Origin of the sequence: Neolewinella lacunae, assembly GCF_014349155.1 — a bacterium.
GTDB lineage: Bacteria > Bacteroidota > Bacteroidia > Chitinophagales > Saprospiraceae > Neolewinella > Neolewinella lacunae.
This window is the reverse complement of sequence record NZ_JACSIT010000153.1, coordinates 1-230686: the sequence shown is the minus strand read 5'-3', so window position 1 is coordinate 230686 and position 230686 is coordinate 1. Positions and strand designations below refer to the sequence as shown.

The 230686-nt window shown below is 57.7% G+C and carries 187 protein-coding genes, 1 other RNA gene and 1 pseudogene (1 of these 189 cut by a window edge); 100 read left to right on the top strand and 89 right to left on the bottom strand.

The features are described 5' to 3' along the window. The 14 genes from H9S92_RS20980 to H9S92_RS20915 all read right to left on the bottom strand — a co-directional run. Window positions 1-809, bottom strand: partial view of a hypothetical protein gene (locus tag H9S92_RS20980; RefSeq protein ID WP_187468663.1) — the 5' portion only. The gene continues 10 nt to the left of window position 1, outside the view; 809 of the gene's 819 nt are visible here — the first part of the coding sequence; its start codon is at window positions 807-809; its stop codon lies beyond the left edge, outside the window. An 11-nt stretch (window positions 810-820) separates the two neighbouring features. Next, window positions 821-4687 (bottom strand): baseplate J/gp47 family protein, encoded by a 3867-nt coding sequence (locus tag H9S92_RS20975; protein WP_187468662.1) that lies wholly within the window; start codon window positions 4685-4687, stop codon window positions 821-823. An 11-nt stretch (window positions 4688-4698) separates the two neighbouring features. Then, window positions 4699-5124 carry a GPW/gp25 family protein gene (locus H9S92_RS20970; protein ID WP_187468661.1) on the bottom strand — a complete coding sequence of 142 codons (426 nt, stop codon included), beginning with the start codon at window positions 5122-5124 and terminating at the stop codon, window positions 4699-4701. A gap of 10 nt (window positions 5125-5134) precedes the next feature. Continuing rightward, window positions 5135-5434: a PAAR domain-containing protein gene (locus H9S92_RS20965; protein WP_187468660.1), complete on the bottom strand. Its 300-nt coding sequence runs from the start codon at window positions 5432-5434 to the stop codon at window positions 5135-5137. Between the two features lie 109 nt (window positions 5435-5543). Further along, complete coding sequence (gene vgrG / locus H9S92_RS20960) at window positions 5544-7319, bottom strand: type VI secretion system tip protein VgrG (protein WP_187468659.1); 1776 nt, start codon at window positions 7317-7319, stop codon at window positions 5544-5546. A gap of 7 nt (window positions 7320-7326) precedes the next feature. Then, on the bottom strand, window positions 7327-8028 hold the full coding sequence (locus tag H9S92_RS20955) for a CIS tube protein (RefSeq protein WP_187468658.1): 702 nt from the start codon (window positions 8026-8028) through the stop codon (window positions 7327-7329). A gap of 88 nt (window positions 8029-8116) precedes the next feature. Further along, window positions 8117-8350, bottom strand: coding sequence for a DUF5908 family protein (locus H9S92_RS20950; RefSeq protein WP_187468657.1), 234 nt, complete (start codon window positions 8348-8350; stop codon window positions 8117-8119). Between the two features lie 20 nt (window positions 8351-8370). After that, window positions 8371-8874: a phage tail protein gene (locus H9S92_RS20945; RefSeq protein WP_187468656.1), complete on the bottom strand. Its 504-nt coding sequence runs from the start codon at window positions 8872-8874 to the stop codon at window positions 8371-8373. 67 nt (window positions 8875-8941) lie between these two features. Further along, a complete protein-coding gene (locus H9S92_RS20940; protein WP_187468655.1) occupies window positions 8942-9394 on the bottom strand; it encodes a phage tail protein in 453 nt (150 codons plus the stop codon). Window positions 9395-9433: 39 nt separating this feature from the next. Beyond that, window positions 9434-11092: a phage tail sheath family protein gene (locus tag H9S92_RS20935; RefSeq protein WP_187468654.1), complete on the bottom strand. Its 1659-nt coding sequence runs from the start codon at window positions 11090-11092 to the stop codon at window positions 9434-9436. Between the two features lie 32 nt (window positions 11093-11124). Then, window positions 11125-12198 carry a hypothetical protein gene (locus tag H9S92_RS20930; RefSeq protein WP_187468653.1) on the bottom strand — a complete coding sequence of 358 codons (1074 nt, stop codon included), beginning with the start codon at window positions 12196-12198 and terminating at the stop codon, window positions 11125-11127. A 2-nt stretch (window positions 12199-12200) separates the two neighbouring features. Further along, a complete protein-coding gene (locus H9S92_RS20925) occupies window positions 12201-12776 on the bottom strand; it encodes a DUF4255 domain-containing protein (protein ID WP_187468652.1) in 576 nt (191 codons plus the stop codon). A gap of 161 nt (window positions 12777-12937) precedes the next feature. Beyond that, complete coding sequence (locus H9S92_RS20920) at window positions 12938-13186, bottom strand: hypothetical protein (RefSeq protein WP_187468651.1); 249 nt, start codon at window positions 13184-13186, stop codon at window positions 12938-12940. A 314-nt stretch (window positions 13187-13500) separates the two neighbouring features. Next, window positions 13501-14745, bottom strand: coding sequence for an arginase family protein (locus H9S92_RS20915; protein ID WP_187468650.1), 1245 nt, complete (start codon window positions 14743-14745; stop codon window positions 13501-13503). A gap of 215 nt (window positions 14746-14960) precedes the next feature. On the opposite strand from H9S92_RS20915, the gene H9S92_RS20910 reads away from it, so the two are divergent. From H9S92_RS20910 to H9S92_RS20885, 6 genes are all read left to right on the top strand, one after another. Continuing rightward, window positions 14961-15398 (top strand): hypothetical protein, encoded by a 438-nt coding sequence (locus tag H9S92_RS20910; protein ID WP_187468649.1) that lies wholly within the window; start codon window positions 14961-14963, stop codon window positions 15396-15398. A gap of 61 nt (window positions 15399-15459) precedes the next feature. Continuing rightward, on the top strand, window positions 15460-16059 hold the full coding sequence (locus H9S92_RS20905) for an RNA polymerase sigma factor (RefSeq protein WP_187468648.1): 600 nt from the start codon (window positions 15460-15462) through the stop codon (window positions 16057-16059). A 36-nt stretch (window positions 16060-16095) separates the two neighbouring features. Continuing rightward, the gene (locus H9S92_RS20900) at window positions 16096-16860 is read left to right on the top strand and encodes a hypothetical protein (protein WP_187468647.1); all 765 of its coding nucleotides are present in this window, start codon (window positions 16096-16098) and stop codon (window positions 16858-16860) included. Beyond that, window positions 16857-17324 (top strand): acyl-CoA thioesterase, encoded by a 468-nt coding sequence (locus tag H9S92_RS20895; protein WP_222936193.1) that lies wholly within the window; start codon window positions 16857-16859, stop codon window positions 17322-17324. Before H9S92_RS20900 ends, H9S92_RS20895 begins: the two co-directional genes overlap by 4 nt. After that, a complete protein-coding gene (locus tag H9S92_RS20890; protein WP_187468646.1) occupies window positions 17321-18394 on the top strand; it encodes a beta-ketoacyl synthase N-terminal-like domain-containing protein in 1074 nt (357 codons plus the stop codon). Before H9S92_RS20895 ends, H9S92_RS20890 begins: the two co-directional genes overlap by 4 nt. 7 nt (window positions 18395-18401) lie before the next feature. Beyond that, complete coding sequence (locus H9S92_RS20885) at window positions 18402-19016, top strand: hypothetical protein (RefSeq protein WP_187468645.1); 615 nt, start codon at window positions 18402-18404, stop codon at window positions 19014-19016. On the opposite strand, the gene H9S92_RS20880 is transcribed toward H9S92_RS20885, so the two are convergent. The 23 genes from H9S92_RS20880 to H9S92_RS20770 form a co-directional block, all read right to left on the bottom strand. Continuing rightward, window positions 18941-19948 carry a hypothetical protein gene (locus H9S92_RS20880; RefSeq protein ID WP_187468644.1) on the bottom strand — a complete coding sequence of 336 codons (1008 nt, stop codon included), beginning with the start codon at window positions 19946-19948 and terminating at the stop codon, window positions 18941-18943. The two genes, H9S92_RS20885 and H9S92_RS20880, sit on opposite strands and share 76 nt — an antisense overlap. A gap of 420 nt (window positions 19949-20368) precedes the next feature. Continuing rightward, a complete protein-coding gene (locus tag H9S92_RS20875; protein ID WP_187468643.1) occupies window positions 20369-21370 on the bottom strand; it encodes an ATP-grasp domain-containing protein in 1002 nt (333 codons plus the stop codon). Window positions 21371-21373: 3 nt separating this feature from the next. After that, complete coding sequence (locus H9S92_RS20870; RefSeq protein WP_187468642.1) at window positions 21374-22597, bottom strand: glycosyltransferase; 1224 nt, start codon at window positions 22595-22597, stop codon at window positions 21374-21376. Window positions 22598-22602: 5 nt separating this feature from the next. Beyond that, window positions 22603-23298: a 4'-phosphopantetheinyl transferase family protein gene (locus H9S92_RS20865; protein WP_187468641.1), complete on the bottom strand. Its 696-nt coding sequence runs from the start codon at window positions 23296-23298 to the stop codon at window positions 22603-22605. 174 nt (window positions 23299-23472) lie between these two features. Continuing rightward, window positions 23473-23649, bottom strand: coding sequence for a hypothetical protein (locus H9S92_RS20860; protein WP_187468640.1), 177 nt, complete (start codon window positions 23647-23649; stop codon window positions 23473-23475). Window positions 23650-23771: 122 nt separating this feature from the next. Continuing rightward, window positions 23772-23948 (bottom strand): hypothetical protein, encoded by a 177-nt coding sequence (locus H9S92_RS20855; RefSeq protein ID WP_187468639.1) that lies wholly within the window; start codon window positions 23946-23948, stop codon window positions 23772-23774. 124 nt (window positions 23949-24072) lie between these two features. Continuing rightward, window positions 24073-24249: a hypothetical protein gene (locus H9S92_RS20850; protein WP_187468638.1), complete on the bottom strand. Its 177-nt coding sequence runs from the start codon at window positions 24247-24249 to the stop codon at window positions 24073-24075. A 126-nt stretch (window positions 24250-24375) separates the two neighbouring features. Beyond that, on the bottom strand, window positions 24376-24552 hold the full coding sequence (locus H9S92_RS20845) for a hypothetical protein (RefSeq protein WP_187468637.1): 177 nt from the start codon (window positions 24550-24552) through the stop codon (window positions 24376-24378). Between the two features lie 124 nt (window positions 24553-24676). Next, complete coding sequence (locus H9S92_RS20840) at window positions 24677-24853, bottom strand: hypothetical protein (RefSeq protein WP_187468636.1); 177 nt, start codon at window positions 24851-24853, stop codon at window positions 24677-24679. Between the two features lie 192 nt (window positions 24854-25045). Next, entirely contained in the window at window positions 25046-26203 is a 1158-nt protein-coding gene (locus tag H9S92_RS20835; RefSeq protein WP_187468635.1) for a lysophospholipid acyltransferase family protein, read from the bottom strand. A 327-nt stretch (window positions 26204-26530) separates the two neighbouring features. Next, complete coding sequence (locus H9S92_RS20830; RefSeq protein ID WP_187468634.1) at window positions 26531-27688, bottom strand: zinc metalloprotease; 1158 nt, start codon at window positions 27686-27688, stop codon at window positions 26531-26533. Window positions 27689-27897: 209 nt separating this feature from the next. Further along, window positions 27898-28650 carry an SDR family oxidoreductase gene (locus H9S92_RS20825; protein ID WP_187468633.1) on the bottom strand — a complete coding sequence of 251 codons (753 nt, stop codon included), beginning with the start codon at window positions 28648-28650 and terminating at the stop codon, window positions 27898-27900. Continuing rightward, window positions 28650-30263, bottom strand: coding sequence for an HAL/PAL/TAL family ammonia-lyase (locus H9S92_RS20820; protein ID WP_187468632.1), 1614 nt, complete (start codon window positions 30261-30263; stop codon window positions 28650-28652). Before H9S92_RS20820 ends, H9S92_RS20825 begins: the two co-directional genes overlap by 1 nt. A gap of 6 nt (window positions 30264-30269) precedes the next feature. Beyond that, window positions 30270-31424 (bottom strand): class I SAM-dependent methyltransferase, encoded by a 1155-nt coding sequence (locus H9S92_RS20815; RefSeq protein WP_187468631.1) that lies wholly within the window; start codon window positions 31422-31424, stop codon window positions 30270-30272. A gap of 368 nt (window positions 31425-31792) precedes the next feature. Next, window positions 31793-33088, bottom strand: coding sequence for a phenylacetate--CoA ligase family protein (locus H9S92_RS20810; protein ID WP_187468630.1), 1296 nt, complete (start codon window positions 33086-33088; stop codon window positions 31793-31795). Further along, a complete protein-coding gene (locus H9S92_RS20805) occupies window positions 33081-33482 on the bottom strand; it encodes a hotdog family protein (protein WP_187468629.1) in 402 nt (133 codons plus the stop codon). Before H9S92_RS20805 ends, H9S92_RS20810 begins: the two co-directional genes overlap by 8 nt. 10 nt (window positions 33483-33492) lie before the next feature. After that, the gene (locus H9S92_RS20800; protein ID WP_187468628.1) at window positions 33493-34473 is read right to left on the bottom strand and encodes a hypothetical protein; all 981 of its coding nucleotides are present in this window, start codon (window positions 34471-34473) and stop codon (window positions 33493-33495) included. Window position 34474: 1 nt separating this feature from the next. Beyond that, window positions 34475-35680 (bottom strand): beta-ketoacyl-[acyl-carrier-protein] synthase family protein, encoded by a 1206-nt coding sequence (locus H9S92_RS20795; RefSeq protein ID WP_187468627.1) that lies wholly within the window; start codon window positions 35678-35680, stop codon window positions 34475-34477. 304 nt (window positions 35681-35984) lie between these two features. Continuing rightward, on the bottom strand, window positions 35985-36242 hold the full coding sequence (locus tag H9S92_RS20790; RefSeq protein ID WP_187468626.1) for a phosphopantetheine-binding protein: 258 nt from the start codon (window positions 36240-36242) through the stop codon (window positions 35985-35987). 59 nt (window positions 36243-36301) lie between these two features. Continuing rightward, window positions 36302-37021, bottom strand: coding sequence for a hypothetical protein (locus H9S92_RS20785; protein ID WP_187468625.1), 720 nt, complete (start codon window positions 37019-37021; stop codon window positions 36302-36304). A gap of 8 nt (window positions 37022-37029) precedes the next feature. After that, the gene (locus tag H9S92_RS20780; RefSeq protein ID WP_222936192.1) at window positions 37030-39255 is read right to left on the bottom strand and encodes a TonB-dependent receptor; all 2226 of its coding nucleotides are present in this window, start codon (window positions 39253-39255) and stop codon (window positions 37030-37032) included. Window positions 39256-39317: 62 nt separating this feature from the next. Next, entirely contained in the window at window positions 39318-39794 is a 477-nt protein-coding gene (locus tag H9S92_RS20775) for a hypothetical protein (protein ID WP_187468623.1), read from the bottom strand. Window positions 39795-40348: 554 nt separating this feature from the next. Then, on the bottom strand, window positions 40349-40495 hold the full coding sequence (locus tag H9S92_RS20770) for a hypothetical protein (RefSeq protein ID WP_187468622.1): 147 nt from the start codon (window positions 40493-40495) through the stop codon (window positions 40349-40351). A 301-nt stretch (window positions 40496-40796) separates the two neighbouring features. Between H9S92_RS20770 and H9S92_RS20765 the strand changes: the two genes are divergently transcribed. After that, window positions 40797-42359: a hypothetical protein gene (locus tag H9S92_RS20765; RefSeq protein ID WP_187468621.1), complete on the top strand. Its 1563-nt coding sequence runs from the start codon at window positions 40797-40799 to the stop codon at window positions 42357-42359. A gap of 18 nt (window positions 42360-42377) precedes the next feature. On the opposite strand, the gene H9S92_RS20760 is transcribed toward H9S92_RS20765, so the two are convergent. The 5 genes from H9S92_RS20760 to H9S92_RS20740 are packed head-to-tail and all read right to left on the bottom strand — an operon-like array spanning window position 42378 to window position 49361. Beyond that, entirely contained in the window at window positions 42378-43880 is a 1503-nt protein-coding gene (locus tag H9S92_RS20760; protein ID WP_187468620.1) for a sulfatase family protein, read from the bottom strand. Window positions 43881-43897: 17 nt separating this feature from the next. Further along, window positions 43898-45415, bottom strand: coding sequence for a sulfatase family protein (locus H9S92_RS20755; RefSeq protein ID WP_187468619.1), 1518 nt, complete (start codon window positions 45413-45415; stop codon window positions 43898-43900). Beyond that, window positions 45412-45726, bottom strand: a complete 315-nt coding sequence (rhaM, locus tag H9S92_RS20750; RefSeq protein WP_187468618.1) for an L-rhamnose mutarotase — start codon at window positions 45724-45726, stop codon at window positions 45412-45414. The genes H9S92_RS20755 and rhaM overlap by 4 nt, the downstream gene beginning before the upstream one ends. Then, window positions 45723-47543 carry a glycoside hydrolase family 71/99 protein gene (locus tag H9S92_RS20745; RefSeq protein WP_187468617.1) on the bottom strand — a complete coding sequence of 607 codons (1821 nt, stop codon included), beginning with the start codon at window positions 47541-47543 and terminating at the stop codon, window positions 45723-45725. Before H9S92_RS20745 ends, rhaM begins: the two co-directional genes overlap by 4 nt. A gap of 21 nt (window positions 47544-47564) precedes the next feature. Continuing rightward, window positions 47565-49361, bottom strand: a complete 1797-nt coding sequence (locus H9S92_RS20740; protein WP_187468616.1) for an alpha-L-rhamnosidase-related protein — start codon at window positions 49359-49361, stop codon at window positions 47565-47567. A 249-nt stretch (window positions 49362-49610) separates the two neighbouring features. Between H9S92_RS20740 and H9S92_RS20735 the strand changes: the two genes are divergently transcribed. Together H9S92_RS20735 and H9S92_RS20730 are read left to right on the top strand one after the other, a co-directional pair. Further along, complete coding sequence (locus H9S92_RS20735; protein ID WP_187468615.1) at window positions 49611-50021, top strand: hypothetical protein; 411 nt, start codon at window positions 49611-49613, stop codon at window positions 50019-50021. Continuing rightward, window positions 50018-51376 carry a T9SS type A sorting domain-containing protein gene (locus H9S92_RS20730; RefSeq protein WP_187468614.1) on the top strand — a complete coding sequence of 453 codons (1359 nt, stop codon included), beginning with the start codon at window positions 50018-50020 and terminating at the stop codon, window positions 51374-51376. Before H9S92_RS20735 ends, H9S92_RS20730 begins: the two co-directional genes overlap by 4 nt. Before the next feature lie 335 nt (window positions 51377-51711). Here the strand turns inward: H9S92_RS20730 and H9S92_RS20725 are convergent, their stop codons facing one another. Beyond that, window positions 51712-56421, bottom strand: a complete 4710-nt coding sequence (locus tag H9S92_RS20725) for a DUF5722 domain-containing protein (RefSeq protein WP_187468613.1) — start codon at window positions 56419-56421, stop codon at window positions 51712-51714. Between the two features lie 176 nt (window positions 56422-56597). Between H9S92_RS20725 and H9S92_RS20720 the strand changes: the two genes are divergently transcribed. The 10 genes from H9S92_RS20720 to H9S92_RS20670 all read left to right on the top strand — a co-directional run bounded on the left by H9S92_RS20720 (window position 56598) and on the right by H9S92_RS20670 (window position 77136). After that, entirely contained in the window at window positions 56598-59360 is a 2763-nt protein-coding gene (locus H9S92_RS20720) for an alpha-L-rhamnosidase (protein ID WP_187468612.1), read from the top strand. A 158-nt stretch (window positions 59361-59518) separates the two neighbouring features. Continuing rightward, window positions 59519-59878 (top strand): hypothetical protein, encoded by a 360-nt coding sequence (locus H9S92_RS20715; RefSeq protein WP_187468611.1) that lies wholly within the window; start codon window positions 59519-59521, stop codon window positions 59876-59878. Window positions 59879-60068: 190 nt separating this feature from the next. Beyond that, window positions 60069-64229 carry a putative inorganic carbon transporter subunit DabA gene (locus H9S92_RS22070; RefSeq protein ID WP_222936191.1) on the top strand — a complete coding sequence of 1387 codons (4161 nt, stop codon included), beginning with the start codon at window positions 60069-60071 and terminating at the stop codon, window positions 64227-64229. An 8-nt stretch (window positions 64230-64237) separates the two neighbouring features. Beyond that, complete coding sequence (locus H9S92_RS20700) at window positions 64238-66106, top strand: proton-conducting transporter transmembrane domain-containing protein (protein ID WP_187468610.1); 1869 nt, start codon at window positions 64238-64240, stop codon at window positions 66104-66106. A 308-nt stretch (window positions 66107-66414) separates the two neighbouring features. Continuing rightward, complete coding sequence (locus H9S92_RS20695) at window positions 66415-67161, top strand: DUF2490 domain-containing protein (RefSeq protein ID WP_187468609.1); 747 nt, start codon at window positions 66415-66417, stop codon at window positions 67159-67161. 108 nt (window positions 67162-67269) lie between these two features. Continuing rightward, window positions 67270-69138 (top strand): T9SS type A sorting domain-containing protein, encoded by a 1869-nt coding sequence (locus H9S92_RS22730; RefSeq protein WP_187468608.1) that lies wholly within the window; start codon window positions 67270-67272, stop codon window positions 69136-69138. 594 nt (window positions 69139-69732) lie between these two features. Further along, a complete protein-coding gene (locus H9S92_RS20685; RefSeq protein WP_187468607.1) occupies window positions 69733-72798 on the top strand; it encodes a SusC/RagA family TonB-linked outer membrane protein in 3066 nt (1021 codons plus the stop codon). Window positions 72799-72886: 88 nt separating this feature from the next. After that, window positions 72887-74389, top strand: a complete 1503-nt coding sequence (locus H9S92_RS20680) for a RagB/SusD family nutrient uptake outer membrane protein (RefSeq protein ID WP_187468606.1) — start codon at window positions 72887-72889, stop codon at window positions 74387-74389. A 190-nt stretch (window positions 74390-74579) separates the two neighbouring features. After that, entirely contained in the window at window positions 74580-76100 is a 1521-nt protein-coding gene (locus tag H9S92_RS20675; RefSeq protein WP_246464024.1) for a sulfatase-like hydrolase/transferase, read from the top strand. 442 nt (window positions 76101-76542) lie between these two features. Beyond that, entirely contained in the window at window positions 76543-77136 is a 594-nt protein-coding gene (locus H9S92_RS20670) for a GNAT family N-acetyltransferase (protein ID WP_187468605.1), read from the top strand. 10 nt (window positions 77137-77146) lie between these two features. Here the strand turns inward: H9S92_RS20670 and H9S92_RS20665 are convergent, their stop codons facing one another. The 3 genes from H9S92_RS20665 to H9S92_RS20655 all read right to left on the bottom strand — a co-directional run bounded on the left by H9S92_RS20665 (window position 77147) and on the right by H9S92_RS20655 (window position 80515). Then, complete coding sequence (locus H9S92_RS20665) at window positions 77147-78847, bottom strand: sulfatase-like hydrolase/transferase (protein ID WP_187468604.1); 1701 nt, start codon at window positions 78845-78847, stop codon at window positions 77147-77149. A 22-nt stretch (window positions 78848-78869) separates the two neighbouring features. Then, a complete protein-coding gene (locus H9S92_RS20660) occupies window positions 78870-79916 on the bottom strand; it encodes a GntR family transcriptional regulator (protein ID WP_187468684.1) in 1047 nt (348 codons plus the stop codon). A gap of 389 nt (window positions 79917-80305) precedes the next feature. Further along, on the bottom strand, window positions 80306-80515 hold the full coding sequence (locus tag H9S92_RS20655) for a hypothetical protein (protein ID WP_187468603.1): 210 nt from the start codon (window positions 80513-80515) through the stop codon (window positions 80306-80308). Window positions 80516-80526: 11 nt separating this feature from the next. On the opposite strand from H9S92_RS20655, the gene H9S92_RS20650 reads away from it, so the two are divergent. The 13 genes from H9S92_RS20650 (at window position 80527) to H9S92_RS20590 (ending at window position 95682) form a co-directional block, all read left to right on the top strand. Continuing rightward, window positions 80527-82635, top strand: a complete 2109-nt coding sequence (locus H9S92_RS20650) for a bifunctional aldolase/short-chain dehydrogenase (protein ID WP_187468602.1) — start codon at window positions 80527-80529, stop codon at window positions 82633-82635. A 197-nt stretch (window positions 82636-82832) separates the two neighbouring features. Further along, the gene (locus H9S92_RS20645) at window positions 82833-84113 is read left to right on the top strand and encodes a TIM barrel protein (protein ID WP_187468601.1); all 1281 of its coding nucleotides are present in this window, start codon (window positions 82833-82835) and stop codon (window positions 84111-84113) included. Between the two features lie 60 nt (window positions 84114-84173). Continuing rightward, window positions 84174-85565 carry an FGGY-family carbohydrate kinase gene (locus H9S92_RS20640; RefSeq protein ID WP_187468600.1) on the top strand — a complete coding sequence of 464 codons (1392 nt, stop codon included), beginning with the start codon at window positions 84174-84176 and terminating at the stop codon, window positions 85563-85565. Window positions 85566-85674: 109 nt separating this feature from the next. Beyond that, window positions 85675-86823, top strand: coding sequence for an alpha-hydroxy acid oxidase (locus H9S92_RS20635; protein ID WP_187468599.1), 1149 nt, complete (start codon window positions 85675-85677; stop codon window positions 86821-86823). A gap of 112 nt (window positions 86824-86935) precedes the next feature. After that, entirely contained in the window at window positions 86936-88354 is a 1419-nt protein-coding gene (locus tag H9S92_RS20630) for a purine-cytosine permease family protein (protein WP_187468598.1), read from the top strand. A 103-nt stretch (window positions 88355-88457) separates the two neighbouring features. Then, complete coding sequence (locus H9S92_RS20625) at window positions 88458-88817, top strand: iron chaperone (protein ID WP_187468597.1); 360 nt, start codon at window positions 88458-88460, stop codon at window positions 88815-88817. Window positions 88818-89137: 320 nt separating this feature from the next. After that, the gene (locus tag H9S92_RS20620) at window positions 89138-90226 is read left to right on the top strand and encodes a T9SS type A sorting domain-containing protein (protein ID WP_187468596.1); all 1089 of its coding nucleotides are present in this window, start codon (window positions 89138-89140) and stop codon (window positions 90224-90226) included. A gap of 151 nt (window positions 90227-90377) precedes the next feature. Beyond that, entirely contained in the window at window positions 90378-90728 is a 351-nt protein-coding gene (locus H9S92_RS20615; RefSeq protein ID WP_187468595.1) for a gliding motility protein GldC, read from the top strand. Between the two features lie 297 nt (window positions 90729-91025). Next, window positions 91026-92747, top strand: coding sequence for a GMC family oxidoreductase (locus tag H9S92_RS20610; RefSeq protein WP_187468594.1), 1722 nt, complete (start codon window positions 91026-91028; stop codon window positions 92745-92747). Continuing rightward, entirely contained in the window at window positions 92747-93466 is a 720-nt protein-coding gene (locus tag H9S92_RS20605) for a gluconate 2-dehydrogenase subunit 3 family protein (RefSeq protein WP_187468593.1), read from the top strand. The genes H9S92_RS20610 and H9S92_RS20605 overlap by 1 nt, the downstream gene beginning before the upstream one ends. A gap of 356 nt (window positions 93467-93822) precedes the next feature. Then, an RNA gene (gene ffs / locus H9S92_RS20600) (signal recognition particle sRNA small type) lies at window positions 93823-93917 on the top strand. Between the two features lie 103 nt (window positions 93918-94020). Then, a complete protein-coding gene (locus H9S92_RS20595; RefSeq protein ID WP_187468592.1) occupies window positions 94021-95112 on the top strand; it encodes an acyltransferase family protein in 1092 nt (363 codons plus the stop codon). A gap of 168 nt (window positions 95113-95280) precedes the next feature. Beyond that, entirely contained in the window at window positions 95281-95682 is a 402-nt protein-coding gene (locus tag H9S92_RS20590; RefSeq protein WP_187468591.1) for a DoxX family protein, read from the top strand. A gap of 68 nt (window positions 95683-95750) precedes the next feature. Here H9S92_RS20590 and H9S92_RS20585 read toward each other — a convergent pair whose 3' ends face one another. The 5 genes from H9S92_RS20585 to H9S92_RS20565 all read right to left on the bottom strand — a co-directional run bounded on the left by H9S92_RS20585 (window position 95751) and on the right by H9S92_RS20565 (window position 104556). Next, window positions 95751-96728, bottom strand: a complete 978-nt coding sequence (locus tag H9S92_RS20585; RefSeq protein ID WP_187468590.1) for a glycosyltransferase family 10 domain-containing protein — start codon at window positions 96726-96728, stop codon at window positions 95751-95753. Further along, window positions 96725-97711, bottom strand: coding sequence for a glycosyltransferase family 2 protein (locus H9S92_RS20580; protein ID WP_187468589.1), 987 nt, complete (start codon window positions 97709-97711; stop codon window positions 96725-96727). The genes H9S92_RS20585 and H9S92_RS20580 overlap by 4 nt, the downstream gene beginning before the upstream one ends. After that, window positions 97708-98622: a glycosyltransferase family 2 protein gene (locus H9S92_RS20575; RefSeq protein ID WP_187468588.1), complete on the bottom strand. Its 915-nt coding sequence runs from the start codon at window positions 98620-98622 to the stop codon at window positions 97708-97710. Before H9S92_RS20575 ends, H9S92_RS20580 begins: the two co-directional genes overlap by 4 nt. Window positions 98623-98656: 34 nt before the next feature. Continuing rightward, window positions 98657-103630, bottom strand: coding sequence for a putative type IX secretion system sortase PorU2 (porU2, locus tag H9S92_RS20570; protein WP_187468587.1), 4974 nt, complete (start codon window positions 103628-103630; stop codon window positions 98657-98659). Between the two features lie 116 nt (window positions 103631-103746). Beyond that, window positions 103747-104556, bottom strand: a complete 810-nt coding sequence (locus tag H9S92_RS20565) for a PhzF family phenazine biosynthesis protein (protein WP_187468586.1) — start codon at window positions 104554-104556, stop codon at window positions 103747-103749. Window positions 104557-104754: 198 nt separating this feature from the next. Here H9S92_RS20565 and H9S92_RS20560 point away from each other — a divergent pair, with 198 nt between their 5' ends. Together H9S92_RS20560 and H9S92_RS20555 are read left to right on the top strand one after the other, a co-directional pair. After that, a complete protein-coding gene (locus H9S92_RS20560) occupies window positions 104755-105093 on the top strand; it encodes a LytR/AlgR family response regulator transcription factor (RefSeq protein ID WP_187468585.1) in 339 nt (112 codons plus the stop codon). Between the two features lie 133 nt (window positions 105094-105226). Next, on the top strand, window positions 105227-105769 hold the full coding sequence (locus H9S92_RS20555) for a 3'-5' exonuclease (RefSeq protein WP_187468584.1): 543 nt from the start codon (window positions 105227-105229) through the stop codon (window positions 105767-105769). Window positions 105770-106064: 295 nt separating this feature from the next. Here the strand turns inward: H9S92_RS20555 and H9S92_RS20550 are convergent, their stop codons facing one another. The 4 genes from H9S92_RS20550 to asnB form a co-directional block, all read right to left on the bottom strand. Beyond that, a complete protein-coding gene (locus H9S92_RS20550) occupies window positions 106065-107252 on the bottom strand; it encodes a serine hydrolase domain-containing protein (protein WP_187468583.1) in 1188 nt (395 codons plus the stop codon). 56 nt (window positions 107253-107308) lie between these two features. Beyond that, window positions 107309-108187, bottom strand: a complete 879-nt coding sequence (locus H9S92_RS20545; protein ID WP_187468582.1) for a 5-oxoprolinase subunit C family protein — start codon at window positions 108185-108187, stop codon at window positions 107309-107311. Beyond that, entirely contained in the window at window positions 108172-108867 is a 696-nt protein-coding gene (pxpB, locus tag H9S92_RS20540) for a 5-oxoprolinase subunit PxpB (RefSeq protein WP_187468581.1), read from the bottom strand. Before pxpB ends, H9S92_RS20545 begins: the two co-directional genes overlap by 16 nt. 156 nt (window positions 108868-109023) lie before the next feature. Then, on the bottom strand, window positions 109024-110820 hold the full coding sequence (gene asnB / locus H9S92_RS20535; protein WP_187468580.1) for an asparagine synthase (glutamine-hydrolyzing): 1797 nt from the start codon (window positions 110818-110820) through the stop codon (window positions 109024-109026). A gap of 318 nt (window positions 110821-111138) precedes the next feature. On the opposite strand from asnB, the gene H9S92_RS20530 reads away from it, so the two are divergent. After that, a complete protein-coding gene (locus tag H9S92_RS20530) occupies window positions 111139-112728 on the top strand; it encodes a sulfatase family protein (protein ID WP_187468579.1) in 1590 nt (529 codons plus the stop codon). A gap of 471 nt (window positions 112729-113199) precedes the next feature. Here H9S92_RS20530 and H9S92_RS20525 read toward each other — a convergent pair whose 3' ends face one another. Then, window positions 113200-114750, bottom strand: coding sequence for a cryptochrome/photolyase family protein (locus tag H9S92_RS20525; protein ID WP_187468578.1), 1551 nt, complete (start codon window positions 114748-114750; stop codon window positions 113200-113202). A gap of 225 nt (window positions 114751-114975) precedes the next feature. On the opposite strand from H9S92_RS20525, the gene H9S92_RS20520 reads away from it, so the two are divergent. The 3 genes from H9S92_RS20520 to H9S92_RS20510 all read left to right on the top strand — a co-directional run bounded on the left by H9S92_RS20520 (window position 114976) and on the right by H9S92_RS20510 (window position 117353). Next, complete coding sequence (locus H9S92_RS20520) at window positions 114976-116238, top strand: AAA family ATPase (protein WP_187468577.1); 1263 nt, start codon at window positions 114976-114978, stop codon at window positions 116236-116238. Between the two features lie 64 nt (window positions 116239-116302). After that, entirely contained in the window at window positions 116303-116926 is a 624-nt protein-coding gene (locus H9S92_RS20515) for an RloB family protein (RefSeq protein WP_187468576.1), read from the top strand. A 55-nt stretch (window positions 116927-116981) separates the two neighbouring features. After that, window positions 116982-117353 carry a hypothetical protein gene (locus tag H9S92_RS20510; RefSeq protein WP_187468575.1) on the top strand — a complete coding sequence of 124 codons (372 nt, stop codon included), beginning with the start codon at window positions 116982-116984 and terminating at the stop codon, window positions 117351-117353. Between the two features lie 144 nt (window positions 117354-117497). Here the strand turns inward: H9S92_RS20510 and H9S92_RS20505 are convergent, their stop codons facing one another. From H9S92_RS20505 to H9S92_RS20490, 4 genes are all read right to left on the bottom strand, one after another. After that, window positions 117498-117803, bottom strand: a complete 306-nt coding sequence (locus H9S92_RS20505) for a hypothetical protein (RefSeq protein ID WP_187468574.1) — start codon at window positions 117801-117803, stop codon at window positions 117498-117500. 149 nt (window positions 117804-117952) lie between these two features. Continuing rightward, window positions 117953-118390, bottom strand: a complete 438-nt coding sequence (locus H9S92_RS20500; protein WP_187468573.1) for a hotdog fold thioesterase — start codon at window positions 118388-118390, stop codon at window positions 117953-117955. A gap of 223 nt (window positions 118391-118613) precedes the next feature. Then, on the bottom strand, window positions 118614-119852 hold the full coding sequence (gene pepT / locus H9S92_RS20495; protein WP_187468572.1) for a peptidase T: 1239 nt from the start codon (window positions 119850-119852) through the stop codon (window positions 118614-118616). Window positions 119853-119938: 86 nt separating this feature from the next. Beyond that, window positions 119939-122191 carry a hypothetical protein gene (locus H9S92_RS20490; RefSeq protein WP_187468571.1) on the bottom strand — a complete coding sequence of 751 codons (2253 nt, stop codon included), beginning with the start codon at window positions 122189-122191 and terminating at the stop codon, window positions 119939-119941. Between the two features lie 157 nt (window positions 122192-122348). Between H9S92_RS20490 and H9S92_RS20485 the strand changes: the two genes are divergently transcribed. The 9 genes from H9S92_RS20485 to H9S92_RS20445 all read left to right on the top strand — a co-directional run bounded on the left by H9S92_RS20485 (window position 122349) and on the right by H9S92_RS20445 (window position 136615). Beyond that, entirely contained in the window at window positions 122349-125444 is a 3096-nt protein-coding gene (locus H9S92_RS20485) for a WD40/YVTN/BNR-like repeat-containing protein (protein WP_187468570.1), read from the top strand. A 104-nt stretch (window positions 125445-125548) separates the two neighbouring features. Beyond that, a complete protein-coding gene (locus tag H9S92_RS20480) occupies window positions 125549-126217 on the top strand; it encodes a Uma2 family endonuclease (protein ID WP_187468569.1) in 669 nt (222 codons plus the stop codon). A 274-nt stretch (window positions 126218-126491) separates the two neighbouring features. Continuing rightward, the gene (locus H9S92_RS20475; protein WP_187468568.1) at window positions 126492-128840 is read left to right on the top strand and encodes a transglycosylase domain-containing protein; all 2349 of its coding nucleotides are present in this window, start codon (window positions 126492-126494) and stop codon (window positions 128838-128840) included. A 150-nt stretch (window positions 128841-128990) separates the two neighbouring features. Next, window positions 128991-129359: a DMT family protein gene (locus tag H9S92_RS20470; RefSeq protein WP_187468567.1), complete on the top strand. Its 369-nt coding sequence runs from the start codon at window positions 128991-128993 to the stop codon at window positions 129357-129359. Continuing rightward, on the top strand, window positions 129356-129682 hold the full coding sequence (locus H9S92_RS20465) for a hypothetical protein (protein WP_187468566.1): 327 nt from the start codon (window positions 129356-129358) through the stop codon (window positions 129680-129682). The genes H9S92_RS20470 and H9S92_RS20465 overlap by 4 nt, the downstream gene beginning before the upstream one ends. A gap of 120 nt (window positions 129683-129802) precedes the next feature. Then, complete coding sequence (locus tag H9S92_RS20460) at window positions 129803-130561, top strand: hypothetical protein (RefSeq protein ID WP_187468565.1); 759 nt, start codon at window positions 129803-129805, stop codon at window positions 130559-130561. After that, window positions 130561-132447 (top strand): trypsin-like peptidase domain-containing protein, encoded by a 1887-nt coding sequence (locus tag H9S92_RS20455; protein WP_187468564.1) that lies wholly within the window; start codon window positions 130561-130563, stop codon window positions 132445-132447. Before H9S92_RS20460 ends, H9S92_RS20455 begins: the two co-directional genes overlap by 1 nt. Beyond that, on the top strand, window positions 132447-135539 hold the full coding sequence (locus tag H9S92_RS20450; RefSeq protein WP_187468563.1) for a hypothetical protein: 3093 nt from the start codon (window positions 132447-132449) through the stop codon (window positions 135537-135539). Before H9S92_RS20455 ends, H9S92_RS20450 begins: the two co-directional genes overlap by 1 nt. A 38-nt stretch (window positions 135540-135577) precedes the next feature. After that, window positions 135578-136615: a zinc-dependent alcohol dehydrogenase family protein gene (locus H9S92_RS20445; protein ID WP_187468562.1), complete on the top strand. Its 1038-nt coding sequence runs from the start codon at window positions 135578-135580 to the stop codon at window positions 136613-136615. 96 nt (window positions 136616-136711) lie between these two features. Here the strand turns inward: H9S92_RS20445 and rplT are convergent, their stop codons facing one another. From rplT to rplU, 4 genes are all read right to left on the bottom strand, one after another. Further along, window positions 136712-137059: a 50S ribosomal protein L20 gene (gene rplT / locus H9S92_RS20440; protein ID WP_187468561.1), complete on the bottom strand. Its 348-nt coding sequence runs from the start codon at window positions 137057-137059 to the stop codon at window positions 136712-136714. 101 nt (window positions 137060-137160) lie between these two features. Beyond that, the gene (gene rpmI, locus H9S92_RS20435; RefSeq protein ID WP_187468560.1) at window positions 137161-137355 is read right to left on the bottom strand and encodes a 50S ribosomal protein L35; all 195 of its coding nucleotides are present in this window, start codon (window positions 137353-137355) and stop codon (window positions 137161-137163) included. A 212-nt stretch (window positions 137356-137567) separates the two neighbouring features. Next, the gene (gene rpmA, locus H9S92_RS22885; protein WP_187468559.1) at window positions 137568-138251 is read right to left on the bottom strand and encodes a 50S ribosomal protein L27; all 684 of its coding nucleotides are present in this window, start codon (window positions 138249-138251) and stop codon (window positions 137568-137570) included. Between the two features lie 59 nt (window positions 138252-138310). Further along, window positions 138311-138622: a 50S ribosomal protein L21 gene (rplU, locus tag H9S92_RS20425; RefSeq protein WP_187468558.1), complete on the bottom strand. Its 312-nt coding sequence runs from the start codon at window positions 138620-138622 to the stop codon at window positions 138311-138313. Window positions 138623-139100: 478 nt separating this feature from the next. Here rplU and H9S92_RS20420 point away from each other — a divergent pair, with 478 nt between their 5' ends. From H9S92_RS20420 to H9S92_RS20350, 15 genes are all read left to right on the top strand, one after another. Then, window positions 139101-140600 carry a c-type cytochrome gene (locus tag H9S92_RS20420; protein ID WP_187468557.1) on the top strand — a complete coding sequence of 500 codons (1500 nt, stop codon included), beginning with the start codon at window positions 139101-139103 and terminating at the stop codon, window positions 140598-140600. Between the two features lie 91 nt (window positions 140601-140691). Further along, window positions 140692-144072 (top strand): TAT-variant-translocated molybdopterin oxidoreductase, encoded by a 3381-nt coding sequence (locus tag H9S92_RS20415; RefSeq protein WP_187468556.1) that lies wholly within the window; start codon window positions 140692-140694, stop codon window positions 144070-144072. Window positions 144073-144249: 177 nt separating this feature from the next. Further along, on the top strand, window positions 144250-145725 hold the full coding sequence (gene nrfD / locus H9S92_RS20410) for an NrfD/PsrC family molybdoenzyme membrane anchor subunit (protein ID WP_187468555.1): 1476 nt from the start codon (window positions 144250-144252) through the stop codon (window positions 145723-145725). A 45-nt stretch (window positions 145726-145770) separates the two neighbouring features. Further along, the gene (locus tag H9S92_RS20405; RefSeq protein ID WP_246464019.1) at window positions 145771-146352 is read left to right on the top strand and encodes a DUF3341 domain-containing protein; all 582 of its coding nucleotides are present in this window, start codon (window positions 145771-145773) and stop codon (window positions 146350-146352) included. 174 nt (window positions 146353-146526) lie between these two features. Further along, a complete protein-coding gene (locus H9S92_RS20400; RefSeq protein WP_187468554.1) occupies window positions 146527-147432 on the top strand; it encodes a c-type cytochrome in 906 nt (301 codons plus the stop codon). Between the two features lie 61 nt (window positions 147433-147493). Then, a complete protein-coding gene (locus tag H9S92_RS20395; RefSeq protein WP_187468553.1) occupies window positions 147494-149026 on the top strand; it encodes a hypothetical protein in 1533 nt (510 codons plus the stop codon). 129 nt (window positions 149027-149155) lie between these two features. Continuing rightward, window positions 149156-150676 carry an OmpA family protein gene (locus H9S92_RS20390; protein WP_187468552.1) on the top strand — a complete coding sequence of 507 codons (1521 nt, stop codon included), beginning with the start codon at window positions 149156-149158 and terminating at the stop codon, window positions 150674-150676. A gap of 34 nt (window positions 150677-150710) precedes the next feature. Next, the gene (locus H9S92_RS20385) at window positions 150711-152564 is read left to right on the top strand and encodes a cytochrome c oxidase subunit I (RefSeq protein WP_187468551.1); all 1854 of its coding nucleotides are present in this window, start codon (window positions 150711-150713) and stop codon (window positions 152562-152564) included. Between the two features lie 116 nt (window positions 152565-152680). After that, window positions 152681-153595, top strand: coding sequence for a heme o synthase (gene cyoE / locus H9S92_RS20380; RefSeq protein WP_187468550.1), 915 nt, complete (start codon window positions 152681-152683; stop codon window positions 153593-153595). Window positions 153596-153599: 4 nt separating this feature from the next. After that, window positions 153600-154190: a cytochrome c oxidase subunit 3 gene (locus tag H9S92_RS20375; RefSeq protein WP_187468549.1), complete on the top strand. Its 591-nt coding sequence runs from the start codon at window positions 153600-153602 to the stop codon at window positions 154188-154190. Window positions 154191-154267: 77 nt separating this feature from the next. Next, window positions 154268-155236 (top strand): cytochrome c oxidase subunit 3, encoded by a 969-nt coding sequence (locus H9S92_RS20370; protein WP_187468548.1) that lies wholly within the window; start codon window positions 154268-154270, stop codon window positions 155234-155236. Window positions 155237-155285: 49 nt separating this feature from the next. Next, window positions 155286-155711: a cytochrome C oxidase subunit IV family protein gene (locus tag H9S92_RS20365; protein WP_187468547.1), complete on the top strand. Its 426-nt coding sequence runs from the start codon at window positions 155286-155288 to the stop codon at window positions 155709-155711. Between the two features lie 203 nt (window positions 155712-155914). Further along, window positions 155915-156559, top strand: coding sequence for a hypothetical protein (locus H9S92_RS20360; RefSeq protein ID WP_187468546.1), 645 nt, complete (start codon window positions 155915-155917; stop codon window positions 156557-156559). Between the two features lie 2 nt (window positions 156560-156561). Then, complete coding sequence (locus H9S92_RS20355) at window positions 156562-157164, top strand: DUF420 domain-containing protein (protein WP_187468545.1); 603 nt, start codon at window positions 156562-156564, stop codon at window positions 157162-157164. 64 nt (window positions 157165-157228) lie between these two features. Next, on the top strand, window positions 157229-157483 hold the full coding sequence (locus H9S92_RS20350) for a hypothetical protein (RefSeq protein WP_187468544.1): 255 nt from the start codon (window positions 157229-157231) through the stop codon (window positions 157481-157483). A gap of 32 nt (window positions 157484-157515) precedes the next feature. Here H9S92_RS20350 and H9S92_RS20345 read toward each other — a convergent pair whose 3' ends face one another. The 5 genes from H9S92_RS20345 to arfB all read right to left on the bottom strand — a co-directional run bounded on the left by H9S92_RS20345 (window position 157516) and on the right by arfB (window position 161219). After that, the gene (locus H9S92_RS20345) at window positions 157516-158169 is read right to left on the bottom strand and encodes a metal-dependent transcriptional regulator (RefSeq protein WP_187468543.1); all 654 of its coding nucleotides are present in this window, start codon (window positions 158167-158169) and stop codon (window positions 157516-157518) included. Window positions 158170-158249: 80 nt separating this feature from the next. Further along, on the bottom strand, window positions 158250-158906 hold the full coding sequence (locus H9S92_RS20340; RefSeq protein ID WP_187468542.1) for a hypothetical protein: 657 nt from the start codon (window positions 158904-158906) through the stop codon (window positions 158250-158252). 10 nt (window positions 158907-158916) lie between these two features. After that, complete coding sequence (locus tag H9S92_RS20335; RefSeq protein WP_187468541.1) at window positions 158917-160056, bottom strand: LOG family protein; 1140 nt, start codon at window positions 160054-160056, stop codon at window positions 158917-158919. 34 nt (window positions 160057-160090) lie between these two features. Beyond that, window positions 160091-160684, bottom strand: a complete 594-nt coding sequence (gene coaE, locus H9S92_RS20330) for a dephospho-CoA kinase (RefSeq protein ID WP_187468540.1) — start codon at window positions 160682-160684, stop codon at window positions 160091-160093. Between the two features lie 121 nt (window positions 160685-160805). After that, on the bottom strand, window positions 160806-161219 hold the full coding sequence (arfB, locus tag H9S92_RS20325; protein ID WP_290283472.1) for an alternative ribosome rescue aminoacyl-tRNA hydrolase ArfB: 414 nt from the start codon (window positions 161217-161219) through the stop codon (window positions 160806-160808). Between the two features lie 136 nt (window positions 161220-161355). Between arfB and H9S92_RS20320 the strand changes: the two genes are divergently transcribed. Then, window positions 161356-161823 carry a DUF2452 domain-containing protein gene (locus H9S92_RS20320; protein WP_187468538.1) on the top strand — a complete coding sequence of 156 codons (468 nt, stop codon included), beginning with the start codon at window positions 161356-161358 and terminating at the stop codon, window positions 161821-161823. A gap of 64 nt (window positions 161824-161887) precedes the next feature. Here the strand turns inward: H9S92_RS20320 and H9S92_RS20315 are convergent, their stop codons facing one another. Together H9S92_RS20315 and H9S92_RS20310 are read right to left on the bottom strand one after the other, a co-directional pair. Next, window positions 161888-162715 (bottom strand): anti-sigma factor, encoded by an 828-nt coding sequence (locus H9S92_RS20315; RefSeq protein WP_187468537.1) that lies wholly within the window; start codon window positions 162713-162715, stop codon window positions 161888-161890. Window positions 162716-162720: 5 nt separating this feature from the next. Next, the gene (locus H9S92_RS20310) at window positions 162721-163323 is read right to left on the bottom strand and encodes an RNA polymerase sigma factor (protein ID WP_187468536.1); all 603 of its coding nucleotides are present in this window, start codon (window positions 163321-163323) and stop codon (window positions 162721-162723) included. 168 nt (window positions 163324-163491) lie between these two features. Here H9S92_RS20310 and H9S92_RS20305 point away from each other — a divergent pair, with 168 nt between their 5' ends. The 7 genes from H9S92_RS20305 (at window position 163492) to H9S92_RS20275 (ending at window position 172810) form a co-directional block, all read left to right on the top strand. Then, window positions 163492-164424 (top strand): lytic transglycosylase domain-containing protein, encoded by a 933-nt coding sequence (locus tag H9S92_RS20305; RefSeq protein WP_187468535.1) that lies wholly within the window; start codon window positions 163492-163494, stop codon window positions 164422-164424. A 5-nt stretch (window positions 164425-164429) separates the two neighbouring features. Next, on the top strand, window positions 164430-165917 hold the full coding sequence (locus tag H9S92_RS20300) for a GH3 auxin-responsive promoter family protein (RefSeq protein ID WP_187468682.1): 1488 nt from the start codon (window positions 164430-164432) through the stop codon (window positions 165915-165917). 83 nt (window positions 165918-166000) lie between these two features. After that, the gene (locus tag H9S92_RS20295) at window positions 166001-166357 is read left to right on the top strand and encodes a CoA-binding protein (RefSeq protein ID WP_187468534.1); all 357 of its coding nucleotides are present in this window, start codon (window positions 166001-166003) and stop codon (window positions 166355-166357) included. Further along, a complete protein-coding gene (locus H9S92_RS20290; protein WP_187468533.1) occupies window positions 166344-167255 on the top strand; it encodes a hypothetical protein in 912 nt (303 codons plus the stop codon). Before H9S92_RS20295 ends, H9S92_RS20290 begins: the two co-directional genes overlap by 14 nt. A 116-nt stretch (window positions 167256-167371) precedes the next feature. Further along, on the top strand, window positions 167372-169648 hold the full coding sequence (gene glgX, locus H9S92_RS20285; RefSeq protein WP_187468532.1) for a glycogen debranching protein GlgX: 2277 nt from the start codon (window positions 167372-167374) through the stop codon (window positions 169646-169648). Window positions 169649-169657: 9 nt separating this feature from the next. After that, window positions 169658-170902: an exodeoxyribonuclease VII large subunit gene (gene xseA / locus H9S92_RS20280; protein ID WP_187468531.1), complete on the top strand. Its 1245-nt coding sequence runs from the start codon at window positions 169658-169660 to the stop codon at window positions 170900-170902. 159 nt (window positions 170903-171061) lie between these two features. Then, window positions 171062-172810 (top strand): glycoside hydrolase family 9 protein, encoded by a 1749-nt coding sequence (locus H9S92_RS20275; RefSeq protein WP_187468530.1) that lies wholly within the window; start codon window positions 171062-171064, stop codon window positions 172808-172810. On the opposite strand, the gene H9S92_RS20270 is transcribed toward H9S92_RS20275, so the two are convergent. Both H9S92_RS20270 and H9S92_RS20265 read right to left on the bottom strand, forming a co-directional pair. Continuing rightward, on the bottom strand, window positions 172800-173720 hold the full coding sequence (locus tag H9S92_RS20270) for an SRPBCC family protein (RefSeq protein WP_187468529.1): 921 nt from the start codon (window positions 173718-173720) through the stop codon (window positions 172800-172802). The genes H9S92_RS20275 and H9S92_RS20270 overlap by 11 nt on opposite strands. 118 nt (window positions 173721-173838) lie before the next feature. Next, on the bottom strand, window positions 173839-174702 hold the full coding sequence (locus H9S92_RS20265; RefSeq protein ID WP_246464017.1) for an alpha/beta hydrolase: 864 nt from the start codon (window positions 174700-174702) through the stop codon (window positions 173839-173841). 195 nt (window positions 174703-174897) lie between these two features. Here H9S92_RS20265 and fmt point away from each other — a divergent pair, with 195 nt between their 5' ends. Further along, window positions 174898-175836, top strand: a complete 939-nt coding sequence (fmt, locus tag H9S92_RS20260) for a methionyl-tRNA formyltransferase (protein WP_187468528.1) — start codon at window positions 174898-174900, stop codon at window positions 175834-175836. Between the two features lie 94 nt (window positions 175837-175930). On the opposite strand, the gene H9S92_RS20255 is transcribed toward fmt, so the two are convergent. The 4 genes from H9S92_RS20255 to H9S92_RS20240 form a co-directional block, all read right to left on the bottom strand. After that, entirely contained in the window at window positions 175931-176839 is a 909-nt protein-coding gene (locus H9S92_RS20255; RefSeq protein WP_187468527.1) for a transcription antitermination protein NusB, read from the bottom strand. A 471-nt stretch (window positions 176840-177310) separates the two neighbouring features. Next, window positions 177311-178666, bottom strand: a complete 1356-nt coding sequence (locus H9S92_RS20250; RefSeq protein ID WP_187468526.1) for a DoxX family protein — start codon at window positions 178664-178666, stop codon at window positions 177311-177313. A 103-nt stretch (window positions 178667-178769) separates the two neighbouring features. Continuing rightward, a complete protein-coding gene (locus H9S92_RS20245; RefSeq protein ID WP_187468525.1) occupies window positions 178770-179561 on the bottom strand; it encodes a DUF6438 domain-containing protein in 792 nt (263 codons plus the stop codon). A gap of 7 nt (window positions 179562-179568) precedes the next feature. Then, a complete protein-coding gene (locus tag H9S92_RS20240; RefSeq protein WP_187468524.1) occupies window positions 179569-180549 on the bottom strand; it encodes an OmpA family protein in 981 nt (326 codons plus the stop codon). Window positions 180550-180761: 212 nt separating this feature from the next. Between H9S92_RS20240 and H9S92_RS20235 the strand changes: the two genes are divergently transcribed. Beyond that, entirely contained in the window at window positions 180762-181376 is a 615-nt protein-coding gene (locus H9S92_RS20235; RefSeq protein WP_187468523.1) for a cohesin domain-containing protein, read from the top strand. A 209-nt stretch (window positions 181377-181585) separates the two neighbouring features. On the opposite strand, the gene H9S92_RS20230 is transcribed toward H9S92_RS20235, so the two are convergent. Then, on the bottom strand, window positions 181586-182539 hold the full coding sequence (locus H9S92_RS20230) for a YihY/virulence factor BrkB family protein (RefSeq protein WP_187468522.1): 954 nt from the start codon (window positions 182537-182539) through the stop codon (window positions 181586-181588). Window positions 182540-182626: 87 nt separating this feature from the next. On the opposite strand from H9S92_RS20230, the gene H9S92_RS20225 reads away from it, so the two are divergent. The 11 genes from H9S92_RS20225 to H9S92_RS20175 all read left to right on the top strand — a co-directional run bounded on the left by H9S92_RS20225 (window position 182627) and on the right by H9S92_RS20175 (window position 194538). After that, window positions 182627-183160: a cob(I)yrinic acid a,c-diamide adenosyltransferase gene (locus H9S92_RS20225; protein ID WP_187468521.1), complete on the top strand. Its 534-nt coding sequence runs from the start codon at window positions 182627-182629 to the stop codon at window positions 183158-183160. 41 nt (window positions 183161-183201) lie between these two features. Further along, window positions 183202-184086 (top strand): 3-hydroxybutyryl-CoA dehydrogenase, encoded by an 885-nt coding sequence (locus H9S92_RS20220; protein ID WP_187468520.1) that lies wholly within the window; start codon window positions 183202-183204, stop codon window positions 184084-184086. Between the two features lie 14 nt (window positions 184087-184100). Continuing rightward, complete coding sequence (locus H9S92_RS20215) at window positions 184101-184967, top strand: DUF3667 domain-containing protein (RefSeq protein WP_187468519.1); 867 nt, start codon at window positions 184101-184103, stop codon at window positions 184965-184967. 104 nt (window positions 184968-185071) lie between these two features. Continuing rightward, complete coding sequence (locus H9S92_RS20210; RefSeq protein ID WP_187468518.1) at window positions 185072-188239, top strand: ExeM/NucH family extracellular endonuclease; 3168 nt, start codon at window positions 185072-185074, stop codon at window positions 188237-188239. 301 nt (window positions 188240-188540) lie between these two features. Further along, a complete protein-coding gene (locus tag H9S92_RS20205) occupies window positions 188541-188819 on the top strand; it encodes a hypothetical protein (RefSeq protein ID WP_187468517.1) in 279 nt (92 codons plus the stop codon). A 19-nt stretch (window positions 188820-188838) separates the two neighbouring features. Continuing rightward, complete coding sequence (gene lpxD / locus H9S92_RS20200; RefSeq protein ID WP_187468516.1) at window positions 188839-189873, top strand: UDP-3-O-(3-hydroxymyristoyl)glucosamine N-acyltransferase; 1035 nt, start codon at window positions 188839-188841, stop codon at window positions 189871-189873. Between the two features lie 133 nt (window positions 189874-190006). Next, window positions 190007-191395 (top strand): bifunctional UDP-3-O-[3-hydroxymyristoyl] N-acetylglucosamine deacetylase/3-hydroxyacyl-ACP dehydratase, encoded by a 1389-nt coding sequence (locus tag H9S92_RS20195; RefSeq protein WP_187468515.1) that lies wholly within the window; start codon window positions 190007-190009, stop codon window positions 191393-191395. Between the two features lie 2 nt (window positions 191396-191397). Next, window positions 191398-192192, top strand: coding sequence for an acyl-ACP--UDP-N-acetylglucosamine O-acyltransferase (lpxA, locus tag H9S92_RS20190; protein ID WP_187468514.1), 795 nt, complete (start codon window positions 191398-191400; stop codon window positions 192190-192192). Window positions 192193-192198: 6 nt separating this feature from the next. After that, window positions 192199-192816 (top strand): ABC transporter ATP-binding protein, encoded by a 618-nt coding sequence (locus H9S92_RS20185; RefSeq protein ID WP_187468513.1) that lies wholly within the window; start codon window positions 192199-192201, stop codon window positions 192814-192816. An 18-nt stretch (window positions 192817-192834) separates the two neighbouring features. After that, window positions 192835-193917: an arginine-tRNA-protein transferase gene (locus H9S92_RS20180; protein ID WP_187468512.1), complete on the top strand. Its 1083-nt coding sequence runs from the start codon at window positions 192835-192837 to the stop codon at window positions 193915-193917. Between the two features lie 21 nt (window positions 193918-193938). Further along, the gene (locus H9S92_RS20175) at window positions 193939-194538 is read left to right on the top strand and encodes a tetratricopeptide repeat protein (protein WP_187468511.1); all 600 of its coding nucleotides are present in this window, start codon (window positions 193939-193941) and stop codon (window positions 194536-194538) included. A gap of 189 nt (window positions 194539-194727) precedes the next feature. On the opposite strand, the gene H9S92_RS20170 is transcribed toward H9S92_RS20175, so the two are convergent. Then, window positions 194728-194943 carry a hypothetical protein gene (locus H9S92_RS20170; protein WP_187468510.1) on the bottom strand — a complete coding sequence of 72 codons (216 nt, stop codon included), beginning with the start codon at window positions 194941-194943 and terminating at the stop codon, window positions 194728-194730. Window positions 194944-195118: 175 nt separating this feature from the next. Between H9S92_RS20170 and H9S92_RS20165 the strand changes: the two genes are divergently transcribed. Then, a complete protein-coding gene (locus tag H9S92_RS20165) occupies window positions 195119-197077 on the top strand; it encodes a glycosyltransferase family 2 protein (RefSeq protein WP_187468509.1) in 1959 nt (652 codons plus the stop codon). A 1-nt stretch (window position 197078) separates the two neighbouring features. Here H9S92_RS20165 and gldF read toward each other — a convergent pair whose 3' ends face one another. The 4 genes from gldF to H9S92_RS20145 form a co-directional block, all read right to left on the bottom strand. Next, window positions 197079-197810 carry a gliding motility-associated ABC transporter permease subunit GldF gene (gldF, locus tag H9S92_RS20160; protein ID WP_187468508.1) on the bottom strand — a complete coding sequence of 244 codons (732 nt, stop codon included), beginning with the start codon at window positions 197808-197810 and terminating at the stop codon, window positions 197079-197081. Window positions 197811-197840: 30 nt separating this feature from the next. Next, entirely contained in the window at window positions 197841-198497 is a 657-nt protein-coding gene (locus H9S92_RS20155) for a hypothetical protein (RefSeq protein WP_187468507.1), read from the bottom strand. A gap of 10 nt (window positions 198498-198507) precedes the next feature. After that, complete coding sequence (gldA, locus tag H9S92_RS20150) at window positions 198508-199428, bottom strand: gliding motility-associated ABC transporter ATP-binding subunit GldA (RefSeq protein ID WP_187468506.1); 921 nt, start codon at window positions 199426-199428, stop codon at window positions 198508-198510. Between the two features lie 210 nt (window positions 199429-199638). Continuing rightward, window positions 199639-200769 carry a fasciclin domain-containing protein gene (locus tag H9S92_RS20145; RefSeq protein WP_187468505.1) on the bottom strand — a complete coding sequence of 377 codons (1131 nt, stop codon included), beginning with the start codon at window positions 200767-200769 and terminating at the stop codon, window positions 199639-199641. Window positions 200770-200954: 185 nt separating this feature from the next. Here H9S92_RS20145 and pgi point away from each other — a divergent pair, with 185 nt between their 5' ends. From pgi to H9S92_RS20130, 3 genes are all read left to right on the top strand, one after another. After that, window positions 200955-202604 carry a glucose-6-phosphate isomerase gene (pgi, locus tag H9S92_RS20140; RefSeq protein ID WP_187468504.1) on the top strand — a complete coding sequence of 550 codons (1650 nt, stop codon included), beginning with the start codon at window positions 200955-200957 and terminating at the stop codon, window positions 202602-202604. 950 nt (window positions 202605-203554) lie between these two features. Then, window positions 203555-204811 (top strand): diaminopimelate decarboxylase, encoded by a 1257-nt coding sequence (gene lysA / locus H9S92_RS20135; RefSeq protein ID WP_187468680.1) that lies wholly within the window; start codon window positions 203555-203557, stop codon window positions 204809-204811. Between the two features lies 1 nt (window position 204812). Further along, window positions 204813-205616, top strand: coding sequence for an MOSC domain-containing protein (locus H9S92_RS20130; protein ID WP_187468503.1), 804 nt, complete (start codon window positions 204813-204815; stop codon window positions 205614-205616). 220 nt (window positions 205617-205836) lie between these two features. On the opposite strand, the gene H9S92_RS20125 is transcribed toward H9S92_RS20130, so the two are convergent. The 3 genes from H9S92_RS20125 to H9S92_RS20115 all read right to left on the bottom strand — a co-directional run bounded on the left by H9S92_RS20125 (window position 205837) and on the right by H9S92_RS20115 (window position 210388). Continuing rightward, a complete protein-coding gene (locus H9S92_RS20125) occupies window positions 205837-208515 on the bottom strand; it encodes a TonB-dependent receptor (protein WP_187468502.1) in 2679 nt (892 codons plus the stop codon). A gap of 171 nt (window positions 208516-208686) precedes the next feature. Then, entirely contained in the window at window positions 208687-209433 is a 747-nt protein-coding gene (locus tag H9S92_RS20120; protein WP_187468501.1) for a GLPGLI family protein, read from the bottom strand. A 190-nt stretch (window positions 209434-209623) separates the two neighbouring features. Further along, entirely contained in the window at window positions 209624-210388 is a 765-nt protein-coding gene (locus H9S92_RS20115; protein ID WP_187468500.1) for a GLPGLI family protein, read from the bottom strand. Window positions 210389-210711: 323 nt separating this feature from the next. Between H9S92_RS20115 and H9S92_RS20110 the strand changes: the two genes are divergently transcribed. The 5 genes from H9S92_RS20110 (at window position 210712) to H9S92_RS20090 (ending at window position 214599) form a co-directional block, all read left to right on the top strand. Continuing rightward, window positions 210712-212073, top strand: coding sequence for a sensor histidine kinase (locus H9S92_RS20110; protein ID WP_187468499.1), 1362 nt, complete (start codon window positions 210712-210714; stop codon window positions 212071-212073). 44 nt (window positions 212074-212117) lie between these two features. Beyond that, complete coding sequence (locus H9S92_RS20105; protein ID WP_187468498.1) at window positions 212118-212888, top strand: response regulator transcription factor; 771 nt, start codon at window positions 212118-212120, stop codon at window positions 212886-212888. 70 nt (window positions 212889-212958) lie between these two features. Continuing rightward, the gene (locus tag H9S92_RS20100) at window positions 212959-213207 is read left to right on the top strand and encodes a NifU family protein (RefSeq protein WP_187468497.1); all 249 of its coding nucleotides are present in this window, start codon (window positions 212959-212961) and stop codon (window positions 213205-213207) included. 16 nt (window positions 213208-213223) lie between these two features. Next, window positions 213224-213928 carry an RsmE family RNA methyltransferase gene (locus tag H9S92_RS20095; protein WP_187468496.1) on the top strand — a complete coding sequence of 235 codons (705 nt, stop codon included), beginning with the start codon at window positions 213224-213226 and terminating at the stop codon, window positions 213926-213928. Between the two features lie 53 nt (window positions 213929-213981). Then, complete coding sequence (locus H9S92_RS20090; protein ID WP_246464013.1) at window positions 213982-214599, top strand: DUF4159 domain-containing protein; 618 nt, start codon at window positions 213982-213984, stop codon at window positions 214597-214599. Between the two features lie 27 nt (window positions 214600-214626). Here the strand turns inward: H9S92_RS20090 and H9S92_RS20085 are convergent, their stop codons facing one another. Then, window positions 214627-215607 (bottom strand): hypothetical protein, encoded by a 981-nt coding sequence (locus H9S92_RS20085; RefSeq protein WP_187468494.1) that lies wholly within the window; start codon window positions 215605-215607, stop codon window positions 214627-214629. Between the two features lie 632 nt (window positions 215608-216239). On the opposite strand from H9S92_RS20085, the gene H9S92_RS20080 reads away from it, so the two are divergent. Beyond that, window positions 216240-216734, top strand: coding sequence for a phosphoribosyltransferase family protein (locus H9S92_RS20080; RefSeq protein ID WP_187468493.1), 495 nt, complete (start codon window positions 216240-216242; stop codon window positions 216732-216734). A gap of 725 nt (window positions 216735-217459) precedes the next feature. Here H9S92_RS20080 and H9S92_RS20075 read toward each other — a convergent pair. Further along, a complete protein-coding gene (locus tag H9S92_RS20075; protein WP_187468492.1) occupies window positions 217460-219613 on the bottom strand; it encodes a S46 family peptidase in 2154 nt (717 codons plus the stop codon). A gap of 289 nt (window positions 219614-219902) precedes the next feature. Here H9S92_RS20075 and H9S92_RS20070 point away from each other — a divergent pair, with 289 nt between their 5' ends. Then, window positions 219903-221540 carry a S41 family peptidase gene (locus tag H9S92_RS20070; RefSeq protein WP_187468491.1) on the top strand — a complete coding sequence of 546 codons (1638 nt, stop codon included), beginning with the start codon at window positions 219903-219905 and terminating at the stop codon, window positions 221538-221540. Between the two features lie 275 nt (window positions 221541-221815). Here the strand turns inward: H9S92_RS20070 and H9S92_RS20065 are convergent, their stop codons facing one another. Next, entirely contained in the window at window positions 221816-223528 is a 1713-nt protein-coding gene (locus H9S92_RS20065; RefSeq protein ID WP_187468490.1) for a hypothetical protein, read from the bottom strand. A gap of 1350 nt (window positions 223529-224878) precedes the next feature. Here H9S92_RS20065 and H9S92_RS20060 point away from each other — a divergent pair. The 6 genes and pseudogenes from H9S92_RS20060 to H9S92_RS20035 all read left to right on the top strand — a co-directional run bounded on the left by H9S92_RS20060 (window position 224879) and on the right by H9S92_RS20035 (window position 230678). After that, window positions 224879-226114 (top strand): tyrosine-type recombinase/integrase, encoded by a 1236-nt coding sequence (locus H9S92_RS20060; protein ID WP_187468489.1) that lies wholly within the window; start codon window positions 224879-224881, stop codon window positions 226112-226114. Window positions 226115-226197: 83 nt separating this feature from the next. Beyond that, on the top strand, window positions 226198-227406 hold the full coding sequence (locus H9S92_RS20055) for a serine hydrolase domain-containing protein (protein WP_222936189.1): 1209 nt from the start codon (window positions 226198-226200) through the stop codon (window positions 227404-227406). A 235-nt stretch (window positions 227407-227641) separates the two neighbouring features. After that, the gene (locus H9S92_RS20050; RefSeq protein ID WP_187468488.1) at window positions 227642-229051 is read left to right on the top strand and encodes a hypothetical protein; all 1410 of its coding nucleotides are present in this window, start codon (window positions 227642-227644) and stop codon (window positions 229049-229051) included. 85 nt (window positions 229052-229136) lie between these two features. Continuing rightward, complete coding sequence (locus H9S92_RS20045) at window positions 229137-229334, top strand: hypothetical protein (protein ID WP_187468487.1); 198 nt, start codon at window positions 229137-229139, stop codon at window positions 229332-229334. A gap of 57 nt (window positions 229335-229391) precedes the next feature. After that, window positions 229392-229877, top strand: a pseudogene (locus tag H9S92_RS20040) (M57 family metalloprotease); the annotation flags it as partial. Window positions 229878-229949: 72 nt separating this feature from the next. Then, window positions 229950-230678, top strand: a complete 729-nt coding sequence (locus H9S92_RS20035; RefSeq protein ID WP_264757905.1) for an IS1 family transposase — start codon at window positions 229950-229952, stop codon at window positions 230676-230678. Window positions 230679-230686 lie beyond the last annotated feature (8 nt).

Here is a 230686-nt window from a genome sequence, read left to right as displayed (position 1 = left end):
GGGGGCGGGGGGGTGGGGGTTTGGACCAGTGGAAGCTGATCGGGGTGGAGGGCGTTGCTGTCCCACAGTTCCGTGAGGTGGAAGCAGATCATGCTGGGGGCCTTTTCTTCCGAGAAGCCGTAGTGTTGGCGGGTGCGTACTTCGAGCGCGTAATCAAAAAGGGTGCCGGCCCACCGAAACTCAATGCGGTTCCAGAACCAGCCGTAGTAGGAGCGGGTTTGGCGGATGCGGGGCCGGGCTCCCTTACCTCCGAAGGTGGCCAGGGCAATGGCGTGGGTGATGGCGTACTTACCGCGGCCAGCCGGACCATCAATGCGGGCCACGGCTTCAAAGGCCGCCGGGGCTTTAAGACCGGAAAGGATGGGGTGCCACGTTCCGTCCCCCGGAACTTTTCCTGCCCGCGTTCCCAGCCGGGTGTGAAAAGCGGCGGGAGCATCCACCTGGAAGGCAAAGTGGGGCTGGCGGGTGTTGATGCCCACCTTCCCGTCGTCGGCCAAAAACAGCCTTGGGAAGCTGGTCGGTTCGTTATTGGCATCGCGTTCAACCTTCTCAAAGCTCAATCCACGGGCGTCATTTTCCTTGAGCAGTTTCACCTGCCAGGCGGGTAAGGGCAGGTCCATGCGCTCGTACACACTGAGGACCTGGTTAAAGTCACCCTGGGGCGCCAGTTGCAGACCGTCGGCGGCCGTCTTCGCGATGCCGTCTTCCATCTTATTGACCGAGGAGTCAATGAGGTGAGCGAAGTGATTTTCCGAAGGGAACTTGCCCTTGCTGAACAGGCTTTTGAGGGAGGCACGGTTGAGGAGCATGGTGGGGCGATTTATGGTTGTAGCCAGGTAAGGGGCAGCGCAAAACGTTCGCCCGGCGGCGCGGCACTGCCCGCGTCAAAGGAAAATGGCTCCGGGTCGTCGGAAGTAATGATGAAGTCGCCTTCCACCCGCATTTCGTCCAGGGCCGTGACGGTGGCAAAGGCATAAGCATCGGCGCTGAGTAGTTCAATCTGGTGCTCCGGGACGGGAATGAGCACACTCCAGGGGCGGCTGGCGGTAATCAGCTCAGTGTCTGCCGTGGGCCGGGCCGTATCCCGCAGGGCGTAGTAATCCTCAGCGGACTCAAATAGCTGAACCAAGGCAAACCCCGTAACAAACTGCACGGCGGGGTGGGCATTTAGCACGGCCAGGATATCGGTTTTGCTGACCGTTCCACCCAATTTGACCACCCCCTGCTGGAGCCAGGGACAAACGAAGGCGGTGATCCGGTCGTGCAATTCGCGCAGCACCCGCCCGCGGTAGGCCTGGCTGGCGGGGGTGAGCCGGACCTGGCAGCTGACCTTCAACTGCTCGTATGTGGGGTTCGTCACCCGGATCTGGGCAAAGGCACCAGCCACCGAGCGGAGGTATTGCTCGATATCGCGCAGCGCGTGGTAGCCGACCATAGGCCGCGGGTCCTGATCGACAATGGCGGGGATGACGACCACCCTTACCTCACCCCGCTGGAGCAGAGTCTCGTTGCCGTGGGCGCTGATGCACTTTACCTGGTGGATATCGGGAAATTTTTCCAGCACCAGGCGCTCAATGTCCCAGGCACTCACCGCCCGCCCCTTGTGGCGCAGCCGTTCGCTTGCCCGCACCCGAAAGGCTGCTTCCGTCTCGCGGGGCAGGCCCTTGGTGAATCCCGTAGCCTGGTAGACGGGGCCGATCCCGGGAGGGGGTGCCAGCAGTTCCGTAATCGGTGGCCGCTCGCTGGGGGGAATGATGAGGTGGGTGGCGTCGCCCCCATCCACCCAGCTGGCCACCACGGCGTGGGGAATGATGCGCCGGCAGCGTCCCATGGTACTCAAACTCCCTGACGCCGAGGCGCGGATCCAGTATAGGCCATGGTCGAGCAAGCCCCGTCCTTTGCTCATTTCCGCCGGACAATCGAAGCGGACGATGCCCCGGGTAGAGAGGTCAACGGTGGTGTCGGAAAGGATCTGATTGGCCGCAAAGGGCTGCCAGCCATCCCGAGCCAGGTAGTGCCACTGCACCACTGTGGGCTGCCGGCTCAGTTTCTTTTTGCTGTCCTGCAAATCAAAGAAGAGGGAAAGCATCCGCGGGGCGGGCAAATCCCGCAGCCCGATGTAGAGATAGCCGTCTTCATCGAAGCGCGGCAGGAGGTACGGCGATTCCAGCAAGCCCCCGGCAAATACCTTCTCGGTGCCAAAAGGATGCAGCCGGAAGAGCCGGTTATCGGCCGCAGCATCGTTGCTGCCCTGCTCCAGGCGGGCAAGCCGGAGCGAGGTGCTGGCGCGGTAATTGATGCTCAAGGCGCTGATGACGGGCGTGTAAGGCTCGTTGGGTAAGTCCAGCGGCGCATCCTCCGCCCCCCCGAACAGGCTGAAGGGCCGGCGGGCACCCTCCGCCATCCGCCGGGCAAACAGGGTGGGGTAGCGGGCGTGCCCAAAGGCCATGGCCGGGCTGCGGAGCTGCAATTTGAAGTAGCCCGTCCGGCTCCCGTTGGTATACGGATCCAAAGCCCCCAGCGTGTACAGCGGCACGTAGCGCAGTCGCTTCAGGGCCACCGCGTCAACCGTCAGGATCCGGCGGGTACGGAGCGGCGGCTGCTCCACGAAGTTGCTCTCGAACATGGGGTATACGTCCTGCTCAGCCTCCCGCATGGGCTGGAAAGCGTAGTCGGTAAGCGCGCTCAGGCTGAAGGTGAAGGAATCATTCGTCACCACTTCATCGTAGCCCCGGTAGTGGCCGCTGAATCCCTCGGCCCCGTCGGGCAGGTGCGCCCAATCAAGCTGCAACTCCATATCCGTCAGTTGCTTGTTGAACAGTTCCGCGTGGCCAAAGAGGAAATAAGCCTTAGGCCGGGGAAAGGGGCCAAAGGGGAGGAAGGGGCCGGAACTGTCGACCAATCCCTGGTCGTTCTGTACCGTCACCGTTTTTAGTCCCGTCACTTTTACGTCCAGGTCAATGCGCTCTAACTCCAGGTCGCGGAGAAAAGAATAAGCGTAGCTGGCTTCCTGATCGCTCAGCGTTATTTTCAGCACGGGCCAGGCCGTGTTGAAGTCGCTGCCGTGTACTGCGGGGTCGAGCGGACGAATAGCCGGGGCGGCAGGGTCCAGTTGAAATTCGAGCCGTAGCATGGTCTGCCCCTCTTCCAGCGGCAGCAAGCGGTATTTTGTAATCTCCGTCCAGCCTTTTTCACCCGTCACCAGCAAATGAAAGGGCCGCCCGAATACCCTGCGGAATACATCGCTGCGGCTGCTGCCCGGCCCGGTGTTCTCGGCTATGTCGTCCAGCAGGTCCACCAGGTTGGTGAAAGACTCCGCTGTGAAACAGAGGTCAATGTTCACTTTTCGGTCCCCTTCTCCCAGCAGGAGTACACTCGCCGCCAGGGCGAAACCCAGCACGGAGGCCGGCATCCGGCGGTCTTGGGCCCCAAAGTCGAATTGGTCTTCGCCCAGAACCGGCCAGGTCGCATCGGCACCGGTGAAAGGCTCCCCGCGCCCGTCGGCGGAGTCGGCCACCGGCGCAGCGTACACGGCGGTAACGAGCCGGTAGGTGCTGCCCGTTGCTACGATAGGGTTTTTACTGACGAAGAGGGTCTTGAGCGCCGCCACACCCGTTGCCGAAATGTCAAGGTCATCTTCCGTACGGTAGTACGCAGCCTGGCCGTTGGGGTCGGTGCCGGCCAGCAGCAGGGCTCCGCGCTCCAGGAAAATGTCGCGCTGGCCGGGCGTCGATTGGAAACTGACGATGGCCTGGTCGGGCTGCCCGGGGTTGGGCTCCCGCCCCAGAACGTCGTGGTAGTAGTAATCCAGGTGCCGGCCCGTCAGGGTGTTGAGCTCCTCTTGCGTTGCCCCGAACAAGCGCAGGAAAGCGATGAACAAACCCATCTGAGGCGAGTGGTCGTTGCGGTAGTGGACGGACTGCTCAAACAACTCCTGGCTCAGTTCCAACAGGTAAGCCAAGGTAAAGTACAGTTTGCGGTAGTATTCCTGCAGCCGGATGCCGGCAAAGGCCAGCCAGTCGGCTAAGGTTACCTCCCCGGGCTCTACCCAGTGCAAAAATCGCTCGTCCTTGCCGCGCTCCCGGGGCCGAGGGAGACTGTCCAGCACTTCTTGCCACGTCCGCTGCGCGGGGGCAGGGAAAGTGTTTTCCCGAACCAGGGTCTTCAGGATGTAGTAAAAGCCGTGGTATTGCAAGCCCAGGTCGCCCTGCAAGGCCCGGTTGATCTCCCGCTCAAAACGGTGCTCCTCGTTCCAGTCGCGCAGCTTCCGTGCTTTGGTCTGCCACCCGTGCAGCACCTGGGTGACCTGCAGGAGCTTTTCGATCAGCTGGGTAAAGTTGTTCGCCTGCTGCTCGTGGTCCTTCAGCTGGTGGATGTTCAAAAACGCAGTCTGCAGTTCTTCATCGGCCTCGTGCAGGTCGGTGGTGAGCACCGTGGCCAAAAAGACCGATTCGTCGCCTTCAAAAAAGGCCCGCCAGTCGTAGGGCTGCCCCGTGGCGGGGTCGGCATCGAGGCCATCTTCGGCAAAAAAGCGCACGTGCTTGGCGTAAGCATAAGCGTAGGCCAGCAGTTCGGGGAGCGTCCGCTCATCCGCCCGCACGTAGGTAGGCTCCAGCGCTCCGGATTGCCGTTCGTGGCGGGCGGTGCCGTGGTGGTTGGCTAGCGGACTTGCTTTTTCCCTGGTCATCTTCCCCGCTTTTACATGTTGTGCACGTTGGTGCCTTCCCGAAAGTAGAAGGGGTAAACGATGTTGTCCCGTGAGTTCGTCAGGCGGATGGTGTAGAAGACGGCAATGTCGATTCTGCCTTGCAGCGCATCGCTCAGGGTGACGTGCACCTCTTCCACCGTAATCCGCGGTTCATAGTGCAGAATGGACATCCGGATGAGGTCAGCGATCTGGCTTTCGGTAGAGGCATTGAGCCGCTCAAAAACCAGCATTTGCAGGTCGCAGCCGTACCCGGGGCGCATCAGCCGCTCCCCCGGGGTGGTGGAAAAGAGCAGGAACAGGCTTTGCCGGATGTCGTCTTCTTCCGACACCATCTGTACTGCACCTGTGGTCAGCTGGAAGGCCGGGGGGAAACTCCACCCCGTTCCGAGGAATGATTTTAGTGTCGTACTGTCCATTGCTCCTGTTTTATCCGCCAATCATTACCGTGGGCAGGCCCAGCACGATGGTACCTCCGTGGGCAGTGGTGTCGCCCATGCGCGCGGCGGGTTTGCCGCTGATCATGACGGTGGCCGATCCTTTCACGATCGAATCCGGCGGGCCCACGCACACGCACATATCACCCAGCGTTGCAGCGGGCAATCCACCAATCAAAACATTCGGGATGCCGGGGCCAACCACTGGCCCGCCCACGTGCGGAATCGGTGGCAAGCCCGGGGTCACCATCGGGCAGGTGTGCATATCGGTCAGGCGGGCAGCTGGTGGCATAGTTTTGTTTTTGTTTTCAGAAGTGAGGAATTGGGCGCGGACGCAGGTGCAGGGAACAGTTGAAAGCGCAAGGAAAGTCCGCCCAATCCGGCTGGCCTGAACCCGGTCATCAGTTGATCATCACCATTGCCCCCTTTACCGTGGTATTGCCTGCGGCGCTGAGTTCGGCCGTGGCCCCCCCCTTCACCGTTACCCCAATGTTGCCGTTGGCATTGACGTTAAGGCCCTTCAGCGCCACGTCCCCGCCGCTGGCCGTAGCCGTAATTCCCTGGGTGGCTTTCATGACGATGTTGCCGGTTGCTTCGAGGGTGATGTCTTTAGCGCTTTTCAGGGTAATGCCGCCACTATCCATCGTCACCGTGTTGCCGTTCTGGTCAGTGAGCACTACCGATTTGTCCTTGTCCGAAAAAACGCACTGGTTGCCGCCGGGTGTGAGCAGGGTCAGGACCTTATCCTGGTCATTGAATTCCATCTTCAACTGGCTTTTGGTCGTGAAGGCTTTGGTACTGTTGTCGGCATCGGCCGTGTAGGCGGGCGCGTTTTTGCTGCTGTAGATGCTGCCCAGCACCACAGCGTAGCGCGGGTCGTCGTTGAGGAACCCGACAATCACCTCGTCGTCCACCTCCGGCATAAAGAAGGTTCCCTGTCCTGAAGTAGCGTAGAAAGTCCCCATCCTCGCCCAGAGGGTGGCGGCCATCACCGGAACCTCAATCTGGATGCGCGATTCGCCGTCGGGGTCCTCATCAATTTTTTTGACCACGCCGTTCTGCAGGCCGCTTATCACCGGAGTGGAAGAATTGCCCCGCCCCCGTTTTTCCTGGTAGCTCTCGGAAGAAAGCCCAAAGCCTACTTCCGTCCGCCAGTTGCCCTCCCGTACCGTGTGCTTTACCCGCGTGACCAATGCCTCGCCGTTGAAGCGGGCACCAAAATTCTGGAGCGTGATGAGCTTATTAAGCTGCGGGATGGCGCTGCCGAAAAAAGTGACTTGCCCGCGCAGCAACGAAAGCCGGGAGCGCAGCAGGGTAGCCTGGGCGAGGCTGGTGAGTTCTTCGGCGGCCACCGGACCCGTAACCTGGAGGTTTACATCACTGGCCCCGACTACGTCCGCCATGCTGCTGCCCGTGACGTTTCCCTGGGCATTGACGGTGGGCTCCTGGCTATTGCCCGCCGCAAATTGCCGGCTGGCAAAATTCCAACCACTCGCCTGAACGGAAGGCAATTGAAAGCTGGCGTCCAGCTCCGCATCAAAGGCCAGCACGTGGCGCTCGTAATCCACCTCAAAACCCAGGGAGTCGCTGGCCGTTGGTTTTTGGACCATCAGCTTGCCATCGTTCGTATACACGATCATGCCGTTGGCTTCGGCCCGGCTGACGATAAAGTCCCAGTCATTGGCCTGGGGCTGGATGAACATCGGATGCTGATAAGTGGTGGCCGCTATGTCTTTGGCCAGCCCCGCTTCGCCCACTACGCTGGCAATGATGTCGCTGTCCGTCTTTTCCGCAAAAGTCCGGATGCGATTACCCAGGCTCAGTTTGATGGCCTCGTCCTGGCAGGTGATGTCCAGCACCGGCCGTTGTCCCGCCGCCGTGCGGATGCCGTGGCGCAGGATGAGGCCCTTGAATACGGTCTGCTCTTTGGAGTTGTATCCCAGTTTTATCTCCACCGCACCACCGGGCAGTAGGGTGCTCGCCTCACTGGCGGCAAAATCCTGGTTGTTCCCCTGTCCCACGGGCAGCAGCAAGGAAAAGCTGGCCTTCGCAATGCGGTTCACCGCCCGCTCCACCTCAAGACTGAGCACGTCGTACGTATCGGATAGGGGCGTTCCGTCGATGCTGATGCTGAAAGAAACGTAATCCATTTCAGCAGTGATGGGCGTAGTAGGCATGGGCAAGTCAATTGTTGATCGGAGGGAATACGATGCGTTGGCCTGGGCGCAGGTCCAGCACGCTCGCCAGTTGGTTGGCCGCAGCTACCTGGACGTAGTACGCCGAGTCTCCGTATATGCGGTAGCACATCAGGGGGAGGGTGTCGCCCGCGCCGACGGTGCGGACGTGCGTCAGGTCCGGAGAGTTTTTCTTTTTCAGGCTTTCCCGGGTCTTCGCGTCAATAAATTCCACGAAGGTGGCCAGCGCTTTGGCCCGCAACGGCTTTCCCTTGCGGTCGAAGAGACTGTAGTCAACGTTCAGCGACTGCAGCTGCCCTTTAAAGAGCAGGCCCCCGGTTCCCCCCCATTCCAGCTTGACGAAGTTCGTCGAGTGGATGTCTCCATTGTACAGCAGAGCGTGCTTCTTCAAGAGCTCGATGTCATCGGTCACTTCTCCCGTTCCAGGGACGGCCCCGGTGGCATCAAACCAGAGTTCCACCTGGAAAATTTCGGGTGGCGGGTCCACAATCTTGATGTCGGCAATTTCACCGTTGGCCAGCGTGATGGCCGGCTTGCCCGCTTTGAGGGGCTTGAAGGTGCGTTTGTAGCCGCTGGGGTTAATGCTTACCTCCAGTGGGTTTTTCACCCCTGGCACCAATTGGGAAAAATTCTTGTCGGCGTAGGCCCAGATTCGGAGCTTACGGTCCGCCTTAGGAGATGCCTGTGCCATAAACGCTGGTGATTTTTTAAGTGGTTAAATGCAGGGCCCTGGGGCAGATACGCTGGCTCAGGTGCCCGGAAAAAAGGATACGCTTTCCTTACCGCCGGCGCTCCTCTGCCAGCAGTTTTCTTACCTCGTGCAGTAGTTCTTCCAGCAAGGCCTGCCGCGCTGCCGGGGGCAACAAGTCATCCACGTTTTGCAGGCTCTGCAGAATCTCTTCCTTGAGTTCTTCCCGGTCTTCCTCCGTCAGCATTTTGGTGGAATCCTCGCCCTGGTCTTCCGCCCGGGCCAGGCTGGCCTCAATGACCAATTCCCGTATTTCAATGGGCATAGCTTGGTTTCTTGAAAAGGTCAGGAGAGGGGATACTGCCGTGCGGCGGGTTCGTTGATCGTTTCAAAATAGCTGAAGGCAAAGGCGATGCTTTCCACGACAATGCTGCTTTGCCCGGCATTGAGCGCGCCAACTTCCCAGCGAATGGGGTAGGCATTAACGAATTTCCAACTCATCAGTGGCTCCCCGCTTTCCTGGTTAGCGTCCAGCAGGGAGACCTTAATGGTTTTGGGCTCAATCCGGGTGTTCAGCCCTCCGCTCAATACCTTGGTACACCAGGCGGAGAGAGAAGAGGAACGCACCATCAGCCCGCGTTTCAAGACCAGGTTTTCGTAGTTCGTCGTGCTCGGTACGCGGTGGACGAAGCGGTTTTCTCCGCCTTCACGGATCGTTTCGGTTGCCAGCGTGACGTTCAGCCCCGAGACCTCCTGGAAGGCCGCGTCTACGGGAGGAAAAGGCGTATCCCCGGCACCCAGAATTTGCACACTGAAACTGAAACCAACGGGCGGCGTGTATGCTTGCATATCGTTCGGTTGAGGCCCGGCCGGTAGTCTAGTCCTGCTTAGGTAAACTACCGGCCGCTGCCATCTTTTAAGCCGCCTCGAAGCTTAAGCCTTCGTGCGCCAATACAATTTCCTCTACCGCTACCTCGCTGTTCTGGGCGTTCATGTCCGTTCCGGAAACCTTCATCGGGAAGGCGTTCTTGAGCGTCCACGTGAACATCGGGTTGTGTTCCTCGTCCAGCAATTGGATCGTGACGGTCTCCCGGGCGATGGTGTTCATCTTCACTTCGTTGAAGTAGGTGAACAGGGAAGAGTCGCTCTTGAACATGCCTTTCTTCAGGGTAATGTCGGAGGCTTTTTTCAGCCCCGGCATTTTCACCGTCGAGAAGTCGAGGCTATTGCCTGCCCGGTATTCAATGATGTCGTACTCGGTATCCAGGCCAGAAACCTCCTGGAAGGCGATTTCTCCTTTAGAACCGATGGTGGCTTTGAAGTGGAACTTCGGTACGGGCCACGGGCTTTCTTGCTTTTCTCCAGCCATGGTATGCTTAGGTTAAGTTTTGTTACGAATTATGGTGGGCTAAGACTGTTGCATCTTTTGCTCGAAGGTGATGACGATGAATTCCGCCGGGCGCGTGACGGCCAGTTTAACGCTGATGCGCATGTAGCCATCGAGGATGTCGACCGGCGTCATCGTACTGCCCAGGCCCACGTCCACGCTGAAGGCATCATCCGGGGTTGCACCCGCCAGTGCACCCGATTGCCAGACGTTGGTGAGGAAGTTGACCAGCAGAGCTTTCATGTTCGACCAGGTCGAGGCCGTATTGGGCTCAAACACGTAGGGCTCGGCGGCGTACTTGATGGATTGTTCGATGAAAATCACCGTGCGGCGCACACTGATGTAGCGCCAATCCTGGCTGTTCCCATCCAGGGTACGCGCTCCCCACACCAGAACGCCCTTGCCGGGGAAGGTGCGGATGGCGTTGATGGCTTTGCCGTTGATGGGGATGTTCATGCTCTCCTGCTGCTCGCTGCTGATGTTGACTGCCGGGCTGAGCACGGAGCCGACACTGATGTTGGCCGGCGACTGAAACACACCGACGGTGTTATCGACCATGGAGTAGACTCCAGCCATTGCCGCACTCGGTGGAAGCAGGTTGAGTTCCTTGCGCAGGTCGCGCATTACCGCCTTGAACATGGGGCTTACGGCCAGCAACCCCTGGTTAAGGTCATTGACCGCCGTGGAATCATTCACGTCCAGGGTAGCCACCTTGGCCAGCAGGTTGGTCTTGATGTCCTTGGCCGCCTTGACCCGCACCAGTCCGTCCAGCACGTCGCGGTTCAAGGATTTATCGAGGAGTTGGAGTAAGGTGGCGGGGTCTCCATCCACAAAACTGGTCTTGAAGGCCGCCTTGTCGATGATTTCTCCTTTGTCATTGAAAAGCGTATCAACCAGTTCCTGGACGTCGGCCGCATCTCCCCGGTTCTCAATGTTGAGGATGCCCACATCGTTGGGGGAAACCGCGCTGGTGTGCAGCCAGGGGAAGTAGCTGGCCGCCCACTGCAGGTTGTTGGAGCCAATGCCGTCGCGGAAGAGCTCAATATCGGCCTGCATGTCGTAGTCCTTCGTATCGTACTTGGCCCGGTCCATCCACACGTCGGTGATCGCAAAACGGCTGCGCATATCGACTCCACAGTGCTTGGTCATGTCCTGGTAGACGCCGTAAATGGCCTTGACGGCGTTGACCTGGTCGGCCGGATCCACAGGAGAGGTGGCAGCTTCCGGGATGACGAGCATGGTGGGTTCGGGCTCCTTGAGCAGAGGGGAGATCCCGGTCTTTAGTACCTCCAGGTCAATCACATTGGCCGTCCCATCGTCTTTCGTGTAGCCGCCCACGGAGATGATGTAGCAATCGGTACCCCCGTTGGAGAAGAACATCTTCATCTGGCTGTGCAGCGTGAAGTAACCTTCCTTTTTGATCGTCAGGGCATAGGGCACCGCCGGGTCGGTCGAAGCACCAATCTCCAGTTTGGGTACCGGAGCCCCACCGAAGAATTGCAGGTATTCCCCGAAGGAACTGATCTTGGTGGGCTTGAGGAGGAGGGATTTTTTGTCCCGGGTCGCCTTTTCCGTATAGCCAATGAAGGCTGGGACGGCGGTGGCGACCGGAACGGCGGAGTTGGGGAAAGCACTTCTTTCCTCAATGTACACCCCGGGGGTCTGATATACTTTGGCCATGGTACAGGTTTAGTGAAAATGTTTTTCGATGATTACAGGTAGATGTAGAGGTCGGAGAACAAGGGTTCCTGCTCCGTATTTTCAGCGGATGCTGGCGGCGAGTGGCTGACGGCATCGCCCACCGCCACCGGCAATGGAATGGTGTAGCTTTGCGTTCGGCCATTTTCCGTGCGGCTGGCCAAGACCTGAAGACGCTGCTCCGGCACCTTCCGCAGCGGGATGGGCGCCGTTGACTGGATGACGGTGGCCGCTGCTCCGTTGGATAGTACCCGTTGCCCCGGAACTTGCTCCCAGTCGCTGGCTCCGCCCGGGCCAACCGCACTGAGCACCAAGCGATCGTAGGGTGGCTCCGACTGATCCAGAAAGTGGTAACGCCAAATGGTCGACCGGGCCGGAAAAGACAAGTGGTAGCTTTCTTCCACTATCGCGCCGTCCACCACAATGTGTTGGCCTTTAATTGCGCCGAGGTATACGGACAGCAGCCCGAGGTCGCCCTGCTGGTCCGCGTTGCCCATCAGGAGGAAGTCGTGCAGTACCGCCCCTTCGCTGATGATTTGGTAGCGCCCACTGGGCAACCCTGCACCGTTCAGGCGGAGGGTGTCGGCAGCGGGCGCGCTGAATACGGAGTCCCCGTCGGATGGGTAAGCTCCCCAGCTTTCTCCCGTCTCATCCACCAGGGTGCAGGAGGCGGGCCGGGCAAAGTCAAAGCCCGTGGCGCAGCGCCGCAGCCAGTTGGCCGTCCCGGCGGTCAGCGTCTTGCCAACCGGCGTGTCCGTCGTAGCAAGGTTGGAAAAATGGTAGCCGTGGCTAAAGGAGTCCCGGAGGTCAACGTCCGTGTAAACCAGAAATTTATCATCCGTCGGGCGAACCCGGAAGCTTAACAACAAGGGCTGCTCCAGTTCGAGCAAAGCACCCGGTCGTTCCCGATACGTCCCGTAGTAAAAATTGGTAATGCCTTCGGCGCGGTCCACCTGACGTACCATAAATTCCCGCATCAACGCAGCCGTTTCGGCGGTAGGGACGAGCTGCAGGACCGGACAGACGTCCTTCGGAAAGTACCCGTGCCAGCAACGCACCTGAAACAGCGAAGTGTACTGTACTTGCATGGCTAGGGCGTTGTGCGGTTAGGGTCTACCTGGCTGTTCGATTCGACGGCCCGGATTTCACTGATTTCTTCCAACAGCAGGTTGCGCGTGATGGTAAGCATCCGCATTTTCATCACTACGGCGGGCACGAGTTTGGCACCGAGCGCTCCCCAGAGTTGGCTCTGGGCGTGCAGGTCGAGGTTGTAGATTTCCATGGTTACCTTCTCTGCGCCGGCGGGCAATCCCGGTGTATTCTGGGGGGTAAAGACCTGCTTGCCCTGGAAAAAGCCGATGGTGAGGGCCAGGAATTTCAGCGCCTCGGCGTAGTTGTTGGGGAAGCGCGCGGAAAACAACAGGTAGAGGTTTAGGCAAACCGGGGCGTTGGTTTTGGCACTGCGGTCGGGCAACTGGTTGAGGTTTACGCGCTCCTGTTCGATGTTGACCAGGGTACAGACCATCCGGTTGTCTCCGGTGGCGGCAGGACTGCCATCCGCTTCCGCCAGCGCACCCAGTACCGCTTTGTCTTCGGCATCGGCGACCGTCCGGCGCAGGTAGCCGTTCAAATCTCCCACAATGCTCGTTAAAACCTGCTGAATCATATTTGGTGCGTGCGGGAATGAGACGCTTCTGGCCCGGGCAAAACACCATCCGCCCGCAGTGCAGCAGGTAGTGGGGGAATGCTTCCGAAAAAGTGGAGGAGTGGCAGTAGAATACAGGCTCCCCTAAGCGGTCAAAGTGAAAATGCTGTGTTGTAGTAAACCTATTTTTTAGCTGGCTGAAGGGCCAGGGATTTGATGGCAGCCACAACCATCCGCACCAGGTAAATGCCCACAAAACTGATGGCGTAGGCCAGGAGAAAGAGTTCCAGGACGAATACTTTTTCTTCGTCCGTAAAGTGGGCTTGCGCGGAGACCAAATCGAGCGCCGCCAACCACAAAAAGGCCAGTGGGACGGCCAGGACGAGGGTCAGCAACAACCAAAGGAACTCGCGGGCAAAGAACGCTTTCACAGTGCGCGGTTTGGCTTTGAGCCACCAATATAGGGGGGCGAGCGAAGCTTTCCGCGTGTTAAAACCGATAAATAGGGGTTTTTTCCCCCTAAACAGGGGTTTCTACCTATTCCAAATGCCTTTTAGGGGGGCTTGGCCCCGACTTCCCCCGCTTTTTCACCCGTCACGGCACCTGCGGCAGCGCCCAAATGGACGCTTTTTCCACGTTTTGGCACACCGTCAGGGCGCGTCCGCAGGTGCTCCCCCCCGGCCCCCCAAAGGGGGGAGATCGGACAAGGAGCGAGGAATGGCCAGCCCAAACCGACCCTTAAACGCTAACTTTTGATGCCGTTGATGAGGCGCAGGAGGGTCCCGACGGCGGCCTGCATGGTCCGTTCGTCGCGGTCTTTTTCGGGATTGACCTCCATGAGGTCGGCTCCGACTACGTTGATGCGGCCGAGGATTTTTTCCAGCAGCGCGAGTCCGCTGCGGTAGTCGGGTCCATCGATCACCGGGGTGGCCGTACCGGGTGCCAGGCTGGGGTCGAAAAAGTCGATGTCGAAGGTCAGGTAAGTGGGAATCTCAGGGTCGGGCCAGACCGCGTCGGGCCGCTCCAGCAGGGCAGGGATTTCGTGGGCGTAAAACACCCGGCAGCGCGGGTCGGCGGCGGGTGTAAGCGTGTAGGGCCCGCGGATGCCGTACTGCCAGACGGACTGGATCTGCGGCAGCGCCAGGGCGTGGCTGAGGAAATTTCCGTGGTGGTGGGGGGCTTTCCCGACGCTGGCGTAGAGATCTGCAATCCGGTTAGCGTAGGTGTCAGAGTGGGCGTCGAACTGGATAATTTGTAGCCGTTCGTGGTGTTTGGCTACGCCGCTGATGGCCGGAAAGGTCAGGCTGTGGTCTCCGCCGAGCATGATGGGAACGTTTCCGGCGGCGGAAATCTCAGCGGTCAGGCGCTCCACTTTAGCGTACACGGAGGCGGGGTACTCGTTGGCCTGTAGGTAAAGATCGCCGCCGTCGGTGAGGCGGTTTTCCGTCAGCCACTGCCGCAGTTGGTCGAATGCGGCGTTGTCGGCTCCCAGGCCCCGGAAATCCAGGGTGGCGGCTCTACGGTGCAATGTAGCAAGGTAAGACTGGGCAAACCACCGGAGTTTGGCCGGAAAGCGCGCGCAGCCGGCGTCGAGCTTATTGCCGCTGCCGAAGGGCAGACCCAGCAGCACGAGGCGGCGGTTTTGCCGGTCGGTGGCCAGCGGGCCATCGTAGGCCGGTACCCCAAACAAAGGCGCTGCGGGCAGGCGGCGGTGGTAGGTTTCGTCGTCTCCCGTTCCCACAATGATGCCCCCCGCCCGAAGCCGGTTTAAGAGGGCCTCAACGTCGGCCGCCGCCAGGGCTTTTGGGCAACGCTCGAGCAATTCCTCAAGTGTTGTGGGTGCCTTGAGTTCCGTCAGCAACTGGTAGGCCAGCGCAGGCAAAACGAAGCTGCGGCCACTCAGCTCGTGGGTGATTTCGTAGGCTTCACCCTTGGCTTTGATGGTGAGGCAACGGGCCATGCGGTATTGAGTAGGAGGGTAGTAAGACATAGCATTTTTTTTCTAAGCCAAAGATAGGACTGCTGTATTGGCTATTTGGGCATGAAATGAAGCAAAGTAAAATTGTAAGATGTTGATAAAGAGCAAATTGTGAAAATTATATCTAATAAAAGTTTGTACTTGCGGGGCTTTAAATTCGGTTTATCGTCCTAATAGGTGGGGTTTAATCGGCCCACCTTTGTGGCATCACCAATCGAAATGATCTGATGTCCAGAATTATCTCCTTTACGGATCTGTACCTGCCTGCGGGCAAATACGTCAATGTCGAGTTTGGAAATCCGAAGAAGAAGGATTGCCAGGGGCTGGGCATTTGCAACATGGATTTCTCCGGCACGCCAGTGCGGGCCCTTGGCGCGTGCCAGGGCTGCCGTCGCACGGGAGCCATGGTTTACTATGATGGCCGGGCGGGCAAAGTCGAGCTGCACTTCCGGCGGCGCGACATCTGCGCGGGCAGCTACGCCCGGCAGTTCAAGGGCGGTCGCTTTACGGTCGAGGAACACTTTCACTTCACGCCCGCCTTAGCCCAGCACTGTGGCTTGCCGGAGGGGAGCACCATCCTGCGGGGGCAGTACGCCTACGAGGAAAAAGGTGGCCACCTGCGCATTCTCATTCCGCTGGGGATGGCCGTGCCGGCCTACTATTAGGGCTAAGTGTACGGACCGGTTTTTAACCAAAATTTTAATCATTGCATAAAACGTTACTATTATGCTTACTAATGCTCCAGGCACCAACCAGAACAAGTTCGGTGCCAACATCACCAAAATCAGCTTTGCGGACCTCGTTGGCCAATACGAAAAAGAGGTCTCTGCCATCCTCCGGCGCTATACCGACTGCCCTTCCACAATTGATGAGATCCGGCAGGAAGCCTTCATAAAGGCCTACGAAAAACTGGATCGGTACCGGGGGGATGCCAGTTTCGGCACCTGGCTTTACACCATTGTTCGGACCGTCGCGCTGGATTACCTCAGCAGCCAAAAGCGCCGCGGAGCCAATCGCGAACGCTACGCAGGGACGGTTTCCGGTACCGTTTCCCCCGACCGGGTAATGGACAGCCTAGATGCCCAACGCGTACGCACCGCCGTACAACGGCTACCTAAGGCGGATGCGATGATTCTTGACCTGCACTATTTCCAGCAGCGGGACATTGCCGAAATTGCCAGCTTCCTGGGGTGTACGCCCAGCCACGTCCGTACCAAACTCACCCGCGCCCGCGCCAAGGCCAAGGCAGGCCTCGAACAGTACTTCGGACCGGAAATCAAAGACCTTTGTCCGGGCTGGTACCGCAAGGATATTCCCATGGCCTGATCGGCTGCATTACTTAGCTCTTAAAAAAGAATTGTTATGTTTTCTCTGCAAAACAGTACCGGGTACCGGGTATTTTTAGTCTTGCTCTGCGTCCTGCTTTTCGCCACTGCGGCGTCTGCCCAAGGCAAAACCAAACCCGCCAAGAATACTACCGCAGCCTGGGATACGGAAAGTGCCTACTACAAGGCTATGGCCAAGGAGATCGTTAAGCTGGACGCCATGATCGCCGACGCAGAGCTCCGCCGGGTCATCTCCGCCTTAGAACGCATTGCCCGGGTAGAGGTGACGGAAGCATTGCCACAGTATTACCTGGCTTTCAGTTACGCCACCATTGCCTTCCGGGAAAAAGACCTCGACGAAATCGACCGTTGGTGCGACCGCAGCGAAAATGCCCTGGCAAAAGCAGAAGAAATTGGTGGATTGGCCGAGGAAGAACTGCTGGTTGTTCGCGCGCTCGTCCAGTACGGTCGCTTGCAGGTGGACTATATGGGGCGTGGTCTGGAGTCCAGCATGCAAGCGGAAAAATACTTGCGCAAGGCCTACGAAATCAATCCTAAAAACCCCCGCGTCTTGTCCATGCTCGGCCAGCACTACCTCAAGATCCCGGCCCAGATTGGCGGTGGACGCGAGAAATGCTGCCAATACGCCGCACCCGCTGCCGAAGCCTACGCCGCCGAGCGAGCTACTTTCCCCGCCGACATTTACCCCATCGTACCCCACTGGGGGGAACTGGATTGGCTGGAGATAGCGGCGAAATACTGTTTTTACAACCCGGTAACGGCCACAAACAAGCAACCATGATGTACGCAGCTCCTCGCGCGTCTGAGGACGCACCCCAGTCGGTACTGCGCCACGTTACGGAGTTGGAAGTACGCTTTAACGAAGTGGACAGCTACCATATCGTCTGGCACGGCCACTACGTGGGGTATCTCGAAGTAGGCCGCGAAGCCTTCGGCGCGAAATATGAAATTGGCTACCAGCACTTGCTCGACCGGGGGGTGCGCGCGCCCATCGTACACGTCGATATCGACTACCGCCGTTCCTTGAAGTACGGCGATAAGGTGCGCATCGTGACGGAGTACATCGAAAAGCCCCAGGCCAAAATCTGCTTTCGCTACACCCTGACCAGCCTCGACGGGCGCACCGTCTACTGCCGGGGGAATACCGAGCAGGTGTTGCAAGACTTAGACAGCGGCCGGACCCTGCCTTCTTTTCCCGATTGGCACTACCAATGGTTGAGCCGCGCCAAAAAAGCGGACCGATGAGTGCTGCCGCCGTCATCACCGGCCACGCCGCCCTGAGTTGTCTGGGCGACAGTAGTGCTGCGATCTGGACTGCTCTCCGCCAAGGAAAAATCGGCCTCCAGGCCGAAGAAACTGCCGAGGGCATTCATTGTCCCGTCGGCCGCGTATCCGAAACCGGGCAGGGTGGTGAACCCGAATTCACGGAACTGCTGCGGCGGACCCTGGAAAATCCTCCCCCCAACTGGCGTTGGTCAGACCCCCAAACCACCTGGATCCTCGGTTCGGCCAAGGGAAACGTTGCCGCGCTCCAAAAGGGTAGGGGAGACTACCCCCTCAGCGCGAGCGCCCAAACGGTGGCAAACACGCTTGGCCTTGTTCAGCCGCCAATTTGCATCAGTACGGCCTGCACCAGCGGCCTGGCGGGCATCATCCACGCGGAACGCCTTTTGCGCTCCGGAAAATACCGGCGGGTGGCCGTGAGTGGCTGTGATCTGGCCTCCGACTTCGTCTTGAGCGGATTCAACCGCATCCAGGCCGTTTCCACTACCTTTTGCCGCCCCTACGACGCAGACCGCAATGGCATCAACCTCGCTAGTGCGGCCGCGACGGTCTACTTGGAATGGCGCACCCCGCAAGCGGGTGAAATCAGCATCGTCGGTGGCGCTACCTCCAACGATGGTTACCACATTTCCCGGCCCTCCCCCGAAGGTACGGCCCTCCAGGATTGCATCCGGCGGAGCTGCGGCGATCAAGTGCCCGACTTCATTTGCGGTCACGGCACGGCCACGGTGCTGAATGACAACACGGAAAGTGAGGCCATTTTTTCGAGTGGTCTGGCCGCCGTGCCCACCTTCAGTGTGAAAGGACAACTGGGGCATACGCTCGGAGCCTGTGGCGTGTTGGAGACCATCATCACCCAACAGTGTATGGAGGAAAACACCATCCTCGCCTCGGTAGGCTTTGCACGACCGGGCACGACCGCTGCCGTCAACATTTCCCGCAACATCGAGCTCAAGCCCATCCGGAATGCACTCAACATTGCCGTTGGTTTTGGGGGCGGTAACGCAGCCATCCTTCTCCGTAAAGCATAAGCAAACTATGAAACAGGTCAAACTTACCACTGAGGCTGTTTTTTGGAACGGGGCACCGCTGCGCCGGCGTAATCCTAGTCAAGCACTGCGCGATTTTCACCTCGGTCTATTGCACGAATTTTACGTCGGGCCTGAGTATCGCTTCAGTGTAGTGGATGACGTAGGTTTGGCTTGCCTGGCCGCAACGGCGGTTTGCCTGCATTTTCAGCGGCGCTGGCACGGTATTTTGCCGGAGCAGCGGGCGGCGGTTTTTGTTACCTACAGTGGTTCGTTGGTGACCGATTTGGTGTACCAAAAAAGCATGGGGGCGGGTGGCCGCTCCAGTCCGCGTGTTTTCGTGCAGACCCTGCCCAATATGGTTGCGGGTCAGGTTGCCGCCTGTTATGCGGTGCGGGGGGAGCACTTTGTGTTGATCCAGGATGGTCCCCGGTCGTCGGCCATTGCCGAGACGGTAGAAATGTGTTTGAAATACGGACCCGCCAAGGTGTGCCTGGTCGCCTGGGTGGAGCAAACCGAAACGGAACTCGCCGTCGAACTTCTCCTGTGCTATGCCGACGCAAAAGACCAGGCCGCCGGATTGCTGGGGTCGGCCTCAATGGGCCGGTCGTACCGAATGCAATAGCGCAGGGGATTGCTCTTGGTTTGGGCAATAGCGTCGGGACCAGCTTGCCAGCGGCGTTGAAAGTTCGGGTCGGCAATCACCTCCCGGATCGGCCTTTCTCCTACTTTTCCGAAAATATCATTCCCACCGTAAAGGAGGTCGTTTTTAAAATTGCCCGCAGGGTCAATGGCCAGACGTCGGTTAAAGTAGGGGTTGGCGACTTTCGCCTCCCGGAAATAATTCGGTCCCACAAAATTCGTATCGGGGTGCAGCTCCCAAGTCTTGCGTGCGTATTCGCCAATCGTCAGCGCGCGCCGCAGGTGATATTGTTGGCCATATTGCTCCAGGCTCCGGTCATCATGCTGCCCCAGCATGACCACGGTGCCCATCCTTGGCCAATCCTGTAGAAATCCTGCAATGGTTTCAATGGCCAATGGGGAGTCATCCGTGGTGGGGGATATGACCAGGGTGCAGCGTCGGAATTCTCCGGCGCGTAAGGCTTCTCCTACTGCTGCCCAGGCGTCGTCGGCCGTTTTACCGGTGGTTGGGTAGTGGTAAAGTTGAAGCTCAAGGTGCCGGCAACCAATATCGGAAATCTCCTCCAGCGCCCGACGAATATCGTAAGGACGCAAAAAATCGTGCGCAACAATGGCACTGTGGAGGCGATAGGCGCTGTCCCAATCCAGGCTGGCGCTGGGAAAGCGCTGGGGGTGCGCGGTAATAAATGCCCAGTCGCCACCAATCAAAAATTGGGTATAGCGGTCAAATACTGATTTATTACCCCCAAAACACTGAATTAATACCTCCGTAAGGGGCAACGTGGCGTAGGCTTGGAGAATTTGTTCCAGTACCAACGGCGCCGCGCGAACCCTTCCCCGCTGCAAATCATACAGTGCACCGAGTTCCGAGCCCTTTACAAATTGGACGTGGGCGTGTAGTTGAAGATATTCCATAAGGCATATTTTTTTGGCGCTTCACGCAAGGATGGAGGAAAGTAAATTTATGCGGTTTATTATGGGTGAACCATTATGGGCGCGGCCGCAGGTGCTCCCCCCCGGCCCCCCAAAGGGGGGAGTCAAGACGCCCCCCAACCCCCAAAGGGGGAGAGCAGGGAATGGACCAAGCCCCGGCTTTTTGAGAATAACCATTTCATTTGCCTTTATTTCGCCAAGTCTCCCTCCCACCATACGCTATCACTGAAAACATCAGGACCGATGATGGGCAGGTTGTCACACTTGTGGCGCGGGGCAACTGCTGCTGGTCGGTCTCGTTTGGAGAGTTCTGGTACCGCCGCTCTGTTTATCCTGGCAATGAATAAATACGGGATGGGTAACTGTCCCTCTTCCAGGCTAGCGAATAAGTCATTGTAAGGTTTACTTTCCATAGTGCAGGTCTTTTTCAATTAACGTTTCGGCTACGCGTTTTTCCAGCTGGAGATTGGCCCGCTCCGAAGGGGCAGAGAATTGGCCGCAAGGATTTACCTCCAAGAAATAATATTCGCCCGTTTCCGAAACAATCAGGTCAATGCTGCCAGTGTTGAGATCCAGCAGCTGCATGAGGCGCTCCAGCTTTTTTTCTATTGCCCGGGGTAGTTGGTACGGAACGTAGCGCGTCTTTTCGTCGTTGGTCTTGAGCTTGATGTCCATGAACGTAGTTTCGCCCATATCCGTCGTACTGCAATCCGTGAGGGTTGCCTCGGAATAAAACTGCCCCATGAGGTAGAAACTCCGAACTTCGTAACTGGGCGGGATGCATTGTTGCAGCAGGCTCGGGTAAAAACGCTCTGGCAATTCGGCTACCTGGGTGGAATTCAAGCGGGAAGTGAAAGTGGTGTAGGCAAATTCGTCCCGGGAATAATAGCCACAATATTCGATGGGCTTAGTAATCCAACCTTCTTCGCAGCTCTCGAACAAACGGGACACCTCTTTTCTGCTGCGGCAAATGTGGGTTTGCGGCACGGCGAGTCCACAAGTCGAAGCGAGGGTCAGGGTAGATAGCTTATTGGCCGCGCGGTTGGCGGCAGCTATGGTGGGTAGCCAAAACTTATCGGCCAAACTGTCGGCGACGAAGGTGGTGAGTCTTTCGGCTTCGCCGCGCAATTCCTGTTGCAGTTGTCGGCTGATCTTCGGGTCTCCCACGTCGTAGTAAGGGATCTTTGCTTCGAAACGACGGAAATAGATGGCCCCGGTCTCCGCCTTCAGGTTTACGCCCTGGAAGTTGACCTGGCCATCGTGGATGCTGATCTCCCAATCTGAATCCGGGCGCAGCAACGCATTTGCACTGGCCCGTAAAAAGGGGTGGCCGTAGTAAAGCAGCCAGTCAATGACCCCTTCCGTGCCTTGTTCGTAACCATCGTAGGAGAGAATGAGTACCATAGCTTAGGCAACTTGTTGAATGTTCCAAGTTTCGGTGTCCGTTTTCAGTAGCCGACCCGTTAGATTCTCCAGAATCGACTGCTGCCGGCTTTCCCAGTTGGCAATGTTTTCGGCGATGGGGGTAAGGTCTTTTCCTGCCCAGGTTTCAATTGCTGCGTGCAGATCTTGAGCAATTACGTCGTGTGCTAAAACATCCCCCCAGCCCAAGGCTGCGATGCGCTCGGAATTGAAGCGTTGCTCGAAAAAGCTTGGAAAGCAAAGGGAGGGTTTTCCTGCGGCCAAGGCCTGGTACAAACTTCCGTTGCCGCCGTGGCAAATGACCAAGTCTACCCGTGGGATTAGCGTATTAAAATCGGCAAACTTGATGTCCCGTACGTTATCGGACAACTCGAGGTCACTGGGGCTGCCACAAACCAAAAATTCGTAATCCGCCAGGGCGGGATCCGCTAGCTTGTGCAGGAAGTCATAATTACCTGAACTTCCCATGGTGACCATGATGCTTTTTTTATCCAAGCGCACCGGAATATCCTCGGCGCAAAGACCCTGCGGGAAAAAACGGAGGGGGCCGATGGCCTCCACCGTTTCAGGTAGCTCCGACTTGATGGGATGAAATAGGGGGCTGTCACAAATCCAGGTTTGGTCACCTTCTAATTCCAGTGCCAGATTGAGCTTTTTGGTTAATCCATACTGCCGGCGTAAGAAACGAAACTCCTTTTGCGAGCGCGTTACGGCGATGAAACCTTCTCGATCGACTAATTTCGAACGGTAGAAAGGAGGTACGTCAATGATGTCTTCCGTAATATTTGGTAAGCAATCGGGCATTTCAAAAGGGACGTCGCAGTACCTACTCAAGTAAGAATTTACAACGCTAACGTACTTCACACCGCTCATCTCTGCGGCCATACTGAGCGTAGGGCTCATGTCTCCCAGAACGAACGATGGCTTGTAATGCTCGATCGCCGCTCGTTGGGCCAGCATTACTTTTTCCATATCGGTCCGTGGCCAGTTCATTACGTCTTCCCGGCAACCATTGGCTACTAATTCTTTCTCGGCCAGCCGTAAGCAGGGAAAAGTTTTGAAGCCTTGTCGCTGTACCACTTTGTCATAGTCAGATTCCTGGAATATAAACTCAAAGTGCTTTTCCAGTAACTCCGCGATGCGTAAGCAACGGGTATAGTGCGCGAGCAAGTCGAAGGCGAAGACGAGAACTTTTGGCTGGTTGGACATGACGCTTAATTTGCTGAATGAATGAGGGAGGAGGAGTGTTTTTGCAATTGGTTAAGGGTTAACCAATTGTAAAAATTCACGCTGATGGTAAAGGGGGTATCTGCCGCTAAAGTGCATTGATAACCACGGGCGATCGGGAGGCTTTTGAGAAAATAGGTGTTACCGTTTAGCCGAACCTGGTTGCTCAAGGCTTCCAGGTTGCGGTAATTTATTCGCATTCCCAAGCCCAAGAGTTTTGAAACGGCTTCTTTACGTGACCATAGGTAGGTCGCTTTTGCTTGACTATCTCCGACCCACGCTAGTTCCGCTTTAGTTAGTACCAACTTTAATTGGTGCTCGCCAATGGGCCGTTCCACTTGGATGTCAATTCCCACCCGGTTTTGGTTGTTGCTGATGGCGCAGACCGCAATTTTGTCCGAGTGGGAGATGTTGAAATCAGGGAATGAATTCAGGTATGGCCGACCGGTTTCCGTCAGGGACCAAACTGTCTTTTGATCTACCAGTCTGTTTTCTTCCCCTAAGCCCTGTAGAAGAAGCTGTCTGCTCAATAAAGACATCCAGCGTTGGCGGGGTCTTTTGTACCGCAGGATAGACTCTCGGAAGGAAGTATTCGGCAATCCAGATACCGCAAGAGCGATCGACTCCGCTGAAAAGTCGAACTGAGCGCCAAAGACCCCACAGTGTACCGTATATGATTTCATGCTGCCATTACTTCATCGTTACAGATGCTGATAAATGTGTTAAGGTGTTTATTCGTTATTGGCTTGGACTAGCCTCGTTTGCTATAAATTAAAAGAGTGTATTTTTTGAAAAGGTGAGAGGAGAACCAAGCGAACTTGGTCCTCCTCTCCCTTTTGGGAGCTTAAGTTATGCGCTTAAACCATGCGTACTTGAATATCGGGGACTTCAACGTTTCCGCCGACGTCGCAGCGGCTGGAAGCCTCAGCTTCTACGGCGGTGAGGTGAACCATTTCCAGGCGCTGCTCGAGCTCGACGATCTCGAGGCCTTTGGTGAGGTCCTGGGAAGTAGGGGTGGTAATTTGCTTACTCATGATGAAAGGAGTTGATGAATGAAAGAATGGAGGATGGTGATGGGAGCGCTTCATTTGCTGGGGCTAAGCCACCAAAATCACGCAGGTTATATGGTGTTAGGCTAAAGCAAGCCGGGCTTGACTTAGGCCATGCGTACCGAGATTTCGGGCACTTCTACGTCTCCGCCGACGTCGCAGCGGCTGGAAGCCTCAGCTTCTACGGCGGTGAGGTGAACCATTTCCAGGCGCTGCTCGAGCTCGACAATCTCGAGGCCTTTGGTGAGGTCCTGGGAAGTAGGGGTAGTAATTTGCTTACTCATGATGAAAGGAGTTGATGAATGAAAGAATGGAGGATGGTGATGGAAGCGCTTCATTTGCTGGGGCTAAGCCACCAAAAAATGCGCAAGGTTGGAGGAACTTAGGCTAAAGCAAGCCGGGCTTGACTTAGGCCACGCGCACCGAGATTTCGGGCACTTCTACGTCTCCGCCGACGTCGCAGCGGCTGGAAGCCTCGGCTTCTACGGCGGTGAGGTGAACCATTTCCAGGCGCTGCTCGAGTTCGATGATCTCGAGGCCTTTGGTGAGGTCTTGGGAAGTGGTGGAGGTAATTTGCTTACTCATGATGAAAGGAGTTGATGAATGAATGAAAGAATGGAGGATGGTGATGGAGGCGCTTCATTTGCTGGGGCTAAGCCACCAAAATCACGCAGATTATATGGTGTGGGGCTAAAGCAAGCTGGGCTTGACTTAGGCCATGCGTACCGAGATTTCGGGCACTTCTACGTCTCCGCCGACGTCGCAGCGGCTGGAAGCCTCGGCTTCTACGGCGGTGAGGTGAACCATTTCCAGGCGCTGTTCGAGTTCGACGATCTCGAGGCCTTTGGTGATGTCTTGGGAAGTGGTGGAGGTAATTTGCTTACTCACGATGAAAGGAGTTGATGAATGAAAGAATGGAGGATGGTGATGGGAGCGCTATGTTTAATGGGTTTAAGCCACCAAAAAATGCGCAAGGTTGGATGCTGTCAGGCCAAAGCCAGCTAAACGTAACCTACGAGATGCGGGCCTCGATTTCTGGCAACTCGACGTCTCCGTCGATGTCGCAGCGGCTAGAAGCCTCAGCTTCTACGGCGGTGAGGTGAACCATTTCCAAGCGCTGCTCGAGCTCGACGATCTCGAGGCCTTTGGTGAAGTCTTGGGTAGTGGGGGTGGTAATTTGCTTACTCATGATGAAAGGAATTGATGAATGAAAAAATGATGGTGAAGGTGACGTTTTGTTTAAGGGAAACCCTGACAAAGTCGTCTGTTATTAGCTATTATTGGCTGCTGGGCAGCGTAGAGCGTAGGTGATGATTTCTCTTAAGGAGTGAGATGTTTTGCATGCCACAGTTAAGGCCGGGCCCTAATCTTGACTATTGATTTAGGCCGCGAGCACTTCATTCTCGATATTTTCCTTGATGAGGATACCGCGTTGGAAAAGGTCGCTTAAAATGCTCGGGGGGAGAATTTCTGAAATGACTTTTCCTGGAGCTACTTTGATTCTCTGTAAAAGCAGGGCTAGAGCATTCGAAATCGCCATGATGTCGAGATTATGCGAGTCCAGTAAGTAGGACTTGGAATCCTCCTGAAAAATACCAAATCGGTCTTCGTTGTAACTGCACCACTCTGGTATACTCCAATTGGCGTTCATTTGCTGCGTAGTAGCTGGGGCAGTATCCTTCGGTAGCCAGATGTGCAGGCGGTCAAAAATTTCCCACAACTCCGGAGCTGCTTTTACGTAGCGTTCCAAATACAAATAACTAAGTTCGCAATAGGCCCGTACAAAGCTGTCTCGGGTGGAGTAGTCAGAGGGGTAGAGGACGGGGAAGAACCGTACCGCAAACCCTTGTGCATCACTTTCCACCATAGCAAATACGATGGGTAGTTTAAGTTTGTAGGCTAGGCTGGCGGTACCCTGGCGAGCGTATATTTCTCGACCTAAAAAGGGTACGCGTTCCATTCTGTTACGGTCAAAATAACCTCCTTGCCCTTCAAGGCCATCGGCGTAGACCAGCATGCTGTTGCCCTGGCGGACTTTTTGCATCATTTGGATCATGTTGCTAAAGTCTCGGGGGTTGATGACATCGGATTCCGTCAGCACCACCGGGCCATGTACCAGTTCATTTGCCTCGGCCTTTTGGGTCTGGTAGGCCTTCATCTGTTCAAAATACTTGGCTCCGTTGGCCAAGACGGAGAACTTTACTCCTTCGTTCAATAGAAAGCCGCCCAAAAGATTGTAAGCACCGTAGTGGAAGGAACTGACCATTACCGCCTGACTGGTTGCTAAGGGAAGAGCTCCGTAGTCGTCGATAATTCGGTAGTTTGCCATTGCGTAAGCCAAATTTTCGGTGTCGTATTGTTTTGGCGCTTCTTCCTTCAAAGACAGATGACGCTGAAAAAGTGCTTCGTAATCTGCGCCCGGAGCGTCTCCAAAGAAATGACGGTGGTTACCCCGGAAGAATAGAAAGCGCTTGCGCATGGGGTGATCTACCCGCTCCAGACCTACGCTTTCAAGTTGGCTTTCATGATTAGAACTCATGGCTGTGTATTTTTTGTAGGCCACTCCGCACTGCTTGCTTGCAGGCCTGATGGTTGATGATTGATTGGTGAACGATTCCTGCTTTTTAACCCTTAGGCAAAATTGAGCCTTGGAGAAGAGTGCATTGAATTTCTTACGAGACCAATTTGGTGAGCGTTTGCTTCCGGCTGCGGGGGCTGTTGCCCTCTTTCAAGGCTGTTGCTGAAGCTTACTCTTCCTCCGGAGCAGCTGTAGCTGGTCAAGTCATCCCTTGTGTACAATGTTAGTACTGGAAGAGGTGAGCTGTACTTTTAAGCAAGTCCTATTTGACGCCTTGCAAAGGTTCGGCTAGATGTACTGAATGAATTTCTTCCATCCGTAGCGAACAAGGCGGTAGCCTAAGAAACTAGTCATGAAAAGGACAACAAACAGGCGGAAAAAGAAGGAGTATTCTACATCTCCTAAGAATTCTTGCCAGCTCAAATTACTCGTGGCAATGGTATTAGACACCGATTCCACAGACATGGCGACGTAGCGGCCAATAAAGAAAAACATGACGCCGAAGAAGATGTAATTGGAGGCCGCATAAATCAGTAGGGGCCAGTTGGTTTTTTCCTTATACCCCGTTTTGTAATCGTGCCACATTTGGTACGGGAGAACTATGCTCTTGCCCATGAGATTCGGGATGTTGAATAGGTCAGAATAGATCCAGTACCCATCATAGCGGAGAAATGGAATCAAAGAGTATAGAATGACCGCTACGTTGGTGTAGATCAGCGTGGTAAAAACGGAGGAAGTGGGGTAGGCAAGGGCTAAGCTGATAAGTATGGCATTGATAATCAGCTGGAAGTACACTCCCCCAAGGTTAATGACTATGCGTTTGTACTTATTCAATGACCAAGCTTCGGAAACATCGGCAAAGAAAACGGGGAAAATCAGGTAAAAGCCAAAGCTGATCTCGTGGGGCTTCATCCCGAAGTATTTAGTCGCCGCGGCGTGACCCAATTCATGAATGAAAAAGACTGCGAATAAGATCAGGTACGCAGAAATTAATTCGTTGAAGGTTAGGCTGACTGTGGGTCGTTCTACCAGTAGGTAGTAGAAAGCGGTGAGGGCCAGCGAGATCAAGGATAAGGTAATGGCCGCCGATGGTGTGAACAACTTGGCAAGTGGCATGGTGATCTTGTCCAGCACATTACCCCCCATCAGTTTTAATTTGAAGTGGATATAGCTGGACCTCTGGCGGGTTTGAGGTTCACTATCTCCGTCTCCTTTGGGGTTGATCTGCTTTTTTATGTTTTCGAGCGCTTTCTCGACCTGTTCCACGTTGATTTCTACGGCAAGGTCTTTACGCAGATCCTCTACAATCTCCACTGGCGACCGGAGGGATTTTGCACGAACGGCAATCTCGTACAACAAGGGGCCAATGTAGAAGTATTTTCCATCAACGGAGGCCAAGTACTGCTCGCCATCGGTTGGTTTGAGTTCTAATTGATCGAAATTCATGGTAATAAACTTTTAATTTTTAAGAAATGCAGGGTGAGAACGGTGGGCCAAGAGGAGCTGGCGGGTCCTTACCCCAAGCAAGGAGCGGTATTTCAGGATAAGCAAGTGTCGGTTCCTCTTCTTGAGCGCAACGGCTTATGTCAAGGAAGCGTGCCGCACCTAAATCGCGGGTAGTGGTATGTATTGGATGCTCAAGAGCAGTGGGCTCTTTAGATGATTGCGCCGCCCCCGTCGATATTCAGGGTCTCTCCGGTGATGAAGGACGCTTTATCTGAGCAAAGGAAGCCGATAAGGGAGGCTACCTCTTCCGGTTCGCCAAAGCGCTTCACCGGAATACTTTTGGCGCGCGAATCCTCGTCAATGTCCGCAATCATTTCCGTGCGGATGTAGCCCGGAGCTACAGAATTGACCGTTACGTTGCGTTTGCCTACCTCTTTAGATAGGCTTTTCGTGGCGCCAATGAGTGCAGCTTTACTTGCCGCGTAGTGGGTTTGCCCCTGGGGGCCAACCAGGCCAGCCATGCTCACCACGTTTACAATGCGTCCGTAGCGTTGTTTGAGCATCGTGCGTAGTACCTGCCGGGATACGTGGTAGAAGCCATCTACGTTGGTATTGAAGACCGACTTCCATTCTTTTTTATTGATCCAGACGAAGAGGTTGTCGCGGCGCAGGCCAGCGTTATTGACCAAGACTTCGATCACACAATCGGGGTTCGATCTGATCCAGCCCCCCAAAACGTTTTCTACTTCTTCCTCTTCGCTGATGTCGAACTTGAGGCACTCGGCAATCCGGCCCGTTTCGTTCACGGCGCGGGCGGTTTCCACAGCTGCTTCGCCATTGTTGAGGTAGTTGATCAAGACGTTGTACCCCATGCGGGCCAGTTCGATGCAGGTCGCTCTACCTATTCCGCGACTTCCCCCGGTTACCAGGGCGTATTTATTGGTTAGATTGGGCGTATTCATCAGTTAAATGATTTTTTGTTCCCATCATGATTGGTAATCGTCCGTGGATCAGTGTCGGAAAGTAAATTAACTACGGCGTGGGTAGACTCGTACATGATGGCGTCTTGGCTGAAGGCCGGTACCAGTTTGCGTACGCTGTCGTAAAGGTTGCGGGTAGCAGGTGCCAGAGCGTCTTGGATGCCGAGCGCATCAACGGCTTGGACGGCCGTGAGAAGTTTGACGCCCAGGATTTCGAAGGTGTTTTCGATTACTCGGTTGGCCATCAGCGCTGCGTTCGCGCCCATGCTGACAATGTCCTGGTTGTCGTTGTTACTCGGGATCGTGTGGATGTAGACTGGGCTACACAGGGATTGATTTTCAGATGCTGTTGAAGTAGCCACAAACTGTGCACCTTGCATGCCGAGGTTTAGTCCCAGCGTTCCCATGTTGACGAATGGGGGCAGTTGCTGATTGAGCTTGTCGTTGAGCAAATAGTTCAATTGCCGTTCAATAAGTAGGCTCAGTTTCGTAATGGCGATCTTGAGTTTGTCCATGGAAAGGCTTACGTAATCGCCGTGGAAGTTTCCTCCATGGAAGACGTTTTCGTTGCGGTAGTCGATGATCGGATTATCGCTGACGCTGTTGAGTTCGTCTTCTACCGTTTTTTGAGCATCGACTAAGGTGTCAAGAATTGGCCCCATGATTTGGGGGAGGCAGCGGATGCTGTAGTATTCCTGGACCTTGTCATCCAAGCGTTTGTTTTCGTGGGCCCGGTAGAGGTGGTCGGAACGGTCGCGCAGGCGTTTGCTGCCCAAGAGGATTTCCCGCAGGCGGCTGGCGGCTTGCTGCTGCCCGGCGTGGGCCTTTACCCCGTTGAGTTCTTCGGAGTAGTAATCGTCGTAGCTGCCCACAATTTCGATGAGCAAGGCGGAACTCAACTCCGACCATTCCAGCAAGCGGCGGGCGCGAATTACGTTTACAGCGCCGTAGCCCGTCATTGCTGAAGTGCCATTTAAAACGGCCAGGGCTTCTCTGATTCTTGGCAGCAAGGGTTGCCAATTTTGCTGGGCAAATACCGCCGCTGCGGGCTTGTCCTCACCGTCAATCCGGACTTTACCTTCGCCAATCAGGCACAAAGCCAGATGCGCAAGTTGTACAAGATCTCCGCTGGCTCCCAGGCCGCCGTGCTCGTAAATGTGTGGATTGACGTTGGCGTTAATCAGCTTGACCAGCAATTCTGCCCACTCAGGATGGATGCCACTATAGCCTTTAGCGAGGCTGCTCAAGCGAGCGATCATCAATCCCCGGGTTTGGGTTTCACTGACTAACTTTCCTGAGCCGGAACAGTGGCTGCGAATCAGGTTGAGTTGCAACTCCAGGTGCTTATCGTCGGGGATCTTGTAAGGAGCCATCGGTCCGAAACCGGTATTGACGCCGTAGATGACCTTATCGTCCGCGAAATCTTTCAAAAACTCGTGGCCACTGTTGAGCTCCTGCCAGGTTTGTGCCGTCAGGCCCACTTTGGCATTGCCGTATAAGACTTTTTCGAGGGACTCAATGCTCAGTCGATTAGCGCCTACCCAGCAGGTTTCGGCATTGAGCACCTGGTCAACTTTTTCGTATGCTTTACTCATGATTGGTTATTTTTTTACCCCGTGAATAATGGCTTGAACCAACTCAGCTTCGGAAACTCCAGGGTAACCGACAATGCTTATCCGTTCAAAATTTAAAGATTGAAGTAGCGCTCGGTAAGTCTGCGTGGTCGCTACTGGAGAATAGGGTAGGCGCAATCCATCATCAGGTAGCCACCAGCCGGGTGTTGTGCCAAATGATACCGTATTTACGGCCAGATCGTGCGCTATTTCGTTGATGTAAACGTTCCCTTGGGGCGCTAATAGCCACGCGGTATTGCGTAGGGTATCCCTTAGATCGGGAGTGGCGTGCAGAACGTTGGTGGCAAATGCAATGTCAAAACTTTCGGCTGAAAAGCCTTGTGCTTCAGGGTCCTGGCCGATGTCCAGGAGGCGAAAGTCAAAGGAGAAGTCAAAGTCTTTAAACGCTTGCTTAGCACGCCGCAGGAAACTGTTGCCAATGTCCGTAAAGCAGAAATGAACGCGGTTGCCATAAGGACGCAATGCTTCCAGCATCCGCATCGTGCCTTTCCCACTTCCCGCACCGATTTCGAGAATGCGGATTTGCCGATCGGGCGTTTCAGACCAAATTTCAAAGCATTTTTTGACGATCTGCTCCGCAATAAGGCCATAGTACACTTCCTGGATGTGGTCGCCGTAAATCGCGGTGCTGTACGCGAAATTGTCTGCGGAAAAAAGCAACTGTACGCCGCTAAGTTCGCCTTGCAGCACGGCAGGCAGGTTTGGGATGCAAATGCGGGCCAATTCAAATCCTGGCCGAATCGCTTCCATTGTCTGTTGATCCAAATTCAGAACGGATAACCCTTCATTGTACAGCGAGGCCACTAATCGGTCTAAAGACGCTGAATCGAAAGCGTTGAGCGTATACCATCCATCCACCTCGCTTAAGTGTCCGGATCGTACCAAGGTCTTTAGGAGGGCTACAAACAGTTGGCTTTGGCTCTCCTTGACGCCTAATTCCCGGGCTAAGTCATCAGCCGTAAATTTCGCGGTCGAAAGCTTGTCCCCAGACCACTCAAGCATGGTCTTGGCCAGTAAGCTGCTGACCGCCGTAAACCGCGTTTCATTGCCTTTTACATACTGGTCGTAACTGTGTATTTTCTCACCGTGAAAGGCCGTGGATGGCTGAGTGATTAGTGACATTTTATGAATGTTTAATTTCGTATATTAGACGTTGAAAGGGCTCTTCTCGCTACGCTTTGGAGTACTTATTTATTAAAAATAATAAAGCAAAATAAATAAAAAAAGCTCTCCGTATTTACGGAGAGCTTTAGAGGAATACGTCATTTTAAATGGCGTAGTGGACGAGACAGTGCGTGCAGAATTTTGATGATGATTTACCTTGTGAGTTACCGGTTTAAGCTGGAAGGCACCAGAGCTGAACAATTGAATCCCCGCCCTGGTGCTGCTTCGCGTAAACTTGCCGGATAAGTAAACACGTGCATTAATCTATAGAAAACAATAGTTCGGCGTCTAATTCACTTCGCGTTTACTTTGGCAATAATTGATATTTATTTTCGCGAATCAATAAAGGTGATGGGCTTGCGGCCGCTTCCGGGGAACTGGATTCGATTTATTTCGCCTTCGGAAATTTGCAGCAGCGTTGGCTTTATTCTGAGCCGGGCGCTGCATATTTCTAGTAAGCAACGGTGGAGGAGTTTTTCATCCGTATCGGGCAAAGCAGTGTAGAGAATCCTGAGGTCGTCTTGCCCGTTGCAATTGGTAAATACTTCAATGACGTATTTATCTACCTCCGGCAAAGAATTTAGGGCATCGTGAATGGCGGGTGGGTAAATGGTGGTTCCCCGCACTTTGAGCATCTGGTTTTTGCGGCCGATGACGGGGCCAATTCTCGGCGTGGTTAATCCACAAGAACAGGGTTCGAGGTGGAGCTGTACCAAGTCTCCGGTACGGAAGCGAATGAGGGGCATGCCTTCAATGCCCAGGGTAGTGACCACCAACTCGCCGGTTTCGCCCGGAGCGACCGGTAAACCTTGCGGGTCAAGGACTTCAATTTCGGTTAATTCCGGGTTGTGGTGCCCACCTTGTCCGGCCCAGCATTCGGTAAACGCTGCCCCCATCTCGGTAGAAGCGTAAGTGCTGTGTAAAGACAGTTCTGGCCACGCCTCATGCAAGCGCCTGCCCAGTTCATTCCAACTGAAATCAGGCTGCCGAATGCTCTCCCCAATGCAAACTACTTTGCGCAGCGAGGTGGAGCGGTAGTCTATGCCATGCTCCTGGGCAAACCTGATCATCCGCAGCAGAAACGACGGCACGCAGATGATGGCCGTGGGTTTTTCTGCCAGGATACAATCCCATTGCCCAAGTAGGTTGCTCACCCCCTGCCGGATGACGGAGGCCCCAATTTGCCGCAGGCCCAGAAAATAGGCCAGCCCGGCCATAAAACGCTGGTCAATAGTGCAGCACAGCATCACCGAATCTTCACGGGTGATCCCAGCCGTAGCTAATGAATTGGCCTCATTGGCGGTCAGGCGGTGCAGGTCCGCCTCGGTCAGCACAAAGGGCGTGGGTGCCGACGTAGTGCCCGAGGTGCACGACCGATCAACGATGCGATCAGGAGGTACACAAACGAAACGCTGGTAATCCGGAGCAATGTCTGCTTTGGTCGTACAGGGGATACGCCGGAAGTCTGCGTAGGTTTTAATATTATTCGGATTGATTCCGAGGTCGGCAAAGAGCTTACGGTAGTACGGGCTAAATGCCCCTACGTAGTACAAAGTCTTGCGGACCCTCGGTGGCAGCACATGCTTCTGGGCAAAGATGAAGGGGTTGGCGTACTTAGTCATGGTATTTTAGATTTACGGTGGGGGAAGTCACCCGGTACTTCGCTACCATTTTTACGGCGGGCTTTTGGTCGGCACTCAGCGTTCCGCGCAGCCGCCAATCTTCTCCACCCAGGTTGCTGATGCTGATCTCAACCGTTACCTCCGGCGTCTGTAGTGGATTTACGAATCCCAGATATTTAATGGACTCTACTTCCACCGGTTTTTCCAAGCCCGAATAATGCGCTGCGGCGAGCTGCGTAATGATTTCAAGCGAACACACTCCCGGAGTAATGGGGTTATCCGGGAAATGCCCACGGTAAATCGGGTGCGCTGCGTTGATCGCCAGCAGGAAGTTGCCCCCGGCGGCGGAGAGCGTTTGGCTTTTGACAGTGAATAGTGTATTTATGAAATGCATCGCGCGTGAGTTATGGGCGGGTGACTAAAATGGCGCTCAAGTAACGGTCACCAAAATTATTAATGACCAGTACACTATTCACCTCACCAGCGGCCTGCGTGCTGAGTGATTCTACGGCCAGGTAAATGCCGTGCGCGGTGGCGGTAGGAAATTCTCCCGTCCGTTCTTTAAATGCGCTGATGGGCGTGTTGCCCTCGTATTCCGTTAGCACCCGGTCGTAAATACTTTGTGCTTCGTTGCCCAAGGGCCGGCCGCTGAGTACCAAATCAACACAGGGACCAGCGCCGTTGAATAAGGCCTGCTTTAATTCCTTGGCCGACCAATTGTTGATCGCTTCGTCGGTCAGGAATATGGTGTAAATTCCATTGATACAAGCCTTGGAATGGGCTCCGGGAACTCCCGAAACTACCATGCTTACGGCACCTTCGGCGATCTGTCGTTCCACCTGGGGGGCGGAGCGGCTGGCAAAGTGACCATAGTTTTTCGCTAGGTCTACGTAGGAGTCGTGGGTGACATCCAGTCCACCGACCACAAACTCTTGCTCGGGGCAACTGGCCAGTTGGAGGACCGCATCCATTAGGGCTGCTTCTACCGAAAATCCGCGCTGCGTGTGCGTATTGGTATATCCGTTGCATGATAGCTGTAAGGCAATTTGCCCGGCGGCTGTGCCTAGCAAACTGTTCATGAAACTAGTCGGATTGGTCAATCCCTCCTGCTGGTCAATCATTTTTCGCACCATTTCGTCGAGGATTTGGCTCACCGTTTGACCAACGCCCATGATGATGCCTGCGGGTTGTTCGCATTGCGCGGCCGCAAGTGCAGCGTAAGTCGTGTACAAGCCGAATTTTGACATCCGATCTAAACGACGTAAGCTATTCTTGGGGAGGTACTCCGTGTAGTCGGGCTCATCCGCAACGGCGAGTCCGGAAAAGGATGGAGCGGACAGAAGGGCACCGATGCGCGAGGATCCGTTGATGTATAATGCTTGCATATTAGCTTTTGCTTAGTACCATGGAGGAGCAGTAGCCGCCCATCCCCGTGGCATTGATGATGACGTGGTTTACTAGGGCGTCCTGCGCTGTATTCGTCAGGGGGACAGAACTCAGCTCCGGCATGGCCTGGCTCCAGTTGTAACTGGCGTATTTGGTTCCCGTCAGGATGCTGGTGATTCCAACCCCCGTATTCAGCGCGCCAGATGCCGCCAGGGTATGCCCGAAGCTGGATTTCAGGGAGATGTAGGCCGGGGTTTCTCCGGAAGAGAATACCCCCTCAATGGCGGCCCCTTCGCTCGCGTCGTTATTCGGGGTTGCCGTGCCGTGGGTAAGCACGTAATTAATTTGTTGGGTCTTCAGCCCCGCTTCGTTGATGGCCGAAGACATGGCCAATTGGATCCCATCCCCCACCGGCGAAATTGAAGAAGGGTGGTAGCGGTCGTTGTGGTTGCCGTAGCCCGTAATCATGGCCAGGGGCTCGTTACCGGATTTGCGCAACGAGGCGGCAGTTTCCAGTACGAAGTAGGCAGCGCCTTCCCCCAGATTAATGCCCGAACGGCTGGCGTCGAAGGGGCGGCAACGCTCCTGGTCTAGTAGCATAAAGCTGTTGAATCCATTGATGGTAAATCGGCACAAGGCATCGGCACCCCCGGCAATGGCCACGTCCAACTGCCCGGCCCGCAACATTTGCACGGCATTACCAATAGCATTGAGCGAGGAGGAGCAGGCGGTGCTGATGGTAGATAGGTAGTTGACGCCGCCGAGCCGGTCGGCAAGAAATTCGGCGCAAAAGGCGCAATCACCCACCTGAAAAAAATTAGTGGGGTGAACGCGGCCAGCAACGTGGTCAATGTAGCCATCCTCCGAAGCATCCATACCACCCACGGTTGTGCCGGAAATAAGGCCTAGCCGTCCACCAGTGCGGTGTACGTACCGGGCTTGTTCGATGGCGTTTTCCACGGCCAGCGTTGCCAAAATGGTGGTCCGGTTTAGGGGTAAAGCTCCCGAATTCGCCACCAGACTCCGCAGGTCTTCCGTTTCCCGTTTAATTTCTCCCACGGGAAAGGTGCCGCGGTGACGGGTGGAAAGGATTTCAATATCGCTAATGCCCGAAGCTACTCCGCTGAGTAGGGCCTGGTGAATGTCCTCCGGCGTCCAGCCTAAGGAGCAATTCATGCCCATGCCGGTAATGTAAATTGGTTCCATGGAAGAGGAATTTATTTTGCTAGCGCCGTAGAAGGGTGGCACCGGGTGATAATATTTGGATACATCCTTAGTCGGATTCCTTTAAATAGGGTAGGGGTGTTGGCCGTTGGGGCTGGCATTGCCCGTTCAACTTACCGGGCACCTGCGGCCGCGCCCATTTTCAGAAGCTTGAGTGGCCGCAGTATCCCGAACAAATTACCAATGCACGCAATTATTGGGTGAAATCCTGGCCCTCTTGATCCGGCTCCCACAAGCGGGAGCCGAATCAAAAATTGCCTTTTAGAGAGTAGATGCAAGGGCTCGTTTACGCCACCGCAGCGCTGCGCTGGGTAATGTAATTGGCCAGGGCGTTGACGGAGGAAAAGATTTGCTGCATATCCTCGTCTTGGCCGACCTTGATGTCGTAATACTTTTCGAGCAATACGACCAGCTCAAGACCGTCGATGCTGTCCAGGCCAAGGCCACCACCGAAAAGGGGCTCGTCGGCGTTGATTTCGTCGGGGCTTACGTCGAGGGCAAGTTCGTCGATGATGCGCAGTTTGAGGGTGTCAATGAATGACATGATTTTTGAATTGAAAGGTTATGAAAAAGGAGACTGGTTGGAATAGTAAAATGAGAGGCTTAATCCCGTTTTTTGGTTTCCGTTTCGTTGCAGAAATTGGTGGCAATTTCGTCGCTATCGGCGCGGCCCCAAGTGGGAAAAAGAGGGTCGCGGTTTTGGTCCGCTTCCTGCATGGCGTAGGTTTTCTGCGCCGCAGCATTGTATTTACAGGCTTTTTCGGGGTCACCGCCGAGCATGGCCGGAACGTTGATCAAATGCTGGGTGATGAGCAAGTAGGCACGGGGATTATTGCCATCGGCATCCAGTGAACTGCTCAGTTTGCTCATTGCGGTACTGCTCAATTTGAATCCCCGGACCATGGGGTTGACGCGAATGCTGGCGTAATCGAGGTAAGCCTCAATAACCTTAATTTCACTCACGTCGGCATTATTGCATTTTGCTGCGGCCTGGATGGCTTCGGTGCCTTTTTCCACCCAGCCATCGATCGTTTTCATTTCCCCGGTGATGTGGGCAATGCGGCCGTAGGCGTAAGCTGCGTAGTAGTGCGTGAGCCAGTTGCCCGCGTCTTGTTGGCGCAGGGTTTCGAATGCACCCGCCGCCGCTTCGATCTCTTTTTGGGTTTTTGCTTCCCGGAGATCGGCTACCGCACTGCAGAGGTCGGCAACTGGGGTGGTGAGGGTAGTGGCAACGGTCGTGCCGGAGTCAGAGGTGACGGCGCTAGCGCTGCTGAAGAAGGTGCTGCCCAGGGCAACGAAGAAGAAGAAAATGAACTTTTTCATGGTAAAAATTAATTTAATTGTTGATTAATAATGTCGTCCGTGCGGTCGATTCCGAAATTGGCGAAGAAGCCGAGAAATACGTAGCGCTCCGTCAGAGGCCCCACGCCGCGGCGGACGTCAAAGTTGGTGGGGCTGTATTCGTAATTAAGTGTTTGGTTAAAGTTGAAGGCATTGTAGAGCGTAAGGACAATTACGGTGAATGCCTTTTTCGTTTTGGGCAGGTAGGCAATGTTGAAATTGACATTATGGAAGGCCGGTGTTTTATCGCTGTGGAATTCTTCCACCGGTCGGTTGGGGTTGAAGTAGGGCCGGCCCGAAGCCATCGTATACGTCATCCCCAAATTCACCATTTGCTTTTGGAAAAAATGCTTTACCACAATATTACCTACGTGGTTGGCTACAAAATTGGGCTGGGCAGCGATGGGGAAATGTGCGTAGCGGCGTTCGGCATCCACGAAACTGTACGTGAGCCAGAAGTCGGTGCCCTTGTGCAGCGTTTTATCGCGGTAAAAAACATCCAAACCCCGGGCAAAGCCATTTCCCGTATTGGCGTAGCGGGCCGACTCCAGGTCGGTATCGAACAATACCAGTTTGTCGTATTCTTTCCAGTACATTTCCGCCCGGAAACTCCGCTTGTTGGTGCTGCGGTTGTAGCCCAGGGTGTAATGCTGGGCGCGCTCGAAATTCAGTTGCCCGTTTTCTTGGTAAAGCTGTCGGGTATCTGGCCGTTGGTTGAAACTGCCCCAGCCAGCAAAAATCTGCTCGTCGCGGCCCAACAAATAATTAAGGTTCACGCGGGGCGAAAGCGTCGTCTCTTCCAGGAGTTGGCTGTTTTCCAGCCGCAATCCCGCCCGGCCCTGGAGGCGACCAAACAGCACGCCCGCCTTTTCTGCGTAGGCCGCGCCGTAGGTGTCGTTCAGCGTCCCGGATATTCCACCGGCCTGGATGACGTCACTGCGGTGCTGGACTTCCGCGCCCACGTCCAGGGTCTGGCCTTTTTTGCGGTGGCTGAGGTTGACCCGCGCCTGGCTGAGGGTGTTGGCTTCGTCAACTTCGAAGATTTCCCCCAGCGGGGTCATTTCATCGTTGGAGGCAAACTGGTTGACGTCCGTCTGCCGTCGTCCGTATCCCGCCCCGCCGGATAAGGACCAACGGTTGGATAAATCGTGGCTAAAAGTGCTCTGCCAAAACAGGTTGCGGTTACGGAGTTTGGTGTGCTCCAATACGGAGGCTTCGTCCAGATCTTGGTTAAAAAGCCCCAGGCGGGAATCTCCGTAACTGGCGAAGGTTTTTACCTGGGTGCCTTCTTTCGGGCGCCATTTGAAGTTGGCCGTCCCTTCGTAGGTCAAAGGGTATTCGGTAAACTGCATGCTGGTGGGCATCAGGCGCAGGAAAATGCCCAGGTTCTGGTATTTGCCGGTCGCCCCGTAGGAGAAGTTCTTTTTTTGGTTGACTTTTTCAAACCCGGCTTCGGCGAACAGGGGGCTCAAGCCAATATCGGCACTGGATTTGAGTGGTACATCGGTCGTTTCCAGGATCAAGGCTCCGGAAATGGCCTGTCCGTATTTGGCCGAAAAGCCACCAGTGCTGAGGAAGCTCCCCTTGAACATATTGGCGGAGAAGCGCGCGGAGCCCGCCGTATTCGATGGACTACTGTAATTAAAGTCGTCCACCAGCATCCCATCGACGAAGGCCTGGGACTCCCGTCCGGCACCACCACGGATGAACAATCCACCCGCCAGGGCAGTAGGTTGTACGCCCGCCATGGTTTGGAAGGCCGATTGCACGTTACCGTCTACTGCCGTGGTCAGGGCTTCCACCCGGTTGAGCTGGGTGGCGCGGGCTTTGTCCGTCGTTTGTACCTGCCGGACGTCACTGACCACTACTTCCTCCAGGTTCAGGGTTTCTTTCCCGAAGCTGATGTCAAAGGATAGGCTGTCGTTGCCAGACAGCACAATGTCTTGCTCCACGTTTTGGAAGCCGAACATACTGACGATGAGCCGGGCGCTGCCCTGGGCTTCCGTGGAAAATTGAAAGCTGCCGTCGAATTCCGTGATTGTACCGTCGTAAGTGCCTTCCACCTGAAGACTTACCCCGATGAGGGGTTCCCCTTTTTTATCGTGGACCTTGCCGTAGATCACGGTTTTACCCGCAGCGGAATTTTCCAGGTCGGCCTGCGCTGACAATTGGTGCGCGCTCGCCGCAAAGGCAATGGCGCAAAGCAAAAGCAGCATTTTTCTCGGGTATATCCACTGTTGGAACCCCCGCTTGCGTAATTGTATGAGCAACATGATGGTTAGTTTATTTCCTCTGGAGCCATTAGGCCCATGGTACAAGTGATGATTTCGTCGTTTTTTATCCAGCAACTGAAGGCTACCGTACTGTGGCTGCCATTGCTGGTGATGGTGCGGGCTTCGGTGCGGATGCGTTCCCCCATTCTGGGCAGGCGCTTGTACTGTAAGGACTTGATGTTGACGATGAAGCCAAATTGTCCTGCGCCCGTTTGGCTGGCGTCCCGGGGGCCCGCTTCGGCTTCCCACTGGTAGGCTTGCCCCAGGCCTGCCGCCTGCGCCATATGTTCTACCGCACCGCCCAGCAGCAGGTCTCCCCATTCCGTGACGAAGGGGTTGCCCGGGCGTACCAGAAATTCTCCAATGGTTACCCCATCCACAATCCCAATGAGGCGATCAACCATAATCATGGGCTCCCGGTGGGGCAGGTATTTAGTGACTTCGTGGCGGTCAATTAACGGAGGAGCGTGATGGTGTAACATCTGCGTGCTTTTTATTGAATTAGTCTTCCTGGTTGGAGGATATTTAGGGTGTTTGGTGTTTCTTTTTATTTTTCAGGATACCAGGCACCCTTGGTGCTTAAGCGGAATAAAATTGTCTTGGCCAAGACTTGATCTTTTGCCGAAAAATTAATTCGGCGCGTTTTTCTTTGTCGGTTTAAGGCTAATATGGTTGGCGGTCTTTCTATGCTTGTGGTATTTGTTTCAATGCTGGGCTGTTAGAGGTAGGCTCCCAAAGTTGCCAGCCTCGGCCGGGGCAAACCAGCCACGGTTTAGGGTTCGGTTGGCTCGGGGCATCCGGTTGGCCGGAGAGATGGGAAAAGGCCGGCGGAAGCGAAGTGGGGATGGTTAGTTGGTAAGCTCTCATGTTAAGGTCACTTTTTGTGGTGAAGGAAAAGTGTTTCTGCTTGTTGATACAAAGGTGGGGCCTCAAATGCGGGGTAAATAGGCCAGTTGCTTCAGGTCCATGCCCCGGAAAAAAACGGTGTTTTCAATTGTACAACGACGTAGTGAATTGAAAAACAGCGTTTTAGAGACTACATTTCACCCAGATCGATGATGATGATGGAGCTCTGGTAGGTGTCGGAATAGTGCGTTTTTTCGGCCTCACTGAGGTTGTCGTACTCTGCAGCGTTGGAAATGGCACCGATTTGGATGAGGAGGGCGATGAGAAGAGCGATCATGGCGGTAATTGTTTTTGCGTTTAAGAATGACACAAAATTATATTCCGACATGAGGCGCTAAAATGACACAATATTTGCCATGTTGCGCTGAAAGTTTTGGGCGTTTAATAAAATTTATCTACACAAATAATTGATTGTCAACTACTTGTAAAGTCCTCTTCCCTCAAAACCATGCCATTCAGCCGCTTTTTTGGCCGGAAAACTTCTTTTGGTGGTTTGGGAGTGAAAAATCCTCTTTATATTGGCCTCCGCTGAGTCCCACACTGTTAATCTCTCACCACCGATCTCACTAGCGCACCCAATGGAAGTCCTCAAAGAACTCGCCCTCGTTCTCAACCGCTATTGCGTTAAGAACATCAACGTGATCACGCCCCAGCAAACCGGGGAGCGGGATCTGGTCGATACCTTCTATAATCTGTTACAGGATGAGCCCGACCTTAGCAAGGAGGAATTTGCCCAGCGTCTATACGGCGAAGACAGCAGCGAAAAGGACAATCGCTTCCGTAAACTCAAGCAGCGCCTTACCCGCCGCATGGCCAATACCTTGTTTTTCATTGACCCGAAAGACAACCAATTCAATGAGCTGCAAAGCGCCTATTACGTAGCCTACCGGGAATATGCCCTGGCGCGCATTCTTCAGGGCCGCAACGCCACCGAGGCCGCCCGCCATTACCTGCGCAAAGCTTTCGTCGCCTCCCGCAAATTCGAATTTTCCGAACTCCTCCTGCTCACCGCCGATGCCCTGCGCGCGCAGCACGCCTACCAGGTCAGCGACCAGGATAAATACGTCCACTACCGCGAGGAATACCTCCGCGCCCGCGTCCTCTTCAATATGGAACGCGACGTAGTGATGGCCTACGAAGAGGTTGTTTTTCACTACGGCGTCAGCCCCGAAGCCCGCAAGGAAACCATCGAACGCATCCAGATAAAGCTGGCCGAAATCCACGCCGATTACCCCCAGCTGGAACATACCTACCGCAGCATCATCAACTACTACGGCCTGCGCACCCTGCTCGATCAGTTGCGCGGCGACGCCAAAAGCCTCATCGTGGCGGTCGACGAAGGCCTGGCCATTCTCGAACAAAAACCTTATCCGGCCGATATTCCCCAGTCTTTCCTCTACCTCACCAAGGTGGTGGTCCATCTGGTGGAAAGGGACTTCACCGGCGGAACGGCCACCCTCACTGCGGCTTACCCCCTGCTTACCCCCGGTTTCGCCAACTGGTTTAAGTTTAAGGAACTGGAATTCCTGCTGGCCATGCACACCGGCCATTATGCCGAAGCCTTCGCCACCTACTGCTCGGTGGCCAACTTCAAGACCGTCAACTCCCTGCCCAAAACGAGCCAGGACCGCTGGCGGCTCAACCGCGCCTACCTCTATTACCTCGAAGCCACTGGTCGCCTGGAAATCGACCCCGCCGAAGATCCCTGGGGACCTTTCCGACTCACCAGATTTCTCAACAGCGTACCCGAGTTCAGCCAGGATAAAAAGGGCATGAACATCCCCATCCTCATTCTCCAGATCGCCTTCGGTATCGCCCTCAAACGCTATTCCCTCTCCGTCGATCGCATCGAGGCCATCGAAAAATACCGCAGCCGCCACATCAGCCGCGACGAAAATTACCGTGCCAACCTCTTCATCAAAATCCTGCTGCAGTTCCCCATCATGGCCTTCCACCGCAACGGCGTTAAGCGAAAAACCGAGGCCTACCTTAAGCAACTCAACGACAATCCCATCGACCTGGCCAAGCAATCCTTTGACTTCGAAATCCTCCCCTACGAAACCGTCTACGCCACCGCCCTGGAAAGCCTGGAGCTGAAGTTTCACAAGGAGTCGGCAATGGGTAAAAAATCAAAAGTGTGACGGTACGAGCAGCCGCTCTTACATCCCACTGAGTTTTTCCAGAATCGCCTGGGTAAATTTTTGCTGTTGCTGCGCAACACCTGCCCGTCCGTAGAGGTCGTTCCATTCCCGTGGGTCAGCCGCCAGATCGTAGAACTCGCCGGTAATGATGTCTTCCGGGCCGTACGCACGCGCTTGGTCTTTGCGCCGCAACACCAGAATCAGCTTCTCCTCCGCCGTCCGCCACATAAAGGCTGCCTCTCCCTCGCGTTCGTGGAGGGCGGAGAAGCTTCCCTCCCGCGCTGCCGGAGCCAGTAAGTTTACGCCCGGCAGCGCAGCATCCGGTGTAATGCCAGCGGCTTGGAGTAGGGTAGGGAGCACGTCCACCAAATCCACCGGCCGTGCATCTTCCGTCCCTACGCCATTTGCCACTGCGCTTCCGGTCACGATGAGCGGCACCCGCACGCTGGCGTCGTAGAGGCAGTATTTATTAAAGCGATAGTAGCGCTCCCCCAGCATTTCTCCGTGGTCGGAGGTATACACCACTATGGCGTTGTCCAGTAAGCCCCCTCGTTTCATTTCAGACAGCACCCGGCCCAGCATATCGTCGATCCAGGTAACGTTAGCGTAGTAGCGCATCGTCATCAGCCGCCACTGTTCCGGGGTGGCCGTTTTCCAGAAGCCTTCGTAGAGTTCCCGGCGGTTGACCCCGCTGGCGTGGGGGGAATAGTCCAGGTCCCAGGGCGGTTGCACGGCGTAGCGGATGCTGTCGGTGTGGTACAGGTCTTCGTAGCCAGCCGGAGGGTTGTGGCCAGCGTGGGGCTTCATGTAAGAAAGGTAGAAGAACAGCGGTCGGTCGTCTTCGCGCTCGCGCAGGTAGCGCAGGGCCTGCTGGTTGATCCAGCCGTCGCGGTGGTCTTCTTCTGGCAGCGCACTGGTGAAACCCAGGTAGCCAATGTTGTTTTCTTCGCCGGGGCCCATGGGGCCAATCTCGGCGTCGTAGCGGGCCTTGGCGGCGCTGTCTGCCATCGCCATGGTAATGCCGCCGTCTTCCGGAATCTCTGAGGAATAGCGGGTTTCGAAGCCGCGCGTTCCCGTGCGGTGCTTGCCCCAGTGGGTCTTGCCAAAGCCCGCCGTCTCGTAGCCAGCATCGCTAAAGTACTGGGCCATGGTTTTGCCCGGCAGTGCAGTATCGGGCACCCCATCGCTGTTCCGAAATACGCCCGTCTGGCTGGGGTAGAGGCCGAACATCACGGAGTTGCGGCTCGGCACACACATCGGGGCCTGGCACACGGCCTGAGTAAAGTGAATCCCGCTGGCGGCCAAACTGTCGAGCGTGGGCGTCAAAACCTGGGGGTTCACCTTGCCGAGCGCGTCGTAGCGGTGCTGGTCGTCAATGATCAAAATTACGTTCGGTCTCGGGTCAGCACCCACTTCCGCTGGCCGCTTTTCGTTTTCGGGGGCGCGGCCGCAGGTGCAAAGCAAGCTGCAAAGCAAGGCAAGGATTCCGCCACGGCAGTACCGCATGTTCGTTTTCATCATTTCACAAGGATTGTGTTTTAGCGCAAAGGAGCTTCCTGCCGGGTGGGGATCTGCGCCGGGTCGTCAAAGGCATCACCGGAGGATTTTCGCCACGCCTCCAGGGCTGCCGCTAACCGGGCTTTTTCCTGGCGGTAGGCCGGCAACTGGGCAACGTTGTGCAGTTGCTCCGGGTCGTTGGCCATATCATAAAGTTCCTCGGCCGGCCGGCCCGATTCCAGCTCCCGCAGGAAGGCATAAGCCCGCGGATGGGTTGCCGCCGCCTCCACGGTGCCCCGGTAGGCACGGTTGCCCCAGCCTTTTTCTTCGCTCAGGTCGGCGGGCAGGAGATAGCTTTTGCCGGGCAACAAATTTTTCAGGTAGTAGTAGCGCCCGTCGTAGACCATCCGGGTCGGGTAGTGCTCCGAGCGCGGCGGCCCGTGGGAGTTGTGCTCGCCAAAGAGGTAATCCCGCCCCGCTACCTTTTTCGCTTCGCCAGCAAAGAGGCTGCGCAGCGACCGTCCCTGCACCGTTTCCGGCACGGGAATCCCGAAATAATCCAGCACCGTTGGCATCAGATCAATCAGGGAAATGAGGGCATCCGAACGCTGACCGTGCACCACCCCCGGTCCAGCCACCACAAAGGGTACGTGCAAGCCCGCCGCGTAAGCCGAAGCCTTGGCCCGGTGGTACGGCGCTCCCTGGTCGGACGTGTAGATGATCAAGGTGTTTTCCAGCTTTCCCTTGGCGCGCAGGGCCGCAATGATGCCTCCGGCGCAGGCATCCGCCAACTGCACGGCGGCGAAGTATTCCTGTAGATCGAGCTGCACCAGCGGCACAGCCGGCAGGTATCCCGGTACCATCAACGCGCTGGTGTCGGGCAACAACTCCGGACGGCCGGCAATGTCGTTCTTAAACGGCCGGTGCGGCGGGCTCACGTTGGCTTGAAAGAAAAACGGTCGCTCCCCCGCCTGCTCGATGAATTCCCCAATGACCCGCTCGTATTCCGCAGGGTCGTTGTGCACCGGGTTCCGCACGGAGTAGGGGAATTTCCAGGGCGGCGACATGTGGAACTTCTGGGTAATGGCCGTAAAGTAGCCCCGTTCGGCCAGCACTTCGGGCAGGGTGCGGATGTACTCGTGAATGCCCACTTGGTCGACCCGGGTCGAGGCGCGGCCAAACTGGCTGGCGGGGTCACCCAGCAGGGGAGTAATGGTATTGCGCCAGTGTCCGTTGGCGTGGGGGTACATTCCTGTATTGATCGAGCTGCGGCTGGGGGAACAGGAAGGTACCACGGCAAATGCCTGGGTGAAAAGGATCCCCCGGTCGGCCAAGGCATCCACATTTGGCGTAGCAATCCCCGGCGTCCCGAGGGCAGAGAGGTGGGCCCCCTGATCGTCGGCCAGGATCAAGACTATGTTCAATGGTGCCGCCTGCGCACGGGAAGTGGCCGGGGTGGCGCAACGCGAAAAGGCAAAGGCCAACAGCAGAAAGCCCGCCAATATGGTGGTAGCCAGCGTAACCGCTCGGGTGCGGCGCGCATAAGGAAGTCGGATCATGGTAAATGGAAAATTTGGCGCAGAGGCTTGCTCTCCGGACTATTATCATCATTGGTACGCATCAGGCTAGCCATCTCGACCCACCACCGCTGGCAAACGTCGGTCTCCCCAATGGCCAGCCAGCGGTCTTCGGCCTCAATCTCGGCGTAGCCAAATAAGGTCGTGCCATCCTCCGCCAGGAAAAGGGAGTAGTTGTTCACCCCGTGGGCCTTCAGCATCTCCACCATTTCGGGCCAGACGGGATTGTGGCGCTGGATGTATTCCGCCACTTTATCGGGGTAGACCTGCATGGTAAATACTTTGCGGATCATCGGTCGTCGGTTTTTGCGGTCTGGAAGCGGTAGTTGAAGCGGGCGTTCGGTGCCGCATCTCCGTGGGTGTAAAAGCGCAGGGCATCGCCGGCGGGGTAGACGTTATCGATCCACTTGAATTCCAGCACCGGGGGATAGTCGCCCAGCAGGGCTTTCGGGAGACTCAGTTCCAGCTGATTGCCCCGCAGAGCCACGGCCGCCTGCCCGATGGATGTCCACTCCCAACCGCCTCTGCTCCTTTGGACTTCCATGGCACCTGCGGCCGCGCCCCGCACCACGCGGTAGTGGTAACCGAGGGACGCCGGCATTTCCGCCGCCCCCGCCACCAGCAGGAGCTCCAGCCCCTCCGGCACCTGCCCCGCCGCAAAGTCGTTGTGACTGCGCAGATAGAAGAAAAAATGGTCAGCCCCTTCGGCGGCGCGGGCTTCCACCAGGTCGTAGCGCCCGGAACTATCGCGGTACACGCCCGTGCGTCCCCAGCCGGGATGCGCGCGGTGGCGCGTATCGGCCAGGTGGTCGTAGTACACGCCCGTTACGCTTTCCCACTCCGTAAAGCTACCGTCAATGGTCATTGCCGCCGTTTGGCCGGGGCGCTGCTGCGGTGGCCGCGTGCCCTTGTAGCGGCGGATGCCATCCACCATCTGGTAGTAGTAGTTGTCGGTAAATCCACCGCGCATGGGTTCGATGTCGCGACTGAATTCTTCGTTGTACTGATCGACGAAGTAGGTATCGCCCGGCTGCACGGGTTTGCCCATAATTTGCTTGGCCCGCCCGTCGGTGAAGCGCATCGCCACCCACTCGTTCCAGCCAGTGATGAAGACGAATTCGGGGTCGACCTCCCAGGCCCGCCGCCACTGCTCGGCGAAAAAGAGACCCCGCCCCGGGTCGATGCTGTCCGGCGCCGGCTGTCGCCCCGCGTGAAAACTCCGCCCGATGTTGGAAACGGGGTGCTGCGCGGAGGCCACCACAATCTGCTCTGGTACGCCGGGGCTGTCGTGCCAGCCGTACTGCTGGGGGTAGTGGTCGATCCAGGGCCACTTGTCCTTGCCATCCCCAAACCACTCCTGCCCCTTCGTCCAGGCCCAGGAGCGGCGAAAATTAAAAAATTCCTGGATTTCGGGCGAAAGGCCTTCGGGGTTGCCCATCAGCAGGGGTTTTCCCTTCCAGCGGAACCAGAGATCGGGGTAGAGCCCCGGCGCGTAAAATTCGGCGTAAATCCGCTCGGTTGTCTTTACGTGCTGGGAGTTGGTCAGGAAAGCCACCCGGGGCACCGCCCAGCCCATTTGCTGGAGGCGCGCAAACAAAGTACACACCCGCAGGGCCTGGGGTAGGTAAACTAGGGAGTTGGTGACGTCGAAGACAATCACGTCGACGCCCGCATCGGAGAGCAGTTGGGCGTGCTTGACGATTACCCAGTCGTCGTCCGAAAGGTAGTAGCCAAACACGGATTCCGCCCAGTGGTGGAAGGCTTTGTCCGGACCGTAAGCCGGGTTGGCCGGGTTTTCGGCCAGCAGCCGGCTGATGTCGTAGGGGCTGCGGTAGGCGGTGTCGGTAGGGACCATCACTCCCTCGTCGGGCAAAGGCTTGGTATGCGCGTCGTGCCCGTGGGCGCCGAGCCAGAGGAAATAGAAAATGCCGACGTGTTTGTTTTCGTTCAGGTCTCCCGTTGCGGCGTTGTCGGGCAGGCTGCGCCCGAGCGCATCGGTTGCCGCCCAGGTATCGGCCCGTTGCGGCGATACCTGCGGCGGTGAACTGAGCTGGGCCAGGAGCAGACCGGGCCAAAGACAGAGTAGAAAGCGCAAAAATGGGAGCATCATCGGACGAAATTTGCGGGTTGATTAGCGGATGACCCGCAGGCCTTCGGGAATTTCCAGGGAGGTTTTTATCTGGCCCAGGGCATTGCGCTCGTGACTGATTTTGAGGACGCCGAATTTGGTGGGGAAGGTGCCCCGCGCAAATTCCAGATCACCGAGGTGGGGATTGATCTTCACCGCGTCGCCCCCTTCCACCAGGGTGATGCCCAGCACGTGTTGGCTCAGCCAGGCGGTGGGTCCGCTGGCCCAGCCGTGGCAAAAACTGTGGCGGTAGCCGACGTAGCAGAACTCCCCGAAATCTCCGTGGATGTCGTCCTTGCCCAGCGGCACAAGCGCGTCAATGGGCGTGGCGTTGCGGCTGTCGTTGATGTCGAAATCTTCCCAGAAGGTGGTGGCCCCGAGGTCGAGCATCGCTCCCCAGTAATTGCGGATCACGTCGAGGGCTCCGGTGTAGTCGTCGGCCTGGGCCATCGCTTCGAGGATGTAGTAGCCGTAGAAGGTGGACATGCGCTGGACGCCGTCTTTTTTCAGGATTTCTTCGTTGGTGGCCTTGGCGTCGGCCAGGCCGGCCAGGACCATCATGGCGGCGGCCTGTTTGCTGGTGTTCCCCTCGGGCAGGTGCTTGCGCAGCCGGGCGGCGACGGCGGCGTAATTTTTGGCCAGTTCCGGTTTTTCCAGGGTAGTCAGCAGCGCGCTACCCGCCTCGAAGGTGAGGACCATCATCGACTGCAAACCGGCGTGCACGGCGGCTTTGTCCGGGCTGGTGGGCCAGTCCAGAAAGCGGCCACCGTTCAGTTTTTCGGCGTTGTCTTCGTCGATGAAGGTGGCCAGCTGGGCCAGCAGGGCAATCAGGTAGGGTTCTTGCTCGCGCAGGTAGTCCAGGTCGCCATAGTTGTCGTACCACTGTTTATGGATGATGAGCCACCACATCGAGTAGCTGCTGATGGTGTTCATCCACTGCGGCAGGGGGTGCTGGTCGCGGGCCAGATCGAGGCTGCGGGGCACCACTTCGTTGTTGCCGAAAACGGAGGCCACGGTCATGATTTCCGGGTGGAGGTCGCCTACCCAAACGAGGCGGTCGCGCTTGATGCCGTCCCAGAGGTAGTCCTGCATGTTGAGGTGGACGGTGTAGGCACCGGTCAGCCAGATGGCGTTAAGGCGCGCGTCGTTGCTTTCGAAGGAGCCCAGGTAAGGCAGGTCGCGGTAGATGAAAGCGGCTTGCACGGCGTACAGGGGCATATTCACGTCGGCATCCACCAGGTCAATGCGCACGAAGCGGAAGCCGGTTTCGCCCACTTCGATGCTGCCCAGCCAGGGCACCTCAATCTGAAAATCGCGCAGCGAGTGTTCGTTGGTGGCGTTTTGTTGGCCACCGATCTCCGACATCGCCTCCATGGCCGATTCGCCGAAGCGGATGCGTAGCCGGACGGGATCTTTGCTGGGTTTGATGCCCATGGCAATCTTGATGCCGCCGTGGATTTCGCGGCCAAAATCAAGCAACACGCCCGGCCGGTGATCGGCGGTACTGATCAGGCGCAGGCGGTTGGGGTCGTTCACCGCCACCTGTCCGTTGCTCTTTTGCAGCAGCAGTTCGGGGTTTTGGATGAACTGCCCGGTGCTGTCCGATTGCCACACGATGCGGTTGGGCGTCAGGTAGCTTTTCACAGTAGGCGAACGGTGGGCTGCGGCGTTTTCGGCGGAGCTGAAGACGGGGGGGAGTTGGGCATTCCCCACCTCCTTTTTGCTTCGCAGTATTTCATGCTGGGCGCTGACGCAGGTGCAGAGCAGGAACAGGGAGCAGAGAAAAAACAGTTTTGGCATGATCGTAGGTAGGAAGGCTAATGATGGGGAAAGGTAGGAAAGGGTGAGGGTAGGGGGCATCCTGTACCTTCGGGGTGGGGGGGGAGTAAGGCCCTCTCTGCCCAGGGAAAGGCTCCGAATGGGGCGGTGGACTTGTCTATGCGCTCAAGATGCTTTACCTTACCAAGGTCGGTGAAGAAGGCCTGCACCGGCATTGTCTTGCCAAACAATCGGGCTTCCGCATTTTATTGAACAGTTTAAGCAAGAAAGATGATAAAAATTTGCACGCGCATTTTATTTACGGTGTCATTGTTTTTGTCATTTTTCACCTGTGACCCAGCTAAAGTAATCAGGTTTTCCAATTTAAGTAAGCAACGGCTATTGCTAAAGATTGACCATAACACTTGCCCATTCATAAAGGAAGAGGTTTTGTTGGGAGCGGACACAACCTACCTGTCTTTTTTGTCAACTGTAAAGGGGCCGGAATTATTCTTAGGCATAGGCACCTGGGCAGATGATGAGCTTCCAATTGTTAAAGCTTGTATCGGTACTATGCTTTACAAGGCCGATAGTTCCATTATTCAGCAAAACGATTTTCACTGTGATCTGAGCATAAGCGGTTTTGGTGGTCGAATTGTAACTGTCGAGATTTTAGAAATAGGTCCTAATAAAGCGCCATGAAAATAAATTTAAAGCAGACTGCCTTAATGGCTATTAGTGTGTTTCTTGTGCTCTGCAATGGAGCTGAATTGTCAGGCCAGCTGGGGTGGGAGTTTGCAGGAGACGTCGCAGGCCAAACCTCCAAGGTGTTCGAAACTCAGAATGCTGATTTGTTAATTGCCACTACCGGCAATAGTCGGGTTTATCGACTGAACCCGAATGGGGAACTGCTTTGGGGTAGAGATATCTGTAATTGCAATGATGGATGGGTGGTAATTAGTGTGGAGAATCCTTCTGGGGATTTAGTCCATTTGACTAAAAATGGGCAAGTCTATCTGACGGATGCGGATGGCTTGAATTCCCGATTCGTAACAAATATAACCGGCGATACTTCAGTAAACAGCCGATTTGGGTATATTGCTGACGCGCTGTTTAAAGATAATGTAATTCAGCTATTTGGCGAAGTTGAGATTGGTGGCGTAGACTACCTTTTACGAGGGAAGTTTGATGTTTCCACGCTTTTGGCCACTTACGAGCTTGAAATTTCTTCAGATGCCCCGGTCTCAATGAATATTAACGATCAAAACCAGCGGATCGAGTATTTGGATTCCCCGGGTACGGGAAGAATTGTAGTCTACGGGCCTGAAGAAGAAATAATGTTGGATACGATTTTAAATATACCAGAGAGGATAGCGGATGTTTTTTTTGGCCCAGATAATTTATTCCTGGCGGGGCGTACGGGGGATTTTAACGGATCAGAAGGAATAGTGTATTCAATAGGCTATACTGGAGAAATAATATGGTCACGGGTGTTTTATCCTTCGGGTTTTGATAATAAGATATATTTTTTTGGGGGTGATTTTATTGACGGTCAAATTATTTTGGCTGGCTCGATCGGTCGGGGCTTTGACATGGATTCTTATGCCGTATCTCTCTCGCCGGAAGGGGAAACATTGTGGTCTGATCGTAGTGCGATGTTTGACGAGGGAAATTATGCGAATACCGTCCTGGCGGTTTCAGGTCAGAATAACTGCGTACTGATTGGTGGGCAAGGGAATGTAACTGACGTTGGAGGAAGAGCAAGGCCTTTTCTCTACAAATTTATGTTGCCAACTGTTGCAACAACAAGTAGCATTCTGGTGGATGCTGAAATAAAAATTTATCCCAATCCAAACGCAGGAACTTTGTACGTTGACCACGATCCTGGCTTGCAGTATGACGCAATTAGATTGTACGATTTGAATGGCGTTTTAATCAAGGCCTTTAGTGGTTTACACAGTGCACTAGATCTGAGGGGAATAGCAACAGGTATGTATGGACTTCAAATTACGCGCGGTGATGAGATAGTTTTATCCCAATGGATTTGGAGAAATTAATAAGAGCGTGTCTAAAATTTTTAAGAACTGATAATCAATGACTTATGGTTCTGGCTAGACAAAAAATTGCGCGCATAGTGGACTACGTAAGCCATTTTTTGTGACGCCAGGTTCATAAGTGCTTGGTTATCAGGAAGTAAAAATTTAGACACGCTCTAAGCCTGAAAAAGCTTTCAAGAAGATCATTTTTCCAAAATTCCTTCCCTGAGTAAAACCCAGCCTCAAGCGCCCAGCGAGGCGCAACGCTAAAGGCAGCACGCAGGGTAAAAGCAAACTCCCCCTTCCCAGGCCAACCGACCGGAAGGGGGAGTTCGCTGGTGCCCATTCCTGCGGAATTAGCGCCGAATTACCACCCGGCTGACGACTGGCTCACCGTTCACTGTGCCTCCCACCAGATAAAGTCCGGCGGGCAGCCCGGCCCCGAAGCGCAGGCGCAGGCGCTGACCAGCAATTTCAGCAGTCACTGCGTGGCGCGTTCCATTGACCCCAACCAGGTGTACATTCTCGAACCGTTCCACGTCGCCACCCCAAACCAGATCAGTATACTCCCGGGCCGGATTGGGGAACACCTGGGCGCTGAACGCAGGTGCCGTAGTCGCGGTGGAAGGAGCCGGGCGCGGCAAAGGAGCCAGGTCCGGTTCTTCGCCCCACACCAGTTCGTCGCCGAGGTAGGCCGTGATCCAGGCATTGTCCAGCCAGGCACCCGTAGCCAGGTAGGAGTGGTCGTCGGCTTCGCTGAAGTTGGGCCAATCCTGCTTGAAGAAGCGGAACTTCATCGGCCCGGTTTCGCTCCGGGCGGCGAGTTGGCCCAAAGCCGGGTCGAAGCCCACCTCGAAGTAGTGGCTGCCACCCGGCCGATCGCCCGCCGCAACGAACTGCCCACCGATCAAGGAAGCATTCAGCAGACTGTAATCCAGGGCGTATTGCAGCGCCGCGCTGCCCTCGGGCGTAAACCAGTAGCGGAGCGTAACGTCCGCCAGGTCCACCCCCACGTTGCCGTCGTTGACGAGGTTGAGCTCCGGCTTGATGCTGTTGTTGTTGGCATTGTCGGTCGTCCGGTGAACGACGCGGAGGGCAGGGGCCTGGACGGCACTAACGGCAGGCTCCGCACCCCAAATCAGGACGCCGTTGCGGTAAACGGTGATGCTGCTGCTTTCCACGTAACTGCCCACGTTGGCGTAGCTGTGGTCGTCGGCCTCAGCGAAGTTGCTGTAGTTCGCCTTGGCGATCCGCGTCTTGATGTCGCCGGTGTTGCCGTTGGCGGGGATCTGGTAGGCGGTGTTGAAGCCGAGTTCCAGGTAGTGGCTGGCCCCGTCGCGGGCTTCCGGCAGGGCGGTAAAGGTGCCCGCTACGGCGGAAGTGCCCAGGGCGGCGTAATCGACGAAGAAGTTCAGCGTCGCCAGGTTCTCGGCCGTAAACCAGTAGCGTACCGTGAGTTCACTGATGGCTACGGGCAGGTCCGAGACGTTGCGCAGGCGCAGCTGGGGCGCAATTTTGTTGTTGCCCGGCTGGTTGAGATCGGCATTGCGGTAATCGACGACAATGTAGGGGGCCGTGATGGCCACGGGGTCGGAGAAGCAGGAAAGGGCCGATCCACCGGCCAGCTCGGCAGCTACGCGGTAGGCGTAGTCGTTGGCCGCCACGACGTTGCTGTCTACCCAAACGGTCGTATCCACCCGCGCAATTTCGCTGTAGGCCCCGCCCTCCACACTGCGTTCCACGACGTACCCTGCACCTGCGGCCGCGCCCGTCCAGCTCAGTGTAACGGTGGTCGGACTACTGCCCACCGCACTCAGGCCGGCCACCGCACCGAGGTCGTAAGCCAATTCCAGGTCGGCATCCACCGCCAGCGTATCCTGCACCAGCAGCACGCCGCCTTTGGAGATGGCCAGCGGCTGGGCCACGTTGGAGGCAACGTTGAAAAACTGCACCGTACCATCGGCCTGCGGAATGCGGTGCTCACCGTTGAAGGAAACCAGCACATCCGTCAGATCGGCGTCGCAGTTGACGACGTTGAGCAGCACGCGGTAGGGTGTGGTTTCGGTAGCGAAGGCAAACTGGATTTCCGACCAGTCGCTGATGCCGATGACCGCCTTGTAGGGCGCAAAAACGGCGTCTTCCTCCGGCGTGCCAGCCGCCTGCCAGACGTACCAGCTCGGTTTTTTCTCATTGAAGCCCTCGATCGTGCCGGGCAAAACCGTCCAAAGGCCAAATTCCAGGCCGCCTTCGTTGGGGTTATCGACCCAGCGGTGGTACTGGATGTTTTCGATGGCGCTCAGGCGCTCGTTCGTCTTTTTCCAGAAGTAGGCCACGGCGGCGGCCTGCCGCTCCTGCGTGAAGGTGGGGTTGGTACTGACGTTGGAGCTGAAGCCGTTCTCGCTCAACAGGATGGTGCGGACTTTCCGGCCGTTGTACAGCACACTTTTCTGACGCACGTAGCCATCGATCACTTCGAGGTTGCGTGGGGTGATCTGGGCGGCGTCGTAACTCAGGGGCGTGGCGCTGATGGCGTCTTGCCACACGGCGGGGTTGCGCAGGTTGGTGGGGTAGGAGTGCCAGCCGATGCCCCACTCGTAGTCGCCCTCCAGCTGCATGAGTTTGCCCTGGACGGTGAGGATTTCCCGCGAGCGGAAGTTGGGCCCGGCTTCGCCCCCCACCTTGCTGGCAAAGTGCTTGGTGAGGGAGCTGAAGACCTTCGCCGTGGGGTTGTGCTTGCGGATGGTGTAGTGTACGAGTCGCATCGAACGGTCGTAGATCTGGGTGTAGAGCGGAGCGGGTTTTTCGCCGGCGTGGGTCCAGGAAGTGTGGGCATCGACCTCGTTGTGGATGATCCACTGGTCGAGGCGGCCGTACAATTGATCCGGACGGGAATAGCGGCGGCTGAGGAAATCCACCAGCATGGTATAATGCTCCACCCCGCGGGCGTCGGTAACATTGGCCATGCTGTAGAGCCCCAGGCGGGCGTCGGGGTGAGTGAAGATGCTGTCCAGAAAAGCATTCGTGAAGCTGATGGGGATCAGCAGGACAAAGGCGGGCTTAATGCCGTTGTCGCTACAAATTTTGATTCGTGCATCCAGATTGTCCACAAAGGTCTGGTTGATGTGGTAGGTCTTGCCGTTGAAGTCGTAAGTCGTGGTGTTGGCACCCGGGTTGAGGGCAAATACACCGTTGAGCACGAGGTTTATTTTCATGCTCTTGATGTCCAGATCCAGCAAGTCGTTGAAGTTGCCGAGGGTGCCGGGGGTGAGGCCATCGAGCCCCTTGATGGTGGTCGCTTTGTCTTCCGGCAGGTTGTTTTCGGCGGCGTAGGCGATGTGGGTGGCCCAGTGCAGGGCGGAGGTCCTGGTGTAGGTGCCCGCAGCGTTTGGCGTCACCACTGCCCAGCGGGCGTAGAGGCGGTCCTTTTGCCGGTCGGCCAGGGGGGCAAAGCGGGGCTGCTGCACGCTGAAGCTGCCGCTGGTTTCCGCCAGGGGGATGAGGTGATCGAAGGTTTCCAGGTCGAAGCCATAGTCTTCGGGGTTAATCTCGGCCAGGAAATAGGGGCCGGTACCGCCGCTGAGTTCGCCGCGGATGGTAACCTGGGTTGAATCCACCTTCACCTCCGTCACGCGGTCGGGAAAGGTGCTGGCCAGGTAAGCATTGAACTGCTGGTTGACGATGCGGCTGCGGAATTTGTCGCTGTTTTCTTCGTCCAGCCGCTCCTGGGGCGTAGGCTTGCGCAGTTTCAGGTTGCGGATCTCGATCTGCTTAGTGGTGTTTTCCTGCCGGCCGAAGTCGAAGCGGAAATCCGTCCAGTCGGCGGTCTGGAAATTGTCCACGTACAGCCGGGGATTGAGCACGTAGGTCGTCCACTCCGCCGCCGCAGGCAGTTGCTCCGTGGTCAGGAGTTGGGTGGCGTTGATGGGTGGACCAAAGAAAATTTCCAGGGTATTGTAGGCTTCGGGGGCACGGTATTCGAAGGAGATGATGTAGCTGGAGTCAATATTGTAAAGGGCCGTAACCGTTTTGCTGCGGATCCAGGGGTCGTTGCCGGTAGTGTTGAGCAGGTACTCGCCCGGGGCGGTTTCCGTGCCGCTGAGTCCTGCGCTGGTGTTGTTGACGTCGAGTTCCAGATCCACCGTTTCCACTACTACCGGTGGCTGGTAGGCATTGGCTTCTGCGTTGGTGGGTTCGCGCAGGTAGAAATCGCTGACGGTGATGGTTTTGCCGGCTTCGCGGCCGAAGTCAAAGCGGAGTTTATTCACTGGTCCATCGAGCCAGTTGGGGTCCCCGGCGGGCATAAAACCGCTGAAAGCAGTGTAGGCAGCAGCACTGGGCAGCGGACCGAACAGGGCCATGCGTGCCGGATCGTAAGGCTCGCCGAAAAAGACGCGGAAATCATCCAGGGCATCCCCCTGGTAGCGGTAGCTCAGGACGTAAGTTTGGCTCGGGTCGTAGGCGGTGGTAAAGGGAAAAGTGGCGATCCAGGGATCGATGCTGTTGGTCGTAAGGGTCACGCTGCCGTCGGCGGCAACGGTGGCGTTGGTGCCCAATCTTTCGTCGATGTTGAGCGTCAGGGGAATGACTTCGGTGGGGGTGGCGGCGCGGAGCTGTAGATTGCTCAGCGTAAGACTTTGCCCGGCGAAGCGACCGAAATCGAAGCGAAAGCGGTCGTAGGCCTCGGTCCAGATCGGGGCCTCCAGCTTCATGAAGGCCTTGAAGGTGCGCGGGCCATTGGTAGTGGGCCGCAGTTCCCCGAAATCCACGCGGCGGGCGGCGCTCTGCAGGCCGTAAAAGACCTGCAGGTTATCCAGTCCGGTGGCCGATTCGTAGTCGAAACTGAGCACGTAGACCTGCTCGTGGTCGTAGGATTGGGTGAGGGGGACGGTCCGCACCCACGGGTCGGCACCGAGGGTGTTGATCAGCAGGCTGCCGTCGGGTTGCGGGGTGATGCCAATCTGGTTGCGGATCGTGGCCTCAAAAACGAGGGGGATCTGTTGGGCGCTGACGCAGGTGCTGAGGAGCACCATCAGGAGCAGGGGGAGGAAAGGGGAAAGTTTTTGCATGTCGGGAGTCGCTTGGTTTTGAATCCGTGGCTAATTTCCGGTCCTCGCAACAGGCCGGGCATCCTGTACCTTCGGGGTGCGGGGGCTACTTTCGGGATTTGTTTCAAGACCCGGATGCTACAGGATGCGGAGTCAAAAAGGCCTCCTTAGCTTGTCCGCACAATTGTTACCGATCCATGCTCAAGCGCTTTTTTCTTCCCTTGCTCTTGCTCACTTTGCTGGGCACCTGCGTCCGCGCCCAGCAGGAAATACTGCGAAGCCAAACGGCCTTACGGGTGATTAACCCCCGCGTGGAATACCGCAGCGGCAACGTCAGCATCGACGTAGAAAAACCCCGCTTCAGCTGGGAACTCACCGGCGAGGGGCGCAACCGCCACCAGACCGCCTACGAGCTGAAAGTGCTAAACGAACGGGAAGTCGTCTGGCACTCCGGCAAGGTAAATTCCAACGCCACCAACCAGATCGGGTACAACGGCCAACCCCTGCAGTCGGGCCTGCAATACCGCTGGACAGTAACCAGTTACGACGAAAACGACCAGGCATCCACCGTCTCCGGCGGAATGTTCCGGACCGGCCTGCTGCGCTTCGCCGACTGGCAAGGCCTGTTCATCAGCCACTATGTCGGTTACGATACTACCGATCTGTACCAAGACCTTTACCTGCCGCCGGCCCGCTACCTGCGTAGAGAATTCACCGTTGCCGACAAGCAGATCAAACGCGCCACGGCCTACACCACCGCCCTTGGTCTCTACGAGCTGAGCATCAACGGCCAGAAAGTGGGCGAGGAAATGTTTTTGCCCGGGTGGACGGACTACGACCAGCGCCTGTATTACCAGACCTTCGACGTAAAAGCCCTGTTGGAAAAGGGCGACAATGCCATTGGCGTCATCCTGGCCGACGGCTGGTACGCTGGCTACATCGGTTATGCGCTGCTCACCCGCCAGGATAAAGTCCGGGAATTTTACGGCGTCAACCCCGCTTTCATGGGACAGATCCACGTGGAATATACGGACGGTACCACCGAGATCATCGCCACCGACGAGACGTGGCAAAGCAGCACCGGACCGATTTTGGAGGCTGACATTTTGATGGGCGAGCACTATGACGCCCGCCTGGAACAAGTGGGTTGGGACCGCCCGGGATTTACGCCAGCGACCCCCTGGGCCGAGCCCCGCCGCTACACTTTTCCCAGTGGCCGTTTACAGGCCTATCCCGGCGATTACGTGATGCCCCGCGAGACGCTGCGACCAGTAAAAATGACCGAGCCCAGCCCGGGCACCTACATCTACGACCTGGGCAAAAACATTGCGGGCATCATTGAGCTGAAGGTGGAAGCACCCGCCGGCACGAAGATCACCATTCGCTACGGCGAACTGCTCCGCGACGAAGACGGCGGCCTGATGACGGCCAACCTCCGCAAGGCGCGGGCAACGGACACCTACGTCACCAGGGGCGGCGGCGTCGAAACCTGGCGTCCGCGCTTCACCTACCACGGCTTCCAGTACGTAGAGCTCACGGGCCTGCCCACCCGGCCCGCCGCTGATGCAGTGACGGGCATTGCCCTGAGTTCCATCACCACGGATGCGGGCGAATTCACTTCGTCCAACACCATGAACGACCAGCTTTTCCAGAACATCAAAACTACCCAGGCCGCCAACTTTTTTGAGGTGCCTACGGACTGCCCGCAGCGCGACGAACGCCTGGGCTGGACGGGTGACGCCCACGTTTTTGCCCGTTCGGCGACCTACGTGGCCGACGTAGCCGCCTTTTTCACCAAGTGGCTCATTGACCTCGACGACAGCCAGCACTGGTACGGGGCCTACCCCAATTTTGCGCCCATGCCCTTCAGCCGCCCCGAGCAGTATTCCCCCGCCTGGATGGATGCCGGGGTGATCATTCCCTACACCATGCACAAAGTCTACGGCGACACCCGCGTGCTGGAAAAAGCCTGGGCGGGGATGGAAAATTTTATGGCCTTCCAAGCGGATGCTTCCACGGGGCACCTCCGCCCCGGCGCGGGCAACAACTGGGGCGACTGGCTGACGACCGGACCGAAGACCAGCGACGATTTCATCGCTTCGGCCTTCTACGGCTACGATGCTTTGTTGATGGCCAGGATGGCCACAGCACTGGGCAAAACGGATCGGGCGGCGCACTACCGCTCGCTGTTTAACGACATCAAGGCGGCCTTTACCAAAAAATACCTCCGGCCAGACGGCAGTACCACCGAAGGAACCCAGACGGCCCTGGCCCTGGCCCTGTATTTCGATCTTTACGACGAGGCGATTGCTCCGCAGGCCGCGCAGTTGTTGGCTAGAGCCATAACCGAAAACGGCGACAAATTTTCCACTGGTTTTCTGGGGACAAAACACGTGATGCTGGTGCTCTCTGAATATGGCCACCATGACCTGGCCTACCGCCTTTTTCAGCAGACGGAGTACCCGAGCTGGGGCTATTCGGTCGTCAACGGCAGCACCTCCATCTGGGAACGCTGGAACAGTTACACGCGCGATGCCGACAGCAACGACGCCATCAACGCGGCGATGAATTCGTTCAGCCACTACGCCTTCGGCTCGGTGGCGGAGTGGATGTTCCTCCATGCCCTCGGCCTGGAGACCGACGGGCCGGGCTACCGCAAGCTCCGCATCCAGCCCGCGTTTAGTCGGGAGATGGACCACCTGGAGGGCAGCTACCACAGCATCAATGGTACGATTTCTTCCGCCTGGAAATGGTCGGGTGATGAACTCACTTTTTCCCTCACCCTGCCGCCGAATACGACGGCGGAGGTGGTACTGCCGCTCGCCCGTGCGGGCACCCTGCGCGAGAGTGGTAAGCTACTGAAAACCGGAAAAGACTCCCCGCTGATCGGCGAGCGGGCCGGGCAGACGCTACTGCGGGTCGGGTCGGGGAGCTACACCTTCAGTTGGGTGGAAAAATAGCGGGGGAATTGCTTCGCAAAGTTTCCGGAGCGTGGGCAGGATACTTTCCCCGGGCATCGTAAATAAAACAGATAAAAAAACTTCCGTCGTCGGCAGTTAGTTATTTTTGCATCCCGTAAGGCCACACGCAGCGCCGTGGGCCCGTAGCTAAATCCCCCATGAAATCCGCCTGGGTTTTCGTTTTCGGAATCGTTTTGACGCTGCTGGCAGGCCCCGCAGCTCCGCTGAGCGCCGCTTCGGTGTTGCCCGCTTCCGCAGCGGATACGGCCCTGGCCGAAGCCCCGGGTACGGCTACTGCTCCCCACTTTCTCGCGCCTCCTGCTTCTGATTTGCTGGAATTTTTCGATACCGAAGAATTGCAGGAAAAAGAAGCCGAGTCCGTTCCCTCCCCAGACAGGCCCCGCTGGTGGCCCACGGAAGACCGCGTGGTCTTCTGTTCTCCGTTGTGGGATATTGCGCTGTTGCTGCCCCGTGGCAAGCGCTACCTCCTCTTTCACGCCCTCAAGGTGTATTGTTAATTGCCCTGTGGCTGCCGCCGGGTAGGGGAGGGCTGATACTGTTGGTCCCCGCTCCCGTGCGTCCGCCTGGCCCAGACTGTTGGTCTGGCGCCCCACTGTGCCCCGCTTTGTAGCGTGGTCGACGGTGGATTTCGGGTGGTGCCGTTGCGCCCGCCCTCGAAGCAATTTTTCTGGTTTAAACAATACTGCCTTGAATAAGCAAGCTAAGGTCCCGCCCGTTCCCCAAGACGGCCTGGCGGGACTCAAGGAGAACTTTATCTCCGACCTGACTGCGGGTTTCGTAGTCTTTCTTCTCGCCCTTCCCCTGAGTTTAGGCATTGCCAAAGCCTCGGAATTTCCGCCGGTGATGGGGTTGGTGACGGCCATTTTGGGTGGCCTTCTGGCAACGTTCTTCGCGGGGTCCCGCCTGACGATCAAGGGCCCCGCCGCCGGGCTCATCGTCATTGTGGCCGGCGCAGTCAATGAACTGGGGGGTGGCATTCCCGGCTGGCAGCTGGCCCTGGGGGTAATGGTGGTGGCTGGCCTCCTGCAGGTGGGCTTCGGCCTGCTGAAGTTTGGCCGCTTCGTCGATTTCTTTCCCTTGTCTGCCGTCCACGGGATGTTGGCGGCCATTGGTTTGATCATCATTGCCAAGCAAATCCCCGTGTTGCTCAACGCGGATCCTGCCCTGGCCAAGGGCAAAGGCCCGCTGGAGCTCTTCGCCCACCTGCCCGATTTTTTCCTGCACCTCGATCCCCGGGTATCCATCATCGGCGGCGTCAGCCTGGCCATCATGCTGGGATGGCAACTGGTGAAACACCCCTTGCTGAAGCAAATCCCCGCCCCGCTGCTGGTGCTGCTCTTCGCCATTCCCGCCGGCATTTTCCTCGACCTGCGCAGCACCGCTCCGGCTTACACCTTGGTGCAGGTGGGCAACCTGGCGGAACAGGTGGGCTACCAGGTGGATTTTTCGGTCTTTCAGCACACGGTCGTCTTCATCAAATACGTCATCATGGTGGCGCTGGTGGGTAGCCTGGAGAGTTTGCTGACGGTGAAGGCCATCGATTTGCTCGACCCCTGGAAAAGGAAATCGGACCCCAATAAAGACCTCATTGCCGTGGGGGTCGCCAATACTGCGGCGGCCTTCATTGGTGGTTTGCCGATGATCTCCGAGGTGGCGCGCAGTTCGGCCAACGTTGCCCAGGGCGGACGCACCCGCTGGGCCAACTTTTTCCACGGCGTTTTCCTTCTGGGCTTTGCCCTGTTGGCTTATCCCCTGCTGGAGATGATTCCCAACGCCGCCCTGGCCGCCATGCTCATTGCCGTGGGCATCAAGCTGGCCCATCCGAAGGAATTTTTCCACGCCTACCACATTGGCCCGGAGCAGCTGGCCATTTTCGTCACCACCATTTTCTTTACGCTGTTCGAGGATTTGCTCATCGGGATTGCGGCCGGTATGGCCCTCAAAATCGTGCTGCACCTGCTGCGCGGGGCTCCGCTGAAAACGCTGTTCCGTTCCGGTGCCCAGCTCAGGACTACGGAAGAAGGCGTCCACATTCACCTCGGCAGCGCGGCGCTGTTTACCAACTACCTGGGCATCAAAAAGGTCCTGGATGCCGTCCCGGGCGGGCAGCAGGTAACCATCCACCTCGAGGATGCGCGCCTGGTGGATCACTCGGTAATGGAAAACCTCCATTTGTTCGCCGAAGACTACGCCCGCAGCGGTGGGCAGGTCCACTTGCTGGGCTTAGACCACCTAGCTCCCGTTTCTGCGCACCCGCTGTCGGCGCGGATCAGGCGTGCGGAAGGTGCCGTGGCGGGCAAGGCGGTAAGGAGCGGAGCAGAGGAACATTTTGACGCAGCGCACACCCTCCACGCGCTGGCCCACTACCTGCCCAGTCAGCTGGCCCTCAAAGATTTTGTCCACCACAATTCCCTCCACGCCTTTCAGGACGAAGCGTTCTTTACGGGGATTTTCAAGGCGGCCGAGGTCTTTGGCCTGAAGGTCACCCTGAACCTGAATGAATACCGCCGCCTGTACGACCTGGGCCGCATCCGTCCTGAGATCCTGCACCGCGTCCTGGTACAGGAAAAGGGGGAAGCCCTGGCCAGCATCTGGGAGACTAAACTGCGGGAATCCGATTACCAGACCGTTTACAACCCCCGCATCGGGCGGCTGCGCAGTTTGTGGCAAGACTACTACGCCATTGACCTGGATGGGCAGGTCCAACCCCTCCTCTTCCGCATCCTGGGCAGTTACCTCGATCAGGGTATTGCCCTGTGGCACTTCCCCTTCGAAGACCAGGGACTGCTCAAGGCCATCCGCACGGTGGAGGCCAGCAGCTACACCAGCTTTTTCCGCTCGCGGCGGGCGAAAGAATTGCTGTTGGACGAAGGGCTGGAGCTGCGGCAACTGCTCGATCTGGTAGTGGGCAACCCTGCCTTCTACGAGCAGTACCTCTTCGATCAGCAGTTTGCCCACAAGGGATGGAGCGGCTTTGTGGCCGCCGTGGAAAGTACCCCCGAAACCCTCCTGTACCACAAAAAAATCTCCCTCCACGACCTGGTGGTGTTGGAGCTGCTGTTGGAAATTGATGCCCTCGATACCCAACTGGGCAGCCGCTGGCAAGCGTTGGCCGCAGACCGGACCGATGTACCGGAAAGTTACTTCGCCCCCAGTCCGCTGGACGAACACCAGGAGGTACTCGCCCTCTGGCAAATGGCCTTTGAACTGGATTACTACGACGAAGTGCTCGGTGCCCTTCAACACGTTGCGGCCACGCCCCGGCTGGCGGCACCGGCCCGGCCCAGCTTCCAGGCCATGTTCTGTATTGACGACCGGGAAGACTCCCTGCGGCGTCACCTGGAGGAGGTGGACCCCAACTGCCAGACGCTGGGGGCCCCCGGCTTCTTCGGTGCGGCCATCTACTTCCAGCCCTTCGGCGGTAAATTCTACCAGAAAAACTGTCCGGCCCCCGTTACCCCCCGTCACCTGATCAAGGAAATTGAAGCGACCACCGAACGCGGTCAGGAACACTTCCATGGCAAGGCCTCCCATTCCTTCTTCCGGGGCGCACTGGCGGCTTTTTCGCTGGGTCTTTGGGCGGGTATCCGGCTTGTGCTCGATCAGTTCCGCCCCCAGATGCGCCCCGATATTGCCGATGCCTTCTCGCACATGGACATCAACGGCAAACTCCTGATCGAAAACGTAGACCCCGGGCACCGCGAAAACGGGGTGCAGGTGGGGTACACCGTCGCTGAAATGGCCGACGTGGTGGAGGGGCTGCTGCGCAACGTTGGCCTGACGGAGCACTTCGCCCCGCTGGTGTACGTAGTGGCCCACGGCAGCAGCAGCGCCAATAACCCCCACCACGGTGCCTACGATTGCGGGGCCTGCAGTGGCCGGCCCGGTGCGGTCAACGCCCGCGTCTTCGCCTTCATGGCCAACCACGCCGGGGTCCGTTCCCTGCTCGCCCAACGTTCCCTGCACCTGCCTGCGGGCCTCCAATTCATCGGCGGGATGCACGATACGGCGAGCGACGAAATCCGCTGGTACGATCTGGAAGTACTCCACCCCGAAAACGCTGCCCGCCACCGCGCCAACGTTGGGACCTACGAAAGGGCCCTGGACCTCAACGCGCGCGAACGCAGCCGCCGCTTTGCCTCCATTGACCATACGCGGGATATCCGGCGGGTCCGGCAGGACATCAAAAACCGCTCCGTTTCCTACTTCGAGCCCCGGGCGGAACTCGGCCACGGCACCAACGCGCTGTGCTACGTGGGCAGCCGTACCAAAATCAAGGGACTTTTCCTCGATCGCCGCGCCTTCCTCCAGTCCTACGACTACCGGCAGGACCCCACCGGCAGCACGCTGGCGCAGGTGATTGCCCCCCTGCCCATCGTCTGCGGCGGCATCAACCTGGAGTACTACTTTTCGCGAATGGACAACGAAAAAATGGGGGCGGGCACCAAACTGCCTTACCACGTGATGGGGCTGTTTGGCGTAGTTAACAGTGCCGATGGCGACCTCCGGACGGGGCTTCCGCTCCAGACGGTGGAAAACCACGACCCCGTGCGCCTGCTGATGATCATTGAGCAAGTGCCCGACATCGTCCTGGACGTCATCCGGGCCAACCCGGCCGTGTACGACTGGTTTGCGAAGGGCTGGATCCACCTGGTGGCTCTTTCCCCGGCCGACGGGCAGACCTACCTTTTTCGCGACGGCCGTTTTGCGCCCTACCGTTCGCTGAGTGCGCCCCGGACGAGCGCCGACATCCAAAAAGTCATCGTTGAGGCACCCACCATGGCTACGAATCACCTTTTGGACGCGACGCGGGAGAACCTTCCCGTCCACGTTTATCATTCTAAATAATTCGGGAAATGAGCCAATTACTTCCTTTCCTTATCCTTATCCCGCTCGTCGGGCTACTCATTGGCTTTGCTTTTTCCAACCGGGAGGAGCGGGCAATTTTTCTGGCGGCCGTCGTCAGTGTGGGGCTCAATCTGCTGGGCCTGCTGGGCCTGGCCGTGGGCTGGCTGGCGGGCGGCCTGGAGCCTTTGGATTACCGGGGCCCGGTGCTCTTCCGTGCCGAAGAGATGGAGTTTGACCTCAACCTGTTGCTCGATGCCTACTCGTTCAGCTACGCCCTGGTGGCTACCTTCCTGACTTTGCTGGTGCTGTTTTTCAGCCGGACGTACGTCCACCGCGAAAAAGGCTACAAGCGTTTTTACAACAACCTCAAGTTTTTCTACTTCGGCCTCATGCTGGTTTTGCTGGCGGGCAACCTCGAAGTATTGTTCGTGGGTTGGGAAGTGCTGGGGGTTACCTCCTTCTTCCTCATCGGGTTCTACCGCGAGCGATACCTGCCGGTGAAAAATGCCCTCAAGGTGGTATCGCTTTACCGGGTTGCCGATGTGGCTTTATTACTGGGCATCTGGATTACCCACCATTACTTCGGGCACAGCGTAAATTTTTTGGAGATGACGGGTTTGCACGATGCGCAGCCCCACATTCTCCAGCAGAACGTTTACGCTTACGCCATTCCGGGGCTGTTGCTGTTGGCGGCGCTCGTTAAATCGGCGCAATTTCCTTTTTCTTCGTGGCTGCCGCGGGCGATGGAGGGGCCAACTGCCTCGAGTGCCATTTTTTACGGCTCGCTATCGGTGCACATCGGGGTATTTCTGCTGATCCGTACCGCGCCGTTTTGGGAAGAAAACCTGGTGTTTCATTTCCTGATCGGGGGCGTGGGGCTGCTGACTTGTTTCGTCGCTACGGTTACGGGCAGTGTGCAGTCTTCGGTGAAAACGCAGATCGCTTATTCTTCCGTGGCCCAGATCGGGTTGATGTTCGTGTGGGTGGCGCTGGGCTGGTATCCTTTGGCCATGTTGCACTTTGTGGGCAATGCTTTACTGCGGTGTTACCAGCTGCTGGTTTCCCCCTCGGTGCTGGCTTACAAAATCCATGAGCAATTCTTTCAGTTCGAAGCGCCGGCGCAGCCGGGGACGTCTACGGTCTGGGACAAGTGGAAGCTCACCTTTTTCCAGCTGGGCATCAGGGAATTTAACCTCGATCGTTTTCAGTACAATTTCCTGTGGAACCCGCTGAAAAAGGCGGGGCGGCTTTTCGCTTTTCTGGACGACCGGGCGACCTACGTACTGGCCCTGCCACCGTTTCTGATGGGGCTTTACGCTGTATACCATCAGGAATTTCTGCCGGCCTGGTTGCTGGGTTATCTGCCGGAGGCCTTTGCTGCCGTGGGCTTGGTTTTCATCCTCAAGTCTTTCGTCGAGCGGGGGTCTGCTTTGACGAGTTGGGCGCTGGTGATCGTCAGCCAGCTCTACCAGTCTCTGGCTTTTGGCTTCAATGAAGAGTTTGATTTTACGCAGGTCCACATCTACCTCAGTGGTATTTTCACGGCGGGGCTGCTGGGCATCTGGTGCATCAATAAATTGTACCGGAGCGGAGAATCCACGCTGCTGAGCCGTTTCCACGGCCACGCCTACGAGCACCCCCGGCTGGCTTTCGTGTTCGTCATTGCTGCCTTGGGCCTGGCGGGTTTCCCGATTACGCCCACCTTCATTGGCGAAGACCTGATGCTGGGGCATATCCACGAAAACCAGTTGCCCTTGCTCATCCTCATCGTGCTGAACATCATCCTCGATGGCCTGGTCATTTTCCGCATCTACTCGCGGCTCTTCCTCGGGCCGCACGATAAAGGCTACCACGAGGTGGCGTATCGCTCGTCTTAAGGCCGCAATTTCTTCGCGCAGCGTATGCCATTGGGCGCGGCCGCAGGTGCTCCCCCCCGACCCCCCAAAGGGGGGAGTAGGTTGGCCCCCCAACCCCCGAAGGGGGAGGAGCGGGGGAAGTCCTGCCCTAGTCCTGGTCCCGCCGGATCACCCGTTTGGTGGCACCTGCCCCTGCGCCCGGCGGTCCATTAAATAACCTTATTTCCTCCGTCTTTTCCGGTCATCAGCGCCGGGAAAGGCGGAGGGATATTGCCCCTTTTTCCGTAATTAAATGATTTACGGTGGGCAAAAAAGCACTGCTTAAAACAATGAAAAATCTTCTCTTAAACCTCTTTTTTCTGCTGGCAATCCTGCCCTTGCGCGGGCAATCCGTCAGCCAGACCAATGCCTGGTACATGTACTTCGGCAACCACCAACTGACCGATAAACTGGCCCTGCACACAGAATACCAGTGGCGGCGCAGTGGCTTGATCAGCGAGTGGCAGCAGTCGTTGCTACGGGTGGGCCTGGACGTGAAAGTGGCCGATAAAACCACCGTAACGGGCGGCTACGGCTGGATTGTCTCCTATCCTTACGGCGAACAGCCCATCCCCCTGCGTTTCGGTGAACACCGTCTTTTTGAGCAGCTGGCCCTCAGCGGCGGGGCGGGGCGCTTTGGCTTTCATCACCGCTACCGGATTGAGCAGCGCTGGCTGGAAAACGTAAGCCTCGACGCCGCCGGCGAGCGGGTGCACGAGGGCTATCGCTTCAAAAACCGCGCCCGCTACCGCTTTTTAATCACCTACCCCCTGGGTAAACCCAAGCTGCAAGACCACACCTTTTTTCTGGCGGCCTACGACGAGATTTTCCTGGGCTTCGGCAACGGCATCGTGAAAAATATTCTCGACCAAAACCGGCTGTATGGCGCACTGGGCTACCGCTTCACCAAAGACCTCAACGTGCAACTCGGCTACCTCAATCACCGGGTAATTAAGGCCGACGGAGAGCGGCAGGAAAATAACCACACCCTGCAAACGGCGTTAACTTATAACCTGGATTTTCGGCGGAAGGAGTAAGGTGAATTTTCAGGCGCACCTCCGTTCTGGAGGGGCAAGGATGATTTGCCAGGGTTATTAAAAAAAGCGAAGTGCTTACCTTGGGCCATCAAAAATCACGGTTTCCCTGTGCCCAGACTTCCCTTGCTCCTCAGTCTTTTCCTCTGCACCTGCGTCAGCGCCCAGGTTCCCGACAGCTGCAAACTGGCCATGGGCACCAACCTCGGCGGCCTGGCCGATTGGGGGACGGAGCTGCCCTTCGTGGACCTGATGCGCAACAGCCGGGAGTGGTATACCAAGTCGGTCGGCGACCCGAATAGTCCCTTCAATTCGGGCTTCGCCGACCGCCTCAGCCTGCGGCCCGATGGCTATCCGACCCACGTGCCGCAAAGCGTGGCCGGATCGCCTTACCCCCAACACGTGGCCACGATCTGGGGCCGGACTGACGGCTGGCCCTTCGGCCAATACACCATTCTTTGGGAGGGCGACGGCGAACTGGATTTTTTCGGCACCTACGAAAATCTACAGATTACGGGCCCGCACCGCGCCACTTTCGACCTCGTCCGCCGCGTCGATGGGGTAGTGGAAATTAAGATTGTGCGCAGCAACGCCAGCGACCCCATCCACAACATCCGCCTGCTGATGCCCGGCGCGGAGGCCACCTACCTGGAGCAGCCCTTTAATCCGCTCTGGATCGAAAAAGTCGGGATTTTTGCCACCGTCCGCTTCATGGACTGGGGCTCCACCAACGGCTGGGGCACCCGCGACGGCGACATTGGCGACGGCAGCCTGACCGACTGGGCCGAACGCAGTCAGCCCGATTACTACACCTGGGCCCACAGCAAGGGGGTGCCCTACGAGATGATGGTGCGCTTTATGAACGACTACGACAAAGACGGTTGGGTCTGCGTGCCGCACACGGCCAGCGCCGAATACGTCCGCGAAATGGCCCGCTTTTTCCACGATAACCTGGAGCCCGGGCGCCACATCTACGTGGAATACAGCAACGAAATCTGGAACTGGATCTTCCCGCAAACGCACTGGGCCAACCGCTACGGCTGTGAAATCCCCGGCGTGCCGTGGCCGGAGGGCACCACGACGTTTATTCAGAATATGCTCGACGTCTGGACCGCAGAATTTGCTGCCGTGCCCGAAAGAACCAGCCGGGTAGTGGGCGTGCAGGCGGGCTGGCTGGACGTGGCGCAGCGCGTGACCTTCAACATCGATACCGCTTCGTTCGATTACGTTTCGCCGACCTATTACTTCGGCTTCAGCGACGAAGCGGAGGCGGAGCTCGACGGGCTGGGAACTAATGCTACGGCGGCGGATGTGGCCCGTCTGGCCCGGCAGTCGATGCCCCGCAGCTTTGCCTACGTTTCGGACATCAAAACGGAGGTGGCCGACCGCATCAACAAACCCATTGCCTGCTACGAAGGCGGGCAGCACCTCACGCCCAACCCCTTTGGCGTGGAACCGACGTACGCCCAGGCCCTGGTGGACGTGCAACGCGACACGGCGATGTACAACCTGTATAAGGAGTGGTTTGCGCGCATCCGCAGTTTGCAGCGCGGGCCCGATCCCTTGCCGCTGATGAACTTTTCTTTCGTTGCCAACCGCAGCGCGCAGTACGGCAGCTGGGGCCTGCTGGAGACGATGGACCAGGATACGGCGCTGATTCCCGCGCCCAAATACCGCGCGGTGCTGGAAGAAATGGCGGGGGATTGTGCGGGGCTGACCTCCAGTTTTGTACGGGATCGTCCGGTGGTCGAACTGCAGTTGTTTCCCAACCCGAGTCGGGGGCGTTTCACGCTGGCGGGCGTGGCGGAGCGGGTGACGGTGCAGGTGTTCAACCTGGCGGGGCAGCGGGTGTGGCGCGGGGAAATCCAGGAGCCGGCAGCTGGAATAGATTTGGGGGATTTACCTGCGGGGCCGTACGTCGTATTGGCGGTAGGGCAGGGGAGCGGCGGGCTTTATCGGGGGAAGGTGGTGGTGTTTTAGGGTGGAGGAGCCGATGGAGTGGAGCATGGAGTTAATTGGAGAGCTTGGCTGGATGGGGGAGTGGGCGGCCAGGAAATTGGGCAGCGTTTAGCAGGGCACTTTTTCGGTTTAATGACCACAATATTCCCCTGGGCGCGGCCGCAGGATGCCGGGCAAGTTGGAGGAGCTGGGGGAAGTTGGCGGCGGACTTCCCTGGCTATTTAATCCGTTGCTGGCACCTGCGGCCGCGCCCAATTGAGGAGGCGCTTCTGGCCCGCATTGTATCCTTCTGGCGGCCACGAACGGACCCCCTGGCCCGCTTTCCGCAGTTGAGCACACCACCGCAAGTTTCGGGGGGCACCTCTTCGCGGCCGCTTTGCCCCCGACGGGAGGTGCCACGGGCAGTCGCTACCCAGTAGCGCGCGCAAGTGTCTGTAAATCAGTATAATGGGTGCGATCATGCGCTCAATGCACGCAGGGGTCGGCTAAAAAAAGTAGGGAAGAATTTGCCCTAGCAGGTAGGTACAGGATGCGTTCGGCAACCCGCCACCGGTAATATTGAGCCTGGCTTGGCGTATGGCCGGGCTCGATCATACAAAATGAAACTGGTTAGCTATGAATGCATTTAACCCACCGAATTTTTTACGCTGCTCCTGGTTTTTAGGGCTTTTGTTAGCGGGGGGCACCCTCGTTGGTCAGCAAGCCACGGTGAGCGGCAAAGTGGCCGGAACGGATGGAACGCCACTCGTGGGGGCAACCGTCCAACAGGAAGACAGCACAACGGGAACCGTGGCGGATTTTGATGGCAACTACACCCTCACCGTGAGCGGCCCCAATCCCGTTTTGGTGGTCTCCTACACGGGGTACGAAACCCGCCGCGAGGCCGTGGCTGGCCGCAATACCATCGATTTTGTCTTAGACGATAACGCCTTGACCCTCGAACAAGTGGTGGTAACGGGCTACGGTTCGCAGAAACGCTCTGACATCACCGGCGCGGTGGCCTCCGTGAGCAGTAAAGACCTGGAGCAGGCGGTGTTCAACACCGTAGACCAGCTCTTGCAGGGCCGCACGGCGGGCGTACTGGTAACCTCCGGCGACGGTGCCCCGGGATCCCCCTCCACCATCCGCATCCGGGGGAACAACTCCCTTTCGGCGGACAACGGCCCGCTGTACGTCGTCGATGGCATTCCCATCACGGGCACGCCTACGTTTAACCCCCAGGACATTGCCAACCTGGAAGTCTTGAAAGACGCCTCAGCCACGGCCATCTACGGATCGCGTGGGGCCAACGGCGTTATTTTGGTTACCACCAAACGTGGTACCGCTGGCAAAACCGTTATTGAACTCGACGCCAATACCACCACTTCGACAGTACTTACCGACATCGAAGTGCTCAATGGGCAGCAGTACGCCGAATACCGCAACGAGGCCAGCCGCCTGGAGGGCCGGCCCGAACCCTTCCCCAACCCCGCCGAATTTGCCGGGCAGGGTTTTGATTGGCAAGACGAAATCATCACCGCCGGGCAGCGGACCAACGTTGGCCTCAATATCTCGGGCGGACAAGACAACGTACGCTTCTTCGTTTCCGGGGATTATTTGTTGGACGACGGCATCGTGCTGGACTCCCGCTTCAGCCGGGGGAACGTCCGCGCGAACGTAGACGTGGATGCTTTTAACGACCGGGTGACTTTCGCGGTAGGCTTCAATGCTTCCCACCGGCAGGGACAAAACGCGGTCTCCAACCTGGGCGGCTTTCCCTCCGCCCTCGGGCCCATCACCAATGCTCTGCTGGCTGAGCCCCTTGTGCCGAGCCTCACCTTCGCCGGCATGACCGCCGAAAACGAACAATTTTACAACCCCTACCTGGAAGTGACGGCCAAAGAAGACCGCAACTTCAACACCGACCTGCTGGGCAACATCAAAATGGACGTGAAATTGACGGACGATTTGACCTTTACCTTCAACGGAGGGGCCAACATCCGGCTGGGACTGCGGGAAACCTTCTTTCCCTCCACCGTGGGGCCGGGCATTTTATCGCGTGGCTCGGCAACTTCCAATTACGGCCGGGGCTATGATCTGACATCGAGCACTTACCTGAACTTCAATAAGACCTTTAACGAACGCCACACCTTTTCGGCAACGGCCGGACTGGAGTACAGCGAATTCAATAATTATTCTTCGAATACCAGCGTCTCCAACTTCGAACTGGAAATTCTGGGCCTCGATAACGTAGGTATCGGTACGGGCCTGAACAACATCGGGACGGGCCGCAGCCTTTCGGTTTTACAGTCGGGGTTCCTGCGGTTGAACTACAGCTACCTCGGCAAATACCTGCTTACGGTGACGGGGCGGGCGGATGGATCTTCGCGCTTTGCGGAGAACGAAAAGTGGGGATACTTCCCTTCGGCGGCCATTGGCTGGCGGGTTTCGGAAGAGAACTTCCTCAAAGGCAGCCAGACGATTTCCAACCTCAAACTACGGGCCTCCCTGGGGGAGACGGGTACGCAGTCCATCGCCCCTTACCAATCGCTGGCGCGCTACGGAACCATCCAGTACCCCGTGGGGAATAACCCTGCACTGGGCTTCGTACCCAATAGTGTGGAGGCACCCAACCTGCGCTGGGAAACCACGCGGCAACTCAATCTGGGGATAGACCTTGGGCTGTGGAACAACCGCCTGGAATTCATCTTCGATTACTTCGTCAAAACGACGGAAGACCTTTTGGCCAATACGCCCCTGCCTCCGCAGTCGGGCTTCGGCGGGGCGCTGGTGAACTTGGGAAGTATTGAAAACCGGGGCATTGAGCTGGGGGTCAACGCCTTCATCATCAATAGTCCATCTTTTTCCTGGAATACGGGCTTCAATTTTACGACCTACGAAACCACTGTCCTAGAACTTGGTGGCGATGGCGAGGTTTTCGGGCCCGCGATTGCGGCCAATTTTGGCGGCAATGCCCATATCTATCGGGTAGGGGAGGAGTTCGGGCAGTTTTTCGGACTCGTAACTACCGGCCTGATCCAACAGAGTGATCTCGACGCGGCCATGGAGGCTGGCGTGCCGCTGCCTGCTTTCAACAACGACCGCGAACTGGGACACTGGAAGTACGCAGACATCTCCGGCCCCAACGGCGAGCCCGATGGCGTCATCAATAATCTGGACCGGCAGGTGATCGGCAGCCCCAACCCCGATTTCATCCTGGGCTGGAACAACGACTTCACCTACAAGAATTTCTCGCTCAACATCTTCATCCAAGGGACGGTGGGCAACGACGTACTCAACGCCATCCGCCCGGTGCTCAACTCAGGCTTTGCCAACAACGAGTCTTACAAAAACCAGACCCTCGATTGGTACCTCAACCGCTGGACGCCGGAAAATCCGACGAATGACCCCCGCTATCCTTCCATCAACAGTGCATCTGCTCCGGTGGCTGATTTCATGATCGAAGACGGCAGTTATCTGCGCTTGAAAAACGTCTCGCTCCGTTACCGCATTCCTTTCCAGAACCGCGCCATTTCTTCGATCCAGCTCTACGTAACGGGCACTAACCTGATTACCCTGACGGAGTACTCCGGCTTCGATCCCGAGGTGAGTGCGTTGGGTAGTCCGCTGGCACCGGGTGTTGACCTGGGGGTGTACCCCCGGCAACGGGCCTATACTTTTGGTTTGAACGTCGGGTTCTGATGCCCACCCAGCAGCGCAGGCTGGCGCAAGGACGCTGGCTGCTCCGCTTCCTCTTCTCCCAATGGTCATCATTGCAAATAAAAAAAACATGCATTCCAAGTACAAAATAATTCTGTTGCTTTTCGCCTTAGCGGTATTCTCCGCCTGCGAAAGTCTGGAAGAAAAACCCTTCACCTTCATCGGGGTCGATAACATTTACCAGAACGAAGACGACGTTGATAAAGCCCTGCTGGGGATTTACAACACCTTGTTTTTCGCTGGCACCAATGACCTGTGGTATTTCCTTACCCTTTCTGGCCCGTCGGAAAACGTGACGGTCCGCCTCAAGCCCCAGGGGCAGGGGCGGATGTCTTCGGTCAATTTTGACGAAACCACGCCCCACGGCTCATTCTGGGGGGCATTTTACCAGGGCATTAACCGGGCCAATACGGTCATTGAGAACATTCCTCAGGCGGGTCTTGATACCGGCTTGGCCAGTGCCAAGGAAGCCGAGGCACGGTTCATGCGGGCGTTTTACTATTTCCACCTGGTGCGGATGTTTGGCGGGGTTCCCCTGCAACTGGAGTCTACCAAAGACTTTTCCGACGAAGCCGTGAAAAAGCCCCGCGCATCCATTGAGGAAGTGTACGCCGTAATTCTGGACGACCTGAATTATGCGGTGGCCAACCTGCCAACTTCCCGCCCACCCAGCGCCTTCGGGCGTGCCGAGGCCAGCACTGCCAATACGCTGCTCGGCAAAGTTTACCTGCAAATGGCCGGTCTTCCGCTCCAGCAAACGGCCCGCTACGCCGATGCCATCACGACGCTGGAAAAAGTAATTGGTGAATATGCGCTGGAAGATAATTTCTCCGACGTATTTACCATTGCCAACGAGCAAAATGAAGAGCTGATTTTCGTTCGGCCCAACCTGACCAATATTGATGGCAGCGGTACGGTATTGACTTTCTTCGCCGGTGCTCCCAATACGCCATTCGCCTTCAACGGAGGCCAGTACCAGTTTGCTTTTACCGAGGTGCTTTACAACCTCTTTGATTCCACCGATCTGCGCCTTCCGGCCACCTTCCTGTACACGTACACGAATGCCAACGGGCAGGAGGTGACCTACAATTCACCGACGAACCCGGCAGGTTTGCAGTTTGGTGGTCCGCGCCGGCCCAACGGTATCCCCATGGGCAAACTCCGCGACTCCAACAATACGCTGAGCCCCTTTGGCCACGGCAACGACCTGATTCTGCTGCGCTACGCCGATGTGCTGCTCATGCTGGCCGAAGCCCACAACGAGGCGGGCAACGCTGCTGCTGCACTTCCGTACCTCAACCAGATCCGTAACCGTGCCGGCCTGGCCGATGTGACGGAAACCAACCAGGCTGCACTGCGGGACATTATCAAAACGGAACGCAAAAAAGAATTGGCCGGGGAATTTACTGAATACTTCGATCTCCAACGTTGGGGAGACCTGGAGGCCTCAATGGCCATCAACCCCGATGCCATCCAGCTCAACGTAAGCTACTCCCCGAAACTGGAATTACTGCCCATCCCACGCGGTGTACTGGAAACCAATGAGAACCTGGTGCAAAACCCAGGGTACTAGTTGGCCAAGGGCGGCGTAAAGACGCATGATTTTGTAAAACGACTTTAGTACTACTCAGAGGGGGGGCAGGGACGTATTTGTTCTTCCCCCCTTATTTCGAAGCAGTACGCAATGTTTGCTCCATTCCCCGCTATGGGGTAGGAAAGGGGAAGGGCAAATAAATAAGAAAAAATATTTAAGCTCATTTCGAATGGATATCTCTCGCTTAATACTGCCTTTGCTCCTTTTGGCCCTTCTTTGCACCTGCGACCGCGCCCCGCAGAAAAGCCCGGACGATGAAAACACGACGGCGGCGACGGATGCGCGGATGCCGAATTTACTCATCGTACTTTCTGATCAGCATTCCTACGATATGCTGGGGAGCTACGGAAATGACCAGATTATTACGCCAAACCTGGATCGTTTTGCGGCGCAGGGATTGCGCTTTACCCACGCTTTTGCTAATCAGCCCGTATGTACGCCCTACCGCGGGATGATTCTGAGCGGTATGCACCCCCTGAAAAACGGTGCTTTCATTAATGACGCGCCACTCCTGCCGAATAAAACCCAATTACTGGCCCAGATTCTTAAGGAGCGTGGCTACCAAACGGCTTACATTGGCAAATGGCACTTGCTGGGCGGGGAAAGAGACCGGCCCGTTCCCCCGGGTGAATTGCGCTACGGATTCGATAAATTATGGACCAACAACTGCCACGTTGATTTCCGGCCGGGAAAGGCGTTTTTCTGGAATGAACAAGGAGAGAAAGAATACTTTGATAAATGGGAGGTATACGGGCAGACGGATCAGGCGCTCGCCTATTTAGATACGCTCGATTCTTCGCGGCCCTTCGCCCTGGTGGTATCCTGGCATCCTCCCCACGATTGGGGAAAATTTAAAGGCGAGGACGGGGAAATGCACTACCGCTACGATACGATGGAGGAATTAATGGCTATGTATAATCGCGACTCCCTGAAATTGCGGCCCGGCATCGAGCCTACTCCCGACCGGCGCAGGATGTACCACGGATACCTGGCTTCTACTACGGGGGTGGATATTGCTTTTGGGCAACTCATGGATAAATTGCGCGAAAAGGGATTAGAAGAAAATACCCTCACCGTTTTTTCGGCTGACCACGGTGATATGCTGGAGTCCCACGGCGCGGATTTGCCCAAACAGTACGCCCACGATTATTCCAGCCGAATACCGTTTATCATTCGTTTTCCGGGTAAGGTTCCGGCGGACGATAGTACCGGTTTGTTGATGGGTGCCCTCGATATTATGCCCACTTTACTTGGCCTTTTGGGTATTGAAACTGAACAGCAATACGACGGGAAAAACCTGGCAGAAAGTATCCGGGCGCGCACGCAGGATGCAGTGGCGTACGTACCGCTGTGGTTGTACAAACGCGGGGTAGCCCGGAACCACAATTGGCGCGGCGTCGTTACGCGGGATTTCACATTTTCAATGGGCCGTGGGGTGGATTCTATTCCCATCACTAATGTTCTTTTTGACCGTCACAAAGATCCTTACCAGCTCCGTAATCTGTTTTACGACCCGGCCTATGCCGCACAAAAAGAAGAACTCCGGCAGCTGACCTTCAGCTGGATGGCGCAGTACAACGACCAGTTCTGGGGCGCGGACGATTTTATGCACATTCGCCCGCAGGAAACCTGGATGTACAATTACACAAAGAGCCCCTACGAACTTTTTTTGGAGGAGGCCGGAAAGTAGGAACTGTTGCCATGCGCGCCGCAAATACCCGCTGATGGCTGCTAAGCCCCTCGGCTGCCAACCACTAGGCGTAGGCTGTCTAATCTAATGGGTTTAACCCGTGCGCGCTTTAGGGGCCTAGACCGCCTAGGTTGAGACCCTCTGGGTCGATCCAGCTAATCACGGTGCCCCCTGGGTTGAGACCCTCTGGGTCGATCCAGCTAAGTAAATTGGCGTATTCTCCTACGACCCAGAGGGTCTCGACCTATTAAGCGCTTGAGCCACCCCGGTTGGCCAAAGTGAGTACGGCTGCGGCCTGGCTGATTAGACAGCCTACCACTAGGCGGTCAGGACGAACCCCGGGCGCGGTAGGGCAAAAGCCAATGGATCCGCCAACCTGCGGCGGGCGAATAGCGGCCCCGGGGGAGATTTCTGTGGGCTTTGGCTTACTTTAGCCCCCGCTATGTCCCTCTCAGTTGTCCCCTTCACCGGTCCTTCCGCTGCGGAGCACCTGCCCGCCATTGCCCGCCTGCGCATCCGGGTGTTCCGGGAGTTTCCCTACCTCTACGATGGCAATATGGCCTACGAGGAAAAATACCTGCAACACTTTCTGGAAGCGGAAGATGCCATCGTAGTAGTAGCCTTCCACGCCGGCCAAGTGGTGGGCGTCAGCACTGGTTTGCCCCTGGCCGGTGAGCCGGCCACGGTACGCACGCCCTGGGAGCAGACGGGCGAACAAGTATCCGGGATTTACTATTTCAGCGAATCCGTGCTCTTGCCCGAGTTTCGCGGTCAGGGCATCGGGCGACGCTTTTTTACCGAACGCGAAGCCTGGGCCAGCGCCCGGGGCTACGGCCTGGCCACCTTCTGTGCCGTGGTGCGCCCGGAGGATCATCCCCGACGCCCCGACGATTATCAGCCCCTCGACGATTTTTGGCGGCACCGGGGCTTTCAGATGTGCCCGGGCCTGGTGTGCGAAATGCGCTGGCAAGACGTGGGAGAACCCGCCGAGGAAACGAAAGTCCTGCAATTTTGGGCCAAAAATTTGCGCGATTGAATTTTCCCAGTCAGTGGCCCACCGTTTCCTCCAGCAGGTTCTGAAAGGGATCCTTACGGACTTCCTGGGTCGGATCGTAATCCGGGTTCAGAACGGGCCAGTATCGCTCGTCTACGTGCTCCACCAGCCAGGTGTGCAGTTTGCGGAACAGGCGCTGGGTGGTAAGTGTATCCTGGGCTGCAAGGTCGGTTTTTTCGTAGGGGTCCCGGGCCAGATCGTAGAGGTGAAGCCGCCCGTGCCAGTCGAAGATGAGTTTGGCATCGCCCTCCCGGATGGCCGAGTGGGGCGTCAGCGGGAAACCGTCGTAGGGGCTGTTGTAAATTACGTTGAAGGGATAATGCCAGTACCGGGTTGTCTTATGGTAACCGGTGATTACTCCGGCCTGGGGGCGCAGGAAAGGAAGCAGGCTTTGCCCGTCCAGATCTTCCCGGGTAATCACCGCCTGGGCATCGTAGCCAGCAGCGGCCAGGATGGTGGGGAAAATATCCGTATAATCTACTGGCGTATCAATCCACTGGTTGGCCGCAGTTTTCCCTTTCCAGTATAAGATGAGGGGAACCCGGATACCCCCTTCGGTCAGGCAGGCTTTGCCCCCCAGGAACGGTGCGTTGTCGGTTCCGTCCCCCTGGGGCGTAATCTTACGGTCAATACCGCCGTTGTCGGACATGAAAATGACGAGGGTATTGTCCGCCAACCCACTGCTGTCCAGTTGGGCGAGAATTTGGCCAAGGGACCGGTCCAGCCCCCGGATCATGGAAGCGTAAACGGGGTCCTGGTGGCCATTCCAGCCGCGGGTGCTGTGGTCAGTGTAGCGGGATACTTCAGCGGCTTTCCCCTGGTAAGGCGAGTGCACGGCGAAGTGGGATAGATACAGGAAAAAGGGCTTCTCCCCGGGGTGCTCTGCCTGGGTGGACAGGAATTGTAATGCCTGCGCGGTGAGGTCATCCGTGAGATAATCTTGTCCGGTACTGTCGCCGGGGTCGCCGATGGCCCAGGTTTCCTGGGGCATGGCGGGGAAACGGGCTTTGCTGCGGTTGGCCCAGCTTTTGCGCCAATTGTAGTACGCCGATCCGCCGCCATCGAACCAGGCCAGGGGCTCGAATCCCTGGTCGGCCGGCTGGTAACCCCGGGCACCAAAGCCGCCAATGTGCCATTTGCCCAGGAAAACGGAATGGTGCCCGGTAAGGGCTTCGGCGATGCTCAGAACATCCCGGCCAGCGTCGGGCGGAGCACCAGTGGGCAGCGCGGAATTGGAGGTGGCATTGTCCCAGGCCCGCGGAATGTTGATGTCGTCGCGGTGGTCCAGTACATCATGGGCGTAGTAGCCTGCGGGGACGGGCAGGGCTTGGTTGTAATAGGTTTCGCGCAGTGGCATCGCCGTCATGAAACCCAGTCGGGGGGCGTACTTGCCCGTCAGCAAGCCCGCCCGGGTAGGGGAGCACAGTTGCGTAGCGTAGGCCTGGGAAAAGGAAACGCCCCGGGCCATCAGCCGATTCAGGTGCGGCGTCTGGTAAAACATGCGGGAGGTATCGGCTCCGGTAAAGCGGGCGGCGTAGCCCTGGATGTCCATAACGCCTAAGTCGTCAGCCAGAATGAAAACTACGTTGGGCAGCGCACCCTCCTCCGCCCCCTCTCCTACTTGGGAAGTGGAGCAAGCGACCATAGCCAGGGCCAATACCCAGTAAACAAAATGCAGGCGAGAAAGGAACATAGCAGGAAAGGCAACCCGATCATCAAAGCGATTCGCGGTAAATGAAGTGAAAAGGATTTTTGATTTTTTCCACCCGCTTATCCAAAATCATCTCTGCGGCAGTACGGCCCATTTGAGAAAAGTCGGTGGAAATTGTAGTGATGCCCAGCAAGTCTTTCAGCGGGGTTTCGTTGTAGGAGATTACCCCAATGTCCTGGCCCAGGTGCATCTCCGTATCCCGGATTTGTTTGACGAGATTCACCAGGTCGGCCTCAACGATGGTGATGAACAGATCCCCCGCCCGCAGCACCGTGTCTTCGTAGATTTCGTTGATGACCTCAAACTCAATCTTGAATTCCACACAGAAGCGACGAAAGCCGTGCAAAATCCGCTTGGGGTAGGGATATACTGCGTTTTCCGGGTAGCAAAAGATGATTTTCTGGTATTTGCGGATGTGCTCCAAGCCCTCGCGGAGGGCCTGATAAATGTCGGCCTCAAAATCCTGGTATACTTCTGCGTAGTTGCCGCTGAGCTTGATCAGGTTATTATCCATAATCAACAGCTTTTGCTTCGGGATTTCCTCTAAGGCCGCAATTACCGCATCCGTAAAACTGACGTGCCGCAGCCCCGGGGTCGTAAAGTGCGGCATGATGACGTAGTAATCATAGGCCTGGGCGTTTTTGCGGAGGAGGTTCAGAAACAGGGTCTCATCGCAGTGGTAGACGTGCAGGTCGGTATGGGAATTTCCCTTAATGGTGTCGATGAAAGAATTGTAAGTCTGCATCTTGTAGCTGCTCAACTTATTGAGCAGGAAAAGGATGTTGACCTTGGAGATCAGCTTGGTCCGCGTAATGTAAAAGCCTTTTCCTTTGACGGAGGTGATGATCTTGCGGTCCTTGAGGATGTTGTAGGCTTTCTCTACCGTATCCCGGGATAAGTAAAACTCTTCGCTCAGGGCGTTGATGGAAGGGATTTTCTGATCGATTTTCAGTTTCCCATTGGAAATGTTTTCGATGATGGACTCGACAACTTGCCGGTATTTGGGCACCCGGGAGTCTTCGTTGATGGTGATGTGCTTGAGAATGTCCATGCTGGGATTGCGGCTCATATTGACCTGGGTCAGGGGGGCAGAAAAGACCCGGGAGTACGTGATCGACTGGTTCAACTATACACTAAGGACGTTGCAGCGAAACAGCCTCCCGCACCGTCGTGCCAAAATTGGGCACTGGCAGCGCATTGGGCATCCTGTACTTTCGGGTAGGAACGGCGTTGCCCCACGCCGCAGGGGGCGTCAGGCCAATAAATGACGTACCTAACTAGGGTAAGGTCAGCCTCCGCGTCAAGGTTCGGTGTGCAATCATGCCCGGTGGGGGGATACTTGCCACGGCGCGCCACAACTGGCCTCCCCCCTTCCCGTGCCAGGCCAGTCCGGCGCAGGAAAAGAGCCAGCTATCCTTGTCCTCCTTCCGTACCTTAGCCTCAGTTCCAGTCGCCTTCCCCCGCTCCCCGAAGACCCCACTTTTCACCTGCGGCCGCGCCCCACATCTCCCAGCCTCTACGGAAAATTCTGCCTGACTGCCCCAGCGCGCAGCCTGCGGCGCGGGCGATAAAGTTCTCTTCCACCGGACAGTACAGGACGCCGCCACTTTCCAGCACCGCTACTTTAGCCACCGAAAACTTAACGATCAATCCTGCTCATTATGACTACCCCCGTTACCCGCTTCAAGCACGTGGATTACCTATGGGACGAAGCCAAGGCCACCGCCCTCGGCAACGACCAGGTCGCCCTTTTTCTCTACCGTTCCAATATCCTTGGGGCGGATTTGCGCATTACCAACTACGGCGGCGGCAACACCAGTTGCAAGACCACCGAGCAGGATCCGCTGACCGGCGCGGAGGTGGAAGTAATGTGGGTGAAGGGCTCGGGCGGAGACATCGGCACCCTCACCCGTGCTGGTATTGCCGGCCTTTACACTGGTCGGCTCCGCGATCTGAAAAAAGTCTACGGCGGCCTGGCCGATGAAGACCGCATGGTGGGCCTTTTTAACCATTGTATATACGACCTGGATTCCAAGGCTCCTTCGATTGATACCCCCTTGCACGGCCTGCTGCCCTTTAAGCACATCGATCACCTCCACCCCGATGCCCTCATCGCGGTGGCGGCCGCCAAAGACAGCCAACGCATTACCCACGAAATCTGGGGCGACACCATGGGCTGGGTCCCCTGGCAGCGGCCGGGCTTCGACCTCGGCCTGCAGCTCGAAAAATGCCTGGCCGAAAACCCCGGCATCCGCGGCATCGTCCTGGGCAGCCATGGCCTCTTTACCTGGGGCGATACCTCCTACGAATGTTACCTCAACAGCCTGGAGGTAATTGAGATGGCCTCCGAATACATTGCCCAGCGCGTAAAAAAACAGGGAGAGCGTGTATTTGGCGGCCAGAAAGTTGCCAGCCTCCCCGCCACCGCCCGCCTGGAACGCGCCGCCCGCCTCATGCCCCTGTTACGCGGCCTGGCTAGCTCCGAAGCCCGGCAGGTCGGCCACTTTACCGATACCGATACGGTGTTGCAATTCATCAACAGCCACGATCTGGCCCGGCTTGCCCCCCTGGGTACCTCCTGCCCCGATCACTTCCTGCGTACCAAAATTCAGCCCCTCGTACTGGAGTTGGACCCCGGGGAAGACCTGAGCGACACCCCTGCAGTGCTGGAAAAACTCCGCCCCGCCTTCGCCAACTACCGCGCTGAATACCAGGCCTACTACGACGCCCACAAGCGGCCCAACAGCCCGGCCGTGCGCGACCCCAACCCGGTCATCATTATCTACCCCGGGGTAGGCATGTTCAGTTTTGCCAAAGACAAGCAGACCACGCGCGTAGCCAGCGAATTTTACATCAATGCCATTAACGTGATGCGGGGCGCGGAAGCCATCACGGAATACACCAGCCTGCCCCGGCAGGAGGCTTTCGACATCGAATACTGGCTCCTCGAAGAGGCCAAGTTGCAGCGCATGCCAAAGGAAAAACCACTCTCCCGCAAGGTCGCTTTCGTCACCGGCGCGGGCGGCGGCATCGGTAAGGCCATCGCCGATAAACTGGTGGAAGAAGGTGCCGTCGTGGTCTTATCCGACATCGCCGAAGAGCGCTTGCAGGAAGCCAACGCCACTTATAAAAAGGACCAGTCCACCTACGCCGTGTGCGACGTCACCAACGCGGAATCCATCGCCGCGGCGCTGGCCAAAGCCTGCCTTGCATTCGGAGGGGTGGATATTGTCGTCCACAGCGCCGGCCTGGCCATTTCCAAGCCGCTCGAAGAGCACTCAGAGCGCGACTGGGACCTCCTCCAGAATGTCCTCGTAAAAGGGCAGTTCGCGCTCGCCCAGCAGAGTGTTGCCATCATGCGCGCGCAGGGGAAAGGCGGAGATTTTATCTCCATCGCCAGCAAAAACGGCCTGGTTTCCGGGCCCAACAATGTAGGCTACGGCACGGCCAAAGCCGCCCAGCAGCACATGGCCCGCCTGCTGGCCGCTGAGCTGGGCCCCGACGGCATCCGCGTCAACACCGTCAACCCCGACGGCGTCATCATCGGCTCCAAAATCTGGGAGGGTGCCTGGGCCGAGGGCCGCGCCAAAGCCTACGGCATCAACGTCGAAGACCTGCCCGCGCACTACGCCAAACGCAACCTGCTCAACGAAATCATCCGGCCTGAGGACATCGCCGATGGCGTGTTCGCCTGCGTGGCCGTGCTGACCAAAACCACCGGAAACATCATCAACGTAGACGGTGGGATGGCCAACGCCTTCGTTCGATAAGACCATTTTTTGTAACGTTAGGGCCCGGTTTTGCCGGGCATATTTTTTCGGGCGCGGCCGCAGGTGCCCGGGAAAGGACTAAGCAGCAGAGTAAGTCCTTCCCCTCCGTGCGGCGGACCGTGGGCGCCCCACGGCAAATACCCCCCCGGTTTTTATCTCCGGCCGCTGCCGTTTCCGGAGAACAAATTTTAGCGACCATGCAATTGAATAAAGACCAAATTCATACCAGCAACCAGGCGGGCCTGAGCCGCCACGCCGCCCGTTTTGACTTCCTGGCCGCCCAACTGGGGGAAGACGGGACGGACGTGGAGGGCATCGTCAAGGCCCTGGCCGATTTCCAGGTTGCTATCCCCAGTTGGGCCCTGGGGGCGGGTGGCACCCGCTTCGGGCGCTTTTCCTTTCACGGCGAGCCCGCCAACCTGGAGCAGAAGATGGCCGACGTTGGAATCCTCCATGCCCTCACCCAAACGGCTGGCGCCATCTCGCTGCACATTCCCTGGGATATTCCCACTGACTATGCTTCCATCCGCCAACTTGCCCAGGCCCACGGGCTGGTCTTCGACGCCGTCAATTCCAACACTTTTCAAGACCAGGCAGGTCAGGACCTCAGCTACCGGCACGGTTCATTGTGCAGTACGGATGAAGCTGCCCGCGCCCAGGCCATCGCCCACAACCTCGAGGTAGTCCGCATCGGTGATCAGCTCGGATCCAAAAGCCTGACCGTCTGGTTGGCCGACGGTACCAGCTTCCCGGGCCAGCGGAGCTTCCAGCGGGCCCTCCAGAATACGGAAGACAGCCTACGGCAGATCTACGCCGGAATGCCAAAGGATTGGTCGCTCTTCATCGAGTACAAACCTTACGAGCCCAACTTTTACAGCACCGTCATCCAGGACTGGGGAACGTCCTTTATGCTGGCCAACGCCTGCGGAGAACGGGCCTATACGCTCGTTGACCTGGGCCACCACCTCCCCAATTGCAATATCGAACAGATCGTCTCCACGCTCATGCTCAAAGGGAAACTCGGCGGTTTTCACTTCAACGACAGCAAGTACGGAGACGACGATCTTACAGTGGGGAGCATTAAACCCTACGCCCTTTTCCTGATCTTCAACGAACTGGTGTACGGCATGCGCAACAACCCCCAAAACCCTTACCCCGCCTGGATGATCGACGCCAGCCACAACGTCAAAGACCCCCTGGAAGACCTCATCCAAAGCCTCGAAGCCATCCAGGAAGCTTACGCGAAGGCTTTGCTGGTAGACCAGGCCGCGCTGGCCGCCGCCCAAGACGCCCACGACGTCGTTCTGTGTCAGGAAATCCTCCAGGGCGCTTACCGTACCGACGTCCGGCCCCTGGTCCAACGGGCGCGCCTGCAGCTGGGTGGGGCGCTCGATCCCCTGGCGGCCTACCGGAGTCTCGGCATCCGCCAGGGCTTGGTGGCCGCGCGTGGTAAACACAGCGTGGCCTCAGGCTTGTAGCTGCCGCCAGTTCCCGGCCTTCCGGCACTTTTCCCTTATTCCTCCCCCAGGTTCCATGCCATGCAAAAAGTTACCGCCGTATTCGACATCGGAAAGACCAACAAGAAATTTTTCCTTTTCGACCGCTACTTCCGCGAAGTCCACCGGGAGTACGTCAGTTTTCCGGAGATCGTCGATGAAGATGGCTACCCCACCGAAGACCTGCCCGCCCTGCAAAGTTGGCTGCGCGAAGTTTTTCACCGCATTCTGGAGGCGGAGGCCTATGACGTGCGCGCCATCAACTTTTCCAGCTACGGGGCCAGCCTGGTGTACCTGGATGATGAAGGCAAAGTCCTGACGCCCCTTTACAATTACCACAAGCCGCTCGACCCGGCGCTGATTGCCGATTTTTACGCGAAGTACGGGCCGGAGGAGTCTTTTGCCGTGGCAACCGGGTCCACCAACGCCGGCCGGCTCAATGCGGGTATGCAACTCTACTGGCTCAAATACGCCCGGCCCGAAGTTTTCGCGCGCCTGCGTTATGCGCTGCACCTGCCGCAGTACCTCAGCTACGTTTTTACCGGCATACCCCTCAGTGAATACACCAGCATTGGTTGCCATACTGCGCTGTGGGACTATGCAGCAAAAGACTACCACCGCTGGGTCTACGCCGAAGGCCTGCACCGCGTCCTCCCCGCCATTGTATCGACGGAAACGAGCATCAACATGAACTACAACGGTCGGCGGATAAAAATCGGGGTAGGCATTCACGATAGCTCAGCGGCCCTCTTACCCTACATTCGCAGTGAACGGAAACCCTTTGTTTTGGTCTCCACCGGTACCTGGAGCGTCGCCCTCAATCCTTTCACTAAACGGCCATTGACTCCGGAAGACCTGGCCAATGGCTGCATCAATTACCTGCGCATCAATGGCAAGCCCGTTAAAGCTGCCCGCCTTTTTCTCGGGCAGGAATACAAGCTGCAAACGGGCCTGTTGGCTAAGCACTACGGGGTCGCGGATGACTTCCACAAAAGCATCCGCTTCGATTTCGGCATATACCAGCGGCTGATGAAGGACTTCCGCCGGCGCTTTCACTTCCGGGAGATTACCGGGTACGAGGGGCCCGGGATGACCAACCTGGCTGGCCTGACTTATCCGGAGGCCTACCACCAGTTGATGATGGAGTTGCTGGACCTTCAGGCGCAAAGCATCCGGAGTGCGCTGGGGGGTACGCCTGCGGTGAAGTTGTTCATCGACGGTGGATTCAGTGACAACGACGTTTACGTCAAGCTGCTCTCCCATCACTTCCGTGATTTGGATTTGCGCACTACCGATGCGTCTCTGGGTTCGGCCCTGGGGGCGGCCCTTTGTATTGCTGATACCAGGTTGAATTCCAAATTCCTGAAGCAAACTTATGGACTGCGTAAGCACAAGCCCTTCATCGTCGGGGAGCTGGACCGGCAATCGGGCTGACAATTCGCGGCGCTTCCCGGCGGCCTGACTGAGCGCCGGGGTGGGTTTGTGTTGGCGGGGCAGGTACCCGTATTTTCGTCCCCCTTCTCCAAAAAAATTGTCTTTCGCCATGCTGACTGATTTTAATAGCCAATATCCTTCCGTTGAAGACCTGCGCGAGCGCGCCCGGCGGCGGATTCCCCGTTTTGCGTTTGAGTATCTCGATGGCGGGTGCAACGAAGACATCAACCTGCACCGCAACACCGCCGACTTGCGCGAAGTACAGCTCATACCCCATTACCTGCGAAACTTCAACGGGGCGGATTTAAAGACCACGCTTTTCGGGGTGGAATACGCTGCGCCGGTGGGCATTTCCCCGATTGGATTGCAAGGACTGGTCTGGCCCAATGCCACTGAAATCCTGGCCCGCGCCTCCGTGCGCCACAACATCCCCTTCTGCCTGAGTACCGTGGCTACGGGGGATATTGAGACCGTTGGCAAAATCACCGATGGCAAAGCGTGGTTTCAGCTCTACCACCCGACGGATAATGCGCTGACGGACGACCTGCTCAAGCGGGCCCACAACGCCGGCGTTCCGGTACTGGTGCTGCTGTGCGACGTACCCTCCTTTGGCTTCCGGCCCCGCGACATTCGCAATGGCCTGGCCATGCCGCCGAAAATGTCGGTACGCAATTTTGTGCAGATTTTTGGTCGGCCCAACTGGGCATTGCGGACCCTGGCGAACGGACAACCGGAGTTCGCCAACCTCAAGCCCTATATGCCTAAGGGACTCGATATGCAGCAGCTGGGCAAGTTTATGGACCAGACCTTCAGCGGCCGCATGAACGCCGAAAAGGTGGAACGCATCCGGGAACGCTGGAAGGGCAAAATCGTGCTGAAAGGCGTGGCCAACGTAGCGGATGCGGCCGAGGCCGTTCGTCTGGGCCTGGATGGCATCATCGTGAGCAACCACGGTGGCCGCCAGCTCGACGCCGGAGAGGCCAGTATTCACCCCCTGCGCCGCATCGCCCAGCAGTACGGCGAGCAACTGGTGGTGATGCACGACAGTGGCCTGCGGACGGGGCCCGACATCGCCCGGTCCATCGCCAGCGGAGCCGCCTTTACCTGGATGGGCCGGACCTTCATGTACGGCACGGCGGCGCTGGGTGAAGCCGGCGGCAACCATACCATCGCCATGCTCAAGCGGCAACTCCAGCAGGTAATGGAACAACTTTGCTGCGAACGGGTGACGGATTTGCCCCAGCATCTGGTGCGTTGAAAGTTCAGGATGGAAAGGAGAAATACGCGGTTTAATGGACTTCCCTTGCTCCTGGTCCGGGAGCGCGCACCTGCGGCCGCGCCCAGAAAATAATTAAAATCAGTATCGCATCATGCTACAGAATATTCAGGAAGAACAGTATTTGGAGAACCTCGCGGGCGGGGAGTTTGAACGAGAGCCCGTGCCAGCCTCCCGCTGGAAGGGGTGGGGGAGCTTCCTGGGCATGTACGCAGGTGAGCACGCGGCGGGAACAGAATTTATGATCGGGCCCCTTTTTTTGACCGCTGGAGTGAGTGCATTTGACCTCATCATCGGGCTACTGCTGGGGAACCTTTTGGCGGTGCTGAGCTGGCGCTTCCTGACCGCCGAAATTGCGGTGAAAAACCGTCTTACCCTTTATTTTCAGTTGGAAAAAATCAGCGGTAAATCCCTGGTTAAATTCTACAACGTAGCCAATGGCGTGCTCTTTTGTTTTCTGGCCGGTTCCATGATTACGGTATCCGCTACGGCGGTAGGGGTTCCCTTCGGCATGGAAATGCCGGCGCTGGATGATACCCTGCCGAACGGGCCACTTTTTATTGGGATCGTCATTGCCGTGGGGGCGGTTATTGCCCTGATTGCCGCGCGGGGCTACGATACGGTTTCACGGGCGGCTAACTGGATGTCTCCCATCATCGTACTGGCCTTTCTGGCCTGCGGCTTTGTGGCCCTGGGCCAGCTGGGCGTGGGGAGCCTGCGCGATTTCTGGAACATCTGGGGGGAGGGGAGTGCGCCTTTTCCGGGACAGATCAAATACACTTTTTGGCACGTCCTGATTTGGTCCTGGTTTGCCAACGCGGCGATGCACGTGGGCATGTCTGACCTTTCGGTATTCCGCTTCGCAAAGCGGGCGAGTGCGGGGTGGACTACTGCGGCGGGCATGTACGTGGGGCACTATATGGCCTGGATTGCTGCAGCGCTGCTTTACGCCGTTTATCTGCAATCTCCCGAAGCCCAAGCCATCCTGGCCGGAGGCAAGGCCCCCGACGTCGCTCCCGGTCCGCTGGCCTACAACGCCATCGGGTTTTTCGGCATCATCGCGGTGGTGCTGGCGGGCTGGACGACGGCTAACCCGACGATCTACCGCGCCGGACTTGCCTTCCAGACCTTGCTGCCTAAAGTATCTACGTTCTGGGTGACGATTATTGCGGGGACGGTGGCAACGGTGGCTGGTCTTTTCCCGGCCTTCGCAATGAAACTCTTAGGTTTTGTGGCACTGTATGGCTTCATCCTGGCGCCGGTGGGCGCCATCATCGTTTTTGAGCATTTCTTTTACCGGCGGGCGGGGATCCGCAAAAATTACGCGGAGTGGGCGGGTATTAGCTTCAATCCGGCGGTACTGTGGGCGTGGGCCATCAGTTTTGGTTTGTTCTACGCGCTGTCTTGGCAATTTGACGTGTTCCTTTCCTTTTTCACCTTGCCCGCCTGGTTGCTCTGCGGGGTGTTGTATTTGGTGTTTAGTCGGCGGTGGCAAAAGCCGCTTGCTGCGTAGGGGAGGGTGGCTTATTTTGGGGATGGTTAACTTTGCTCATCCAACTTACCCGGGCACCTGCGGCCGCGCCCAAAAAATGGTCGGGCTGAAGCCCAACACCACCATGAAAGAAACCAAACACACCACCATCGATGGCTACATCTCCGAATTTCCGGCGGAAATTGGGGAGCGCTTGACGCAAATCCGCAACACCATCCGCGCCGCCGCACCGGAAGCTAAAGAGGTAATCAGTTACCATATGCCTGCGTTTCGGCAGGGAAAAATTCTGGTCTATTTCGCTGCGCACCAGCGGCACATCGGCTTTTATGCACTGCCGACCGGGAATTTGGCTTTTCAGGAAGAACTGAAAAAATACGTGACCGGAAAAGGTTCCATCCAGTTTCCCTACACTGAACCATTGCCGCTGGATTTGATCCGGGAAATGGTGCTGTTCCGCGTGGCGGAGGTGACGGGAAAGATTTGAAGGGGGGGGAATTACGTGGGTCGCCGTGCTGGCCGACGCCAATTATTGCGGGAAACCAGTAGGGGAGGGCAGTACTCGCTTTGCTACCCCTGGTGCGGTTTGCACCTTGCTGGACGCCCTGCGCCGGGTAAAGGAGGGCGGAGGGAAGGCGCCCTCTTCAAAGATTGAAAAAATATATGTGTACCCGCTTCCGTAGATCAAGAAAGGAATCGGTTACCTTACAGAAGCGCTTTCGTTTTTGCGACGCGGATTGGTCCGTTTTCTACTATTAAGCGAAAGCCACTCGGTAATACATTTTCTCATTCCCCAATTTTTTTCACATGATTGTACGTTTACTTTTTACCCTGTTTTTTGGCGGGCTGGCAGCCACTGCGGTGCTCCAGGCCCAACCCTGCTCGGACGGCTCTGCGCCGGAACTGGTCACCCTGAATATGGCTGGCCGCCAATCTATCGATGGCATTGACGACGGCGATAACCAAACTGGCGTGCTAACTTTCAGCCAGGCGGGCGATATTGTGGCTGTTGAGTTTGCCAATTACAATTTCAACACGGTTGGTGGATCATTTTGTATTGAAGCCCTCTTGCTGGTGGAAAATTCAGCTCTTGAGGGGGTGGTCTTCACTCCTTCACTTCAAAATGATGTGGGGCCCTGCACGGATTTACCATTTGATGAATTCATTGATCTGGTTGCGGAGGACTTGGTCTTCCCTACTAATGCCAGTGGAACTGTATTGTGGCAACTATTCGAGGATTTTGACGACAACCCAAATGCCGCCGACGCCACCTATACCAGTGGAATGGTCACGCTTTACCGCTGCCCCACCGGTCAGACCTTATTGCCCGTAACGCTGCTGGCCTTCACCGCCGAGGCCAAGGAAAAGGACATCCAGCTCGACTGGGCAACCAGCAACGAAGTGGACAATGAAGGCTTTGCCGTAGAGCGGTCCACCGACGGTACGGAATGGCGGCAGGTCGGCTGGGTCACTGGCGCAGGAGAACAGGAAGCTGAGCAGACCTACTCCTTTATGGACCAAAGTGTGATGCCCGGTGCTACCTACTTCTACCGGCTCAAGCAGATGGATTATGACCAGACCTTCACCTATTCCGAAGTCGTCCAGGCCCAACTCCAGCAAGCACTCGTAGACGGCGTGTTTATGGGGCAAGTATTCCCTAACCCCGCCCCCAGTGCCCAAGCCGCCAACCTGGAGATTTTCCTGGAAAACCCGACGCAGGTAGACATCGTAATCACCAACTTCGCCGGGCAGCAACTCCGCAGCCAGCGAATGAACCTCTCCGCCGGCGCGCAGAAACTGGAGCTCAATACCATTGATCTCCCCACGGGGCTCTACCTCGCCAGCTTTAATCTGGCTGGGAAGGCAATTCACCGCAAGTTCGAGGTGCAGCGCTAGTCACACCTGATTAAACAGATTGAGAAAGGGCAACTCTCCAGGCCGGGGGTTGCCCTTTCTTTGCTCCTTATTCCCTTCTTTGGCACCTGCGCCAGCGCCCGATTGGACCCCAAAAGTCGGCAAAAGCCCTACCTTCGCCGAAAATATCCCCATGGCCAAGGAAATCGTCAAAAAGCGCAGCACCATCACCGTTAACGTAGGCCTCAACGCCGAGCAGATGCCGGTGGAACTCCACTGGAAAGCCAGCGATAAGCCCGGGCCCGCCGAGGGTTGTAAGGGCATGTTGCTCTCCCTGTTCAACGAACAGAGCAAGGAAACGATGAAAATTGACCTGTGGACCAAGGAAATGCAGGTGGTGGAGATGGACCGCTTTATGTACCAGACCCTGCGTGGCCTGGCCGAAACCTACTACCGCGCCACTGGCAACCAGGAGTTGGCCAACGACATGCAGCAGTTCGTTTTTTACTTCGGCCAGGCCACCGGCGCCATCCCGAAGCAGTAGGGAATTGGTTGAGCCGCTGCGCGGCGAATGTTTGGTTTAGACCTTCGGTCTTTTTTTGAACCACTAAGGGCACGAAGAGGCACTAAGAGTCACTAAGAGTACCTTACCATATCAAATGCTAGAGATGCTCTGCCGTGAATCCGGCGGTAAGAAAACTTAGTGTTCTAAGTGCGCTCAGTGTTCTTAGTGGTAAAAAAAGGACCGCAGGTCCCCGAAACAGGCCAAGTGTTCTTAGTGGTAAAAAAAGAACCGCAGGTCCCATCCTATCGCTATATTGCCCGCAAATTAGCTTGATACGTGCAAATCAAAGAAAGCAGCAAGGAGTACGACGCGGTGATCGTGGGCTCCGGTGCGGGCGGCGGAATGACCGCAAAAGTATTGGCCGACGCTGGCCTCAACATCGCCATCATTGAGGCGGGGCCCTACTTCGACCCCGCCGACAAAAACATGCGCACGCAGCTGCGCGGCACCTGGGAGAGCCCCCGGCGCGGCGCGGGAACCTTGCGGTCCTTCGGGGATTTTCACGCGGGGTTGAGCGGCTGGCAGATTCCCGGCGAGCCCTACGATACCGTGGGCGACACCGAATTCCAGTGGTGGCGCACCCGTATGCTGGGTGGCCGCACCAACCACTGGGGGCGGATCAGCCTGCGCTTTGGGCCCGACGATTTTCACCGCAAAGACATCGACGGCCTCGGCGAAAACTGGCCGATCCGCTACGAAGACATTGCCCCTTACTACGATAAGGTGGATAAGCTCGTCGGTGTCTTCGGCACCAACGAGAACCTGCCCAACGACCCCGACAGCTTCTTCCTCCCGCCGCCCAAACCCCGCCTGCACGAGTTATACACCACCGAGGCGGGCAAAAAAGTGGGCATTCCCATGATCCCCGGTCGCCTCTCCATGGTCACCAAGAAGATCAACGAAGACCGCGGCGTATGCTTCTACTGCGGGCAGTGCAGCCGGGCCTGCTCGGTGTACGCCGACTTCAGCGCTGGCACCTGCCTAATCTTCCCAGCCATGAAGGGCAAGGGGCAAATCGACCTCTTCACCAACTGCATGGCCCGTGAGGTCATCACCGACGCCAGCGGCAAAGCCACCGCCATCAGCTACATCTCTAAAGATGACCGCCGCGAGTACCAGGTGAAGGGTAAAGTCATCGTCCTGGCCGCCAGCGCCTGCGAAACGGCCCGCCTCCTCTTTAACTCCAAAGCCCCCGGCATGACGGCTGGCCTCGGCAACGGATCCGGTACCCTCGGTCGCTACCTCCACGACAGTACCGGCACCGGCACGAGCGCACTGATTCCTTCCTTGCTCGACCGCGAGCTCTACAACGAAGACGGCGTTGGCGGCATGCACGTCTACGCTCCCTGGTGGGGCAACAACAAAAAACTCGACTTCCCCCGCGGCTACCACCTCGAAGTGTGGGGTGGACTCGGTATGCCCAGCTACGGCTTCGGCGGCCAGCTTACCCGCGTCCAGGAAATGCTGGGCTACAAAGTAGGGGGCTACGGCAACCCCATGCTCAAGGAAGTAAAACAGATGTACGGTGCCGTAGTAGGCATGTCCGGCCGCGGCGAAAGCGTTGCCCTCTACGACAACTACTGCGAGATCAACCCCGGCAAGGTCGACGAATGGGGCATCCCCACGCTCCGTTTCCACTACAAATGGACCGACCACGAACGCCTCCAGGCCAAGCACATGCACGTTTCCATCCGGGAAATCCTCACGGCCATGGGCGGAGAACTTTTTGAGCCCGAAATCCCTAGCTACGAATCCGACCACGGCCTGCTGGCCCCGGGAGCCATCATCCACGAGGTAGGCACTGCCCGCATGCACGATGACCCCAAACAGGGCGTCTGCGACCGCAACAGCCGCCTTCACGAGGTTCCCAACGTCTACGTCACCGACGCCGCCTCGTTTACCTCTCAGGCCGATAAAAACCCGACCTGGACCATCATGGCCCTCGCCTGGCGGGCGGCCGATCACATCCTTTCCGAACGCCAGAAAATGAACATCTGATGGATCGTCGTAAAACGCTCAAAACACTCCTCACCGGTACCCTCGGCGCTACCCTCGTAGCCGGCTGTGATTCCCCGGCCGACCTCAAGACTGCCGACCTCAAAGCCGAACCCCAGGGCTACGGACTGCGGCTACCTCACGAGATTGCCCACGATAAACGCATCGCCAACGAAAGCTTCTTTACCGAAGCCGAGCTCGATACCCTCGGCATCCTGGGAGACATCATCGCCCCCGGCGAACCCGGTGACCCTAAGGCCACCGAAACGGGACTGCGCGAATTCCTGGAATTCATGGCCCTTGACCAGCCCGACCAGCACCAGACCCGTCTGCGCGGTGGTGTCGCCTGGATCAATTCCGAAAGCCAACGCCGCTTTGGCAAACCCTTCGCCGAGATCCTGCCCGCCGAGCAAATCAACATCGTTGACGACATCGCCTATCCCCTCGAAGCCAAGGGTACCCCAATGGAGTTTGGCTCCCGCTTCTTCGAGCACCTGCGCTTCCTGACCCTGACCTGCTACTTCACCTCCAAAGCCGGCATGATGAAAGTCTTAGGCTACCAGGGGAATCAGCCCAACGTTTGGGATGGCGTCCCCCAGGAAGTCCTCGACAAACACGGTCTGGCCTACGACCCGAAGTACCTGCCGCTCTACGTCAACCAGGACCGCCGCGAAGAGATCGCCGCCTGGGACGAAAACAAGAATCTGCTCAACAACGGCTAGGTTGAGACCCTCTGGGTCGATCCAACTTAGGTTGATACCCTCTGGGTCGTTCCAACTTAGGTTGATACCCTCTGGGTCGATCCAGCCTAGGTTGAGAACCTTTGGGTCGATCCAGCTAAGCACCGTGGCGTATTCTCCTAAGCCCAGAGGGTCTCGACCTATTAAGCGCTTGAGCCTCCCCCGGTTGATCTGAGGTTGAGCCCTCCAACGAACGGGCCAAGTGAATACGGTTGCAGCCTAGCTAATTCGACAGTCTACGGCTAGTGGGGCCTGCTTCCACTGCGGATAAAACTTTTCCCAACGGAAAAAAGCGAGCGAAAGGTTAACCAGTTAACACACCGGTAACCTACCTTTGCGCCGGGCAGCATACGGTCAGCTCCTCCTGAATCCCCCCAGGGCGGAAACGCAGCAAGGGTAGGGAGTTGAGCGACCGGTATGCTTGCCTTTTTTTTATGCCCACCCGGCTCGTAATGGCCGCCCGGACCACTGTGCCACGCCGCCCAAATGGCGTGGATTTTCGCTCGCTCCTGCCGCCGCCCTAACCCGCTCCGCCCATGCCGCACTTGCCAAAGATTGCCGGATTCGATGGGGTGCGGGCCCTGGCCGTCTTTTTTGTTCTGGTGGGGCATTCCGGGCTCCCCCAGGCCTGCCTTACGGGCGCTGCGCTCAACTTTTACCTCCTTACCGCCAGCCACGACGTGGGCGTGCGGGTCTTTTTCGTCCTCAGTGGCTACCTGATTGGCCACATTCTTTTGCGGGAGAAGGCGGCTACGGGTACGGTGGCCTTCGGGCGTTTCCTCATGCGTCGGGTGCTGCGCCTGGTGCCGGCCTACCTGCTGTATTTGCTGGTTTTGCTGGTCCTGGTCAGCACCGGTGTGTTTGAGGTACCCGCGCTGGCATTTTTGGCGGCCTTCTTGTACCTCTACAACTATCTGCCCTATGCCTTCGGCTCGGGGTACACCAATCACTTGTGGTCGCTGGCGCTGGAAGAACAATTCTACCTGCTTTACCCCTTGGCCGTGCGGGCCTACACTCCAGCCCGTCTCGCGCGCTGCTTGCTGCTGTTTACCGTGATCGGGCTGGTGCTGGCCAATGCGCTGTACTGGCTGCCGCTGCCCGCCATCGCCTTTACCCACGATGGGGAGGCCTATAACCTGGCCGGTTTTGCCCTGCACGATTTGTTTGACCTGCGGCATTTTTTGCTGCCCGCCGGACTCTACTGCCTGGTGGGCTGCTACGGTGCCCTGCACTTTGAACGCTGGAAGCAGGGCTGGGTGGCGCATCCCGCCTGGCCGCTTTGGGGCTTGGCAGTTTATCTTTTGCCCGCGCTGCTCCCGTTGAATTACGGGCTGGGTCCACTGTTACAAGCCTGCGGCGTCCTCCTCTGGCTGCTCGGCATCCACGCCCGGCAGGGAGCTATTCTGGTGCGCCTGCTGGCCTGGGGCCCGCTGCCTTTTCTGGGCCGCATCAGCTACGGGACTTACCTCTGGCACGGCATTTTTATCACGACCGGGACGGGTACGGTACACTACTGGTGGCAGGGGCCGCCCTGGGGTTTTCTGTTCACCTACCTGGCGGCGGTGGGGAGTTTTTACGCCGTTGAACGGCCTTTCTTACGGCTGAAAGACCGCTATCGGCCGGACTGACTTTGCGCTTGAAAGTCTTTTCCCGGCACCTGCGTCCGCGCAAGATGCCTTGCAACTTTGGGTGATCCCGATGAGCGATAGCGGATCCCGGGACTGTGCCCAATGACTGGCCCCGCCCTCAAAATGCCCGGGGTGGTGTACCTTGCCACCCCTTAAAAAATTGAAAAAATGACGAAAGGAAACATTGACCTTGGTTTACTCCTCCTCCGCCTGTGGTTTGGCCTGGAAATGGCTTTTGCCCACGGCTTGCCGAAGCTCCTGAAGATTTTTGCGGGCGACCTGTCCTTTGCCGACCCCATCGGGGTAGGCGAGCCAGCGAGCCTGATTTTGGCCGTGATTGGCGAATTTGTGGCGGGCATCGCCATTGCACTTGGCTTGTTTACGCGCATTGCCTGCATTCCTTACCTCATCACCATGCTGGTCGCCGCCTTCATCGTCCACGCGGGCGACCCCTGGGGCAAAATGGCGACCCCGCTTATGTACGCCGTGGCCGCCATCGTGCTGCTCCTCACCGGCCCCGGGCGCTATAGCCTCGACCACCGCCTGTTTGTAGCTAAGGCAGGAATCTAGCCTTTCGTTCATCCGGGCGCTGCCGCAGGTGCAAGGAAAGGTGAAACGAGCTGGGATGGTCCGTCTCTTCAGCCTCGCAATACCCGGAGCAACTGCTTCTCCAGTGCCAGGTATTGCTGGTGTAGAAAGCCGGCCGCAGTGGGCTGAAAACGCGGCTGTCGGGCAAAAGCCGCCAGGGCCGCAGGTTTCCGCTCCAGTTCTTCAAGTGCTTCCCGGAGGGCCAGCGGTCGGGCGGGATCGTAAAACAGGATGGCTTCCTGGCGCAGCACCTCGGGTTCGGGGACATTATCCGCTCCCCAGTACACGGGGATGCAGCCGGCGGCGATGGCGTGGAAGACTTTTTCTGTGACGTAGCCCGCAGCGTTGGAGTTTTCCGGGCAAAGATTGTAGCGGTAATTCCGCAGGTGGGCCAGCTTTGCCGCGTTGCCCTCGGCCAGGCCCTTTTCCTGGTTGCAGCGGAAGGCTCCCGGATAATTGACCGGCCCCAGGGTAGCGGCTACATCCCCGATGGCCCCCCGGATGCCGTTGTTGTCGTGCCGGGCCACCAGGCTGGCGAAGCCCGGTCTGGCCGAGACGTCTTCACCCGCCCGCTCGTAGACGCTAAGTTGGCTTTTGAGCCCGGGATAATCGGCAGTGGGATCGAATTGGTCCAGCATCCACAGCGGAAAACGCAGGTAATGGGGATGGTCGAGGTATTCAAAACCAAGGGCCAATTCCACTTCCCCCAGGGCATGGTCGTGGTAAGCGGGGTAATGCGCCAGGTTTTCGCCCGTAAAAAAGACTTTCCGCCGTTCCCGTCCCCAGCCGATGAGTCTCCGCCGACCGAAAACGGAGTAAAAACCGACCTTGCGGCGTCTGGCCAGGGCGGCCAGGGCAGGCCGTTGCAGGAAGCGGTAAAACCAGCTGTGCTCCACGGGACCCAGATCCCAAAAATTGTAGTAGCCCACGCCGTACCGTTGGGCTTGTTGTAGTCCCCTCGCCACCGCCAGGCCGTCTTTAGTCCACTGTTTCGCGGCCCGGATTATTGCTCTCCCCCGTGGTTTCATGGCTGCGGATTGCGCGGTTTGAGCCGTTGCAAGAGGCGGCTGGGTAAGATCTGAGATAGCGTTAAGCGAATAGCCTCACTTCGATGAAAACCAAAGAGTTGGTAAGCCTGGATGAAAACTTTCGGCAGCAATTGTTGCGTCGCCCAGTCAATTCCCGTCAAGCCTTGGGGAAAGCAGGTTTGGAAGGTGGCGGTGGCCCCGGTGAGGTCGAAGGTGGCCTGCACGCGGAGGGCACGGAGCAAGGCCGCCTGGAAATAGGCCGCGTGCTCCTGCCAGTACGCGGGGGCGGTGGCAGCCAGGTGGCTATTGATGGCCCGCAGGAGGGCCACCTCGCGGGCCTTGCCTCCTACCGCATCGTGAAGACTGAGCCGGCCGGGCGTGGGGTGGTGGTGGTAGGTACAGAGGACCTCGGGGATAACCTGCCAGCGGACCCCCGCCCGGAGGAGGGCGAAGCAAAGGGTGGGGTCTTCGTTATCGGGCAGGGACTCTTCCCAGGCGATGCCGCTGGTCAGCACGTGCCGCCGGAAAAGGTTGGCGTGGGTGCAGCCCGCGCGGTAGCCGAAGACCAGCCCTCGCCACGGGTCGGGATGGGGAATATTGTTCAGCGTGCTGCCGTCGGCATAGGCATTGCGGTAGCCGCCGATGATCCATTCGGTCCGGGGCTGGACTAAGGCCAACTGGGCAGACAGTTTCCGGGGGTCGAGCGTGTCGTCGGCGTCCAAAAACTGGACCCACTCACCGGTTGCCAAAGCCAGGCCCCGGTTGCGGGCAGCACTCACTCCTTGCCTTTTGCACTGCGCTACCAGGATGCGCTGTGGATACCGTTGTTGGTAGGAGTGCATGATCGCCAGGGTTCCATCAACCGAGTTGTTGTCCACCAATATCAACTGGGCTACGGGATACTCCTGCGCCAGTACCGAATCGATGGCCCGGGCCAGGAAGGGCGCGGCATTGTAGGCGGGGATGATGACGCTGACGTTCATGGGGCGGACATTTTGCTGTTCCGCCCGGCCCGGTACCGGCCCCAGGTAAAAGTCGCCTTACCCAGGCTGCTGATGACCCCGTTTTGCCAGTAGAAGTTGGGTTTGAACAGGACCCGTGCCAGGTCGTAAGGCACCGACCCCAGCAGGGAGCGGATGATTAGCCCGCCCGCCCGGACCAGCCCCGGCGGCGGGGCAGTGCTTTTTTGCGGGTAAGCACCGTGGGCGTAGGCCATGGCCAGGTGTTGGCGGACCCGGCACTTGCTGGCGGCAACGAGATGCACCATTCGTATTTGGGGGCAGTAGTGGATCGGCTTTCCGCTGGCCCGGATGCGGTCTTGCAATTCATTCTCTTCGCCGTAACCGATGGCGCGGCCGCGCATGCCCAGTTGGGTGTCAAAACCTCCCAACTCCCGCAACAGGGACGTGCGAAAAGCCATAATACCGCCCAAGAGGTATTCTTCCGGGCCCAGGACGCTAAGCTTGGTTGCCGCACTGGGACAAACCTCGCCGGAATAGTAATGGTACACCCACCGGGGCGGCGCTTCCCGGAAGTAATGCCCGAATTTGCCACCCACCGCAGAAATACCGGGCCGGGAAACAACGTCGCGGAAAGCTGCCAGCATATCCGGGGCAGGAATGCCATCATCATCGAGGTAAAAAACCCATTCGGTGGTGACTTCCCGCCAGCCGCGGTTACGGGCGTGACTCAGGCCAGTCTGGGGTTCCCGTACGTAACTGGCCCCAAACTCCGCCACTACTGCTGCACACGCCGCCTCCCCCGCATTGTCCACGACCAGAACCCTGAAGTAGTCTGTCGCCACGGTCTGTTCCCGGAGCCCCCGAAGACACTGCCGCAGCAGGTCCGGGCGCTGGTAGGTACAAATGACGACGGTGACTTCCGGCTTAAACATGGGTTAGGGCCGCCTTTGGCAATGGCGGCTGGGCTCACCGCAGAATGACGACTTTCCCCAGTTTATTGGCGAAGAATCGGTCGGTGCCCGTATCGTGGTGCTCCAGCTCGGTTCCGTCCTGATCGCCGATGATGACCCGGTAGAGATAAACGCCGTTGGCGAGCAGGTCGCCGTATTCGTCCGTTCCGTCCCACCGGAAGTTGGTGCGGTGGGTGCCGATTTTAATGTCTTCGACGGCCATCAGGTCGATGTCGCGCACCACCCGGCCAGCAACGGTCATGATCTGGATGCGGAATACCTCCGGCGGGGCATTGCCCGTCAGGGTATACACGAACTGGGTCTGGGTAGTGAAAGGATTGGGGTAAGTCAGCACATTGGCCACGCGGCGGGCGTTGATCACCTCAAAGGTTTTGCGGTACTCCAGCCGGCCGGCTGCGTTGCCGTTGCGGTCGGTGCCGCTGATCGTCAGGGTGTAGATGCCGTCCTCCGTCAGGGTCGGCCGGAAAAAGACCTCCGCCAGGTTAGCTTCGGTGGTGGCCGGGCGGAACTCAACGCGCGGGTCGGCAAAACTGATGCGTTCCCGGACACCCGCCGGGGAAATCAGGGCCAGGGTATAGGCGCTCGTGTCGTTCAACAGCAGGTAGCGATTGTTGTCCTGTAATTGGATCAGGATCTCCGGTTCACTGCTCACCAGTTCTCCTTCGACGATGCGCCGCCCGTCGAAAAAGAGTTGCAGTTCGGGGGCGATGACGTCACGACCCAGCCGAAGGGAACCGTTCAGGTTGTTGTTGAAAACGATGTCTTCCGGCTGATCCTGCCGGGGGTTCAGTACGACCTGCCAGCGAAGTTGCCCGTTTTCGTTGGTCGTGGGCAGGTTGAAGCTTACTTCACCACGTCCGTTGCCCGGCAGAGGCGCGCGCCGGGCCTGAAAAGTACGTTCGTTGTTGCTGACGTCCAACACGCTGAGTTCCACCAACAAGCTATCGAGTGGAGTGGGGGATACGTTCTCGTACCCGAGCGTGAGCTGGAATTCCTGGCCCTGTTCCAGCGAATCGGCAGCGCTAAAGGCAATGGCCGGACTGATGGCCACATCTCCCGGACGGAGGTATTCAAAATACACTTGTTTGACGGTGCCCACCGTGCGTTGGGCGCGGTCGTAGAAGAACACCTGCATACGCAAGTAAGGATACTGGCTCGGGATGATGCCGTTCAGGTTGTGCACAACGCGGCGGCTGGCGGGAACCTGAAGGTTGGTTTCTTCCAGTACCTGCTCCCGGAAATCCGGCGCAATGCCGATGAGTTGAACCCGGATGCTATCGGCATCCGTCAGGCTGGTGTTGGCCAGTTCCAGGCTGACTTCGTCCCAGTTCTGGGACGGTCCGACGGGTGGCGTCGACCAATCGCCTTCCTGCCAGTTGGAGAGGATGCCGACTTGCATGGTGATCTCCCCGTCCTGGCTCAGGGCGATCTCCTCACCCAGGGCCCCCACGTTTTTCTGGTAGGCAAAGCAGTAGGGTACGGCCCCGAGATTGGTCAGGCCGCGGATCCTGGTGGCCCCCTGGGCCTCGAAGAGCTGGAAGAGGCTGGTTCCCAGTTCCACGGAATCCTGCAGCCAGCCTTCGTTGTAGTATTCAATGTCGGTCCCCCGCTGGGCGGAGAACACCAGGACGTTTTTGCCAGGTTCGATGCCGTCGGTGAGAAAGTCCATCAACCCCTGCCGACCTTCCCGGGAGCGGGTATCGAAGGCCCAGTATTCCGTCGCCTGTGGCGGGGTACCGTACAGGCCGCCCGGGTTGTCGAGCCAGTCGTTAAAGTCCGTGCTGTCAATGACGATGAGTTGAAGGCCAGCCCTGACGACCCAGGCCCAGGGATTGGGTTCGGAGAAGCGCAGACCGTTAACTTCCAGCCGGGGCAGGGTATTGCTGCGGTAGACGGCGTTGGTAATTTTGACGTCCTGTACCGTACGGGCAAAGCGCCAGCCTTCCACCGTTGGGTTGCCACGGACGTTGTTGAATTTCCCGTCAATCGTTTGCCCGGCGTCGGCCATGGCCCAACCGACCTTGTGGGGGAACTGCCCGGCCAACCAGGTAAAGGAGCTTTCGCTCCAGATGAACCCCGCGCCTTGGGTAGTGGTGGAGTCGGGGCTCACCCGCCAGTAGTAAGTCGTACTATCCACGGGGGTAAAGCCGGGCTGGAAGCGCAGCACACCGCCGCGGCTGTTGATTTTTTCGGACACCAGGGGATTGGCGAAGTCGCGGCGCGTAGCCACCTCAAAGACGTAGTCGCGCTCGGGGGCCAGGGCATTGGTGCTGGAAGCCACCAGGGTAATGGGGCCGCCAATGACGGCGTAGGGTGGGGGATAGGCAACGCGGGCGGAATTGGCGATGATGGTGAAGGGGACGCCCGGCTGGCTGTTGCCCACCAGTTCGTTGTTGCTTTCGGCGGCGGGGCTGGGCAGTTCGGCCAGTTCGTTGTCGGCGTCGACCGTGACCAGCAGGCGGTTTTGCCCCACGGCGTCGAGGCCCAGGTTGGGCAGTGCCACGGTAAGGGTTTCGGCAAATGCGGGGCGGAGCATGCGCACCGTCTTCAGGGGGCGCACTTCGCCACTGGGCAGTTGCTGGCGGAAGCGCAGGTTGATGCTGTCGGCCCCGGTTTGGGTGCCGATGTTTACGATGCGCAGGCTCACGGAAAATGCCGCGTCCTGGGCGGGCACCACTTCGGGAGTGAAGCGGATGGAAGCTACGTCGGGCAAAACGTCGGGCCCGGGCCGGGGGTGCATCCGGTAGGCGGGGTCTCCACTGAGGGTGAATTGCTCAGTGAGGATCGCCATCGAACCGTCGCGGGTATCCCTGAAGTGGGCGATGTTGGCCCGCATGGCGTCGCCAATGCCTTGGCCGTAGTATTCCGTGCCCATCAGGGTGTAGAGGTTCTGGCCCCAGGTACTCAGGGAACTGATGTAGCCCACGCCCTTGGAAGCGGCAAAGGCAATGGCTCCTTTATCGCGTAAAAACAGGAAGCGTTCGGAAATACTGCGCGCTTCGGTAAAGGCATCGCCGCTGTAGCAACCGAAACTGAGCATGTAGGGGTAGCGGCCGGCGTTGGCGTAGTTTTCGGGGTCGTCAATGCTGAAGTCGAAGCCTTGGCTACTGGAGTGGCCGTAAAAAGTGATCAGGGCCAGGCCGCGGTTGATACGGGAGAAAATTTCGTCCTGGCGGCTGTCTTCGATGGGTTCGCTGCTGGTCTTAAAAAACGAGGTTACGTTGCCGCCAAAGGAAGAATTCACCATCTTACTGCCGATGGTGGAGAGGTTGGCGCGGATGGTGGCTTGTTCCCAGGCCGTGATGCCGCCGCCGAGGTGCATGATCTGCTTCATCCATTCCCGGTCTTCGAGGGTCTGGCCGCCGAGGTTAATCTGCTCTTCCACTTCGCGCAGTTTTTTGACGTAGATGGCGATCTCTCCGTCGGAGACCGCAGCGAGGCGGCCGGTGGAAAGGGTTGGGACCACATCGCCCAAATCCGCCGAAAGGAGATTATCGGAAGCGGGCCAGCCGAAGGACGGCAGGAAGAAGGTGGGGCTGGCCGTAGCGAGTTGCTGCGGGGTACGCAGGTTGTCGTATTCCCGGCCTTTGCCAATGAGGAAGAGGTACTGCAGGCCGGGGTGATCGCGGCGGGCGGCGGCCAGAAAGTTGCGGATGGCCATCGGGTGGCGGCCAATGCCGTAGCCAAATTCTTCGTACAGGTCTTCTACTTCGGCCACGTGAACGCGGTAGCCTCCGCCGGCGGAAGAGGCGCGGTAGGCGGCCAGTTCGGCGATGGCCGGACCGTTGAGCCGTCGGCTGGTGAGGATCAGGTAATTGGTCTGGCTGCCTGCGGGCAGGGCCGTCTGGAAACGGTAGGGGCTAGTGGCGGCCGTGCGGTAGGCGTTGCCCACCACCAGGTCGTAACGGCGCTCGTCACTGGTGGGCAAGACGAGGAAAGTGCCCTGGGCATCGGCGGTGCTGACCCGGGCGTCCACTGCTGAATAGACCTTTCCGGCACCTGCGGCCGCGCCCAAAACAACCCTGCGCGGGACGGTTGCGGCGGGAAGAAGAAAATGCGTGAGGGCCGCATCGTAGGCCGGCGTGGCGGGATAGCGCACCCGCAACCAGGCCAGGTTGGGCTTGTCCTGCGGGCCACTGCGCCCGGTAAGGGTCAAATTCGTTGCGGTACCCGCTGGCGTGAAGGCCAACTGCCGTTGGAAGACGCCGAAGCCGAAACCGCTGACGTTGTCCAAGACGGCCCCGTCGGCGCTGATTTCCACCTCGTGGCGCGAAAAACCGACCCCAAAACGGAGGTCGAGTAGCGCCGGGCCCCCATTAGCGGCGGGCAAGGTCAACTGGGCACTGCTTTCCACCGAACCGTTGGAAGAGAGCAAATCGTTGCTGCTCCGGCTGCCGAAGCCTTCGGCGACGTCGTAGTGGGAATAGTAAATGCTGGATCGGCTCTGCCGGTAATATTCCTTGCTCTGGAAATCGCTGAACACCCGTTCCGTTTCCCGGGTGATTTCGGTGGTGGGCACCGCATTTTCGGCGGCCGTCTCCTGGTAAAAGGGGCCACCCAGTCCTTCCGAAAGCGCCAGGTAATAAACCGCCGTATCGGAGTACATGCTGTAGCGGTCGTTGAGCTGCATGGTCGCTGGATCGGTGAACAGGAAACGGTCCATTTCCCCCCGGTTTTTGCGGCCGACGAAGACGATGCCATCCGCGTTTACCTCAATGGGTACGGCTTCACCACCGTTCCAGAGTTGCCAGCGGTCGGCATTTTCCGGGCTGAAAGACATTCCCGCTTCGGCAAGTTGTGCGCCGGAAATGCGGTACACGCCGTCGTCAGCCACCAGGACGCGGAGGTAATTTTGGTCGTAAGTAATCCATTCGTTGCCGTAGCGGACGGTAGCACCGGAGCCGGGCATCTGGGCCAGGCAAAAAAACGAAACAGCAACGAGCAAAAGGGTGGAAACGGCGCGGAACATGGTGTGGGATGTTTACGGGGCACTGCGGTGGCGGGTAGTGGAACCAAGGGGCCACCCTACAAAGATAGTGCCCTTGGGGCGGAACGCGGGGTCAACCAAGGAGATTGTCTGCCACCCTACTCGCCCTCCAGGTGTAGCTGCCCGCTGAGGTACGTGACGGCCTGGCCGGTGAGCCTGACTTTTTTGCCGTGCAGGGAGCAAGTCAGTTCGCCGCCCCGCTGGGATACCTGCCGGGCCGTGAGGGTGTTCTTGCCGAGTCGCGCTGCCCAGAAGGGCGTAAGCAGGGTGTGGGCCGAGCCGGTTACCGGGTCTTCATTGATGCCGTAGGCGGGGAAAAAGCCGCGGGAAACAAAATCGTGCTCTTTGCCCGGTGCCGTCAGCAGCAAGCCCCGGTACTTTTTCAGGGCGGCCAGGCGGGCGAAGTCGGGGCGGCAGCGCTCGACCGCTTTCTGGTTTTTGAGTACTACGATGAGGTCGTCGGTACCCCGCCACACTTCCTCCGCTTTTTGGCCGCGCAGGATGTCCTTGAGGCCTTTGGGGTGGCGGGCTTTCTCGGGCTGGTCGGCCGCAAATTCCATGGTGAAACTGCCGGGGCCCTGGGGGGTGACGACAATGGTGCCCGCTTTGCGCGTACGGAAGCGCATTTTTTCCGTGCCCCCACCGCTGGCCTGGTGCATCACGTGGGCCGCCGCCAGGGTAGCGTGGCCACACAAGCGGACCTCCATGACGGGGGTAAACCAGCGGATGTCGAAGCGGCCGGGCCCCTTTACCACGACGAAGGCCGTCTCCGATAGGTTGTTCTCACTGGCAATGGACTGCATCAGCGCCTCCGAAGGGAAAGCAGGCACCGGAACCACGGCAGCGGGGTTGCCCCCAAAGAGTTTACTGGTAAAGGCATCTACTTGGTACAGGGGAAGATTGTGCATGAATATTTTTATTGATATGGGGTGTATTGGTCCGTAAACAGGCAGAAAATGGCCTCAAATGTAGTTTCTGGAAATCGGACGGGGTTATTATCGGTGACCAAAATCCCGGCCTCCCGTCCAACCCTTCAATTGCGGATGCATGGTGCACCACCCAGACACTTTGACGTGGCTATCTAACTTTACACTAACTTATTGATAATGAACTACCTTAACGATACTGCCGACCATTTGTTTCTCCGCGAAGGGACGACCTACATTAAGATTCCCCTCTCCGAAATCGAATTCATCGAGGCCGATGGAAACTACGCCTACCTCCAGACCAGCGATAAGCGCTTTGCCGTAAAACGTTCCCTCGCCGCGATTGCCGAGGAGCTCTCAGCCCCCTGCTTCGTGCGCGCCAGCCGCGGGGTACTCATCAATTTTGATCAGGTATCCAAGGTCAGCTTTGCCACCGGAAACATCCAGATCGGCAAGCACCAGATAAAAATGGGCAAGGCCTACCACAACGACATCAAAAGCCGTATGCCTCGCCTCTAGGACCGGGTGCGTTGCGCTCCCGGGGTTGGGTAATTGCCCGGTTTAGCGGTCCAGCCCCCGGGAGAAGCACGGCCGGATAGGTTTAATTCTACCGCGCCTGAACCTTTTGCCCTGCCCGGGGCATTTCCCAAGGGTGAAATTCATTATACTTGACATTGAGGCCACGTGCTGGGAGGGAAAGCCGCCTGGCATGGTACAGGAAACCATTGAAATCGGGGCCTGCGCCGTCGACCAGTACGGTCGCGTTGGCGGCCGTTTCAACCGCCTGATCAAGCCTGTCCTCCACCCGCAGCTTAGCCTTTTTTGCCGGCAACTGACCAAAATCGAGCAGCCCGAAATCAACCGGGCCCAGGACTTTTCCCGCGTCATCCGCGAGTTTCAGGACTGGGTAGGGGTAGACGAGGAGGAGTACACGCTCGCCAGTTGGGGTCGTTTTGATCGCCGGCAGTTGGCTGCCGATTGCCGCCTGCACCGCCTGGACGATTACTGGCTCGATTACCACATTGACCTCAAGGAGCAGTACCAGGACATCCGCAAGCTGCCCAAAAAACGCGGCCTCCAATCCGCCGTCCGCCACGAAGGTTACCTCTGGGAAGGCCAGGCCCACCGTGCCCTCACCGACGCCATCAATACCACCAAAATCTTCTGCGGCCTGATCGATCTCTGGAACTACTGAGGCTTTTCCAAGGGGCTTTCCCTGTTTTGGGCGCGGCCGCAGGTGCAGGGAAAAGTGAACGAGCAAGGTGGAAGAAGAGGATAAAGGGAGAAAGGCGTTATCCCCAGCACCGCTCTGTGACCGACGCTCCGTGACCCCGGTAGGGGTCGAACCTCAATAACCCCGGATGAAGGATGCCCCGCATCCGTAATCCGGGGATACTCCAACAGAACAAACGCATCCGCAATCCGGGGATACTCCCACCAGAATAAACGCATCCGTAATCCGGGGATACTCCCATGGTAAAGAACCAGCCTTACTTCTTACTGATCGCCTGGTAAACGTGCTTCCGCAGCGCGTCGCCGATCTGCCCGGTGTAAGGCGAGCGTTGGGTCATCAGGATGGCGAAGAGCTGGTTCGCGGGATCCACGAAAAAGAAAGTGCTGTAGGCACCGCTCCAGTAGTAGCGACCGGCGGCTCCCAGGCCATCTTCCGGCACGGCGGTATCGAGGCCAAAGCCCAGCCCAAAGCCCTGCCCGGGAGAGTAGGGGATGTCTCCGAGGTGGTTTTGGGTCATCAGTTCCAGGGTTTTCTTTTTCAGCAGGCGTTTCCCGGCGTAGCGGCCGTTGCCGAGGAGCATCCGGCAGAACTTTGCGTAGTCGTCTGCAGTAGACAGCAGGCCGTGGGTGCCACCGAAGACCTTGTTGCCCATTGCGCCCATTTGCATGGGGTCATTGACGAGCTTTCCGTCCACAATTTTGTAGAGTTTGGCCAGGCGGGCGGCTTGTTCGGCCGTGAGGTTGTAGCCCGTGTCCTTCATCCCCAGCGGATCGAAGATGCGTTGTTGAAGAAATTCCGCCACCGTTTGGCCGGAGAACTTTTCGATCAGCAGGGCTTCGATATCGGGGGAGGCGCTGTAGAACCAGCGTTCACCGGGCTGGTAGGTGAGCGGGAGTTCGGCGAGGGCCTGGACGCGGCTGGCGATGTTCTCGTGCGGAGCGTAGTAGAGGGCGCGGGCAACGTCGTTGTCCAGGTTCGTTCCGCTCAGGCCGTGGGAAAATCCCGCCGTGTGGCTAAGGACCTGGCGGATCGTAACCGGTGCGGTGGCGGGAACCGTCTCTCCGTCTTTTCCCACGTTGGGGTCTTTGGCCACCCGGAGTTCCTTGAAGGCCGGAAGGTAATCGCTGACTTTGTCGTCCAGCTGAAAATGACCCTCCTCGTAGAGCATCATGAAGGCCACCGCTACGATGGGCTTGGTCATGGACATGAGGTGGAATACCTGGTCTTGCTGCATAGGTTTTCCGGCTTCCTGATCGGCGAAGCCGTGGGCGGCGCGGTAGAGGGTTTTGCCTTTTTGCTCCAGCAGCGTGACGGCCCCGGCAAATTGCCCGGTGGCAATCCCTTCCTTCAGGTAGGCCTCGTAATCGGCGTAGGCGGACGCTGTCTGGGCAACGGAGAAGCTGGTGAAGACGAGGAAGAAGAACAGAAGAAGGGAGGATTTCATCGACTTTATTTTGGGGAAAGTTAAGTACTAATGGAGACTTTGTTCCGCTCATGAATTCAGGGGGTGGTGGTAACCAGCTGAAAGGCCAGGCTGGCGCTAAGACCCGTCTGAAAAGCCTGGCTGTGGTCTTCCACCGTTGCCAGCACCAGTACCCGGGGGTAGCCGCCCACGGTTTGGGCCGTGGGGCCCAGGAGGATGGGGCCACTGGGCGTGAGCTGGACCGTCCCCGGCAACACGGGGCTACTGAGTAAGGAGCGTTGGGCGGCCGGAAGGGGGGCGGGCAAATGGCCAGACGTCGACTCCAGGCGAATGCCCTGGCGATTGCTGTCGCGGGCCACCCGAAAGCTGGTCTGGAGAAGGTGCCTTTGCCAGTCGGCCGGCAGGGTATCCCATTCTGGACCGGGAAAAACCCGGAGGGGCGACGATGTCGTTGGGGCGGGAACGGGAAGGTCGAGGCGGTAGGCAGCTTCCCGTTCCCAGGGAATGCGCACGTTCCAGCCTTTCTGGATCGGGGGAATGCCGGGCAGCCCCTCTTCGACACTGCCCTGGGCGGAGGGAAGGTCCCAATTGCCGTTGATGGCCAGGTAGCCCCGCAGTCCGTGCCTGGCCTGGCTGCCGCTCAGAAGGTAGTCGCCATCCAAAAAGACCACCGAATAGGTATCGGCGGGCTGCCCGTTGAGCCGCCAGCCGAAGTCTGCTCCCGTCAAAACGATTTGCCCCTGCCCGCTGAAGAGCCACCGCCCGCCAGTCAGGGTGAGCTCCAGGCAGGTTGCGGTGGTGGCCCGGCCCAGCAGGCGGTTGGCATCCGCCCGCGCCAGGGGGTCAGCCGCTCCTCCCCTGGCGATGCCCAAGGCGCGCAGGTTGGGTCTGCCAGCGTCGACGACAAAGGCACCGCCGCCGGGGTGGATACAGTGAAGGCTTAGCGTTCCGGCCACGGGGGAGGGTTTTGGGATAAAGAAAGAAATTCAGCGGGAGGCACAGAACGGAAGCGCACCCAGTCGCCCGCCCGCAGCAGCACCGTTTGCCCGGGGTATTGCCCCAGCAGGGGCCAGGGACAGCGGCCGATGATTTGCCAGCCGCCCGGACTTTCCGAGGGGTAAACCCCCGTCTGCCGCCCCGCCAACCCCACTGAGCCGACGGGGATGCGCAGGCGGGGACTTTCCCGGCGGCCAATCTCCAGTGCAGGGTCCGTCATCCCCAGAAATGCAAATCCTGGCCGAAAACCCAACTGGTAAACCAGGTAGTCCTGCGAGGTGTGAAGCCCGATCACGGCAGCGGTCGTCAGGGAAAGTGTTTCCGCTACGGAAGGTAAATCGGGTCCGAATTCGCCTCCGTAGACTACGGGCAGTTCGTGGCGGACTGACGCTTGGGGCGTCCAGGGCGCAGGTTGCAGATCGTAGAGGTATTCGCGAAGGGCATAAGCCGTCGTTTTGGCCAAGGCATAGCGCACCAGCAAAGAGGCATAGGCGGGAATGCATTCCACCACCGCCGGGTGCAGCGCAATGGCCCGCGCGTAGGCGTGGATGCTTTGGCTGATGGCCGGGTCAATGCGCTGCTCCCAGTTGAGGAGAAGGCCGTCGGGCGGGTAGGGGAGGATGCTGCGGGGACGTCGCAAGATTTTTTGAAATTGTAAGGTTTTTTTCCTGCTTCGCAGGTGTTTTGAACCACTAAGAGCACGAAGAGGTGCTAAGATGCATAGTATTAAACAGGTTCAAAATTCTTAGTTCTTCTTCGTGTTCTTAGTGGTTCAAAAAGAAAAAGCGAAGCTTTTTCAAAAATTAGGAAGGTGGTTCAAAAACACTGCCCAAGCCCAGCAGCGCCAAACCTGCCCATAATGACTCCGCTGCCGCCGTGCCAGCACCCCCCGGCACCAGTTATACGCACCAGTATTGAGCAGGGCACCGGGCAACTGGCAGTAGGTTTGAATGGGGCCTAGGAAGAAGTCTGGATGGCTTTCCATCCATTCCGTTTGGGGCGTGGCGAAGCCTAGTTTATCGTGGCGGTTGAGCACCTCCGGAGGCAGGTAGAGGTGCAGGGCCTGACGTAAGCCGAACTTGCGGACGCCCGCCCGGATTTTGTAGGCCGGTGGCGCGGCCAGGAGGAGATCAACTACGCGATAATCGAGGTAGGGGACCCGGCTTTCTACCCCGAAGGCCATGGTATTGCGGTCTTCGTGGCGGAGTAGGCTGGGCAGGCCAACTTCCCGGAGCAGGTTGACGCTGGTGGCGTAGACCGTTGCGTCGGGGGAACGCTGAAAAGGGGGAGCGCCCGCTGCTTCTCCTGGCCGGTGCAGGGTCGGGAGGGACGCAGCTGGGCCCAGTCGCTGCCGGATTTTGGCTCCGGCCCAGCGGTGGTGCCGGAGGTAGCCCGAGACATTTTGCAGGGCCTGGAGCGGGGCGGAGTGGAATTGCTGGCGCAGCAGGGGAAGGTAGAACTTATCGTAGCCCCCCGCGATTTCGTCCGCGCCCTGGCCGTTGAGCAAGACTTTTTGTCCGCTGCCCTGAATGGAACGGATGAGGCCGTAGTGTCCTACGACCCCGGCGGAGGCCAGGGGCTGGTCTTGGTGGTACTGGCAGGCGGCGAGGTCGGCCTTAAACTGCTCCCAGGTGGGTTGGTAGCCGACGTTTTCCAGTCCCGTGTGGCGCAGCACGGCCTTGACGTAGGGCGTCTCGTCGTAGGGCGTACCGGGGAAGAGGGCGGAGAAAGTTTTGGGAGCGTCGCTGGTTTCGCGATGGATGATGCCGGCCAGCCCGCTGCTGTCGATGCCCCCGGAGAGGGTGAGGCAGTAGCCTACGTCCGACCGCGTCCGCAGGCGCACGCTTTCCACCAGGTGATGGCGGAGGGTGGCAGTAAAATCTGCCAGGGAAAGGCCAAGGCTGCCCGGGGTGGGGAGTTGGTAGTAAACGTCTTCCTCAAGCGTGGTCAGGTGGTCGAGCCCGTAGGTGCGGTAGGTGGCGGCGGGGAACTGTTCGATGCCTTGCCAGAGGGTCTGGGGGCGGTGGTCTTGCCAGCCGTGGAGGAGAAACTCAGTGGCCAGGGTGGGGTCGGTGGCCGAGCCCAGACCGTCGCTTTCCCGAATGGCGCGGGGTTCGGAGGCGAAAGTGAGTTGGCCGGGGCCGCGGCGGAGGTAGAGGGGTTTGATGCCGAAACGGTCGCGGGAGAGGGTGATGCGCCGCGAGCGGGTATCGAGGATGGCCAGGGCCCACATGCCGTTGAAACGGGCGAAGCAGGCGCTGCCCCAGGCCTGGAAGGCGGCCAGGATGACTTCCGAATCGGTGTTGGTCTGGAAAGTATGGCCGGCCTTTTCGAGTTCGGTTCGCAGCTCAAGGTAGTTGTAAATGGCCCCGTTGAAGACCAGGACCAGGTCATCCCGTTGGAGGGGTTGCCGGCCACCCTCGCTGGGGTCGAAGATGGAGAGCCGGCGGTGGGCCAGCAGCCAGCCCGGGCCTTGCAGCTGCCCGGATTGATCGGGGCCCCGGTGGGCCTGGAGGGCCTGGGCGCGGGAGCCCGCTGCGGCCAGTGCTGCCGCCGGAGCGCTTGGTTGGAGGGTGCCGTATATCCCGCACATTTTGAGTTCGTTTTTGGGCGCTTCGCTTTTTTTGGGTCGCTTCGCTCTTTTTTTGAACCACTATAAGAGCTTCGCTCTTTTTTTTGAACCACTAAGAACACGAAGAGGGGCTAAGGTAGGGCTGGAAACCTGGCTGAGGGAGTCCCCCTCGAATAAGAAAACCCGGCTGAGGGTGTCCCCACCCGAATATCCGCAGTTCGGATGGGGACACCTTCAGCCGGGAGTGAGGTTCAAAAAAGGTCTCTGCCCAGCGAACCGCAGAGAAACACCACCAACCCCTACCTTTACTGGGATCAAAACTTCGAAAGAGAACTGCCCATGCGCTCGTTACTTCCCTTGCTCCTCGTCCTTTTCTTTTGCACCTGCGGCCGCGCCCCGGAACCAACAGCGGACGCGCCGCCACCCCGGCCGAACATCCTCTTCATCATGTCGGACGACCACGCGCAGCGCGCCATTTCTGCCTATACCGACGAACTGATCGAGACGCCGCACCTCGACCGCATCGCCAACGAAGGAATGTTGTTCCGCAACAGCTTCGTGACCAACTCCATCTGCGCGCCCAGCCGCGCGGCCATCCTGACGGGCAAATACAGCCACCTGAACGGGAAAATCGACAACCTGACGCCGTTTAACAAAGACCAATGGACCTTCACGGAAGAACTTCACCGCGCGGGCTACCGCACCTCCCTGATCGGCAAACACCACCTGATGAACATCCCCCGGGGCTTTGATGAATTTCGTGGCCTGGTGGGGCAAGGCGATTACTATAACCCCGTTTTTGTGCATAATGGCGACACGCTGGCTCCCGAAGAAGGCTACACCACTACGCTCATTACCGACTACGCTCTAGCCGAACTAAGGCGCCACGCGACCGATACCAGCGGGCAACCTTTTTGCATGCTCTACTGGCACAAAGCCCCCCACCGCAACTGGATGCCGGATACCGCTGACCTGGCCGGACTACTGGACAAGCGCTACCCGGAACCCGCCACCTTGCGCGACGAATACCAAGGTCGCCCCGCTGCCGCCCACGCCGATATGCGCATTGCCGATATGTTTGTCAGCCAAGACCTGAAGGTGCTGGAGACCTATGAACCCAAGGACCCAGGCACCGGCGGAGCAACGTTCTGGCCCGGTGGCCCGGAGCGGATGGCCCGGTATTTCTACGCTGAAATCGAACGCCTCACCCCTGCCCAGCGCGCTGCCTGGGAACCCTTCCTGGCCAGGGTCGGTAAGGAATGGCAAGAAGTGAAGGGCACCGACCGCGAACTCGCCTGGCGCTACCAGCGCTACATGCAGGATTACCTGGCCAGCGTAAAAAGCGTGGACGATAACGTGGGGCGGGTACTGGACTTTTTGGACGAAAGCGGCCTGGCCGAAAATACCATCGTCATTTATACCTCCGATCAAGGCTTTTACCTGGGCGAGCACGGCTGGTACGATAAGCGCTTCATGTACGAAGAAAGCCACCGGACGCCCCTGTTGATCCGTTACCCCGCCCGGGTGGCGGCCGGATCTACAACCGAACAACTGGTGTTAAACATCGACCTGGGCTCGACCTTACTGGATTACGCCGGCGTTACGCCCCCGGCGGAGGTACAGGGCCGTAGCCTTCGCCCCTTGCTGGAAGGCAAGGTGCCGGAGGACTGGCGCCAGGATATTTACTACCGCTACTACGAAAGTATGAACAGCTTCCACCGGGTGGCACGCCACGAGGGGGTGCGCGATGAACGCTACAAACTCATCCAGTTTACCGAACCGGGCTTTGAAGGCTACGAGCTGTACGACCTACAGGAAGACCCCCACGAGATGGTCAACCGCATTGACGATCCAGCGCTGGAAGCGGTCCAAGCCCGACTGATCGAGCGGATCAAGGAGCAGCGGGTAGCGTTGAAAGTGGTGGATTGATTCATGCCAATGGGGCAGGGGAATTGTGTTTTTACGTTTTTTTAATTTGGCTTTTAATCCCTCTTCCCAGCTTATTTCTGGGGCCCCTACCCCAGAAAACGCGTCTCCATAGGCGAGGGGTGACCTTCTCCAGTCTTTTTTCTTGTTTGAGAAATTTTTTTTCATTACCCAAAGTGGGAAAGGGGGACGCTATTTCTGCGAATGGAAATTGGAGTGTAATTAACTAAAAATCAACACTTTGAATAATAAAAATCACTCCTTCTGGGCATCCCTCTCCTGTGGAGAGGGACCGAGGGAGAGGGATGCCCAGGGTTGCACTACAAACACTGTAAATCATATAATAACCACTACTTTTAGAGCGGATGTTAAAATTCAAATCATCCAATTTTTCAAAACGCTAAATTCAAGATAAATACCTTTAATGGTGAATAAAAAGTAGTGGATAAATATTAATAAAAAATCCCTAACCCACTAAAGCGAATTTGCATTTTCCTTCACCCACGCCGCCCGTTCCAGGATGGCAGCTTTCGTTTCGCCGTCGTAGCGGTCCCAGGTTTTGTACATGAAGGCCATGCGGAAATTATCGCCAAACTTGGCGCGGTGGCGATCGAGAAAATCCCAGTAGAGGCTATTAAAGGGGCAGGCTTTTTCGCCCGTTTTTTCCTGGTGTTTATAGTGGCAGCCCTGGCAGTAGTCGCTCATCTTATTGACGTAGTTGGCCGAGGAGCAGTAGGGTTTGGTGGCGACTAATCCGCCGTCAGCCCGTTGGCTCATGCCGCGGGTGTTGGTGATTTCCACCCATTCGATGGCGTCGATGTAAATGCCCAGGTACCAGGCGTCTACCTCGTCGGGGTGGACGCCCAGCAGGAGGGCAAAATTCCCGGTGATCATCAGGCGTTGGATGTGGTGGGCGTAGGCCAGGTCGAGGCTCTGCCCGATGGCGTGGCTGAGGCAATTCATTTTGGTCTCGCCCGTCCAGAACCAGGTGGGGAGTTTGGCTTGGTGGTTCAGGTCGTTGGTGGCGGCGAAGCCGGGCATCTTGGCCCAGTATACGCCGCGCATGTACTCCCGCCAGCCGAGGATTTGGCGGACAAAACCTTCGACCTGGTTGACGGTGATTTCCTGCGGGCGCTTCTCCCAGGCTTGGACGGCGGCGGCGATGACTTCCTGCGGGCGGATGAGCTTCACGTTCATCGCAAAGCTCAGGTTGGCGTGGAAGAGCAGGGGGAGGCGCGTGGTCATCGCGTCCTGGTAGGTGCCGAAGTGGGGCAGGCGATGGGCAACAAAATCGGCCAGGGCGGCCTGGGCTTCGTCCCGCGTGAGGGGATAATTCAGGGTATTGTCGGCGATGCGGCCGATGGTTTCGACGCCGTTGCGGTCCAGCATTTCGACGATATCCTGGGCGTCGTGCGGGAAGGTAGCCGCCTGCGGAAACTCCAGGTCTTTGGGCAGGCTGCCGCGGTTTTCCTGGTCGTAGTTCCACTGCCCGGTCTGGGGCGTCTTTCCGTCGGCCTCCATCATGATGTTGTGGCGGCGGCGCATTTCGCGGTAGAAGGTTTCCATCAGGTAGGTCTTCTTGCCTTTGAATAGCTTGGCGACGTCTTCCCGGGCGGTGAAGAAGTGTTCGGTATCCGCCGTTTCGATTACTCCGCCAAAGTTTTCTGATAATCTTTTCAGTTCCTGATCGAGGCGGTATTCGTCGGGCAGTTGGTAGCCGATGGTTTTGGCCTTGCTGGCCTCGGCGTCGTGCAGCAGGTTGGCGGTGATGGATTCGAGTTGAAGTTCGCGGCTTTCGTCGAGGGTGCGGTAAATGACTTGGTGGCCAGCCGCGCGGAGCTGCTCAGCGAAGGCGCGCATGGCCAGAAAAAAGGCGCAGACTTTCTGGACGTGGTGGCGCGTGTAGGTCGCCTCCGACCAGGTTTCGTAGAGCGCGTAGGTGACTTCAGCATCGACCCGTTGGAACCAGGAATGTTGGGTGTTGAGTTGGTCGCCGAGGATGAGGCGGAGGGTGGGGTGGGGCACGGCCTTTTGGAAGGGTAACGGTGGGGAGGGGGGATGGTTTTTTGCTGCGCCTTATTTCGTGCTGGGGGCGCGGCCGCAGGTGCGGGGGGAGGATGGCCCCCCGACCCCCAAAGGGGGAGGAGCGGGAGGGGGGGCAGACTAGCTCCAAGAAGCCTTTTGACTATTGAGAGATGTTATTTGGTTTTAAAATCTTATATTTGTAGAATAATTAGCAAATTTCGACTTATGATCACATCTTTCAGCGTTGAAAACTTCCGTTCTATACGCGACCTGCAGGTCTTAGACTTAGAGGCTAAGCCGTTACAGGCGGCCTATCCCGGCCTGGCCCAAAACGTCGCTAGGGTGGGGGAGCGGTACGAGGTGCTCAAAGCGAAGGTGATTTACGGGGCGAATGCTTCGGGAAAGAGCAACCTCCTGATGGCCCTATCTTTTTTCAATTTTGCGGTCACCTTGTCTTGGAATCCAGAGAGCATCGTCCTGCCACTGGTGGAGCCCTTTGCCTGGGACCCCGAGACGAATAAAGCCCCCAGCCTTTTCGAACTGTGCTTGCTCTCTGCGGCTACCCCTTACCGTTATGGCTTCACGGTTTCCCCCGAAGGCGAAATTGTAAGTGAGTGGTTATTCGGAACGCCGGGAAAAAAAGAAGTGCCTTATTTCCTGCGGGATGAGAACGGCATTGAAGTGAGTGGGACGCACCTGAAGTCGGTCCGGAAACTATTAGCTGCCTTTGACGATGAAAGTAAGTTCGTATCCCGGAAGTCTTTACTGCTCTCCGTACTCGGGCACTTTAAGAACGACGAAATAAAACCGGTATACGAACCCGTAGCCCGGATGCGCATCATCAACGGTGCATTGGCCACGGAGCTGGATGATAAGACGGTCCGGCAGTTGCTGGATGAAGAACAAGGGCCCAAAATCAGGGAGCTATTAGCGCGGGCGGACATTGAACTTGGAGCCCTGAGAGCCGTAGCGGGAGAGTATAGCCCAGGTTTGCCCTCTAATGACCGGGTTACCCTCCTCGGCGACGTGATTAAGGACCGCCAACTCAACCTCTACGTCCTCCCTAAACTGCTTCCTGCAGATAACCGCTTGGGGTTCCCCATCGAGGCTCATCTTTCTAAAGGAACCATTAAGCTGATCTTACTGGCGGGAAGCATCATCAAGACGCTGGAGGGGGGAGATTGCCTGATCATTGATGAATTCGAGGCGCAGATGCATACGAAGTTGTCGCAGGCCATCGTACGGATGTTCAACAGTGCGGAGAGCAACCCCAATAATGCCCAACTGATTGTTGCCACCCACGACACCAATTTACTGTCTCCTTTACTCATGCGGCGCGACCAGATCACCTTCGTGGATAAGGGAAAAGACGGGGCGTCGTCGGTGTACGCCTTATCGGACGTCAGGGGCGTGCGCGACGGTACGGCCTACGAGAAAGAATATTTGAGTGGTAAATACGGCGGGATTCCCACCGTCAATGAACTGTAGGATGCCGGGGAAAAAGAACAGAATCAAGGAGACGGACCGGCGGGCAAACAAGCCCTGGGCGAGGTTGAAAGCGCGTTCGCGGGTAGCCGTGGTGGTGAGGAGCAAGCGGACTTTTCTGATTTTGTGTGAAGGCCAGACGGAAGCGGATTACTTTCTGGCTTTCAGCAATGACCGGGTGGCAGTAACGGCACATGATTTGGGCTGCGCGGGAAAAAGCCTGGTTGATTGCGCGCTCCACTACCGCGAGAGTGGCAGTTTTGACGAAGTGTGGTGCGTCTACGATTTAGATTACAACGCCAGTGAAGGCGGGGATCAATTTCAACGTTTCCAAGAGTCGCTGGATCACGCCGCCGCCCACGGTATTTTCGTTGCTTACTCAATGGATGCTTTTGAGTTGTGGTTTCGTTTGCACTACGAAGCGGTTACCGGCGCCCTCCACCGCGCGCAGCTCTACGCAGATCTGGGGCAGCGCTGGAATATGAACTACGTGACCGAAGGTAAGCACCGCTCGTTCACCCGGCTAGTGAAAGCCCGACTGGACGATGACCCTGCCGCAGATGTAGCACTTGCCATTGAGCGGGCGCGAAGGCTGTACGAAGCGCGCAAAGATTTACCCTTGCGGGAAAGGAACCCGGTGACGACGGTTTATTTGCTGGTGGAACGGCTTTTGGGAGGGTGGGAAGGGTAAGTTTTGCCACGCTTTTAGGCGATTTTTTAACAATCGGCTGTTTTGGGCCCTACTGTTGGGGAAGCTAATCGTACTTTTTTTCGCCTATTTTCAGGTCGATACGGGTGGTCTGGGGGAATCTGATTTTTTAACGGTGGTGGGTTTGCTCATTCCGCTGTTCGGGGCTTACCTGGCCATCATTTTGCAGGACGATACGAAGAACCGCCGGATTTTGCAGCCGAAAGACGTTCGGGTGACGAGCGATTTTGCGCTCAAGGCATACCTGGTGGTTGGTGTTTATCCCATTATTTTTTGCGTGCTGCTTCACCTGCGGGCCATCGGAACCATCCCTTCCATGGTGGCGCTGACGCTGGCGCTGGGGGTGGCGGAAAGTGGCTGGGGGGCGTACGTGGGGAAGGTGGTTTTGGGTTTGTTCCGGGGGGAGTGATGGGGAGCGTCTCAGGCTTGTCCTCCGCAACGGATAACAGGCTACTTGTACGCTTTAATATCGATATACTTTAGGTTCAAGCAACATCCCTGCTCTTACTATAAATAATAATGATGTTCGTGTCCAGCAAATAATTCATCGCCACTAATTTAAAGCTGCCAGCAGGTCTTCAAGGGAATAGCCGTCATCAGCATCATCAATCAGCGGCTCCAGTTCGGCGAAGGAGAGCGACTTTCGGCCCTGCGCTTCAAATTCCTGGGCAAAAGTGGGCGTTTTTTTTACTTTCAAGACCGCAGAAGCCCAAGGCAACTCCTGAGGCGCTTCCACCTCAGCTTGGCTACTGCTGGCAAAGCGTTCTACTACAGACTTGATGCGGCTGAGGTTGTTCAAGTCGGTAATGGAATAGATCAGCCTGGATAAGCTGTTTTGCATTTCTTCTACGGAGCTCATATCCAAAGGTTTACTGAATGGATGAACGTTGCGTTGGCGGCTAAAGTTACGGAATACTGCGGACTTTTCAGGTCCACTCGGCTAGTTCGAGACCCTCCGGGGCGTAGGAAAATACGCGAATGGGCTAAGTGGTATCGACCCAGAGGGTCTCAACCTCGCCCCCCAGCCCGAATAACCTGGCAGGTCAGCCGCGACACACAGACCATCCGTTCCCGCTGGTCCGTAATCTCAATGTGCCACACCTGTACGGTGCGGCCTACGCGGATGGGCGTAACTTTTCCAAACACCTTACCCCCCTCTCTTACGCCCCGCAGGTGGCTGGCGTTGATGTCTACCCCAACTACGTATTCCTTGGTGATGTCCTCCAACATCAGCATCCCCGCTACGCTGCCCAGGGTCTCTGCCAGCAGGCAGGACGCTCCACCGTGGAGCATTCGCAAGGGTTGCACCGTACGCGCATCAACGGGCATCTCCGCAATGAGGTAATCGTCCCCGATTTCGGTAAAGTGGATGCCCAGCGCGCTGCCGGCAGTTTCCTGGCTCATCATGTTGAGGCCCTCGATGGAGGGGGGTGTTTTCCAGATCATTTGGGAATAATGCGTGTAATGCGTGAATGCGTGAGTGCGTGAATGCGTGAGTGCGTGAGTGCGTGAATGCGTGAAGGTAGACACACTTAGATGAGCAGTGGCTCTCGAACAGACTCCGAGCAGTCTCCAGTCTCGTCTATCCAGTGCGGCAGCCTATCCAGTGCGGTGGCCTATCCAGTACGGTAGCTTATTAACTACGCTGCTGCCGACGGCGGTCAACCCTTCAATTATTCACTCCTTCCACCAGCAGCCGACTGATCCCCACCACCACCTCCGCAGCCTTTTCCATCTCCTCCAAACTGGCCCACTCGTAATGGGAATGGAAGGCGTGTTCGCCGGCAAAAATGTTGGGGCAGGGCAGGCCCATGAAGCTGAGGCGGGAGCCATCCGTCCCCCCGCGGATGCTGTCTAGTTTCGGCGTTACTCCACAGGCGGCGATGGCGCGGGTGGCCAGGTCCATCACCATGGGGTGTTTATCCAGCACTTCTTTCATGTTCCGGTATTGCTCGAAGACCCGGAGTTCGATTTTGCTGTTGGGGTACCGCGGCGCTACCTCGTCAATGGCCGCCTGCAAGACCTTGGCGTGCTCGGCCAGCTGGGCGGTGGAGAAATCGCGGAGGATGAAATCGATCCGCGCCGACTCCACTTTCGCCGTCAGTTCCACCGGGTGGACGAAGCCTTCTTTGCCTTCGGTAGTCTCCGGGCTCAGGCGATCTTTGGGTAGTGCTGCGATGATGTCGGCAGCAATTTTAATCCCATTCTCCAGGTGGCCCTTGGCCATGCCGGGGTGGGCACTTACGCCGGTGATGTCGATGCGGGCACCGTCGGCACTGAAGGTTTCGTCCTGCAAGGTCCCAAATTCTTCCCCGTCGATGGTGTACCCGAAGTCGGCCCCCAGTTTCTCCATGTCGATGGCATTGACGCCGCGCCCAATCTCTTCGTCGGGCGTGAAGAGGATGCGCAGTTTGCCGTGCGGGATGCTGGGGTTATAGACCAGCGTTTCAACGGCCGTCATGATGGCCGCTACGCCCGCTTTGTTGTCCGCCCCCAGCAACGTAGTTCCGCTTGCCGTAATGATGGTGTGCCCCAGGCAGCGGTCCAGGCCAGCGTGCTCGGCCATGCGAATGACGATGTTGGGGTCGTCGGGCAAGACCAGGTCCTGGCCCTGGTAATTGGCGTGCACGATGGGCTTTACCCCGCTGCCGCTGGCGTCCGGACTGGTGTCCATGTGGCTGCAAAAACAAATTACGGGCGCGTTTTCGTGGCCCGGGGTGGCGGGCAGCGTGGCGTATACGTAGCCGTGTTCATCCAACTCCGCATCTTTCAGCCCCAGTTCGCGGAGCTCCCGGGCCAGCACCGCTCCCAGGTCTTTTTGCTTAAAGGTACTGGGTTGGGTAGGGGAGTGGGGGTCGGATTGGGTATCGATTCGGACGTAGCGGAGAAAACGGTCTAAAAGTGCCATAGCATTGGTTCTTGCGGAGGGCAAAGAAACGGAAGTCTGCCCGGCTTTTTTGCAGCGGACGTTGCATAGCCCCGCCGCAGGGTCTACTACTTCGGTAACCAGTAATTATTATAAAGCACCCCATCGTCGTGCACCACCCGCACATTCCGGTCTTGCGGCCGGAGCAAAAACGCATCCAGCCAGTAGTGGTGGAAGTAGTCTCCGTACAAGATCGACCGGTGTCCAGGCTTGGCTGCTGCTACCGTAAAGAACATCCGCAGCCATCCGCGTTGGGTGTCCCAGGCTTCGTTGGTCCACTGGTACTGTTCTTCTACGATCTTACCTTCCGCATCCAGGGTGCGGAAATAAAACTTGGGGCCACCAAAACGGGTCTTGTCCACGAAGTACCAGAAGCTGATTTCGTAGGGGCCGCTGCCGGGCAGTGCGGTGTGGTCCAGCGACCAAATATCCGTCCAGCCCGGACCCACCTTACGGGAACCTTTACCCACGAAGGCATGTGCCGGATCCTCTTCCGTCGGCAAGTTGATGAATTGGGTCGTCAGCAGGGTATCGGCCAGCGCCGCTTGCCGGGCCGTCCGGTGGTTTTCGGCCAAGACCTCGGGCCGCAGCCTGCGCAGCTCCATCTTGTCATTGCTGTACAGGACTTCCCCCAGTTGCCGCAGGCTGTCCTCTCTCGCCGAGAGCGGGTTTTCCAGCGACGTCAGCAAAACGATGTCCTTTCCCCGATCAATTTCCTCCAGCAGCGCCTTATCAATCAAGGGGTGGCTAACTACCTGCAAACTCTTCAGTACCCACCCCAACGACACCCGCGAGAGCTTCCCGTTCAGCAGGGGCAGGGAAGTGGCCAGCGATAGTTTATACCCATCGTGGTTGCTCCGCCACGAGCCGTCGCGGTAGATTTTATCGGACCAACCCTGCTCCGAAGGCAACAAATAAATGCTCGAAAATTGGGCGGTGTCGATATTCCTGGCCTTAGCAATTTCGCCAAAATGCCTTAGTTCCGACGGCCGGAAAGCATTGGAATAATAATGGTCTTCTAAACTAAAATTCAGGTACTGGTTGGCTTCAATCCCCCACACGGCCAGCGGCAGCACCCACCAGGCGATGCCTGCCCAGCGCTTTTTCCGGGTCTGCGCAATCCAATCGAGGCCGCAGACCGCCACCAGGCCCAGGACGTAGTAGAATGGCCAGGCAAAGCGCACGGGGGCCCGGAACTGCAGGATACTGCCCAGGTGTGCGTAAGTCCAGTCTTCCACCCAGGCAAAGGGTAGCCCAAAGCCGAAAATCAACCCCAGCACCGAAGACGCCAGCAACAGGGTAAGCACGGGCGACTTCCACACAGTGAGGCTTCGCCGCCGCGCGCGGTAATACACCCACAGCACCGGCAAAATGAGCGTCAGCAAAATGGGAATGATCCCCAAATACATCGGGGTTTCCCGGTAGGGCTGCGCCAGTCCGATCAATATGCGCCGCACCGGGGCGTAGGTAAACAGTTTCGGACTCGTCAGCAAGCCCCCCCAGGTGGCCGTGTTGTGGAAAAAGCCGAAGGGCACTTCCACCCGGTCTTCTACCGTGTCGAAGCCCTTGACCGTCAGGAAAACCACGCCGGTAGTGAGCAGAAAAACCCCCAGCCAGTGCAGCACCATCCTCCCCGGCATGGGCAGCACCCTCAGCCATTTTGCCAGCGCCGCCAGCACCACCGCCCCCAGCAAAAATGCCCCGCAAATGGCGTAGAGGTAAGGGTTGTTGATGCCCGCCAGGATAACCACCGTGGCTGCCAGCAGGCTCCGCCACCAGTAGCTTCTGCCAGCTTCGTAACTCAGCAGGTACCAGATCAGGAGAGGAAGGAGGAAGGTGTAGCCCAGCGTGTATTGCCCGCCGAGCTGCCGCAAGATCTGCGGGGATAGCATCGCAATGAACAGTCCACCCGCCAGCGCCACCCCCCAGCGCACCCCCAACCGGCGCAGGATCAGAAAGAGGAACAGGGCTGCCAAGGGGTTACTCCAGAAAATGAGGCCATTGGAAAAGCCCACCGCGTACTGGTGAAGATGGGGAAAAACAGGCCGCAACTCCGCCAGCGCCACGGCCAGGAGCGACTGCGCATCCGTCAGGAAAATGTTTTCCGTATGGGGGTGGTACTGCGCTTGCAGGTCCGCCCCGTCTCCGTAGGCTGCGTGGTAGAAAAGGTTGTAGTGAATGGTCAATCCATCTCCCCCAAAAGTAGGTGCGTAGAGGTTGGGGGACAGCATCAGGCCCCGAAAGAAAAAGCAAAAAACGGCCGCAGCCAGCACAAAAACCAGCAGGGCCTGCCCGCTCTTTTTCCCCACGCTTCTTTCCATTGTGCAATGATAGAGAAAACCCGCGTCCTGCGGGCATTGCCTTTTGGAATGCCCTGGCCCGGCACCTGCGGCCGCGCAAAAAAGCGCGCCCGGCCCCTTGGCTTGGTGAATAGTCGCGCAAAAAGCTATCTTACCCCCTCCAAACCAAACTACGATCATGAGAGCCTTACTCTGTCTGCTGCTGTGCCTGAGCTTTTTCCTCCAGGCCCAGGAAGAAACCCACTATTCTTCCCTCGAATTCCGCAATATCGGCCCCTTCCGGGGTGGCCGCTCCAGTGCCGTAACGGGCGTTCCCGGCAAGCCCAACCTCTACTACTTCGGTGGCGCGGGCGGCGGCGTTTGGCAAACCAAAGACGGGGGCCAGACCTGGACAAACATCTCCGACGGCTACTTCGGCGGCTCCATCGGCGCGGTGGCCGTGGCCGAAAGCAACCCCAACGTCATCTACGTAGGCGGCGGCGAGAAAACCGTCCGCGGCAACGTCAGCTACGGATACGGTGCCTGGAAAAGCATCGACGGCGGCAAAAGCTGGGCCTCCATCGGCCTCAAAAACAGCCGGCACATCTCCCGCATCCGCATCGACCAGCGCGACCCCGACCTGGTCTACGCCGCCGTCATGGGAGACCTCTTCAAAGACAGCGAAGAGCGCGGCATCTACCGCTCCAAAGACGGTGGCAAAAACTGGGAACGCGTCCTTTTTGCGGGCGCGGGCGCAGGTGCAGTGGACCTCAGCATCGACCCCGGTAATCCCCGGGTGATGTTCGCCTCCACCTGGAAAATCCGTCGTACCCCCTACAGCCTCGAAAGCGGTGGAGAGGGCTCGGCACTCTGGCGCAGCACCGACGGAGGAGACACCTGGACCAACATCAGCGATAAGCCCGGACTGCCCTCCGGCACCTGGGGCATCAATGCCGTGGCCGTCAGTCCCGTTGACGGCAACCGCGTCTACGCCCTGATCGAAAACGAAAAAGGCGGCGTGTACGTCTCCAACGACGGCGGCGATACCTGGAGCGCCCGCTCCGATAGCCGCGCCCTGCGCCAGCGCGCCTGGTACTATACCCGCATCTACGCTGACCCCCAGGACATCGACGGCGTCTACGTTGTAAACGTCAGCTATCACCACAGCACCGACGGTGGTAATACCTTCAAAAGCAACAACGCTCCCCACGGAGACCACCACGACCTCTGGATCGCCCCCGAAGACCCGGAACGGATGATCATCGCCGACGATGGCGGTGCCCAGGTATCTTTCGATCGCGGCGAAAACTGGTCGACCTACCACAACCAGCCCACCAGCCAGTTCTACCGCGTCGTTACTGACAACAGCTTCCCCTACCGCATCTACGGCGCCCAGCAGGACAACTCTACCGTCCGCATCCGCCACCGCTCCGACGGACGCTCCATCGGCGAATCCGACTGGGAAGAAACCGCCGGCGGGGAATCCGCCCACATTGCCCCCGATCCCCTCAACCCCGACATCGTCTACGGCGGCAGCTACGGCGGCTTCCTCACGCGTTACGACCACGAGAACAACCAGGTCCGGGCCATCAACGTCTGGCCCGATAACCCCATGGGCTACGGCGCCGAAGGCATGAAGTACCGCTTCCAGTGGAACTTCCCCATCTTCTTCAGCCCCAACGACCCGAAGGTCCTCTACACCACCAGCCAACACCTCCACCGTTCCACCGACGAGGGAGAAACCTGGCAGATCATCAGCCCCGACCTGACGCGCAACGAAGCCGAGAAACTCGTCTCCTCCGGCGGACCCATCACCAAAGACAACACCGGCGTGGAATACTACGCCACCATCTTCGCCGCCTGCGAAAGCCACCGCGAAAAAGGCGTCTTGTGGACGGCCAGCGACGACGGCCTCGTCTACGTCAGCCGCGACAGCGGCGGCAAGTGGGATAACGTAACCCCCACCGCCGCGCCCAAATACATCATGTGGAACTCCGTGGAAGTCGATAACGCCGCCGACGGGGGCCTCTTTCTGGCGGGGACCAGCTACAAATCCGGCGACTACTCCCCCTACCTCTTCCACACCAGGGACTACGGCAAAACCTGGACGCGCATCGATAATGGCATCCCCCGCGATGAGTTCACCCGCGTGGTGCGGCAGTACCCCTCGGCCCCCAACATCCTCTTCGCCGGTACGGAAGCCGGGCTACACATCAGCTTCAACGGCGGCAAGAACTGGCGGCCCTTCCAGCGGAACCTGCCCATCGTCCCCATCACCGACCTGACGATCAAGGACGATAACCTCATCGTTGCCACCCAGGGCCGCAGCTTCTGGATTCTCGACGACCTCACCCCACTCAAGCAACTCGATCAGGTATCGGCCAAAGCCGGTTTCCACCTCTTCGACCCCGCCGATGCCTGGCGCATGGGAGGCAGCAGCCGGGAAAGCCGCACGGCTGGCACCAACCACCCCGGAGGCGTCAACTTCCACATCTGGCTATCCGAAGAAGCCGCTAAGGATACCACCCCCTTCACGCTGACGGTAGAAGAATACGGAGAAGGCGGCGACCAAATCCGCACTTGGTCCACCACCGACAAAGAGAACAAGCTAAAGCTAAAAGCGGGCGGACAAACCATCAACTGGGACCTGTCTTACCCCGACGGCGTAAAAGTACCCGGCATGATCCTCTGGTGGGCCGGCAGCGGCGGACCAATGGCCCTGCCCGGAGAATACCGCGTCACCCTCCAGCGGGGTGACCAGGCGCAGTTCCGGGATTTTATCGTCAAGGCCGATCCCCGCGTTCAGGCCAGTGAAGAAGATATGCTCGCGCAGTTTAACTTCATGAAGGAAGTACAGGAAAAAACCTCGGAAGCCCATCAGGTGATTCTTGACCTCCGCGACCTCCGCGACCAGGTAAAAGGCTTCCAGCAGCGCCTGCCCGCCGATGCCAGCCAGGAACTCAAAGACTACGGCAAATCCATCATCGAGGAACTCACCAAAGTCGAGGAAGCCCTCTACCAGACCAAAAACCGCTCCGGCCAGGATCCTCTCAACTATCCCATCCGCCTGACCAACAAACTCGCCCACCTCAATAGCCTGACGGGCATCGGGACGTACAAACCCACCGCCGCAGCCTACGCCGTCAAAGCCGAGCTGGAAGGAAAGATTGACCTGGAACTGGCGAAGTACCGCAGCGTTGTCCGCGAAAAAATCCCCGCCTACAACAAAATGATTCTGGAACAGGGCGTCCAGGTCATCAAATCGCCAGACCTGAGCAAGGAGTCGCGCAAATAACCGCACCTCAAATGTCCATTTTTACTCCAACCTGCTGATGCGTTAGGTAGTGCCTCCCCCGAGCACTGCCCAACGCATCAGCCCGGGAGGGCAAACTTACCAGCATGGCCCTGGAAACTAAGGCTTCCGATACTCCGTTTACTTATCGTGTCACCAAAGATGGCAAGATGAGACTGATGATCGAACTTCCTACTGACGATCCCTTCGTGGTGGAGTACGCAAGACCGCTTACCCAAAAGGAGTTCTCGGAGCTTTGCGCTTTGAACCGGGAACTGGTATTGGAAAGAGAAGAAGATGGCAAAGTATCGTTTACGTCACCAGTAGGATTTAACTCAGGCAACATCGAAATTACTATTGGTGCCTACCTGAAGATATGGAGTGTAGAAGAGGGATTAGGTGATGTGGCCAGTTCCTCCACCGGTTTCATCCTCCCGAACGGCAGCACACGCTCCCCCGATGCCGCCTGGATCAGCACCGAGCGACTCTCGGAAGTTCCTGTAGAGGAGTTGGAGGGTTTCCCCCGGCTGGTACCCGATTTCGTGGTAGAGGTAAGGTCAAAATCCGATAATCTCGAAAAGCTCCACACCAAGATGCGGGAGCAGTGGATGGCCGCCGGGGTAAGATTGGGCTGGCTGCTGGACCCAGAAACCGAAACCGTTTACGTTTACCGGGAAAACGGCAGCATCGAAGTGGTGGAAAGCTTTTCCGGCTCCCTCAGTGGGGAAGGAGTCCTCCCGGGCTTCTCTTTTGATCTGACTAAACTGCGCCGGTAAAGTCTCTCTTCCCTGGGTTTGGGAGGACACCTTTACTCCTGCTGGGATACCCCGAATTCCGGATGCTGCGCATCCTCCATCCGGGGTTATTCAAGTGCGACCCCTACCGGGGTCAGGGAGGTAAGGTTACGGAAGAGCTTAGAAATTATTGGTATTTTGCTCCTTTACTCCCTTACTCCCTTCCCCCTTTAATCCTTTCCCCCCTTACTCCTTTCCCCCTTTAATCCTTTCCCCCTTTAATCCTTTCCCCCTTTAATAATTCCCCCCTTTACTCATGCCCAGTTCTCCCGTCCAAGCATTTTTCCAGGCCTTCGCCGCACGCCTCCGCAGGGTGGGCAGTTGGATGTTACAGCACAAGCGGAAGACCATTTTCTACTTTTTCCTGGCTGGCGTGAGCAGTGTTCTGCTGCTGATCCTGGCCGTCCGGCTGGGGATGTTTGGCAAGTTGCCTTCGGAAGATTCCCTGCGGCACATTAAAAACCCGGTAGCCACCACCATTTACGGCTCCAATAAGGAAGTCCTGGGCAGTTTTTACATCCAAAACCGTTCCAATGTAGATTCCGCCGAAGTCAACCAGCTGCTGCGCGAAGCCCTCATCGCCGTAGAAGACATCCGCTTCTACGAGCACAATGGCATCGATTATCGCAGTCTGGGGCGGGTACTCGTGAAGTCCATCCTGCTCGCCAACGAACGCAGCGGCGGCGGGAGCACCATCACCCAGCAGCTGGCCAAAAACGTCTTTGGCCGCTCCGAACGCTTCCTGCTCTCCACCCCCATCAACAAGATCCGCGAGATGTTCATCGCCCGGCGGATGGAAAAGGTCTACACCAAAGACGAAATCCTCCTCCTCTACCTCAACACCGTTATGTTCGGTGAAAACCTCTTCGGAATTGAAAAAGCCGCCCACCGCTTCTTCAACAAAAAGCCCGCCGACCTGAACCTCGAAGAGTCTGCCCTCATGGTGGGGCTCCTCAAAGCCCCCAACGCCTACAACCCCCGGAAAAACCCCGAACGCGCGCAGGAACGCCGCAACACCGTACTCGGCCAGATGCACAAGTATGGCAAAATCGACGAAGCTGCCTACCTGGCCGCCAAGGAAGCACCCGTTGAACTGGACTACCAGAAAACCGAACACACCGCCTCCTACGCAGCCTACTACAAAGCCTTCCTCCGCGAAGAATTCGCCGCCTGGGCCGCCGAAAACCCCAAACCCGATGGCTCCCTCTACGACGTAGACATCGACGGCCTCAAAATCTACACCTCCATCCATCCCGATATCCAGCAATCCGCCGAAAAAGCCCTGCCCGACCACATGGGCCGCTTACAGGAACGCTTTGACCGCGACTGGGACGTCTCCGTAGAAGGCATGGACCGCGATAGTTTCCTGCGCAAACTCATGTGGCAAGACCAGTACGCCGAGGACCTCCGCTCCCGGGGCCTTTCCACCGAAGAAATCCGCGAAAAATTTGCCGCCAGCGGCGACCGCCTGATCTGGACCTGGGATGGCTTTAAAACCGTCCCCCTCACTTTCGAGGCTTACATCACGCACGAGCTGACGCGCCTCCACGCGGGCATCCTCGCTTTGGATAACCGCACGGGCCGCATCATGGCCTACGTTGGGGGCAACGACTACAACTACAGCCAGTACGACCAGGTCCAGATACCCCGCCAGGTGGGCTCGGTCTTCAAGCCCATCGCCTACCTGGCCGCCCTGCAAAACGGGCTCGACCCCTGCACTTTTTACACCAACGAACGCCGCACCTATTCCCGCTACGAGGGCTGGACGCCGCGCAACGCCGATGGCAAATACTCCGGCAGCTACTCCGTCTGGGGTGCGCTGGCCAACTCCATCAACACGATCTCTGCCGAGGTGATGCTCTCCGCCGGCGTCAAACGCGTCGTCAACCTGGCCGAACGCATGGGAATCGGCAGCGAACTGCCCGAGGTTCCGTCTTTGGTATTGGGTACGGCCGACATTACCCTGAGCGAGATCGTCGCCTCCTACGCCTACATCGCCAACGGTGGCGGGGCGGTCAAACCCTTCTCCATCCTCCGCATCGAAGACGAATACGGCCAGCTCCTCTACGAGGCCCAGTACGCCAACGTCAGCCGCGCCGAAGCCAGCACCGAGCTCCAGCAACTCCGAAAAATGATGCGCGCCGTGGTCACCCAGGGCACCGGCGGCAGCATCCAGGCCTACAACATCCCCTTCAACATCATCGGCAAAACGGGCACGACCCAGAACAACGCCGATGGCTGGTTCATCGGCAGTTCGCCCGAGGTGACCGTTGGCGCGTGGGTCGGGACCCTCGATAAGCGCGTCCATTTCAAATCCTCCCGCCTCGGCGCGGGCAGCATCACCGCCCTGCCACTCGTCGGCCGCGTCTTCGGTGACCTCAGCCTCTGGCGCAGCCCCATCCTGAGCGACTTCACTTACACCGTGCCGGATTTCGACTGCGTGGCCTTCAGCGAACTCCCGCCGGAGGAAGCGCGGCTGCTGCGCCCCGGCCAGGACTCCTTAGCTCCGGCCGACGACAGCCTTTTCCTGGAGCTTTCGCCGGTTGATAGCCTCGCCGAGCCCGCCGAACCTGTGCTGCCAGACAGTACGGGACCAGGGCGCTGACGCAGGTGCCGGGGAAGTCCTGGCGAAGCGGTGGAGGGCTCAAGTTTGGTTAGACTCCACCGCTTATTTTGGCCGTATCGTACATCGCTCTTTTATCCTTTACTTTGCACCTGCGGCCGCGCCCGGAATGCAGCCTGCCGCCCGTGATTTATGAAGGGCTTTTCCACTATCGCCTTACTTATTCTTTCCAACGTATTTATGACCCTGGCCTGGTACGGGCACCTGAAAATGGCGGAACTCAAGTGGTTCAGCAAGCTCGGTCTTTTTGCCGTTATCGCCATCAGCTGGGGCATCGCCTTCTTCGAATACTGCGCACAGGTGCCCGCCAACAAGTACGGTTTTGTGGGCAACGGCGGGCCCTTTACCTTGTTGCAACTCAAGGTCATCCAGGAGGTCATCACCCTGGTGGTATTTACGCTTTTCATGCTGGTTTTTTTCCGCCAGGAGAGCTTCCGTTGGAATCATTTATTGGGTTTTCTCTGCCTGGTGGCCGCCGTTTATTTCATCTTTAAAAAGTGACCTGGAGGCGGCCGTGCCCGCTTATCCCGCGGCACGCTCACCAGGCAGAAAGCTACGGCGAGACGATCTTATGGCGAAGCGCCGAGCAGGCCGAAAACCAGGTATCCTTCCACCCCGCTGCCCCCGGTGAGCCCGGCCGGGGGATTGCCGAAATTCCGCTGGTCGAACTCGTTGCCCTTGCCCGTAACTACATCACGCGGGGCCTTGATGAAAACGAGCTGGTCCGGGCAATGGGCAACGACATCAACCTGAGCGCCGTACGGGGCGAGCCGAGGAAGCGGATACTGCGCGCGGTAGAGTACGCCTGGGCTAGCGGGGCATGATTGCACCCCCACCGCGGTAGCGCTGCGGCAGGAACGCCCAAGGAAGGGAAGGGCAACGGATAAACCCACCAATTTCCCCTTCAACTCCCTATATTTACCGAGCAAAATTTTCCACCTATCATGACTGACCCAGAAGATTTTATCAACGCTTTGGAGCTGGCTCCCCTTCCCGATGACCTGCCGCAACGAACCAGCCGGGGGCTGCAAAACGCTGAGGTTGAGGTGGATAAAGACCAGGCCTTCATCAACAACAAGAGCCTCGTATCCTTCGCTGCGGGCATCAGCCCTAAATACCGGCAGGATGTGTTGGACTCAACCTTACTGGCTTCCCTGGCAGCCGACCGGAAGTTCCCGGATAATTCCAATCCCCGGGCCTGGTACGACTTTTACGTCAAGGTACTAAGCTCCATCGGCTGGACAACGGACCGTAACGAGAACAAAGCCTACACCAGCGCCGAAGCGGAATTTGACGTCAACCAGGCCGTTATTGAGATCATGACCGCCATTGCCGGTGGTCCTGGGGTCCAGGCCATCCTGATTGCCAAAACCCTGACGGCCCTCAAAGGCCTGGCCGATGAGGACGGCAAAATCCGCCTCTTCGAGAAACGGGCCAAAGGCCTGGATACCTCCAATTTTCAGGTAGGCGTGGCTACCGAATCCGCCGAAGCCGTTTCGCTCAATGTATCCAACTTCTACTTTGAGAACATCCAGGGCAGCCGCAAAGTGATTTTCTTTCGCTGGGGTGGTGATCGTGCGGCCCTCAACTACCAGTTCTTTCAGGGAACCCTCAACACGCAAGTTTACGCAGACTCCCGGCCGCTCGTCAAGCAAAAAATCGCCGCCTACCGTACCACCCTAATTGACGAACTGGACTTGTAATGGCGCACTTTTCGGACCTGGAACGGCAGTCTCTCTCCGCCGCCCTGACCGAAAACTTCCGGCAGGAGGAACTGCGCCGCCTGTTACAGAGTGATCTGGGCCAGGAGTTCGATCACCTGGTGAGCGCCCCCGCCTACGCCGCTCAGGTCGCCGAAATCGTCAACCGGGCCGAAGAACGCGGCTGGTCCCTGGAGCTCCTGGACGCCGCCGTTTCCCGTCGCCCCGACGTGGAGGCCTTCCTCACCCTTCATTACCGGAAGGGCAGGCTCAAGGTAGGTGGCCTGGAGAACATCGTCCGGGCCGGCAACTTTGTAAATTTCGCTGCTTTTATCGACTGGGCCATGCGGGTCCGCCGCGCCGTTTGCAGCATCAAGCTCGTCGGGCCAAAAACGGAGATTGGGACGGCTTTTCTGGTGGGGCCGGATCTTTTGCTGACCAATTACCACGTCGTAGCCCAGGCCATCGAAAACCCTGCTGGCGTTGAACGCGTAGTACTGCTTTTCGATTTCGTGGGCCGGGATGCCGGACTGCCCATTTCCTACGCCGTTTCCGACTTGAGCGTCCTGGCCCACCGCCCGCCGGCCTCCGAAGCCGACGAAGAACGGGCGATTACCGCCGCCTGGGACCCCACTTGCCTGGACTACGCACTAATCCGCCTGCCCGATACCCTTGGTCAGCGGCCCTACAACAGCCAGTACGGAAAACTACCGCTGCGGGGTTGGCTGACCCTGGCCAAGCCTACCCAGAGCCTCAAGAAAGACCGCATCCTGCGCATTACCCAGCACCCCTACGGCGAAGAGATGCAACTCGCCGAAGGCAAGGCGCTGGGCCTGGACCCTGCCGGGTTGCGCGTCCGATACCAAGCCAATACGGATCGGGGCTCCAGCGGTGCGCCGGTCTTCAACGAAGAAACGGAAATTGTCGCCCTCCACCACCGCGGCAATTGGGCGGGCACGGAAAACCAGGGCATTCCCATCTTAGCCATCCTGGAGGATCTGGAAGCCCAGGGCATTGACCTCCCCCCCGCCGCCCCCGCCGTAGCCTTCACCGTGGCTGGCGGAGAAAAAGACGGCGTGGCAACCGAGGCAATGGGCATCACTGAAGTCCTCTTCAACCAGCCCTTCATCGGGCGGAACGGCCTGAAACAGTACTGCGCCGACCTCCTGGCGGGGCAGCGGCGCAACCCCGTACTCTTGCTCAATGGCCGGAGCCGGGCCGGGCGGACTTACCTGGGCTACTATTTTGATCGCCTCGCCGCCGTGGGCTATTTTCACCTCATCAAGATTGACTTCAGAGGGCGGACGGACCTCCACCCCGCAGAACTGGCCCGGCAACTGGCCATCGCCCTCGATCTGGCCGGCTTTCACGCCCAAGACCCCGTGGGGCGCTACGAAGACTTTAAGCAACAAATCTTTCTTACCCAGGTAGAGCAGCATCTCGTCCGCAGCAAAAAGCAGTACCTTTTCTTTCTCGACCACTGCCACGAGGCCAGACTTAGCCAAAGTGTCCGCGACCTCATTGTCGGCCTCGCCAACCTGATAGGAGAGGAGCGGGTGCCGGGAATCTTTGCTGGCATCGGCATTGACCGGGAAGACCAGTTGCGCATCAACGGCGTTACGCCCACCATCAACAATTTCGTCAAAGAAGATGTAGCCGCGTACTTCAAATCCCTCTACGCGACCCTGCAACCGCAAAGTCCTGAAGCAGACTTCGTAGACTTTGCCATGGGCAAAATACCCGCCCGGCTCTTTGAAACAGAGACGGAGGTAAACGTGGAGGAAATTGGTCGCCGCGCCCGCATCATCGCCGACGCCCTGCGGGAGGCCCACGCCACCACCCACGCTGGCGCTGCCGCCGTTTCCTCGCCCCAAAATCTGGACTGGTAATGGCTCAATCCTTCGACTTCGCCGCCCTGGACGCTTTAGTGGACCAACGACTATCGGAAGCCTTTGGCTACCAAGCAGAGGAGCGGGCCATAGCCCGCGCCGCAGCCATGACGGTTAACTTCCGGGAGGGGGAGCTGCTGAGCCGACTACGGGCCGCCGGCAATGAAATCTCGGAACGGGACCTCGCCTGGCTGCGGGAAAATACCCGGGCCGTAGCCGGGGGGCGGTGGACCCTTTCCCCCTCCACCCGCCGCAGTTTATTGGCCCGCATCGAAAAAACCAGCAGCCTGGACCAAGTGTACAGCCAGTTTGGCCCAGAAGACACCCCGGAGGCCGGCGACCGCTTTTACGGGCTTTTGATCCGCAACAACGGCGAGGGCATTAACCCCGAAGATCTTTCCCTGGAAGAAGTACAGCAACTGCTGACGGTGATCCAATGGTTGGATGAGACGAGCTTAGGCTTGAAATACGCCGATCTGCGCCAGAACTGCGCGAAAACGCTGGAAACCGTCGAGCTCCTGCACCAGATGATTGGCCACACCCAACACTTCAGCGGCCGAACCAGGGAACTGAAAGTGCTGGAGGATTTTGTCTTTGCCACCACCGGCCCGGCGGATCCCCTCCTCATTTTTGGAATCGGGGGCATTGGGAAGTCTACCCTAGTCAGCAAATTCATCCTCGATCACGGCATCTTCACCAGTGAGGAGGACCTCCCTTTCGTATACCTCGATTTTGACCGGGCGGGCATGTCGATCGCCGAACCCGTCCACCTGGCCATCGAGGCGCTGCGCCAATTGAAGCTGCAGTTTTCCGCTGACCAGGAACTGTTCGATCGCCTGAGTGCTGCGCACGGCGATTTCATTGCCTTTGCCGACCGGAGTGACGAACCAGACCGCAAGTGGAAGGTCAGCCAAAAAGAAAGCCGGAGTTTCGTCCTCAAAAACATGGCCGGGCGTTACCTCAGTGGGGCCCAGTTCAGTGGCCCGGTTTTGGTGGTCCTGGACAGTTTCGAGGAGGCCCAGTTCCGCGCGTCGGAGGGGGAACTGCACAACCTGCTGGACTTCCTGGACGAAATCCGGACCTACGTGCCCAGCCTGCGCCTGATGATCGTTGGCCGCTCGGACCTGGTGGCCACGCCCTTCGCCCTGCAGCAGTTGGAAGTGGGCGATTTTGACGCGGATGCCGCCGCCGCCTACCTGGCCGAAGCCGGGGTGCCCGGGGCAGACTTACGGGCGCTGATATTCAGCAGGGTAGGGGGGAATCCCCTCAACCTCAAGCTGGCAGCCGTCCTGGCGGCAACGAGCGAAAACGCGGGGGAGGAACTGTTACAGCAACTGGATGAAAACAGGATCCAGGAACAGCTCGTACGGCGTAACCTGGCGCACATCCCGGATGCGGATGCACAAAAGCTGGCCGAACCCGGCCTCCTGCTGCGGCGCATTACGCCGGCCGTCATTCGCGAGGTCATGGCCGGCCCCTGCGGACTCGGAGCAATTAGTGAGTGGCGGAGCGAGGAGCTATTTCAGATCCTCCGGAGGATCACTTTTCTCGTCGAAGACCGCGGTGGGGTCATCCAATTCCGGCGCGACGTTCGCATGGCCTTGCGGGAGGTCATTTGGGCGCGTTCGCAGGTGCAGGCCACAGCCCTGACGACAGCAGTGATTGACTACTACGCCCTCCGCCCCGACGCCGCCTCCCAGGCGGAATACTACTACCATCGCCTACTTACCGAAGACCCCGCACGCATCGATAAGGAAGATCCGCCCTGGGCCGAACTCCGTCCCTACCTGGAAAATGCCATCGCAGAATTGCCCCCCGATGCTGCTGCCCTGCTGGGACTGAAGTTTAACCTCCGGATAGAAAAATCCATCACCGAAGGACAATCGGACGCTGCCTGGGAAAACACCACCGCCGCCAACTTCGCCCGGGGCATGCAAGAAGGTACCACCCTCGGGGTACTGGAGGACCTCTGGAAGCAGATGGCCAAGCACCGGACGAACAACAGCTATTTCAACCGCCAACTGGGCCAACTGGCCATCCGCCTCGGTCACCTGGATGCTGCGGAGCAACTCCTGGCGGCAATGCGGGAGGATTCTCTCTATTCCTTCGTAGTGCAGGCCCTGCAGCTCGATAATTACCGCCTGGAAAGCCGGTACTATGAAGCCATTGCCAGCGCCCTACCCGGGATGGACCCGGAAACCCTGCCCTTCAGCAGCTGGTCGGCGTTCGTGGAAGTCAGTTTTTTGCTCGCTAAGGCGGCCGGCCTCGCCGATCAGGACGTGCTTCCCCTGGCCCAGGGCTTTTTAATTCCGGCGCAGGAAAGCCTGAAATCCTTATTACTGACCAATGGGGTGGTAGGCTCCAGCGTCAGCCAGCGGGAAGAGCCTCCGCAGTACGCAGCTGTTCAACCCCGCACCGGGCATGAACCCTCGCTCTGGAAACCTCTGGAGATATTCCGGGAGCTCCGTTGGCTGGAAGTAGGGACGCACGACGCCGATTTTGCGTCGCGCTACCTCGTCGCCATGCAGCAAATTGCCGCAGCCTATGGGCAGGAACGCGACCGCTACCTGCGGCTCGTTCACCAGATTGGCGCGGTCGGGCAAAGCGATTTTAGCCAGACCCTGTTCAATGAATACCACCGGATCGTTTCCGACGTATCCTGGCCCAGCGCCTGGAATATTGCCCGGGTAGATGTGGCAGACTTTCTGCTGGCCTACCACTGCGGCAATCTGGCGACGGCGGAGCAGACTTTTTTCCCCAGCACAGTTACCGCCCGGGAGGTAGAGGACACCGCTCCCTCAACTTCCCCCGCACCTGCGACCGCGCCCGAAATGAGTAAAAAAGTCGCGGAAATCCGAACGCTCCTCGCCAGCGACCGTATTCAGGATGCGATTCAGGCACTGGATGAACTCAGTAGCGGAAACCGGGATCTGAAAACCACCGTTACCCTGATGGCGAGCCGCTACAACCGCCTGGCAAAAGGCAAGCTGAGCGGAACGCTCAACTACACGGATCAATCCACGGAAGACAAACAAATTAATGCAGCTTTGCTCCGTATTCTGGACGATCTGGAAGAAAAAGGCCCCGCCTGACCCCGCACCATTCCGCTGAAGAGATCAATGCCGCTAGTATGAAAGCCTTAATTTTCGAGGAATTCCGGGGGGAAATAGCCCTGGAAACGGTTCCTGACCCCAGCCCGTCGCCCGCTGGCGTAGTCATTGCCGTGAGGGCAACGGGCCTGTGCCGCAGCGACTGGCACGGGTGGATGGGCCATGACCCGGATATCCGCCTGCCGCACGTCCCGGGACACGAGCTGGCGGGGGTGATTGCGGCCGTTGGGTCCTCAGTCAAAAAACACCGGGTGGGCGACCGGGTGACGGTGCCCTTCGTTTGCGGATGTGGTGCTTGCCCGCAGTGCCACTCGGGCAACGAGCAGGTTTGCGATTACCAGACCCAGCCGGGCTTTACCCACTGGGGTTCTTTTGCGGAGTACGTGACGATTGAAAACGCCGACCGGAACGTGGTGCCCCTGCCGCCGGAGATTGACGACGCTACGGCGGCACTGCTGGGTTGCCGCTTCATCACCGCCTACCGGGCGGTGCGCGACCAGGGCCGGGTGGGCGAAGGCGAATTTGTGGCCGTCCATGGTTGCGGCGGCGTGGGACTTTCCGCCATCATGATTGCCCGGGCGCTGGGGGCCCGGGTGCTTGCCGTGGACATTAAAGCGGATGCCCTGGCGCTGGCCGCCTCCCTCGGGGCCGAGTGGACGATTGACGCTACCGCTCAGGATCCCGTGGCGGCAATCCGGGAGTACACCCGGGGCGGGGCCCACCTTTCACTGGATGCGCTGGGCAGTACCACCACTTGTGTCAATTCCATCAACGGACTGCGCAAGCGGGGGCGCCACCTCCAGGTAGGCCTCATGGTGGGGGAGCACCAGTTTCCGCCCATTCCCATTGGCAAGATCCTTTCCGATGAGCTGGAGATCATCGGCAGCCACGGCATGCAAGCCCACCGCTATCCGGAGATGCTGGACTTGATCGTGGCTGGTAAACTCCAACCCGGAAAGCTCCTGCAGGGCACCCTGAGCCTGGCCGATGCCGCCACGGCCCTGCCCGCCATGGACACTTTTGGTCACGCGGGCGTACTGGTCATCGATCGCTTTTGAAGGTAAGCGAGGCAATTGGTCACGACAAAAAAAAATGCCCCGCCGATCGAGCAGATCAGCGGGGCAAACCAGAAGTTCGTGGGATCAGGCCTTGGCCTATTTCTTCACGCTATCGACGATGGCGGTGAACGCACTGGGGTGGTTCATGGCCAGGTCGGCAAGGACTTTGCGGTTGAGGCCGACTTCGCCCACGCTCAGGGCGTGCATCAGGCGGCTGTAGGTGGTACCGTGCATACGGGCGGCGGCGTTGATGCGCGCAATCCACAGGCGGCGGAAAACGCGCTTCTTGCCGCGGCGGTCGCGGTAGGCATAACCATTGGCTTTGTCAACGGCGTTCTTGGCTACGGTGTAGACCTTAGAACGGGCACCAAAGTAACCTTTGGCGGCTTTAAGAATGCGCTTGCGGCGCGCGCGGCTGGCAACCGCATTAACTGAACGTGGCATAAAACTCTGTTTTTGTGCAGTACGGAGACTTTTTGTGCTTTGGGCCCGTACTCTCGTGGAAAAAGAGGTTTCCCCGGCGGGGAATTACTCGTGGTTTTTGCTTATTTGCAAAGGAGGCGCAGGATACGCTTTTCGTCCGCTTCAGAGACCAGCGTGGAGTCGCGCAGACGCAGCTTGGCTTTGTTGGACTTGTTGCGCATCATGTGCGAGGTATAAGCTTGGAAGCGTTTTACTTTACCGGTGCCGGTAATTTTGAAGCGCTTTTTTGCACTGCTGTGCGTTTTCATCTTAGGCATGGCGCTAAGTTTATTTTTGGATTGGAGCGCAAAAGGAGACAACTGTGGCCAGGGAATGGCGGTGGGTTGCCGGAGACTTTTACGAACGCTTTGGGGAGGTCAAAATCCTTGGGCGTTGGGGGAAGGAGGATAATGAATGGGAGGGGAGAAGGCCCGGCCAGGAGTGTTTCCCGGCCGGGATTTCCTTTAGGAACTTGGGAGGAAGCGTGAGCTTACTCTTCTTCCTTATCGCTCACCTCACGGCCGCCGTCCAGTTCATCCTGGAGGGCAATGAGTTCGTCCCACTGGCCAGCGGCGGCCAGGGCAGCTTGCTTGGCCCAGGTAGCGGGGCTGTGGATGTTGTAGCGGGGGCCGGCGTCGTCGAGCATTTGCTGTACCGTTGCCTCGGGGGCGTCCGCCAGTTCTTGCCAGGTGGTGATGCCGATGCCGTGCAGGAGGCCTTCGATTTTGGGGCCGATGCCTTCTACCAGCTTCAGGTCATCCTGGGCAACCTTCTTGCCGTTGGGCAGTTCGATCTTGCTGGCTGCTTTGGCTTTGGCGGGGGCGGCGGCTGGTACTTCGGCTACGGCCTTAGCGGGAGCCGGAGCGGCCTTGGGAGCAGCTTTGGCGGCGGGGGCTGGCGCGGGGGTCACTTCGGCGGCGTCGGTTGGGATGATGCCAACGTACATGCGGTTGCGGAAGCTTTTGCGGAAGGTTACTTTGCCGTCTACCTGGGCGTGGATCGTGTAATCGCGGCTCATGTAAACGTTTTCACCGGGGTGGTACTTCGTACCGCGCTGCCGGATGATGATGTTGCCAGCTTTGGCAACCTGACCGCCGAAGAGCTTAACGCCAAGGCGTTTCGATTTACTGTCGCGGCCGTTGTCGGTACTACCTACACCTTTCTTGTGTGCCATGGTATTTTGTTTTTTGGCTTCTCCGGTGAAGGAGAAAAATTAGGAATTGGGCCCGTGACTTAGACCGTGATGGAATCGATTTTGATCTTGGTGAACTGCTGGCGGTGGCCGTTCTTCACGCGGTAGCCCTTGCGGCGCTTCTTTTTGAAGACAATGACCTTGTCTCCCTTAGCGTGATCAATTACGGTAGCGCCTACGGCGGCACCTTTTACGTTCGGCGTGCCGATGGTTACCCCAGCATCACCAGCGGTGAGCAGGACCGAATCGAAGCTGACAGAATCGCCAGCTTTGGCTTCTAGCCGGTGGACGAAGATCTCCTGACCTTCCTCTACTTTGAATTGCTGACCGGCTATGGTTACGATTGCAAACATTAATGAATGGTTTAAATTGGGGCGCAAAGGTAAGGAAAACTCCGGTATTGCAAGGCCCCGCCGGCAATTTGTTTTTCCTGGTCGGAAAAGTGGGGTGGGGAAGTACTGCCTGCCGTCCCCAAGGACCAGGGGCGGACAGGCGAAAAGAGCTACCCCGGCAGCAAAGGAATGGTCAAAAAGGGTAGGGGAGCGGACGGCAGCGAATGACACCATATATAAGGTCTTGGTTTTGTTGCTGCACTTTGCGGTTGCCTGGCAGCGGACTTTGCACCTGCGGCCGCGCCCAGGACGGGATGGGGAGGGGTAAAAACCAGGAGATGAGCGTTCCAACAAACACCTCTTTCAGTAGACTTTATCTAAATAAGGTTCGGTTGTCTTAACTTGTTTGTTAAAGAAATGTCATCAAAGTATCTTTGCGCCAATAAGCGGAGGGCCGTTTTTGGCCCCTTTCGCGCAACTTACTAAATGTCAATTCGTAATGACATACCACCAAAAGTTTTTGCCCTTCCTGCTTCTCGTTTTCTGCCTCTTTGCTGGCGGCCAAACCGGAATTGCGCAGGGTGACCAAGACACGGCGACCACTGCTCCAGCCGCTACCCTTTCCGCTTCCGAAGCCGTTGCCGATGGCGAAGTTGCCCCCGGTGAGGGAGACTACAATAAAGGCAAAGCCCTCTGGAACGCTAACGGATGTGGTTCCTGCCATAACAGGAACATGAAGGATAACTCAACGGGGCCCGCCCTCGGCGGCGTGGAAAGCCGCTGGGCCTCCGAGCCCCGTGAGCACCTGTACCGCTGGGTGCAGAACTCCCAACAGTTGATTGCCTCCGGAGAAAGCGCCCGCGCCATTTCCGTGTACAATGAATGGAACAAGAATCCGATGACGGCTTTCCCTGCGTTGACCAACAGCGACGTAGAGCACTTGCTGGGCTACATTCAAGGGCAAATTGATGGGTTAGGTCAGGTTACTGGTGGTCCCGATGGCCCCGTTCCCGCCGCCGCCGAAACCGACAACACCTGGCTGTTCATCGTTCTCGGTCTTGCCCTGCTGCTGCTTTCGCTGATCCTGGCCCGGATCACGAGCAACATGCAGTACATGGTGGCGACCAAGGAACAGGGCGACGCTCCCGAACGCCGGACGCTTACCGATATCCTCACCAGCAAGGGCATGATTGCCTTCGTGGTGTTCGCCCTCGTGGTTTTGGGTGGCTACACTACGGTCAACCACGCCATCGAGCTGGGCCGTCAGCAGGATTACCAGCCCGAGCAACCCATCAAGTTCAGCCACGTTACCCACGCCGGCCTTAACCAGATCGACTGCCAGTACTGCCACGACGGTGCCCGCCGCTCTAAGCACTCCGTCATCCCCGCCGTCAATACCTGTATGAACTGCCACCGCGCCATCAAGAAGGGCAGCCAGTACGGTACGGCCGAAATCACCAAGATCTACGCCGCCATCGGCTACGACCCCATCGAAGACGTCTACATCGAAGACTACGAGAACTATACCAACGAAGAAGCCGCGGAGGTCTACAAGAAGTGGATTGCCCAGGAATACCTGGCCGACGAGCGCGACATCGACGACCTGGAAACTACGGTAGACGCCCAGTGGGAAGAGATCGTGAGCTCCCTGACGGACGACTACACGGGCGATACCAAAGTAGCCGGCCCCGTCGAGTGGGTACGTATTCACAACCTGCCCGACCACGCCTACTTCAACCACGCCCAGCACGTAACGGTCGGGAACCTCCAGTGCCAGAACTGCCACGGCCCCGTGCAGGAGATGGAACTGGTTTACCAGTACAGCCCCCTGAGCATGGGCTGGTGTGTCAACTGTCACCGCCAGACGGAAGTACAGTTCAACGACAACGAATACTACCAGGCCTACCAGCGCTACCACGAAGAGATGAAGTCTGGCGAGCGCACCGCCGTAACGGTGGAAGACATTGGCGGCCTGAGCTGCCAGCGTTGTCACTACTAAGCCCTCCGCCGCTAAACCACCACCAAAAAATATTCCCCCTACCACGGGAGTGAATTTCGATCCCGGCCCGCCGGTTTCAAAGTATACCTGAATGAAGAATAAAGTCAGCAACATTTGGTTAGGTACGGATCAACTTGCATCCAGTGCTGATTACATCAAAGCCACGGACAGCGAAGTAGGTGCCCCCGCCATCACTGAGAACCTGGAGAACCCCCGCCTGGAAGCCAGCCGCCGGGATTTCCTGAAATACCTCGGTTTTGGCATCACCGCCGCTACGATTGCTTCCTGCGATATTCCCGTTCGCAAAGCCATTCCCTACGTCTCCAAGCCCGACACCATCGTGCCTGGAGTAGCGACTTACTTTGCCTCGACCTTCGTTCAGGGCGGAGATTACGTTCCCGTCTTGGTGAAGACCCGCGAAGGGCGGCCCATCAAGATCGAAGGCAACGCCATGAGCCCCATCACCCGGGGGGGCACCAGCGCCCGCGCGCAGGCCTCCGTTTTGGGCATGTACGATACCAGCCGCTTCGACGGTCCCTACCGCATCAAGGAAGGGATGGCCCAGAGCGCCCGCAATCCCGCAGATAACGACGGTTGGGACGTCATCGACGCCGAAATCAAAGGCAAGATGAGCGCCGGAGCCCGCGTACGCATCGTCTCCCATACCATCATGAGCCCCACGCTGTTGCGCGCGGTGGCCGACTTCAAGGCCAAGTACCCCAACACGGAGTTGGTACAGTACGACCCCGTCTCCGCTGCGGCCCTATTGGATGCCAACGCTGCTACCTTCGGCAAGCGGGCCGTCCCGAGCTACCATTTCGACAAGGCCGAAGTGATTGTCTCCTTCAACTGCGACTTCCTCGGTACCTGGATCAGTCCCGTCCAGTACGCCCGCCAGTACGCTGCTGGCCGCAAGACGGGTAACGGCAAAATGTCTCGCCACATCCAGATTGAGAGTGGCATGAGCATGACCGGCTCCAACGCCGATAACCGCATCCTGGTGAAGCCCAGCCAGCAGGGCCAGGCCATCCTTGCCCTCTACAACGCCATCGTAGGCGGAGGGGCCAGCGCCGACCTCGACGCCGCCACCACCGAAAAAATCAACGCCGTTGCTGCCGAACTGAAGCGCAACCGCACCCGTGGCCTCGTCGTCAGCGGGACCAACAACCTGGGCGAGCAACTCCTCGTCAATGCCATCAACCAGAGCATCGGTGCCTACGGCAGCACGATCACGACCGACCGCTGGAGCAACCAGCGCAAGGGCAGTGACCAGGCCATCGCCAAGCTGGCTTCCGAACTGGAAGCGGGCAGCGTGGACGCGCTGATCGTTTTGGACGGTGCCAACCCGGCCTTCGACAACGCTTTTGCCACCAAAATTGCCGCCGGCATCGCCAGCGCAAAGCTCTCCATCAGCACCAGTGGTGTACCGAACGAGACGACGATGCTCTGCCAGTACGTTGCCCCCAACCACCACTACCTCGAAAGCTGGGGTGATGTGGAGGCCGTGGAAGGCGAGCTTTCCCTGCTCCAGCCCACCATCACGCCCATTTTCGCCAGCGTAGGCCGGGCGGGCACCCGTCAGGAAGGGGAGAGCCTCCTGGTATGGTCCGACGCCAGCAGCTACCAGGCCGACGCCGACCAGCCTTACCTCGAATACCTCAAGGCCGGTTGGGAAGCCACCGCTTTCCGCGCCCAGTCTGGCTTCGTCAGCTTCCGCTCTTTCTGGGACGCGTCCCTGCAGGCCGGTGTGGTGACCCTGGGCGGTGCCAGTTCCGTCGCCGCTGCCCCGGTCGCTACCGATAGTCTCGGGGTAGCCGCTGCCCCGGTTGCCGCTCCGGGTTCCGAAGCCGGTGCCTTCAACGACGCCGCTACCAGTGGTGCCGCCGGAAAAGTATCCAAGGCGGGTACGGGCATGGAGGTCAACTTCTTCGAAACCATCAACGTCGGCAACGGCGTTTACGCCGGCAACCCCTGGTTGCAGGAAGTCCCCGACCCCGTTACCCGTACGGTATGGGGCAACTACCTCACCATCCCCGTACACTGGGAAGGCGGGAACTCTTACACTGCTTACGAAGGCCTGAACGCCGAAGAGTACAAAGGCAAGGCCGACATGGTCAGCCTGAGCATTGGCGGCGTGGCACAGGAAATTACCGCAGTGCGGCAGTTCGGCCAGAAGCCTGAGACCTTCAGCCTGGCACTGGGGTACGGCCGGACCATCACCGGTGCTTCCGGCCGGGCCATCGGCCACAACATCGGCATCAATGTCTACCCCTGGCTGACGACCGACGCCGACGGCTACGTCCAGTACTACGCCAGCAACGCGGAAGTTAGCGGCCGCGTCGCCGTGGAGGACGAGTTCGCCTGCGTGCAGTACCACCACACGATGGGCCTGACGACGAAGAACGAGTCCGGTGCCATGGCCTACCACGACCGCCTGAGCGGCGAGACCGTCTACCTGGATCGTCCCCTGACGGAAGAAGAAAAGGACCACCTGGAGCCCTTCAACGTCGATGAAAAGACGGTAATGGAACTCGGCGAAGGTATGCAGGGCGGCCTGGTCAATCGCTCCATCATCTACCAGGGGACCCTGGCGGAGTTGGGCGAACTCAAAGAGCACATCAGCGAGAAGCGGGCCGAAGCCAAGCACCTTAATGACCAGACGCTGTACCCTTACGAGGAGTACGTGGAAGAAATTTACAGCCAGGGCCACTGGTGGGGTATGCACGTCGATCTTACGGCCTGCATCGGTTGCGCCGCCTGCGAAGTGGCCTGCGTAGCCGAAAACAACGTTCCCATCGTCGGTAAGTACGAAGTGTGGCGCCACCACGAAATGAAGTGGATGCGCATCGACCGCTACTTCTACGGCGACGTCGAGAACCCCCGCGCCGTGTACCAGCCCATGATGTGCCAGCACTGCGATAACGCACCCTGCGAAAACGTCTGCCCGGTAAACGCCAGCCAGCACAGCGACGAAGGCCTCAACCAAATGATCTACAACCGCTGTATCGGTACCCGTTACTGCGCCAACAACTGCCCCTACAAAGTCCGCCGCTTCAACTGGCTGGATTACACCACGGGCGACCTCTTCAGCTCCAACGAGCCGACCGTACAGGACGAAGAACTGCCCTTCGGTGCCGACAACCTGACGCGGATGGTGCTGAACCCCGACGTAACCGTCCGCAGCCGCGGCGTCATCGAAAAGTGCAGCTTCTGTGCCCAGCGCCTCCAGGCGGGTAAGCTCACGGCCAAGATCGAGAAGCGGCCGCTGCGCGACTCCGACGTTCGCACCGCCTGCCAGACTGCCTGCCCCACCGGTGCCATCACCTTCGGCGACCGCAACGGTAAGAACGGCGACCTGAACAGCAAGCTCAACAACCCGCTGAACTACCTCGTGCTGGAGGAAGTGAACACCCAAAGCTCCGTATTCTACGCAGCCCGGGTACACAACCCCCTGGAAGAGCTGAATGCCTAGCAGAATTTACCATTACCATTCAGCAGGCACAATTGCCAATTGCCCGCCTGATGGTAGCTGGAATAACTAAAAACACACTGCGGAAGCAGTAGTAATAAAGTAAAATTTACCATGGCCTGAGGATGGCTGACCGCAAATTCTCCATTGGACATGGTAAGTTGTAAATTGTAAATAATTATGAGTGGACACGTAGCCCCCGTTCGTCGACCGTTGATCACGGGTAGTAAAACCTACCACCAGATCACGGAAGACATCTGTCGCCCGACAGAAACGGCCCCCTCGCTGAGCTGGATCATTACTTTCATCATCTCGGTACTCTGCCTCGGCCTGTTTGCCTTCAGTGTAGCCTGGACGATCTGGGTCGGCATCGGTTCCTGGAACCTGAACCGGACCATCAACTGGGGTTGGGACATCACCAACTTCGTTTGGTGGGTAGGTATTGGTCACGCCGGTACCTTGATCTCGGCCATTCTTTTGCTGTTCCGCCAGAAGTGGCGGACGGGTGTAAACCGGGCGGCGGAGGCCATGACGATCTTTGCCGTAATGTGTGCCGGACAGTTTCCCCTCATCCACATGGGGCGTCTCTGGCTGGCCATCTTCATCTTCCCGTACCCCAATACCCGGGGCCCGCTGTGGGTGAACTTCAACAGCCCGCTGCTCTGGGACGTATTCGCCATCTCTACCTACTTCACCGTATCGCTGCTGTTCTGGTACGCCGGTTTGGTACCCGACCTGGCTACGGTCCGGGACCGCGCCAGTGGCCTGCGCAAGAAGATTTACAGCATTGCTTCCTTCGGCTGGAATGGCTCGGCCAAGCACTGGCAGCGCTGGGAAAGCCTCTCGCTGATCCTGGCCGGCCTGGCAACGCCGCTGGTACTTTCGGTGCACACCATCGTATCCTTTGACTTTGCCACTTCGGTCATCCCCGGCTGGCACACGACGATCTTCCCTCCCTACTTCGTAGCGGGGGCCATCTTCTCGGGCTTCGCGATGGTACTTACGCTGATGCTCATTGCCCGCAAGGTGCTGCACCTGGAAGACTACATCACCATCGAGCACATTGAGTCGATGAACAAGGTAATCCTCCTCACCGGCTCGATTGTGGGTGTGGCTTACCTGACGGAGCTTTTCATTGCCTGGTACTCCGGTTACATCTACGAGCAATTCGCCTTCCTCAACCGCGTAATGGGCCCCTACTATTGGAGCTACATCGGGATGATGCTCTGTAACGTGCTTTCCCCCCAGATCTTCTGGAGCAAGAAAATGCGGACCAGCCTGTTCTGGACCTTCTTCATGTCGATCTTCATCAACATCGGGATGTGGTTCGAGCGCTTCGTCATCATTGCCACTACGCTGGCGCGGGACTACCTGCCCTCCAGCTGGAGCTACTACGTGCCTACCTGGGTAGAGATCTGCATCTTCATCGGTACCCTGGGCTTGTTCTTTACCCTCTTCCTCATCTTCACGCGGGTTGCCCCGGTAGTGGCGATTGCGGAGGTGAAGAGCATCCTTAAATCGGCGGGCGACCAGTACATCGGCCCCCACGCCCACGCTCACCACGGCCACGGTCACCACGTACCAGCCGGTGCGAATGACCACGCGGCGGGCACCACCGTCGATATCGAAGACAAAGACGACACCGAAATCCATTAAAAGACCAAGCGCCGGCTTCCAACCGGCACTTTCAACCATCCAAGCATGGCAAACGCAATTGCACACAGCGGTATTCCCATGGAGGGCTTCACGGCCACTACGGGCCGCAACATCCTCTTCGGCTTGTACGACGACGAAGTCAAGCTCCTGGACGCCGTAAAAGCCGCCAACGCGGCCCATCTCGACATCGACGAGGTGTACACGCCTTTCCCCGTTCACGGACTCGATCCGCTGCTGGGGTTGGAAGAAAGCCGCCTTCACCAGGCGGGCTTCATTTTCGGGAGCATCGGTTGCTTGTTTGGCTTCGGGTTCATGACCTGGGTCTTCACGCGCGACTGGCCGATCATCTTCGGGGGTAAGCCCTACTGGTCGGTGCCGGCCTTCATCCCCATCACGTTCGAGCTGACGGTACTCTTCGCCGCCGTAGGGATGGTGACGGTCTTTTACATCATCTGTGGCCTCGGGCCCGGCGCGGAGCCCCGCCGCCTGCACGACCGGATCACGGACGATAAGTTCTGCATTGCCTTCGACGCCACTGACCTGGGCGAAGCCGACGTTGACGACCTCAAAGCCTACTTCGCGCGCACCGGTGCCGAAAGTGTGCACAACAAAGTAGTTCCCGCCTAAGGCATTCTGCGGGGCGCTGCCGCAGGTGCAAGGTCTAGGGACCGAAGAGCAGGGGAAGGAAACGAGCTTAGACTCCTGACGTTCACTGCTTTTCGAGAGACTTTCCCGGCACCTGCGTCCGCGCCATAAAAATTAATCCACCGGAGGGTTTTTGCCTCCACTGAAGTTTACAGCATGAAAGATTTGCGCATACTGGTACTTTCCTTTACGTTGGCCGTGGTAATGACGGCTTGCTCGGATGCCGGTGGGGAGTTTCCCGGAAGTGAGTACATGCCCGACATGGCACACTCGGTTGCCCTGGAAGCCAACACCTACAACTATTATTACTACAATACCTGGGACGACCGTTCGACGATCGAACTGGCCAAACTCGTGGCTCCGCGCGTAACCGTGGACGGTACCGTGCCCCGGGGCTACGCTGGTGCCTACACCGACGGATCGCAGGCGCCTGCCTCCCTGGAAGCCATTGAGGCGATGATGGGTACGACGGTAGGTGCCGACTCACCCAACGAGATCAGCGTACCCACCAGCGGCCACGTCCCTTACTACTACGAAGATTCGCCTGAAGGTCGCCTGGCCGCTATGGCCGAAATCACTGGCAACCCTTTCCCGATCACGATCGATGGCCTGGCCCGGGGCAATAAGCTCTACGGCATTTACTGCGGAATCTGCCACGGTGCGGCCGGCAATGGCCTGGGCTATATCTACGATACGGACGCCAACCCCGACGCAAAATACCCCCTGGCTCCCGCCAACCTGATTTCGGCCGACTTCAAAGCCGCCAGCAACGGACGCTTTTACCACGCCATCATGTACGGGTACAATGCGATGGGGGCCTACAAAGACAAGCTCAGCTACGAGGAGCGCTGGCAGGTCATCCACTACATCCGTGCCCTCCAGGCGGCGGACTCCAAGCTGGAGTACAGCGAAGTAGCCAACAACTTCAACCCGGCCGTTGGCACCCCCGGTGCCAGGTTTGCCGCCGCTGGCCAGCAAGTTACCGACGGCGAACAAATGGGCGCTGCGGGGCAGCTGACCCAGGAAAGCACCCCCGCCGCGAACCAGCAACTGCGGAAATAAGCACTCCGGAACCACCCAAATAAGCAACTAGCGCATAAGTGCGCTGAAACACATTTCACAGATGGAGAACTTCGTTTTCTCGTCCCGCGCAAAAGCAATCACCGGTGGTACTGCCCTCTTTGGGCTGCTGCTGCTCATCGCCAGCTACTTCGTAGACGGTGGTGAAGGACACCACATGCGGTTTTGGACCAACCTGCTGCACAATTCCGTTTTCTTCATCGGCATTTCCTTTATCGCCTGCTTTGCTTACGGTGCCTTTACTACTGCTTATGCTGGTTGGTTCGTGCAGTTCAAGCGGGTGTGGGAAGCCTTCGGTATGTTTTTGTTGCCTGGTCTCTTCCTGATGGGGATCATCGTTGTTGGCCTGTGGATGCACGCCCACCATATGTACCACTGGAACGATCAGGAAGCGGTAGCGACGGATGCTCTGCTAACGCACAAATCATCTTTCCTCAACCCGGTTTGGTTCACAGGTGCCACCATTATCATCCTTGGGGTATACTATTGGTTGATCAGCTCCGTCCGTAAGATCAGCATTGACGAGGATACCAACGGGACGACCAGCTACGCGCACCACCGCCGGATCAAAAAATGGGCTGCACCGATGATTGCCGTAATTGGTTTCACGAGTCCTTTCCTGATCTGGCAGTGGATCATGTCTTTGGATGCGCACTGGTACTCCACCATGTTCGCATGGTATGCTTCAGCGTCTCTTTTCGTGGCGATGATCGCACTGACGATCATGCTGTTGATCTATCTGAAGAGCCGTGGTTACTTCCCCGGCGTTACGGCCGAGCACTTCCACGATCTGGGCAAGTACCTCTTCGCGATCTCCATTTTCTGGACTTACGTTTGGTTCAGCCAGTTCATGCTGATCTGGTACGCCAACGTGGGAGAGGAGACGATTTACTTCAAGTTGCGCATGGACGAGTATCCCGTACTGTTCTGGGGCAACCTGCTGCTGAACTTCATCATGCCCTTCTTCATCCTGATGCGCAATGACACGAAGCGGAAGTACGGTACGCTGTTCTTCGCTTCCGCCATTGTGTTCTTCGGCCACTGGTTCGACTATTTCAACATGATCAAGCCAGGTGCCCGGCAGACGCTGATCGAAATGGAGCACCACGCGGCAGGACACGACGAAGCACACACCACCACCCTCGACGCTGGCAATAGCCACGGCGAAGACCACGCTACTGCAACGATGGACGATCACGCAGCGGACCACGCCGGCACGGACGAAAGCCACGGTGCTGACCACGCTGGCGATGACCACGCCATGGCCGCCACCGGAGATCACGCCGACGATGACCACGCCATGGCCACCACCGGAGACCACGCTGGCGATGACCACGCTGCGGGTGACCACGGCGGCGACGAGCACGGAACGATGGCTATGGGCGGAGGTGCTGGCCACGACAGCCATGGCCTGGAATTCAAGTCGGGGTACACCCTGCCGGGCCTGCTGGAAATCGGCATTTTCCTGGGCTTTTTGGGTGGATTTTTATTCTTCGTGCTGAGCATGCTGGCCAAGGCCCCGCTGGAGCCGAAGAAGGATCCATACTACGAAGAAAGCCTGCACCACCACACCTAGGATTGACGCTGATTAGACAAAATCTAAATAGTGTTTTCGTCCGGAACCAGAATACCCTTACCTGGTTAAATTTGTGACAAGATCGGAGATAAGCCCCCGGATTGTTGAAAAATAGCTAACTTCAAGCTGATGACTACGTTAATCGTCTTTATTTGTGTCGCCTTACTCCTGCTGATCGTTTTGCAGATTGCGCGGGTGCGGGATTTGGCCAAGCAACTGCGTGGTGCCGAAGAGGTGGAAGCCCGTAATACGAACATGACCGGGATTTACCTGGTGGCGTTCATGGTGGTTTTCCTCGTGCTTGCAACGGCCTCTGCCTTCTACTACAAAAACCTGATGTTGGGTTACGGCCCGAACGCTTCTGCTTCGGAGCATGGATACCGCATTGACGCGATGATGAACTGGACGCTGCTCGTCACGTACACGGTATTCATTATTACCCACGTCCTGCTGTTCTGGTACGCCTACTCCTACCGGGCCAAGAAGGGCCGCAAGGCGCAGTTCATTTCCCACAACAACACCCTGGAGATCATCTGGACGGGCATCCCTGCCATCGTAATGACCTTCCTGGTGATCGGTGGCTTGGACGCCTGGAACGACATCATGGGCGACGTAGGGACGGATGAAGAAGTACTGGAAATCGAGGCTACCGGCTTCCAGTTTGGCTGGCACCTGCGCTACCCTGGTCCTGACGGACTTCTCGGCAAAAAGGACTTCCGTTCCATTGAGGGCGGTGTAAACCCCTTGGGCCAGATCTGGACCGACCCAAAGAACGTAGACGACGTTCACGCAACTGAGTTGGTGCTGCCCGTAGGTCAGAAAATCCGCGTGCGTATTACGGCCCAGGATGTACTTCATGACTTCTACCTCCCCCAGTTCCGGGTGAAGATGGACGCGGTGCCGGGCCTGCCCACTTACTTCGTTTTTACTCCTAACAAAACGACCAAGCAGTGGCGTAAAGAACTGAGCAAATACCCTGAATACCAGGTTCCCGACCCCAACGACCCAACGAAAATGCTGTGGGAGACCCGCGATTTTGAGTTGGCCTGTGCGGAACTGTGTGGCAAGGGCCACTGGTCGATGCTCAAACGCGTAACTGTTCTGGAAGAAGACGAGTACGCCGAATGGGCGGCTAAGCAACCGTCTTACTTCATGACCAACATCCGGGGAACGGAAGATGATCCCTACACGGACCAACTTTTCCCGGCAGAGATCACCCAACGTAGCCAGGAGTTCAACACTGAGGCCAATACGGCGTTAGAGACGGCAAGCGACGACGACAATACCCTGGTACTGAAGTACGTCACTTTTGAAACGGGCAGCGATAAGCTTACGGAGTTGAGCCGTTACCAGCTGGACGACGCAATTGCTTTCCTGAAAAAGAATAGTGACGTAACTTCCCAGCTCAGAGGACATACTGACAATACGGGCGATGCTACGGCCAACCAGGAGCTCTCCGAACGGCGGGCGGCGGCCGTCCTGAATTACCTCGTGAAAGGTGGCATTGCCGCTGATCGCCTGCGTAGTGTGGGATACGGTGCCAGCAGCCCGATCGAAGACAACGCAACGGAAGAAGGCCGGCAGGCCAACCGCCGTACTGAATTTTACATCACGCGAAGTGCTGCTCCGGCCAGTGAACCTTCCAAGTAAACTATCACCAGAAGAACCTTTTCAAAGCTGAACCATGGCAAGCGCAGTAATTACGGCACCGGCTACCCGTGAAGACGGACTAATCCAGGAACTGGGTTACGAAGATCATTTTCACGAGCACCACCACGGAGATAAGTACCAGTCGAACTTCATCTCTCACTACATCTTTTCGCAGGATCACAAGATGATCGCCAAACAGTTCCTCATTACGGGGATGATGTGGGCCATCATTGGCGGATTGATGTCTTTGGTATTCCGCATGCAGCTTGGTTTTCCCGAGGAAAGCCTGGCCTGGCTGAAGCCCTTCCTGGGCAAGTGGATTTCGGTGAACAGCGACGGCGTTGGTTCGCTGACCCAAGACTTCTACTACGCTTTGGTGACGATGCACGGTACCATCCTGGTCTTCTTTGTACTGACGGCCGGTCTGAGTGGAACGTTCTCCAATCTGCTCATCCCACTGATGATTGGTGCGCGTGACATGGCCTCTCCGCTGCTCAATATGATGAGCTACTGGTTCTTCTTCCTCTCCGGGATGGTGATGTTTGCCTCGCTTTTCCTGAGCACTGGTCCTTTTGCCGGGGGCTGGGTGGCTTACCCGCCGCTTTCGGCCCTGCCGCAGGCAATGGACGGTTCCGGTGCGGGGATGACCCTCTGGACCATTTCTCTGGTGCTGTTCGTCTTCTCCGTACTGCTGGGTGGTATCAACTACATTACCACTGTCCTCAACCTCCGGACGAAAGGAATGAGCATGTGGCGTTTGCCATTGCCCATCTGGGCCTTCTTCGTGACGGCCATTCTGGGTCTGCTTTCTTTCCCCGTACTGACGTCGGCTTTCTTCCTGATGATGCTGGACCGTGGTATTGGAACGAGTTTCTACCTGAGCGACATCTACATTGGTGGGCAGGCGCTCGATCACGTGGGCGGTAGCCCCATCCTTTACCAGCACCTTTTCTGGTTCCTGGGTCACCCCGAGGTATACATCATCATCCTGCCTGCAATGGGCATCGTTTCGGAGGTACTCTCGGTTAACGCCCGCAAGCCCATCTTCGGATATAAGGCGATGGTGTTCTCTATTCTGGCGATTGGCTTCCTGTCCTTCATCGTTTGGGCGCACCACATGTTCATGTCCGGGGTTAACCCCTTTATCTCGAACTTCTTCGTGATTTTCACCCTCATCATTGCCGTACCATCGGCGGTGAAGGTGTTCAACTGGATTGCTACCCTCTACGGTGGTAACGTACGCTTCAACCCCGCCAGCCTCTTTGGCATCGGCTTCGTATCGATGTTCATTTCGGGTGGTCTTACCGGCATCTGGCTGGGTAACTCTACCCTGGATATTCAGCTGCACGATACCTACTTCGTGGTTGCCCACTTCCACATTGTAATGGGTGTGGCGGCTTTCTTCGGAATGTACGCCGGGGTGTACCACTGGTTCCCCAAAATGTACGGTCGCTTCATGAACGAGACCCTGGGTAAGTTCCACTTCTGGGGCACGCTCATCGGAGCCTACTGCGTATTCTGGCCCATGCACTACATCGGTATGGCCGGGGTACCCCGTCGCTACTACCGCTTTGACACTTTCCAGTCGTTCAGCCATTTCGATAGCCTGAACAAGTTCATCACCATTGCGGCAGTGATTACATTCGGATTCCAGCTGCTCTTTGTGATCAACTTCTTCTACAGCATCTGGAAAGGCCGCAAGCTGACGACGCCCAACCCTTACAATGCCAACACGCTGGAGTGGACCACTCCGGTTGAAGTGGGTCACGGCAACTGGCCGGGCAAGCTGCCCGCCGTACAGCGTTGGGCCTACGACTACGGTAAGGACGGCCGGGAATTCATCTCGCAGGTTGAACCCATCGGTCCGGACGAGTCTCCCGAACACTAAATCACCGGCGCCGGGAGGAGGAATCTTCCCGGACAGCCATTTCAGGCGACCCGTACTACGGAGCACTTGCTGCGGATTACGGGTCGCTTTCTTACCAGCCTTAGCGTTCACCAACTGTGAAAGAGCAAACTTCAAGTCGGGCCATTGATTTCGGCATCAGTCAGCAGCTAGCTGATTTTGCTGCGCTGGTTAAATTCCGCTTGTCCGCTACGGTGGTGCTTTCCTCCGTCCTGGCCTACCTGGTAGCGCTGGGAGGAGCGGGCATTAACTGGTGGGCCATTCTGGTACTGACCTCCGGAGGGTTCCTGACCACGGCGGCGGCCAACGTACTGAACGAAATTCTGGAAAAAGACTACGACCGGATGATGGTCCGTACCAGCCGCCGGCCCCTGGCTGAAGGGAGACTTTCCACGAGTGATGCTTTGCTCATTGCGGGTTTTTCCAGCATTGGCGGTATTACGCTGCTGGCGTTGTTCAATCCCTGGACGGCCTTTCTCGGTATGGTGTCTTTGATTTCCTATGCCTTTGTTTATACCCCGCTGAAAAGGGTGGGCCCGGTGGCGGTGCTGGTGGGGGCGATACCTGGTGCCTTACCTGCCTTGATTGGCTGTGCGGCTGCCGAGCAGGGCATTACCTCCCTGGGCCTGACGCTCTTCGCCATCCAGTTTTTCTGGCAGCTGCCCCATTTCTACGCCATTGGTTACCTGGGCTTTGATGATTATAAGCGGGCGGGCTTCCGCCTGGTTCCCGAGCAGGATGGCCAGGTTGACGTGCAGAAGTTGGGGCGGGATTCCGTCCTGGCCGCTGCGCTTTTGCTTCCCCTGGCCCTGGTGCCCCACTTTCTGGGAGCCACCAACCTCTGGGCGAGTGTGTTTGTGGTATTGCTTTCCGGTTTCTTTCTGCGTTTCGCCCTTGCTTTCCGCGCCGCGCCGGCCCGGAAGACCGCGTTGGGGATGATGTTCTTTTCGTTCGCTTATCTGCCGCTGGCGTTTACCGCTTTTTGGCTGGGGCGTCAATTTTTAATTTTGTAAGTGCATGGAAACTGTAGTAAAACAACAAGTAGACATCGCCACCCGGCGCAACAAGATTCACCCTAAGAAACTGGCCCTCTGGGTCGGTTTGGTTAGCCTTACCATGATGTTTACCGCCCTGACCAGCGCGTACATTGTGCGCAGGGCGGCGGGCAACTGGCTGGAGTTTTCCATCCCTTCAATTTTCTACATCAACACTTTGGTCATCGTTGGCAGTAGCCTAACTTTGCACGCTGCTTTTGCTGCCTTCAAACGGGAGGCAGGCGGTGCGTACAAAGCCTGGTTATCCATTACCTTTCTGTTGGGCTTTGCTTTCGTCATCATGCAGTACCTGGGCTGGGAGCAATTAGCTGCCGAAGGGGTGCCGCTGACGATCAATCCTTCGGGAGATTTCATCTACGCCATCAGTGGGCTGCACGCCGCCCACGTGCTGGCGGGGATTGCAGTCCTGGGAGTAGCACTGGCCATGGCTTTTATACGCCCTCTACGGGTCACCCCGGCCAGAAAGCTGCGCCTGGAACTGACCATGACTTACTGGCACTTCGTTGATGTGCTCTGGATATACCTCATCGTCTTCCTGAGCCTGCAACGTTAACCCTTCCAAATAAAAGAACACCCGGTTCCCCGGCGGGAAACGGTAACACAACCACCTGGTATTTAAAACACGCAATCATGGCCGAAAAAACGGACATCTTAGTCGCGGAAGAGCACGATCACCACGACCACGAAAGCAGCTGGGAAGGCGGTGACAAGAAACCCTTTGAGGTTTCCTACGGGAAACTGATGATGTGGTACTTTCTGCTGTCTGACGCCTTCACCTTTGCTGGCTTCCTTATTGCATACGGTACGCTGCGCTTCAGCAGCCCGAGCTGGCCGGTACCCGATAAGGTATTTGCTACGGCACCCTTCGGTATTCATGAGATGTTTCCCGGCGGTGAAGCTCCCCTGATTTTCGTAACGTTCATGTCGTTCCTGCTCATTATCAGCTCTGGCACGATGGTCCGGGCGGTACAGGAAGGTGCGCGGGAGAATAAGCGGGGCGTTGTGTTCTGGATGTTGCTTACCGTTTTGGGCGGTGCAGGCTTCCTGGGCTGCCAGGCCTGGGAATGGAACAACCTGATCAACGTCGAGCACATGTCCGTCACCACCAACCCCTTCGGTACCTACACCGAAAACGGCGTCTACCTCGACCCCGAGACGGGTGAGCCTACGGACGAAGCGGTGGAAGAAGGTGAAACTTATCTGCTCCACATGGCGGGTGCTTCCCACGGGGAGGGCCACGCAGGGGAGGACCACTTCGAGTATCCCACTACTCCAGGCGATTACGCCGGCTTCCAAATCGACGACGAAGGGTACATCCACCGCAAATATCTGGTGCAGGACGGCTACGATCAGGGGCAGGTGAAAACCCAGGCATTTGGTCCGTCGGCCTTCGGTGCCCTGTTCTTCGGCATCACGGGTTTCCACGGTTTCCACGTATTTACCGGAGTGATCTTCCTGCTCATCATCCTCATCAACGCGGGGAGCGGCGTTTACGTCGCTCGTCAGAATGGGTACGAGATGGTGGAAAAAATCGGTCTCTACTGGCACTTCGTCGACCTGGTTTGGGTCTTTGTATTCCTAGTATTTTACCTCCTCTAAATTCTCCGCAGCCTTCGTTCCCCCGCAGGCTTGCTCAAAGCATACTACCATGGCGTCACACGCTAGCTACGAAGATTCTAAAAAAGCCGTCTGGAAAGGCCTGGGCCTTCTGGCGGCCGTTACCCTGGCCGAGGTTTTCCTCTCCCTGATGAAAGCCGCTGAATGGGCCGAAGGCATGGGTTGGCTGTTCATCATTGCCTCCCTGGCCATCATCATTCTTTCCATCTACAAGGCCTACTTCATCATTTACGAATTCATGCACATGGCCTACGAAGTGCGTGGCCTGGCAATGACCGTACTGCTGCCGATGATCCTACTCGTTTGGGCCGTTATCGCTTTCTTTTACGAAGGTGACGCCTGGAAAGGCAACCGCGAAACGGTCAACGAACGCAACCGGATGGAAATCAAAGCAGAACCCGCTTCGGAAAGTCCCGTAGGTACCCTTACCCCGGAAGGTGACCTGACCAACGGATAAACTTCTTCCGCACCACTGCTTTTGGAAAATGTCGTCGGCGGGCCAGTGTGCCTTCCGGCGACATTTTTTTGGCATTGCCTTCATCTGCGGGCGGAGCTTCATTGGCAGCGCAGGAAGGCCGGATGCTTCATTTTCGTCAAATTTTCTTCTACCGTGATCCGGGGGGATTCCCGGGGGTTACCTTTGCAGCTAACATTTATCGCATGGCAAAATGGAATAAAATAGGGGGTACGCTGATTGTGCTCTTTATGCTGATCGGGCTTCCGGCAATTTCTTACTACTACCTTTCGCAGGGTTACGCCTATCGCAAAGAAGCCATCCTGGCCCAGGGGGCATATGGTACCATGCCGGACCTGGGTGGACTTACCCCCGTGCGCGGAAAGCTACCCGAGGAATTGCGGGGGGCGATGACGGTGGTGGGGTGGCTTGATCCCAGCCAGTCACGGGCCACGCAGCAGTACGGGAAGATGCTGGATAGCGTGTACCAGCAGTTTGCCGATAGTCCGAACCTCTATTTCACGACCCTGGTAAAGGGGGACGACCCTTCGGCCACGGCAACGGAATTTGCCCTGACCTACAATTTGCCGCTCTCGCCGATGCTCAGCTTCCTTGCGGCGGATGCTGCGGCTTTTAATCAAACGGCCCGGGATTTTGCACTCCCTTTACCGGGCAGCGGGCAGGCGGGCGAAATGCCCATCGTTGCCCTGGTCGATAGTTCCCTGACGATTGTGAAGCACTACGACCTGGCCGACCGACAGCAAACCATCGGCCTCGTACAATTAATTTCCCTGATCATTCCCCTGCCCGAAAAGGCGGACATTATTGTAGAAAGAAAGAAAGAACTGTAGCCATGGTCGAAAGATCTTACCCCCAGCTTCCCGCTTACCCCGGCAGCGAAAAAGGACTCAAGATTGCGGTCTGGGTCGTATCAGCGGCCGTGCTCCTACTCGTGGGCGTCATGCGGCAGTACAAGCTGCCCGTTCCCGAGGGTTGGGACGTTGGCTACCTGCCCGCCGTCAACGCTGCCCTGAATGCGCTGACGGGTGTGGCGCTGGTCTTGTCGCTGATTTTCATTAAGCGCAAGGAAGTCCTGCGCCACCGCAATGCCAATTTCGCGGCCCTCGGGCTGTCCGTCCTCTTTCTCCTATGCTACGTGGTTTACCACTTCACTACGCCCGAGGTAAAGTATGGCGACCTAGACCACGACGGCATCCTCTCCGTGACGGAATTGGCCGCTGCGGGATCCATGCGAACGGTCTATCTGGTGATTTTGCTGACCCACATTACGCTGGCCGGCATCCTTTTGCCCTTTATTTTGTTGACAGCAGTGCGGGCCCTGGTCGGGAAGTACACCCTCCACCGGCAGATGGCGCGCATCGTTTGGCCGCTGTGGCTTTACGTAGCCATTACGGGGCCGGTGGTGTACCTGATGCTGCGCAATTACTATCCCTGATCCTTTGTCCCCAAACCCTGCACCTGCGTCAGCGCCCGCTTTGCCTTAACTTAAAAAAATAGCCATGAAGCATTCCGTTCTGTTAATCACCGTTGTGGTGTTGCTGCTGTTGGGCGGCGGAGAACTCCTGGCCCAGTGCCCCATGTGCCGGGCTACGGCCGAAAGCAACCTGGCCAACGGGGGGACCGAAGGCCGCGGCCTCAATAACGGTATCCTTTATCTGTTTTTTATGCCCTACCTGCTGATCGGTACAGTCGCCTTTCTGTGGTGGCGCAACCGTAAGAAGGAGGCTGATGAACTGGCGGAAATCGGCGAATAGAACCCAGGTATTTGCCTGTTCCTGGAAGGGATTTACGCATCCACCAGGATGCAATCGCCCACCGTTTTGCTGAGCACTACGCGCTCGTGCCCCGGGTAAGAAACGGTCAGGGAACCGTCGAAAGGAGCGCGGTGGTGGACGGTAATTTCCGTTTGCAGGGCGATCTTGCGGTCGTTCATCAAGAGAAGAAAATCGCTGGAAGAATGGGCCAGGCCGGTCACTACGGCCGTTTGTCCTTCGGCACAGTCGGAAAGCCGCTGGCGTTTCTCGGGAGATAAATTGCCTTCAGCGTCGGGGATCGGGGAGCCGTGGGGATCGGTGGTGGGGAAGCCCATCAACTCATCCATCCGGGCAAAAAAGGCGGGGCTTTTGACGTGCTCGATCTGCTCGGCGATGGGATGAACCTCCTCCCAGCCAAAGCCCATCTGCTCCACCAGAAACATTTCGGTCAGGCGGTGCTTGCGGACAATGAGCGCGGCCTCCTGCCGGCCGGCGGGGGTAAGGGCCAGGGGGCGGTATTTTTGGTATTCCACCAGGCCGCGTTCGCTCAGCTTCTTTACCATATTGTTGGCCGAGGGGGTACTGACTCCCAACGACTTGCTCAGGTCGGAGAGGCTGACTTGCCCACCGTCTTCGGCCAGGGCCAGCAACGTTTTCAGGTAGTTTTCAACCGTAGGAGTAGCCATGTGCTTCATGCAAATTGCCGTGGGCTCAATCACTGGTCCCACTCCGGCACAAGATGGGGTAAAACTGGAAAATCCGGAAATTACTGCTTGCGGTACACGATGGTTTCGGTACTGACGCCGAGCATACTCAACTCCAGAATCTCGGGGGTAAGGCGAATGATGCCGTAGCAGTCCGTTCCCGCCGGGCCACTGATGCTGAAGCAGGCAATCTCTAAAGCTTCGCCATTGTTGCAGTCTGCGGGGCAGGTACTGTGGTAGGTCATGGGCTCCTGTACGAGCAGTTGCCCTTCGTAGTAAGTAGCGTAATGATCGGTGGTAAATTCCACGACCTCCTGCTCATCGGCGGTATTGACCCACAGGCCGGCCAGGTTGCTGGCAACGGCAACGGGCGCGGGGTCCTGGGCAGCCAATTGCTGGTAGGTAGCGGGCGCGGCCCCGCTTTTGGCTTCCTGGGCAGGTGCGCTCCCGTAGGCGCTGGGAACGGCGGAAGTCTGTCCGTAGGCGCTGGGACCTTCTACGGTGGCGGTGATCTCGCTGCCCGGAGGTTTAGGCAGCACGGTGCTGGCCGTCATTGGCACGGGGCTTTTGCTGGGATCGTACGCGGGGCCTTCGAGGCCGGTGGGCAGGGCGTCAGCGGTTTGGGCCCGGGCTGCGGCAGTCCCTGGTTTTCCCGCCTTGTCCATTGTGGAACAAGATACGAGCAGGGTCAGCGAAAGGAGGAGAAGAAAGCTGCGCATGGTATAGTAATTAACTCAGTAGAAGAGGGCCGTGTTCATCGATAAAAGTAAGGACTTCCCGCGGATCATCGGTCAAAAACAGGTAATCGGCGTAGGCCTTGCCTGCGGCGAGTTGCTGGAGAAGGGGGAAAAGCTGGGTTTCCTCGGTGTAGCGGGCGGTGCCCAAAAAGACCATCGGGCTGACGTAACCGAAGGTTCCGTAGTGGTTTTGGGTAGCGTCCATGAAGATTTCCTGGGTGGTCCCTGCACTGCCCGGGGCGTAAACGATGCCGTAGAGGGCAATGGCCAGCAGGGTGTCTTCGCGGATGCTGTTGCTGAAGTATTTGGCGATGTAGGTAGCAAACAGGTTGCTGGGCTCGTGGCCGTAGAACCAGGTGGGAATGGCGAGGCTTTCGGCTCCGTCGGGGAAGCGATCGAGGATGCGGTAAGCCGCAGTCTGGAAGCCCGGGTCGGTGTATTTTGGTGCCGTGGCCAGGGATTCCAACACCCATTCGAGGTCGCTTTCGCTGCAACCCGCCAGGTAAGCTCCGAGGTTGGCGGCCTCCATGATGCCCGGTCCTCCACCGGAGATGATAAAGTAACCCGCCTCGGTCAGCAGCTTGGCGGTGCGCAGGCTGCGGGCGTAATCGGGTGAAGTCCGCGAAGTGCCGTGCCCTCCCATGAAACCCACCGTTTTACGGCGGGGCAGGCCGTTGGGACGGAAGTCGATCAGCCGGCGCAGCCCCTCGTCAATGCTGAAGTCGTGAAGGCGCTGCCAGAGGGCTTCGTTGATGTTGGGGCAGTACTTGGAATACTCGAAATGCTGGTAGATCCGGAGGTCCAGACTTTCGTCGTTTTCCGGGTCGTAACCCGCCATTAGTTCCCGCCAGACGTAGAGGTTGCGGCGCAGGGGGCGGTAGGGCAGGGTAGTGGGGGCACTCAGGAAGTTGGCCCCTCGCTGTCGCAGCGCCATCTCCGTGGCCAGGGGCAGGATACAGCCGATGAAGAGGGTGCTTTCGTCAACCTTCAGGGCTTCCCAGTTCAGGGTCACCTCCCGGAGGTCAATGTCCACCAGGGTCGTATTCGTCAGGTCGCGCTGGCCGGAGAGCAGCCATTCGTCGTCGATTGTCCGCAGGATGGGGCAGGAAAGGGGCGTAAATTTGGTCGGCAAAACCGTTGGGTTATTTGGTTAATCAGCGGGTTGTTCAGCCAGCGGCACGGTCCAGGAGTTGCTGGTGCAGCGTAAGTATTTGTGGTAACAACAAATGGTGGCCATCGTTGAGGATGCGGAAGTCTGCGGCGGCGCTTTTTTTGTCGTCGGGCCACTGTTTGGCGGCGCGGGCGGCGAATTGTTCGGCGCTGGCACCGTCGCGGGCCATGACGCGCTGGCGGCGGATGGCTTCCGGGGCGACCACTACGATGACACCGGCAAAATCGGCTTGCCGGCCCAGCTCCAGCACGATGGCGGCTTCGTAGAGCGTGTAGGGAGCGTTCTGGGTGGTGCGCCAGCGGGCGGCGTCGCGGTGCACGGCGGGGTGAACCAGGCCGTTGAGTTGTTCCAGAGCCGCATCGTTCTGAAAGACCTCTGCCGCCAGGCGGGCCCGGTCGAGTTGCCCGTCGGGCAGGTAAGTGCCTGGCCCGAAAGCGGCCGTTAGGTCGGCCCGCAGCTGGGCATCTTCCGTCATCAGGCGGCGTGCGGCGGCGTCGGCGTAGTACACGGGCACGCCGAGGCGGGCAAATTCCCGTGCCACCGTCGTTTTTCCGGAGCCAATATTTCCCGTCAGGGCATAGTGTTGCACGTCAGCTGGTTTGGTGGTACGTGGTGTTTCAGTTTGGGCGCTTACGCAGGTGCAAGGTAAGGACGCCCCCCAACCCCCACCGGGGGAGAGCGATGCAAGGTACGTCAGCGCCCGGTTTTGCTCAATCCCACTGCCCGGAACGGTCGGCTTTCTTCTCGCTCTGCCGGCGTTTTTTCTCCAGGCGCTTGCGGCGGTTAGCGACGAAGGCTTTGCCCTGGTGAACTTTCGGGATGGCGCGGCGGCCTTTTTCGAGGAGGGCCAGCAGCCGCTCCAGGGCCCGCTGCCGGTTTTGGTGCTGGCTGCGGCCCGATTGATCGACGACCGACAGGCGGCCAGCAGTATCGAGGCGGCGGGCCAGGTGGTGGTAAAGATTGGCTTTTTCCTGGCTGCTGAGGCCGGCGCTGGCCCCTACGTCGAAAACCAGTTCCACCCGGCTTTCGGTTTTGTTGACGTGCTGACCGCCCGCCCCCGACGAACGGGAGGTGCGGCTGATCAATTCGTGCTGGATGGTCTCCCAATTCATGGTAACGTTGATTTTTTGGTGTCATCCCTTGCTCCTCGTCCTTTCTTCCCCTTTCGGGGGGTTGGGGGGGAGCACCTGCGACCGCGCAAAAATGCTCCGGAACGCGGGCCGCGAAAAACCAAAGCGCAGGCTGGCGGTTAGGTAATGCATGGCCGAGAAAGATAAGCAAACGCAAGCACCCGACAGCTTCATCAACCCGATTGACGGGGAAAAGATTGCCACCAACCCGCATCTTTTGCCCTACGCCCACGAGCGCGGCGGCGCTACGATCAAGCCGGTGGACATGGGCAAAACCATCGGCCTGGCGATGACGGCCATGTACGAGCAGACGGATATGCAGCTCGACCAGATCCGCGCCCAGATCGAACTGCTGGCCCGGCAGGCCAACGAGATCAAGCAGCGCATGACGATCTCCGAACGCATCTACGAAGCGCAAATGGGCATCGACCCCATCATCGGCCGCACCTATTACCTGTATACCCGCAACAGCGGAGAAAATGTGCTGAGCATGATCAGTCCCACCGAATGGGGCCCCAAAGCCCCCTACCACTACGTAGCGACGATCAAACTGCTGGCTGACCACACCTGGGAAATGATCGAGCGGCGCGAGGAGTAGGTTATGACGCTCTGTGCCGCCGTAGATCGACGCAGAGCGTCTCAACCTCACGGCTCAACCTGGATCAGGAGACGTTGCCAATCACCTGCAACTGGCTGAGATCGGGCGTAGGCTTACCGCCGACGTCTTCCAGCGTAATGGCAAAGGCTGCCACATCACTGAGGTGGGGGACACTGAGCAGGTTGCTGTTCGAAAGGTTGAAGGCCAGCACGCCGAGGTCCTTGGGCCCACTGGCGTCAATGGCCCAGAGCTGGTATTGTTTGCCGGCGGGAGGGGGTGGCAGGTTGGTGGCGCGGAAGAAGGTTTCGTTCAGCACCGGGTTGTAGAACACGATGGCGCTGGAATTGGGGGCGTTGGGGGTTCCGGCCAGGAGGATGCCCGTGGTGGCGGGGTTGGTAACGGTTTGCAGGCGCAGTTCGGCGGCCCGGAGGCTGAGCTCGGTGGTGTCGCAGAGTGCTTGCTGGCGTTCGTAGTCGCTTTGCAGGCTGTCAAACTGCCCGCGTAAGTCATCGTAAGCGGAGCGGTCAGACTGCCGCCCGAAGAACAGGACCAAGGCAGCGGCGGCCATGAGCAGGGCTACGGTCCAGGGCAGCCAGTTCAGCGGATTCGCTGGCGGCGGTGGAGCGGCTGGGGGCAGCGTGCTGGCGGTGGGTGGGGCGGGCGGAGCAGCGTCTCCCAGGCTGGCCAGGACACGGGTAAGGACGGAAGGATCGGGCATCCGGGCATCGGCCTCGGCGAGCGCTTCAAGGGAGGACTCGATGCTGGCGATTTCGGCGCGGATTTCGGGATGCTCACTGGCATAGCGCTCTACCTCCCGTCTTTCGGCGGGTTCGAGGCGGTCGAGAACGTAAAGTTCCAGGACGCCGGAGGCTATGTATTTGGTGATGTCCACTTTAGTTAGTATCCGAAGATGTTTTTTAAACTTAGGTATAAAAAAGGTAGCCAGACCATCTCCCGTTGGAGTAAGGTTCTGAGCTGCAAGATGGCTCTGCGGGCCCGGGTTTTGATCGTCCCCAGGGGGAGTCCCAATTCCTCGGCTGCTTCCGTTTGTGTGAAATCCCTCAAGTAGAGAAGCTCGATAATGGACCGATGGTTATCATCCAGCCTGGTTAACAGTTTACTGACCCCGATGTGATCCATCGAAGGGGTCTGACTCAATTCGTTATGGGTACGTACGGTAACATCAAACGCTTCGGTTTTGCTTTGCTTGCGAAAACTTTTGGAGCGGATGCGGTCGATGGCGGCGTTGCGGGCGATGCGGGCCATCCAGGTGAACAGCCGGCTTTTTTCGGCGTCGTAAGCCCCGATGTTTTCCCAGATCTTGAGCAGGACATCGTGCAGGACTTCTTCGGATACCTCGGGCTGGCGAATGACGGGATCGATGATACTAAGCAAAGCGCCACCGTAATGCTTGAAGAGTTGGCGCATACCCTCCTGGTCCCGCTGCTGGAGCAGCCGAAGCACAATGTCCTGTCTTTCGTCCATTTTTGTGGAAAGCATGGAGGGGGTTGCCTGTTCAGTCGATGGCCCAAAGTGAGGTACTTTAGGGGAGAAATTCCTGAATCGCAGGGCAATGATAGGGAAATAATTTGGGTTTAGTAACAAGAGAATCGTCAGTACCTCACTTTCGGCTTACCTTGGCGGGCGGTGGAATAAAACCTTAACGAAATGAAACACTTATTTACGGGCATCGGCATCGGCATCGTGTTCCTTACGGGGTGGCTTTTTCTGATGAGCAGCAGTGACCGGCCGGACGAGCCCCAGCTCCTTCCAACTTCCTCTGCACCTGCGTCCGCGCCCAACCAGTTGCCACAGCGCATCCAACCCATCGACCTGAGCGGGGAGTTCAGTTTCGCCGGCGAGGCCCTGCCGATGGAAAACTTCGACGTGCGGGAACGCCTGGACCAGGAACTGCTGCGCAACGCCTATTTCCACCGCAATACCATCTTGCTGCTGAAGCGGCAGACGCGCTATTTCCCCACCATTGAGCGGATTTTGGCCGAAGAGGGGCTACCCGACGACCTCAAGTACCTGGCCGTCGCCGAATCGGGCCTGGACCACGTCACCAGCCGCGCCGGTGCCAAGGGTTTCTGGCAGTTCATGACCCCTACGGGCAAAGCTTTCGGGCTCGAGATCAGCGAAGAGGTGGATGAACGCTTCGACATCGAAAAGTCCACCCGCGCCGCCTGTGCCTACCTGAAAGACTACCACCGGCAGTTCGGCAGTTGGCACTGGGTGGCCGTAGCCTACAATATGGGCGGCCCCAACACCAAGAAGTGGCGCGAAAAGCAACGGGCCGAAAGCCTGTTTGACCTTGACATCAACGACGAAACGATGGCTTATCTCTTCCGCATCGTTGCCCTGAAGACCATCCTCAACGATCCGGCGGCCTTCGGCTACGAAATTGATCCGGAAGACCACTACCCGGCGCTCGACAACTACCGCACGGTGCAGGTCGATAAAAGCATTGCCAACCTGGCCGACTTTGCCAAAGCGCAGGGCACCAACTACCGGATGCTGAAACTCTACAACCCTTCGCTGGTGAGCAGTTCCCTGACGGTCGGCGCTGGAAAAACGTACGCGCTCAAAATCCCCAACTAGCCGTGTTGAAATCCAAGCTGCTTAAACCCTACGCCAGCATCGTGCGCCGGCAGGTACGCAGTGTGGCCGCCCGGGCCGTAGATGCCCAACGCGACATCCGCGAGGACCTCGTCCGCAGCGCCCGCCACACCGCCTTCGGGCGCGACCACGATTTTGCCGCCATCCGTTCTTACGACGACTTCAAGGCCCGGGTGCCGTTGGTCGATTACGAAGCCTTTAAAGGGTACGCCGACCGGACGCGGGACGGGGAGAAGGACGTCAGCTGGCTCGGCCGGCCGAAGTACTTCGCCAAAACCAGTGGTACCACCAGTGGGGTGAAGTACATCCCCCTGACCCGCCAGAGCATCCCCAACCACTTCGGCACGGCCCGCAACGCCCTGTTCAATTACTACGCCGAAACCGGCCGGGGCAAGTGGCTCGATGGCAAGATGATCTTCCTGAGCGGCAGCCCGGAGATGGGGGATACCAACGGCATCCCGACGGGCCGGCTCAGCGGCATCGTCAATCACCAGGTACCCGCCTGGCTGCGGACCAACCAACTGCCCTCCTACGCCACCAACTGCATCGAAGACTGGGAGACCAAGCTGGAACGCATCGTTGACGAAACCATCGGGGCCGACATGCGCCTGATTTCCGGCATTCCCCCCTGGGTGCAGATGTACTACGAGCGTCTGTTGGCCCGGAGTGGCAAATCGACCATCCTGGAGCTGTTTCCCAACCTGGAAATGTTCGTTTACGGCGGCGTCAACTTCGAGCCCTACCGCCAGAGCCTGGAGCGGCTGGTGGGCGGGCGCATCCCCAGCGTGGAGACTTACCCCGCCAGCGAGGGCTTCATCGCTTTTCAGGACAGCCAGACGGAAGAGGGTTTGTTGCTGAATGCCGATAGCGGCATCTTCTTCGAGTTTGTTCCGGCCGGGGAAATCTTCGACGCTGCCCCCACCCGCCTCAGTTTGGGTGAAGTGTCCACGGGGGTCAACTACGCCATTATCCTCAATACCAACGCCGGCCTGTGGGGCTACAACATTGGGGATACGGTGGAGTTCGTCAGCCTTCGACCCTACCGCCTGCGCGTGACCGGCCGGATCAAGCACTTCATCTCCGCCTTCGGCGAGCACGTCATTGGCAAAGAAGTGGAGGCGGCCATGCGGGCGGTGGCCGACCGTCACCGGGTGGAGGTGACCGAATTTACCGTCGCCCCGCAAGTCTCACCGCCGGAAGGGGGGCTGCCCTACCACGAGTGGTTCGTGGAATTTGCCAAGCCGCCCGCCGACGCGGCAGCTTTCGCCCGCGAGCTCGATGCGGCAATGGTGGAGCAAAACATCTATTACCAGGACCTCATCGCTGGCAACGTCCTGCGTCCTCTCGTCCTGCGGCCCACCGCCCCGGGCGCTTTCCGCGATTACATGAAAAGCCAGGGCAAGCTCGGGGGCCAGAATAAGGTGCCGCGCCTGAGTAACGACCGGGGCATTGCCGACCAACTGGCGCAATTTTAACCCCGGGGTTAGCGATTTTACTTCCGGTGCTGTTCTATGCGTACCGCTCCGCACCGACCCGGTAGCGGCCAAAAAATGTTGTGATGAAAACCCTCATTCTTGGGGCAACGCCCAACCCCGAACGCTTTGCCTACCTGGCGGCGGACCGCCTGACGCGCTACGGCCACGAAATTGTGAACGTAGGCATTAAGTCCGGCTCCGTAGCTGGTGTGGATATCCTTTCCGGCCAGCCCGCGCTGGAAGACATCGATACCGTAACCCTCTACCTTGGCCCGCGCCACCAGGCACCTTACTACGATTGGTTGCTGAATCTGGCTCCCCGACGGATCATTTTCAACCCCGGCACGGAGAACCCGGAACTGGCCCGCCTGGCCCGCGCGCGGGGTATTGAGACGGAAGTGGCCTGTACGCTCGTAATGCTGGGCAGTGGCACCTACTGAGCGCTGGGTGGAGCGCTGCCTGCGCTGGGCGGCCGTGAGCGTCTGCCTGGCTACCGGAGCGAAGGCATTGCTCCACGATTTGCCCCTGCGGGCCATACTTTGGGATGCAGGCTGGTGGACCTGGTTTGCCAATGCAGCGGGCTACTCCTGGACGGCGTGGGTAACGGACCCGGCGGTTGACCGGGCCATCAATGGGCTCAACCTCGGGTTGGGGCTCTCGTTCTTGGTCACCGCAGCAGTGTTGGCTTTCGGGCGCTCCCGCGCTGGCGGACTGGCCGTAGCAGTGGCGACAGTTTTATTACTCCTCCAGCATTTTCTCCTCGCCAAAGAAGCCTTTTGGCAGATCGGGCAAGTGCTGGAGCTGGGGCTGCAAACTGGCGCGCCCCTGATCTGGTATGCCTACCGCAGGGGTCCCGGGGGGGAAGTCTACTGGCGTTGGGTGCGTTGGGTGGTGGCCGCCACCTTCGTTGGACATGGTTTGTATGCGGTCGGTTTTCATCCCGTGCCCGCCAATTTCGTGCTGATGACCCAAGCGGGCTTGGGGGTAGGGGAGGCGCTGGCGCGGCAGCTGCTCTTCGGGGTGGGGATTTTGGATTTCCTGGCGGCGTTGTTCCTCGTGCTGCCATTCCGCCGCGCACACTGGCTGGCGCTTTGCTGGCTGTTGCCCTGGGCGCTGCTCACTACGGCAGCGCGCCTTTGGAGTTATGGCTGGCTGGTGGGGATGGGGACCTTGCTGCGGCAGTGGCTTCCCGAAGTGGTCTTGCGCCTGCCCCACGTCCTCATTCCGCTCGCCTTTGCCCTGGCGCGCCATTCCGGGCAAATTTGGGCGCGTACGCAGGTGCTCCCCCCCGACCCCCCGAAGGGGGGAGTCAGGACAAAAGAGCAAGGCAAGACATAAAGGATTGTCCTTCAGGCCCTACCGGAAAATTGCCAGCGCAGGAGGCCGTTTTTTGCCGCAAAGGGACGCTGGCTGCCCTGAACCTTCCCCTCCCTCCAATGGTTTGTCATTTACCTATGACGAAAGCCTCGAACATCTGCGATCAGCAGGAAATTACTGCCTACGGGCAATTTGGTGACATTGAAGTTTGGCCCGGCAGTCCTTACCCCCTGGGCGCCACCTGGACCCGCGAAGGCGTAAACTTCGCGGTCTTCAGCGAGCACGCCACGCGCGTTGACTTGTGCCTGTTTGCTAAAGCGGACCCCTCCAAGGAAGTCTACCGCATCCGCATGATGGAACAGACGGACCTGGTCTGGCACTGCTACATCCCCAAGCTGCCGGAAGGCTGGCGCTACGGGTTCCGCGCCCACGGCGAATGGGACCCCCGAAATGGCCGACGCTTTAACCCGGAAAAGCTCCTGATCGATCCCTACACCAAAGCCATCGACGGGCAGATCAAGTGGACCAGCGACGTCTATCCCTATCCCATTGATCATCCTTCGCCCGATCGGCACCTGATTAAGGATGGGCGTGATTCGGCTCCTTACATCACTAAGGGGGTGATCATCAACACGGAGTTTGATTGGGAAGGCGATGTGCTGCCCAACCACCCGATGCACTCCACCATCATTTACGAAGCCCACGTCAAAGGCCTTACTGCTCTTCACCCCGATGTGCCGGAGCAGGAGCGGGGGACCTACGCCGGCCTGGCCCATCCCTCCGTCATCGACTACCTGAAAAACCTGGGCGTAACCGCCGTGGAACTAATGCCCATCCATCACTTTGTCCACGACGACCGTCTGGTGCAAATGGGATTGAGCAATTACTGGGGCTACAATAGCCTGAGTTTCTTTGCCCCCCACGCTGAATACGGATCTACCGGCAGTGCCGGCGGGCAGGTGCGGGAGTTTAAAGAAATGGTCAAAAAGCTCCACAAAGCAGGACTGGAGGTAATTCTTGACGTAGTGTACAACCACACTGCGGAGGGCAACCACTTCGGGCCCATGTTGGGCATGAAAGGCCTTGATAATGCCAACTACTACCGCCTGGTCGATGACCAGAAGCAATTTTACATGGATTACACGGGGACGGGTAATACCCTCAACCTGACCAATCCGCGGACCCTGCAGGTAGTTATGGACAGCCTCCGCTACTGGGTTACTGAAATGCACGTTGATGGTTTCCGCTTTGACCTGGCCAGTGCCCTGGCGAGGGGGCTCTTCGAGGTGGGCCGCCTGAGCACTTTCCTGGATACCATCCACCAGGATCCCATCATCAGCCAGGTGAAACTCATTGCGGAGCCCTGGGATGTCGGTCCCGGCGGCTACCAGGTGGGCAACTTCCCCGTGTTATGGTCTGAGTGGAATGGCAAGTACCGCGATAACGTGCGGGCTTTCTGGCGGGGCGACGATGTTGGGGTGGCTGAGTTGGCTTACCGGTTAAGCGGTTCTTCGGATCTCTACGAAATTGGCGGCCGCCGCCCGTCAGCCAGCATCAATTTTGTTACGGCCCACGACGGATTCACCCTCCGTGACCTCTATTCCTACAACGAAAAACACAACGAAGCCAACGGGGAAGACAACCGCGACGGCGAAAGCCACAACCTGAGCTGGAACTGCGGTGTGGAGGGGCCTACCGAAGATCCGGCCATCAATGCCCTGCGACAACGCATGCAGCGCAATTTGCTCAGTACCCTGTTCCTCAGCCAGGGCGTACCCATGCTGACGATGGGCGACGAATACGGCCGCACCCAGCAGGGCAATAACAATGCTTACTGCCAGGACAACGAAATCAGCTGGTTCGATTGGAAATGGACGGCTGAACAACGCAGCCTGCATTCCTTCACCCGTGGCCTGATTCAGTTGCGCAAGGACAACCCCATTTTTCACCGCCGGCGTTTCTTCAACGGCCGGACGATGGAAGACTCCCAACTCGGGGACATCCTGTGGATCAACCCCGCTGGCCACGAGATGAGTGCCAACGATTGGGCCAGTCCCCACGTCCGTACCCTCGGCATGATCCTCAATGGGGAAGCCATGGTGGAATTTGACGAGCGCGGCCGCCGCATCAAGGACGATATTTTCCTCCTGCTGCTCAACGCCTACTGGGAAGAAGTGCCCTTTACCTTACCCGGGGTGCAGGAATTTACCCGATGGGAGCAGCTGGTAGATACGGAGACGGACGCCATCCCGACCGATAAGGACGTCTTAGCCAACACGCCCTTCACGCTCGGGCCCCGGTCGTTGACCCTGTTCCGGCTCAAGACCCGCTTGGCAAACCGGACGCCGGAGGGCAAGCGGCGCGTCAATATCGTCGACCAGGTTCGCCGCCTTTGGGACATGATTCAGGAATAAGCCCCGGCGATGGCTACGGTGACTTACCAACTGCACGAGCTGACGGACTTTATTCGTCGGGTCTTCGCCCTCAACCTGCCGCAGGCGGTGTGGGTGGCCGCCGAGTTGGCCCAGGTCAACAGTTCCCGCGGGCACTGCTACTTTACGCTGGTGCAAAAAGCGCCCGAAGAGGCTACCATCCAGGCCCAGTTGGACGGCGTGGTGTGGCAAGGCCAGTGGCGGGAAATTCAGCGGATCCACGGCCCAAAAATTGTCCGGGATTTGTTCCAGGAAGGGATGTCCGTCCGGCTCAAGGTAACCACGTCATTCCACCCCCGCTACGGTTTGAAGTTGGTGGTCGAAGACATTGACCCGGCCTATACCGTGGGCTTGCTGGAGATGCGGCGGCAGGAAACGCTGGCGAAGCTCTCCGCGGCTGGCTTGCTCGACCGGAATGCCCAATTGCCGCTGCCATTGGCTCCCCAGCGCCTGGCGGTCATTTCCAGCGATGCGGCGGCGGGCCTGGCCGATTTCCGTCAGCAGCTGAACGCCAATCCTTACGGCTACTGCTTCCGTACCCAGCTCTTTACGGCGGCCATGCAGGGAAGCCAGGCCAGCCCGGAAATCCTCAGCCGGCTGCGGCAAATTGCGGGCTGGGCTGGTGCTTTTGATGCGGTAGTGATTGTCCGCGGCGGCGGGGGAAAGACGGATTTGGCGGCTTTCGATGCCGAGGATCTGGCCGTGGCCGTGGCCGAATTTCCCCTTCCCGTGCTCGTGGGTATCGGTCATGAAACCGATGACACCGTACTGGACCGCGTTGCCCACCGCAGCTTGAAGACTCCCACTGCAACCGCGGTTTTTCTGGTGGATTGCCTGGCCCGGGCGGAATACCGTGTCTTGCAGTTGGCGCGGGACATTCACGGGAGCGGAGAGCGCATCCGGCAGCGGCAGGAGGGTATGCTCCAGCGCACCCAGGAATTGACTTTCCAGGCGGCACACCATGCCCTGGCGCAGGCCCAACAGCTGCTCAACCAGGTGGGCAGGGAAATCCCCCGCCTGGCCGACCGGGCCACCACAGCGGAGCAGGAACGGCTGGGCCACCTTACCCGCCTGCTCAAGGCCCTGCATCCCGCCACCACCCTGGCCCGAGGCTATGGATTAGTCAGTCAGGATGGACACCTCATCACCGACCCGGCACAAATCAAGGAGGGCGCAGTAGACCTGAGGCTGGAAAAAGGGCGGGTCCGCCTGCGCACGGACGGGCCCGCGGGCTGAGGTCCTTCTTTGCTTTAAAAGGGCGTTGCCGGCACCTGCGGCCGCGCCCTTTGCCATAGTGGCCAGATGGTGGGGCGCGAATGGGGCCGCGCAGGAAAATGTGCGCCTGCTTGGCGGATCGGGCGGAAGCCTTACCTTCAGCGCCTCAACGCTGCTGCAATGTTACTGATCAATTTCCGGGATACTTCCGGCGCTACGACGAAATGCCGGATGATTGCCCTGTTGCTGGGGGGCCTTTTCCTGGGGGGCTGTGGAACGGGAAAGCCTGTTCTTCCGGAGGGCAGGAGTGAGCATATTCTGGTAAATCAGGTGGGCTATTTGCCGGGGGCGAGCGCGCAAATCATCCTTACGCAACGGCCAGAAGGCGGGGAATTTTATCTGATGGACAGCAGTGGAGCGGCCCGACTGGCCACGCTGCCCCTGGCCCTGGATAGCCTGGTATGGCCGTCGGCCGGGCAAACGGTTTGGCCACAGGAAATTACCGCGCCCCGTGCCGCCGGTCACTACCGTTTCCTGGTGCCAGGTCTGGGTTATTCCGCGCCTTTTGCGGTGGGTGATGCGGTATATCAGGACCCATTTCTGGCCAGCGTAAAAGCATTGTATTACCAACGGGCCAGTACGGCGCTGCCAGAACGCTACGCAGGAAAATGGCAGCGGCCGCTCGGCCACCCCGATACCGCTGCCCTGTACCATCCATCCAGCGGAAAAGAGAAGGGTACGCTTGATTCCCCCAAGGGGTGGTATGACGCTGGTGATTACAATAAATACGTTGTAAATGGTGCGTTTCCGCTGGGTCAGTATTTTGCGCTTTATGAAGATATTGGTGATCCCGTTCCGGATGGACAACTCAATATTCCCGAAAGTGATAACGGGGTGAGTGATTATCTGGACGAAATGCGGTGGGAAATGGATTGGCTACTGACTATGCAGGATGACGATGGCGGCCTCTTTCATAAGCTTACCACGAAAGAATTTGAAGCCATGGTAATGCCGCACGAAGCCAGGCGGCAGCGGTACGTGGTGGGGAAGGGAACGGCCGCCACCCTCAATTTTGCTGCTGCGGCGGCCCAGGGTGCGCGTATTTTTGCGGATATTGATTCCGTATACGCTGCGGATTTGGTCCGCCGGGCCGAAATGGCCTGGGCCTGGGCATTACTCCATCCCGCAGTAGCATATACCAACCCTGCGGATATTAAAACCGGTGAATACGGCGACAAGAATTTTACTGATGAGTGGTACTGGGCCGGCGCTGAACTTTTCGTCACCACGGGCAAGGCACCTTACCTGGCCTACCTCCGGAGCCACCCTGCACCACTGCATTTTAAGGGTGGGAGCTGGACGAGTTTTATGGGTTTACTGGGTTGTTTTAGTCTGCTGCGCCACCCCGAAAAAGTGCCCGCCGAAATTTATGCACCCATCCGGATGCGCTGCCTGGAAGTGGCCGATAGTATTGCCGCCACCAGCTTAGAGCATCCTTATCGCCTGCCGATGACAAAATTTGCCTGGGGCAGCAACAGTGATCTGCTCAACGCCGCAATGGTGACGGCGGCAGCGTACCAGTTGAGCCCTGAACAACGCTATTTGCAGCACATTACGGACGTGGTGGATTATGTGCTGGGGAAAAACCCGACGGGCTACAGTTTTCTTACGGGTTTTGGTTCGCGCAGCCCCATGTTTATCCACCACCGGCAGAGTGCGGCGGATGGTATTGCCGAGCCGGTGCCTGGCCTCCTTTCGGGCGGGCCCAACAGTGGACAACAAGACCGGCAACAGGCACAGTATCCACCGGATGTCGCCCCAATGAAAAGTTGGGTGGACCAACAGGCCAGCTACGCCAGCAACGAAATTGCCCTGAACTGGAATGCCCCGCTCAGCTATATTTTAGCTTGGGTACAAGTTAATCGCTAGTGGGGTTCCCGGAGTCCCCGGGGTATTTGGCCCGCAAATCCTTTGCCAGGTTGCGGAAAACGTATTCGTGCTCCTGCTCGATGCCGATTTTTTCCAGGGGGCGCCAGTAAAACCTTGGGTAAAGTTCTGAGGTATAGGTGGTGATTCTGGTCATTTTCGTTTGTCCGTCCTCGAGTTCATCGAAGAGGTAAATGGCTTCCTTAAATCCGAGCCATTTTCTCCCGGTCAGTTGGTAGTCAATTACGTCCATCTTCAGGATTTTGCCCTTTTCCAGTTCCGTTATTCTTTCAACGATCTGGCCGCCCTCAAAATAGCAAGTCCGGAGGCCGCCCACTTTTTCTTCTTCCAAAACACATTTTTGGGGGATGGGCAAATCCAACCGCATCAAAAAGGGCTTTTCTGCATCGAGGGTGTCCACTGATTTTATAGCGTCGTAAACTTCCATGGGGGAATAGGGGAGGGTGATGGCTGATGCTACCTCTACTACAAACTGCTCGTTTTGGGTCAGTGCTGTTTCGATGAAACTAAAAGTAAGGAAGAGGCAAAGGGGGATGATGGAGCTTTGGAATAAATCCTCGGGATTAGCGGGTTTTTTGTTGCGGTTGACCAGGTATTTTACCAATATCCCCAACCCAATGGCTACGAGAACCAGGGGCATCGCCATTAAAATACAGACCATCCCTTCGAGCCCGCCGGCCAGCAATAAAATAAAGAATACGGCAAGAGAGAGCAGAAGGCCCCATATACTGATCGCCTTAATGGTTGAATTACCAAGAACGTACCCCAAAACGAAGGGGAGAAAGACAAAAAAGGAAAAACCATAACCAATCATTTCGTAATGCAGGAGCAGGAAGCCCAGGGTGAGAAAGGTCAGGCTGATGAGGATAGAAAGGAGGAATTCTTTTTTCATAACGGGTTGGGTGAATCGGTGGGTAGAGGCATGTTTTCTGCTGAGCCATCAACCGGACCTGAATAATACTGGTGTATGTCCCATTATTAAGTGGAACGTGTTCTGGTACGGGTCGTAATTACACGGATTTTGGTGAGCGGTGTACGTTGTCCATCCGTTCTTCCATCCAGGCCAGTACGTAGGCAAATACTTCTTCCCGTTCGGGTTCGTGGTGCAGCTCGTGGTAAAGGCCGGGCCATTCTTTCCAGGTCAGGTTGGTGGGGTTGCGTGCGGCGAAGGCGGCACTGGCGTCGAAGCTGGTCAGTCCGTCGGCACTACCGTGCATCAGCAGCGAGGGGACGGGGAGTTCACCCGTCCAAGCGTTCAGGGCGTCGGCATTTTCGAGGATATCGATGCCGGTTCGGCTGGTCAGGCGGTCGTGGACGAAGGGGTCTTGCTCGTATTTTGCCTGTACTTCCGGGCTACGACTGAGTTGGCTGAGGTCTAAGGCGCTGGACTGGGTAAAAGTGGGGAAGATGGTCCGAAAGGCCTTCCCCAGGCCAACGAGGAGGGGATTGGGTTGAAAGGCGAGTTGAATATGCGGGGCGGAGAGAATGGCTCCGGAGATACGCGGATGCCGGCGGATCAGGTAGCGCAGCAAAAGGTGCCCGCCCATGCTGTGGCCGTACAAAAAGACGGGGGTATCCTTATAGCGTCGTTCGCACTCTACGGTCAGGGTGGCAATTTCGTCGACGAACTCTTTGTAGTTTTTCGCGTAGCCCCGGCGGCCCTCGCTCTGTCCGTAGCCCTGGCGATCGTAGCCTACGCAGGCAATGCCCCGGGCCCGGAACCAATCGACCATGTCGTCGTACCTCCGGCAGTGCTCGCCTACGCCGTGTACCAGACCGATAACCGCGCGTGCCTCGGCTACGGGCCAGTCTACGGCGTAGATGCGGTTGCCATTTTCGTTGTGCCAGTGGAATTCTTGGGCTGCTTGCATCATGCTTGAAGTGATTGAAACGACGGGTTTTGGGAGGGGTGGGAAGGCAAAAGGGGGGGCGTGGGGACTTCTCCACGCTTGCCAAATCATTCAGTAGTCAGGTGCGGGAACCTTTATTTGTCGCAAAGTAGGGCAAAAGGAACTTCTGAAGTGGTTTTAGACCGGGCAATTTCAGTGGGAAATCCCCAACTTTGCCCCATGAAGCCACGAATTGTATTTATGGGGACGCCGGAGTTTGCGGTTCCCAGCCTGGAAATCCTCCTGGCGGCCGGCTACCCCGTCGTCGGCGTCATCACGGCTACCGATAAGCTGGGCGGGCGCGGCAACAAGACCTTGCTGGAGTCGGCCGTCAAAAAGTGCGCCGTGCGGCACGGCATTCCGGTGTTGCAACCCCGCAATTTGAAGGACGAAGGTTTTCACGCCGAACTCCGGGGTCTGGAAGCCGAGCTACAGATTGTTGTCGCTTTCCGGATGTTGCCCGCTGCAGTTTGGGAGATGCCCAGGCTGGGCACTTTCAACCTCCACGGCTCGCTCTTGCCGAAATACCGCGGGGCGGCTCCCATCAACTGGGCGGTCATTCAGGGTGAGGAAGAGACGGGCTGTACCACCTTCTTTCTGCAACACGAAATCGATACGGGGGATGTGTTGCTCCAGCGGCGGATTGCCATCGGGCCCGACGAAACGGCGGGGGAGGTGCACGACCGCATGATGCTGCACGGGGCAGAATTGGTTTTGCAAACCGTTGCCCTAATCGAAAGCGGCAACTACCAGCCCAGTAAGCAAAACGACGCAGCGGCCACGCCAGCCCCCAAACTGCACCGGGAAAATACCCGCATTGATTTCACCCAGCCCGCCATCCAGGTCCACAATTTCATCCGGGGGCTCAGTCCCTGGCCGGCGGCCTGGACCTTGCTGGGGGGCGAGCAACTGAAGATCATCCGCACCCATTGCACCCCCGCCGTGCACCAGTTTCCGGCGGGTACCCTGTTGGCCGAAGGAAGGTCAACGCTGAAAGTGGCCTGCCCCGGCGGCTTTGTCCACATCCTCAGCCTGCAACTGGCCGGGCGCAAGCGGATGAGCAGCGAAGAGTTCCTTAACGGCACTACGATCGGGGAAGGGACGGTTTTGGGGGTATGAGTGCTGCTGGGGGGGCTTCGTGCTTTGCTCCTTCAACCTTTCCCTGCCCCTGCGGCCGCGCCCCCATCCCGAGGAGCCTCTGGCGGGAATTTGGCTAAACGAGGCCCTCTTTTTCGAAGGCCTTGCGGAGGTTATCGAGCACACCGTTGATGAATTCCCGGCTCTTATCGGTGGAGTAGCTCTTGGAGATGTCGACGTATTCGTTGATGGTGACTTCGGCGGCGATGGCGGGGAACTGGGTGAATTCGCCCATCGCCATTTTGATCAGTATCATGTCGACGATGGCCACGCGTTCGGCGTCCCAGTTCTGCAAAACGGTTTTGATGCGCGCCAGTAACTGGGCATCGGCTTCGACGACGAACTTGAGCAAAGGGCGGCCAAAATCATCGATGGCTTCGCCGTTTTCCTGGTACACGCGGTAGAAATCTTCCTCCAGCGGCATGGCCTTGAGCGTCTTTTTGACGGCTCCGACGACGAGGCTTTTGTCTTCTTTCCAAAGGGGGAAGTGGTCCTCGATCATGTTCAGGTAGAGTTCCTGGGCCTGCAGCCACTTGAAGAGGCGGAGGAGGATGCTGATGTTGTCGGCCAGCGCCGGTGCCTCAAGCGTGTGGTACCACTGCCAGTCGTCGGTCTTCAAAAAGTCGCGGTAGAGCTTCTGGATGTGGTCGGCATCGATCATGGCCCGCAATCCGTACTCCTCGTACACGCGCGAGAGGGTCGTATTGTCGGAGAGCGATTTCAGGGCCGCGTTATCGGCCAGAATGGCACGAAAGGCTTTGTCTTCTTCCGTAGGGCGGAGCTTGGCCTTGCGCGTGGCCAGGTCGTGCTTGGCGTATTCGGCTACCCGCTGGATGATGAGCAGGTTCTGGAGGTAAAACTTGAAGGTGTTGCGGGCCATCGACATCAACATGGAGTCAAAGGCCTTGGGGCTGGTCAGTTCCTGGCGTTGCGCAGCGTACAGAACCTGCATAATCTTGATTCGGACATTGCGACGACTCAGCATAAGGGGGCGTATTTTCAAAGATTCGCGCGGGTGGCATTTCCGCCGGGTGCAAAGCAACGAAAAAATATGGGCAGGTGCAAGTAGTTTAGTAGTTCATAGTTCATAGTTCATAGTTCATAGTTCATAGTTCATAGTTCATAGTTCATAGTTCATAGTTCATAGTGTTGATCGCTGGCGAACTCCCAACTATGAACTACTAAACTTAGGCTGTCTAATCTAATGGGTTTAACCCGTGCGCGCTTTAAGGGCCTGGACCGCCTAGGTTGAGACCCTCTGGGTCGATCCAGCTAATCACGGTGCCCCCCTAGGTTGAGACCCTCTGTGTCGATCCAGCTAAGTACATTGGCGTATTCTCCTACGACCCAGAGGGTCTCGACCTATTAAGCGCTTGAGCCTCCCCGGTTGGCCAAAGTGAGTACGGCTGCGGCCTGGCTAATTAGACAGCCTACTACTAAACTATCGACTACTGAACTACTGCACTAGCCCTGCCGCAATTTCCTCAAAACCGGGGAGCTGTTTGTGGTGCCATTTGTTGATGATCTTTCCATCGCGCATCAGCACTACGCCGGGATTGGAGCGGATGATGGTCTTGAGCATGATGTCGTCACCGCGCCAGAAGGGGTAATCTGCGCCAATGGCTTGCTTGAAGTTTTCGATGGTGGCGTCTTCGTCAAATTTGGTCATTGCCGCCACCTTGTGGCCCGCCGCGAGGGCTTTTTCGGCCAGGGGTTGGATGTCTGTCTTCCACTTGTCGAGGTAGTTTTCGTCCCAGGCACCGGCCTGGCCTTTGAACTTGTAGGCTACGATGAGGAAGGTGTAGGCGGGGTCTTCGAGTAATTCGGGGACGGGATCGTAGCCTTCGGCGTCGCTGAGCTCGAAGTCGCTGATTTTGGTGGGTTCGATGGCGGGCTCGGAGACGATTTGGTCGTAGTTCCAGTCGGCCTCGGGGTAGTTTTTGTACTGCTCAAGGAATTGGGCGGTGGTCAGTTCCACGCGCTCGCCGCTGCTTTTGTTGGTTAATACGTAGCCCAGGGTAGTTACGCTGGCGGCGGCGTTTTCTTCCGCTTCTTTCGTGGCGGCAACGTCTACGCCGATTTTGAAGGGCCGGAAGTCTTGTCCGGGCAAATCCCAGGCGTAGTTGCTCAGGCAGTACACCAGTGTGGCCACGGAGAGCAGGCCCACGGCCAGGCTCCGGGTGGTTCCGCTAAAGACCTGGTGCATTTTTTTGGTCTGAAAAAGGAAAACGAGCGCGGGAATGAGCAGGAAAACGTCTTTAAGGAAGCTCGTCTTCGGCTCCAGCTTCAGGAAATCCCCGAAGCAACCGCAGTCCGTTACCTTCATGTTCGTCTCTGCGTAAGCACCCCACTGGCCGAAGCTGAAGAAATTGACGCCCGAGGGGACGTAGCCCGTCAGGTAAGTAAACCCCGTCAGGACCGTAAAGAAGCCCACAATGGCAAAAAACAGCCAGGCCGTCAGCCGTGGCCAGGCACCCAGGATGAGCATCAGCCCCAGGGCTATTTCCAGCACGATCATGAACACCGAAAAGCCTACGCTGTATTCCGCCAGGGCAGGAAAGAGGGGGGCGAGGAATGAAAAGGCTGTATCAGCGAAGGTTCCCTGAAACTCCCCGAAGTACTGCTCCATTTTGTAGGCCGTGCCCAGGGGATCAACGGCTTTGACGTAGCCGGAGAAGAGGAACAGGGCACCGCAGAAATTCTGGAGGAAACTGACCAGCAGACTGCTTTTTTTCTTCAGCAGGACGAAGGAAACCCCCGTCAGGGCCAGTGCAGCGATGGTGATGTAGGTAAGCAGTGTGGTCAGCGTCATAATTCAATCCGGTTTTTTACAGCAGGACGAAGGTACTACACGCCCGGCAGGAATGGGTTCAGCCCGGGGTGTCAATTGCTTGTTAACGGAGCGGGCGAGGGGGCTACCGCGGGCCCACCGACTGGTTTTTCTGGGCGCTGAGAACGGCCTGGTCTTGGCGCAGAAAAGTCAGCAGTTCTTCGGTACCCATGATGTTGGGGTCGGCGGTGAGGAGGTAGTAGGGGCTGTTGGGGGCCAGCCGCTGTTTAAGCTCAACGTTCTGCTTGCCGTAGGCGATGACCCAGGCGGCGGCATCCACCCCTTCGCGGAGCTGGACAATGATCTCCTCCCGGGCCTGGTTGGCCTGGGGCAGCAACTGAAGGCCAGGGATGGAGTCCGATACCTGGCGGTAGCCGGGCAACTCCGCCAGCCGGCGCAGGGCGTCACCGATGGCCTCCAGTTCTGCCGGAGCGTTCTCCTTAAAGGAGGTCTGGTAGGCCCGCCCTGCGGCGTCGTAGTAAGTCACTTCGGTAGCGGGCGCGTCCGCAATCTGGCTGACGAAAGCGCGGGGGTAGTTTTCGAAGTCGGCCCGCTCCATACTGTCCAGCAGGCCCGTCACCCGCCGGCGGTCCACGTTTTTCTGCCAAAGGCCGGGGCGCTCGGTGAAGCGCTCGCCTTTGAAAAGGAGGAGACCATTATCGTATACATCGAGCCGGAACACCTCACAGCGGCCGTAGCAGGCCCCGCGGTAATAGCTGGCACGGAGCTGGTATTTGCTCACGTTGCTGGCCTGGGGGCCCAGCAGCAGGGCAGGGTCGCAGGCCGTGAAGAGGAGCAGGGTAAGCCCTAAGCCCAGCAGGCCGCAACGCGCCGTGAGGCGGAGCGGACGGAGGAAGTGGTAGGGTAGTGGACGCATAGTCGGTTTACTCGGGAACGGTAATGTAGAGGTCCGTGCGACGGTTGGCTTCCTGGCCGGCGGCCGTAGTGTTATCGCCAACGGGATCATAAAAACCTTTGCCGCCGGCCGTGATGGAGGCAGGGTCGAGCCCGAAGGTGATCAGTTGCTGGGCTACTTTGATGGCCTTATCCGTGCTGTCTTCGTAGGCGCGCATGGCGTTGGGGTTGGCCCCGTCGGCGTGGCCCACAACCGTGTATTCCGTCCCAGGGTAGTTGCGCAGGGTGGCGGCCAGTCGGCGCAGCAGTTGTTGTCCGTTGGGGCTGACGTTGAAGCCGTCGGTGGACAGAATGCTTTCGGAGAGTTGCAGGTGCAGGCGGTTGTTGCCCGCAAGGCTCAGGACGTAGCTGTTGGCGGGCAGGTAGGCGAGGAGCTGGCTGACGTCGTTTTGGATGGTATTGAGTTTGAGGGCGGCGTTTTGGGCTCCGCTCAGGGGAGGCCGGCCGCCGTTGCTGGCCACCGTGCCGTAGACCGTCGGGTCGCCGCCGCCGGCGGGTGCGTAGTCGCCTTCCACCCGCGCGATGGCCTCTTCCCTGGCCCGCAGGTCGAGTTCCAGCTTGCGCAGTTGCTCTTCGCGTGCAGCCACCTGGGTGGTGCGGGCGGCCAGGGACTGCTGGAGGCCCGTGACCTGCTCGCCGGAGGTGGAAAGCATCTGCTGGCTCTGGGTGAGCAGCTCTTCGTAGCGGGCTTGCAGCGCCTGGTAACTCTGGTTCAGGGCCACGTTGGTCGCCGTCAGGGCCTCCACCTGGCGGATGCGCTGGTCGAGCTCACCCCCGGTCAGTTCCACCTCGTCGTAGGTACTGATCGCCCGCTGATCGGCCAGGCTATCGGCCGTGGTGGCCTGGTTGCGGTAGTAATTTCTTTCCGTAACCAATGCTTCGTACTGGGTGCGCGGAACGCAGGAGCAAAGCAGGGTGGTTAAGAGCAGGGTGAGGGGCAATGTCTTCATGGGCAGCAGTTGGTTGTTGGTGGTAAAGGTATTGAACGCGGCGTTGGCGGATGAAATTCGCCACGGCAAATAAATTCGCCTTAGCCTCCAGGCTTGCTCCGCAGCGGGCGGACGGGCGGCAAAAACGGTGGCGCTCCAACGCAGTCTTGCCGGCCGGATGCCTAAAAGTAGGATAAATCACCGATGTTTGCACCGTTCTAAATCCTCCGCCCGTGCCCAACGCATCGATTGCCTTACCCCTCGGTTTCCATTTGCTTAAATTTCCGGTACTCTTCTTTTGCTTCGGGTTGGCCTGGAGCTGCCAGGGAGGCTCGGCCAGCGCCCAGACGGCGGAGACGGCAGTAGGCAAGGTTGACCCCACCGTCCCCCTGCGGCAGGAGGCCGACGACCGCGACCGCCCAGTAGATGCCCTCATCCTCCGCATGGGCAGTGCAGTGGCCGCCCCCGGTGCTAAAGTCTGCCTGCCCGTGGAAGCTACCGGCTTCAAAGAACTGATCGGCTTTCAATTCACCGTACGCTTCGACAGTGCTGCGCTGAAGTTTCAATCCGTCCGCGAACTCTCCCTGCCCGGCTACCGGGTGGAAAACTTCGGGGTCCGCTTCGCCGACAGGGGCTACTTATCGACCCTGTGGACCGACTTCAACCTTAGCGCAGCCACACTGCCCGACGGCACGAAGTTGTTTGAAGTGTGCTTCGAAAACCTGCAAAAGAAAGGTCAGGAAACGGAAGTAAAATTCCAGAACGGCCCCACCGCCTTCGAAGTCATCCGTAAGGACATGGAGCAACTGCGCTTCGTATACGCTAACGGGAAGGTCAAGACGGAGTAGTTTTTTAACCTTAGGTTGAGCCCTTGCCATAACCACCACTGATTGGTCTTCAACGGCTTTTAGGAGGTAGTTCGGTAGTTCTGTAGTACTTTAGTTTTGTAGTTCGGTAGTAGGGCAATGTCCACTACCAAACTACAAAATCAGTGCGCTCGCATCTGAGAATCATCAAATATCCGGGTTGTATCCACCCTACCTGAAGTTATTTCAGGCTACTTGGAGTTCGGGCTGATCTGGACCTCTTCCGTCCGGATTTTCACGGCGTGCTTGGTGGGGACAATAGGGTTACCGTGCCATCTGGCCCAGGTGGCCGTAAATTCCGCTCCGAGGAAAAGAATCTGGCTGTTGAAGTAGGTCCACACCAGCAACGTGATGAGGGCGGCGGCGGCGCCGTAGGTAGAGGAGAAGTCGCTGTTGCCGATGTAGTAGCCGATCAGGAAACGGCCGAGCCCGAAAAGCAAAGCGGTAAAGATGGCCCCCGCCCAGATGTCGCGCCAGCGGGCCCGGGCGTCGGGCAAAAAGCGGAAGAGCAAGGCGAAGATCAGGGCCGTAATGAGGGTGGTCAGCACCCAACTGGTGGCCGCCAGAATGAAGGGTTCGGTACCTGGGAGGAAATCGGCCACCTGGTCCATAAAGCCAATGATGAGGGCATTCACCACCAGGGTAATCATCAGGAGAAAGCCCATACCCACCACAAAACTGAAGCTGAGCAGCCGCGTCATGATGAAAGCCAGGATGCCATTGGTAGGTTTTGGTTTAATCTGCCAGATTTTGTTGAGGCTGATCTGGAGGTTATTGAAAACCCCCGTGGCGGCAAAAAGCAGCGTGCCTACGCCAATGACGGCCGCCCAGGTAGAGTCTCCCGAGAGGTAGGCATTTTTGACAATCTCTTGCAGGCTGTTTGCGGCCTCCGGGCCCAGGAGGCTCTCCAATTCCCGGTACAGGCGGCCATTCGCGGCTTCGTCGCCAATAAAGTAGCTGGCTACTGACGTGGCCACCACCAGCAAGGGGGCAAAGCTGAACACGGTGTAGTATGCCAGCGCGGCACCCAGGTTAAAGGCGTCGTCTTTCAGGTATTCGTTGAATAACTCTTTAGTAAAATCGAAGATCTTGCGGAAAATGTTGCGGGCGGCCAAAGTCGGGCTTTTACCGGTGAAACAAGCCATCGGGTGGGGTTTGTTCGGTCCTTTTCCTCACCAGGCAAGAAGCTTTTCCTCCGTCAACCACCCGCGCCCCTTCCACGTTTCGTCGACATGAAGATCTATACCAAGACGGGCGACCGGGGGGAAACGGGCCTCTATTCCGGCACCCGGGTCGCCAAATACCACCCGCGGGTAGAAACCTACGGCACCATCGACGAGCTTAACGCCTGCATCGGGCTGCTGCGTGACCACGTGACGGACCAGGCCGTCCGTGCCGAGTTGCTCACCCAACAGCAGCACCTCTTTGCCCTCGGCGCAGCACTGGCGGATGACCGGCCAGGCCAGGCCTACCAGTTGCCCCCGGACGCCAGCTCCGCCCTGGAAAACGCCATGGATGCCATGGACGCACATTTGCCCCGCATGACGCATTTCATCCTGCCGGGCGGCGCACCTGTCGTCAGTTATGCCCATCTTTGCCGGACGGTCTGCCGCCGCGCCGAACGCCGGACGGTGGAACTGGCCGAGGCGGTGGAACTGGACAGCAGCCTGGTCATCTACCTCAACCGACTGAGCGACTACTTCTTCGTCCTTTCGCGCCACCTGGCCCGCCTTGCGGGGGTGGAGGAAATCAAGTGGATCAGCTGATCCTTAACAACGTAAGCAAAAAGCGATCAAAATATATTTTTATGAATATTTCGGTGATTGGTGCGGGGCAAATGGGGGCGGGTATTGCCCAGGTCTTTGCCGCAGCGGGGCACCAGGTTAGTTTGGTAGACATCAGCCAGGAATCTTTGGCGCGGGGGGTGAAAAGCATTGACGGCAGCCTGGAGCGGATCGTCCGGAAGGGTAGCCTCACCGAGGCGGAGCGCACGAGCACCCTGGAGCGCATCACTACGCATACGGACCTGGGAGACGGGGTGAAATCCGCCGATCTGGTCATTGAGGCGGCCACGGAAAACAGCGAACTGAAGTTGAAAATCTTTGCTCAATTGTCTTCCCTGGCACCTGCGGCCGCGCCCTTAGCCACCAATACCTCCAGCATCAGCATCACCCGCATCGCGGCGGCCACCGACCGGCCGGCCAAGGTGATCGGTATGCACTTTATGAACCCCGTGCCCGTGATGCAACTCGTGGAAGTCATCCGGGGCTACGCCACCGACGACGCCACCTGCAAAATGGTGATGGACCTGAGCCGGTCGCTGGGGAAAACCCCGGTGGAAGTCAACGATTACCCCGGTTTCGTGGCCAACCGCATCCTGATGCCGATGCTCAACGAAGCGATGTACGCCCTCTGGGAAGGAGTAGGCGGCGTAGCGGAAATCGATACGGTAATGAAGCTGGGAATGGCCCACCCGATGGGGCCGCTGCAGCTGGCCGATTACATTGGCCTGGATACCTGCCTGGCCATCCTCAATGTGATGAAGGAAGGCTTTGGCCGCGCGCACTACCAGGCTTGCCCCCTGCTGGTCAACATGGTAACGGCCGGCAAACTGGGTCGTAAATCCGGCGAAGGCTTCTACAACTACTCCGGCGGCGGCAAAGACCTGGTGGTCAGTGCCGCCTTTCAATAACCACTCCGCCAACGATGCAGCCCGAAAACGAAGTCCATTGCCTTAACTGCGGTACCACCTTCCGGGGCGAATTCTGCCCCGCCTGCGGGCAGCGCGCCAACACCCGGCGCTTCACGGCGGGCTACCTCTTTTCGCGCGACTTCCTGGAGGAGACCTTCAACTTCGACCGGGGTTTTCTGCGGACGGTCAAAGAACTCCTCACCCGGCCGGGCTACCTGGTGGCGGATTACCTGGCGGGCAAGCGCAAGCGCTACTTTAACTTCCTGGGACTCCTGTTGATCTTGCTGGCCATTGAGGCGCTCTTATCGTCTTTGGGCTACAACTCCGTTGCGGCAGTGATGCAGGAAAGCCTGGGCGCCAGCCTGCAAAATTCCAAAAATTTTGTCCCCCTGACGGTGGAGGACGTAGAGGAAGTCCTCCGCAACCAAAAACTGATTTTCCTGATCGTCGTACCGCTTACTGCTTTGCTTCACCGGCTGATCCTGAAACGGCTGGGCTACAACTTTTTGGAGCACTGTGTGATCGTCACTTTCGTCTTGTCCTTGAACACGCTGACGGGCCTGGCAAACGGGATCATTGGGTTATTCCCCATGGATTATGGTCTGTACAAAAATGCCGTTCAAATCTTGTCGCTGCTGGTACTGGCCTACGATCTCTGGTTGTTTTGGCAGTTGAGCAGTTCCAGTACCTATACCCGGGCGGGCCGCGTTTGGCGCGCAGCGATGTCCTGGCTGGTATTTACTTTGGTGCTGGCCATGAGCCTGCAATTTTCGATTGGCGTGTTATCGGGCTACAACAACTACGAAAGCCCTGCGGAAAAGCCGGCCGGGGAGGTGGCCCGACCGGACAGCACCGGGACGCTGGCGGCCCCCATGAATTAATCTTGTCTTTACTTCATTTTGGCGCGAAAGCCCAAGACGGGCCGTATTTTTGCCTCCCCAATCCGATTCATTAATCCCCGCGGGACCAAATTCAACCTACTCCAATGCGTTTTATCTTCTCCACGTTAGCTTTGTTGCTGACACTAACACTATCCGCCCAACAGGTAATTATTACTGGTATTGTGGACGGCACCCAGACCAATCAGACCCCCAGGGCCATTGAACTCTACGTCGATGGAACCGTGGATTTGAGCGGCTTCCGGATCGAGCGGGCGGCGAATGCCAACAGCTTCCCCGACGCGACCCTGAACCTTTCCGGGACGTACACGGATGCGTTCGTTTACCTCATCAATAATGATGCAGGTTTCACGGCCACTTTCGGCAGCAGTGGGGATTTTGGCAACCGCATTCTTGACAACAGCTTCGTCAGTGGCAACGGCAACGACCGCTTTCGCCTGGTGCAAATCAGCAACAGTGCCGTCATTGACCAAACCGGAGGAAACTCCGACGTAAACATCTACCTCGACAGCTACATCTACCGCAACGACAACACGGGTCCCGACGGTGGCTGGGTGGCTGCCAACTGGCAAAACGTAGGGATGAACGATGTACTTGACGGCCTCAGCTACCCCCAAATTGCCGCCGCTGTTCCCTTCGGCACCTACTCCCGCACCCCTGCAGGCCCCTCGGTGAACGCCATTGCGGCGGGCAACCTGGCCGAGCCCACTACCGACGGTGGGTTCAGCATCAGCCTCAGCCAAACGGCCAGCGTTCCCGTCACCGTAACCTATACCTTGGGCGGCACGGCAACGGCGGGCGCGGACTATAACGACCTGGCGGGTGGTACCGTCTCCATTCCCGCTGGCTTCCTCTCCGCGCCCATCAACCTGGAAGTGATCGATGACCTGGTCTCCGAGCAAGTCGAGACCATCATCCTCAGTTTCGTTGCCATCAGCGACCCCACCTTTTCCCTTGGCAACGGGGCAACCGTCAGCATTACCGACAATGAGGCACCGCCAGCCACGCTCATCAGCGCCGTGCAGGGCAGTGGTGCCAGCAGTCCGTTGATTGGCCAGACGGTCACCATCCAGGGCGTGGTAGTCGGTGATTTTCAGGGCGGTAGCGGCGTTGGCCTCGGCGGTTTCTTCGTGCAGGAAGAAGACGTGGATGCCGACGGCAACCCCCTGACCTCCGAAGGCGTCTGGGTTTTTGACAGCAGCCTGCCGGGATCCACGGCCGTAGCCGTCGGCGACGTAGTAACCGTAACCGGCGTAGTGGGCGAAGCTTCCAACCTGACCCAGATCAACGTTACCGGCGCCGGCGCTTCCGTCATCGTCAATGGTACGACTTCCACTTTACCCTCCGCCGCCAGCCTCGACCTGCCCGTAGCCAACACCAATGACTACGAAGCCTTCGAAGGCATGCGCACCCTGGTGCTCGACGACGTTTCCATTACGGAAACCTTCGGCATTGCCCGCTTTGGTGAGTTTGTCGTTTCTGAAGGTGAGCGCCTCATCCAGTTCACCGAGTGCAACGACCCGGACCCCGCAGGACTCGCCGCCTACAACGCCACCCAAAGCCTGCGTCGCCTCATCGTTGATGACGGCCGCAGTGGCGACAACAACTACCCCATCATCCTCGGCGACGGCAGCGAAGTCTCCGCCACCAATTCCCTGCGTTCGGGTACGGTCCTGACCGGCCTGACGGGCGTGATCGACCAACGCTTCGGCAGCTACCGGATGCAGGCCACGGACTTCATCCGCTCCGCCGAAAACGAGCGGCCGGCCGCCGCACCCCCAGTGGGCGGCGAACTCAAAGTGGTGGGCATGAACGTCCTCAACTACTTCACGACCCTCGGCAGCCGGGGGGCAGACAACGCCGCCGAACTGCAGCGCCAGCAGGACAAAATCGTCCTTGCCATCTGTGAACTCGACGCCGACATCATCGGTCTGATCGAAATCGAAAACAACGGCTACGGTCCGGGCAGCGCCCTGCGAACCCTGATCAACGCCGTCTCCGCCGAATGCGGCAAAACCTACACCTGGGTTGTTGCCCCCAATTCGGGCTCAGACCAGATCCAGGTGGCCCTCATCTATAAGAGTGCCGTGGTGGCGCAGTCCGGCACGGCGGCATCCCTTGCCGTTCCTGCTCCCGTATTCGGCCAGGGCGGCAACCGCGTTCCGCTGGCCCAGACCTTCGAGGTCATCCAGGCGGGCCACCCCAACTTCGGCCAGGAAATCACCGTTTGCGTCAACCACTGGAAGAGCAAAGGCAGCTCCTGTGGTTCGGGCGACGACGACAACGGCGGTGCGGGCAACTGCAACGGTACCCGCGTGGCCGCCGCCGAAGCCATCCGGGATTGGCTGGCCAGCGACCCTACCGGCACGGGTGAAACCGACCAACTGATCATCGGCGACCTGAACGCCTACAGCCAGGAGCCCCCCATCCAGACGATGCTCAACGCAGGCTTCGTCAATACGGTACGTGACCAGGCGGGAGCGGGCAGCTTCCCTTGCGGCAGCGTCCCGAGCTACGTCTTCATGGGCGAATGGGGCAGCCTGGACCACGCCCTGGCCAGCGCCAGCCTGGCCAGCAAAGTGACCGGTGCCACACCCTGGGACGTGAACTCCAGCGAGCCCACGGCCCTGGATTACGACACGGAATTCAACAACCCCGCGCTGTACAACCGCGACTTTTACCGCTTCAGCGACCACGACCCCATCGTCGTTGGTCTGGACCTCGGCAGTTCCTTGCCCGTAGAGCTGGCCGCTTTTGAAGGTCGGGTAGCAGGTAAAGAAGTGGTCCTGGAATGGCGCAGCCTCAGCGAGCGGGGCACCGACCGTTTTGAGATCGAGCGCCGCGGCAGTGCGGGCGATTTTGTGGCCATCGGCAGCGTGCGCGCGGCGGGTGATTCGGGCGCGATGCTTGAGTACACCTTCACTGACGTCACGCCCCTGGCGGGCCCCAACAGCTACCGCCTGCGCATGGTCGATACCGACGGCAGTTTTGCCTACTCCAACATCATCAACCTCCAACTGGCAGGGGGCGAGGGCCTGCGCCTGGATCGTATGCCGGGCGGTGCCTTCCAGCTTAGTGGTGCACCCGTGGGTTCCCGCTTCCTGCTTTCCGATGCGGCGGGAGCAGTGTTGGGCAGCGACTTCGTTACGGCGGAGGCCACGCGCATTGGGGTGGACACTTTGCCGGCGGGCGTCTATTTCCTGGCGGTGCGTTTGCCCAATGGCCGCTTTGAAACACTCAAGTTCGTGCGCTAAAATTTTAATCTTCCTTCTTGCGCGGCCGCAGGTGCCGGGCAATGCTGGAGCAGCGGGGGAGGTCTGGGCCGAAGGTGCCCCGACCTCCCTTGTATTGTTGCGACTTTAGCCCGACCCCCAACCTATCGGGCTTCAGCCCGACCCCCTGTGGAGGCCCGCCCCTCCTCTGCTCTTTGAAGCCTTTACCCTGCACCTGCGGCCGCGCCATCCGCTAAGCGCCGCCGGGGTAGGAGACCAAAAGTATCGCGGGAAAAGCTACCTTGTGGCTGCTTTAGGGCATACTTTTGCCAAAATTTTGTTTATGCGGATCATCGGCCGGATTCCACACCCCCTGATGCAGATTTCCGTCTTTGCGACTGACGGGCGCTTTCCCGTGCAGTTCGAGTTGGGCGGACAGGCGCAGATTTACCGGTTTCGGCAAAGTGAGCAGCTTCGGGGGCTGGACGACCTCCGCAGCCTGCTGGATGATGATTTCCTGCGGGAGGTTTTGGTCCAGTTTACGGCCATGCAGCGGATGCAGGCCCGCCTTTTGCCCGGCGCGGAAGCGGATGCTGCCGCCGATTTTCCTGAGATCATCTGAGCTACCTTAACCAAAGCACATGCAAATTACTGCCGCCCAACTAGCGGAAATGATCAACGCCCGCATTGAGGGGGACCCCGACGTGATCATCACCGCACCAGCAAAAATTGAGGAGGCTGGCCCCGGAACGATCACCTTCCTGGCCAACCTGAGTTACGAGCATTTTCTCTACTCCACTCAGGCTTCGGTGGTGCTGGTGAGCCAGGAATTTAAACCCCGTACGAAGGTGCAGCCCACCTTGTTGCGGGTAGACGACGTCTACGGCACGGTAGGCCAGCTCCTGGCCATCTACCAGAAAAATGAGGCCGACCAAACCCGCCGGGCGGTGTCTTCCTACGCCGTAGTGGAACCCACCGCCCGGCTGGGCAACAACGTAAGGATCGGCAAATTTGCCGTGGTGGAAGACGGGGCCAGCGTGGGAGACAACACCGTCATCCTCGATCAGGTCTACATCGGCCCGAATGCGCGGGTTGGGGCCAACTGCACGATTTATCCCGGCGTCCGGATCCTGCGCGACTGCGTGGTGGGCAATCACTGCATCCTGCACCCCAACGTGGTGATTGGCGGCGACGGCTTCGGCTTCGCCCCCGACGCTGAAACGGGGGTTTACCAGAAAGTCCCCCAGGTAGGCAACGTCATTCTCAAAGACCACGTCGAGGTGGGCTCCTGTACGACCATCGACCGGGCTACGCTGGGCTCCACCATCATCCAGGCCGGGGTGAAACTGGATAACCTTATTCAGATTGCCCACAACGTCGAGATCGGAGAAAATACGGTCATTGCCGCCCTGACGGGGGTTGCGGGCTCCGCCAAGATCGGGGCCAACTGCCGCATTGGGGGGCAGGTAGGCATTGCTGGCCACTGCACCATTGCCGAGGGGACGCAGGTCCAGGCCCAGTCGGGCGTCATCGCCAGCGTCAAAGGACCCGATGCTAAACTGGGCGGGTCTCCCCACATGCACTATCCCGATTACCTGCGCAGCTACGCCGTGTTTAAGCGCCTGCCGGGGCTGCTGGAAGACATCCGTAAGCGCCTCAAAGCCCTGGAAGGGTAGGGGCGTTGCGGCCAGAACCGGAACCTTTGCGGTAAGGGATGGCTTACTGCGGGCCCCCTAATTCCGAAAGCCCTATCTTTGCGGCCCGAAATGAGGGGCCCCATTTTTTGTTGTTATTTCTCTAGCCACTGATATGAACCAACGTACTCTTGCCAATTCCTTTACCCTGCGGGGCGTCGGGCTCCATACCGGCGCGGAAGTAGAACTTGTCTTTAAGCCCGCACCCGCCGGGCACGGCATCAAGTTTCAGCGTGTCGATTTGGCGGAGCACCCTTTGATTGCCGCCGATGTAAACCGGGTCATCAGTACGGATCGCTCCACTACGATTGGCACGAGCGAGGCCAGCGTTTCGACCGTCGAGCACCTGCTTTCGGCCGTCTCGGGCGTTCAACTGGACAACCTGTTGGTGGAAATCAACGGCCCGGAAATTCCCATCCTCGACGGCAGCGCCAGCCCCTTTGTGGAGCCACTCCTGGCCGCCGGATTTGTGGAGCAGGACTTGTCGCGCGACTTTTTCATCGTCGAAGAACCCATCACCTACCGCGACGAGGCTTCCGGCTCCGAAATCGTGGCCCTGCCCTACGATGGCTTCGAAGTGGTTTCGATGATTGACTTTGATAGCCCCGTACTGGGCCAGCAATACGCTACCCTCAAGCGCTACGAAGACTACGTAGAGGACATTGCCCCGTGCCGGACTTTCGTCTTCCTCCACGAGCTCGAAGCGCTTTTTGAGCACGACCTGATCAAGGGGGGAGACCTGACCAACGCCATCGTCATCGCCGACCGCCACGTTCCCCAGGAGCGGCTCGATAAGCTGGCCCGCCGGATGGGTAAGGAAACGGTGGAAGTCACCAAAAAAGGCATCCTCAATACCCTCGATCTCAAATTCCACAACGAGCCGGCCCGCCATAAGCTGCTGGACGTGATGGGAGATATCGCCCTGCTCGGCGTCCCGATCCGCGGCCGCATCCTGGCCACCAAACCGGGCCACGGGGCCAACGTAGCCTTTACCAAGCTGCTCAAACGGGCCTACCTGGAACAGAAACGCACCAAAGGCCGCCCCCACTACAACCCCAACGACGAGCCCGTATATAACCTGGTGCAGATCCAGTCCATCATGCCCCACCGCTACCCCTTTCTGTTGATCGATAAGATCATCGAAAAGGGTGAAAACCACATCGTGGGCGTGAAGAACATGACGGGCAACGAAGAATTTTTCCAGGGGCACTTCCCCGGCAACCCCGTCATGCCCGGCGTACTCCAGATTGAGGCCATGGCCCAGACGGGTGGCCTGCTGGTACTGACCCAACAAGATGATCCCTACGGCTGGGATACTTACTTCCTCAAAGTGGAAAACGCCAAGTTCAAGAGCTTCGTGGTTCCCGGAGACACTGTTATTTTTAAAATGGAACTGATTGCACCGGTGCGCCGGGGCATTTGCCAGATGGTGGGGACAGCCTACGTCGGTAACCGCATCGTTTCAGAAGCAGAACTGGTAGCCCAGATCGTAAAGCGCCCTTAAGCATGTCGATACATTCCCTCAGCGTTGTACACCCCAACGCCAAAATTCATTCCGGGGTGGAGATCGGCCCCTTCAGTTACATCGAGGACGACGTAGAAATCGGCGAAGGATCCAGCATCGGGCCTAACGTGACCATTTACGCCGGCAGCCGCCTGGGCAAAAACGTCAAGGTCTACCCCGGTGCCGTCATAGGCGGGGAACCCCAGGACCTGAAGTTCGCCGGCGAATACACGACCGCCGAAATCGGGGACCACACCACCGTACGGGAATACGTCACCGTCAACAGGGGCACCGCTGCGGCGGGCAAAACCGTAGTGGGCAAAAACTGCCTGCTGATGGCCTACGCCCACATTGCCCACGACTGCATCCTGGGCAACAACATCGTCATTGCCAACAACGTCAACCTCGCCGGGCACGTCATCCTCGACGATTACGTCATCATCGAAGGACAAGTGGGGGTGCAGCAGTTTGTCCGCATCGGCCAGCACAGCTTCATCGCTGGCGGCAGCCTCGTGCGCAAAAGCGTCCCTCCCTACATCCGGGCCGCCCGCGAACCCCTGAGCTACATCGGCGTGAACCGCATCGGCCTGCAACGTCGGGGCTTCTCCATCGAGCAGATCAACCGCATTCATGAAATCTACCGCATCCTCTTCGTCCGCGGCCTCAACATCACCAATGCCCTGACCGAAATCGAAGCCTCGGTGCCGGTGTGCGACGAGCGGGATGACGTTATCCAGTTCATCGAACAAACGGAGCGGACGGGCATCGTCCGTAGTTTCCGTGGGCTGGAAGAATAACTAGGCGTGAACATCTCCCTCCGTGGCCTGGGTAAACGCTTTAACCGCACCTGGATTTTACAGGACCTGGACGGGGACTTCAACGCCCCTGACCTCATCGGCATCGCCGGCCAAAACGGCTCGGGCAAATCGACCCTCCTGCGGATCATCGGCGGTCAGTTGACGCCGAGCCGGGGAGAGGTCCGCCGCGAATACCGGGGCCAGGAAATAAAGGTCGAAGACTGTTACCGCTACCTGAGCTGGACCGGCCCCTACCTGGAACTGGTCGAGGAACTGACCGTTCAGGAACTGCTCCACTTTCACTTTGCCCTCAAACCCGCCCTGCCCGGCCTGGACCCCGCCAAAATGCTCGAACGCCTGGAACTGGGCTTCGCGAAAAACCGCAAACTCAGCGACTGTTCCTCCGGCATGCGGCAGCGGGTACTGCTGGCAACGGCCTTGTACGCCAGTACGCCCCTGGTACTGCTCGACGAGCCAACCGTCACGCTGGATGAAAAGGCCAAAGCCTGGTTTTACGCCGAACTGGACGCCTGCCGCGCGGGCCGACTCGTCCTCCTGGCCAGCAACGATCCGGAGGATTTGCGACATTGCGGACGAATTGTCGCGTTAAATTCAACGAATTAGGGATATTTGTCCCCGGATATGCTCTTTAAATACGCCGAAAAGAATACGCCCTTTGTTCTGAGTCCGGAAAGTCTGGACTGGTACCTTGGTAAGGGTTGGTACCGCATGGGGGCCAATATTTTTACCACCCATTTCCTCTATTTTCAGGACCGGCCTTTTTCGGCCATCTGGATTCGCATCGACCTTCAGGGCTTCGCCTTCTCCAAGCGGCAAAGGAAACTGATGCGCCGCAACGCCGAAATTTTCACCCTGGGCTGCGGCAAACGGGTGATCGATCAGGAAAGGAACACCCTCTACCGCACTTACGCCGCCAACTTTGATGGCCGGCTTTCGCCATCCATTTCCGACAGCCTGGAGGACTACGACGGGGAGTCGATCTTTAATACCTACGAAACCACGGTGCGGGAGAAAAGCAGCGGCAAACTGGTGGCCGCCAGTTACTTCGACGTGGGCGAGAGCGCGGCGGCTTCCATCCTCGGTTTTTACGACCCGACCCTGGCCACTTTCAGCCTTGGCTACTACACGATGCTGCTGGAAATCGAGCATTGCCTGGCCCAGGGTTTTCGCTATTACTACCCGGGCTACGTCGTGCCGGGTTATCCCCGCTTTGACTACAAACTGCGGCTGGGGGAAAGCCAGTTCTTCGATGTACACTCCGAAACCTGGCGGGCTTACGACCATGCCTACATCGCCCAGTACGGCCCGGCGGAAATTCAGGTCAGCAAACTGCAACAACTCACCGAGGCCACACGCGCGGTTTACCCCGCCGCCAACCTTTCGATCTACCCCTTCTTTGAGGCGGGCCTGTACGACCTCTGGAACGACGATTACGTGCCCTATCCCTATTTCTTTTCCCTGGGAGAAGACTCGGCGGGCAACCTCATCATCATCGCCTTCGACCCCAAAGACCGGCAATACCTGGTTTTGCAGTGCGACCTGATGGAGCAAACCCAGTTGCTCTTCAATACCCGCGCACTGAAGCAACGGGACGGGCAAAAGTACTTTACTGACCTGCTCGTAGTGCGCACGGAGCTGTTCCGGACCGATAATTTCACCATCATCTCCCGCACCGCTGCGGCCATTTTAGCCCAAACTTCCTAATCGCTCGAAAATTATCCTGCCATGCGTAGTCTCATCGCCGCTTTGTCGTTTCTCCTGTTCTTTACTGCCTGTGGGGGCAATTCCGGGTCGGGAGACGCAACGGCTTCCGCTCAGACGGATGTCTTTGCGGATGCGGCGGCGGCACTTGCGGCGGACGAAGGTGCCGGGCGGGTAGCCAGGTTGCTGGCGGACAATTTTTCGCGCCTCAGCGACCCCGCCACGGGTGCACTAAACATGGCCGCCAGCGAACAGTACGTTGGGCTGGCCGAAGCCCTCGCCGGTAAATACCCCGGAGACACCCTCGCAGCATTGCCGCTCTACCGGGCCGCCGAGGTAGTGCGGGCCATGGGCAACTCGGAGCGCACCGCGCAGATCTACGCCCGCGTCCACCAGGAATACCCGAACTTCAGCAAAGCTCCCGAAGCCCTCTTCATGCTGGCGTTCACCTACGACGAAGAACTGCGCGACCTCGACCGCGCCAAAGCCACTTACCAGCTTTTTCTGGAGCGTTACCCTAACAATGATTTTGCCGACGACGCTACGATGCTGATCGAAAACCTCGGCAAAAGCGACGAGGAGGTACTGCGCGAGTTGGAAGCCAAGAGCAAAGAGATCCAGTAGACGAGGCAGCTGGGCGCGGCCGCAGGATGCCGGGAGAAGTGAAGGAGCGGGGGAGGACTTACCCTAACGTTAGGTTGGGGTATCCAACGTAGTTACCCGATGATTTTCAGATGCGCAGACCACAATAGTTCTGTACTACAAAACTACAGAACTACAGAACTACAATACCTTACGTTATACTAGGGAAGGTTATTTCACCTGGGGAAGATCCGGCATTTTGCAGTCTTCGTCGGGGGATTTTCCGCAGACCTCACAGCTGCCCACTTTGTTCTTAAGCATGGGGTTATTGCTGGCGCAGGTGCCCCGGAATTCGTTGCCCGTAACTACGTGGCGTAGGTTGAGCAGCACAAAGCTGACGGCAAAGACGGCGAAAATAACGAGGAAGAGATAGAGGAATTGGCTCATGGGGCTTGCGGGATTGGGGGTGCAAAGGTAACAACTCTAAAGCGGTGAGGGTTGGCTTTCGGGGACTTCTGACCTGGTGTTGGCCTTCCCCGGCTCCTCCCCTGGGGAGCTTTGCCCAGCACCTGCGACCGCGCCCTGCGTGGGGTGTGGCCCGGTACTACTACCTTTGCTGGTCATGGATTTATCCGTCGTCATCGTCAGCTACAACGTCCGCTACTTTCTGGAGCAAGCCCTGCTGAGCGTGGAGCGTGCCGTGCGGGGCCTGGAGGTCGAGGTCTGGGTCGTTGATAACCACTCCGCCGACGGCTCGGTGGAGCTCGTGCGCGAGCGTTTTCCCTGGGTAAGGCTGATTGCCAACCACCACAATCCCGGCTTCTCGGTGGCCAACAATCAGGCCATCCGCCAAAGCAGCGGCCGTTACGTGCTGCTGCTCAACCCTGATACGGTAGTGGAAGAAGACACCTTTCGCCGGTGTTTTGACTTCATGGAAGCCCACCCCGCAGCGGGTGGACTGGGGGTGCGAATGATCGACGGAACCGGCCGGTTTTTGCCCGAAAGCAAGCGCGGACTGCCCACGCCCTGGGTGGCTTTCACCAAGGCTTTTGGTCTGGCGCGGCTTTTCCCCCGCTCCCGTCGCTTCAACCACTACCACCTGGGCTACTTGCCGCAAAATGAGACCCACGCCGTGGAAGTCCTCTCCGGTGCCTACATGTGGATGCGCCGCAAAACCCTGGACGAAGTGGGCTTGCTGGACGAAGCATTTTTCATGTACGGCGAGGACATCGACCTCTCCTACCGCATCCTCCTGGGCGGCTACCAGAACTACTACCTGCCCACCACCACCATCATCCATTACAAGGGAGAAAGCACCCGGCGCGGGAGCCTGAACTACGTCCGCGTTTTCTACCAGGCCATGATCATCTTCGCCCGCAAGCACTACGCGGGTTCCCAGGCCCGGGCGCTGGTGTGGCTCATGCAGGCCGCCATTTACGTCCGTGCCGCCCTCACCCTCCTGGCCAACGCCTGGAAGCACCTGCGTTACCCCGTGCTTGATGCCACGGGCATTTACCTGGGCCTGCGCGTACTGAAATCGGTCTGGGCCAACTACCACTTTGGCAACCCCAACTACTTTGCGGAGCACCTCAACTACCTCCACCTGCCGGCCTATACCCTGCTGTGGGTAGGCTGTATTTTCCTGGGCGGGGGCTACGATCGTCCGGCGGAAGGCGGCCGCCTGCTGCGGAGCATGGGCGTGGGCACCTTGCTCCTCTTTGCCGTCTACGGCCTCCTGCCCGAAGCCCTGCGCCCCAGCCGGGCCTTGTTGCTGCTGGGCGCGGCCTGGGCGGGGGCCTGGACGCTTTCCCTGCGCAGCCTGCTCCACCTGTTCCGCTTCGGCAACCTTCGTTGGGGCGTCCCCTCCGATCAACGGCTGCTGGTGGTGGGCAGCAACGCCGAGGCTGAGCGATCCCTGCAACTCCTGCAACGGGCCGGTGCCCGCCGCAATTACCTGGGCCGCATCGTTCCGCCCGGCGACGACGCCGGGGAGCAGAGCATCGGGCGGGCCGAACAACTCCATAAGCTGGTACACCTCTACCGGGCCGAGGAAATCATCTTTTGTTCGGCCAACCTCAGCAACGAGGCCATCCAGCGCTGGATGAGCAGCATTGGCCCCGAACTACAGTACCGCATCTTGCCCGAAGCGAGCGCCAGCATCATCGGCAGCCAGCGCTCCGACCAGCGGGGGACCCTGTACACCATCGACGTGAAATACCGCATTGACGACCCCGCCAATCGTCGGGCCAAATGGTTGCTCGATAAAGGCCTGGCCCTGCTCCTGTTGCTCCTCTCCCCCTTCCTGTCCTGGTTTTTGCCCAGTGCCGGAAGACGGGCAACTGCGGCACTGCGCGTATTGGCGGGCCACCAACACTGGGTAGGGTACGCTGCGGCAGACCCCCAGCCCAGCGTCTTGCCCCGCCTGAAAACCGGCGTATTTCACCCCGGCAGCGGTACGTCCGTCAGTGACGCCGAAACCCTCCAACACCTCGATTTTCTCTACGCCCGCGATTACCGCCTGGCCGATGATTGGCGCATTTTCTGGCGCGGGCTGTGGGAGAAAGAAAGTAGCAAGGCTTAACCTACCACTTCCGCCGTTCCAGACTGATCACCGTCAGCAGCAGGAAGAAGGCCGTTACGCTCAGGAAATAGACCACATCCCGACTGTCAATCAGACCCCGGCCCAGGCTGCGGAAATGGTCCTGCATTCCCAACGACGCTATAAAAGACTCGCCATTGAGGTAGAAGACCGGCAGGCTGGCCAGCAGATCGAAGCCAAAATAGCACCAAAAGGTCAGGGCCAGCGCCAGCAGAAAACTGACGATTTGGTTACTCGTCAAAGAACTAGCAAACAGCCCGATGGACACAAACGCCATGGCCAAAAACAGCAGGCCGAGGTAGCTGCCAATGGTTCCCCCGGCATCGATGTTCCCCACCGGAGCCCCCAATTGGTAGATGGTGTAATAGTAGAGGGCCGTTGGAAGCAGTGCAATGACCACTAAGGTGAGGCAGGCCAGGAATTTCCCTAAGACGATGTCAACGTCGCGCAGCGGGCGCGTGACGAGCAGTTCGATGGCCCCCGTTTGCCGTTCCTCCGCAAAGGCCCGCATACAGATGGCCGGGATGATGAAGGTAAGCACGTTCGGAGCGAGGGTGAAAAAGGGCCCCAGGCTGGCGTAGCCGAAGTCCAGCAGGCTGGTTTCGGGGAAGACGAAAAGAAAAAGGCCCATCACCAGCAGAAAGACGGCAATGACGAGGTAACCGATGAGGCTACTGAAAAAGGCGTTGATCTCCTTGCGGAAAATAGCTATCATGGATATTGTTTCGGCGCGGTGCCGCCCGTCCTACGGGCGAATCGGCAAATATACGGGGTGGCGGTCGTCATACAAACGCAGCGCCCGCAGCAGCAGGTCTTGCTGACCGTCGGAAAGCTTACCGAGGGCTTCGGCCAGCTCGCGGTCATCCGCGCAGAGCCGCAGCAGGTTTTGCCGCGTGAAGGGAAGGAGGGCGCCGGAGCGCAGGTGCAGTATTTTGTTGACCGGCAAGGTTTTGTCCCGCTCTACCCAGGCCTCCCGAAAAGGTTGGCCATTGACCGGGTTATAGGCTTTCATGAGCTGCCGGGTGTGGACCGTCGTATCGTAGCGGAGGGTGGAGAGGGTGCCCATAATGCGCAGGCCGGCGAACTCGTAATAGTCGCGGCGCTCATTTTTACGGACGAACAGGTAGGGCATGCCGTCCAGGCTGATGGCGTAAGGCAGGATATTTTGGTCAATTCGCACGTCCTTGTAGCCGTAGTTGGCAATTTGTACGCGGTAATCCTCGGGCAACTGCACCATCTCCCCGTCGATGAACTCCCAGCCCAGGTCGGGTTGGTTGGCCAGCAGGGCCGCGTGGCTGAGGTACACTCCGTCGGGGAAACGGTAATCGGCATTGAAAGGCAGCGAATCTGCCTGCCCCCAACAAGGGCTCGCCAGCAGGAAAAAGAGTAAAAAGCGGAGCATCGGGCAAGATTTAGGCGGCGGAGGATTTCGTGAGGGCCCGGAAGACGTCTTCCACGCTCAAGTCTTCCCGTTGCATGCCCAACAAGACCAGTTGCTGGGCGACGGCAAAGCGGAAAACCTCCTCCCGGGGGTCAGCACCTGGCTTGAGGTAAAGACGGTACCCCGTGCCGTTGGGGTTGGCTTCCACCCGCGCCACGCCAGAGATTTTGGCCAGCAGGTGTTCCTCCGGCCGTTTGTTAAAGGTCACCAGCAAGGAACTGCTGCCCGCCATCCGTTGGCGCAGCCGGTCGATGGGGTCGTCCGCCACCAGCTTTCCGCGATCGATGATGATCACCCGGTCGCACATCACCTGTACTTCCTGCATAATGTGGGTGCTCAAAATCACCGTCTTTTCTTTACCCAGGCGGATGATCAGGTCACGGATTTCCGCCAGCTGGTTGGGGTCGAGTCCGCTGGTGGGCTCATCGAGAATGAGCACCTTCGGATCGTGGAGCATCGCCTGGGCCAGCCCCACCCGCTGCCGGTATCCTTTCGAAAGGGCACCGATGAGCTTGTGGCTTTCGCGGCCCAAGCCCGTCATCTCGATCATTTCTTCAATGCGGGACCCCGGTTTGGATACCCCGTTGGCCCTTGCAGCAAAACCCAGGTACTCCCGCACGTACATGTCCTTGTACAATGGATTGTGCTCCGGCAGGTAGCCGACTTCCCGCCGGACGGCCAGGCTATCCTTCTCTACGTCATGACCGCACACCGTGGCCGTTCCACTGCTCTGGCTCAGGTAACAGGTGAGGATTTTCATCGTCGTGGTCTTGCCAGCGCCGTTGGGCCCGAGGAAGCCGAGAATACTGCCCGGTTCGGCGGAAAAGGAGATGGCATCGAGCGCACGCTGCTCGCCGTAGATTTTGCTGAGGTTGTTGACGGTAACGGACAAAGGCAGGAGATTGAAGGAGGGCTGCGGAGAAGTTGCGGAGGGTAAACGTGCCGCCAGCCCCGTTTTTGCTCCCGCAAAAGTAAAAAAATCGGAAGGAGTAGAGAGGGGCCCCGCCGAGGACCCCTTGCACCACAAAAAAAATGGCGCTTCCCCGGGGGAGGGAAGCGCCGTGTCGACGAAGGAAGCGGGAGGTTCCTGCCTCTTCGAAGTTTACTTAGACTTGGGCATAATGACCGTGTCAATGGCGTGGATTACTCCGTTGCTGGCGTTGACGTCGGTCGTAACTACCGTAGAACGGTTGCCGTTGCCGTCGATGATCTGTACCTTGCCATCTTTGATCGTCGCAACGATGCTCTGGCCACCGAGGGTCTGCATCACGTAGTAGTTTTTGTTGGCTTTGATGGCGGCGGTCAGTTGGCCTGCCGTGAGACGGGCGGGAACTACGTGGTAGGCCAGGATGCCCTTAAGGGTTTCCTTATCATTGGTTACCAGGTTGTTCACCGTTCCTTCGGGCAGCGCATCGAATGCCTTGTTGGTGGGGGCAAATACGGTGTACTCACCAGCGCCTTCGAAGGTCTCCACCAGGCCAGCCGCACCGATGGCGGTCGTCAGGGTAGAGAAATCGTTGTTTGACTTGGCAGCGGCAACGATCGTAGGACCGTCATTGGAGGTCATCATCTTGGATTGGCCAGACTTAGCCTCCATCCTGGTGGTCATCATTTTGCCTTCTTCCATTTTTTGGTCATCCATCGTGCCCATTTTGTCTTCCATCGCACCCATCTTCTTTTTCAGGAGCGCGGCGGGGTCCACGTCGGCGGGGATGAGCACTTTGTCGATCACGTGAATGACACCATTGCTGGCCATGATGTCAGTAGTCACAACCGTTGCTACACTGCCTTTCCCGTCTTTGATTTTCACGGCGTTCATGTCTTGCATGACGGAGAAGCCTCCGCCGGATACGGTGGTGGCGCTCAGGGTGCCACCGTTGCTTTTAATGCCCGCAACTACGTCGGTAGCGGGAAGTTTACCAGCCACTACGTGGTAGGTGAGGATTTTCTGGAGCGTGGCTTTGTTTTCGGGCTTTACCAGGGCTTCGACGAGTCCTGCGGGCAGGGCGTCAAAGGCGGCGTTCGTCGGTGCAAAGACGGTGAAGGGGCCTTCGCCCATGAGGGTTTCTGCCAGGCCAGCAGCCTTAACAGCGGTAACGAGGGTGGAGAAATCGTCGTTTCCGGCGGCGATTTCAACGATGTTTTTGTCGCTCATGTCTTGTGCTGCGATAGTGGCAGGCACAAAGAAGGACAGGCTCACGAGGGTGAGCAAGGATAAAAAGATACGTTTCATTTTGAGTTGGTTTGGTTTACTAATTGCGGTGGGTGATTCCGGCAATCTGCCCTGGATCCCACGCCCTCTCCAACGGAACAAGAAAAGGAAGGTTCATAATTTTCGGCATTAAAAGCGGCGGTGCGGTCGCCTTGGTCTTATTTTCGCCCCCGCTGACTGGCCTTCAAGTCCCCAAAAGAATCCGTATGCTGCCTTCCATCGACCCCACCTACACCCTCGCCTGGAAAGAACTTGAAATGCTGGCCCACGAAATGGAGGGGCGGCATTTGAAGGATCTTTTCGCGCAAGACCCCGACCGGTTTGCCCATTTCAGCCAGACTTTCGAAGACATTCTGGTGGACTACTCCAAGAATCTCCTCACGCCGGATGTTCTGGACGTGCTTTACCGCCTGGCGGAGGAGTGTGGCCTGCGGGAAGCCACCGAAGCCATGTTCACCGGTAAGGTCATCAATGGCACCGAGGGCCGCTCCGTACTCCACGTTGCCCTGCGCAACCGGGGCGATGCGGCCATTAAGGTAGCTGGCGAAGACGTGATGCCAGCCGTGCGCGGCGTCCTGGACCAGATGGAAAAGTTCTGCCAGAAAATTCACAGCGGGCAGCACCTCGGCTATACCGGTAAGCCCCTCACCCAGGTGGTCAACATCGGCATCGGGGGCTCCGACCTGGGGCCCGTGATGGTCACCGAAGCATTGAAGCCTTACTGGATTGCTGGCCGGGAAGTATACTTCGTCAGCAACATCGACGGCAGCCACCTGGCCGAAGTCCTCAGGAAGGTGGACCCCGAAACCACCCTGTTCCTCATCGCCTCGAAGACCTTCACCACCCAGGAAACCATGACCAACGCGCGCAGCGCCCGGCAGTGGTTTTATGACAATGGCGGATCGGCGGCGGACGTCGCCAAGCACTTCGTGGCCCTGAGCACCAACGCGGAGGCCGTCACGGAATTCGGCATCGACGAAGCCAATATGTTTGGTTTCTGGGATTGGGTCGGCGGACGCTACTCCCTCTCCAGCGCCATTGGCCTCAGCATTGCCCTGACGGTAGGCTACGAACACTTCGCTGGCTTGCTCGAGGGGATGTACAGCATGGACCAGCACTTCCGCACCGCGCCTTTCTCCGAAAACCTCCCCGTAAAACTCGCCCTCATCGGCATCTGGTACACCAATTTCTTCGGGGCTGAGACGGAGGCGATCTTGCCCTACGATCAGTACCTGCATCGCTTCCCGGCCTACTTCCAGCAAGGCAACATGGAAAGCAACGGCAAGAGCGTGGACCGGGCGGGCAACCCCGTCGATTACGCCACGGGACCCATCATCTGGGGCGAGCCCGGCACTAATGGCCAACATGCCTTCTACCAGCTCATTCACCAGGGCACGCGCCTCATCCCCTGCGATTTTATCGCCCCTGCCATCTCTCACAACCCCATCGGCGAGCACCACGCCATCCTCCTCAGCAACTTCTTCGCCCAAACCGAAGCCCTGATGAACGGCAAGACGGCCGCCCAGGTGACCAAAGAACTGAAAAAGGAGGGCAAAAGCGAGCAGGAGATCCGCAAACTGATGCCTTTCAAGGTCTTCGATGGCAACCGACCAACCAATTCTATCCTCGCAAAGAAAATTTCTCCCTACGTCCTGGGCCAGCTGATCGCCCTCTACGAACACAAAATCTTCACCCAAGGCATCATCTGGAACATCTACAGTTTCGACCAGTGGGGGGTAGAATTGGGTAAACAGCTGGCTAAGGCTATTCTGCCGGAATTAGGTGACGAAACGCCGGTTTCCAGCCACGACAGCAGTACCAACGGATTAATCAATGCCTTCAAAAACTGGCGCTAAACAACCGCGCATCAGGCTGAAGTGCTGCTGGGACTGGTTCCTGCCCCTCAGAAACCATCCAACTTTGGACCGTAAAAAAGTGGATTTAGAAGCCAAAAAATCCATTGCCCTGCTAAAAAACACTTGCAACCTTCTGACATTTGTTTAACTTTACAGCGGTTTTAAGCGGATACGTCAAACATGAAAAATAAAGACCTGTAGAGGAGCGTCGCCTCCTGCGCAGGACAGCAAGTAAGTACTCATTCTAAGGTCTCTGCCTTTCGCTGAAATGCCTTGCTCCCTGTAAGAGCTTTACAACAACGTGTAGGTCATCCCGTACCAACGCCCCCCCGGGCGGTAGAACCATTTGTTCATTTACCACACGTCTTTCTTGAAAAGCAATACACCCACAGCTTCTGCCGGCCTTACCGGTATTTTGGTCTGCTCTGGCAGGGGTAGGGGAGCGTTATGGTCCGTTTTGGCGGGCCTGTCAGACTCTTGGTACGGTGTCACCCTGGCAAATCCCTCCGGCCTCGTGGCTGGTGCTCAAGGACCCAGACTTTCTTCTTCCGGAAAGTCGTCCCTTTTCTATCCTTCCTGTTTTTTCCCATGCTCTCTATTCCAATTCGCGGGGTAGGCGCTACGCGGCCTTGCTTTTTGCGACTGGAGTTTTCGGATTGAATTTCATTTTTTCGTCTCTCATACACATATCAGCGGCAATCCTGGTCAACTTTTTGGTCGGGATTGCTGCTTTCTGGGCACCTCGTTTGCTTATTCTTGTCCAGAAATGGGCCTGGTGCGCCTGGAATGGCTCTTGGGCTCCTTCCCTTGCTTCCTAAGGCCTAACTTTGCACCTGCGGCCGCGCCCCGCCTCCTAACAAGCCCCCCGGGTGGGTACGGCCCGCGTCAGGCAACCCCGGCCCTTGCCATTGCGTTTCCCCCAAAAGACTTTTAAACGATTACGCTACATGATGATTTTTTCCGAAGGCCGCTACCAGATTGGCGGCGTGGATGCCCTCCAACTGGTAGAGCAATTTCAAGCCCCTTTGTACGTGTACGACTCTGCCACGATGCTGCGGCAGTACCAGCGGATTACCAAGGCCTTCGACAGCGTTAAACGTCTGCGCATCAACTACGCGTGCAAGGCACTGACCAACGTCAACGTCCTCCGCCTTTTCCAACGCTGGGGCTGCGGCCTCGATACGGTGTCCGTCCAGGAAGTGGAAACGGGCCTGCTGGCCGGGTTTGCGCCCCACGACATCATCTACACCCCCAACTGCGTGGGCCTGGATGAGGTGCTGGAAGCCACCGCGCTGGGCGTGCGCATCAACATTGACAACATCTCCATCCTCGAACAATTCGGGGCCATTCACCCCGAAATCCCGATCTGCATCCGCATCAACCCCCACATCATGGCGGGCGGCAACAGCAAGATCAGCGTCGGGCACATCGATTCCAAGTTCGGCATCAGCATCCACCAGGTTCCCCACGTGCTGAAGGTCGTCAGCGCCCTCGGCCTCAAAATTGAAGGCCTGCACATGCACACCGGGTCCGACATTTACGACGCCCAGGTATTCCTCCAGGCCGTCGAAATTCTGCTCCGCGCCGCTGCGGATTTCCCCGATCTGGATTACCTCGACTTCGGCTCCGGCTTCAAGGTGCCCTACCAGGAAGGCGGCATTGCGACCGACATTGAGGAGTTGGGCGAACGCCTCGGTGCCCGCTTCAACGCCTTTTGCGAGAGTTACGGACGGGATCTGGAACTGATGTTCGAGCCAGGGAAATTCCTGGTAAGCGAGGCGGGACACTTTCTGGTGCGGACCAACGTCGTAAAAACCACCACTGCCTCCGTATTTGCCGGCGTGGATAGCGGCCTCAACCACCTCATCCGCCCCATGTTTTACGATGCTTACCACCACATCACCAATATTTCCAATCCCGAGGGCAAGCTCCGGATTTACAACGTCGTGGGCTACATCTGCGAAACCGACACCTTCGGCATCAACCGGCAACTGAGCGAGGTGCGCGAGGGCGACATTCTGGCTCTGGCCAACGCCGGTGCCTACTGCTTTATGATGGCCAGCAACTACAACAGCCGCTACCGCCCGGCCGAAGTGCTCGTTCACGAAGGGCAGGCCCACCTCATTCGCCGGCGGGAAACGATGCGCGACATCCTGGGCACGCAGGTAGAACTGGATGTGCTTAAATCGGCTTCCACCCCCGTCTGACATGCAGATCCACAGCCTCTACCGTTACCCCGTCAAGAGCCTGGAAGGGCAATCCTTACCCTCCCTGGAGCCCGCCGTGCGCGGCTTTCAGGATGATCGCCGCTGGATGTTTGTCTTGCCCAATGGCAAGTTCATTTCCCGCCGCTCCGCTCCTTCCCTGGCCCGTTTCGCCGCCGAGGTGCACGGAGATGACTTGCATTTCGTGCGCGCCTCCGATGGGGAAACCGTGGGCGCGGTCGCAGGTGCCCGGAACGGGACAAAGAGCATTGCCGTGACGGTTTGGGACGACCAATTCCGGGCGACGCTGATTGATTTTCCCGGGCTGGAGCAACTCACCGCTACCCTCGGCATTCCTGGTGCCCGCCTGGTGTACATGGGCCCGGCCGATATTCGGCCCGTTGACGTCCGCTACGCCGCTCCGGGCGACGAAGTTTCCTTCGCCGACGGCTTTCCCTACCACCTCATTACCACCGCCAGCCTCCGGGTCCTGGCCGAACGCCTGGGCACGCCCGACTTATCCATTCTCCGCTTCCGGCCCAACATCGTGGTGGATACCGACGAAGCGTTCAGCGAAGACCACTGGCGGGCGCTGCACATTGGCGAACACCACTTCCGGGTTCCGAAGCCCTGCGCCCGTTGCAGCATGGTTTCCCAACGGCCCGGATCGGGAGAAAGCGACCTGAAGGTGCTGGCCGAGCTGGCCAAATTCCGGAAGTTCGGCAACAAAGTCCTTTTTGGGATGGACGCCTGCTGGGAAGGCGGAACGGGGCCAGTTGTGGTAGGTGATCTGGTACGGGAGGCCTAAACTAACGGGAGGTTGAGCCCTGGCAATAATCAAAAGCAATTGGTATTCAATTGCCTGTTGTTGGCAGCGCTGTAGTTCTGTATTATTGTAGTTCTGTAGTTCGGTAGTGGACAATACTCCACCACCGAACTATAAAACTACCGAACTAAAAAGCGATTGCGATCTAAGCACTTGAAAATCAGCGAATAGCTACGTTGCCTACCCCCAACCTGACGTTGCTTTATAGCTTGTAATGGAACGTTGCCAGGAAGTAGCGCCCCAAGCCATCGGCGGTGGTTTCCGTCGTTACGAAGGGGTTGACCGAGCGGTTGACGATGGTATTCTGGTTGAACAAATCGGAGGCGGAGATGCGCAGGAAGTGCCCTTTTTTGCGGAAGGGGCGCAGTTCCAGGCTCAGGCGCAGGTCGGGAATGTTCTGCTGGGCGGCAAACTGGCTGGCGGCGAAGATGCTGTACATGAAGCGGCTTTCGAAGCGCCACTTGGGGCTTACCTCCAGTTCGAACTGACCCAGCAGATTGTGGGTCAACTGGGTCGTGGTAGGCGATTCATCCCCCTGGAAGCTGTTGCTGAAGCGGTTGAAGCTGTAGCCCACTTTGATGAAGCTGTCTTCGTTTAATTCCGTGGTCACGTTGGCCCCGGCGTTGCTGCTGACGGTTGTATTGACCCGGCTGACGCCGTCTACGAAGCCTTCACCGCGGCTGCCGTTGAGCCCACCGTCAATGCGGAGTTCCCCGTTGATGAAGTTCATGCCAATGGTGGTACCCAGGTAGATGTTGCCCGACCAGGCGTGTCCCACGTTGATGGTCTGGTAAATCTGCTGCCCGTCGGTGAAGGTCACTGCATTGCCGAAGGCATTATCCGTATACGTTGCCGAAACGTTGGCGTTGGCGCTGATGGCGCGGAATTGGTCGTTGAACCAGATGAAGCTGTTGAAGCGCGTATTTACCGCAGGCGTCAGGTTGGGGTTGCCCACCGTGACGCGGCCGCTGGTGCCCGGCTGGGCGATGGTCTGGAGCTGGCTGATGGCCGGAGCCCGGGCGTCGGAGTTGATGTTGGCGCTGAAAAAGCCCTTCTTCATCCGCAGGCGCAGGCGGGTGTAGGGCAGCAGGAAGCCATAGTTGGTGCTTTGTACCTGGTCGCCCGCCAGGTCGAGGGTGGGGGCGGCGTAGTCGGCTCCGAAAGAAAGGTTTCCTCCCTTGCCGAATTCGTAAATCAGGCCGGTCCCTGCGGTGTAGACCGTCCAGGTACGGTCCAGCAGGTTGATCGTCGATTCTTCGCCGACGCGGAAGCGGTAGTCGCCCTCGTCTTTGTCGTAACTGGCCTCGCCCCGCGCCGAAATCCGCCACTTATCGGAAAGGGGATTGGTGAAGTTTACGCTCGCGCCCAGGTTGGTTGAGTTGGTCAGGCGGTTCTGGATCTGTTGGCCGTTGACGAGGGCTCCGGGGATTGCCAGGCCTTCATTGAGGCCGTCGGTGAGCACGTCGATGTCGTTCTGGTTCTTTTGGTAGCTGCCGTTGATGCCCGCCCGGAAGGTGCGCCCTTCGTCGCGGCCGATGCGGCGGTTGTAGTCCAAGGATAAGTTGCCGCGGGGTTGGTCCACTTCGCTGAAGTCCCGGACCGAATAATCGTCCACCAGCGTCTCGTCGTTGCGGATGATGGTATTGGCGGCCGAGAGGTTATCGCCACCCGACAGGTTGAGGGCACCTTCAACGCGGATGCGGGCGAAGGAGTCGAGTTTTTGCCGGAACTCAAAACCCAGGCGGTGGCTGTAGCTGTCGGCGCTGCTGCCTTCCATGGTTTCGGTAATGCGCCGGTCGTTGGCGCGGTTGAAGGCTTGCAGGCTGGTGCTTTGCTGGGCCTGGTTGCGATCAAAGAGGGCGTAGTCCATCGTAAGCTGTCCGTCTTTACCGATGGAGCGGCCGAAATTGACGCCGGCGGCAATGCTCCGGTTCTGGCCCGTGGCGTTGCCACTGTCGAAGGGCAGGCCTTCGGGGCCGTCGCCGCCGAAGCGGATCATCTGTCCCCGGCCGGAACTGCCGTTGAAGCCCGCAATTTCGTCGCCGGAAAATCCTACTTTATTGACGTTGTTCACCGTACCGAGTACCCCAATCTGGGTGGCGTCGCTGATGCGGAAGGTCTTGCCCCCAGCCTGGTAACGCTCCTCCGTACCGTAGCCGCCGTAAATTTCGCCGAAGACCTTGGCCTTGAAGTCCTCTTTCATGTCGAGGTTTACCGTCATATTTTCTGTACCGTCGTCGAGGCCACTGACTTCTTCGGCGTCGCTCTTCTGGTCGTAGACTTCTACGTTTTTGATGGCTTTGGCGTCCAGGTTTTGCGTGAGGAGGGTGGAGTTGCCCGCGAAGAAGGGCTTGCCATTGATCATGACCTCACTGATGGGTTTGCCCCGCCAGGTGATCTGCCCGCTGGCGTCCACGGCCATCCCGGGCAGGCGGCGCAGCAGGTCTTCCACCACGGCGTTTTCCCCGACGGCAAAGGCGTCGGCGTCGTACATCATCGTATCCCCTTTCATGCGGATGGGGATGCGGTCGGCAGTAACCTCAACGCCGTTCAGGAAAAAACCGGCGGGGTAGAGCTTGATGTCTCCGAGGCCAAAATACTGGTCGTCAGTCGTCACTTTTAACTGTTGGTCGGGCCGCTCGTAGCCCAGGAAGGTGACCCGCAGCAGGTAATCGCCCACCGGAACGTTCTCCATCCGGAAGACACCGTTGTTGTCCGTGGTGGCAAAAGCAGTCAGGAGGCTGTCGCTGGAGCGCAGCAAGACTGCATTGGCACCGGGCAGCGTGGTACCGGTGGTATCCATCACCGTACCATTGATTTCAGCTTGCGCAAGGATATAGCCCGAACAGGCGAGCAACAGGAGGGTAAAAATGTGTTTCATCTTGGGGGGGAGGTTACTGGGAGTGCGAGAACTTAGGCAACGGCTTGAACCTAGTCCCCATAAATAAAATGCGGTAAAACGTACAATTCAGTAAAGCAGATTCGTAGGTACATCGCTGGCGCGGAGTACCGGCTTGGGTGTCAGTGTAGGTCAGGCAGGGAAGCGGGCAGATCAGCCACGTTCCCAACCCCGGCGGCGGCGCTCCATCATTTCGGTGGCGCGCTTCATGTGCTTTTCAAATTCCTCGCGGGTGATGATTTCTTCGTCCGCTGGCTTGGTCATGTCCAGGTTCGGGGCATTGGGTTGCATCCCGATCATTTTGTATTCGGTGGAACGGCCGTCTTTTTGCACTTTCAGGTAGACGATGGCTCCGGGGAGGCCGCCGTAGCCGCGGGGCCCGATGCCGAGGGGAATACTTTCGGTAAAGTAGGCCGTCAGGGTATCGCCCTCGATGCTGATGGCGGTGGCGAGTTGGTTGGGCAGGGGAATTTCCTTCATGCCGATTTTGCGGGCGGCAATGTTCCATTTCGGTGCCACCCACTTGTCTTCCATGATGAAGGCACGGTCCAGCACCCGCCGCCGGTCAGTCACCATGGAGTCTTTGACGCTGGTGAAGAAGATGTCGGGGTTTTCCTGGTTGCGCATCCAGAAATTGCGTTCCTGCCCGGGTTTGGGCTCTTCCTGTAATTGAGAGTAGCTGAAGGCGTCGGTCGTAAATTGCAGGCGACCCTTGCGGTCAAAATCACCGTTGGCCATCCGGGCTTCCATCTCTTTCTTACGGTCGGCCGGCATCCAGTCGCCCAACTCGAAGAAGAAGCGTTCGTTGTAGTCAATCGTTCCACTCTTGATCTGGGCATCCAGTGGTACGGCGGCCAGCAGCAAGGAGAGGAAAAGGGCGTAGGGCAAAAGTCTGGTCATTATTCGTCAACTTTAAAACGGGGGCTGAAGCTTGTTTCAACTACAAGAATCGGGCTTCTACGACAATTGTTTTACGGCAATCGGCTTTTAACCCAGACTTATCGATGGATTGGCCTTTCTTATCGACTGAATGCCATCCGCTTTTCCGGGTTTCCGGCTGTGGAGGGGCCGCGCAACGCTCAGGAAACCATTAGTTGCTCCTGTCTACCCGCGTCACCTTGGGTTGGCGTTTTTCGCGTTCTTTCAGGAATTTATCGTAGCTGATGGGCTTGCCCTCCGTCGGTTTTTTGATCTCCAGCGGCTCGGGACTTACGCTGAGCGTGGTGGCGCGGTAGACCGTTTCCTGGCCGTTGCGGGGGATGCGCAGGGTGATGATGGCCCCCGGCAAACCGTAGTAGTTCAGGGGCCCCACCTGCACCGGCAGGCTCGGGGCGTAGCCCGCAATCAGGGTATCGCCCTCCGCACTGATGCCCGTGGCCACCAGGAGGTCGAGGCCGGCAGTCTGTTCGCTGGGGGCAATTTTCTCGCCAGTCAGTTTCCATTCCACCACCGGCTTTTTTCCGCTTACTAAAAAGGATTTGTCGAGGATGAAATCCTTGTTGGTCACCTCCCCCGTTTGGGTATTGGTATGGTAATGCGCCGGGTCCGAATCGCCGGTCATCATCACCACCACGCGGCCGCCGCTGAGTTCACTCTTGATTTCGGTGGGCTTTTTGTATTCTTCCTCACAGCTGAACTCGGTGGGCGAGAAATGGGCGTTGAAGGTTTTGTTGAAGGCCCCGGAAGCGCTCATCTGGGCCATCATTTCCTGCATTACTTTGTCGGCACCGGGGTCATCATTGTCCATAGTCAAAGACACTTCGGTAGTGCGCAGGTAGGTAATCGTTCCGTGCTGCACCTGGGCCAGTAAGTAGCCCGCCAGGCAGGAAAGGAGAAAAGTAAAGAGGTATTTCATTGGTGGTGGGTGAATTTGGTTGCCAAGATGATTTTGTAGCGCTTTTTGGTGTAGCGCGCCGCTGTTTTGTTAAAATGGGCGCGGCCGCAGGTGCTCCCCCCCGACCCCCCGAAGGGGGGAGTTGGTTGGCCCCCCGACCCCCAAAGGGGGAGAGCAAGGCCCGTCCGTTGAACCCGCAGCAAAAGTAATTGCCCAAACCTCCGTGGTGCCTTAACCCCGGCCAAACAAGGTTAATTAGCGTTAATTCGCTTGTTATCAGCGGCTTGGAGCCCGTACTTTGTCCGTATAATCCTTTGAAGCTGAGCCTGCAATTGCGCTGAACCATGAAAAGACTCATTTTTACTTTCGCTTTCATCCTCTGCCTGCTGGGCGGATTTCTGGCCATCTGGTGGGTACAGTCTTACAACAAAGACCTCGCCAGCCTGCGCGACCAGGTGGAAGGGGAGATCAACCGGATGGTGACGGAAGACTTCGTTTTCGGAACCCTCCAGGCCATTCTCGTGGAAGATGGGCTATGGAAGTACAAGGAAGTGCCGGGCAGTTCTTCTCATCGCTTCCCTTCGGCCAGCCGCCTCCGCGTTGAACGGATCGAAGCCAGCGGCGAAGGAGCTGCTGAGGCAGCGAGCGTTACCGTGAGGGTAGACGGCGGGGAAAGGGTCACTTCCCACTTCTTTTTTGAGGATCGAAAAATTACCGTGGAGGAGTTGCCAGCCACGGTGCGCGACAGCATCCAGCGCAAATTCGGCATCAACCTGCAGCAGGTATTTTTTCCGGCGGGAGACCAACCGGAAAGCCCGCTGCTGGTCACCATCGATCAGGTAAAGGGGGGCAGAACTTTCAGCGGCACAACCTTCATCATCACCCAGCACCTTCCCGGTCTTTTGCTGGGCTTGCTGCCGGAGTTTTTGTTTGGCCTGGTGCTGTTTGGGGCCACGGGCTTTGCCTTTTCCTCGGCCTACCGCAACCTCTACGAGCAAGACCAGCAGCTGCGGCAAAAAGATGCCCTGGTGGCCAACGTGGCCCACGAGTTGAAAACCCCGATTGCCACGGTGGGCGTCGCGCTCGAAGCCCTAAACGTCTTTGGCGCGGATGCCGACCCCGTGCGCCGCCAGGAATACCTCGCCATTGGCCAGGCCGAACTCAAGCGGCTCGACCACATGGCCGACCGGGCCATTGACTCCCTTCAGGACGGGGCCCTCAGCCAGCGCCTGCAGTGGCAGCACACCGACCTCGCCGCCGCCGTATCGGAAGCCTGGCGGGGCCTGGCCCTGCGCTACCAACTCGCCCCGGAAGCTTTGCAGCTGACGACCTACGGCGACACCCACACCTCCGCTGATCCGCACTACTGGTACCACCTGGTCTATAACCTCCTGGACAACGCCTGTAAGTACGGCGGTCGTCCCCTGCGCATTGAAGTCAACGTGGCGGGCCACGCCCACGAAACGGTACTGACGGTGGCGGACAACGGCTGCGGCATCCCCACCGAAGAGCGGGAGAACATCTTCGAACGGTTCTACCGCATTTACCGTCCGGGCGAAGGCCACACGGTAAAGGGGCATGGCCTGGGGCTCAGTTTTGTCCGGCAGGTCGTCCTGGCCCACGGCGGTACGGTAGAGGTGGACAACGGCCGCGACGGCGGAGCCCGCTTTACCGTCAAGATCCCCGCCCGGACGAGCCTGGCCTGAGGGCTCCCCAAGCGCTACCTTTGCAACACCGAAAATCAAACGGCATGCCCGACCTGAAAGTCCTGTACCTGGAAGACGAGAACCTGCTGGGGCGCATCGTTAAGGAGAGCCTGGAAAGCCGGGGTTGCAGCATCGATTGGTACACCGATGCACGGCAGGCGGCGGCGGCCCTGGCCAATCCGGCGGAGTACGACATTGCGGTGCTGGATGTTCAACTTCCCGGCGAGGATGGCTTCAGCATCGGGCAGAAGCTGCGCCGCCACTGCCCCAACCTGCCCATCCTCTACCTCACCGCGCGGGTGCAGGCAAAGGACGTACTGACGGGCTTTGAGGCGGGCGGCAACGACTACGTCCGCAAGCCCTTCAGCATGGAAGAACTGCTGGTGCGGATGCAGAACCTGGTGGCGATGCGATCGTCTGCCTCGCCTGGCCCTGCATCGCTCCTGGAAGGACCTTCCCCGGCACCTGCGTTCAGCGCCCAAAGCAGCAACGCCGGGGCCGAGATTTACCGCTTTGGCCACTTTGCCTTCGATTACGCCCAACTGCGGCTGCACCACCAGCCGCCGGGCGGCGCGGCTAATACCACCGCGCTGAGCCACCGCGAGGCCGAATTGCTGCGCCTTTTTGTGCGCAGCGAAGGGCAGGAAGTTATTGATCGGCGCAAAATTCTGCTGGAACTCTGGCACGACGACGGCTTTTTCAACAGCCGCAACCTCGACGTGTACGTGCGCAAACTCCGCACCCTGCTGGAGCCCGACCCCCGGGTCCGGATCCTGACCCTGCGCGGTGTCGGTTACCGTTTTGTGGTGGAGTAGGGGGGCGGAAAATGGGCGATACAACCCGATTCGTGCCGAAGGTGTTAGCTTTGCAGCATAAAACCATAAAATGACGCCGGACGAAAAAATTTCCCTGATTGCGCGCGTAGACAGCGCTTTGGACGACGTGCGCCCGCACCTGGCCGTCGACGGTGGCAACATCGAAGTGGTAGATGTTTCGGACGCCAACATCGTTGAAATCAAGTGGTTGGGTGCCTGCAATGGCTGCTCGATGACGGCCATGACGATGAAAGCCGGCGTGGAAGAAACCCTGCGGCGGCGGATGCCCGAAATTGCGGGCGTGGTGGCCGTGAACTAAAGTCCCGAGCCCGCCCGTGCAGCTTTTTTACGATCCAGAACTTAAGGCCGGTATCCACACTTTGCGCGATGAAGACGCGCGCCACGCCTTTCAGGTACTGCGCAAGCAAAAGGGCGATGCCATTGACCTGGTGGATGGCCGGGGCGGTTGGTACCGGGGTACGGTCGTTTCCCTCACCAAACGGGAAGGGCTGCTGGATGTAGCAGAAGTGCGTCGGGAAAGTTCCCGTACCAAACACCGTTTGACGCTGCTGGTGGCCCCCACCAAGAACATCGACCGTTTCGAGTGGATACTGGAAAAGGCCACCGAGATCGGCATCGACCGCATCCAGCCCATTCTGACGGAGCACTCGGAACGCAAGCAACTGCGGGCGGACCGCCTGGAGCGGATCCTGGAATCAGCCATGAAGCAGAGCCTGCGGGCCTGGCTGCCTCAACTGGAAGAAATGCTGCCCTTGGGGGAGGCCCTGGCCCAGCGCGAAGCGGAGGAGCAGGGCTGCTTTGCCTACCTCGGCGCAACGGCGGTGCCCCTGCTGAGGGATACCACGCAAGCGGGCAGAGACGTTAGGGTGGTGATTGGTCCGGAAGGCGGCTTTAGCCCCGCCGAAGCGGCCCTGGCCCGGGAGTTGGGTTACCAGTGGGTAAGCCTGGGCCCACAACGATTACGTACCGAAACTGCGGCCATTGCCGCCGTCCATACCATTGAACAGTTAAACTGGTAAGCCCTATGCTGCGAATTTTGTCCCTTGTCCTTTTAGTTTCCGCGTTCGCGGGCATGTCGCGCCCACCGGCTCCCCCGGCCGAGCTGCGGCTGGGCCTGCTGAAGTACAACGGGGGGGGAGACTGGTATTCCAACCCCACGGCCCTGCCCAACCTGGCGGCTTTTTGCAATGATCAGCTGGGTACGCGCTTTGCCCTGGACTACGGTACGGTGGAAGTAGGCAGTGCTGAACTGTACAACTACCCCTGGGTGCACATGACGGGCCACGGCAACGTGGTGTTCAGTTCATTGGAGGCCGAGAACCTGCGCAACTACCTCATCGGTGGCGGTTTTTTGCACATCGACGACAATTACGGCATGGACCCCTACGTGCGGTTGGCCTTGGAACAGGTATTTCCCGAGCTGAAGCTTGTTGAGGTGCCGTTTGATCACCCGGTGTACCACCAGACTTTCGAATTCAAGGGTGGCCTGCCGAAAATCCACGAACACGACGGGGAAGCACCGGTGGGATACGGGTTGTTCTACGAAAACCGCATGGTGGTCTTTTACAGTTTCCAGTGCGACCTGGGGGACGGCTGGGAAGACGAAGCCGTCCATAACGATCCGCCGGAAGTCCGTCAGGCTGCCCTGCGCATGGGGGCCAATCTGATTGAGTACGCCTTTGAACAGTAGAAAAGCGCGGATTGGCCAGGCGCAGGATTACTTTTCCAGCAGCCGCAGGGGGTCTTCGCTGGCCAGTACTTTGTGGAAGGCGTCGAGCCGCTTGAGCATCCGCTGCCGGTCGCGGTCTTCCAGGTCAGGCGAGCGGTTGATGAGTTCGGTGGCTAAAGGGCGCACGGCTTCGAAGTGGGCGATGGCGGGCAGCAGTTCTTCGTTGCTGATGTTTTTCCCCAGCCACTTGGGGTCGTAAATGGACCTTATGCCGAGGGATTCGCGGGGGACGGCGTAGCTGGTGCCTACGAAGCCGGCATAATCGAAATCGTACGGGATGGGAACCAGGTCGTTGGTGCCCCTGGGATTGATGACCTCGACATTATGGAGGTTGGAGATGTGCCAGTCGGTGTTCAGGATCAGGTAGTTGAACAAGCAGAGGTTGACGTAGCTGGGGCGGTGAATGCCCTGGGTGCTGACGCGTTGGGCGTTGAGAATATTGCTTTGGTAGCGGTGGGCCAGTTGCTCTTCGTCTTCGACCAGAAATGCTTCCAATACCTTGGTGGTGTCTGGCCCAAAAACCAGGGTAACGGGCACCGTGCGGTGGTGATAACTGCTGTAAAGGGCATGGAGCTCGTAGACGAAGCGCTCGCGGCGGAGGTAGCCCGCGCCGACTTTGTTGTCGCTGCACTGTAAGACGATCTTCCATTCGTTGAGGTCGCTGAAGCCAGCGGCCCGCAGTGCGGCTTTTTTGAACTTTACTTTGAGGGAAGGGTTGTCGCACACCTGCAGGCGTACGTTGCCGCGGGTGCGTACCTGCCCGGGCAGTTCCAGCTGGAGGGTGTTGCTGACCTGGAGTTGAAAGGTGCTGGGGAGGTAGGCTTTTTCGGCTTTACTGCGTCGCAACTCGCCCAGATCGGTACCCAGGGTCAGCCGGATGCCGCAGGCGGCGTTGGCGTGGAGGTGGTCAAACAAGGAGGGTTGGCCAAGGCAGCAGCCGGCAATCAACAGCCCGCAGAATAGGAACATGCTTCGCATAGGCAGCTAAGGTAAGCGCTTCACTTGGCAAGGGGCGCGGGCGCAGGTGCAGTGAAAAGACAAAAAGCGGGCGTAGCCCAAAACCCAGTGAGCCAATACCTGCGTAAGTTAATAGCAGCAGAAGCCTCTTTGCTATTCTCCGGAGGGACATCTGCTGCGGTCTTTCAAAAAAGTTGAATTTTTTTCTTTCCGTGGACGGAGCCTGCTGCCAAATCATTCCTCGAAAAGGGAGGCAGAACCGAATAAACCACGGACAATGAGTGCATTAGTCAGAAAAGCCCTCAACCTTAACACTTTGGTAAAGCAATCCTGATGTTACCAAATGAAGGGCCTTCCGTCAGAATTGGCGTGTTTCGGTTGCCAGGGTCACTGACCGTGGAGCATCGGAGCAAGACAAGAGACAGGTTTTTCATGATATGAATATGGGTTTTAGGTGTTTTTCTAGGAGGGTCCAGCCGTAGTGGCTGGACCCTCATTTTGTTTTGGACGGTTGGTGTGCGCTGGCTGTTACCTGGCGTTTACCGCAAACGGCGTACTTCTGCTGCCGGAGCGTTTTAAAAAAAGGCAGGGCGGTGGCGGGGCTGCACTTGCGGGATGCTGGGCCCATTGCCTACCTTCGCGGCATGCAACTCCTCAATCACGCCCAGATTGCCAGCAAGGTTACCCGCTTGGCCATGGAAATCCTCGAAAGAAACACCGAGGAGCACGAGCTGTACATCCTCGGCATCAACAACCGGGGCATGGAGCTCGCCCAGCGCCTGGTGGCGGGGCTGCGGACGATCTCTTCCGCTCCCTTTCACCTTTGGCACCTCCGCATCAACCCCGCCTCGCCGCTGGACCCGGGGCCAGTTTTGGAAGGGGACGCCCGGGAACTGGTGGGTAAGGCCGTATTGGTGGTGGACGACGTAGCCAATACGGGCCGCACCCTATTCTACGCCCTGCGCCCGCTCCAGGCCATTCTGCCCAAAAAAATTGAAGTGGCCGTGCTGGTAGACCGCCGGCACAAATCCTGGCCCGTTTACGTCACCTACCGGGGCATGGACCTTTCCACCACGCTGGGCGATAACGTCCTCGTGAGCTTCGACGGGCCGGAGGGAGATGCGGCGGTGCTGGAGTAGGTGAGGTGGAGACGTTTCACGTCGACCGCTTCGCGCTTTCTAGCCCATGGAGTTGCTTGGAGTTAGGCATGGAGTTGCATGGAGTTTGTGAGGTGGAGACGTTTCACGTGAGGTGGAGAAGTTTCACGTCGACCGCTTCGCGCTTTCTAGCCCATGGAGTTGCTTGGAGTTAGGCATGGAGTTGCATGGAGTTTGTGAGGTGGAGACGTTTCACGTGAGGTGGAGAAGTTTCACGTCGACCGCTTCGCGCTTTCTAGCCCATGGAGTTGCTTGGAGTTAGGCATGGAGTTGCATGGAGTTTGTGAGGTGGAGACGTTTCACGTGAGGTGGAGACGTTTCACGTCGACTGCCCACCTTGGTATGGATGCTTACCTCGAGTGAGGTGGAGACGTTTCACGTCGACTGTAAACCCTGTTGGAGGATGCTTCCCTGGGGTTTAACCCAGCTAACCCTTCGCCGTACAACGGCTCAACCATCACAGGCACTTAAAACGTCTTGACCTCGCGGAGATAGACGATACTTGATATTGGATATTTGATTGGGCTTGCGCGACCCCGGGGATTTTTCGCTACGGGGAAAGGGCATTCCTGCGACGTAAAACGTCTTGACCTCACCCTGCGACCTCCGCGAAAAACTCCATGCAACTCCATGTCACTCCATGGGCTAAAAAAGCCGGACCGGAGGTCCCGAACCGGTCTGCTGCGACGTAAAACGTCTTGACCTCACTAATTCACCAAAGTCATTTCTTCGACGAGGTGGGGGGCGCCGCCGAATTTATCGATGAGGAAAAGGACGTAGCGGATGTCCACCATGATGTTGCGGCAGATGCTGGGGTCGTAGTGCACGTCGCTCATGGTGCTTTGCCAGGTGCGGTCGAAGTTGAGGCCCACCAGGCGTCCGTTGGCGTCGAGGGCGGGGCTGCCGCTGTTGCCGCCCGTGGTGTGGTTGGAACCCAGGATGCAGACGGGCAGTTTGCCATCGGCGGTGGCGTAGCGGCCGTAATCTTTGGCGGCGTGTAGCTCCCGCAGGCGGGCGGGTACGTCGAATTCGTAATTGCCGGGGATGTATTTGGCGATCACTCCGTCGAGGTCGGTCATGAAGTCGAAGGTTTTGCCGTCCAGGCCCGTGAAGCCTTCGAACTTGCCGTAGCTGACGCGCAGGGTGCTGTTGGCGTCGGGGTAGAAGCGGCGCTCAGGGAAAAAGGTCATCAATCCGGCCAGGTACTTGCGCTGGAGGGGGGCCATGCGCTGGGCGATTTCGTTGTAGGGCTCGCCGACTTCCTTTTCGTTGAAGCGGTTGAGCTGGAGGACGAACTGGTAAGCGGGGTCTCCGTTGATTACGTCTACGGCGACATCGGGGTTGTCCTGCAGGAGCTTGATCAGGCGCGCGCCGCGGGTGAGGTAACTGCGTTCGAAGAGGTCGTTGATCAATTTTTGGCGGGAGCCGGCGAATTCGACCTGGTCGCGCACGTAAAAGCTCTGGTGGTTTTCGGGCACCTCATCGAGGTACACGGGAATGAGGGCCTGGGCAACGCGCTGGTCGATCCCGGGGTGGTAACCGGTGTAAAACTCTTCGAGAAAAGCCACGATGCCGGGGACCCTTTCGCGGAAAGCCGCCAGGCCATTGCTCTGAGCGATTTTCAGCTGCCCGCTGAGGAAACTGGCTACGCGGAAGAGGTCGATATTGTAATTCATTTCGCCGACGTAGGCGCGGGTTTTGGCGACGGCTTCCTGGCGGACAACCAGGGCATTGAGTTCGGGCAGGAGGGGGGCGTAGATTTCGGCTTCGGCGGGTTTAGCCTGGAGGCGGCGGAGAAATTCTTTTTCGAGGTCCTGGCGTTGAGCGATGGCGTTGACGGCAGCGACGCCCTCACTTTCGCCGCGCCACTTTTTCCAGGCGTTGGCAATGCGGGCCTGCTTGCTGGCGTAGTCGATTTTTACCTGAGCACTGGCGCGCATGGCGCTGTCGATGACGGCCAGGCTCAGGTCGCGCATGCCGATGCGGATGGGGTTGAGGACTTCTGTACGCTGCTGCATGGCCGAAGCGGGCAGGTACTGATCGGTCGTGCCGGGGAAGCCGAAGACCATGGAGAAGTCGCCGGGCTGGAGGCCCTGGAGGCTGATCTCGAGGTGTTTTTTGGGGGTGTAGGGGACATTGTCGGAGCTGTAGGCGGCGGGGCTACCGTCGGGGGCGGCGTAGATGCGGAAGAGGCTGAAGTCTCCCGTGTGCCGGGGCCATTCCCAGTTGTCGGTGTCGGCACCGAACTTGCCGATGGAGGAGGGTGGGGCACCGACCAGGCGGATGTCGGTGTACTTTTTGGTCACGAAGGCGAAGTACTGATTGCCGTCGTAGAAGGGTTTGACGAGCAGTTCCTCGTGTTCTTTGAGGGGGTATTTTTCGCGGAGCTGGCGGAGGTTTTCGGCAACCAGGCGCGCGCGTTCGGCTTCGGGTGTATCCGCATACACGCCGTCGAGGACCCGGGGGGTGACGTCTTCGATGCGGTCGATGAAGGTAACGAAGAGCCCGGGGTTGGGGATTTCCTGGGCGTGGTTGGCGGCCCAGAAGCCGTCTTCGAGGTAATTGTTTTCGAGCGTGGAGTGCGACTGGATGGCCGTGAAGCCACAGTGGTGGTTGGTTAAGACGAGGCCTTTACTGCTGATCACCTCGCCGGTACAGAAGCCGCCGAAGTGGACGATGGCATCCTTGAGGCTGCCGTTGTTGATGTCGTAGATGTCTTTGGCCGAGATTTTCATCCCCATCTCCTTCATCTCCGCCTCGTTGAGGTTTTCCAGGAGCAGGGGGAGCCACATGCCGCCACCGGCTGTGACGAAAAGGGGGAGTAGAAAGGGGAGGAGAAGGAGGAGTGCTTTACGGAACATCGGCGATTGGTTTACAGCTTTGGGTAGGGGATGTTAACGTTGGGAGGGATTGGTTTGGTTCAGGGTACTGGCGGACTTCCCTTGCTCTCCCCCTTTGGGGGTTGGGGGGAGTTCTGTCCCGGCACCTGCGTCCGCGCCCAAAATAAGGGTACTTTGGGGGGATGCGCGGGAAAAATGCGGTGGCGGACGCGCAACCAGGCGGCCCCGTGCCGCATTTCCCTAGCGGTTAGGTTATTGTTGGTCCCCCCCGTAACTTCGCCGCACCTCCTTTTGGATTTGACGATTTGGTATGATGAATAAAGGCAACAACACCTGGGCCCCCTTGCTTTTTGCCCTCACCCTGGCGGCGGGCTTGCTGATTGGGTACCGGTTGCAAAGCACTGCCCCCCTGGTGATCAGCGGCGAACCTGCCCTGGGCGGTGGCGGCCGCGTGGAAGAAATCCTGCGCTACATCGATGCGAAGTACGTAGACGACGCCAGCGGCAGCGAACTGCACGAGGCGGCCATTAACGCCGTGCTGGAACGCCTGGACCCCCACAGCAGCTACATTCCCGCCGACGAATTGCAGGCCCTCAACGAATCGATGGAGGGCAATTTTGAAGGCATCGGCATTGAATTTTTGGTCGTAGATGATACCATTACCGTCCTTTCGGCCCTGCCCGGCGGCCCGAGCGATCTGGCGGGCGTGCGCGCCGGCGACCAGGTCATCATGGTAGAAGACAGCCTGGTGACGGGCGTGAACGAGCGCAACATCGACCCCGCCAGCCTGATGCGCGGCGTGGCCAACAGCACCGTGGGCATCACCGTACGCCGCCCGGGCGAAAGCGAACTCCGCAAATTTTCCATCACCCGCGCGCCCATTCCCGTTTTCAGCGTCGATGCGGCGTATAAACTCGACGACAAAACAGCTTACGTAAAAATCAACCGCTTCAGCGCGACGACTTACGACGAGTTCGTCAAAGCCCTCGAAACCCACCTGGAAAACGGGGGGGCGGAACGGCTGGTCATTGACTTGCGCGACAACCCCGGCGGCTACCTCCAGCAAGCCACCAAAATCCTCAGCCAGCTCTTCCCCGAAAAAGGCCAACTCCTGGTCTATACCCAGGGGCGGAATTCCCGTCGCATCGACTACACCACCAACGGGCGGGCCTTTTACAACATCCGCGACGTGGCGGTGCTGGTGGACGAAGGCTCGGCCAGCGCCTCCGAAATCGTGGCCGGGGCGGTGCAAGACCACGACCGCGGCATCGTGGTGGGGCGGCGTACCTTTGGCAAGGGGCTCGTCCAGGAGCAATACCCCCTTAGCGACGGTTCGGCCCTCCGCCTGACGGTAGCGCGCTACTACACGCCCTCGGGCCGCAGCATCCAGCGTTCCTACGAAAACGGGGAAGCGGAGTACCGCAACGACATCAACGGCCGCTTCGACAGCGGCGAACTTACCGGCGATACGACGGTGGCGCAAGACAGCTCGGCCACTTTTTACACCACCAGCGGATTCCCCGTTTACGGTGGTGGGGGCATTACGCCCGACTACTTCGTGCCGCTCGATACCAGCCTCAACAACGAAGCTTTTCTGCGGCTGCGGCAGCAAATTCCGGCTTACCTGTTCGGCTACATCCAGACGAATCCCTGGGTGGAGAAATTCAAGACGGTCGACGACTTCATTGCCAACTACCGCATCAATATTGACGAGGTGCTACCGGCCCTGCGGCAGCGGGCGCTGGCGGAGTACGACGCCGATTTTGCGCCGATTCCCGCCCGGCTGAAGCCCGAGTTGGCGCATTATTTCCGCGCCCGCCTGGCGCGGCAGTTGTTCGATACTTCGGCCTACTGGCAGGTGCTGAATATGCGGGACGATATTGTTGCGGAAACGCTGCGGCTGCTCAATAATGAGGATCCTTTGGCGGCGGCGCGGAAGTTGAGGTGATGAGGTCAAGACGTTTTACGTCGCAGTGCATTGGTTTTTAGCCCATGGAGTGACATGGAGTTTTGCATGGAGTTGCATGGAGTTTTTTGGGAGTTGAGGTCAAGACGTTTTACGTCGCAGCGGATCATTTTACCTCCGGGGAAAGTACCTTCATCAGGGTGGACAGTCGACGTGAAACGTCTCGACCTCACGAAAAATCACCAGCGCCGCGTGAGCCCAATCAAATATCAAATATTGTCTATCATTCGGCGTATAACGCCGCAACCATATCCCGCCTAATCCAAACGCTCCACCGTTTCCACGCGGATGCGCGGCACCGCCAAACGGCTGCTGATGGGGCGGCGGCAGATGCTGTAGCCGTCGCGGACGGGCAGGCAGACCTCCACGCGGACGGGCAGCGTCATCATATTGCGGTCGTCGATTTCCTTGAGGGGCCAGGTGCGTTCGCTTTCCAGGACGACGTTGATCAGGCCGCGGCGCTGGTCGAGTTCCGCGCGGACCAGGCGGAGGTCCAGGGGATTTTCGGCGTAGCCCGCCGCGATGTTGGTAACGTTAATTTGGCCGAGGGGATCCAGGGGGTTTTCGGCATCGGTAACGTTGAGCGTCAGGTGCCACTGGAAGGCGTACTGGCCGTTGTTTTTGCGTTGCAGTTCGAAGCGTGCGCCGGTCATTTCCACCAGGGGGTGGGTGGAGGTGGGCAGGCGCTGGGAGACGGGAATGCGCAGGTCGGGCAAATTCCCCCGCGAGGGCAGTACCAGCTCATAGTACAGCGGTACCATTTCGATAGCCCCGGGCTGCTCGGGTATGAAAAGATCGGGGGAAGTGTTGCCGCCGATGGAAAAAGAGAGTCCGGAGGTGCCGGAGGTGACTTGCAGCGAAGGCTCCCCGCGGTAGGCGCCGCCGCGGACGTTGTCCAGTCGCCAGCCCGCGCCCGCCAGGGCGGCGGGCAGCCCCGGGACGCTGATGGCGTGGCGGTGCGCACCCCCTTCGCGCAGGGGCTGGGGGTTGCCGCCGTTCAGGGCGGCCACGGGCGTATTGCGGAAGTAGGCCTCAATGTCGGCCGGCGTGGGCAGGGGGGCGAAAAGCCGGTCGCGCTGGTAGGGCCCTTCGAAATCGGTGTAAACGATCGTTTCCCAGTCGGTGCCGCTGAAGGAATTGCTGTTGGTGCGTCCTTTGCCGGCTTCGGCGTTGAGTTTGCCGGCGAAGGGGATGCTGACGTTGACGCCGAGGGTCTGTTCCGTGGCGGCAATTTCGTTGGCTTCCGTCAGGTGCTTGATCATCACGCCTTCAAACTGCGTGAGGTAATAGGCGCGGTTGAGGTAGTCGGGGTGCTCCTGGTAAAAGCGCCAGAGGCGGGCCATCAGCTCGGTGGTGCGGGCATCGTTGGCGGCCAGGATTTCGGCCAGGGGGCTCACGAAGCTGCCGGCTACGGCCACAACGGTGCTGTTGCGGCGCGCGTCGGTATCCAGAGCGGCGGAAAAGGCGAGGTAGGGTGGTTTGAAGCCGCCGTCGAGCGAAGCCTTCAGGTAGCCGCTGCAATTTTTGGTGAGCAGGAAAGCGTCGAAGCCCGGCCGGGGCTCGGGCAGCAGGTTCACGCCGTCGGCGGCGTTAAAGAGCAGCTGATCGGCGCGGTAGCGGATCATATCGAGCGGAAAAGTGGTTTCCTCGCCAGTAAAAATGTAGCTGAGGAGGTTGCCGCCGTTGATGTCGGCCTTTTCCACGCGGGTGCGCAGCGAGCGGTTGCCCAGAAAGCGGTCGATGGTGGGCGGCGTATAGTCGCGGTTGCCGCTGGGCTTGGTGAAGCCGCAAAAGTCGTAGTGGCGCTGGAACACCCCCTGCAGGGCATTGCCGAGGGTCGTCCGCCCGTAAGCGCGCTCCGGGGGCCAGGCGACTTCCTCTTCCCCCCCTTTGCGGCGCTGGGCGCTCAGGGCGGTGGAAGTGATGAGCAGGGCGAGAAACAGGATGAAACTGGGGCGTGAAACGATCATTTTGGGCAGCTTTCTGGTCTTGGCTGGGCCTGCTTGGTGGTGGTGTTGGCCCGGAGATCCCGAATGTACAATAATGATGGTCAGCGCGGGGGTATTGTGTAGCGGCTGCTTTTTTTCGAGCCGCTTTTGGGGGGATTTACGGAGCGGCGGGTAAGCTGGTTTTTGTAACGGGGCATAGGTGGACTTTGCGGCGCAGTGTTTTACGCTGGGCGCGGCCGCAGGTGCTCCCCCCCGACCCCCCGAAGGGGGGAGAATGGACAAGGAGCAGGGGAAGCCCCCAAGTACCGTCGCGGCTTCCGCCCGACTACCAAGACTTAAGGCCCTGTTTAGCCCATGGAGTTGCATGGAGTTCAGCATGGAGTTGCTTGGAGTTCCGCTCAAGGTATTGTCGCGGCTTCAGCCCGACCACCAGACCAGAGGTCCTTATTGGCCCATGAAGTCGCATGGAGTTTGGCATGGAGTTGCTTGGAGTTCTGCTCAGGTAAGGTCCCAGCCTTCTATGAACTACTGAACTACTGAACTACTGAACTATGAACTATGAACTATGAACTACTGAACTATGAACTACACCCTTGCAAAATCCCCCCCACCGCCCTACCTTCCACCCGGTGAAACCCTTCGCCTATTTCCTATCGCACCGCACCACCTGCCCGAAACCCGCTTCGACGCATGGACGGCGAAGCCGTGTTGGGGGGGAGGGATATCAGCGCCGCAGCCGTCTTTAGTTGTGTATAATCGTAAGTAAACGTTTAAATAGCAACTATCTATTGGTTGACACTGCAGTTTTGTGGTCCACAACCATAGTTAAGGATGCAAAAGCTGCCGCAAAATGAAGAAACACTTTACTGGAAATTATCGATCCCTTACGACCTGTCCCTGATTGCTCGGGTAAAGCGCCTGGCGGGAGCCAAGTGGCAGGCCCAAGAGCGGTGCTGGAGCGTATCGGCGACCGAATCGAATTCCACACTGCTCCACGAATTGCAGCTAATTAACTATTTGACGACGGGTCAGATTGCAGCAAGGCCAGTTCCTGAGCTACCTGAAATAGATAACTTCCCAATCGGCACCACCGGGCAACCCCGCCCAGAAGGTGATAGCTCCGACGTAGGCAGCCCTGCGGCTGTCGCATTCGCCCCCTCCGACATCCCCGGGGTTTCGATGTCAGGCGACATAGGTGCTTTGCACCGTCCAATAGCGGAAGTTGACATTGAGCGTAAAGGAAAATGGCTCTGCGTACGCATGGCCTATTCCGCTACGGAGGCTGCCTTTTTACGTTCTCTGCCACAGAGTTGGTGGCATAAAGGGGACAAAGTTTGGGTACTTCCCGCTCGCCCGGCAATCCTTACCTGCTTGCGTGAACGTTACGGTGTTCCCGCCGCCGAAACCTACCAGACCTGGCTGGAGCTGTTGCGGCAGTGCGAAGACCCCGTCGTCATTACACTTTACGAGAGCCCTGAATTTCCCGGCGACTTACTCATCAAGGTCAAAGGCTACGGTGCAGACCAGGCGTGGCTGAAAAGTTTGCCCGACCGGCAGTACGACCGAGCTGCCCAGCGGTGGCAGGTACCGAAGCGCCCTGGTTTGGCGGAACGGATCAAGACGTATTACGAGAGGCGAGGAGACCAGGTCATTGACCGGATCAGTGTTGAGAACGCTCATTCCACCAAACGCCGCAAGGCTGCTGAGCCAGGGGAGCAAGACCATCTGCTGAGTAAGTTCTCCCTTCAGCTACGCCCACAACTCAAGGCATTTACGGATGCCTTGTTGCGGATGCACTACAGCAGGAGTACCATAAAGCAGTACACAACTTGGTACGCCCGCTACCTGGAATGGTTGGGGGGGAAGGTAGCATCCGAGAAAGCCACGGAAAAGCACGTCAACGCTTACCTGTCCAGCCTTGCCGGGGCTGGAGCCTCGGATAGCCAACTGCACCAGGCCGCCAATGCCAGCAAATTTTACTACGATAAAGTAATTTTCCGGCCAGATTTTTCTTTAGAGCGGGTGCAGCGTCCGAGAAAAAGCCTTACTTTGCCGTCGGTTTTATCGATTCAAGAAATAGACCGGCTCCTACGCGCCAGCGAAAACCTTAAGCATTTGACCATCCTCTACACCCTTTACAGTTCTGGATTGCGTCTGGCCGAGCTACTGGCCCTACGGCTGACGGACGTGCATTGGGAGCGCAACCAACTGCTGGTTCGGGAAGGCAAAGGCCGCAAAGACCGGGTAGTGATGTTGAGCCAACAGCTCAAAGCCATGCTGCAACAGTATTTTGAGGCTTACCAACCCAAAGGATGGTTGTTCAACGGTCAGGACGGGGAAAGCCCTTATTCTCCCCGCAGCGTGCAGGCGGTGGTGCGTGCCTGCGCCCGGCGTGCGGGCATCCACCGCAAGGTGACGCCACACACCTTATGCCACTGCTTTGCCACCCACTTACTTGAACGCGGTACCGACGTGCGCTACATCCAGGAGCTGCTCGGCCACAAAGACATCAAGACCACCCTGCTCTACACCCACGTATCCGATCAGCACCTGCGCAGCATCGTCAGCCCTCTGGATGACCTCCTGGGTGGCGAAAAGCGCAAGTGAGATACAGGATTGTTGCGGGTATAAGGTAGTTAGCTGCAAGCATAAACAAAACATTCCAACAGAATTAACCAACAATAGAAATTATGAATAAAATCAAACTAGGAATCGGAATCGGACTTCTCTTGATGACAACCTTGGCTTGTCAATCGAAAAAGAATAGTGAAGACAATCAGAGTTCTGACAAAAAAATATCAACTCAAGAATTAGTAGAAAATGGAATAAGAAGAATAGACGATACTGGCAAAAGTGATTCCATTACTACTACGCTGGAATTGCGTATGAAAGAATTGAACGTAATCGGAGTTAGTATTACGGTTTTTGACAACAATGAAATACTCTGGTCAAAGGGATACGGATATAGCAACAAAAAAAATGGCGAAAAAGTAACTGAAAACACCCTTTTTCAAGCCGCATCAATATCCAAACCAGTTGCAAGCGTGGGTGCTTTTAAATTAATCGAACAAAATAGATTTGACCTTGACGAAAATGTAAATTTAAAACTAAAACGTTGGCAAGTTCCTGAAAACGAATTCACCACTAACGAAAAGGTTACCGCAAGTAGAATTATGAGCCATACTTCTGGATTAAGTACATCAGGATTCCAAGGCTATGAGATAACGGACTCAATTCCAACATTAAAACAGATTTTGGAAGGCAGTAGCATAACAAATTCAGAACCAGTTCGTGTAGTTCAAATACCTGGCGAATCCGAAAGGTATTCTGGCGGAGGTATGACTGTTCTTCAAATGCTAATGGAAGATGTTAGTGGTCAAGAATTCCCGAATTTAATGGATAGTCTGGTGTTGAATCCTGCAGGAATGACGAACAGTACATTTGCTTATCCAATTCCAGAAAAAATAGAAAATAATATTTCAATGGGTTATGATGAGAGCGGAAATGAAATTAGAGGTGGTTACCACATATATCCAGAAAAGGCTGCTGCTGGACTTTGGTCTAATCCAACCGATTTAGCCAAATTTATGATTGCATTAGGAAAGTCTTACAGAGGCGAGGAGAACTCAATTTTAAAGCAATCATCAGCAAAAAAAATGATGACAAGAGTTCCAAACGCTGGTGCAACTGGAATCGGAATTGATGGCGAAGGTAATGCATTTCGATTCAGACATACTGGAGGAAATGCAGGTTTTAAGTGCTACGCTGTATCTTTTGCGAATAATGGTCGAGGAGTTGTAATTATGACAAATTCAGACAACGCATTTCCATTAATTCACGAAATAGTAAGAGCAGTTTCGGAAGAATATGACTGGCCACCAATGTGGATGAGGGAATAACATTTTGAATCAAACCAGAAATGCCAGCAGCTAACATTGGCTATAAGCAATTGGGGAGTAAGTGTTTAACGCAACTTACAAATATAAATTAAAGGTTCGGTGCTAAACCGAAAAGTTTGGGCTTAAAATCCCCAACTGCTCATAGCCGAGACCGTTCCATGCAAGTGATGAAATTAGGATATATTTGGTGCTAGAAAATCTTATAAAATTATTTTCCATATATAAAACTATAAATATGATTTTCCGAAGAAGAATTTTGGGCATACTTTTTTTGTCCGTATTTGTCCAATCAATTTGTGCTCAAGACATACAATATGTCAATGTTTTGCGGGCTGCTGTTTGGGATGATGCTGAAATTACAGTTTGTTGGGAGAACCCAGACCCCTCCAATACCAGAGAAAGAAAACTAGTAGAAAATGCAGTCAAAAATACTTGGGAAAAATATAGTAGTATTCAATTTACTGGGTGGCAAAAGTGTGGCACTTTAAGAATTTTAAGTTCGGAGTTACGGATAAAAATTGCAAATGAACATCCTCATACTAAAGGTTTAGGCAAAGAACTAAACCACGTGGAGGCAGGTATGGTTCTTAATTTCGACTGGGATGGATGTTCATTTTCCAATGATTATTGTATAAAAATAATTGCTGTTCATGAATTTGGCCACGCACTGGGTTTTTCTCATGAACATAATAGATCTGACTGTGGATGTCATGAACAGCCACAGGGAACAGATGGCGACTGGTATGCTACACCTTGCGATATTGAATCTGTTATGAACTATTGTAATCCCAATTATAATAATGGTGGGGAATTAAGCGAATGGGATAAGATAGGTTTGCGAAAGGTATATGGACCTTTTAATCCGCAAGGAGATCGAGTTGTAGCAATCATTGGTGGTAACCTATTTGGAATTGAAGGGAATACATACTCATGGACTAGATTGATGAATGGTGTAACCCAAGCTTCTATATCCGATAATCGTATTGGAGTTATAAAGAGAGATAAAACAGCTTGGGTAAAAGAAGGAGGTCTTGATTCGGATTGGGTTAAAGTTGCTGATGATGCGAGCAAAATTCAATTATCAGGTAATAGAATCGGAGTAATTATCAGTGGTAATTTGCACGTAAAAGAAGGAAGTATAAATTCAAATTATGATAAATTACTTGATGGCGCTGTGAATTTTTCCTTAAGTGCTAATAGAGTTGGAGTCATATCATCAGATGGAAAAGCTTTAGTAAAAGAAGGAGCTTTGAATTCTAATTGGGTGCATGTTGCTGATAATTGTAGATCGATAGAGTTAACATCAAATAGGATTGCAGTTTTATTAAATGATAATCGATTGATGATAAAAGAAGGTTCAATTAACTCTACATATGTTCATGTTGCTGATAATGTAAGTGAATCACAATTAAGTAATAATAGGATTATCGCAATGATTAATGATCGCACAGCATGGGTGAAAGAAGGTAGCCTAAACAGTAATTGGACCAAAATAGCAGACGGCGTAATTGATATAAATGCTAGTGGTGATATTTTGGCAGTGGTATTGGATAATAGTAATGCTATGCTTAAAAAAGGCACAACAAATCAAAATTGGGGACTTTTAAATATAGGAGTAAGCAGCTTGTATCTTCCTAATAATTAGCATGCATGGAACATTGCGCACACGTCAACCGGCTTAGGCCGGCTGCGTGTGCGCATCCGTTGTGTGAAATTAAAAAAAAATCAATATGAAACATGCAGTAATAATTTTCTTCTCAGCGATATTTTTGCTGATAATCTCATGTAATAAAGAAGAAAATATTCAACCGAATGAATCCGTTGAGCCGATAGCTGAAGGCACCTTTGCAATTTGTACGACTGTAACTGACCCTAATCCAGATGCGGAAGTATCCCCTACTATAAGCTTAGTTGTTCAAAGAGGATAGAAGTGGCCAAATGGAGCAAACCTTGTAGTTAAGTTTTTATCTGGGTCTAGCTTTCAACGTGATCAAGTTAGATCTATAGCACCTATGTGGTCTGAATACGCAAATATTAGCTTCACGTTTAGTCAAGAAGGTGAAAGTGATATTCGTATAGATTTTAATACTTCAAATATAAATAATTCCTATGTGGGTAAAGATGCATTAGGGATTCCTAATGATGAAGCTACAATGAATTTAAGCTTCAATCAATTTAGTAGTTCACTTAGGATAGAACAAGTCATATTGCATGAGTTTGGTCATGCAATTGGTTTTAAACATGAACACCAACATCCAGAAAATGGTATTGAATGGGATAGAGAAAAGGTATACGCCTATTTTGCTAATCTACCAATTAATCAGAGATGGTCAAGAGAAGATGTTGATAGAAATATATTCAATGTTTTGGATCGAGATCAGACTAACTTCTCCAGATATGATCCTGAATCAATAATGCATTATTCGTTTCCTTCTGACTGGACACTTAATAATTTGGCGGTGTATCATTAGTAATGGCACTCTGTAAAGGAAGATGGCAGCTGGGCAAGTTCACTATCTTAGTGGCGACAAAACTCAGTAAGAATGCTTACCTGCCCAAGCTGCACGAGCTGCAAGATAATCATGTACGGCAAAACTCACCACCAAAAGCAACGTTTTCGTTGTAAGGATTGTAACAGACAGTTTGTCGTAGATAATGGCCACTTGATCAGCAAAGAGAAACGTGGATACATTGAGCGACTGCTTAGCGAAAGGGTAAGCTTACGTGGAATTTGTCGTTCCATGGAAGTGAGCATGACTTGGCTGATGAACTTTGCGGCTTCAATCTGGGAGCAAACGCCGGACAATTTGGGAGTAGATTACGAGCTCCTAGAGAATCTGAGTGATGAAGAGCTACAATCCGTTGAAATTCAATTAGATGAGATGTGGTCTTTCGTCGGCTGCAAGAAAAACAAGCGTTGGATTTGGGTAGTCTATTGCCCAGCGATCAAGCAGGTTTTGGCCTTTCATGTTGGAGGTCGAGGCAAAGCGGACGCCGAAAAAATGCTAGATAAGCTCCCGCAACGGTTAAGAGATCACTGCCAGTTTGCTACCGATTACTGGGAGGCATACTACCAGACGATACCAAGTGACCAGCATCATCCGAGTAAGGCGCTTACTTTTTTCATTGAAGGTTATTTTACGGGCGTCAGAGCAAGGGTAAGTAGATTGGTTCGGCGCAGTGTCGCTTTCTCGAAGAAGCTAGAGAACCATGTGGCGGCCATTGGCTACTTCCTCTGGCAGCGAAACTTGATGGCTCACCATTACTATTGATACACCGC

Excerpts from the sequence above, each read along its gene's own strand:
- H9S92_RS20975 (WP_187468662.1), bottom strand. The coding sequence starts at position 4,687 with ATGACCAGGGAAAAAGCAAGTCCGCTAGCCAACCACCACGGCACCGCC.
- H9S92_RS20970 (WP_187468661.1), bottom strand. The coding sequence starts at position 5,124 with ATGGACAGTACGACACTAAAATCATTCCTCGGAACGGGGTGGAGTTTC.
- H9S92_RS20965 (WP_187468660.1), bottom strand. The coding sequence starts at position 5,434 with ATGCCACCAGCTGCCCGCCTGACCGATATGCACACCTGCCCGATGGTG.
- vgrG (WP_187468659.1), bottom strand. The coding sequence starts at position 7,319 with ATGCCTACTACGCCCATCACTGCTGAAATGGATTACGTTTCTTTCAGC.
- H9S92_RS20955 (WP_187468658.1), bottom strand. The coding sequence starts at position 8,028 with ATGGCACAGGCATCTCCTAAGGCGGACCGTAAGCTCCGAATCTGGGCC.
- H9S92_RS20950 (WP_187468657.1), bottom strand. The coding sequence starts at position 8,350 with ATGCCCATTGAAATACGGGAATTGGTCATTGAGGCCAGCCTGGCCCGG.
- H9S92_RS20945 (WP_187468656.1), bottom strand. The coding sequence starts at position 8,874 with ATGCAAGCATACACGCCGCCCGTTGGTTTCAGTTTCAGTGTGCAAATT.
- H9S92_RS20940 (WP_187468655.1), bottom strand. The coding sequence starts at position 9,394 with ATGGCTGGAGAAAAGCAAGAAAGCCCGTGGCCCGTACCGAAGTTCCAC.
- H9S92_RS20935 (WP_187468654.1), bottom strand. The coding sequence starts at position 11,092 with ATGGCCAAAGTATATCAGACCCCCGGGGTGTACATTGAGGAAAGAAGT.
- H9S92_RS20930 (WP_187468653.1), bottom strand. The coding sequence starts at position 12,198 with ATGCAAGTACAGTACACTTCGCTGTTTCAGGTGCGTTGCTGGCACGGG.
- H9S92_RS20925 (WP_187468652.1), bottom strand. The coding sequence starts at position 12,776 with ATGATTCAGCAGGTTTTAACGAGCATTGTGGGAGATTTGAACGGCTAC.
- H9S92_RS20915 (WP_187468650.1), bottom strand. The coding sequence starts at position 14,745 with ATGTCTTACTACCCTCCTACTCAATACCGCATGGCCCGTTGCCTCACC.
- H9S92_RS20910 (WP_187468649.1), top strand. The coding sequence starts at position 14,961 with ATGTCCAGAATTATCTCCTTTACGGATCTGTACCTGCCTGCGGGCAAA.
- H9S92_RS20905 (WP_187468648.1), top strand. The coding sequence starts at position 15,460 with ATGCTTACTAATGCTCCAGGCACCAACCAGAACAAGTTCGGTGCCAAC.
- H9S92_RS20900 (WP_187468647.1), top strand. The coding sequence starts at position 16,096 with ATGTTTTCTCTGCAAAACAGTACCGGGTACCGGGTATTTTTAGTCTTG.
- H9S92_RS20895 (WP_222936193.1), top strand. The coding sequence starts at position 16,857 with ATGATGTACGCAGCTCCTCGCGCGTCTGAGGACGCACCCCAGTCGGTA.
- H9S92_RS20890 (WP_187468646.1), top strand. The coding sequence starts at position 17,321 with ATGAGTGCTGCCGCCGTCATCACCGGCCACGCCGCCCTGAGTTGTCTG.
- H9S92_RS20885 (WP_187468645.1), top strand. The coding sequence starts at position 18,402 with ATGAAACAGGTCAAACTTACCACTGAGGCTGTTTTTTGGAACGGGGCA.
- H9S92_RS20880 (WP_187468644.1), bottom strand. The coding sequence starts at position 19,948 with ATGGAATATCTTCAACTACACGCCCACGTCCAATTTGTAAAGGGCTCG.
- H9S92_RS20875 (WP_187468643.1), bottom strand. The coding sequence starts at position 21,370 with ATGGTACTCATTCTCTCCTACGATGGTTACGAACAAGGCACGGAAGGG.
- H9S92_RS20870 (WP_187468642.1), bottom strand. The coding sequence starts at position 22,597 with ATGTCCAACCAGCCAAAAGTTCTCGTCTTCGCCTTCGACTTGCTCGCG.
- H9S92_RS20865 (WP_187468641.1), bottom strand. The coding sequence starts at position 23,298 with ATGAAATCATATACGGTACACTGTGGGGTCTTTGGCGCTCAGTTCGAC.
- H9S92_RS20860 (WP_187468640.1), bottom strand. The coding sequence starts at position 23,649 with ATGAGTAAGCAAATTACCACCCCTACTTCCCAGGACCTCACCAAAGGC.
- H9S92_RS20855 (WP_187468639.1), bottom strand. The coding sequence starts at position 23,948 with ATGAGTAAGCAAATTACTACCCCTACTTCCCAGGACCTCACCAAAGGC.
- H9S92_RS20850 (WP_187468638.1), bottom strand. The coding sequence starts at position 24,249 with ATGAGTAAGCAAATTACCTCCACCACTTCCCAAGACCTCACCAAAGGC.
- H9S92_RS20840 (WP_187468636.1), bottom strand. The coding sequence starts at position 24,853 with ATGAGTAAGCAAATTACCACCCCCACTACCCAAGACTTCACCAAAGGC.
- H9S92_RS20835 (WP_187468635.1), bottom strand. The coding sequence starts at position 26,203 with ATGAGTTCTAATCATGAAAGCCAACTTGAAAGCGTAGGTCTGGAGCGG.
- H9S92_RS20830 (WP_187468634.1), bottom strand. The coding sequence starts at position 27,688 with ATGAATTTCGATCAATTAGAACTCAAACCAACCGATGGCGAGCAGTAC.
- H9S92_RS20825 (WP_187468633.1), bottom strand. The coding sequence starts at position 28,650 with ATGAATACGCCCAATCTAACCAATAAATACGCCCTGGTAACCGGGGGA.
- H9S92_RS20820 (WP_187468632.1), bottom strand. The coding sequence starts at position 30,263 with ATGAGTAAAGCATACGAAAAAGTTGACCAGGTGCTCAATGCCGAAACC.
- H9S92_RS20815 (WP_187468631.1), bottom strand. The coding sequence starts at position 31,424 with ATGTCACTAATCACTCAGCCATCCACGGCCTTTCACGGTGAGAAAATA.
- H9S92_RS20810 (WP_187468630.1), bottom strand. The coding sequence starts at position 33,088 with ATGACTAAGTACGCCAACCCCTTCATCTTTGCCCAGAAGCATGTGCTG.
- H9S92_RS20805 (WP_187468629.1), bottom strand. The coding sequence starts at position 33,482 with ATGCATTTCATAAATACACTATTCACTGTCAAAAGCCAAACGCTCTCC.
- H9S92_RS20800 (WP_187468628.1), bottom strand. The coding sequence starts at position 34,473 with ATGCAAGCATTATACATCAACGGATCCTCGCGCATCGGTGCCCTTCTG.
- H9S92_RS20795 (WP_187468627.1), bottom strand. The coding sequence starts at position 35,680 with ATGGAACCAATTTACATTACCGGCATGGGCATGAATTGCTCCTTAGGC.
- H9S92_RS20790 (WP_187468626.1), bottom strand. The coding sequence starts at position 36,242 with ATGTCATTCATTGACACCCTCAAACTGCGCATCATCGACGAACTTGCC.
- H9S92_RS20785 (WP_187468625.1), bottom strand. The coding sequence starts at position 37,021 with ATGAAAAAGTTCATTTTCTTCTTCTTCGTTGCCCTGGGCAGCACCTTC.
- H9S92_RS20780 (WP_222936192.1), bottom strand. The coding sequence starts at position 39,255 with ATGCTGCTTTTGCTTTGCGCCATTGCCTTTGCGGCGAGCGCGCACCAA.
- H9S92_RS20775 (WP_187468623.1), bottom strand. The coding sequence starts at position 39,794 with ATGTTACACCATCACGCTCCTCCGTTAATTGACCGCCACGAAGTCACT.
- H9S92_RS20770 (WP_187468622.1), bottom strand. The coding sequence starts at position 40,495 with ATGATCGCTCTTCTCATCGCCCTCCTCATCCAAATCGGTGCCATTTCC.
- H9S92_RS20765 (WP_187468621.1), top strand. The coding sequence starts at position 40,797 with ATGGAAGTCCTCAAAGAACTCGCCCTCGTTCTCAACCGCTATTGCGTT.
- H9S92_RS20760 (WP_187468620.1), bottom strand. The coding sequence starts at position 43,880 with ATGATGAAAACGAACATGCGGTACTGCCGTGGCGGAATCCTTGCCTTG.
- H9S92_RS20755 (WP_187468619.1), bottom strand. The coding sequence starts at position 45,415 with ATGATCCGACTTCCTTATGCGCGCCGCACCCGAGCGGTTACGCTGGCT.
- rhaM (WP_187468618.1), bottom strand. The coding sequence starts at position 45,726 with ATGATCCGCAAAGTATTTACCATGCAGGTCTACCCCGATAAAGTGGCG.
- H9S92_RS20745 (WP_187468617.1), bottom strand. The coding sequence starts at position 47,543 with ATGATGCTCCCATTTTTGCGCTTTCTACTCTGTCTTTGGCCCGGTCTG.
- H9S92_RS20740 (WP_187468616.1), bottom strand. The coding sequence starts at position 49,361 with ATGCCAAAACTGTTTTTTCTCTGCTCCCTGTTCCTGCTCTGCACCTGC.
- H9S92_RS20735 (WP_187468615.1), top strand. The coding sequence starts at position 49,611 with ATGATAAAAATTTGCACGCGCATTTTATTTACGGTGTCATTGTTTTTG.
- H9S92_RS20730 (WP_187468614.1), top strand. The coding sequence starts at position 50,018 with ATGAAAATAAATTTAAAGCAGACTGCCTTAATGGCTATTAGTGTGTTT.
- H9S92_RS20725 (WP_187468613.1), bottom strand. The coding sequence starts at position 56,421 with ATGCAAAAACTTTCCCCTTTCCTCCCCCTGCTCCTGATGGTGCTCCTC.
- H9S92_RS20720 (WP_187468612.1), top strand. The coding sequence starts at position 56,598 with ATGCTCAAGCGCTTTTTTCTTCCCTTGCTCTTGCTCACTTTGCTGGGC.
- H9S92_RS20715 (WP_187468611.1), top strand. The coding sequence starts at position 59,519 with ATGAAATCCGCCTGGGTTTTCGTTTTCGGAATCGTTTTGACGCTGCTG.
- H9S92_RS20700 (WP_187468610.1), top strand. The coding sequence starts at position 64,238 with ATGAGCCAATTACTTCCTTTCCTTATCCTTATCCCGCTCGTCGGGCTA.
- H9S92_RS20695 (WP_187468609.1), top strand. The coding sequence starts at position 66,415 with ATGAAAAATCTTCTCTTAAACCTCTTTTTTCTGCTGGCAATCCTGCCC.
- H9S92_RS20685 (WP_187468607.1), top strand. The coding sequence starts at position 69,733 with ATGAATGCATTTAACCCACCGAATTTTTTACGCTGCTCCTGGTTTTTA.
- H9S92_RS20680 (WP_187468606.1), top strand. The coding sequence starts at position 72,887 with ATGCATTCCAAGTACAAAATAATTCTGTTGCTTTTCGCCTTAGCGGTA.
- H9S92_RS20675 (WP_246464024.1), top strand. The coding sequence starts at position 74,580 with ATGGATATCTCTCGCTTAATACTGCCTTTGCTCCTTTTGGCCCTTCTT.
- H9S92_RS20670 (WP_187468605.1), top strand. The coding sequence starts at position 76,543 with ATGTCCCTCTCAGTTGTCCCCTTCACCGGTCCTTCCGCTGCGGAGCAC.
- H9S92_RS20665 (WP_187468604.1), bottom strand. The coding sequence starts at position 78,847 with ATGTTCCTTTCTCGCCTGCATTTTGTTTACTGGGTATTGGCCCTGGCT.
- H9S92_RS20660 (WP_187468684.1), bottom strand. The coding sequence starts at position 79,916 with ATGGACATTCTCAAGCACATCACCATCAACGAAGACTCCCGGGTGCCC.
- H9S92_RS20650 (WP_187468602.1), top strand. The coding sequence starts at position 80,527 with ATGACTACCCCCGTTACCCGCTTCAAGCACGTGGATTACCTATGGGAC.
- H9S92_RS20645 (WP_187468601.1), top strand. The coding sequence starts at position 82,833 with ATGCAATTGAATAAAGACCAAATTCATACCAGCAACCAGGCGGGCCTG.
- H9S92_RS20640 (WP_187468600.1), top strand. The coding sequence starts at position 84,174 with ATGCAAAAAGTTACCGCCGTATTCGACATCGGAAAGACCAACAAGAAA.
- H9S92_RS20635 (WP_187468599.1), top strand. The coding sequence starts at position 85,675 with ATGCTGACTGATTTTAATAGCCAATATCCTTCCGTTGAAGACCTGCGC.
- H9S92_RS20630 (WP_187468598.1), top strand. The coding sequence starts at position 86,936 with ATGCTACAGAATATTCAGGAAGAACAGTATTTGGAGAACCTCGCGGGC.
- H9S92_RS20625 (WP_187468597.1), top strand. The coding sequence starts at position 88,458 with ATGAAAGAAACCAAACACACCACCATCGATGGCTACATCTCCGAATTT.
- H9S92_RS20620 (WP_187468596.1), top strand. The coding sequence starts at position 89,138 with ATGATTGTACGTTTACTTTTTACCCTGTTTTTTGGCGGGCTGGCAGCC.
- H9S92_RS20615 (WP_187468595.1), top strand. The coding sequence starts at position 90,378 with ATGGCCAAGGAAATCGTCAAAAAGCGCAGCACCATCACCGTTAACGTA.
- H9S92_RS20605 (WP_187468593.1), top strand. The coding sequence starts at position 92,747 with ATGGATCGTCGTAAAACGCTCAAAACACTCCTCACCGGTACCCTCGGC.
- H9S92_RS20595 (WP_187468592.1), top strand. The coding sequence starts at position 94,021 with ATGCCGCACTTGCCAAAGATTGCCGGATTCGATGGGGTGCGGGCCCTG.
- H9S92_RS20590 (WP_187468591.1), top strand. The coding sequence starts at position 95,281 with ATGACGAAAGGAAACATTGACCTTGGTTTACTCCTCCTCCGCCTGTGG.
- H9S92_RS20585 (WP_187468590.1), bottom strand. The coding sequence starts at position 96,728 with ATGAAACCACGGGGGAGAGCAATAATCCGGGCCGCGAAACAGTGGACT.
- H9S92_RS20580 (WP_187468589.1), bottom strand. The coding sequence starts at position 97,711 with ATGAACGTCAGCGTCATCATCCCCGCCTACAATGCCGCGCCCTTCCTG.
- H9S92_RS20575 (WP_187468588.1), bottom strand. The coding sequence starts at position 98,622 with ATGTTTAAGCCGGAAGTCACCGTCGTCATTTGTACCTACCAGCGCCCG.
- porU2 (WP_187468587.1), bottom strand. The coding sequence starts at position 103,630 with ATGTTCCGCGCCGTTTCCACCCTTTTGCTCGTTGCTGTTTCGTTTTTT.
- H9S92_RS20565 (WP_187468586.1), bottom strand. The coding sequence starts at position 104,556 with ATGCACAATCTTCCCCTGTACCAAGTAGATGCCTTTACCAGTAAACTC.
- H9S92_RS20560 (WP_187468585.1), top strand. The coding sequence starts at position 104,755 with ATGAACTACCTTAACGATACTGCCGACCATTTGTTTCTCCGCGAAGGG.
- H9S92_RS20550 (WP_187468583.1), bottom strand. The coding sequence starts at position 107,252 with ATGAAATCCTCCCTTCTTCTGTTCTTCTTCCTCGTCTTCACCAGCTTC.
- asnB (WP_187468580.1), bottom strand. The coding sequence starts at position 110,820 with ATGTGCGGGATATACGGCACCCTCCAACCAAGCGCTCCGGCGGCAGCA.
- H9S92_RS20530 (WP_187468579.1), top strand. The coding sequence starts at position 111,139 with ATGCGCTCGTTACTTCCCTTGCTCCTCGTCCTTTTCTTTTGCACCTGC.
- H9S92_RS20520 (WP_187468577.1), top strand. The coding sequence starts at position 114,976 with ATGATCACATCTTTCAGCGTTGAAAACTTCCGTTCTATACGCGACCTG.
- H9S92_RS20505 (WP_187468574.1), bottom strand. The coding sequence starts at position 117,803 with ATGAGCTCCGTAGAAGAAATGCAAAACAGCTTATCCAGGCTGATCTAT.
- H9S92_RS20500 (WP_187468573.1), bottom strand. The coding sequence starts at position 118,390 with ATGATCTGGAAAACACCCCCCTCCATCGAGGGCCTCAACATGATGAGC.
- pepT (WP_187468572.1), bottom strand. The coding sequence starts at position 119,852 with ATGGCACTTTTAGACCGTTTTCTCCGCTACGTCCGAATCGATACCCAA.
- H9S92_RS20490 (WP_187468571.1), bottom strand. The coding sequence starts at position 122,191 with ATGGAAAGAAGCGTGGGGAAAAAGAGCGGGCAGGCCCTGCTGGTTTTT.
- H9S92_RS20485 (WP_187468570.1), top strand. The coding sequence starts at position 122,349 with ATGAGAGCCTTACTCTGTCTGCTGCTGTGCCTGAGCTTTTTCCTCCAG.
- H9S92_RS20480 (WP_187468569.1), top strand. The coding sequence starts at position 125,549 with ATGGCCCTGGAAACTAAGGCTTCCGATACTCCGTTTACTTATCGTGTC.
- H9S92_RS20475 (WP_187468568.1), top strand. The coding sequence starts at position 126,492 with ATGCCCAGTTCTCCCGTCCAAGCATTTTTCCAGGCCTTCGCCGCACGC.
- H9S92_RS20470 (WP_187468567.1), top strand. The coding sequence starts at position 128,991 with ATGAAGGGCTTTTCCACTATCGCCTTACTTATTCTTTCCAACGTATTT.
- H9S92_RS20460 (WP_187468565.1), top strand. The coding sequence starts at position 129,803 with ATGACTGACCCAGAAGATTTTATCAACGCTTTGGAGCTGGCTCCCCTT.
- H9S92_RS20455 (WP_187468564.1), top strand. The coding sequence starts at position 130,561 with ATGGCGCACTTTTCGGACCTGGAACGGCAGTCTCTCTCCGCCGCCCTG.
- H9S92_RS20450 (WP_187468563.1), top strand. The coding sequence starts at position 132,447 with ATGGCTCAATCCTTCGACTTCGCCGCCCTGGACGCTTTAGTGGACCAA.
- H9S92_RS20445 (WP_187468562.1), top strand. The coding sequence starts at position 135,578 with ATGAAAGCCTTAATTTTCGAGGAATTCCGGGGGGAAATAGCCCTGGAA.
- rplT (WP_187468561.1), bottom strand. The coding sequence starts at position 137,059 with ATGCCACGTTCAGTTAATGCGGTTGCCAGCCGCGCGCGCCGCAAGCGC.
- rpmI (WP_187468560.1), bottom strand. The coding sequence starts at position 137,355 with ATGCCTAAGATGAAAACGCACAGCAGTGCAAAAAAGCGCTTCAAAATT.
- rpmA (WP_187468559.1), bottom strand. The coding sequence starts at position 138,251 with ATGGCACACAAGAAAGGTGTAGGTAGTACCGACAACGGCCGCGACAGT.
- rplU (WP_187468558.1), bottom strand. The coding sequence starts at position 138,622 with ATGTTTGCAATCGTAACCATAGCCGGTCAGCAATTCAAAGTAGAGGAA.
- H9S92_RS20420 (WP_187468557.1), top strand. The coding sequence starts at position 139,101 with ATGACATACCACCAAAAGTTTTTGCCCTTCCTGCTTCTCGTTTTCTGC.
- H9S92_RS20415 (WP_187468556.1), top strand. The coding sequence starts at position 140,692 with ATGAAGAATAAAGTCAGCAACATTTGGTTAGGTACGGATCAACTTGCA.
- nrfD (WP_187468555.1), top strand. The coding sequence starts at position 144,250 with ATGAGTGGACACGTAGCCCCCGTTCGTCGACCGTTGATCACGGGTAGT.
- H9S92_RS20405 (WP_246464019.1), top strand. The coding sequence starts at position 145,771 with ATGGCAAACGCAATTGCACACAGCGGTATTCCCATGGAGGGCTTCACG.
- H9S92_RS20400 (WP_187468554.1), top strand. The coding sequence starts at position 146,527 with ATGAAAGATTTGCGCATACTGGTACTTTCCTTTACGTTGGCCGTGGTA.
- H9S92_RS20395 (WP_187468553.1), top strand. The coding sequence starts at position 147,494 with ATGGAGAACTTCGTTTTCTCGTCCCGCGCAAAAGCAATCACCGGTGGT.
- H9S92_RS20390 (WP_187468552.1), top strand. The coding sequence starts at position 149,156 with ATGACTACGTTAATCGTCTTTATTTGTGTCGCCTTACTCCTGCTGATC.
- H9S92_RS20385 (WP_187468551.1), top strand. The coding sequence starts at position 150,711 with ATGGCAAGCGCAGTAATTACGGCACCGGCTACCCGTGAAGACGGACTA.
- H9S92_RS20375 (WP_187468549.1), top strand. The coding sequence starts at position 153,600 with ATGGAAACTGTAGTAAAACAACAAGTAGACATCGCCACCCGGCGCAAC.
- H9S92_RS20370 (WP_187468548.1), top strand. The coding sequence starts at position 154,268 with ATGGCCGAAAAAACGGACATCTTAGTCGCGGAAGAGCACGATCACCAC.
- H9S92_RS20365 (WP_187468547.1), top strand. The coding sequence starts at position 155,286 with ATGGCGTCACACGCTAGCTACGAAGATTCTAAAAAAGCCGTCTGGAAA.
- H9S92_RS20360 (WP_187468546.1), top strand. The coding sequence starts at position 155,915 with ATGGCAAAATGGAATAAAATAGGGGGTACGCTGATTGTGCTCTTTATG.
- H9S92_RS20355 (WP_187468545.1), top strand. The coding sequence starts at position 156,562 with ATGGTCGAAAGATCTTACCCCCAGCTTCCCGCTTACCCCGGCAGCGAA.
- H9S92_RS20350 (WP_187468544.1), top strand. The coding sequence starts at position 157,229 with ATGAAGCATTCCGTTCTGTTAATCACCGTTGTGGTGTTGCTGCTGTTG.
- H9S92_RS20345 (WP_187468543.1), bottom strand. The coding sequence starts at position 158,169 with ATGGCTACTCCTACGGTTGAAAACTACCTGAAAACGTTGCTGGCCCTG.
- H9S92_RS20340 (WP_187468542.1), bottom strand. The coding sequence starts at position 158,906 with ATGCGCAGCTTTCTTCTCCTCCTTTCGCTGACCCTGCTCGTATCTTGT.
- H9S92_RS20320 (WP_187468538.1), top strand. The coding sequence starts at position 161,356 with ATGGCCGAGAAAGATAAGCAAACGCAAGCACCCGACAGCTTCATCAAC.
- H9S92_RS20310 (WP_187468536.1), bottom strand. The coding sequence starts at position 163,323 with ATGCTTTCCACAAAAATGGACGAAAGACAGGACATTGTGCTTCGGCTG.
- H9S92_RS20305 (WP_187468535.1), top strand. The coding sequence starts at position 163,492 with ATGAAACACTTATTTACGGGCATCGGCATCGGCATCGTGTTCCTTACG.
- H9S92_RS20295 (WP_187468534.1), top strand. The coding sequence starts at position 166,001 with ATGAAAACCCTCATTCTTGGGGCAACGCCCAACCCCGAACGCTTTGCC.
- glgX (WP_187468532.1), top strand. The coding sequence starts at position 167,372 with ATGACGAAAGCCTCGAACATCTGCGATCAGCAGGAAATTACTGCCTAC.
- xseA (WP_187468531.1), top strand. The coding sequence starts at position 169,658 with ATGGCTACGGTGACTTACCAACTGCACGAGCTGACGGACTTTATTCGT.
- H9S92_RS20275 (WP_187468530.1), top strand. The coding sequence starts at position 171,062 with ATGTTACTGATCAATTTCCGGGATACTTCCGGCGCTACGACGAAATGC.
- H9S92_RS20270 (WP_187468529.1), bottom strand. The coding sequence starts at position 173,720 with ATGAAAAAAGAATTCCTCCTTTCTATCCTCATCAGCCTGACCTTTCTC.
- H9S92_RS20265 (WP_246464017.1), bottom strand. The coding sequence starts at position 174,702 with ATGATGCAAGCAGCCCAAGAATTCCACTGGCACAACGAAAATGGCAAC.
- fmt (WP_187468528.1), top strand. The coding sequence starts at position 174,898 with ATGAAGCCACGAATTGTATTTATGGGGACGCCGGAGTTTGCGGTTCCC.
- H9S92_RS20255 (WP_187468527.1), bottom strand. The coding sequence starts at position 176,839 with ATGCTGAGTCGTCGCAATGTCCGAATCAAGATTATGCAGGTTCTGTAC.
- H9S92_RS20250 (WP_187468526.1), bottom strand. The coding sequence starts at position 178,666 with ATGACGCTGACCACACTGCTTACCTACATCACCATCGCTGCACTGGCC.
- H9S92_RS20245 (WP_187468525.1), bottom strand. The coding sequence starts at position 179,561 with ATGCGTCCACTACCCTACCACTTCCTCCGTCCGCTCCGCCTCACGGCG.
- H9S92_RS20240 (WP_187468524.1), bottom strand. The coding sequence starts at position 180,549 with ATGAAGACATTGCCCCTCACCCTGCTCTTAACCACCCTGCTTTGCTCC.
- H9S92_RS20230 (WP_187468522.1), bottom strand. The coding sequence starts at position 182,539 with ATGGCTTGTTTCACCGGTAAAAGCCCGACTTTGGCCGCCCGCAACATT.
- H9S92_RS20225 (WP_187468521.1), top strand. The coding sequence starts at position 182,627 with ATGAAGATCTATACCAAGACGGGCGACCGGGGGGAAACGGGCCTCTAT.
- H9S92_RS20220 (WP_187468520.1), top strand. The coding sequence starts at position 183,202 with ATGAATATTTCGGTGATTGGTGCGGGGCAAATGGGGGCGGGTATTGCC.
- H9S92_RS20215 (WP_187468519.1), top strand. The coding sequence starts at position 184,101 with ATGCAGCCCGAAAACGAAGTCCATTGCCTTAACTGCGGTACCACCTTC.
- H9S92_RS20210 (WP_187468518.1), top strand. The coding sequence starts at position 185,072 with ATGCGTTTTATCTTCTCCACGTTAGCTTTGTTGCTGACACTAACACTA.
- H9S92_RS20205 (WP_187468517.1), top strand. The coding sequence starts at position 188,541 with ATGCGGATCATCGGCCGGATTCCACACCCCCTGATGCAGATTTCCGTC.
- lpxD (WP_187468516.1), top strand. The coding sequence starts at position 188,839 with ATGCAAATTACTGCCGCCCAACTAGCGGAAATGATCAACGCCCGCATT.
- H9S92_RS20195 (WP_187468515.1), top strand. The coding sequence starts at position 190,007 with ATGAACCAACGTACTCTTGCCAATTCCTTTACCCTGCGGGGCGTCGGG.
- lpxA (WP_187468514.1), top strand. The coding sequence starts at position 191,398 with ATGTCGATACATTCCCTCAGCGTTGTACACCCCAACGCCAAAATTCAT.
- H9S92_RS20180 (WP_187468512.1), top strand. The coding sequence starts at position 192,835 with ATGCTCTTTAAATACGCCGAAAAGAATACGCCCTTTGTTCTGAGTCCG.
- H9S92_RS20175 (WP_187468511.1), top strand. The coding sequence starts at position 193,939 with ATGCGTAGTCTCATCGCCGCTTTGTCGTTTCTCCTGTTCTTTACTGCC.
- H9S92_RS20170 (WP_187468510.1), bottom strand. The coding sequence starts at position 194,943 with ATGAGCCAATTCCTCTATCTCTTCCTCGTTATTTTCGCCGTCTTTGCC.
- H9S92_RS20165 (WP_187468509.1), top strand. The coding sequence starts at position 195,119 with ATGGATTTATCCGTCGTCATCGTCAGCTACAACGTCCGCTACTTTCTG.
- gldF (WP_187468508.1), bottom strand. The coding sequence starts at position 197,810 with ATGATAGCTATTTTCCGCAAGGAGATCAACGCCTTTTTCAGTAGCCTC.
- H9S92_RS20155 (WP_187468507.1), bottom strand. The coding sequence starts at position 198,497 with ATGCTCCGCTTTTTACTCTTTTTCCTGCTGGCGAGCCCTTGTTGGGGG.
- H9S92_RS20145 (WP_187468505.1), bottom strand. The coding sequence starts at position 200,769 with ATGAAACGTATCTTTTTATCCTTGCTCACCCTCGTGAGCCTGTCCTTC.
- pgi (WP_187468504.1), top strand. The coding sequence starts at position 200,955 with ATGCTGCCTTCCATCGACCCCACCTACACCCTCGCCTGGAAAGAACTT.
- lysA (WP_187468680.1), top strand. The coding sequence starts at position 203,555 with ATGATTTTTTCCGAAGGCCGCTACCAGATTGGCGGCGTGGATGCCCTC.
- H9S92_RS20130 (WP_187468503.1), top strand. The coding sequence starts at position 204,813 with ATGCAGATCCACAGCCTCTACCGTTACCCCGTCAAGAGCCTGGAAGGG.
- H9S92_RS20125 (WP_187468502.1), bottom strand. The coding sequence starts at position 208,515 with ATGAAACACATTTTTACCCTCCTGTTGCTCGCCTGTTCGGGCTATATC.
- H9S92_RS20120 (WP_187468501.1), bottom strand. The coding sequence starts at position 209,433 with ATGACCAGACTTTTGCCCTACGCCCTTTTCCTCTCCTTGCTGCTGGCC.
- H9S92_RS20115 (WP_187468500.1), bottom strand. The coding sequence starts at position 210,388 with ATGAAATACCTCTTTACTTTTCTCCTTTCCTGCCTGGCGGGCTACTTA.
- H9S92_RS20110 (WP_187468499.1), top strand. The coding sequence starts at position 210,712 with ATGAAAAGACTCATTTTTACTTTCGCTTTCATCCTCTGCCTGCTGGGC.
- H9S92_RS20105 (WP_187468498.1), top strand. The coding sequence starts at position 212,118 with ATGCCCGACCTGAAAGTCCTGTACCTGGAAGACGAGAACCTGCTGGGG.
- H9S92_RS20100 (WP_187468497.1), top strand. The coding sequence starts at position 212,959 with ATGACGCCGGACGAAAAAATTTCCCTGATTGCGCGCGTAGACAGCGCT.
- H9S92_RS20090 (WP_246464013.1), top strand. The coding sequence starts at position 213,982 with ATGTCGCGCCCACCGGCTCCCCCGGCCGAGCTGCGGCTGGGCCTGCTG.
- H9S92_RS20085 (WP_187468494.1), bottom strand. The coding sequence starts at position 215,607 with ATGTTCCTATTCTGCGGGCTGTTGATTGCCGGCTGCTGCCTTGGCCAA.
- H9S92_RS20080 (WP_187468493.1), top strand. The coding sequence starts at position 216,240 with ATGCAACTCCTCAATCACGCCCAGATTGCCAGCAAGGTTACCCGCTTG.
- H9S92_RS20075 (WP_187468492.1), bottom strand. The coding sequence starts at position 219,613 with ATGTTCCGTAAAGCACTCCTCCTTCTCCTCCCCTTTCTACTCCCCCTT.
- H9S92_RS20070 (WP_187468491.1), top strand. The coding sequence starts at position 219,903 with ATGATGAATAAAGGCAACAACACCTGGGCCCCCTTGCTTTTTGCCCTC.
- H9S92_RS20065 (WP_187468490.1), bottom strand. The coding sequence starts at position 223,528 with ATGATCGTTTCACGCCCCAGTTTCATCCTGTTTCTCGCCCTGCTCATC.
- H9S92_RS20055 (WP_222936189.1), top strand. The coding sequence starts at position 226,198 with ATGAATAAAATCAAACTAGGAATCGGAATCGGACTTCTCTTGATGACA.
- H9S92_RS20050 (WP_187468488.1), top strand. The coding sequence starts at position 227,642 with ATGATTTTCCGAAGAAGAATTTTGGGCATACTTTTTTTGTCCGTATTT.
- H9S92_RS20045 (WP_187468487.1), top strand. The coding sequence starts at position 229,137 with ATGAAACATGCAGTAATAATTTTCTTCTCAGCGATATTTTTGCTGATA.
- H9S92_RS20035 (WP_264757905.1), top strand. The coding sequence starts at position 229,950 with ATGCTTACCTGCCCAAGCTGCACGAGCTGCAAGATAATCATGTACGGC.